This is a genomic window from Mycolicibacterium diernhoferi (assembly GCF_019456655.1).
Lineage (GTDB): Bacteria > Actinomycetota > Actinomycetes > Mycobacteriales > Mycobacteriaceae > Mycobacterium > Mycobacterium diernhoferi.
The window spans coordinates 2,739,612-2,970,297 of sequence record NZ_CP080332.1; the positions used below are offsets into that span (position 1 = coordinate 2,739,612).

Sequence of the window (230,686 nt, forward strand, 5' to 3'; positions counted from 1 at the left end):
GATGCCGAGCGCGAGGGCCTGGCGGCGCACGTCGGCGCCGAGCCCGGTGACTGCATCTTCTTCTCGGCCGGATCGGTGAAGGCCGGCCGCGCCCTGCTCGGCGCGACCCGCATCGAGATCGCCAAGCGCCTGGATCTGATCGACCCGGCGGCGTGGGCGTTCACCTGGGTGGTGGACTGGCCGATGTTCGAGTCGGCCGAGGAGGCGACCGCCTCCGGTGACGTCGCGGTGGGCTCGGGCGCCTGGACCGCGATGCACCACGCGTTCACCTCGCCCAAGCCGGAGTCCGAGGCGACCTTCGACACCGACCCCGGCAGCGCGTTGTCCAACGCCTACGACATCGTCTGCAACGGCAACGAGATCGGCGGCGGGTCGATCCGTATCCATCGCGCCGATGTGCAGGAACGGGTGTTCGCGATGATGGGCATCGATCATGACGAGGCCCGGGACAAGTTCGGATTCCTGCTGGACGCCTTCAACTACGGTGCGCCGCCGCACGGCGGCATCGCCTTCGGCTGGGACCGGATCACCGCGCTGCTGGCCGGCGTCGACTCGATCCGTGAGGTCATCGCGTTCCCCAAGTCGGGTGGCGGCGTGGACCCGTTGACCGATGCGCCCGCGCCGATCACCGCGCAGCAGCGCAAGGAATCGGGAATAGACGCCAAGCCGGAAAAGCTGGACAAGGCATGAGCGAAGCTTGCGAGCGAATCATCGGACCTGAATGCGGCAGCCGAGCCTGCGAGGCAGTCGCATGACAGACGAACTCGACAAGGACAAGCTCGTCGCCGACACCGCGGCGTTGGACGACTTCAACCGCGCCATCGTCGAGGAGTTCCGGGCCAACGCCGGAAAGGTCGGCGGACCCTTCGCGGGGGCGACCCTGGTGCTGCTGCACACCACCGGTGCCAAGTCGGGCAAGCCGCGGCTGTCGCCGCTGGCCTATCTGGAGATCGACGGCAAGGTGCTGATCGTCGGCTCCTACGCCGGGGCTCCGTCCAACCCGGCCTGGGTGCACAACCTGCGGGCGAACCCGAAGGCCCGCATCGAGGTGGGTACCGACAGCTACGAGGTCGTCGCCCGCGAACTGCCCGCAGATGAGCGCGATGCGACCTACCCGAAGATCATCGCGTTGGCGCCGGTGTTCGCCGAGTACCAGGCCAAGACGACGCGGGCGATCCCGTTGTTCGAATTGACGCGCGCGTAGCAAACGCCCCTCCCGGGCGATCGGACTTCGCCTTATGCTGTGCGTTGGCTCTGCATTTCGTATGCTCACCCCGACTGACTGTGTTGGGGGAGATGCGGGGGAATCAGTGGCCGAACTCGTCGTGCGCGATCCGGCGCCGAACACCGTGGACTACATGGATCACGCATCCTACGTCGCGCTGCGGGCGCTGCGCCGCGGCCCGGTGGGGCAGTCGGTGTGGATCTACGAGCGCGGCGTCGACCTGGACGGTCTGCGCCGGTTCCAGCGCAACCTAAAACACACGTTGCTCGGCCGGCGCATCGAGCGGTCGCCACTTCCGTTCGGCCGGCATCGCTGGGTGGCCTGCGCCGGCCCGGACAGCATCGCCGTCGCCACCGGTGAACGGGCCCGCTCTCAGGTATGGGAGTGGGCCAACGAGCGGGCCAGGATCCCGGTCGACCCGGAGGACGGTCCGCCATGGCATCTGGCGGTGCAACCGCTGATCGGTGGGGGATCGGCGGTGTCACTGGTGTTCTCGCACACCATCGCCGACGGGGCCGCCTCCACGCTGTCGATCGTGTCCGCCGTGGAGGGCCGGAAATGGAACCTCGGCTATCCGGCGCCGGGTTCGCGGACCTTCGGCAAAGCGCTGCGTGAAGATCTGCTGTCCACGCTGCGATCGCTGCCCGCAATCCCGTCATCGGTGGTCGGTACCGTGCGCCTGCAGCGCCGGCAGGCGGCCGAAACCCCCAGGACCGGGAAGGCCGGTGTGCCGGCACCGGCGGCGTCGTCGGGATCGAAGGAACCGGTCACCGTGCCGATGGTGGCCGCGAGCGTCGACGTGGCGAGCTTCGATGCCAAGGTCGCCGAACTCGGCGGCACCCGCAACGCGTTCGTCGCCGCGCTGGCGGCCCGGCTCGGCCACGCCCTGGACCGGATCGACACCGACGGGAACGTGATGCTGACGTTCCCGGTCAGTGAACGCACCGAGGGTGATACCCGCGGCAACGCGCTGAACGTCATCACGGTGACGGTGGACCCCGAGACCGTGCTGACCGATCTCGCCGTGCTGCGAAAGGCGGTCAAGGATGCGCTGGTCCAGATGCAGGCCACCCGGGACGCCATGATGGCGCCGCTGCCGTTGATTCCGTTCGTGCCGAAATCGCTGATGGCCGCCGTCGAGAAGGCGGTGCTGCAGCAGGGGCAGCCGATCGGGTGCTCGAACGCCGGGGACATGCCGCCGGCCCTGAGCCGGATCGACGGTACCGAAGCGGACTTCTTCATCGGCCGGATGATCGAGAACGGCGTCACCGAGGACGCTTTCGCCCGCCGCGGTGGGCATCTGGCGCTCGGCGTCACGATCGCAGGTGGCACCGTCGCCATCAGCATCGCGTCCTGGAAGGTCGGCGGACCGAACTCGGCGTCGGCCCTGGCCGACGCCGTCGGAAAGGCCTTCGCCGACTTCGGGCTGCCGCCGACGATCGAGTGGTGAGGCTATAACCGCTCGATGATGGTGGCGTTGGCCATGCCGCCGCCCTCACACATGGTCTGCAGGCCGTACCGGGCGCCGCGCTGCTGCAGCGCGTTGACCAGGGTGGTCATGATCCGGGCCCCGCTGGCGCCCAGCGGGTGCCCGATCGCGATGGCGCCGCCGTTGACGTTCACCCTTTGGAGTAAGGCCGAGTCAGATCGTCCGCCCATTTCGGCCGCCCAACTCAACACCACCGGGGCGAAGGCCTCGTTCACCTCGAAGAGATCGATGTCGTCCAGGCTCAGCCCGGCGCGCCGCAACACCTTCTCGGTGGCCGGGATGACACCGGTCAGCATGTAGAGCGGGTCGGAGCCCACCACGGCGGTGGTGTGGATGCGCGCCAGCGGGGTGAGTCCGAGCGTGCGTGCGGTCGCCCCGCTGGTGATCATCACCGCGGCGCTGCCGTCGGACAGCGGCGACGAGTTGCCCGGGGTGACCTCCCAGTTGATCTGCGGGAACCGGGCGGCGTAGGCCTCGTTGTAGAACGCCGGGCGCAGCCCGGCGAGGGTGTCGACCGACGTGCCGGGACGGATGATCTCGTCGGTGTTCAACCCGGCGATGGGGGCCAGTTCGGTGTCGAACAGGCCGTCCTTGGTGGCGGCGGCCGCCTTCTCGTGGCTGCCCGCCGAGAATTCGTCGAGTTGGGCGCGCGACAGATTCCACTTCGCCGCGATGAGCTCGGCACTGATGCCCTGGGGGACAAGGCCTTCGGAGTAGCGGGCGGTCATGTCCCGGCCGAACGGGTCACTGCCGGGCAGTACCGAGGAGCCCATCGGCACCCGCGACATCGATTCGACGCCGGCGGCGATCACGATGTCGTAGGCGCCGGCCTGCACACCCTGGGCGGCGAAGCTGATGGCCTGCTGGCTGCTGCCGCACTGGCGGTCCACGGTGGTACCGGGAACCGATTCCGGGAATCCGGCGCCGAGCAGCGCGTTGCGGGCGATGTTCACCGCTTGATCACCGACCTGGGTGACGGCGCCGGCGATGACGTCGTCGACCAGGGCGGGGTCGACGCCGGTGCGGGCGATCAGCTCGCGGAGGCTGTGTGCCAGCAGATCGGCGGGCAACACCTCGTGCAGGCCGCCGCCCGGCTTACCCTTGCCGACCGGTGTGCGCACGGCGCCGACGATGACCGCATCGCGGTCCGAGAATCCTGACATGTGTCCTCCTGAACCAGAGTCTGGGTATCGCTATAACAACCCAGCTGTCGCGGAGATTCCGGTCGGATCACCCGCGGGCTTTTGGACCGAAGATATTGACTATCCTGTTAAAATCTGCTGGCGGGTATGCTGACCGACGTAATTCAGTAGACCCGTAGCAAAGTCGACTGCGTGCAGGGGGGCCCGTACGCGCCGGCCGAGTCATCGCGGCACGGAAAGGGCCCCCGATACATGAGCGACGCCGCCGACAACACGCTGGCCTATATGGACCAAGGCTCGTACCTGGGGCTGCGTGCCCTGGGCCGGGGACCGGTGATCCAGTACGTGTGGATCTACGAGCGTGGGGTCGACATGGACGGCCTGCGACGATTTCACCGCAATCTGTCCGGCGGGCTGCTCGGCAGACTCGTCGAACGATCCTCCATCCCGTTCGGGCGGCACCACTGGGTCCGGTCCGGTGAGCCGACCGGAATCGACATCTCCGCCGTCGAGCGCCGCCGCGACGAGATGTGGGACTTCGTCGACGAGCGCGCCAACGTGCCCGTCGATCCCGAGTTCGGGCCGCCGTGGCACGTCGGGGTGCAGCCCCTCGTCGAGGGCGGCGCGGTCGTCACCCTGGTGGTGTCGCACACCGTGGCCGACGCCGGTGCCCTGATTGAATCCATCATCGGTGCCGTCGACGGCACCGACCGCAACCTCGGCTATCCGGCTCGCGGATCGCGCACCCGCCGGCAGGCGCTGCGCGAGGACACCCGCACCACGCTGCGGGCGCTGGGCGAGGTTCCCGCCGCCGTGATCGGCGCGGCCCGCATCGCCCGCGAGCAGTCCGGGGACCTGTCCGAGTCGGCGAAGGCCGCCGCGCCCGCCTCGGCCGTCCGGCACCCGCAGCGCCCGGTCAACCTGCCCACCGTCGCGGTGCGCGTGGACGAGGCCGAATGGGATGCCCGGGCCAAAGCCCTCGGCGGATCCAGCAATGCCCTGCTCGCCGGGATCGCCGCCCGCATCGGCGTCATCGTCGGCAGGGTGGACGCCGACGGCAAGGCGATGCTCTCGCTCCCGGTCAGCGAGCGGGTCGCCGACGACACCCGGGGCAACGCGCTGAACACCATCACCGTCATGGCGGACGGGCATACCTCGCCGGGCGATCTGAGCCCCATCCGGGCGGACATCAAGTCGGCGCTCATCGAGTGCGCCGACAAGCGCGAACGGCTGCTGGCGCCGTTGCCGCTGGCGCCCTACACACCGAGATTCCTGCTGCGCCGGCTGGAGAAACTGGTTCTCAAGGTCGGCAAGCCGATCGGCTCGTCCAACTCCGGCCCGCTGCCCGAGCAGGTGAACCGCCCGGACGGCACGCCCGCGGACCTCTTCTTCGCCACCTCCCCGGAGCCCGGACTCACCGCCGGTGACCTGGAGCGGATGGGCGGCCGCATGCTGCTGGCCGCCGGCTCCGTCGGCGGCGCCGTCTGCATCTCGGTCGCGTCCTGGGAACCCGGAGCGCCGAATACCAAAGACGCCCTTATGCAATCGGTCAAGGAAGCCTTCTATGATTTCGAGCTCAACGCCGTGATGGAGTAGCGCCGCCCGACGCGTGCGCGATGCGATCCCGAGCGACCTGTGATGGGATCGGACGCTATGGGAATCAAAGTGGCGCTGGAGCACCGCACCACCTACACCTTCGACAGGCTGGTCGACGTGCACCCGCATGTGGTGCGGTTGCGCCCGGCCCCGCATTCGCGCACCCCGATCGAGGCCTACTCACTGCACGTCGAACCGGCCGACCATTTCGTCAACTGGCAGCAGGACGCCTTCGGCAACTTCGTGGCGCGCCTGGTGTTCCCGACCCGGGCCCGCAGCCTGTCGATCACCGTCGGGCTGATCGCCGACATGTTGGTCATCAACCCGTTCGACTTCTTCATCGAGGAATGGGCGGAGACGGTCCCGTTCAGCTATCCCAAGGAGCTGCTCGCCGACCTCGAACCGTTCCTGCGCCCGGTCGACGAGGACGGCGCCGGATCCGGCCCGGGCCCGGTGGTCAGCGAGTGGGTGCGCAGCTTCCACATCGCCGAGGGCACCCCCACCATCGACTTCCTGGTCAAGCTCAACGCGGCGGTGCGGGCCGACGTCGGCTACAGCGTGCGGATGGAACCCGGTGTGCAGACACCGGATTTCACGCTGCGCAGCGGTATCGGCTCATGCCGGGATTCGGCCTGGCTGCTGGTGTCCATCCTTCGTCAACTCGGGTTGGCCGCCCGCTTCGTCTCCGGTTACCTGGTCCAGCTGACCTCCGACATCGCCGCCCTCGACGGGCCGTCCGGCCCGGCCGCCGACTTCACCGACCTGCACGCCTGGACCGAGGTGTACATCCCCGGGGCCGGCTGGATCGGGATGGACCCGACCTCCGCGCTGTTCGCCGGGGAGGGGCACATCCCGCTGTCGGCCACCCCGCACCCGTCCTCCGCAGCGCCCATCGCCGGCGCCACCGGGCCCTGCGAATCCACGCTGGACTTCAGCAACATCGTCACCCGCATCCACGAGGATCCGCGGGTCACCCTGCCCTACACCGACGAAGCGTGGGGGGCGATCAACGCGCTCGGCGAGCAGATCGATCGGCGGCTCGCCGCGGCCGATGTGCGCCTGACCGTCGGCGGGGAACCGACCTTCGTCTCGATCGACAACCAGACCGATCCCGAATGGACCACCGAGGCGGACGGCCCGCACAAACGCGAGCGCGCGTCCGCACTGGCCGAGCGGCTGCGCACGCTGTGGGCGCCCACCGGCCTGGTGCAACGCACCCAGGGCAAGTGGTATCCGGGAGAACCGTTGCCGCGCTGGCAGATCGGCCTGCACTGGCGCACCGACGGTGAACCGCTGTGGAACGATCCGGCACTGCTGGCCGATCCGTGGGCCGAAACCGAGCCCGTCGCCGCCCCTGCCGGCGCGGGAGCCGACCTGCTCGCCGCGATCGCCGACGGGATGGGGTTGCCCCGCACGCAGGTGCGCCCCGCCTTCGAAGATCCGCTGGCCCGGCTGGCCGCGGCGGTGCGACGCCCGGCGGGGGACCCGGTCGACCCGGGCGAGGACCTGGCCGACGACGATCCGGTGCGGCGCGTCCACCTGCTCGCCCGGCTGGATGCCTCCGTCGACGAACCCGCGGCCCACGTGCTGCCGCTGCACCGGCGCGAGGACGACAACGGCTGGGCGAGCGCGGACTGGAGGATGCGGCGCGGCCGAATCGTGTTGCTGGCCGGTGATTCCCCGGCGGGCCTGCGACTACCGCTGGACTCGATCAGCTGGGTTCCACCCCGCCCGGAGTTCGATGCCGACCCGACCGCGCCCCGGACCGAGTTGGGCGTCGATGCGGCGGGCCGACCCCCGGCGGAGGTCGAGGAGGCCGCGACCAAACCCACCACGGCGTTGGTGGCCGAGGTACGCGACGGGCTGCTCTACGTCTACCTGCCGCCCACCACCGATCTGGAGCATTTCGTCGACCTGGTGTCGCGGGTCGAACGGGCCGCGGCCACCATCGCGGTGCCGGTGGTCATCGAAGGCTACGGACCCCCGCGTGATGCCCGGCTCACCTCGATGAGCGTCACCCCCGATCCCGGCGTCATCGAGGTGAACGTCGCGCCCACAGCCAGTTTCGCCGAGCAGAAGGCGCAACTGGAGGCGCTTTACGAGCAGGCCCGGCTGGCCCGGCTGTCCACCGAGTCGTTCGGCGTGGACGGCACCCACGGCGGTACCGGCGGTGGCAACCACATCACCCTGGGCGGTGTGACACCTGCGGAGTCCCCGCTGCTGCGGCGCCCGGATCTGCTGGTGTCCATGCTGACCTATTGGCAGCGGCACCCGGCGCTGTCCTATCTGTTCGCCGGCCGGTTCATCGGCACCACGTCGCAGGCGCCGCGGGTGGACGAGGGCCGGGCGGAGTCGTTGTACGAGTTGGAGATCGCGTTCGCCGAGATCGCGCGGCTGTCGGAGGAGGGGGCCCCTCACGCCTGGATCACCGACCGGGCCCTGCGTCACCTGCTCACCGACATCACCGGCAACACCCACCGCGCCGAGTTCTGCATCGACAAGCTCTACAGCCCGGACAGTCCCACCGGCCGGCTCGGACTGCTGGAACTGCGCGGGTTCGAGATGCCGCCGCACCATCAGATGGCGATGGTGCAGTCGCTGCTGGTGCGCGCGCTGATCTCCTGGTTCTGGGAGCAACCGCTGCGCGCCCCGCTGATCCGGCACGGCGCCAACCTGCACGGTCGATATCTGCTGCCGCACTTCCTGATTCAAGACATTGCCGATGTGGCCGCCGACCTGCGGGCGCATGGGGTGCAGTTCGAGACCAGCTGGCTGGACCCGTTCACCGAGTTCCGGTTCCCGCGGATCGGCACCGCCGTGTTCGACGGTGTCGAGATCGAGCTGCGCGGGGCCATCGAGCCATGGAACGTGCTCGGAGAGGAATCCACCGGCAGCGGCACCGCCCGGTACGTCGATTCCTCGGTGGAACGGGTCCAGGTGCGCCTCGTCGGCGCCGACCGTCACCGGCACGTCGTCACCGTCAACGGGCACCCGATCCCGTTGCTGGCCACCGGCAAGGAGGACGTCCAGGTCGGGGGAGTCCGGTACCGGGCCTGGCAACCGCCCAGCGCGCTGCACCCCACCATCACCGTCGACGGGCCGCTGTGTATCGAGCTCATCGACACCGCGACCGGGATGTCCCGCGGCGGGTGCACCTACCACGTGGCCCACCCCGGCGGCCGGTCCTACGACACCCCGCCGGTGAACGCCGTCGAGGCCGAGTCGCGGCGCGGCCGCCGGTTCGAGGCCACCGGATTCAGCCCGGGACGTGTGGATATGGCCGATCTCCGGGAGAAGCAGGCCCGTCAGTCCACCGATACGGGTGCGCCGGGCATCCTGGACCTACGCCGGGTGCGTACCGTTCTGCGTTGATGGTTCTTCGTACGCACTCCCCATCCGAGCCCGGCGGCGGGATCTCGGGCGCGCCGACGCGCGCGTCCGATGTGCTCACCGCATACCGGGCCCGTCGTGCTCAGCAACCGCTGTTCGACGTCCGTGGCGCGCTCGGCACCGGATACGACGAGTTCATCGATGCCGCCGGTGACATCCGACCCGGATGGCAGGAACTGGCCGATTGCATCGCCGAGCGAGGCCGCGGCGGACTGGACCGGCTGCGCAACACGGTGCGCAACCTGGTCGACGATGACGGCATCACCTACGTGCGGGTCGATCAGAACGCCCCGACCGAGGACGCGGTGGCCGAACCCTGGCGCCTGGACGCGCTGCCACTGCTGATCTCCACCACCGACTGGGACACCCTGGAAGCCGGGCTGGTGCAGCGTTCCCGGCTGCTGGACGCGGTCCTGACCGACCTCTACGGGGAGCGCAGGTCGATCACCAGCGGTGTGCTGCCTCCGCAGTTGCTGTTCGCGCACCCCGGCTATGTGCGGGCCGCACACGGGATCCAGGTGCCGGGCCGACACCAGCTGTTCCTGCACGGCTGCGACGTCAGCCGCAACACCGCCGGGTCCTTCGTCGTCAATGCGGACTGGACGCAGGCGCCGTCGGGCGCCGGCTACGCGCTGGCCGGCCGCCGGGTCATCGCGCACGCCGCCTCCGACATGTACGAGCGGATCGCCCCGCGCCCGGCATCGCCGTGGGCGCAGGCGCTGCGACTGGCGCTCATCGACGCCGCACCCGAATCCGCCGCCGAACCGATGGTGGTGGTGCTCAGCCCGGGCACCCAGTCCGAGACCGCCTTCGACCAGGCCTATCTGGCCGGCGTGCTCGGCTTCCCGCTGGTGGAGAGTGCCGATCTGGTGGTGCGCGAGGGCAGACTGTGGATGAGGTCGCTGGGCACCCTCAAGCGCGTCGACGTGGTGCTGCGCCGGGTGGACGCCGGTTACGTCGACCCCCTGGATCTGCGGCCGGACTCCCGACTCGGTGTGGTCGGCCTGGTCGAGGTGATGCGCCGCGGCGCGGTCACCGTGGTGAATACCCTCGGCAGCGGAATCCTGGAAAGCCCTGGGCTGCTTCACTTCCTGCCCCAACTCGCGGAGATGCTGGTGGGGGAGACCCCGATGCTGGCCTCGCCGCAGACCTATTGGGGCGGCGTCGACGTGGAACGTTCGCACCTGCTGTCGCACCTGGGCTCGCTGTTGGTCAAACCCACCACCGGCGGCGACACGATCGTCGGCCCCGCGCTGACGGCGGCGCAGCGCGACGAACTCGCCGCCCGGATCGCAGCCGAGCCGTGGCGCTGGATCGGCCAGGAACCTCCGCAATTCTCCTCGGCGCCAACGGACTACCACCCCGGTGGCGTGTCCGCCGCGGAGGTCGGGGTGCGCCTGTTCACCGTTGCGCAGCGCGGTGGATACGCGCCGATGAGCGGTGGCCTGGGCTTTCTGCCGGCGCCGGGCAACAGTGCCTACACCATGGATACCGTTGCGGCCAAGGATGTCTGGGTGCGCACCCCGGACCGGGCCAGGGCGGTGCCCAGCCCGGCGGTGGACCTGCCGGTCATGACGCCGAGCCCGACCCGGTCGATCACCTCGCCGCGTGTGCTGTCCGACCTGTTCTGGCTGGGCCGGTACGCCGAACGCGCGGAGCAGACGGCGCGTCTGCTCACCGTCACCCGCGAGCGGTACCACGAATACCGCTACCGCCAGGACATGGAGGAGAGCCAATGCGTGCCGGTGCTGCTCGGTGCCATCGGAGCGCTCACCGGAACCGACACCGGCGCAGGCGATGACGATCATGAGGCGATCGCGGTGGCACCCAGCACGCTGTGGTCGCTGACCGCCGACCGCCGCCGCCCGGGTTCGTTGGCCCAATCGGTCGAGCGGCTCGGACAGGCGGCCCGCGGTGTGCGCGACCAGATGTCCAACGACACCTGGATGGTCCTGGCTGCGGTGGAGCGTGCGGTGGCGCTGAACAAGACCGGGTCACCGCCCGATTCCCATGCGCCCGCGGACGCCTACCTGCTGACCGCGCACACCCAGACCCTGGCCGGCATGCTGGCACTGTCCGGGATGGCCGCCGAGTCGATGGTTCAGGACATCGGCTGGACCATGATGGACATCGGCAAGCGCATCGAACGCGGGCTCGGGCTGACCGCGTTGCTGCGCGCCACGCTGGGCACCGTGCGGCCGCCGGGCGCCGAGCAGGCCGTCACCGAGTCGATGCTGGTGGCCTGCGAATCGTCGGTGATCTACCGGCGCCGGACGCTGGGCAAGATCAGCGTGTCCGCGGTGGCCGACCTGTTGCTCTTCGACAGCGAGAACCCGAGGTCGCTGGTGTTCCAGTTCGAGCGGCTGCGGGCCGATCTCAAACGGCTGCCGTCCGCGTCGGGTACCTCCCGGCCGGAACGGCTGGCCGACGAGATCGCCGCCACGCTGCGCCGGGCCGACCCCGATGACCTGGAGATCATCGCGGCGGACGGCACCCGCGCCGAACTCGTCGAGCTGCTCGACGGTCTGCACACCGAGTTGCGGGAGTTGTCGAGTCGGATCGCCGCGGCCCATCTCTGTCTGCCGACCGGTATCCAGCCGCTGTGGGGTCCCGACGAGCGGAGGCAGCTGCCGTGACCCTGCCCGCAACGCGAAGCTACGAGATCACCCACCGCACCACCTACCGGTACTCCGACGATGTCACCAGTTCCTACGGCCGGGGGTTTTTGACCCCACGGGAGACCGCCGGGCAACGCTGCCTGTCCCACGAACTGGTCATCGAGCCGGAGACCGCGGACAGCACCACCAGCCGCGACGTGTTCGGAAACGTCAGCTCCTATTTCCATGTCACCGAACCGCATCGGGTGCTGTCGGTGACCAGCCACTCCATGGTCGAGGTGGACCCGCCGTCACCGGAGCTCTACAGCGGGGGTTCGGCCCGCGCTCCCTGGGAGATCTCGCGGCCGGTCGGACCGGACGGCGCGCTGGCCTGCGAGTTCACCCTGGACCTGGTGTCCGCGGAGATCACCGACGAGGTACGCGCTTATGCCGCACCGAGTTTCATCCCCGGGCGCCCGCTGATCGATGTGCTGCGCGACCTGAATGCGCGGATATACACCGATTTCACCTACCGCTCCGGGTCGACGACGGTGTCCACCCGGGTCGCCGAGGTGCTGGCCGCCCGCGAAGGTGTCTGCCAGGACTTCGCCCGGCTGGCGATCGCCTGCCTGCGGGCCAACGGCCTGGCGGCCAGCTACGTGTCGGGTTATCTGGCCACCGATCCGCCGCCGGGACGGGAACGGATGGTCGGGGTGGACGCCACCCACGCCTGGGCCTCGGTGTGGACCCCGCAGAACCAGTGGCTGGGCCTGGATCCGACCAATGACCAGATGGTCGACGAACGTTATGTGGTGGTCGGTTTGGGACGGGACTACGCCGACGTTCCGCCGCTGCGCGGCATCATCTACACCGAATCGAAGCGCAGCGTGATCGAAGTCTCGGTCGATGTGGCGCCGCGCTGAGGCAGATCCGGTTTAGGCAGGGGCCCGACGGGGCACGTTCTAGCGGGCGCGGACCGGCCGCGCCTCAGGGAGGGGCGGGCCGTGCGGGATTTCCATTGCCCCAATTGTGGTCAGCGGTTGGCATTCGAGAACTCGAAGTGCCTGTCGTGCGGTGCCAGGTTGGGGTTCTCGCTCGACGATATGGCGCTGTTGGTGATCGCCCCGGAGCAGGAGAGCGAACACGCCGGGGCGGTCGATGAGCGCAAGTACCGGCTGTGCGCGAATCTATATCTGGCAGAGTGCAACTGGCTGGTGGAGAAGGGCCCCGTCGTCAAACTCTGCCAGTCCTGCACGCTGACCCGGACCCGTCCCGACGATGCGGACGGTAAGGCGCTCGCGGCGTTCGCCGTCGCGGAGAAGGCCAAACGCAGGATGATCGCCGAACTGCACGAGCTCAAGTTGCCGATCGTCGGCCGCGATGAGGACCCGGACTACGGGCTGGCCTTCGACCTGCTCTCCAGCGAGCAGGAGAAGGTGTTCACCGGGCACGCCAACGGGGTCATCACCCTCGATCTCGCCGAGGGTGACGATGTGCACCGCGAGCAGCTCCGGGTGGCCATGGAGGAGCCCTACCGCACCCTGCTCGGGCACTTCCGGCATGAGATCGGGCACTACTACTTCTACCGGCTGGTCAGCGGGTCACCGGAGTATCTGCAACAGTTCAACGATCTGTTCGGCGACCCCGACCTCGACTACCAGGCGGCGCTGGACCGGCACTACAGCGAGGGCGCACCGGCGGGGTGGGAGGCCACCTACGTGTCGTCCTACGCCACCATGCACCCGGCCGAGGACTGGGCCGAGACCTTCGCTCACTACCTGCACATCCGTGACACCCTGGACACCGCGGCGGCCTTCGGGTTCGCACCGGCCGGCGCCACGTTCGACCGGCGGGCGCTGGGGCCCAGCGGATTCGACACCATCATCGATCTGTGGCTGCCGCTGGCCTGGTCGCTGAACATGGTCAACCGGTCGATGGGGCACCCCGACCTGTATCCGTTCGTGCTGCCCGCGGCGGTGCTGGAGAAGATGTGCTTCGTGCACACCGTGATCGACGAGGTCACCGGCTGATCAAGATGCCGTGACGAGGGCATGTCGCAACGGGGTCTTCGCGGCGGGCATTTCTAGTATCGCCGGGTGACTGATCGCTACGGCTCCGACATCCTGTCCCGTAACCCGCACACCCCGAAGGGCGTTCGGTCCGTCGAGCACCCCGCCGACAAGGGGCTGGTGGTCGAGGACCCGACGAGCGGTTTCGTCGGCGCGGTGGTGCGGATCGAGAATGGCCGGGTGGACCTGGAGGACCGCAACCGCCGGGTGCGGTCGTTCCCGCTGGGGCCGGGGTTCCTGGTCGAGGGCAAACCGGTGATCCTGACCGTGCCGAAGACGGCGCCCAAGGCGCCCACGCGCACCGCGTCGGGATCGGTGGCCGTCCCCGGCGCCAAGGCCCGCGTCGCACTGGCCAGCCGCATCTACGTGGAGGGCCGCCACGACGCCGAACTCGTCGAACAGGTGTGGGGTGCGGACCTGCGGATCGAGGGCGTCGTCGTGGAATACCTGGGCGGCGTGGACGATCTGAGTGCCATCGTCGCCGAGTTCAATCCCGGTCCCGGCCGCCGGCTCGGTGTGCTGGTCGACCATCTGGTGGCCGGTTCCAAGGAGTCCCGGATCGCCGAGGCGGTCCGGCGCGGCCCCGGCGGGGAGCACACCCTGGTGGTCGGGCACCCGTTCGTCGACATCTGGCAGGCGGTCAAGCCGGCCCGGCTGGGGATGAAGGAGTGGCCGGTGATCCCGCGCAACGTGGAGTGGAAGCACGGTATCTGTGAGGCGCTGGGCTGGCCGCACGCCGATCAGGCCGATATCGCCGGGGCCTGGCAGCGGATCCGCGGCCGGGTGCGGGACTGGACCGACCTGGAGCCGGCGCTGATCGGGCGGGTCGAGGAACTGATCGACTTCGTGACGGCCCCGGCCTAGATCCAGCACGGCCCCGGCGACCAACTAGCGTTGAGGCGTGGCAGACAGTCTGTTCGATATGCCCGGCGACACCCCGCCCGGCGACGCCCTGCCCGCGGCCGCCAGTCCGCTGGCCGTCCGGATGCGCCCGGCGAACCTCGACGACGTCGTGGGCCAGCAGCATCTGCTCAAACCGGGATCGCCGCTGCGCCGCCTCGTCGAGGGGTCCGGCGCGGCCAGCGTCATCCTCTACGGTCCGCCGGGCACCGGTAAGACCACGCTCGCGTCGCTGATCTCCGGGGCGACCGGCCGGCGGTTCGAGGCGTTGTCCGCGCTCAGCGCCGGGGTCAAAGAGGTGCGCGCCGTCATCGAGGAGGCCCGGCGCGCCGCCATCCGCGGACAGCAGACCGTGCTGTTCATCGACGAGGTGCACCGGTTCTCCAAGACTCAGCAGGACGCCCTGCTGGCGGCGGTGGAGAACCGGGTGGTGCTGCTGGTTGCGGCCACCACCGAGAATCCGTCCTTCTCGGTGGTCGCGCCGCTGCTCAGCCGGTCGCTGATCCTGCAGCTGCAACCGCTGGGGCCCGACGAGGTGCGCACCGTCCTGGTGCGTGCGGCCACCGATGTGCGCGGGCTGGGCGGCAAGGTGCCCATCGCCGAGGATGCACTCGATCTGCTGGTCAAGCTGTCCGCCGGCGATGCCCGCCGCGCTCTCACCGCGCTCGAGGTGGCCGCCGAAACGGCCGGCGGCGCGGGCGGCACCGTCACCGTCGAGGTGGTGGAGCAGTCGCTGGACCAGGCCGCCGTCCGCTATGACCGCGACGGTGATCAGCACTACGACGTGGTGAGCGCGTTCATCAAGTCGGTGCGCGGGTCGGACGTGGACGCCGCGCTGCACTACCTGTCCCGGATGCTGTCCGCGGGGGAGGACCCGCGGTTCATCGCACGCCGGCTGATGATCCTGGCCAGCGAGGACATCGGGATGGCGGATCCGACGGCGCTGCCGACCGCGGTCGCCGCCGCGCAGACGGTGCAGTTGATCGGCATGCCGGAGGCTCAGCTGACGCTGGCGCACGCGACGGTGCACCTGGCGACGGCACCGAAGTCCAACGCGGTGACCACCGCGCTGGGCGCCGCCATGGGCGACATCCGGGCCGGCAAGGCCGGGCTGGTGCCGCCGCATCTGCGCGACGGGCACTACGCAGGCGCCCAGAAACTGGGCAATGCGGTGGGCTACAAGTACGCCCACGACGCGCCGGGTGGTGTTGCGTCCCAACAGTATCCACCCGACGAGCTGGTCGGGGTGGACTACTACCACCCGACCGGATACGGCGCCGAGCGGGAGATTTCCACCCGGCTGGAGAAACTGCGCGCGATCGTCCGCCGCAAGCGGTAGCCCGTCAGACCAGCTCGGGCACCCGCAGGTGGGCGATGACGAGTTCGAACTCTCCCTCGTCCACCTCGGAGGCTCCGGCGCTGCGCATCGAATCGGCCTTCAGCGCGGTCATCCGGTCCCGGCTGCTCTCCAGGGCGTCCCGGCTGTGGAACGAGGCGCAGGCCACACCGCGCCCGGTTCTGCGATCCACCAGCAGGCTGGCGCTGCAGAACCCGGGCAGGTGCTCCATCTGCGGCAGCACCGACCCGCGGAAGTATTCGATGCCCGCGTCCATCAGGTCCTGTGGCAGCGTCACCCAGGTCGCCCGGACGCACGCGCCCGGGTCCGAGCTGTGCTCGCGGTGCAGGGCCGCGATGTCCCAGTGTTCGGCGGTCGACGTCCCGCCGAGGATCTCCGCGGCCCGGTCCCGCAGTCTCGTCGCCGCATCGGCGCTGTCGAGCATCGCCTCCTCGGAGTCCCAGGACGTCGTCGAGATGCACCGGCCCGAGGCCCGGTCGACCATCGCGGACAGGCCGACCCAACCCGGCATCTCGTGCAGTGCCGGCATGACCACATCGCGTATGTGGGTGATCCCGGCGTCGATGGATTCGGGCCGCGCCATCACCGTGGTAGAGCGTGCGAACACGATCCACCCCCTTTACAAACGGGGCAGCGCCCCGGCGGCGCCACCGGTCGAGTTCAACTGTCCTCCGTTCTCCAGCCTCGTAGGCTGGAAACGATGAACACCGAAGTACTCGATGTGGACACCGCGCGCCGCCGGGTCGTCGACCTCACCCCGGCGGTGCGTGACTTCTGCGCCCGGCGGGGGGACGGACTCTGCAATGTCTTCGTCCCGCACGCCACCGCGGGCCTGGCGGTCATCGAGACCGGCGCGGGATCCGATGAGGACCTGCTCGACGCGCTGGAGCGGCTGCTGCCGCGTGACGACAGGTACCGGCACGCGCACGGTTCGCCCGGTCACGGCGCCGATCATGTGCTGCCCGGTTTGGTGTCACCGTCGGTCACCGTGCCGGTCGGTGACGGGCAGCCGCTACTGGGAACCTGGCAGAGCATCGTGCTGGTGGATCTCAACAGGGACAACCCGCGTCGTTCGGTGCGGCTGAGCTTCCTGTCGGGCTGACGGTTCGGGCTGGTCGGCGACCGGTACTGTGGTGCGGTCGAAGTTCGCAGGTTAACCGAAGGAACAGCACGTGCAGACACACGAGATCAGGAAACGCTTCCTCGATCATTTCGTGAAAGCGGGACATACCGAGGTGCCCAGCGCATCGGTGGTTCTCGACGACCCCAACCTGCTGTTCGTGAATGCCGGCATGGTGCAGTTCGTGCCGTATTTCCTCGGCGCCCGGACCCCGCCGTACGACACCGCCACCAGCGTGCAGAAGTGCATCCGCACTCCTGACATCGAAGAGGTGGGCATCACCACCCGGCACAACACCTTCTTCCAGATGGCCGGCAACTTCAGCTTCGGCAACTACTTCAAGAAGGGCGCCATCGAACTGGCGTGGACCCTGCTGACCAATCCGGTCTCCGAGGGCGGCTACGGGTTCGACCCGGAGCGGCTGTGGGCCACCGTCTATCTCGACGACGACGAGGCCATCGAGCTGTGGCAGGAGGTCGCCGGGTTGCCGCCCGAGCGCATCCAGCGCCGCGGCATGGCCGACAACTACTGGTCGATGGGCATTCCCGGGCCGTGCGGGCCGTGCTCGGAGATCTATTACGACCGCGGTCCCGACTACGGCGTCGACGGTGGGCCGGCGGCCAACGAGGACCGCTACATCGAGATCTGGAATCTCGTGTTCATGCAGAACGAGCGCGGCGAGGGCACCTCGAAGGACGACTTCGAGATTCTCGGGCCGCTGCCGCGTAAGAACATCGACACCGGCATGGGTGTCGAGCGCATCGCGTGCCTGCTGCAGGGTGTGGACAACGTCTACGAGACCGACCTGGTGCGCCCCGTCATCGACCTGGTCGCCGGGATCGCCCCGCGCGGCTACGGGCAGGGCAATCACACCGACGATGTGCGCTACCGCATCATCGGCGACCACAGCCGCACCGCGGCCATCATCATCGGCGACGGAGTCACCCCCGGTAACGAGGGCCGTGGCTACGTGCTGCGCCGGCTGCTGCGCCGCATCATCCGGGCGGCCCGGTTGCTCGGGGTGGAGCGCCCGATCATGGCCGACCTGATGGCCACCGTGCGCGACGAGATGGGGCAGTCCTACCCGGAACTGGTGGCCGACTTCGACCGGATCAACCGGATCGCGGTGGCCGAGGAGACGGCGTTCAACCGGACGCTGGCGTCGGGGTCCAAGCTGTTCGACGACGCGGCCGAGGCGACGCGTGCCGCCGGCAAATCGACGCTGTCGGGCACGGACGCGTTCACCCTGCACGACACCTACGGATTCCCGATCGACCTCACCCTGGAGATGGCGGCCGAGGCCGGTCTGACCGTCGACGAGGAGGGCTTCCGCGGCCTGATGGCCGAGCAGCGCCGGCGTGCCAAGGCCGACGCGGCCGCCCGCAAGCAGGCGCACGCCGACCTGTCGGCCTACCGCGAACTCGTCGACAGCGGGCCCACCGAGTTCACCGGGTTCGACGAATTGAGCTCGCAGGCAAGCATTCTCGGCATCTTCGTCGATGGCAAGCGGGTCCCGGTGGTGTCCCACGAGGCCGCCAAGGGCCAGCAGGTCGAACTGATCCTGGACCGCACGCCGTTCTACGCCGAATCCGGCGGCCAGATCGCCGACGAGGGCGCCATCTCCGGCACCGGTTCGTCCGAGACCGCCAAGGCTGCCGTCACCGACGTGCAGAAGATCGCGAAAACCCTGTGGGCACACCGTATCTCGGTGGAGTCCGGGGAGTTCGTCGAAGGCGACACCGTCATCGCCGAGGTCGACCCGAAGTGGCGCCACGGCGCGACCCAGGGCCATTCCGGCACGCACATGGTGCACGCCGCGCTGCGGGAGGTGCTCGGCCCCAACGCCGTGCAGGCGGGCTCGCTGAACCGGCCCGGCTACCTGCGGTTCGACTTCAACTGGCAGGGCTCGTTGTCCGACGAACAACGAGCGCGGATCGAGGCCGTCGCCAACGAGGCGGTGCAGGCCGATTTCGCGGTGAACACCTTCAACACGGGCCTCGAGCAGGCCAAGGCGATGGGCGCGATGGCGCTGTTCGGCGAGAACTACCCCGACGAGGTCCGGGTGGTCGAGATCGGCGGGCCGTTCTCCCTGGAACTCTGCGGCGGCACGCACGTGCGCAGCTCCGCCCAGATCGGTCCGGTCACCGTGCTCGGCGAATCCTCGGTCGGCTCGGGTGTGCGCCGCGTGGAGGCCTTCGTCGGGCTGGAATCGTTCCGGCACCTGTCCAAGGAACGCGCGCTGATGGCCGGTCTGGCCTCGTCGTTGAAGGTGCCCTCCGAAGAGGTCCCGGCCCGGGTGGCCAACCTGGTGGAACGGCTGAAGGCCGCCGAGAAGGAGCTCGACCGGGTCCGGCTGGCGACCGCCCGCGCCGCGGCAGCAAATGCCGCTGCCGGAGCGGAAGTTGTCGGTAAGGTGCGTCTCGTGGCTCAGCGTATGGCCGGAGGAATCTCCGGAGGGGATCTGCGCAGCCTCGTCGGCGACATCAAGGGCAAGCTGGGTTCGGACCCGGCGGTCGTCGCGCTGATCAGTGAGGGCGAGGATGACGCCGTGCCGTTCGTGGTGGCGGTCAACCCGGCCGCGCAGGATCTCGGTCTGAGCGCCAACGACCTGGTGAAGACGTTGGGGGCGGCCGTCAACGGCCGCGGGGGTGGCAAGGCCGATCTGGCCCAGGGGTCCGGTAAGGGGGCGGCGGGTATCGACGCGGCATTGGCCGCGCTGCACGCAGAGATCGCCCGGAGCTAGCCGGTGGCTGACGATGCCGATCGCCGGCCGGACCGGCCCGGTCCAGATGATCCGGGACGGGGACGCAGGCTCGGTATCGACGTCGGCACCGTCCGGATCGGGGTCGCCGCCAGCGACCCCGATGGGATTCTGGCCACCCCGCTGGAGACCGTGCAGCGGGACAAGACGGGACGTCACCTGCGCAAGTTGGTGAAGCTCGTCGAGGAGAACGAAGCGGTCGAGGTCGTCGTCGGCCTGCCGCGCACGTTGGCGAACCGTTCGGGTTCGTCAGCTCAGGACGCCGTCGAACTGGCCGATGCTCTGTCGGCCCGGATCGCACCGACACCGGTGCGGCTGGCCGACGAACGTCTGACCACGGTGACCGCGCAGCGGTCGTTGCGGGAAGCGGGGGTACGCGCCAAGAACCAGCGGGCCATGGTCGATCAGGTTGCGGCAGTGGGGATTCTGCAGAACTGGTTGGACCAGCGCCGGTCCGCATTAAGGGATGTTGATGAGTGATCACTGGAATCCCGAGCGCAGCGAACCGCTGGCGGTCGGGCCCCCACGCCGTCGACTGAGCCGCACCGCCCGGGCGCAGGAGCGTCGAAACGCCCGCCGTCGGCGGGTGTTGTCGATAGTGGCCTTGGCGGCGCTGGTCGTGGTGGTGATCGGGGCGGTGTTCGTCGGCTCCAAGCTGTGGCACGGGCTGTTCGGCGGCACCAGCGACTTCGCCGGTGACGGCGTCGCCGATGTCGTCATCGAGGTGCACAACGGGGACTCGACCACGGCGATCGGGCAGACGCTGGCCGAACAGAACGTGGTGTCCTCCTCGAAGGCCTTCGTGGAGGCCGCGGCCAGCAACCCGGCCATCGCCGCGATCCAGCCCGGCTTCTACAAGCTGCGCACCGAGATCCCGGCGTCGAGTGCGGTGGAGAAGCTGGCCGACCCGCAGAGCCGGGTCGGCCAGATGGTCATCCCGGAGGGCCGCCAGCTCGATGACGTCGCCGACGTCAAGACCAACGCGGTGACCAAGGGCATCCTGTCGCTGATCTCGGACGCCTCCTGCGTCGACCTCGACGGCGACCGCGCCTGCGTATCGGCCGATGAGTTGAGAGAGGCCGCCGGTAACGCGAACCTCACGGCGCTGTCGGTGCCGGCGTGGGCCAGCGCACCGGTGACCGCGATGGGCAATGATCACCGGCGGCTGGAAGGCCTCATCGCGCCGGGCAGCTGGAACGTCGACCCGTCCGGTTCGGCCGAGCAGATCCTGAGCTCGCTGATCGGCGCCAGCACCGCTCTCTATGAGGCCAACGGGCTGCTCGGGGCGGCCGCGACGGCCGAGCTGACCCCCTACGAGATCCTCATCGTCGCATCGCTGGTTCAGCGCGAGTCGATGCCGCAGGACTTCTCGAAGGTGGCCCGGGTGATCTTCAACCGGCTCGACGTGGGCCAGAAACTCGAGTTCGATTCGACGGTGAACTTCTCGCTGGACCGCACCGAGGTGGCCACCACCGACGCCGACCGGGCGCGGGTCACCCCGTGGAACACCTATGCCTCACCGGGACTGCCGAAGACACCGATCTGCTCATCCGGCAAGCCCGCGCTGACCGCCGCGGAGAATCCGGAGCCGGGGGACTGGCTGTACTTCGTCACCATCGACCTACAGGGCACCACCCTGTTCACCCGCGATTACGACCAGCACCTCGCGAGCATCGAACTGGCCCGGAAAAACGGTGTCCTCGACAGCGCGCGATGACCAGGGCATCCGGCGTGCCGCCGTGCTGGGATCGCCGATCTCGCACTCCCGCTCGCCGGACATCCACCTGGCCGCCTACCGGGCGTTGGGCCTGACGTCGTGGACCTATGACCGCATCGAGTGCAGCGCCGAACAACTACCCGGGTTGGTCGCCGGCCTCGGACCGGAATGGGTCGGGCTCTCGGTCACCAAACCGGGCAAGTTCGCGGCGCTGGCGGTGGCCACCGAGCGCACCGACCGGGCGGCACTGGTCGGCTCCGCGAACACCCTGGTGCACACCGAGAACGGTTGGCGCGCCGACAACACCGATATCGACGGTGTGATCGGCGCCCTGGCCGACGAGGTCACCGCGCCCGTCCGGGGCGCGGTCCTCGGTTCCGGGGGCACCGCGCCGGCGGCGGTGGCGGCATTGGCTTCGCTCGGGGTCAAAGACCTCGCGGTGCTCGCGCGCAACAAGGACAAGGCCGCGCCGCTGCTGGCCATCGGCGGCGCCCTCGGGGTGCAGATCCGGTGGGTCGAACTCGGCACGCCGGTGCCCGGTCTGGACGTCGCGGTCAACACGCTGCCCGCCGACATCGCCGGCGGGTACGCCCCCACCATCGACGGGGTTTCGGTGCTGCTCGACGCGATCTACGACCCATGGCCCACACCGCTGGCCGCCGCGGTGCGCGCCGGTGGCGGACGGGTCGTCAGTGGGTTGCAGATGCTGCTGCACCAGGCGGTCGCCCAGGTGGAGCAGTTCACCGGGCTGGCGGCGCCAAAAGAGGTGATGAGAGCGGCACTGAGGCGGTCCTAGCCTGGAATCGTGGGCGTGCTGGCGGTCGGTCTCTGGCTGGCCGCGCTGACCGGGTACGACATCGCCCGGCGGCGCCTGCCGAACCTGCTGACCGTGCCGGGCGCGGTGCTGATCCTGGGCTGGGCGGTGGCCAGCGGGCGCGGGTGGCCGGCGTTGTGCGGGGCGGTGGCGCTGTTCGGGGCGTACCTGCTCATTCATCTCGTGTCGCCCGCCGACCTGGGGGCCGGCGATGTGAAGCTGGCCCTCGGCCTCGGCGCGCTCACCGGGGCTTTCGGAATCGACGTGTGGACGCTGGCGGCGCTCGGCGCACCGCTGCTGACGGCGGTGTGGGCCCTGGCCGCTCGGGTGTGCGGGCGGCGCGGCCCGGTGCCGCACGGCCCGGCGATGTGCGCGGCCAGCGCCGCGGCCGTCGCGCTGGTGCTGGTTCAGCCGTGATGGGCCGCAGGCGCCAAACGGTCGGATGCGATGGCAGCGCCGATCCGGCGCAGCAGGGTGCGGGCGTTGCGCATGCTGGACGTCTCGTCGGGTTCCAGTGCGGCCAGGGTGTAGACGCCGTCGAGTCCGGCCGCCTGCACTTCGGACGCGCCCACCGTGCAGCGTCCGGCGACCGCCAGCACCGGAACACCGTGGGCGCGTGCCGCTCTGGCCACCCCGATCGGGCCCTTGCCGCGCAATGACTGCCCGTCCAGGGATCCCTCGCCGACCAGCACCAGCGCGGCCCCCTCGACCACCTCGGCGAAGCCACCGACGGCGAGCAGCAGGTCGATCCCGGAAGTGAGCCGGGCGCCCAGCACCGCGGCCAGGGCGAAGGCCAGCCCGCCGGCGGCGCCGACACCCGGGTGGTCGCGCAGATCGCGTCCGGTGTGGCGGGCGACGATATCGGCCCATCGGCCCAGTGCGGCGTCCAGGGCTCGGGCGGTGGCCGGGTCCGCGCCCTTCTGCGGTCCGTAGACCGACGCCGCCCCGGACGGGCCGGTGAGCGGGTTGTCGACATCGCAGGCGACGACGAGATCGGCGCCGCGCAATCGAGGGTCGAGCCGGTCGAGGTCCACGGCGTGCGCGTGGGCCAGATCGTCCCCGCTGGGATAGAGCGGGTCGCCGTGCACGTCGAGCAGGCGGGCGCCCAGGCCGACCAGCAGGCCCGCCCCGCCGTCGGTGGTGGCGCTGCCACCGACGCCGAGCACGATCCGCCGGGCGCCGCGGTCGAGGGCGTCCCGCAACAAGGCGCCGACTCCGAGGGTGCAGGCGGTGCGCGCCGTCGTCGAGGTGGGCCCGCCGGGACCCAGCAGGGCCAGCCCGTTGGCCGCCGCCGCCTCGATGACCGCGGTGCTGCCGTGCAGGGCATAGGTGGCGGTCACCGGCCGCTGCAGCGGTCCCGGGACGGTGCAGTGCACCGGGGTGAAGCCGCGGCCGATCATCATGTCCACCGTGCCCTCGCCGCCGTCGGCGATGGGGAACTCGACGATCCGGCGCGAGGTGACCTCCCGCAGCCCGGCGGCCAGCGCCGCCGCGACGTCCGCCGCGGTGGCCGAACCTTTGAATTTGTCCGGCGCCACCACGATGTGGCCGCCAGATCCGTTGTCTTCCATGGGCTTCACGGTGTGACGGTAGGAGCCGGACAAAACGGTAAGCAACGTTAAGCCGCCGGGAAGCTGCCGGCGGGCGACCGGTAACGTGAGACCGCACTTAACGTTGCTTAACGCAGGGTCCGAAGCTGTAATGGGGACCACAGTGGTTCCGCATGCCCGATAGCCGACCTTCGAGAGGAGGGGCGATGAACGACATCGCCGTACCGGCCGCCCCTGCCAAGACGGTGTCGGCGGCCGCGGTCGCGCGTGCCTGCGGCGTCTCGAAGGCGACCGTCAGTTATGTGATGAACGGTCAGGGTGGGGTGTCGGCGGAGACCCGCAGGCGGGTCATCAAGACCGCCAGTGAACTCGGCTACCGGCCCGCCGCCGGTCCCCGTCGCGATCCGCTGCTGACCCGCGTGGTCGGCCTGATCCTGCCCAACATCGGCAACCCGATGTACACCGGCTGGGCCGAACGCATCATCTCGATCACCCGGGAGCAGGGCTTCGACGTCTTCGTGGCCACCACCGACGACGATCCCGACACGCTGGCCCAGGTGGCGGGCACCCTGGCCGCCCGCAATGTCGACGGGGTGATCATCGCGGCCCTGATGCGCGAGGACCTGCGCGCGCTGCGAGTGTTGCGGCAGAAGCGGATTCCGTTCGTCTGCCTGTCCCGCAGCGCCGACCAGTTGCACGGGGATTTCGTCGGCATCGACTTCGACGCGGCGGCCACCCTGCTGATGGAGCACGTCCTGTCGCACGGCTACCGCGACATCGCCACGGTGATCGGCCCGCGCTTCTCGACCGCCTCGTTGGTCCGCGAAGAAGCCTTCGTGCGCACCGCGGCGGCCGCCGGGGTGGCCGTCCGGGGCGCCCGCAAGATCAGCACCCGCCTGGACAGCGCCGGCGGCCGGGCGGCCGCCAAATCCCTGCTGAGCAGCGCCAAGCCGCCGCGGGCAGTGGTGTGCGGGTCGGACGAGATCGCCATCGGGATCATGGAACACGCGATGTCCGTCGGCCTGCGGATCCCCGAAGACCTCGCGGTGGTCGGCGGTGACGGGTTGCCGCACAGCCGATCCGCGCTGATCAACCTGACCACCGTGATCCAGCCGATCAACGTGATGGCGGAGCGGTCCTTCGAGCTGCTGCTCGACCAGATCACCGCGCCCCGCAGCACCTATCACCACGTGATCTGCGAACACCGTCTGCACATCGGACGGACCTGCGGCTGCCCGCCGGTCCGCCAGGACAGCACCGAGTAACACCACCCATCACCGCATGACGCATGGCCGACCCGGCCATGGGTCTATTCACCCTGCGCATAAGGAGAATGAAGTGCACGATCTCGATCTCACCGGACGGCGGGTGCTGGTCACCGCCGGCGCCGCCGGTATCGGCCTGGCCATCGCCGCCGCCATGAAGGACCGGGGCGCCGAGGTGTTCGTCACCGACGTCAACCCGGCGGCCGTCGAGGCGGCCCAGGGCCTGGGCCTGCATGCCGTGGTCAGCGATGTGTCCCGCGAAGACGATGTGGTGGCGCTGATGGCGCTGCTCGCCGAGCGGTTGGGCGGGCTGGACGTCCTGGTCAACAATGCCGGCGTCGCCGGGCCAACCGGTCCGGTCGAGACGCTGGACACCGACGCCTGGAAGTTCACCTTCGAGGTCAACGTGCACGGGCAGTTCCTGTGCGTGAAACACGCTCTGCCGATGCTGAAGTCGTCCCCGGACGGATCGATCATCAACATGTCCTCGGCCGCCGGCCGACTGGGGATGGCCGGGCGCAGCCCGTACTCGGCCTCGAAGTGGGCGGTCATCGGCTTCACCAAATCATTGGCGATCGAGTTGGGGGAGTGCGGCATCCGGGTCAACGCCATCTGCCCGGGTGCCGTCGACGGCCCCCGGATCGACGCCGTCATCGAGGCGAAGGCGGCCATGCTCGGCAAGCCGGTCGCCGAGGTCGCCGCCCTCTATCGCGGCCAGTCCTCGCTCGGGCGTCTGGCCACCGCCGACGACATCGCCGGCATGGCGGTCTTTCTGTCCAGCGGCCTGGCCCGCACCGTCAACGGCCAGGCGATGGCCGTCGACGGCAACACCGAAAAGCTCTACTGAGCGACCCGAAGGAGATACGAGAACATGTCCCGCGCACGCAAAGTCATCATCACCAGCGCCGTCACCGGCGCCATCCACACACCGAGCATGTCGCCGCACCTACCGGTGACCGCCGAGGAGATCGCCGACGCCGCGATCGGCGCTGCCAAGGCGGGTGCGGCCATCGTGCACATGCACGCCCGCTCACCCGAGGACGGCCGGCCGTCCCAGGATCCCAAGGATTTCGAGCCGATCCTGGCCAAGCTGAAGGCCAACACCGATGCGGTCATCAACATCACCACCGGCGGATCGCCGCACATGACCGTGCAGGAGCGGATGCGCCCGGTGGCAACCTTCGCACCCGAACTCGCCTCGTTGAACATGGGGTCGATGAACTTCGGCCTGTACCCGATGCTGGAGCGCTTCACCGAATTCCAGCACCCGTGGGAGCGTGAAGGCCTGGAGAAGTCGCGCGACCTGGTCTTCAAGAACACCTTCGCCGATATCGAGACCATCCTGGAGATCGGCAACACAAACGACACTCGCTTCGAATTCGAGTGCTACGACATCTCGCATCTGAACAACCTCGCGCACTTCCACGCCCGCGGGCTGGCGCGCGGGCCGCTGTTCGTGCAGTCGGTGTTCGGGTTGCTCGGCGGAATCGGTGGTCACCCCGAGGATCTCATGCACATGCGGCGCACCGCGGACCGGCTGCTCGGGGATGCCTACGAATGGTCCATCCTCGGCGCGGGGCGCAACCAGATGCCGCTGGCCACCATCGGGGCGGCCATGGGCTCGCACGTGCGGGTCGGGCTGGAGGACTCGCTGTGGATCGGACCCGGCCAGTTGGCCGCGTCGAACGCCGAACAGGTCAGCCGGATCCGCACCATCCTGGAGGCGTTGAACTTCGAGGTCGCCACCCCGGACGAGGCCCGCGAGATGCTCAACCTGAAGGGGGCCGACAAGGTCGGTTTCTGACCCCTCCGCGGGAGGCCGGCAGATACAGAATCGCCCCAAAACCGAGGTTTTGGGGCGATTCTGTATCTGGTCGCGGGGGTGGTCAGCGGCCGGTCGGCACCACCTCGGGTTCGGCGGTCGCCGGTGTCTCCGGCAGGGTGAAGAACTGCAGGAGCACACCGAGCAGCGCACAGGCCGCCATCGCGAAGAAACAGACGATGTAGCCGCCCGCTTCGGTCCACCCGCCACTCATCGAGATGAGCCGGCCCATGAACAGCGGGGCGATGCCGCCGCCGATGAACATCGCGGTGGTGATGATGCCGTTGGCGGTGGAGATCGCACCCTCGGGGGCGGCGTCGGAGGCGGCCGCGTAGTAGATCGGCCAGACCGCATTCGCGACCACACCGAACACCAGCTGCACGATGACCACCAGCAGCGAGGACGTCGCCACATAGAAGGCCGCCACACTGAAGGCCATCCAGATGCCGCAGATCACGATGGTCTTCTTCCGGCCGATGACATCGGACAGGCTGGGCCACAGGATCTGGCCGAGTACGCCGGTCAACGCGAATACCACGCTGAGACCGGCGGATTCGGCCAGCGACAATCCGACCACGTTGTACAGGTAGGCCGGCAGCACCATGTTGATGCCCATGTAGACGATCTGGGTGAGCAACGTGGTCAGCGCGGTCATCGAGATGGTGCGGTTGCGCAGGCAGGCCAGCACGAGGCCACGGCCGCCACCGGCGCGCAGCAACGGATCGTCGCGGTCCGGCGGGGTGAGCCCCTGGGCGGCGATGTCGTCGTAGAGTTCGTCGATCTTCTGCGCGGTGGAGTACTTGCCCCAGAACAGCATCAGCGGCACGGCGACGATCAGGCCGAGGAACAGCGCGTAGGACCAGTTCGCCGGCCCGAAGGCGGCGATCACTCCGGCGGCGATCAGGCCACTGAGCAACGAGCCGATCGGGTAGCCGGTGTGGTGGGCGCCGAGGGCGAAGCCGCGCCGTTCCTTGGGCCACCATTCGGCGGTGTTGCTGACGCCCACCGGTTCACCCCAGCCGGCGCCCAGGTTCACGCCGATGCGCAGCGCGACGAAGGCGACCAGGTTGGAGCTGACGGCCTTGAAACCGGAGATGAAGGACAGTGCGGTGTAGCCGATGACGAGCGGCACCTGGAACCGCGCGCGCTTCCACCCGCCGCCGTAGCGGTCGCTCATGCTGGATCCCGGGATCGCCAGCACGGCAAGAGAGATCATGATCAGCGAGACGATGGCGCCCCAGGCGTCCGCACTCAGGTCGAAGGTCTCGGAGATGGTCGGCCCGAGCCGCAGGATGATCTCGCGGTCATAGGCGTTGAGCACCCAGATCAGCCAGCACACGCCGAGCGAGATCCAGGAGTACTTGTGGGTTTTGCGCAGCGATCCGCGCCGGGATTTCACCCGGGATGAAGCCATGGTGTCGTCGTCCTTGTAGGTGGAGTGGTCGAGGGTTATGCGCCGAAGCGGAGTTCGGGGATGCCGCGGACGCCGAGGCCGCGAACGGCGAAGAGCGAGCCGCGCAGCTGGCCGTCGCCGGGGAAGCGGGGCAGCGGCGGCTTGGCCATCGACGTGACATAGAGCGTGTCGAGGTCCGGGCCGCCGAACATCACGCTGGTGGGTTTGCGGACCGGGAAGTCGATGACCCGATCCACCGAGCCGTCCGGTGCGTAGCGAATGATCTTGCCGCCGTAGACCAATGCCTGCCACAGGTAACCGTCCGCGTCCACGGTGGCGCCGTCGGCCGCCCCGCCGCCGCTGGTGTCGACGGTGGCGAAGGTCCGCCGGTTGGACACCGCACCGGTGTGCACGTCGTAGTCGTAGGCCCAGATCTCACCGGTCCAGGTATCGGCGAAGTACAGGGTGGACCCGTCCGGGCTGAAGCATGGCCCGTTGGACACCGTGATGCCTTCGTCGAGGACGCTCAGCGTGCCGTCGGGCGAGTAGCTGTAGAGCTTTCCGCTGGCCGACTCCTCCATGGTGTCCATCGAACCGAAGACGAAACGGCCCGCCCGGTCGACCGTTCCGTCGTTGAGACGGTTGTGCGGCAGGTCGGCTTCGATCTCGACGGCCAGCGTGAGCTCGCCGGTGCCGAAATCCAGGCGCCACAACCCGTCCTGCAGGGCCACGATCGCCCCGGCGCCGTCCTGGGTCAGCGCCATCGAACCGATCTTCTGGCCGACCTCCCACGCACGGATCTGCTCACCGTGCGCGGTCGACCGGAAGATCCGGCCGTCGGCGCTGTCGATCCAATACAACGCCTGCTGGGCGACATCCCACAGCGGGCCCTCGCCGAGGGTGGTCTTGAGATCGACCACCACCTCGATGCTGTGCTGCCGGTTGTCTCGGGTGCTGTCCGCCATGGGACTCCATTCTCTATGTCCTTGCGCGTCGTCTCGGAACGCTAGGAGCCCGCCAGGACGTTCAGCAACGTTAAGTTGTGACCTGGGTCATGTGAATTGCCGACACCCGCACGGATTTCCTCAGGTCAAACCGGACATGGGAGAATGGCGTCCGTGTTGCGATGGACTACTGCAGGTGAATCCCACGGCCGCGCCCTGGTGGCGATGCTCGAAGGCATGGTCGCGGGTGTGTCGGTCACGTCCGACGACATCGGGGCCCAGTTGCAGCGCCGCCGGCTCGGCTACGGCCGCGGTGCCCGGATGAAGTTCGAGAAGGACCAGGTCACCATCCTGGGCGGGGTGCGCCACGGCCTCACCCTGGGCGGCCCGATCGCCGTCGAGATCGGCAACACCGAATGGCCCAAGTGGGAATCGGTGATGTCCGCCGACCCGGTCGCGCCCGAACAGCTCGACGCGGACGCCGCCCGCAACGCCCCGCTGACCCGGCCGCGTCCCGGGCACGCCGACTACGCCGGGATGCTCAAGTACGGGTTCGACGACGCTCGCCCGGTGCTGGAACGCGCCAGCGCCCGCGAGACGGCCGCGCGCACCGCGGCCGGCACCATCGCCCGGGCCTTCCTCAAGCAGGCGCTCGGCGTCGAGGTGATCTCACATGTCATCTCGATCGGAGCCTCGAAGCCCTACGAGGGTCCGTCGCCGTTGCCGCGGGACCTGGCGAAGATCGACGAGAGCCCGGTCCGCGCGTTCGACGACGAGACCGCTCAGCTGATGATCGACGAGATCGAGGCCGCCAAGAAGGACGGTGACACCCTCGGCGGTGTCGTCGAGGTCGTCGTCAGCGGGTTGCCCATCGGACTCGGCTCGTTCATCAGCGGTGACGACCGGCTCGACAGCCAGCTGGCGGCCGCGGTGATGGGCATCCAGGCCATCAAGGGCGTCGAGATCGGCGACGGGTTCGAGACCGCGCGCCGGCGCGGCAGCGTCGCGCACGACGAGATGTACCCCGGGCCCGACGGTGTGGTGCGCTCCACCAACCGGGCCGGCGGTCTGGAGGGTGGCATGACCAACGGGCAACCATTGCGGGTGCGGGCCGCGATGAAGCCGATCTCCACCGTGCCGCGCGCGCTGGCCACCGTCGACATGGCCACCGGCGACGAGGCCGTCGCCATCCACCAGCGCTCGGACGTGTGCGCGGTGCCGGCCGCCGGTGTCGTGGTCGAGAACATGGTGGCCTTGGTGCTGGCCCGGGCCACGCTGAAGAAGTTCGGCGGTGACTCGCTGGCCGAGACCAAGGCGAACGTCGAGAATTACCTGCGCGCGGTGGCGGATCGAGAACCCGCTCAGGCATCGGGATAGCCGATGGCACCCAAAGCAGTTCTGGTCGGCATGCCGGGTTCCGGCAAGTCGACCATCGGCCGCCGCCTGGCCAAGGCGCTGGGGGTGCCGCTGCTGGACACCGACCTCAAGATCGTCGAGACGACCGGTCGCTCCATCGAGGACATCTTCACCGACGGGGAGCCCGAATTCCGCCGGATCGAAGCCGAGGTGGTGCGCGCTGCGCTGAACGAGCACGAGGGTGTGGTGTCCCTCGGTGGCGGCGCGGTCACCACTCCCGAGGTGCGTGAGGCGCTCAAGGGGCACACCGTCATCTATCTGGAAATCAGTGCCGCAGAAGGTGTTCGGCGAACCACAGGTAGCGCGCGACCGTTGCTCGCAGGTGACGATCCGGGCGCCAAGTACCGGGCACTGATGGAGCAGCGGGTACCGCTGTTCCGCGAGGTGGCCACCATGCGGGTGAACACCAACCGGCGCAATCCCGGTGCGGTGGTGCGCCATATCGTCACCCGGCTGTCCGGATGCGGCCCGGCCCGACCGCGGCGACGCCGCCGGGCGGCCTGGCGTCGCGGCCCGACCGTCCTGAACCCCGCACCCACCAGCGAGGCCCCGCCGACTCCGGCGGCGCTGGCCCGACGAGCAGAGGCACGAAATGAGTGAACCCGTAACTGTCGACGTTCTGGTGGATCGCCCGTACCCGGTGATCATCGGCACCGGTCTGCTCGAGGATCTGGGCCGCACCCTGACCGGGCGGCACAAGGTCGCGGTGCTGCATCAGCCGACCCTGGCCCAGACCGCCGAAGCCATCCGGGAACACCTGGCCGGTCTGGGCATCGACGCGCACCGCGTCGAGATCCCGGACGCCGAGGCGGGCAAGGAACTGCCGGTCGTCGGGTTCATCTGGGAAGTGTTGGGCCGCATCGGAATCGGCCGCAAGGATGCCATCGTCAGCCTCGGCGGCGGGGCGGCCACCGATGTCGCCGGCTTCGCCGCCGCCACCTGGCTGCGTGGCGTCGACGTCGTGCACGTGCCGACCACCCTGCTGGGCATGGTCGACGCCGCCGTCGGCGGCAAGACCGGGATCAACACCGATGCGGGCAAGAACCTCGTCGGCGCCTTCCATCAGCCGCTGGCGGTGCTGGTCGATCTGGCCACCCTGCAGTCGTTGCCGCGCAACGAGATCATCGCCGGGATGGCCGAGATCGTGAAGGCCGGGTTCATCGCCGACCCGGTGATCCTCGACCTCATCGAGGCCGATCCGCAAGCCGCGCTGGACCCTTCGGGCACCGTGCTGCCCGAACTGATCCGCCGCGCCATCGTGGTGAAGGCCGAAGTGGTGGCCGCCGACGAGAGGGAGTCGGCGCTGCGCGAGATCCTCAACTACGGTCACACCCTGGCCCATGCCATCGAGCGCCGGGAACGCTACAAGTGGCGCCACGGCGCCGCCGTCTCGGTGGGCCTGGTGTTCGCGGCCGAACTCGGCCGTCTGGCCGGCCGTCTCGATGACGACACCGCCGACCGGCATGCGCGGGTGTTGACCGCGCTGGGCCTACCGGTGAGCTATGACGCCGATGCGCTGCCGCAGCTGCTCGAATACATGGCCGGGGACAAGAAGAACCGGTCCGGCGTGCTGCGCTTCGTGGTGCTCGACGGCCTGGCCAAGCCGGGACGTCTGGAGGGGCCGGACCCGACGCTGCTGGCCGCGGCCTACTCGGTGGTGGGTTCGCGCTAGCGAGCTACTTGGACGTTTCGGCAGTTTCGTCTGCGCCCGGCTGCACCGCGGCGAAGACGTCGGTGTCGGCCCGCTCCTCATCGCCCTCGCGGCGACGGACGAACGGCGGGGCCTTGCGGTCCACCGCCCAGCGGCCGATGGTCACCGCCACCACGCCGGTCACGAAGACCAGCAGCGCGGTGAATGCCGCGAACGACGTGAGCTCGCTGATCAGGTTGCCGGTGTAGAGCACCGGGTAGAACAGCCCGATGAACCAGCACACCAGGTCGCCGAGCAGACCGGCGATCAGGCCGGCCACCAGCCAGACCATCGCCAGGTCCTGGCGGCGGTCCGGATCGGATTGTGCGCGGGCGTCGGCGCGGCCGTCGAAATAGGCCCACAGGATTGCCGGGATCGCCAGGAAGAGACCCAGCACGGGGCTGATCCATCCGGCCTGTGTCGGGAAGGCATCCACCAGCGCCCCCTGGATCAACCGGAGGACGACCACGACCGCCGCGAACACGAGTCCGCGCAGCAACCACTTGCTCATGAGGGGACAGCGTAGCGAGTAGCGTCAGCGGCTGTGACGATTTCTCAACGCCGGGCCCGGCTGCGGCGTCGGCTGGCCGCCGCCGAATTGGACGCGATGTTGGTAACGGACCTGGTCAACGTCCGATATCTGTCCGGATTCACCGGGTCGAATGCGGCTCTACTGGTGCGGGTCGACGACGACACGCCGGTGTTGGCAACCGACGGGCGATATGTAACACAGGCGGCGGCGCAGGCGCCGGACGCCGAACTCGCCATCGAGCGGGCGTGCGCGCCGCACCTGGCCGGCCTGGCGGCGGGGTGCGGAGTGCGAAAGCTCGGCTTCGAGAGCCACGTCGTCACCGTGGACGGCTTCACCGCGCTGCAGCGGACGGCCGAGGGTGTGGAACTGGTGCGCGCCGCCGGCATGGTGGAACGGCTGCGCGAGGTCAAGGACGCGGGGGAGATCGCGATCCTGCGGCTGGCGTGCGAGGCCGCCGATGCGGCCCTGCGCGACCTGCTGGACCGCGGCGGGCTGCGGCCCGGCCGCACCGAGAAAGAGGTCCGCCGCGACCTGGAATCACTGATGCTCGACCACGGCGCCGACGGGGTGTCCTTCGAGACGATCGTGGCCACCGGCGCCAATTCGGCGATCCCGCACCATCGGCCCACCGATGCGGTCCTGACCGACGGTGACTTCGTGAAGATCGACTTCGGGGCGCTGGTCGCCGGCTACCACTCCGATATGACCCGCACCTTCGTACTGGGCCAGGCCGCGCAATGGCAGCTGGACGTGTATCAGCTGGTGGCGGACGCGCAGCGGGCCGGTCGGGAAGCACTCGCCCCGGGCGTCGCACTCAAGGAGGTCGACGCCGCGTCACGGCAGGTGATCGCCGACGCCGGTTTCGCCGAGAACTTCGGGCACGGGCTGGGGCACGGGGTCGGACTGCAGATCCACGAAGCGCCGGGAATCAGTGCTTCAGCCGCCGGTACACTGCTTGCTGGCGCTGCGGTCACCGTGGAGCCCGGCGTGTATCTGCCCGGTAGGGGTGGTGTCCGGATCGAGGACACCCTGGTTGTCGGCAGCGAGAACGCACCCATACCCGAGTTACTCACCCGGTTCCCCAAGGAACTGGCTGTGATCACCTGACCGAGGAGCTGTACTAACCGTGGCATCAACCGCCGACTTCAAGAATGGGCTCGTTCTTCAGATCGATGGCCAGTTGTGGCAGATCATCGAGTTCCAGCACGTCAAGCCCGGCAAGGGCCCGGCCTTCGTACGCACCAAGCTGAAGAACGTGGTGTCCGGCAAGGTTGTCGACAAGACCTACAACGCCGGTGTGAAGGTGGAGACCGCCACCGTCGACCGCCGCGACGCCACCTACCTGTACCGCGACGGCAGCGACTTCGTCTTCATGGACTCCGAAGACTTCGAACAGAATCCGCTGCCCGAGGCGCTGGTGGGCCGGCTGGCCGGCTTCCTTCTGGAGAACATGCCCGTCCAGATCGCCTTCCACGACGGCGTGCCGCTGTATCTCGAGCTGCCCGTCACCGTGGAACTCGTCGTCGCCCACACCGAGCCGGGCCTGCAGGGCGACCGCTCCAACGCCGGCACCAAGCCTGCGACGTTGGAGACCGGCGCCGAGATCCAGGTGCCGCTGTTCATCAACACCGGCGACAAGCTGAAGGTCGACTCGCGCGACGGTAACTACCTCGGACGGGTGAATGGCTAGGACGGGCGAGCGGAGCGACGGGAATGTCTGATCGTCGCGGCGACCGCGGCCGGCATCAGGCCCGCAAGCGGGCCGTCGACCTGCTGTTCGAAGCCGAGGCGCGCGGGATCACCGCCGCCGAGGCGGCGGACGGACGAAACAAGCTGTCGCACACCCAGGCCGATATCAACCCGTTGAACCCGTACACCCTCACGGTGACGCACGGGGTCACCGAACAGGCCGCGCACGTCGACGACCTGATCTCCTCGCATCTGCAGGGCTGGACGCTGGAGCGGCTGCCCGCGGTGGACCGGGCGATCCTGCGGGTCGCGGTGTGGGAACTGCTGCACGCCGAGGATGTGCCGGAGCCGGTCGCGGTGGACGAGGCCGTCGAGCTGGCCAAGGAATTGTCCACCGATGAGTCACCGGCGTTCGTCAACGGTGTGCTGGGGCAGGTCATGCTGGTGACCCCGCAGATCCGCGCTGCGGCCGCGGCGCTGCGTCCCGCCGACGGCGGATCCCCGGACAGCGGAGAGTAGACGATGCCGCACGACTGGGCGCCCTATACGAGCGTGCAGGATGCGGCCTCGGTTTATCTGCGCGACCCCGAACTGGCCCTGGAACAACTCAGGTCGGTCATCGAGTTCCCCGGCATCGCCGCGTTCATCATGTCGCGCGGCGAGACCGAGGAGCGCGAGGGCACCGCGCTGTGGCAGGAAGTGGTGGCCACCGACGGGCTGCGGCTGATCATGTGGCGTGCCGACGACGAGTTCGTCGACGACCGAAGGCAATTGAACTCGTCGGTGCGCACCATTCTGTTGTCGACGATCAGCGACCACATCCTGAGCACCCAGTACGAGGTTCTCGGTGACGGCACCCGTCGGCTGTCCGAGGTCCGGCTGCGGATGTATACCCAGTTGGTGACCCGCGTCCGGCGGACCTCGGCCACCGACAGCGACCTGTACTGCGAGTCGTTCCGGTACACCAAGACCGTCGACAACGGCGGCCTGGCACAGATGGAACGGCTGCTGCAGTTCGGCCGGGTGTTGTCGCGCTCGATGTAGTGACGCGGTCTCCGGGACGGGTATGAAAGTGCCCACCTCGCAGCGACATTCGAGCGACAATCCAGCCTCAGAAATTTCTTTGGCCTCTTTCGTCCCTGCTGTCACATCCTGTCATGATTTGTCGGTGGTCGCACGTATGTTCGAATCATGAAGTCGGACGCGGTGGCCAGTCGGGAGACGGTGCAGGATGCACTCTCCGATCACGCCGCGTCCACCAAAGCCTTGCTGGATGCCGACTTCACGGTGTTCGACACCGCGGAGTTATTGGCCATCCAATCCGAGCGCGAACTGCGGGCGCGCGCGGACGAGATGATCGGGCACCGCATCCAGGCCGCGCTGATGGACCGGGCCGGCGCGCACGAGATCGGTGGGAAGTCCTGGGTCGATGTGCTGGCCACTCGGATGCGGATCAGCCGTGCCGAGGCCGCCCGCCGGGTGTCGGGCGCTGAACTCCTGGGCCCCCGGCACGCCATCGGCGGGGAGGTATTGGAGCCGGTGCTGGCGGCCTGTGCCGCCGCGTTGGCCGAAGGATCGATCTGTGCGGCACACATCAAAGTGGTCCGGGCGACAATGACATCCGCCTCGGGCCGGATGACAGGTACCGAGTTGGCGGACTTGGAGGTGTCGCTGGTCGCCGCGGCCAAGACCACGACCCCGGAAACCCTGGAAAAGGCCGCCGAACGGGTGCTCTACAAACTCAACCAGGACGGCGATGGCCCCGATGTCGCGCGGCATAAGCGGGGCATCACCCTGGGTGCGCAGGATGCCGACGGGCTGGTGCGCATCACCGGCTGGGTGGATGCGGAGCTGGCCGCGTATCTGGGCACCGTGCAGGAGGTGTGGGGCCGGCCCGGGGTCAACAACCCCGATGACGCTGAGCCCAAGCTCAATCCGGACCCGAGCCCGCTCGAAGACGAACCCGGGCCGGCGTGCGATCCGGCGGGTGCAGAGCCCTTCGCCGACGCCGACACAGCAGAAGATCCCGACCCCAACCACCCCGCCAACTTCGGGGCCCTGGCCGATCTGGCCGCCGGTGACACCCGCACCCGGGCTCAACGTTTGCACGATGCCTTCAAGGCGATCCTGCGTGATGCCCTGATGGCCAAGAGCCTCGGCCAGCACAACGGGATCCCGGTCACCATGGTGGTGTCCACGACGTTGGCGGAGTTGGAGGCCGGGGCCGGGATCGCGGTCACCGGGACCGGCACGCTGATGCCCATGCCGGATCTGATCCGCCTGGCCGAACAGGCGTATCACTACCTGGTGGTGTACCGAAAACACACCGCCGAACCGCTCTATCTCGGGCGCACCAAACGCCTGGCCAGCAAGGCCCAACGCCTACTGCTCTACAACCGCGACCGGGGCTGCACCCGGCCCGGCTGCACCAAGGCCGCGTGTCAGTGCCAGGCCCATCACGCCGAACCCAGCTGGAACAACGGCGGACTCACCGACGCCCCCACCCTCGCCCTGGGCTGCGGCCCCGACAACCGGCTCGCCGAAATGGGCTGGACCACCAGCATCGACCACGACACCGGGCGGGTCCACTGGCACCCACCCCCACTGATGGACACCGGCGGTGACACCCTCAACCACCACTTCCACCCCGAAGAACTCCTCCCACCGGAGGAAGGCGCGGGCGGGGCGAACTGTTGATTGGCCCCGACGCGCTGGAACCGGCCTAGAGCCCCAGCCCCTGGTAGGTGCGGCGGACGAATTTCGGTTGTGCCATCCGGAGTTTGGCCATCGAGGTGTTGCCCGCGACCTGTGCGATATCGGCGGTCAGATCGGGAAAGTTCTGGATCAGGTACATCACGATGACGTCATTGGCCGGGTCGGCCTGCCACCAGGTGCCGTAGGCGCCGGGCCAGCCGAAGGTCCCGATCCCGCCGGGGCCGAAGAACCGCTCGGACTGGGCCGGGTCGGTCACCACCGACATGCTCAGCCCGAATCCGCGCCCGATCCAGAACGGCACCCCGAGGAAGTTGTGTTCCTTCTGGTCGGGGTGCAACCGGTCGGTGCGCATCAACTGGGTCGACTCCTCGGAGAGCACCCGGACACCGTCGACGGTGCCGCCGCCCAGCAGCATTCGGGCGAACTTCAGGTAGTCGTCGGCGGTGGACATCAGGCCGCTGCCGCCGGAGCAGAACTCCGGGGGAGTCAGCGGCGGGGGACCCATGACATCGTCCCGCAGGGACCCGTCTGTGGTCAGGCCGTACATGGTGGCCATCCGGCGGCGCTGGGTCAGGCTGAGCGCGAAACCGGTGTCCGACATGCCCAGCGGCTCGAAGATCCGCTCGGCGAGCAGCTCGTGCAGCGGTTGGCCGGCCATCCGGGCGATGGCGATGCCCAGCACGTCGGTGCCGTGGCTGTAGGTGATGCGGGCCCCGGGCTGATGTACCAGCGGCAGTTCGGCCAGCTCGGCCAGCCAGCGCTCCTCGTTCTGCCGGTGTGACAACCGGGCGTAGGCCTTGGCCAGTGGCCCGGTGATGGAGAACGGATAGGCCAGCCCCGCACGGTGGGTCATCAGATCGTCGAAGGTGATGGGCCGGCGCAGCGGCTCGGTGACATCGAGTTCACCGGTCGGCCGGGTCAGCACCCGCAGCCCGGCGATCTCGGGCACCCAGCGGGCCACCGGGTCGTCGAGGGTGAACCGGCCCTCGTCCATCAGCGTCATCGCCGCGGCCACCGTGACCGGCTTGCTCATCGAGGCGATCCGGAACACCGTGTCGCGCTGCATCGGCAGACCGGCCGCGACGTCACGATGGCCGAGCTCGTTGACCTGCACCACCTGGCCGGCGTGCCACACCAGGGTGACCGCGCCGGCCAGCAGGCCGGAGTCGATGGCCTCGGTGATGGAGGCGGCGTTGTTGTCGAGGTTCACCCGGCAGACGTTATCGGGCGCGCGGGAGTTCGGGCGCTCCGCCCGAGACGAAGGGCACACCGTCACGGGCCGGAGCGATGACACCGGCCTGATAAGCTGGCCTGCAGTTCGACGTCCTTTAACGATCCGTCCAGAGAGGCGGAGAAGGAGGTCCTGGTTTACTCGTGGCTGCCGCAGATCCTGCCGGTCCCGACCGGGAATTGATGTCCGCCGCCGATGTGAGCCGGACCATCTCGCGCATCGCGCACCAGATCATCGAAAAGACCGCGCTCGACGCGCCGAATGCCCCGCGGGTGGTGCTGCTGGGCATCCCGACCCGCGGCGTGACGCTGGCGGCCCGGCTGGCCGAGAAGGTCGGTGAGTTCGCCGGGGTGGATCTGCCGCACGGCGGCCTCGACATCACCCTCTACCGCGACGACCTGAACATCAAACCGCCGCGCCCGCTGGAGTCGACGTCGATCCCGGCCGGCGGCATCGACGGCGCCCTGGTCATCCTCGTCGACGACGTGCTCTACTCCGGGCGGTCGGTGCGCTCGGCGCTGGACGCCCTGCGCGACATCGGCCGGCCCCGGATCGTGCAGTTGGCGGTGCTCGTCGACCGCGGTCACCGGGAGCTACCGATCCGTGCGGACTATGTCGGCAAGAACGTGCCCACCTCGCGCAGCGAGAACGTCAAGGTGCGACTGCAGGAACCCGATGGGGAGGACAGCGTGCGGATCGCACCGTATGGAGGACCGAGTAGGTGAAGCATCTGTTGGCGGCGGGCGACCTGTCGCGCGACCAGGCCGTCGCGATTCTCGATGACGCAGACCGCTTCCGGGAGGCACTGCTGGGCCGCGAGGTCAAGAAGCTGCCCACCCTGCGCGGGCGCACCATCATCACCATGTTCTACGAGAACTCCACCCGCACCCGGGTGTCGTTCGAGGTGGCCGGGAAGTGGATGAGCGCCGACGTCATCAACGTCAGCGCCTCCGGGTCCTCGGTGGCCAAGGGGGAATCGCTGCGCGACACCGCCCTCACACTGCGGGCCGCCGGCGCCGACGCGCTGATCATCCGGCACCCGGCTTCCGGTGCGGCACAGCAGCTTGCCGCGTGGACACATGACGAATTGGGCGGGCCCAGCGTGATCAATGCCGGTGACGGTACCCACGAACACCCCACCCAGGCGCTGCTCGACGCGCTCACCCTGCGCCAGCGGCTCGGCTCCATCGAGGGCCGCCGGGTCGTCATCGTCGGCGACGTGCTGCACAGCCGGGTCGCGCGCTCCAACGTCGAACTGCTGGCAACCCTCGGCGCGGAGGTGGTGCTGGTCGCCCCGCCGACCCTGCTGCCGGTCGGCGTGGCCGGGTGGCCGGTCACCGTGTCGCACGATCTGGACGCCGAACTGCCCGCCGCCGATGCGGTCCTGATGCTGCGGGTGCAGGCCGAGCGGATGAACGGCGGATTCTTCCCCTCCGAGCGCGAGTACTCGGTGCTCTACGGACTGTCGGAGAAGCGGCGCGCCAAGCTGGCCGAGGACGCCGTGGTGCTGCACCCCGGCCCGATGCTGCGCGGTATGGAAATCGGGTTCGCGGTCGCCGATTCGTCGCAGTCGGCTGTGCTGCAGCAGGTTTCCAACGGAGTACATGTACGGATGGCGGTGCTGTTCCACCTGTTGGTCGGCGCCGGGGAACGGGAGGCGATCACCGCATGAGCGGACAGGTGTTGATCCGGGGCGTGCGGCTCTACGGTGAGGGCGATCCGGTCGACGTGCTCATCGCCGACGGTCAGATCGCCGAGATCGGATCGGGGATCGGTTCGGACGCCGACACCGTGATCGAGGCCGCCGGCCAGATTCTGCTGCCCGGTTTCGTCGATCTGCACACCCATCTTCGTGAGCCCGGCCGCGAATACGCCGAGGACATCGAAACCGGTTCGGCGGCTGCCGCTCTAGGTGGCTACACCGCGGTGTTCGCGATGGCCAACACCGACCCGGTGGCCGACAGCCCGGTGGTCACCGACCACGTGTGGCACCGCGGACAGCAGGTCGGCCTGGTCGATGTGCATCCGGTCGGCGCGGTCACGGTGGGCCTGGAGGGCAAGCAGCTCACCGAGATGGGGCTGATGGCCGCCGGCGCCGGAGGGGTCCGGATGTTCTCCGACGACGGCGTCTGCGTGCACGACCCGTTGGTGATGCGCCGCGCACTGGAGTACGCAAGCGGGCTGGGTGTGCTGATCGCCCAGCACGCCGAGGAACCGCGGCTCACCGTCGGCGCCGTCGCGCACGAGGGACCCAATGCCGCCAAGCTGGGGCTGGCCGGCTGGCCGCGCTCGGCCGAGGAATCCATCGTCGCGCGCGACGCGATTCTGGCCCGCGACGCCGGAGCCCGGGTGCACATCTGCCACGCATCCACCGCGGGCACCGTCGAACTGTTGAAATGGGCCAAAGCGCAGGGCATCTCGATCACCGCCGAGGTCACCCCGCACCACCTGCTGCTCGACGACACCCGGCTGAACAGCTATGACGGCCGCAACCGGGTCAACCCGCCGCTGCGCGAGGCCTCCGATGTGGCGGCCCTGCGACAGGCGCTCGCCGACGGGGTCATCGACTGCGTGGCCACCGACCACGCCCCACACGCCGAGCAGGAGAAGTGCTGCGAATTCGCCAACGCGCGCCCCGGCATGCTGGGCCTGGAGACCGCGCTGTCCGTGGTCGTCGAGACCATGGTCAAGCCCGGCCTGCTGGGCTGGCGTGATGTCGCCCGGGTGATGAGTGAGGCCCCCGCCGCGATCGTCGGGCTGCCCGATCAGGGCCGCCCGCTGGCGGTGGGGGAACCGGCCAACGTCACCGTCGTCGATCCCGACGCCACCTGGACGGTCACCGGCTCGGAACTGGCCAGCCGCTCGGACAACACACCGTTCGAAGAGATGACGCTGCCGGCCGCGGTGACATGTACGTTGCTGCGCGGCAAGATCACCGCGCGCCGGGGATCGGGCGAGCGTGACCGCCCAACGAGTAGCGAAGCGGATCGCGCATGAACGACGCAACCCTGATCGGATCGCTGGTGCTGGCCACGGTGGTGGTGCTGGCCATCGGCTTCTTCATCCGGCAGATCGTGCGTGGCTGGCGCCACCGCATCGAGCGGCAGGCCGAGCTCATCGGCAACCTGCCGCCGCTGCCGGACACCGTCGGGCCGGTGCTGGCCGGCCCCACCAAGGGTCTCTACGTCGGCAGCACGGTGGCGCCGAACTGGAACGACCGGATCGCGGCCGCCGGGCTGGGATTCCGGGCCAAGGGAGTGCTCACCCGCTATCCCGAGGGAATCATGGTGCAACGCAGTGGGATCGGTCCGATCTGGATTCCGGACGAATCGATCCTGGCAATACGCAGCGAACGGGCCATCACAGGTAAGGCACTCACCCACGACGGCATCATCGCCGTCCGGTGGCGACTGCCGTCGGGTACCGAGATCGACACCGGTTTCCGGGCCGACGACCGGGGCGAAGTCAAGAATTGGGTCAAGGAGGATGCGTGACACGCAGCGCTGAAAAAGCAGTCCTGGTACTGGAGGACGGCCGGGTCTACACCGGCACGCCCTTCGGGGCGACCGGGCAGACACTCGGTGAGGCGGTGTTCTCCACCGGGATGTCCGGCTACCAGGAGACGCTGACCGACCCGAGCTACCACCGTCAGATCGTGGTCGCGACGGCGCCGCAGATCGGCAACACCGGCTGGAACGGTGAGGACGGCGAGAGCCGCGCGGACAAGATCTGGGTGGCCGGCTACGTCGTGCGTGACCCGTCGCCGCGCGCGTCGAACTGGCGCTCGACCGGCACCCTCGAGGATGAACTGGTGCGCCAGGGCATCGTCGGCATCGCGGGGATCGACACCCGCGCGGTCGTGCGCCATCTGCGCACCGCCGGGTCCATGAAGGCCGGTGTGTTCTCCGGTGACGCCCTCGACGACGTCGACACCCTGGTCGACCGGGTGCGCAGCCAGCCCTCGATGCTCGGAGCCGACCTGGCCGGCGAGGTGTCCACCGCAGAGCGCTACACGGTGGAAGCCGATGGGCCGCAGCGTTTCACCGTCGCCGCCATCGACCTCGGCATCAAGACCAACACCCCGCGCAACTTCGCCCGCCGGGGCATCCGCAGCCATGTGTTGCCGGCCGCGACGACCTTCGACGAGATCATCGAGATCAAGCCGGACGGGGTGTTCCTGTCCAACGGTCCCGGTGACCCGGCCACCGCCGACCACATCGTGGAGGTCACCCGCCAGGTCCTCGGCGCCGGAATCCCGTTGTTCGGCATCTGTTTCGGCAACCAGATCCTGGGCCGGGCGCTGGGCCGGTCCACCTACAAGATGACCTTCGGTCACCGGGGCATCAACATCCCGGTGATGGATCACGCCACCGGCCGGGTCGCGGTCACCGCCCAGAACCACGGCTTCGCTCTGGAAGGCGAGGCCGGCGAGGAGTTCGACACCCCCTTCGGCCGCGCGGTGGTCAGCCACACCTGCGCCAACGACGGCGTGGTGGAGGGCATCAAACTCATCGACGGTCGGGCCTTCTCGGTGCAGTACCACCCCGAGTCGGCCGCCGGTCCACGGGACGCCGAGTACTTGTTCGATCAGTTCATCGACCTTCTGTCGGAACGCAAGTCAGGGGAGAAGTAAATGCCACGCCGTTCTGACCTCAAGCATGTGCTGGTCATCGGGTCCGGCCCGATCGTCATCGGCCAGGCCTGCGAGTTCGACTATTCGGGCACCCAGGCGTGCCGCGTGCTGCGTGCCGAGGGGCTGCAGGTCAGCTTGATCAACTCCAACCCGGCCACGATCATGACCGACCCGGAGTACGCCGACCACACCTACGTGGAGCCCATCACCGCGGGTTTCGTCGAGAAGATCTTCGCCCAGCAGGCCGAGCGCGGGAACAAGATCGACGCCGTGCTGGCCACCCTGGGCGGGCAGACCGCCCTCAACACCGCGGTCGCGCTGCACGACGCCGGCATCCTGGAGCGCTACGGCGTGGAGATGATCGGCGCCGACTTCGATGCCATCCAGCGCGGTGAGGACCGGCAGAAGTTCAAGGACATCGTCGCCAAGGTCGGTGGCGAGTCGGCGAAATCCCGGGTCTGTTACACCATGGACGAGGTCCGCGACACCGTCGCCGAGCTCGGTCTTCCGGTCGTCGTCCGGCCGTCGTTCACGATGGGCGGGCTGGGCTCGGGCATGGCCTACTCGGCCGAGGACGTCGAGCGGATGGCCGGTGACGGGCTGTCCGCATCGCCGACGGCGAACGTGCTCATCGAGGAATCCATCTACGGCTGGAAGGAGTTCGAGCTCGAGCTGATGCGCGACCACCACGACAACGTGGTGGTGGTCTGCTCGATCGAGAACTTCGACCCGATGGGTGTGCACACCGGGGACTCGGTGACCGTCGCCCCGGCGATGACGCTGACCGATCGCGAGTACCAGACCATGCGCGACCTCGGTATCGCCATCCTGCGCGAGGTCGGCGTGGACACCGGTGGCTGCAACATCCAGTTCGCGATCAACCCGAAAGACGGACGTCTCATCGTCATCGAGATGAACCCGCGGGTGTCCCGGTCCAGTGCGCTGGCGTCCAAGGCGACCGGATTCCCGATCGCCAAGATCGCCGCCAAGTTGGCCATCGGCTACACCCTGGACGAGATCGTCAACGACATCACCAAGGAGACCCCGGCCTGTTTCGAGCCGACCCTGGACTACGTCGTGGTCAAGGCCCCGCGGTTCGCCTTCGAGAAGTTCCCCGGCGCGGACCCGACCCTGACCACGACCATGAAGTCGGTGGGCGAGGCGATGTCGTTGGGCCGCAACTTCATCGAGGCTCTCGGCAAGGTGATGCGCTCGCTGGAGACCAAGCGCACCGGCTTCTGGACCAAACCCGACCGTGAGGCCACCCTCTCCGAACTGCTGACCGATCTGCGCACCGCCACCGACGGGCGCATCTACGACATCGAGCAGGCGCTGCGCCTGGGCGGCAGCGTCGAGGAGGTCGCCGAGGCCTCCGGGGTGGATCCCTGGTTCATCGAGCAGATCGCCACCCTGGTGGAGCTGCGCGCCGAACTGGTCGACGCCCCGGTCCTGGACGAGACGCTGCTGCGGCACGCCAAGCATTGTGGGCTGTCCGACGGGCAGATCGCCGCGCTGCGTCCCGAACTGGCCGGCGAGACCGGGGTGCGCGTACTGCGCGAGCGGCTCGGCATCCACCCGGTGTACAAGACCGTGGACACCTGCGCCGCCGAGTTCGAGGCCCGCACGCCGTACCACTACAGCAGCTACGAGCTGGACCCGGCGGCCGAGACCGAGGTCGCCCCGCAGACCGAGAAGCCCAAGGTGCTCATCCTGGGCTCCGGCCCGAACCGGATCGGGCAGGGCATCGAATTCGACTACAGCTGTGTGCATGCCGCCACCACGCTGAGCCAGGCCGGGTTCGAGACGATCATGGTCAACTGCAACCCCGAGACGGTGTCGACCGACTACGACACCGCCGACCGGCTGTACTTCGAACCGCTGACCTTCGAGGACGTGCTGGAGGTCTACCACGCCGAGCAGGCCTCCGGCGCGGGCGGACCGGGGGTGGTGGGCGTCATCGTGCAGCTCGGCGGGCAGACGCCGCTGGGGCTGGCCGACAAGCTGGAGCGCGCCGGTGTGCCGATCGTGGGCACCAAGCCCGAGGCCATCGACCTGGCCGAGGACCGCGGGCTGTTCGGCGAGGTGCTGATGAGCGCCGGGCTGCCCGCACCCCGGTTCGGCACCGCCACCAGCTTCGAGCAGGCTCGCCGGATCGCCGCCGACATCGGCTACCCGGTGCTGGTGCGCCCGTCCTACGTGCTCGGTGGACGCGGTATGGAGATCGTCTACGACGAGGAAACCCTGCAGGGCTACATCACCCGGGCCACCGAGCTGTCCCCGGAGCATCCGGTGCTGGTCGACCGGTTCCTGGAGGACGCCATCGAGATCGACGTCGACGCGCTGTGCGACGGCAGCGAGGTCTACATCGGCGGCGTGATGGAGCACATCGAGGAGGCCGGCATCCACTCCGGCGACTCGGCATGTGCGCTGCCGCCGGTCACCCTGGGCCGCACCGACATCGAGAAGGTCCGCGAGGCCACCGAGGCGCTCGCGCACGGCATCGGGGTGGTCGGGCTGCTCAACGTGCAGTACGCGCTCAAGGACGATGTGCTCTACGTCCTGGAGGCCAACCCCCGGGCGAGCCGCACCGTGCCGTTCGTATCCAAGGCCACTGCCATCCCGCTGGCCAAGGCGTGCTCCCGGATCATGTTGGGTGCCACCATCGCCCAGCTGCGTGAAGAGGGCGTGCTGGCCGCCGAGGGTGACGGCGCGACAGTGTCCCCGGCCGCGCCGATCGCGGTGAAGGAAGCGGTGCTGCCCTTCCACCGGTTCCGCAAGGCCGATGGCTCCCAGGTGGATTCGCTGCTCGGGCCGGAGATGAAGTCCACCGGTGAGGTGATGGGCATCGACCGCGACTTCGGCACCGCGTTCGCCAAGAGCCAGACCGCCGCGTACGGTTCGCTGCCGGCTTCGGGCACGGTGTTCGTCTCGGTGGCCAACCGGGACAAGCGTTCGCTGGTGTTCCCCGTCAAGCGGCTCGCGGACCTCGGGTTCCGCGTGCTGGCCACCGAGGGCACGGCGGAGATGCTGCGCCGCAACGGTATTCCGTGCGAGGTGGTGCGCAAGAACTTCGAGGATCCTGGCGACGGGCGGCCGGAGATGTCGGCCGTGGACGCGATCCGGGCCGGCCAGGTCGACATGGTGATCAACACCCCGTACGGCAACTCCGGGCCGCGCGTGGACGGCTACGAGATCCGCTCGGCGGCGGTGTCGATGAACATCCCGTGCGTGACCACGGTGCAGGGCGCGTCGGCGGCGGTGCAGGGCATCGAGGCCGGCATCCGGGGCGACATCGGGGTGCGGTCGCTGCAGGAACTGCACAGTCAGCTCGGCGAGCACCGGTGAGCTCGTTCGGGGCGCGGCTGGCCGAGGCCGTCGCCGCCAGGGGACCGTTGTGCCCGGGCATCGACCCGCACCCCGAACTGCTGTCCTCCTGGGGGTTGCCCGTCGACGTGACGGGCCTGGCGCGGTTCAGTGAGATCTGCGTGGCGGCGTTCGCGGATTTCGCGATCGTCAAACCCCAGGTGGCGTTCTTCGAGGCGTACGGCTCGGCCGGCTTCGCGGTGCTGGAACAGACGACGGCGGCCCTGCAGGCCGCGGGGGTGCTGGTGCTCGCCGACGCCAAACGCGGCGACATCGGCACCACCATGGCGGCCTACGCGCAGGCCTGGGCGGGGGAGTCGCCGTTGGCCGCCGACGCGGTCACGGCCTCGCCCTACCTGGGTTTCGAATCGCTGCGGCCGCTGCTCGACGTCGCCGCGGCACACGGGCGCGGAGTCTTCGTGCTGGCGGCCACCTCGAACCCGGAGGGTGCCGGCGTGCAGCGTGCCGTCGTGGGCGGACCGGCGGACGGGCGCACCGTCGCACAGAGCATCGTCGACGCGGCCGGCATGGAGAACCAGGCGAACAGGGCCCACCAGGGCCCCGGGTCGATCGGTGTGGTGATCGGGGCGACGCTGTCCGATCTGCCGGACCTCGGCGCCCTGGACGGCCCGGTACTGGCCCCCGGGGTGGGGGCCCAGGGTGGACGGCCCGAGGATCTCGGCCGATTGGGCTCCCGGGTCCTGCCCGCGGTGTCCCGGGAGATCCTGCGCGCCGGACCCGAGGTCGCCGCATTGCGGGCGGCCGCGGAACGGCTCCGCGACGAGGTCGCCTACCTGGCCTGAGGAGCTGTCTGCCCGCTGTACGGGGGCGGGTGGATGGAACCCGGCCGAGCGGGGTGGCGGAGGGCGCTGGCGCCCCGCCAGGCGGCCGAAGCGATGGGTGTCCTCGCCGGGCTGGTCCCGGCCCCACGCGGCGCCCGAACCTGGGAGTGCCGGGGTGGAAAATCCGCAGATGATACGCCTGGTATCCGGGCGTTTGTTTAGGTTTGCTATGCGTCCACTGCGGTGGGTGACGTGACGGGTGTCCCGGCGATCTCCGACACGCCCGACACGCCATGACCAGCGAAAATTTCTCATTCCAGTGCCAGGAATCGCGATTCAGCGAACTGACGGCGGCCGCGCTCAATCTCCCGCCGATCTGCAATTCAGCTGAAAACCCTTGCTGTGCAGGGAGATCAGAAGAGCGGGTGCTGGCAAACACCCGTGCGGCCGGAAAATGGGCACGGCGGGCTCACGCCGTACACGCTGGTCTTTTGACCCGGAAACGCGGGGGTGGGGTTAGCTTTCGTCAGGATGCGTGGGTACGGTCGTCGTCGCTGGCTGGTTACGTGATCCAGCCGTGATGAAACAACAGATGGCGAGAGACGGAGGAACCCCGTGGCCCTTCCCCAGTTGACCGACGAACAGCGCGCGGCAGCGTTGGAGAAGGCTGCTGCCGCACGTCGAGCGCGAGCCGAGCTCAAAGATCGGCTCAAGCGCGGCGGCACCAACCTCAAGCAGGTTCTCAAGGACGCTGAGACCGATGAGGTCTTGGGCAAGATGAAGGTCTCCGCACTGCTGGAGGCGCTGCCCAAGGTCGGCAAGGTCAAGGCTCAGGAGATCATGACCGAACTGGAGATCGCTCCGACCCGCCGCCTGCGCGGCCTCGGCGATCGCCAGCGCAAGGCGCTGCTGGAGAAGTTCGACTTCACCAGCGACTAATCAGTACCCAATTGAACACTGGTGGTGGGCCGGACAAGGCTGCGGTCGTAGTCCTGTCCGGCCCTTCCGCTGTCGGGAAGTCCACGGTGGTGCGCTGTCTGCGCGACCGGATTCCCGACCTTCATTTCAGCGTGTCAGTCACGACACGCGCGCCGCGACCCGGTGAGGTCGACGGCGTGGACTACACGTTCGTCTCGGCCGAAGAGTTCCAGCGTCTGATCGACAACGGAGAACTCCTCGAGTGGGCCGAGATCCACGGCGGTCTGCAACGGTCGGGTACCCCGGCCGCGCCGATCCGTGCGGCCACCGCCGCCGGCGTCCCGGTACTGATCGAGGTCGATCTGGCCGGAGCCCGCGCCGTGAAGGCGGCGATGCCCGAGGTCACGACCGTCTTCCTCGCACCGCCCAGCTGGGAGGTGCTGGAGGAACGGCTGGTGGGACGCGGGACCGAAAGTCCCGAGGTCCAGGCCCGGCGGCTGAGCACCGCACGCGAGGAACTGGCCGCCCAGGGCGACTTCGATGTGGTGGTTGTCAACAGGCAATTGGAGTCGGCTTGCGCGGAATTGGTATCCTTGCTGGTGGCCCGCTAGTCGGATTGCCTCAATCGCACCAAATGCATCGTCTTTAACACCGAAAACTTTTTACAGCCGGGAGAATCTTCGTGAGCACGCCTGTCGAGAACATCGACGCCGCCAACGCCTACGACACGCCGCTGGGCATCACCAACCCGCCCATCGATGAGCTGCTCGACCGTGCGTCGAGCAAGTACGCATTGGTCATCTATGCCGCCAAGCGTGCGCGCCAGATCAACGACTACTACAACCAGCTCGGCGACGGCATCCTGGAGTACGTCGGCCCGCTGGTCGAGCCGGGCCTGCAGGAGAAGCCGCTGTCGATCGCGATGCGCGAGATCCATTCCGATCTGCTCGAGCATTCCGAGGGCGAGTAACAGCCAGGGGCTGCCGAAATGACCGACCGTAAACGGATCGTCGTCGGCGTTGCAGGCGGGATCGCCGCCTATAAGGCGTGCACCGTTGTCCGGCAGCTCACGGAAGCGGGCCACGAGGTCAAGGTGGTGCCGACCGAGTCGGCGCTGAAGTTCGTCGGTGCCGCGACGTTCGAGGCGCTGTCGGGTCAGCCGGTGCACACCGGCGTCTTCGAATCCGTCCACGAGGTTCCGCATGTCCGGATCGGCCAGCAGGCCGATCTGGTGGTGGTCGCCCCCGCGACGGCGGACCTGCTGGCCCGGGCGGTCGCCGGTCGGGCCGATGACCTGCTGACCGGGACCCTGTTGACCGCACGCTGTCCGGTGCTGTTCGCGCCGGCCATGCACACCGAGATGTGGTTCCACCCGGCCACCGTGGACAACGTCGCCATGTTGCGTTCTCGGGGTGCGGTGGTGCTCGAACCGGCCTCCGGGCGGCTCACCGGCGCCGACACCGGCCCGGGCCGGCTGCCCGAGGCCGAGGAGATCACCACCCTGGCGGGGCTGCTGCTGGAGCGTCCCGACGCCCTCCCGTACGACCTGTCCGGGGTGAAGGCGCTGGTGACCGCCGGCGGTACCCGCGAGCCGCTGGACCCGGTGCGCTTCATCGGCAACCGGAGTTCGGGCAAGCAGGGCTACGCGGTGGCCCGGGTGATGGCCCAGCGTGGCGCCGAGGTCACCCTGGTCGCCGGGAACACCTCCGGCCTGATCGATCCGGCCGGGGTCAACGTGGTGCACATCGGTTCGGCCACCCAGCTCAAAGAGGCGGTCACCAAGCTCGCCTCTGAAGCGAACGTCCTGGTGATGGCGGCCGCCGTCGCGGACTTCCGGCCGGCGCAGGTCGCCACGGCCAAGATCAAGAAGGGCGCATCCGAGCCCTCCTCGATCGAACTGATCCGAAATGACGACGTGCTCGCCGACGCTGTCCGCGCCCGCGCCGAGGGCCAGCTGCCCAATATGCGCGCAATCGTGGGCTTCGCCGCCGAGACCGGCGATGAGAACGGCGATGTGCTGTTCCACGCACGGGCCAAGCTCAAGCGCAAGGGCTGCGAAATGCTGGTGGTCAATGCGGTCGGGGAAGGCAAGGCCTTCGAGGTCGATCACAACGACGGCTGGATGCTGGGCGCCGACGGAACCGAAACCGCGTTGGAGCACGGCTCGAAGACTTTGATGGCCAGCCGTATCGTGGACGCGATCGGGGCGCTCCTGAACGGGTGAACCGCATTGCGCCTAACGGTTGCGTCGATCGGCTTTACAAGGTTGGCTGCCAGTGAGCAAGATTAAGCTTTGCCTATCTAACTATTTGGAGGATGTCACGTGAGCACAGGTCGGCTGTTTACCAGCGAGTCGGTGACCGAAGGACACCCCGACAAGATCTGTGACGCCATCAGCGATTCGATCCTCGACTCCTTGCTGGCCGTCGATCCCAGGTCGCGGGTCGCGGTCGAGACCGCTGTCACGACCGGCCAGGTCCACGTCATCGGCGAGGTCACCACGTCCGCCAAGGAAGCCTTCGCCGACATCAACGACACCGTGCGCAAGCGCATCCTGGAGATCGGCTACGACTCCTCGGACAAGGGCTTCGACGGCGAGACCGCCGGTGTCAACATCGGCATCGGCCGCCAGTCGCCCGATATCGCCCAGGGCGTGGACACCGCTCACGAGACCCGCGTCGAGGGCGCCGGCGATCCGCTGGACCTGCAGGGCGCCGGTGACCAGGGGCTGATGTTCGGCTACGCCATCAAGGACACCCCGGAACTGATGCCGCTGCCGATCGCGCTGGCCCACCGGCTGGCCCGTCGCCTCGCCGAGGTGCGCAAGAACGGCAAGCTGGACTACCTGCGCCCGGACGGCAAGACCCAGGTCACCGTGCAGTACGACGGCACCACCCCGGTCCGGCTGGACACCGTGGTGCTGTCCACCCAGCACGCCGCGGGCATCGACCTGGACGGCCAGCTGGCGCCCGACATCCGCGAGCAGGTCGTCAACACCGTGCTCGACGACCTCAACCACGACACCCTGGACACCTCCGACTTCCGGCTGTTGGTCAACCCGACCGGCAAGTTCGTGCTCGGTGGCCCGATGGGTGACGCCGGCCTGACCGGCCGCAAGATCATCGTCGACACCTACGGCGGCTGGGCCCGTCACGGCGGCGGCGCCTTCTCCGGCAAGGATCCCTCGAAGGTGGACCGTTCGGCCGCCTACGCGATGCGCTGGGTGGCCAAGAACGTCGTCGCCGCCGGCCTGGCCGAGCGGGTCGAGGTGCAGGTCGCCTACGCGATCGGCAAGGCCGCCCCGGTGGGTCTGTTCGTCGAGACCTTCGGCTCCGAGACCGTCGACCCGGCCCGGATCGAGAAGGCCATCACCGCGGTGTTCGATCTGCGCCCCGGCGCCATCGTGCGGGATCTGGATCTGCTGCGCCCGATCTACGCACCGACCGCCGCGTACGGCCACTTCGGCCGCACCGACATCGAGCTGCCCTGGGAGCAGACCAACAAGGTCGAGGAGCTCAAGGCTTCCGTCTAGCCTCTTTTTCTCGCGAAGAGACGCGAATGGCCGCTATTCCACCCGGAATAGCGGCCATTCGCGTCTGCTGGCAAGGGCTTTCGTGCACCGGCATTCGAACCGCGCTCGACGGTGTCTCCATCTCGGTGGCGCAGGGTGAGATCCTCGTTCTAACCCGCCGTCCCGCTGAACGCGTAGTCATCGAGCGGGAAGGTGCGGCTGCGCCAGTACGTCTCCGGCGTGCTGGCCGGGCGCAGCGGCACATCGCCGTTCTTGTCGAAGTAATAGCTGTTGGCCGTCGCGCAATTGTCCTGCCAGAAAATCTGGCGGTGTCGTTTGCGCATCATCTCGGCGAAGTAGCGGGCGTTGGCCTCGGGCCGCACCTCGACCCGCGCCGCGCCGGTGCGCGCGGCCTGCTGCAGGCAGCGCACGATGTGATGGGTCTGCGTCTCGATCAACGCGAAGTACGACGAGCCGACGTACCCGTACGGGCCGCAGACATTGAAGAAATTCGGGAAGCCGGGCACGCTGACACCCTCGTACGCCTGCATCCTGTTGCGGGTCCAGAAGTCGGCCAGTGCCTGACCGCCCGGGCCGATCAGTCCGAAGGTGCCGGAGTCGACATCCATCACCTTGAAACCCGTTGCGAGCACCAGCACGTCGACATCGTGGGCGACGCCTTCGCCCGATGTCCCGGTGGTGCACACCCCGGTCGGGGTGATCCGATCGATCGGTTCGGTGACGAGGTCGACGTTGTCTCGGTTGAAGGTGCTCAGATAGCTGTTGTGGAAGGCCGGGCGTTTACAGCCCACCGCGTAGCGCGGGGTCAGCTTCTCCCGCAGCACCGGGTCGCGGACCTCGCGGCGCAGGTAGGACAGCCCCATCCGCTCGGCGCCGCCGGACAGCGGCAACACGCTGTGGTACTGCGCGGCCAACGGGAAGGTGACCTCGACGTAGGCCTGGCTCAGCAGGCGGCCGGCGGCGCTGCCGAACGGCAGGCGCATCGCCCAGCGTGCCGGCGCCGGCAGTGGCACATCGAACTTCGGGAAACACCAGATCGGGGTGCGCTGGAACACGGTGAGCTGTCCGACCTGCGGCGCGATCTCGGGAATGAGTTGCACCGCCGACGCGCCGGTGCCGATCACCGCGACACGTCTTCCGGACAGGTCGGTGCGGTGATCCCAGCGGGCGGTGTGGAGCGTGGTGCCGGCGAAGGTGTCGACCCCGTCGATGTCGGGCAGTTTCGGCACATTGAGCACACCGGCGGCGTTGATCAGGTGCCGCGCGGTGTGCTCACCGGCCGAGGTGCTGATGCGCCAGAGATCGGCCGCGTCGTCGAACACCGCACCGGTGACCTCGGTGCCGAACCGGATCCTGGCGGCGATCCCGTACTTGGCGACGCAGTGATCGGCGTAGGCCTTGAGCTCCCGGCCCGGGGCGTAGGTGCGCGACCAGTGCGGGCGCCCGCCTCGATGATCAGGTAGTCACCGAGCCTGGCCTTGTCCAGGGCGATCGCGGCTCCGATCCCGGAGAACCCGGCCCCGACGATGACGGTGTGGACGTCCGGTGTCATGGCCCGACTCTCAGGGATGCAGCGCGGCCCGCAGGGCGGCGATCCCGCGTTCGGTGGCCTCGGCCGCGGCGGGCGACGCCAACGCCAGGCTGACGTATCCGTGCACCATCGTCGGCTCCAGGCTGTGTTGCACCGAAACCCCTGCCGCGCTGAGCAATTCGGCGTACCTGCCGCCGTCGTCGCGCAACAGATCGTGCTCGGCGGTGCCGATGAAGGCCGGTGGCAGCCCGCTCAGCGACTCGGCGTTGGCGGGTGCCACATCGGTGGGCAGCGCCGCCGGGTCGCTCAGATCCATGCCGGGCAGGTACCAGGTCAGGAAGGCGGTGCTGACGTCCTGGTTGAGGATGTAGGCGTCGGCGTTCTCGATGAAGGACGGCGCTTTCGTGTCACCGACCGCGACCGGATACCACAGCAGCTGGAACACCAGCGGTGGGCCGCCCGCGTCGCGCGCCCGCAGGGCCATCACCGCGGACAGGTTGCCGCCCGCCGAATCCCCGGCCACCGCGATGCGGGTCGGGTCTCCGCCCAATTCGCCGGCGTGCTCACTCACCCAGCGCAGTGCCGCCCAGGCGTCCTCGACGCCCTGCGGGTAGGGATGTTCGGGGGCGAGCCGGTAGTCCACCGACACCACGATCGCCTCGGCGTCCACCGAGTGCGCGCGGGCCACGTGGTCATGGGTGTCCAGGTCGCCGATCGCCCATCCGCCACCGTGGTAGTAGACGATCACGGGCAGGTTGTCGTGCTGCTGCACCGGTGGCCAGTAGATCCGCACCGGGATGTCGTCCAGATCGCCGTAACCCACGGTGCGCTCCTCGATGCGCAGCTGCGGCAACATCTCCGGCGGCGGTTTCACCGCGCGCAGTTTCTCGCGGGCCACGTCGGCACCGTCGGCGATGGTGAACTCCAGGGGCACCGCGTCCAGTAGGGCTTTGAGATTCGGGTCGACGTCGGCGCGGCCGTTCGAGGCGGTCATGCGGTCCCCTCGCAGGCCCGGGCGCCGCATTCTGGGACGTTGATTCGCTCGCTGCGCTCGCTCATGCGCTCAGGCTAACGCGCCCCGCAGCGCGCCAAGGGCGAGATCGACCGCCTCCGTCGCCGCCGGCACCACCCCGTGGTAGCCCAGATAGCCGTGCACCAGCGTCTGCGCGTTGTGCACCTGCGCCGGCACCCCGGCGGCGGCCAGCAGTTCGGCGTAGCGGATGCCGTCGTCGCGCAGCGGGTCGTATCCGGCCACCGCGATATAGGCCGGCGCCAGACCGGAAAGTGACTCGGCGCGGGCGGGCACCAGCGTGGCCGGCGGATCGCTCAGGTCGACCCCGGCGGCGTACAGCCTGGAGAAGGCCCCCACCGCGCCGCGGCCGAGGATCGGCGCGTCGGCGTTCTCGGTGAACGACGGCAGGCTGCTGTCCCAGGTGGTGGCCGGGTACCAGAGCAGCTGCAACCGCAGGTCCAGTCCGGCGTCGCGGGCCAACAGCGCCACCGCGGCGGCCAGGTTGCCGCCGGCGGAATCCCCGGCGACCGCGATCCGGCTCGGGTCGGCGCCCAGTTCGTCGGCGTGCGCGGCCACCCACCGGGTCACCGCCCAGACGTCGTCGACGGCGGCGGGATAGGGATGCTCGGGCGCGAGCCGGTAGTCCACCGAGACCACCACCGCACCGGTTCCGACGGCGTGCTCGCGCGCGGTCCCGTCATAGGTGTCCACGTCGCCGACCACCCAGCCGCCGCCGTGGAAGAACAGCACCACCGGCGGGCGGGAGCGAAGCGACCCGGGAGTTGATCCCGGCGGGTGATCCTCGGCGACGTCCGGCCAGTAGATGCGCACCGGCACACCCTCGACGGCACGGTCCTCGGTGCGCAGGTCCGGATGCACCTCTCGCCGGGGCAGCGCCGCGAAGCGGGCCCGCGCTTCGTCGGGACCACCGTCCATGGTCAATTGGAACGGCACCGCTTCCAGTACCTTTTCCAGAATGGCGTCCAAGGCGGGTCTGTCGGTACCGGATTCAGGCATGGCATCACCGTACGCAGCGCGCTGGGTCCGGTCGTTCTGGGTCCTGGCGGTGCTGTGCGGGCTGGCTTACGGGATCTTCCTGATCACCGTCGCGCTGCGGGTCCCGTCCGGCGCGGAACTGACCGGGCAGTTCGCGCTGCAGCCCGCCGTGAAGGCCTCCGCCGCGGTGCTGCTGGCGCTGGCCGCCCTGCGCCATCCCCACGCCCGGGAGCGGCGCTGGCTGGTCGCCGCGCTGATCGGCTCGGCCGCCGGTGACTACCTGCTCGCCATGCCGTGGTGGGAGCCGTCCTTCGTGCTCGGGCTGGCCTCGTTCCTGATCGCGCACCTGTGCTTCCTGGCCGCCCTCATCCCGCTGGTACGACGGCAGCCGTCCCGGCTGGCGGCCGCGGCCGTCGTGGTGCTGGCCTGCGTGGTGCTGCTGGTGTCGTTCTGGCCGGCGCTGTTGGAGCAGGGCATGGCGCTGCCGGTGACCGTCTACATGGGCGTCCTCGTCGCGATGGTGTGTGCCGCGCTGCTGGCCGACCTGCCCACGCCGTGGACGGCACTGGGTGCGGTGTGCTTCGCGGTCTCGGATTCGATGATCGGGATCAGCAAGTTCATGCTGGGATCAGAGGTCCTGGCCGTGCCGATCTGGTGGACCTACGCGGCGTCGCTGATGCTGATCACCGCCGGGTTCTTCTTCGGAAGGGACCGGTGACCCAGACCCGCCGCGCCGCCGAGCACGAGCCGATCGCGCGCGTTCTGCCGATGCTGTCGGTGCCGCATCTGGACCGCGAGTTCGACTACCTGGTAGCCGCCGACCAGTCCGATGATGCCCAACCCGGGGTCCGGGTGCGGGTGCGCTTCCACGGCAGGCTGGTGGACGCCTTCATCCTGGAAAGGCGTTCGGACACCGACCATCCGGGCAAGCTGGGCTGGCTGGACCGGGTGGTCTCCGCCGAACCGGTGCTGACCACCGAGATCCGCCGGCTCACCGATGCGGTGGCCGCCCGCTACGTCGGCACCCGGCCGGATGTGCTGCGGCTGGCCGTCCCGCCGCGGCATGCCGCCGTCGAGAAGCAGGCCCCACCGGAACTGCCGCCGTCGGCCCCCACCCCGGTCGACGAATCCGGCTGGGCGCGGTACGTGCGCGGTGATCGGTTCCTCCAGGCGATCCGGGAAGGCCGGGCCGCGCGGGCGGTGTGGCAGGCGCTGCCGGGGGAGCGGTGGCCGCTACGGCTGGCCGAGGCCGCCGCGGCGACGGTGCACGCCGGGCGTGGTGCGCTGATCGTGGTGCCCGATCAGCGGGACGTCGACGCCGTGCACGCGGCGGCGGTGACCTGTGTGGACGACTCGAGGGTGGTCGCGCTGTCGGCGGGGCTGGGTCCCTCGCAGCGGTACCGGCGCTGGCTTTCGGTGCTGCGCGGGCAGGCCCGGCTGGTCATCGGCACCCGCAGCGCGGTGTTCGCGCCGGTCGCCGATCTGGGCCTGGTGATCGTCTGGGACGACGGGGACGACTCGCTGTCCGAGCCGCGGGCGCCGTACCCGCACGCACGTGAGGTCGCCATGCTGCGGGCGCACCAATTGCGTTGCGCCGCAATGATCGGTGGCTTCGCCCGGACCGCCGAAGCGCACGCGCTGGTGCGCAGCCGGTGGGCCCACGACCTGGTCGCGGCCCGCGCGGAGGTACGCGCCCACGCGCCGCGGGTGGTGGCCCTGGACGACAACGCCTTCGATCAGGAGCGGGACCCGGCCGCGCACACCGCGCGGCTTCCGTCGATGGCACTGCGCACCGCGCGTACGGCCCTGGCCGCCGGGCATCCGGTGCTGGTGCAGGTGCCGCGCCGCGGCTACGTGCCGGCGCTGGCCTGCGCCCGGTGCCGCACGGTGGCCCGCTGCCGGCACTGCACCGGCCCGATGTCGCTGCCGGACCGCGACACCCACGGCGCGGTGTGCCGGTGGTGTGCCCGCGCCGAGCTGACGTTGCGGTGCGTGAGTTGCGGCTCGGATGCGGTGCGCGCGGTGGTCGTCGGCGCCCGGCGCACCGCCGAGGAACTCGGCCGGGCACTGCCCGGGGCCAGCATCATCACCTCCGGTGGGGAGTCGGTGGTGTCCACGGTGAGTGCCAAACCGGCTGTCGTGGTCGCCACCCCGGGCGCGGAACCGGTCGCCGAGGGCGGGTACGGCGCCGCGCTGCTGCTGGACAGCTGGGCCCTGCTGGGCCGGCAGGACCTGCGCGCGGCCGAGGACACGCTGCGGCGCTGGATGGCGGCGTCGGCCCTGGTGCGCAGCCGCGCCGACGGCGGCACGGTGGCGGTGATCGCCGAGTCCGCGATCCCCACGGTGCAGTCGTTGATCCGGTGGGATCCGCTGGGCCACGCCGAATTCGAGCTGAACGCCCGCGACGAGGTGGCGCTGCCCCCCGCGGTGCACCTCGCGGTGCTCGACGGGGTGCCCGAGGCTGTGGCGGCCCTGCTGGATGCGGCCGAACTGCCCGCCGGGGCCGAACCGCTGGGGCCGGTCGACCTGCCGCCCGGGGCGCGCCGGCCACCCGGCATCGCGGTGGACAGCCCGGTCAGCCGGATGTTGGTGCGGGTGCCGCGGGCGGGCGGTCTGGAACTCGCTGCGGCGCTGCGCCGTGCGGTGAACTCGCTGAGCTCGCGCCACGAACAGCAGCCGGTTCGGGTCCAAATGGACCCGCTGCACATAGGGTAAGCAGCGACAACCGACAGGAGGTGGGTATGGGGCGGCTGCTGCGGTTGCTGATCCCGTTGGTGCTCATCGCGTTTGGTGTGCTGTGGCCGGTGCTGTTCAGCGCGGTCGCCGGAACCGGTGGCGGCACCGACGGTCCGGTCGACGATCCGGTGGTGATCAGTGACTACACCGCGCATTACACGGTGAGTGCCGACGGGAACCTCGACGCCGTCGAGACCATCACCGGCGAGTTCCCCGCCGACCGGCACGGCATCTTCCGGCACTGGGATGTGACCAACCAGAACGACCCCGAGATCCGGCAGGTGCCGCAGATCCGGTCCATCCTGCTCGACGGTGAACAGGTGCCCTACCAACTGCTCTGGGAGGGCAGGGAACGCTTCCGGGTGGCCAAGATCGGCAGCCCCGACTACACGCTCAACCCCGGCACCCACGTCTATGAGATCCGCTACACCGTCCCGGGGGTACTCGATCCCGGGACCACCGGCGCCGACCGGCAGTTCGGCAGCTCGACCGGAAACCCCCGGGCCCGCACGGTGTTCTTCTGGAACGTCGTCGCACCGGCGTGGAACAACCGGATCGAGAACGTCGATGTCACGGTGACCCTGCCGGAACCCGTGCTCGGCGCCCAATGCTCGGTCGGCCTCGGTCGTGGGGCGGCGTGCCGGGACCTCGCCGTCGAGGGCACCACGGTGCGTCTGGAGGCCGGGAACCTGGCGCCGCACACCCCGGTCACCCTGCGCGCCGGGGTGGACATGGCCACGCCGCCGCGCACGGAACTGCCGTGGAGCCACCACTGGGACCGTGTGCTCGGCCAGTCGACGACACAGGTCGCGGCGTTGCTCGGGCTGGCGGTCGTGGCCGGGATGGTCGCGATCCTGTGGCAGCGCAGGACCTTCGAACCGCCACCCGGTTTCCCGCTCCAGTACGAGCCGCCGCCCGGGCTGGGCCCCGTGCAGACCGAGTACATCCGCACCGAGTCGGTACCCGCGCACGGACTGACCGCGACGCTGTTCCATCTCGCCGAACGCAAGCTCGTCGAACTCCGGCAGGTCGACGAGGACGACTGGAACGTGACCGGTACGGCGCGCAAGGATGCCTGGGCCGATATCGATCCGGTCGCCGTCGCGGTCGGATCGGCACTGGAGGTGATCGGGCCCGGCGCCGAGTTCAAGGCCCGGAAGTCGGCCCGCTCCGGCGAGAAGCTGAACCAGGCCAAGTCCGACATGGACACCGCGGTGCGGCACTGGGCGATCGACAACGGGCTGATCGTCAAACGCCGTCGCGAGCTGTGGCTGCGCGCAGCCAATGCGGTCGCGGCGATCCTGATGGTGTGTGGCTTCTTCCGCTGGGGATTCCCGATCACGTTGTGGGCGTTGCCGTTCGCGGCGTTCTTCCTGTTCTCCGCGGCCTCCTGGCGTGACGGTGTCGGCACCCGCCGCACGCCGGCCGGACGCGAATTGTGGTCGCGGGCCGGGGGATTTCACCGGCTGCTGTCCACCGATTCGGCGGAGAGCCGGTTCGACTTCGGGGCCCGCAAGGATCTCTACGCCGCCTACGTGCCGTTCGCGGTGGCCGCGGGCAGCGCGGCGTTGTGGGCGCAGAAGTACCGGGACGCGACCGGCGCCGCCGCACCGCAACCGGAGTGGTACAACTCCTCGGACAGCACGTCCCCGGGCCGGCACGCAGGCTCGGGCGGCGCGGGGTTCGACGGTTTCGAGTCGGCACTGTCCTCATCGATCGGCGCCTACACCGCGTCGCAGGCGTCGTCCTCCAGCAGTGGCGGCGGTAGCAGCGGCGGCGGCGGCGGTGGGGGCGGCGGAGGCGGAGGTGGATCATGGTGAGTTTTCTGCTGATTCTGGTGTTGGCGATCGCCGTGCTGGTGCTGATCGGCCTGGTGGTGGGCTACAACAAACTCAAGGCCGCCGACGTCCGGGTGTCCGAGGCGCTGTCCGGGATCGACGTCGAACTCACCCGCCGCGCCGCGCTGATCCCGAGCCTGGTGCACACGGTCGGATCGTTCGCCGCGCACGAGAAGGCCATCCTGGACCACGTCACCCGGGCCCGGGCAGCGCTCGACGCCGCCACCGGGGGCGAGTCGGTGGCCCGTCGCAGCGCCGCCGAGGGCGAACTCGACGGTGCGCTCGGTCAGGTCCTGGCGCTGGGGCAGAGCTACCCGCAGCTGAGTTCGTCGAACAACTTCCTGAACCTGCAGCAGAACCTCACCGACACCGAGAACAAGCTGGCGTTCGCGCGGCAGTACTACAACGATGCGGTGGCGACGGTGAATCGGCTGGTCACCACCATGCCGTGGATGTTCGTCGCCTCGATCGCCGACGTGGGAGAACGCGAGTTCTATCAGACGCCCCGTCTTCCCTAGACTGACTCGGTGCGTCTCGTCTTTGCCGGAACCCCAGAACCCGCGTTGCCTTCACTGCGCCGACTCGTCGAGTCGGACAACCACGACGTCGTCGCGGTGCTGACCCGCCCCGATGCGGCCGCCGGCCGGCGCGGCAAACCGGCGCCGTCGCCGGTGGCGCAGCTGGCCGCAGACCTGGGGATCCCGGTCCTGCGCCCCGCACGGCCGAACACCGCGGAGTTCGTCGCCGAACTGCGCGAGCTGGCCCCGGACGCCTGCGCGGTGGTCGCCTACGGTGCGCTGCTGCGCGAGGATCTGCTCGAGGTGCCCGCGCACGGCTGGGTGAACCTGCACTTCTCCCTGCTGCCGGCCTGGCGCGGCGCGGCCCCGGTGCAGGCCGCCATCGCCGCCGGTGACGAGGTGACCGGCGCGACCACCTTCCAGATCGAGCTCGAGCTGGATTCCGGACCCATCTACGGCGTGGTGACCGAAACGGTGCGCCCGACCGACACCGCCGGAGATCTGCTTGAGCGACTGTCGGTTTCGGGTGCCGGGCTGTTGGAGGCGACCATGGACGGTATTGCTGACGGATCGTTGAGCCCGGTCCGGCAACCCGTCGACGGGGTCACGATCGCGCCGAAGATCACCGTCGAGGAGGCCAGGGTGCGCTGGGATCTGCCCGCTCACGCGGTCGACCGCAGGATCCGGGCGGTGACCCCCAATCCCGGGGCCTGGACCATGATCGGTGACACCCGGGTCAAACTGGGTCCGGTGCGCCCCGACGAGGCCAAGACGCTGCCCGCAGGCGAGTTCGAGGTCGGGCGCCGCGACGTCTGGGTCGGCACCGGTTCGAACGCGGTGGCCCTGAGCTGGGTGCAGCCGCCGGGCAAGAAACCGATGGACGCCGCGGACTGGGCCCGCGGGGCTCGCCTGGACGAATCGGTGCGTGCGCTGTGAACCGCCCCGGCCGTCCCGCACGGCAGCACTCCAACCGCCCGTCGCAGGGCAAGGGGCCGCGGCGTAAGCCATTGGATCCGGCCCGGCGGGCCGCGTTCGACGTGCTGCGCGCGGTCAGCGAGCGCGATGCCTACGCCAACCTCACCCTCCCGGCGCTGCTGCGCGAACGCGGGATCAGTGGCCGCGACGCGGCGTTCGCCACCGAACTGACCTACGGCACCTGCCGCACCCGCGGCATGCTGGACGCGGTCATAGCCGCGGCGGCCGGCCGCCCCGTCGACCAGATCGATGCGGTGCTGCTGGACCTGTTACGGCTGGGCGCCTACCAGTTGTTGCGTACCCGGGTGGATGCGCACGCCGCGCTGGACACCACGGTGGACCAGGCTGGTATCGAATTCGATACGGCTCGAGCGGGTTTCGTCAATGGTGTGCTCCGCAGCATCTCTGCGAAGGACGAGCAGGGCTGGATCGAGGAGCTGTCGCCGTCGGCGGCCACCGACCGGATCGGGCATGCGGCCTTCGTACATGCGCATCCACGCTGGGTCGCTCAGGCCTTCGTCGACGCGCTCGGTACCCGGGCCGGACAGCTCGGCGCGCTGCTGGCCAGCGATGACGAACGCCCCCTGGTGCACCTGGTCGCCCGGCCCGGGGTGCTGACCGCCGCCGAGCTGGCCGCCCAGTCCGGTGGCACCGTCGGCCGGTATTCGCCGTACGCGGTGTACCTGCCCGGCGGTGACCCCGGCGACCTGCCGGCGGTGCGCGACGGTGCGGCACTGGTTCAGGACGAGGGTTCCCAGCTGGTGGCCCGGGCCCTCACGCTGGCCGGCGTGGACGGGACCGACGGCGGCCGCTGGCTGGATCTGTGTTCGGGCCCGGGTGGTAAGACCGCACTGATCGCGGCGCTGGCGCCGGAGGGGGCCCGGATCACCGCGGTGGAGCCGGCCGAGCATCGCGCCGCCTTCGTCGAGCAGAACACCGCCGGGTTGCCCGTCGATGTGCTGCGGGTCGACGGGCGGGAGTCCGGCCTGGCCCCGGGCAGCTTCGACCGGGTGCTGGTCGACGCGCCGTGCACCGGGTTGGGTGCGCTGCGGCGCCGGCCGGAGGCGCGCTGGCGGCGCCAACCCGGCGACGTGCCCCCGCTGGCGAAGCTGCAGAAGGAGCTGCTGGCCTCGGCGATCGCGCTGACCCGTCCGGGCGGGGTGGTGCTGTATGCGACGTGTTCCCCGCACCTGGCCGAGACGGTCGGTGTGGTGGCCGACGCGCTGCGCCGGCAGCCGGTCACCGCGCTGGACGCCCGGGAGTTCTTCCCCGGGGTCGATCAGCTCGGCGACGGACCCTACGTGCAGCTGTGGCCGCATCTGCACGGCACCGATGCGATGTTCGCTGCGGCGTTGAAAGTAGGCTGACCGGCATGGCAGGTCCCCTCATCGCTCCGTCCATCCTCTCCGCCGACTTCGCCCGGCTCTCCGACGAGGTCGCCGCCGTGGCCGGTGCCGACTGGCTACATGTCGACGTGATGGACAACCACTTCGTCCCCAATCTGACCCTGGGTCTGCCCGTGGTGGAGAGCCTGCTCAAGGCGACCGACATCCCGATGGACTGCCATCTGATGATCGATCGGCCCGAGCGGTGGGCACCGCCGTACGCGGAGGCCGGCGCCTACAACGTCACCTTCCATGCCGAGGCGACCGACAATCCGGTGGGTGTGGCCCGCGATATCCGGGCGGCCGGGGCCAAGGCGGGATTGTCGCTGAAGCCCGGCACCGCGCTGGAGCCCTACCTGGAGATCCTGCGGGAGTTCGACACGCTGCTGGTGATGTCCGTGGAGCCCGGTTTCGGTGGGCAGAAGTTCATCCCGGAGGTGCTCAGCAAGGTCAGCACCGTGCGCCGGCTGGTGGACGCGGGAGAACTGACGATCCTGGTGGAGATCGACGGCGGCATCAACGCCGACACCATCGAGGCGGCCGCGGAGGCCGGTGTGGACTGTTTCGTGGCCGGCTCGGCGGTGTACAGCGCCGCCGACCCGGCCGAGGCGGTGCGGCAACTGCGTCGGCAGGCCGGGGCAGTGTCGCCGCACCTGACGCTGTGACCTTCGACGCCGCGATGCGGCCGGCGACCTTCGACGCCGCGATGCGGCTGGCCATCGAACAGGCCGAGCGTGTCAAGGGCGCCACCTATCCCAATCCGCCCGTCGGCGCCGTCATCCTGGATTCCGCCGGGGCGGTGGTGGGCGTCGGTGCCACCGAGCCGACCGGCGGGGCACACGCCGAAGTGGTGGCGCTGCGGCGTGCGGGCGAGCTGGCCCGTGGCGGGACCGCGGTGGTCACGCTGGAACCGTGTAACCATCACGGCCGCACCCCGCCGTGCGTCGACGGCCTTCTCGCCGCCGGGGTGTCCCGGGTGGTGTACGCCGTCGCGGACCCCAACCCGGTGGCCGCCGGCGGCTCGTCGCGGCTGGCACAGTCCGGGGTCGCGGTGCAGGCCGGGGTATTGGCCACCGAGGTGGCCGGCGGTCCGCTGCGCGAATGGCTGCACAAGCAGCGCACCGGATTGCCGCACGTGACTTGGAAATTCGCCACCAGCGTGGACGGGCGCAGTGCCGCCGCCGACGGCAGCAGCCAGTGGATCACCAGTGAAGCCGCCCGCGCCGACGTGCACCGCCGGCGCAGCGTGGTGGAGGCGATCGTGGTCGGTACCGGCACGGTGTTCTTCGACGACCCGACCCTCACCGCGCGACTGCCCGACGGCAGCCTCGCGGACCGCCAGCCGCTTCGGGTCGTGGTGGGCGAGCGCGAGATCTCCTCGGAAGCCAATGTGCTCAACGATGATTCGCACACCATGGTGATCCGCACCCATGACCCGCACGAGGTCATCCGGGCTTTGTCGGGTCGGACGGCGGTACTGCTGGAGGGCGGACCCACGCTGGCCGGGGCGTTCCTGCGGGCCGGGGTCATCGACCGGATCCTCGCCTACGTCGCGCCGATCCTGCTCGGCGGCCCGATCACCGCGGTCGACGACGTCGGGGTGCTCAGCATCGCCGGTGCCCAGCGGTGGCGGTTCGACGGTATCGAGGCGATCGGGCCGGATGTCCGGCTCAGCCTGGTACCGAACTGATCCCGCAGTGTGACCGCGGACACATTTGGAGTCGGAATGTGATGTCCAGATCCCTTGGCCCGCATCGATGAGCCGGGTGTTGTAACCCTGTGCGGTCCGCGGTGCGCCGGTAGACTTCGGCAACAGCGCCTTCGCCGACGGATCGATCGGGAAAGCACCAACAAAGGACAACGAGCATGACTGCACTGCAGGACTGGCTCAACAGCGGGCCGGTCACCCCGCACCACGTCAAATCCCTGGTCTTCGGCGTGCTCCGGCTGGGGCCGCAGCCGACCGTGTACCGACGCGCCCCCGAGATCATGCAGCGGGGGCTGGAGCGCTGTTGAGCGCTGCCCATTTGCTGAATCTGCTGGTCACGTAACGTAATCTTCGTCACCGGTCACGGCGTCCGCGCCGACGTAGACCACCAAATCGAGCCCCGATGATCGATGATGATTGCCGGAGTGGCAGTTCCCGTGTTGAGGGACGGAGCCGGCGAGGAGATGGTGATGAGCGCGTTGGGGGAGTCCCGAGCCGGTGGCACGAGGCACATCATTTCGCTGGCGCCGCTGACGGTGCTGGAACTGGACCCGGCTGAGCTGGTGTCCTGCGCGGCCGGGGCGGGATTCGATGCCGTCGGGCTGCGGCTGATCCGGGCCACACCACAGGAGCCGCTGCGGCCCACCATCGGGAAAACCCCACTGATCCGGGAAACCAAGCAGCGGCTGGACGATTCCGGTCTGCGCCTGCTCGACATCGAGGTGCTGCGACTGCGCCCGGAGACGAACGTCCGCGCCGATTTCGAGGCTTTCCTGGAGACCGGCGCATTCCTGGGTGCCACCGAGATCCTGGTGACCGGCAACGACGACGACCACGGTCGTATCGCGGACAACCTGGCCGAGTTGGCTTTGCTGGCAGCGCAATTCGGCCTGACTCCGAACCTGGAACCGATGCCGTGGACCCAGGTGCAGGATCTGCATCAGGGTGTCGGGATCGTCACCGCGTGCCAGGCCGAAGTGGGTCTGCTGATCGATGCCATCCACTACGACCGTGCCGGGAACACGCCCGCCGACCTTGCCGCACTCCCGGCGGAGTGGATTCGCTACGCGCAGATCTGCGATGCGCCGGCCGAGCGGCCCGCCGACGTGCAGGAAATGATGTACCAAGGCCGTTGTGCCCGCTTGCTACCCGGTGCCGGCGGCCTCGACCTGTTGTCGATGTTGCGCGCACTGCCGCCCGGGATTCCGATCAGCGTGGAGACGCCGCTGGACAGTGACGCACCCGCTGGGGTGCGGGCTGCCGCCGCGGCCCGGGCCGCCCGCCACGTGCTGGCATCTCTCGATGAATCGAACTGGTCACCGCTGGTGCGAACTGCCTGATCGGCCGTCGGTCGTGTCTGCGCCTCGCTGGAGAACGGCAGCCGGTCTGATCGGCGGCCTCGCCTGGGTGATCGCCACGGTCGGTGTGGGCGCCCACTTCGTGGGGATGACCAGCACGCTGGTGGCGTGGATCGCGGCGTTCACCCCGGTGGCGGTCCTCGTGTCCGCGGTCGCAGTCGTACTGCTGCTCATCGGCGGGCATCGGTGGGTCGCGGTGGCGGCAACGGTCGTTCTGCTGGTCGGGATCGGGACGCAGGCGCCGCTGTATCGCGCAGGTGCGCCGGTGGAGTCGTCGGGGCCGTCGGTGCGGGTGATGCAGGCGAACATCAGGCTGGGTGGCGCGGATCCCGTGGCGCTGGTGGATTCGGTGGATGCGCACGGCGTCGACCTGCTCACCGTCATCGAGCTGACCGATTCGGCGGCGGCGAAACTGGCGGACGCCGGACTCGAGGACGCGTTGCCCAACACTTGCGGCCATCCCCGCCCCGGCGGGGGCGGCGCGGGTATCTACTCGCGACACCCGCTGCGTGAGTGCGCCCGGCTGGACGGATTCGTCCTGAACAATCTGCGTGCTGTCGCCGAGATCCCCGGTGCCGCCCCGACAGCCGTGTATGCGCTTCACCCACTCCCGCCGTATCCCGAGCCCGCCTGGAAATGGGTGTACGAGCTGAAGCGGCTGCGCCCGATCTTTGCGGCCGAGCCCTACCCGATGATCGTGGGCGCCGATTTCAACTCCACCTACGACCACCGCCAGTATCGGGACCTGCTGAGCAATTCGACGCCGAACGGCGGTGCGTCACTGATCGACGCCGCCGAGTACCTGGGCGCCGGTGTGGTGCCGACCTACCCGGCAGACCGGATGCTGCCGCCGGTACTGGCGATCGACCGGATCCTGGCGCGAGGATGGGTGCCGATGTCCTTCACCCGATTCGACCTGCCGGGATCGGACCATCTCGGTGTGGTGGGCGCCCTGCAGTTGCCCGAGATGAATTCAAACTAGATATTTTGAATTCATCTGTTCTACTGCGCTGCAAAGAGATTCGTGTACGAGCACGGCTGTGGGGTGGTCGTGTGGGTTGGGTCATACTCGCCCGACGTAGCTGACAATTTCCTGTGGGTTCTCGCTAATGTCCTTCTTGCAATGAGAACTCACCGACTGGTGAGAAGCTCTGGCGCCGTTCCGTGGCATCCGCCAGGTGCCTTACCGTCGTGAAAGGTAAAGACTCCCTTGACAGATACCGTGGAGGGCACCGGCTTCGCGAGCATGGCGAAGTTCGCCGTCATCGACCAGGATGGGTTGTCCGGCAAAGCTGTCGGTAGTCGCGAGAATGGTGCTCGGGCGGTGGGCAAGGGTCCCGGAGGGTCGGCGGACGGTGCAGGTCGGCCGACCGTGACCGTGGTGATCCCGACCCGCAACGAGGCTCGCAACCTGCCGTATGTCGCAAAGCGGATGCCGGCGGTGGATCAGATCGTGGTGGTCGACGGTGCATCCGTCGACAACACGGTCGATGTCGCCCGTGAGTTGTGGCCAGATGCACTGATAGTCAACCAGTCCCGGAGCGGGAAAGGCAACGCGCTGGCATGTGGCTTCGAGGTCAGCAGCTGTGACATCGTGGTGATGATCGACGCCGACGGATCGACCGACCCGGCCGAGATCCCGGACTTCGTCGCAGCTCTGGTGTCCGGTGCCGACTTCGCCAAGGGCAGCCGCTTCACCCGATCGGGCGGCAGTGATGACATCACCCAGCTGCGCCGGTTCGGCAACAGGGGACTCAACTGGCTGGTCAACCAGCTGTTCGACACCAGCTTCACGGATCTGTGCTACGGGTACAACGCATTCTGGCGGCGGCATCTGCCGGTTCTGGATCTACCGCGCACCGATGTCCCCGAGGCGCAGTGGGGCGACGGTTTCGAGATCGAGACGGTCATCAACGTCCGTGTCGCGCGCAACGGTTTGAAGATCCAGGAAGTCAGCAGCTTCGAAGGCAAACGCATCTTCGGACGCAGCAATCTGAACGCGGTCACCGACGGTCTGCGGGTGTTGCGGACCATCGGCCGGGAGCGGCGGCTCCACCGTGCCGCCGCGGCGGTCCCGTCGCCGCTGCATTCGCGATGAGCAAGGTACGCGAGACGATCGGTCATACCCTCGCCCTCGCCGAAAGTATCGGCCTCTCTTCGGCTCTGAACCTGGTCGCACGCCGTGCGCTCGGGATGACCAAGCCGGTGCAGGTGGCCTGCGGTGCGCACCGGCTGATGGTGCGCCCCGGCGACAGTGACCCCTTCGTTCTCGCTCAGATCTTCACCGAACGTGAATACGATGCGCACCCGTTCTGGATGGACCGCCTGAACGTGATCGCCGCGGGTATCCGAGCGGCCGGCCAGGTCCCGTTGATCATCGACGCCGGCGCCAACGTCGGTTACTCGGCCCTGTATCTCGCCGAGCACTTTCCGGATGCCGTCATCCTGGCGGTCGAACCGGACCCGGCCTGTGTCGATCTCATCGAACAGAACTGTGCGCACAACCCGCGGATCAGGGCGGTCCATGCTGCGGTGTGGAGCCACGAGAACGGTGTCCACCTGACGACTCGGGACGAGGGGTCGTGGGCCAACCGGGTCTCGGATGCAGGGATGACACCATCGGTGACGCTCGAGACGTTGATCGCTGAGATACCGGATGCGGCACCGTTCATCGTCAAACTCGACATCGAGGGAGCCGAGTCCGAGGTCTGTCGCGCCTCGCCGGCGGCGGTCTCGTCCTTTGCGTGCATCATGATCGAACCGCATGACTGGATGCTTCCCGGATCCGGCGGGCTGTCCTCGCTGTATGAAGCCGTCGCCGGTAGGAAGATGGATACCTTGATCCGGGATGAAACCTTGATGCTCTTCGATTGCGCTGTGCTGCAACGGTTCAGCCCCGAAGATGCAACGCGTTGATGCTTTCTGTGAACGTATTCAGCAAAATTGGACGGTCGTAGGACGTAGCTATTGTGGCAGGCATTGTCCTGCAATAGCATTCGCGACAGCCACCTCTGGCTGATCACCCCTCGAAGAAAAATAGGAGAACCGTGTCACTCGCTGTTCAAGTGGAACCGGGGCGCGAATTCTGCACCGCGCCGTCGTCGTCCGCACCGTCGAAGAAGAAGCTGCTCGTTGCTTCGGTGGCGATCACCGGTGCGTCGGTCATGGCCGTCAGCCCGATGGCGTCCAACGCGCCGGCGCTGCAATCCGCCCAGCACGCTGCGGCGGTCGCGCAGCAACGCGCGGTCGAGCTCGCGGCATTCGAGAACCCGCTGGTCGTCCTGAACGAGACGTTCTCGAAGGCATTCGGGCACCTGAGCAATCGGGGTCGCGAGGTGTCGACGACCCTGGGGCCGAATCTGTCCACCCTGCTGGGCAACGCGCAGCTGCAGCGTGAGCTGGCGACGGCTCTGTTCAACCCGTTCACCACCATCCCGGCGGTGCTGAACAACCTGGGCGAGCACCGGCAGACGCTGATCACCGGCATCCAGGGGTCGATCGCCGGTAATGCTGCGCACAACGCCAAGTTGCCTGGGGTCATCCAGAACTCGCTCACCAACCTGTTCCGCGGCCAGTTCACGGAGTCCTTCGCCTATCTCAACGACTGGTTCATCTTCGGTCTGGGCGAATCGGGCTGGCCGCTCTACCCGAGCCTGGAGATCCCCGGCGAGGTCGCGCGCGCCATCGGCGCCCCGGCCATCGGCGCGGTCCTGGACGCGATGTTCGTCGGTGACACGACGCTGGCCGGCTACCCGCACGCAATCCTGGTGCCCTACGTGAGCGCCATCTTCCGGTTCACCGACAGTCTGGACGAGATCCGCGCCTCGATCGTCGCGGGTGATCTGGCGAGCGCGGTCAGCCATGTCGTCAATCTCCCCGCCAAGGTGGTCGGCGCGTTCCTCAACGGATACCGTCCCACCATCGCCCCCGAGTGGTCGGTGTTCCCCGGTCTGCTGAGTGAGGGCGGGACGCTCGACGGGTTCTTCGTTCAGTACCCGAAGCTCTTCGCCGATGCGCTGCGCAACCTCAACGCCCCCCGGTCTGCCCAGACCGCGGTGCCCGAGCTGAGCAGGGTGTCCTCTCCGGCGGTCGCCGCCGAGGCCGACACGGTGACGCTGAGCCTGGACACCGGCTCCGGTGGCGGCACACCGGTTCAGCAGGTTGTCGCCGTCGGCGATGCGGACGAGGACGCGGCGGACGAGTCCGTGACCGAGGACACCGCGGACGAGTCCGTGACCGAGGACACGGCCACCGAGGACGCGGCCGATCCCGCAGCGGAGACCGAAACCGAGCCCGCCGCGGACGCCACGGCCGGCGACGAGGCCGGCACCGAGCCTGATGACAAGACCGATGCCGAGACCGGCGCCGGGTCCGATACGGGTGCGGATGGCAAGGCGGCCGATACGGCCGCGGAAGCCGAGGCTGACGACGCGGCCGACGCCAAGGAGGAGAAGAAGGCTGCGAAGGCCGAGCAGAAGGCCGCCAAGGCGCAGGCTCGTGCCGCCGCCAAGGCTGCGCAGCGCGCGGCCGCCAAGGCCGACCGCACGTCGGACGGCAACACCGGCGGTAGCGGGTCCGGTGAGTCGGACAGCGGCTCCGGCAGCTCGGGTAGTGACAGCGAGTAGATCTCGCCCCATCGCACGTACGGCCCCCTCCTCGGAGGGGGCCGTACGTCGTTTCAGAGTCGGTCGATCATCTCGACGACCCGGCCCACGTGCGGTTCGCGGACCACCGAATCGTGATCGCAGTTGATCCGTGCCACGGTGAGGTCGCCGGTCAGCAGTTTCGGCCACACCCGGTCGTCGTCGCGGTTGAAACTGCTGAGCACCAGCAGGGTTCGCCCGTGATAGGGCAGCGGCCGGTGCAGCCGTCCCACCCGCACGCCGACCTCGCGGAGCGCGGCGACCTTCTCCTGCGGGGTGCCGTCGATGATGCCGGCCAGCGGCAGCCACAGCCGCTGCCGCCACAGTTCCCAGGGCGCGGCCGGATCCTGTTCCAGCAGTGTCGATCCGACGTCGGGCAGTTCCCGGCGTGCGGCCCGCACGGTGCGCGGCGGGAGGAACGGGTCGAGCAGGGTCACCAGTTCGACGTCGTGGCCAAGAGCCTTGAGCCGGTTGGCCACATCGATGGCGATGAAGGCGCCGAGCGAGTGGCCGACCAGGGTGTAGGGGCCCTCCGGCTGCAGCGCCAGCAGGTCCCGCAGGTGACGCCGGGCCGCTCGCCCGATCGTCCAGTCCGGGAACGCCCGGTTCTCCAGGCCCTGCGCCTGGAACGCGATGACGGCGGTGTCGCGGTCCAATCGGTCGGTGAGCGGGACGAAGGACAGCGCCGATGCGCCGGCACCGGCGAAGCAGAACACCGTCTTGCCGGTGGCGTCGGTCGCAGGACGCAACAGCACGGTGGTCGGGGCAATGCCCTTGTCCCGTAGCGCGGCATCCCCTTGGAGCCGGGCCGCCACGATCTCGGAGAACTGGGTGACGGTCGGCGCGACGGCGAGATCGGATGCGGTGAGCCGAACACCGAGTTGCTCGCCGAGCACGCTGATCATCTGCTGGACGTTCAGCGAATCTCCGCCGAGAGCATAGAAATTCTCGTCCCGGCCCACCTCGGTGACGCGCAGGGTGGCGGCCCACACGGTGGCGATCTCGGTCTCCAGGCCCGGCGCCGGGGCGACGATCGGCCCGCGGGTGGGAGCGGGCAGGGCCCGCCGGTCCACCTTGCCGCGTTCGTTGCGCGGCAAGGCGTCCAGCATCATCACGTGGGTGGGGACCATCCAGGCGGGCAACCGGGTGTGCAGCTGGGCGCGCACGTCGGCCACGGCGGGGCTGCGAAGCCCGGGATCCGGTGTCACGTAGGCGATCAGAACCGGGGTTTCGGCATGTTGATCGGCCAGTACCAGCGCCTCGCGGATGCCGGGACAGTCCAGCAGAGCGGCTTCCACCTCGGCCGGCTCGACCAGATACCCACGGATCTTCACCGCGGCGTCCATCCGGCCCAGCACCACGAGCACACCGTCGTCGGTGATCCGGGCTCGATCGTTGGTCACGAACGTGCGGCTGCCGTCCGGGTTGGTGGTGAACGTGGTCGACGCGCTGTCTGGCTTGAGATATCCGGCGGCCAGGTAGGGGGAGGTGACCGTCAACCGGCCCATTTCGTCGATCGCCAACGTCTTGTGCGGCACCGGCAAGCCGGCCGGGATGACTCCCGCCGGGATCTCGTCATCGGGCCAGATGTCGAAGTGGGCGATGCCCAGCGTCTCGGATGAACCGGCCCAGTTGGTCAGGACGGCATTGGGCGCCAGGTCGCGGGCGCGCCGGATGACGTTGCCGTACACCGGTTCTCCCGTCGTCACGATGCGCCGGAGGCCGACCAGGGTGCGATCACCGGCCGCCTCGGTCAGGGACTGCAGGAACGACGGCGTACACATCAGGATCTCGGCATCGGCGAGCCGGTCGAGGGCCGATGCCGGGGTGCAGTTGCGCGGATCGACGGCGGTGATGTCGGCACCCGACAACAGTGCGCCGACCAGCACATTGAGGCCGGCCGCGAAACTGACCGGCATGCAGAGGGCGACCCGGCTGTCCTCGACGATGCCGAACCGGTCCCGGTGCAGTATCCAGTCGCTCAGCCATGTTCCGTTGACATGCAGGACCGCCTTGGGTTCCCCGGAGGACCCCGAGGTGAACTGGATGCTGGTCACCGTCTGCAGGCCGATCCGGGCGGCGGTGGCGGTGCCGGTGGTGGTCCGCGGCGGGTGCGCTGCCGTCCACACCACATGGTCCGCGCTCAACACCTGTGCCAGTGCATTGTTGGATTCGTCCACGACGATGGTGTCCAGGTGGTGCCCCTGCGCGCCGAGTGCGTCGAAGATATGCGTCATCCGGTCCTGTGGCAGTCCCGGATCCAGCGGGACCAGCGGGGCGCCGGCGGCGAAGCTGCCCAGCACGACGGCCGCGGTATGCGGATCGAGGTCGCCTACCAGCGCCACCGCCGCCCCCGGGTCAGCGCGGCCGAGCAGGGCGGAACGCCAGGCAGCGGCGCCCGATCGCAGGGCCCCGTAGCTGACCGTTCCGTGCTCGGTGCGCAGTGCCACCTGCGTCTGCTTCTCCTCGGCGATCTGCTCGAATCGCCGGCTCACCGAATCGAACTCGACCGGCGCGACATGGGTCAGGTCCGGCCGCACCACAGGTGTCGAGGGGCTGTCGAGGGTCTGCCCGCGCGGAGTGGCCGCGACCGTGCGCAGTAACGCGATGGTGGGCAGTGCGACGACCAGAGTGATGAGCAGTTCGCCGGCGAGGTAGGTGTATCCGACGGCGTTGATACCCCACCGCGGGGTGGTCAGGATGACACCCATCACCACCAGCACCCCGAGCAGCACCTGCGAGACGACCGCGAGCCGTAACCTCCGTTGCAGCCGCGCCAGCGCGGTGTAGATCGTCGTCAGCGCCACGGCCGGCAGTACCAGTGCCATGACCCTGATCAGCGTGGTGCCGTTCTGCGCGTAGTGCGGACCGAGGATGCCCAGAATCCACGGGGCCGTCACCGACAGCGTCAGGCAGCCCACCACTGCCGAGCCGCCGCAGAGCAGCACGAAGCGTTTGGTACAGGCCCACACATCGGCACCCGGGGTGGAGGCTGCCGCGATGAACGGTGCGGATGTGGCGACGATGAGGGCGCCCAGCGTGTTGACGACCAGCCAGCACATCGAGAAGTAGGCGTTCATCTCGGTGCCGAGCTGGGCGACCACGATCAGCGGGACCAGCAGCGGCACGATCACGTTGATCGCGTTGATCGCATACGAACTCGCGAAGAAGTGGAACAGTTCGCGGCGTGCGGGCAGCTCCGGGGTGCCTGTCCGGCTCCGGGTCTCGCGGGCGATGATGAGGACCGCGATGACCGCGGTGATGGCGGCGGCGGGCAGCACCCATGACCAGACGATCGCCGCGCCGGTGGCCAGCGGGATGAGGGCCGCGACCAGAGCCAGCTTCACCGTGGATTGGCTGATGTTCTTGATCGCGATCGTGCGGGCCCGGCTCAACCCGATCAGGATCTGATCCTGCAGCGCATAGATCGCCAGCACCGCCACGAACGCCGGGAAGAGCAGCATCTCGACCCAGTTGGGGAACAACTGTTCCCGCGGGCCGACACCGAGAAACACGGCGCCGAACAGCAGTGCCGCGCCGGCGACGAGGGCGGTGCCCTCCCACACCACACGCTGTGTCCGGTCACCGGCCAATGGCAGGAACCGTTCGTACATGCTGCCGAGGCTGAAGTTGGCCAGGATGGCGATCAGGGTCGCCGAGGAGATGATCGCCGAGGCGCGACCCACCTCAGCGGTGTCGTATCCGCGGGCGGCCACCGTCCAGAAGACGAAGCCGAGGATGCCGGTGGCGGCACTCGACGTCATCACGGCCGCGATGTCGATACCGAGCCCGTGGCCCCGGTCCCGGCCGGCCGCGCCGGTCACCGCCGCGACAGGAACCCCCAGTTCCGCAGGGGGAGAGGAGTTCTGCTGGGTGCGCAGGGCGGCGGAACTGCCTGTCGTCGGCATGCGGATGGGGTCCTTGCGGGAGCGTGGGCGCGTTCGGCGGGGGCCGGGTGCGGGCGGTGAGAGCGCGGTTGATGGCCGCCGAATGGAGAATACCCAGGAGCGGAAGGATTGGTTAGCCTACCCAAACACGTGATGCGCATCATACCGCTGGAGGTAGCCGCCCGAAGGCTGCCGGGTGTTGCTAACCTCCGGTGCAATTGAGACGAACCCCGTTGCGCCCAGGGAGTTTCCACTGCAGCGACGGGCGGTCGGGCGTCTCGTGAACAGTGAAACGCCTCCGTGGCGCAGGATGGTGAGGTACGTGCGTCTCGGTTCGACGGCCCGGCTGACCGGGTGGGTAGCCCTGGTGCCCCTGGTGTATTTCGCGGCGGAGTGGGTGGTCTCGGCGTCCTGGCGCGGACACTACGGCTATCGCGACGAATTGCTCGGTCCGCTCGGCATCGCCTTCTGCGGCCCGGTGGGCAACTGGCCGTGCAGCCAGATCTACCCGGTGATGAACATCGCCCTGGTGGCCACCGGTCTGGCGGTGGTGGTCGTCGCCGTGAGCCTGTTCGTCCAGCGGTCGACCGACCGGGGCGCTGCGCTGCTGCTGGCGCTCGCGGGCCTGGCGCTCAGCGTTGCCGGTGTGGTCACCCAACATGTCAGCTATGCGGTGAACCTGACGGCCACCGTGGTCTTCATGACGCTGGGATCGGTCAGCGCGTTGCTGATCGCGGCGAATCCCGCGACGAAGATATCGGGGGAGCGGCGCGCGATCGCCGTGCCGGCAGGGTTCACCGGCCTGATCGGATACTTCATCTACGCCAGTGGCCACGACGTTCTCGGACCCGGCGGGGCGCAGCGGGCGTCCATCTACGGCATCTTGATCGCCGTCATCGCGGTCGGCACCGCCGGTTTCGGGTCGGTGGCCCGCGACCATGGCCATGCCGCCGACACTCAAGGACTCGAGGTATCACGGTGAACGCCCGGCGGTTCGAGCCATGACGGCGACTCTCGAATCGATCGTGGGGGACGGCCCGGTCGGTACCGGCGAGCAGCAGGCCGCCAGGCGGATGCCGGTGCTGGGGGTGCGCCCGGCCGACCTCGCGGTGGTGGGAGCGGCAGCCGGAGCGATCGCACTTGCGGACCTGCCGGCCGTGCTGAGTGCGATGAGCCTGGCGGTGTTCATCGCCATCGGACCCGGGGCGGCGGTGCTCACCTGGGTTCGGATACCGCGCCGGGCGATGGTGTCCACGGTGCCGGTGCTCGGCGCCGCGATCACCACATTGGTTGCGATCGCGGCGATGTGGTCATACCGGTGGAGCCCGCCGGAGATCCTGTGGGTACAGGTGGTCGCGGTGTTCGGCAGCAGCGCCTACTGGTACTACCGTAACCGCAGTACACCGGGGGCAGTGCTGAACCGGGGACGTTCACGGCCGGTCAGCAGCCCGGCGCCGACCGGTGAATCCGCACTGCGCAGGCATCTTTCGCTGTTGCTCAGCGGATTGGCGGTGGTGCTGTGGCTGGTGGCGGTGCCCGGGTTGCCCGGGGTCGACGCGAGCTTCTACGGCTTGTTGTTCTCCGGCACCGGCCCGGTGCTGGCGGTGTGCATCGTGTTGTGCACCTGGGCGCTGCTGGTGGCGGTTCGAGACCGGCGGGTGATTCCCGCCGCCGTCGCGGTCGCCACCGCGATCGTCGTCGCCCGGGTGACCACGTTCGTGGCGACCGAGGTGCCGTTGTACGACTGGACCTACAAGCATCTCGCGGTCGTCGACTACATCCTGGTGCACGGCCGCATCGCACCGGACGGCACCGACATCTATGCGCAGTGGCCGGCATTCTTCGCGATGTTCGCCTGGTTCAGCGACGTGACCGGACTGGCGCCCATCACCATCGCGCACGTGTTCGCCCCGATCATGCACGCGCTCATCGCCGTGAGCGTCTACTGCGCCGCACGGGTAATCGGGCGCTCACGCCGGACCGCCGTGACCGCGGCCTTCCTCGCCGAGGTGTTCAACTGGGTTGGCCAGGACTACTTCTCGCCCCAAGCATGGTCGCTGATGCTGGTGTTCGGGATGATCGTGCTGCTGCTGGCCTCGCCGCGCAGCCCGGCGGCCGGGGTACTGGCGATCGTGGTGTTCGCCGCGACCGTACCCACCCATCAGCTGACACCGTTCTGGGCCGTGGCGGTGGCATGCCTGCTGTGTGTGGTCAAACGTGCACGGCCCTGGTGGATCTCGGTCGTCATGGTGACCATCGTCGGCAGCTACCTGCTGCTCAATCTGGAGGCGGTGCTGCCCTACGGCATGTTCTCGGGCAGCAGCGTGGTGAGCAACGCCACCAGCAACGTGGTCACTTCGGGTATGCCGGCAAAGGATTTCACCTCGGCGGTGGTACGGATGCTGTCGTTGACCGTGGTGGTCTGGGCCTTCTGCTGCGCGGTCTGGCTGTGGCGGAGAAAGCGGCCGGTGATCGGACTGGCCATCGTCGCGTTCTCCTCGTTCGGGCTGCTGCTGGGGCAGAGCTACGGGGGTGAGGCCATCTTCCGGGTCTACCTGTATGCCCTGCTCGGTTGTGCGCTGCTGATCGCCCCCTCGGTGGTCGGTGCGGTGGACCGGTCGAAGGTCGGGGCGCGCGCCGCGGCGACGCGCACCGTTGCCGTGCTGGGGTTGAGCGGACTCTCCCTGGCCGGTTTGCACGGCTATGTCGCGCTGTGGCCGATGGTGATCGAAACCCGCGCCCAGGTCGATCTGATGAACTCGATCACCGAGGACGCCGATCTGCGCACCCGTCTGGTGATGATGCGTCTCGGTGGGATGCCTACCCGGCTCAACGCCGACTATGCCGACGTGGTGTTGTTCAATCCGTACTTCGACGAGACGATCGCCTACGACCTGTGGGATGGCCGGGACCCGAAGCTGGCGGAGCTGAAGAGGAACTTCCCCGCCGACGACGACATCAAGGTGCTCAACGTCAACGCCACCCGGGAGGCCTATATGGCCTACCTGATGTTCAGTGAGCAGTCCAACAAGGCGGTGCGTTACTACGGCGACTACCGCCCCGAGGCGATCGGGATGCTGCAGGACGCGTTGCGGGACTCACCGAACTGGACCGTGTTCTACGAGGACGGCAACACGCTGGTGTTCCGGAGCATCAACCAGGAGAAGGCATCCGAAGGGAAGTCCGACGGTGACTGAGACCGCGCCGCTCACTGCGACCCGACTGTCGATCGTGGTGTGCTGCTACACCGCGGCACGCCGTGCGCAGGTCCTTCGGGCGGTGGATTCCGCCCAGCAGCAGACCGGTGCCGCCGACGAGATCATCGTCGTCGTCGATCACAACGACGCCCTGCTCGAGGACCTGTCGGAGGAACTGCCGTCCCTGATCACCGTGACTCCCAACACCGCCGAACGCGGGCTGTCCGGGGCCCGCAACACCGGGGTGGGCCGGGCGGTCAACGAGGTGGTCGTGTTCCTCGACGACGATGCCGCGCTCACCGCCGGAGCCCTGGACGCGGCGCGGAAGGCATTCGACGACGGTTCGGTGGTGGCCATCGGCGGTGCGGTCGAGCCGGACTGGCAGCTCGGCGCCGCACCGGACTGGTTCCCCGCAGAATTCGGCTGGGTCGTCGGATGCGACTACCGCGGGTTGCCGGGCGGCGGCGAGCAGATCCGCAATCCGATCGGCGCGGCGATGGCGGTGCGGCGCAACGCCCTCGACCGGATCAACGGGTTCTCCAGCCGCCTCGGACGGGTGGCCGACCTCCCGGCCGGCTGTGAGGAGACGCTGATGGGCGTCCAGTTGCGTGCCGCGTTCCCCGGTCGGCGCATCATCCGGCACACCGCATTCCGTGTCTGCCACCATGTTCCGTCCGACCGGGCCACCCTGCGGTACTTCACCCGGCGGTGTTACCAGGAGGGGCGGTCCAAGGCCTCACTCACGCGCATCGCGGGACGCCACGATGCGCTGTCCAGCGAACGGAGTTACACCACCCGCATCCTGCCGTCCGGGGTGTGGCAGGCCCGCCGGAATCCGCCCCGGGTTCTCGCGATCATCACCGGATTCCTCTGCACCACAACCGGTTACGTCACCGGACTGGTGCAGACCATTCGCCCGGGGCGAGACCGATGAACGCGTTGATCCGCCACCCCCGACTCCGGCCCGCGGCCGCGGCGGCCATCCTGGCCTGCCTCCTGGCCGGGTGGCTGTTCCCGGCCGCGATGGGGGTGGCCCTGCTGCCGGCCGGTCTGGGGGTCGCGGTGGTCGCCACGGCCGCGGCCGCACAGCGCATCCTCGCCGCCGCACCGGCGATCCTGCTCGCCGCGGCCGGGACGGCCCTGGCGTTGTCCGGTGTCGGCGCCGACCGACCGTGGGTTGCCGCACTGGTCACGGCATTCAGCGTGCTCGGCGGCGTCGGCGTGTTCCTGATCGGCACCGACGGCACGCTGGCGGCACCGTGGCGCCTGCTGTTCGCGACAGCCGGCGTGCTCGCGCTGGTCGGCTACTTCCGGGCGGTGGGCGGTGACGCCGCCCATATCGAGCCGCTGGTGATCTACCCGGTGCTGGCGGCGGTACTCGTGCTGGGGTGGGTGCGGCGCAGGGTAGCGGTATGACCGGCCCGCGCTCGATGTCGATGCGCATCGGCGCGCTGCTCGGCGCCGGCGTGATCCTGGGTGCCTGCGCCGTGGTCGGCACCGGTACCGCCACCGGTCAGCCACGGGTGCTGCTGCACATGGATTTCGATGGGCCCGCAGGATCTGCGCCGGACCCGATCTGGCGCGCCGAGCTCGGCGGTGGTGGTTGGGGCAACCACGAGGCCCAGGTGTACACGGACCGGCCGGACAATGTGAGTCTGGACGGGCACGGCCATCTGGCGATGACCGCCCGGCGGGCTGCCGACGGTCAGATCACCTCCGCGCGGCTCACCACCTGGGGAAACTTCGCGTTCACCTACGGCCGCGCGGAGGCGCGAATCGCGTTACCGGCCGGGACCGGACTGCACCCCGCCTTCTGGCTGCTCGGTACAGATATCTATGAGGTCGGGTGGCCGGCGGCGGGGGAGATCGACGTGATCGAAACCCTCAACCACGCCACCGAATGGCACTCGGCCGTTCACGCCCCGCAGGCCGGAACCGCACGCGGCCAACAGCTGTCGGCCTCCGGTCCGGTGCCATTCCCGCTGGCCGGGGAGTTCCGGACCTATTGGGTGGAGCGCACCCCGGGCCGCATCGTGACCGGGGTGGATGACCTCACGCTGCTCACCATCACACCGTTAAACCTGCAGGAGGGTGCCACCTGGGTCTTCGACCGACCCTTCAATCTGCTGTTCAGTCTGGCGGTCGGGGGCGCCTGGCCCGGGCCGGTGGACGCGTCGACACCGTTCCCGGCATCCATGCTCATCGACTACGTGAGGGTCACCGAACTATGAACGCCGAGCTCACCCTCGACCCCGTGATGGCGACCCACGGCGCGCCGGAAGGCGTGCACGCGCGCTGGATCGGATGCCTGGACGTCGACCGCGTCGGGAACCACGACGGGCAGGTGCGGGTCGCGGTCTCCGGCCCGGACGGATACCACCGGGCTCGGATCCTGCTGCGCAGCGGATCTGAGCCCATCGACTTCGTCGAAGCCGATATCGTCGACGGGACGGTCACCCTCACGCTGCCAGGCCCGGCACGCGGGGCCGATCGGGTGCTGATCCGGTCGTCGCCGCCGATCTCCATCGTGCTGTGCACGCGTGAGCGGCCCGAGGATCTGGCGGGTGCGCTGGCCTCGCTGCGCACGGTGGACTATCCCGATTTCGAGATCGTGGTGGTCGACAACGCGCCCAGCACCGATGCCACCGAACGTATCGTCGCTGCGGCCGGCGACCCGCGGGTGCGCCGCATCGTGGAACCCGTTGCCGGACTGTCCAATGCGCGCAACTGCGGCCTGCGTGCCGCCCGCCACGACATCGTCGCGTTCACCGACGACGATGTCGTGGTCGATCCGTACTGGCTACAGGCACTGGCCCGTGGATTCGAGCGCTCCGAGGACGTCGCCTGTGTCTGCGGGATGGTTCCCAGTGGGGAACTGCGCACCACCGCGCAGGTCTACTTCGATCAACGGGTCTCGTGGGCGGCCACCCTGACCCCGCGGACCTACTCGCTCGCCGAACCGCCACCGGACCTGCCTCTGTTCCCGTTCCAGGTCGGGATCTACGGCACCGGCGCGAATTTCGCGATGAGGCGCAGCGCGGCCACCGCCGTGGGAGGTTTCGACGAAGCCCTCGGCGCGGGAACCTCGACCAAGGGTGGCGAGGACATCGACATGTTCTTCCGGTTGGTCGCGGCCGGACACACCCTGGTCAACGAACCGGCGGCCATCGTCTGGCACCGGCACCGCAGCGACGGTGCGGCGCTGCTGATCCAGGCCCGCGGGTACGGATTGGGACTGGGCGCCTGGCTGACAAAGGTGTTCACCGACCGCGTGCATCGCCGGTTGGCTCTCCGGGTGGCCCGCAAGCAGTTCCGGTCCTCCCTGCGGGCCGGCGCCGATTACGGGGCGATCATGGTGCCGCCGGCCGATCTGGGGGAGAGCATCCCCAGATCGGTCGGCCGCACGGAGGTGTTGTCGGTGCTGGGCGGACCGTGGGCGCTGTGGCAGGGCCGCCGACAGGGACGCCGACCCGCGCCGATGCAGCGATCAGGACTGCGGGGGAGCCGGGAAGGCTGAGTTATCAGGGTCTTTCAGTTGCCGGTCGCCTACCGCGTCATGCGATTCATGTGCGTCGGGGGTGCTGCGGTCACTGATCAGCACCGAGGCCACCGCGCCGACCACGCACACCACCGCGGTGATCGCGAAGATCTCGCCGTACTGCATGGTGTAGGCGATCCTGGTGTTCTCCATCAACTGTCGTCCGGCGTCCATCATGTTGCCGGTCTCCACCACGGGCAGTGACTGCAGGATCTGGTTGAAGCGGTACAACCCCCATGCCGACAGCGCCGCCATACCGATCAGCATGCCGATCATGCGCGCGACCACCACTGCGGCCGAGGCGATTCCGTGTTCGGCAGCCGGCACGACGCGCAGCGCCGCAGAGGTCAGCGGACCGATGACCAGCCCCAGGCCGAATCCGGCCAGCGCCAGGTCGGTGTCGAAGGTCGGCAGCGTGAACAGCCCGAAATCGTGGCGGGCCGACAGCACGTTGACATCCCAGTGCGAAACCAGCCAATAGGCGAATCCGGCGATCAGCAGACCGACCACCGCGATCGGCCGGTCACCGAGGCGGGTGGCGAGCCAACCGCCGAGGAGTGCGCCGATCGGCAGGGCGACCAGGAAACGCAGCAGCAACCCGGCCGCACCGATCTGGTCCATGCCGAGCACGCCCTGGCCGAACAGTTCGACGTTGACCAGCGTGACCATCAAGGCGGCACCCGCGGCCAGCGAGGCGGCCAGAGCCGCGAGGAAGGGCCGGAACTGCACGCCCGCCGGTTCGAGCAGGCGGGTGGTGGCCTTCTTCTCCCAGACGAAGAATCCCACCATGGTCAGCGCCGCGACGATCAACAGCGGGATGCCGTAGCTGGGCAGCAGGTTCTTGCCATCCGGGGACGGGTTGTACAGCGCCACCACCGCCAGCCCCAGGGCGATGGCCAGCAGTACCCCGCCGACGACATCAACCTTTTGTTTGGGCTCGTCCTTGTCGCGGGCCGGGAGGCTGAAGTGGATCATGACCATCGCGGCGGCGGCCATCGGCACGTTGATCCAGAAGACGTCGCGCCAGGTGTTCAACGCCCACACCACCGCGATGCCGTACAGCGGGCCGAGGACACTGCCGAGTTCCTGCGCCGCGCCGATGCCGCCGAGCACGGCCGCCCGGTTGCGGGCGGCCCACAGATCGGCGGCCAGGGCGAGGGTGACCGGGAGCAGGGCGCCGCTGGCGATGCCCTGGATGACCCGTCCGATGACCAGCGTGGTGAGGTCGCCGGACAACGCGGTGACGACCGAGCCGACCGCGAATCCGACGAGGCTGGCCTGCAGCACCAGCTTGCGCCCGAACCGGTCCGAGGCCTTACCCAGCAGCGGCATGGCCGCGATGTAGCCCAGCAGGTAACTCGTCACGATGGGCGTGACCTGCTGAATCTGATTGATCGGGATACCGACATCGCGCATGATGTCGGTCATGATCGTCACCACGACATAGGTGTCGAGGGCGCCGAGCATGACCGCCAGGCTGCCGGCGCTGATGGCGATGCGGCGGTTGGAGGCCGCCGACCCGGCGGCCCGGTGGCTGTTCGCCGCCGGCATCAGCTGCCGGGCTTCGCGACGGTGACGGCCTTACCCCAGTCGGTGAGGGTCATCGTGATGGTGTTCCCGGGCGAGGGCTCCAGCATGACCTGGGCCAGCTGGTGATCGCCGTCCTCACGGATCCATGCGGTGCCCGGCGAGGGAGCGGTCGCCTTCAGCTGTGGGGCGATCTTGTTGACCGCCTCGGCCGGGACGGTGCCGGTGATCTTGACCGCGTCGGATCCGCTGACAGCTTCGCGGCCGACAGACGTGGCGTCGGTGAAGCTGGACAGGACGTTGGCCAGGCCGGTTTCCGGGTTCAGGATCGCCGAGATGTCGTAGATGTCGGCGGCGGGGCCGAAGTTCTGCATATTGCCGCCCTTGGTGATGGCGCCGTACAGATCGCCGTCGACCACGACGAATCCGACGTCGGTCAGCTTCTGCCCGAGGAAGATCAGGTCCGCGGTGCCCTGGGCGGCGACCGCCGGGGCGTTGGTCAGATCGCCGCTCAACGTGGCGATGGGCAATTCCTTGATCTCACCGTTGACCGTCAGCTGCAGGTGCACGCTCTGCTCGCTGCGGGTGGTGGCGGCGGAATCGGTGAGCAACGTGGCCGCGTCGGGCAGTGGCGCGTCGTTGGTCTTCGACCCGCAGCCGACCAGGGCTGCGGAGCCGAACAGGATGGCCATCAACATGGCGGCGAAGGTGGGGAGGGACCGGACTGCACGGGGGCGCGTCTGCATGCTGTGCATCGTAGTGGGTCGTCCCGAGTGGACCCGGGCTACGTGTCCTGCCCGCCGGATCAATCCCCGGGTCGCTGCGCTCCTGCCCGCCGGAACTAGCCTTGTGCACATGTTCACCGGAATCGTGGAGGAGCTCGGCGAAGTCGTCGGCAAAGAGGATCTCGCGGATGCCGCGCGTTTCGAGATTCGGGGGCCCGTGGTCACCTCCGACGCCGGCCACGGCGACTCCATCGCCGTCAACGGCGTGTGTCTGACGGTGGTCGAGGTGCTGCCCGGCGGCGCATTTACCGCCGATGTGATGGCCGAGACCCTCAACCGGTCCAGCTTGCGCGCGGTCGGCGTCGGCAGCCAGGTGAACCTGGAGCGCGCGGCCGCGGTCAACAGCCGGCTCGGCGGCCACATCGTGCAGGGCCACGTCGACGGCACCGGTGAGGTCATTGCCCGCACTCCCTCCGAGAACTGGGAGGTCGTGCGGATCTCGCTGCCCGGCGAGCTGTCCCGCTATGTCGTCGAGAAGGGATCGATCACCGTCGACGGCATCTCCTTGACGGTTTCCGGGCTCGGCGACGACTGGTTCGAGGTGTCGTTGATCCCCACCACGCTGTCACTCACCACGCTCGGTGCCGCGGCCGTCGGCACCCCGGTGAATCTCGAAGTGGACGTGATCGCGAAATATGTCGAGCGCCTGATGGCTCAGCGCGACCGCTGATTCTTTGCTCCGCACACCGATAGCAACACGCCCGCACCTCCGCCGCGGCACCCGACACGCCGCAAGAACTGTGTCCGTCCGGGGCCGGTGAGCTCCCGGCCGACGGTCCGCCCGGCCGCGGATCTGACCGATTCCGCCAACTGCTTGCCTCGGCGAAGCGCTTATTGGTACTCCGGTGCCGATTTCCATGCGTTGTTCTGATGACGGAATAACCACCCGATTTTCCCACCCGCCCCGCGAGTACATTTCGCGGATCTATTCTCCCTGTTGGGAATGGCTTTCAATGGCCGTGATTCCATGCGTGTCGAATGGGTCGCACAGATGCGTCGGCGGTCTTCGTCCCTTTCCGGGGACGGGACCTCGCGGGCGGCTCTTTTGCTGGCCGCAAATGTATCCGTGTCACATACGCGCGCTGGCTGCGCAGGTGTCCGGAGACCGGCGGATCGCTGTCGGCTGAACGGCGGACAGGCGGGGGAATCCCGCTCATGAATTTCTCAGAATGTGCTTTTCAGTTATTGACGAGCGTGTTAACTTACGGCGCAGTTAATAACATTTGTGGCCTGGGTCTCGGGCCGCTGATGCCAGGCGGAGTGGTCTGAGCCTTGAGGAGTGACATGGCGGCACATCGGAAGAAGTCGGCGAAGAAGCGGGTGCGCCCCAGCGAGCTCGCCGTCGCCGCATTCCTCGGACTGACCATCACGGCCGCGCCGGCCGTTGCGGCAGCCGAGGGTTCCGATTCCTCGTCCTCCGGAGGCAACTCGTCGGACTCCGGTTCGTCGGACAACAACTCGAATGACTCCAGCGGTGGCTCCGGCGGCGGCTCCGGTGTGAACGCAGGCCCGCGCGCCGGCGGCACGTCGGGCACGGGCACGTCGTCGGTGGCCGACGATGACGACAATGACGACGACGATGACAGCGGCCTGGGCGGCAGCGGCCTGGGCGGCAACAACCTCGGCGGCAGCGACCTCGACGACGAGGATGTCGACGACGAGGACGACGCGGACCTCGATGATGAGAGCGCCCTCGGCGATGACGACGGAGTGGGCGCCGGCGGTGGCCTGACCGGCGAGGAACCCGGCACCGACCTGCCAGACGATTCCACCGGCCTCGGCGACGACGCCGGGGAGGGCGCCGGGGAAACCGGCGCCGGGACCGTCGAACCCCCGGCGCTGCCCGAGGCCGTCGATCCCGACGCCACCGCGCCGGAAGCGGGCGGAACCGTCGAGCCGCCGGCCGATCAGGACTCCATCGAGGTTTCCGACCCGGACAGTTCGGACCCGTCCCTGTTCGTCGCCGGTAACGACCCCACGCCCACCCCGACGGCGCTGGCCTCTGCGCTGATCGACGTCGAGGACATCGTGTCGCCGCCCCCGGCCATCCCGGAATTCGATCCCTTCATGGGCGCGGTCAAGGCCATCGCGAGCTGGCTCGATGCGGTGTTGCCGGCCTACGACCCGAACCCGCTCCTCAACCCCACCCAGGTGGCGGCCGGCTTCGTCCTGACCCTGCAGGCGGTGATGCAGGGGACGTACTGGAACGGCCAGCCGACGCTGTTCACCTTCGGCGCGTACATCCTGCTGTCCGCGGCCTACCAGCGTTACGAGCGGCTGGCCACCAACCAGCTGCCGGGCGCACCCACGCTCGCGGCCGGCCCGCTGCCGCTGACCTGGAAGCTGACGAGCACCGACCCCGACGGTGACCCGCTGATCTACACGGTCAGCGACCAGCCCACCAACGGCCTGATCACCATGCTGCCGGACGGCTCGTTCTCCTTCGTGCCGTTCTCCCTGGACGACCTGAACAACGGCACCGACGTCGAATTCACCGTGCGTGTCAACGACTCACTGGGCTTCCTCGAACACCCCCTCACCCCGGAAGGCAACGATGCCTACTTCACGGTGAGCTTCCGCTACCCGGGGCTGGGGATCAACAACCTGCCGGTCTTCGAGACCGACGGGAAGGCGCAGGTTGTCGGCACCGACGGGTCGACGGGCAAGGTCACCATCACCGCGCAGGCCACCGATGAGGACGGCGATGCGCTGACCTACACCGCCACGGCACTGTTCGGCACCGTGGTGCGCAACGAGGACGGGACCTTCACCTACACGCCGACCGACACCGCGCGGCACCTGGCGGCGACGCTGCTCGGCGCGAAGACCGACATCGTGAGCATCTGGGCCAACGATGGCCGCGGCGGCATCACCCTGCTGCCGACGACGGTCGCCGTCGACATCGTCAGCTCCAACGGGGCCCCGACCGTCACGGTCAACCCCGACACGTTCACCGACCCGATTCTCGGCACCATCACCGGATCGCTGGACATCGACGACCCGGACGGCGACCTCCCCATCGTCACGCCGATCGGGGTCAGCACCCGGGGTGGTCTGGTGACCGTCCTCGGCAACATCTACACCTACACGCCGACGCTCTCGATCCGCGCCCAGGGCGGCACCGACACCTTCACGCTGACGGTGGACGACCTGCACGGCGGCACCACCGAGGTCACCATCACCGTCACCGTCGCCCAGATCAACGTGGCGCCGGCCTTCGAATCGGCCCCGACCATCACCCACACCGACCACACGACCGGTGTGCTGACCGGCACGTTCAAGGTCCGTGACGACAACGGTGACACCCTGACGTTCACCAGCGCGGCACTGCTGGGCACCATCGCGGTGAACCCGACACCCGCCGCGGACGGGGTGACCTACACGTTCACCTACACGCCCTACGACCCGCACGCCGCGTCGCTGCCGCTCGCGATCACCACCGATCTGGTCACCATCACCGCCTGGGACGGCGGGCTGCTCTCCGCTGACAGTGCGACGTTCCTCGTCCAACTGTCGACCCAGGTCAACCAGGCCCCGACGGCGACCTACCAGAACACCGGCAGCAGCTCCGTCCTCGGTCAGGTGTACGGCAAGGTCGTCGTCGACGACGATGACTTCCTGCACGGTTTCACGCCGCTCATCATCAATACGAGCAAGGGTTCGGTACTGGTCAACGGGTTGACCGGTGACTACACCTACACCGCATCGGTCGAGGCGCGCAACGCCGCGAGCGCGAGCAGCGCGACGGCCGCCGACAAGATCGACACGTTCACCATCACGGTCACGGATCCGGCGGGCAAGAGCGTGGATGTGCTTGTCACGGTGAACATCCCGCAGTGGAACCTGGCGCCGGCCGGCGGCGTCCCCAGCAATGTGGTTCCCGACACCAATGGTGTGGTGCGCGGCAGGATCACCGGAGTCATCAACCTCGACAACGATCCGCTGACGTACTACATCGCCGGTTCCAACGGTGCCGGCGCGGTGTACACCGAGGGCGGCGGCATCGCGCACGTCGACGCCGAAGGCAACTACGTCTACATCCCGCGGACCGGCGGCGCGCTGGGCTACTACGACTCGTTCAGCGTCACCGTGGACGACGGCCGTGGCGGCCTCACCACCGTGCTCGTCGTCCCGAACGGCATCGTGCCGGCCACACCGCTGAACGATGTCGCCGTGTCGAAGACCAACGGGGCGCCCGGGGTGGTGACCGGTGCGGTCAGCCTCGCAAATGCGGCCAACACCGGATTGTTCAGCTCGTTCAGCGCCACCGGCGCGGGCTTCGGCACCGTCACGTTCAACGGCACGAACTACACCTACACCCGGACCGCGACCGGCCACGCGGGCGGAACCAGCGACACCTTCGACATCATCGGCACGGCCTTCGGTCTGACCATGAAGATCGCCACGGTCACCGTGACCCCGGTCATCCCGAACACCCCGCCGGCCGCGGGCACCACCACCATCACCGAGTCCTCGCTGACGAACGTGATCGGAACGTACTACCAGAACACCAAGGGCAAGGTCACCGCATACGACGCCGACGGTGACGCGATCGACTACCCGGGTGGATCGATCATCCCGGCGACGTATACGACCGCCAACGGCGGACTTGTGCAGTTCTACTCGGACGGCAGATTCGAGTACTCGATCGGACCCAAGCTGTCGGGTTATTTCCACGGTGCGGCCGCCACCGGGGCCACCGGCAACGCGGTCGCCGACACCTTCAGCATCACGGTCACCGATTCCTTCGGCGCCAGCTCCACGATCGTGGTGTCCATCCCGATCGAGAAGCTGAACGACGCACCGTCCTCCAACGTGTCGGTGGGCGGCAAGACCACCGACGGCCTGGGCGTGGTGCGCGGCACCCTCAACGGCTCCGATGGTGACGGAGACTCGCTGACCTACAGCCTGATCGGCGCGACGAACGGCGCCGCGGCCACCGCCAACGGCGGCATCGTCCGGTTCAGCGGCAACTCGTTCACCTACATCCCGACCGCAGGTAAGACCACGGACTCGTTCCAGGTGCAGGTCAACGACGGCCACGGCGGCGTCACCACGGCGACGATCAGCCTGACCGGGCTCAGCACCCCGTCGCCGGTCACCAACGTCAACACCTCGACCGCCAATGTGGTCACCGGACAGCTGAATACGGCCGGCAACACCGGGCTGACCTACACCGTGGGCGGCCAGGGCACCAAGGGTACGGTCACGGTGACCTCCACCGGCGCCTTCACCTACACCCGCAACGGGGCGCTGGGACACACCCAGACGCCGGGCGATACCTTCACCATCAGGGCCACCGACGCCAACGGCAACTCGGTGATCATCGCGACGGTGAACGTGACCCCGGTGGTGGCCAACGCCGCACCGGTGGCCGGTTCCACGGTCTTCAATCCGTCCACGATCCAGGACAACCGAGTCCTGGGTATCGGTACGCTGAAGCAGACCACCACCGGCACCCTCAAGGCCACCGACGCCGATGGCGACACGGTGACCTTCACGGCCGGGTCGTTCTCCACGGGCAACGGTGGCACCGTGGTGATCAACGCCAACGGCACCTTCACCTACACCATCGACAAGGGTTACTCCTACTTCCACGAGGCGGCACGCATCGGCGCCTCCGGCAGTGAGATCGCGGATACCTTCTCGACCACCGCGGTGGACGGGTTCGGTGGCTCCACAACGTATTCGGTGTCGGTGGCCATCTACGCCATGAACAGGGCCCCGACCATCTCCGGTGGCAACCGGTTGGCCGGCACCGTGAGCGGGGCCAACGTCGACGAGGATGACGGCGACAGCCTGAGCTTCAGTCACAACGGGTCGAGCTTCACCTTCGGCGGCCGGGGCCTGTACACCAGCACGCTGTGGAGCGGCAGCCGTCTCACCGTCACGGAGAACTACTACGTGACCAACAACGGCGTGGTCACCGGTGTGCAGGCCAGCGCGACCAAGACCTGGTAGGCCCGAAACCCGAGACTCCTACCCACCCATGGAGATTCGCATATGACGATCGACGACCTGCCGCGCACCTACGACGTGACCGGGATCATCCACGGGCCGGTCAGTGGTGTCGACATCACCGCTGTACCCGGATTCGGCACGGAAACCGCGATATTGGAAGCGGGCATCCCGGTCCCGGTCGCACCGCCCTTGGAACCGTATGTCTCCCTGGGTGATCCGGACCCGCATACCGGCATGGTTCGTGGCTCGGTGCGGATCGTGGGGGAGCAGGGCCGGGCGGTGCGTTTCGAGCCGGAACTGGCCACCACCGCCAGGGGCGGGCTCGTCGCGGTCGATCCCGGGACCGGGCGGTTCACCTACACCCCGTCGGTGCCGGCCCGGCAGATCGCCCGCACCAGTACCGATTTCCGGGACAAGGTCGACACCTTCACCGTCGAGGTCGTCGATGCCCACGACACCCGGTCCCAGGCGCACGTCGTCGTCCACATCCTGGCCGCCGACGTGCTGCTGTCCGGCGCGGCGCTGGTCGGCCGGCCCTCACCCAACGGTGTGCTGACCGGACGGATCGACGCAGCGGCCTGGGACGGCGCGCGGCTCACGTTCAGCCTGGCCAACCCCGCGAATCCGGCGGATTCGACCACGGAGTCGGCAGTGTCGGAGAACGGCGGGCTGGTCCAGCTCGACCCGGACACCGGGGAATTCCTCTTCGTCCCGCCGGTCGGCGACGGCACGGCGGCTCCGGACATCGACCGGTTCGTCGTCACGGCGATCGATCCGCGCGGCGCGACCGCCGACATCACCGTCGTTGCGAAGGCCCGCCTCACGATCGAAGCGCAGACCCGCCACACGGCACCCGGTGTGGCGCGCGGCCGGTTGGTCCTCGACGACGACACTCCGCTGACCTTCAGCCTGGGCGCCGCCCCGAGCAAGGGCATCGCGCGGGTCGACCAATTCGGTGGCTACCTCTACACCCGTGCGCCGGGAGCGCGCGGCAGCGCCGAGGACCGCTTCAGCATCCTGGGGACCGACGGCTACGGCCGGTCGATCACGGTGGCCACCATCGCCGTGTGCCCCCCGTTGGACGGCGCCTGGAGCGACGATTCGGCGCATCGCACGGTCGGCGCCAGCGGCCGCGGTCAGGGGCTGTCGACCGGGGACTGGACCACCACCGTCGCCGGTCTGAGCCCCGACGCCACGTATTCGGTGCACCAGCCCGAGCCGCACGGTTTCGTGATGATGGCGCGCACGGCGCCGGGCAAGTGGGCGGTGCACTACGAGTCGATGACGCCGAAGGCCGATGGCCGCCATCCCGGCGAGAGGTTCACCGTGCGGTATCAGGACGGCCAGGTTGCCCCCGACGGCACTCCGGCCGTGACGGAAGTGACCTACGTGTTCTGACCAGCACACCAAGGTTCCCATTGCCCGTCGGTCCGGTATTGGACCGGCGGGCAATAACTGTTGATGGGCCGTGGTTCATACTGGTGAAGCCGGTCGGTGCCCGTTGATGCGCCGACCGGGACGCTCACGATCTGATGAAGGTGGCAAAAGATGACAAGGCTGGATTCCGTCGAACGGGCGGTGGCCGACATCGCGGCGGGCAAGGCCGTCGTGGTCATCGACGACGAAGACCGCGAGAACGAGGGAGATCTGATCTTCGCGGCCGAGAAGGCCACCCCCGAGCTGGTCGCGTTCATGGTCCGCTACACCTCGGGCTACCTGTGTGTACCGCTGGACGGATCGGTCTGTGATCGACTCGGCCTGCTGCCGATGTACGCGGTGAACCAGGACAAGCACGGTACGGCCTACACGGTGACCGTCGACGCCAAGAAGGGCGTCGGGACCGGGATCTCCGCCTCCGACCGCGCCACCACCATGCGCGCGCTGGCCGACCCGGCCGCCGTCGCCGACGACTTCACCAAGCCGGGCCATGTGGTGCCGCTGCGGGCCAAGGACGGCGGAGTGCTGCGCCGCCCGGGGCACACCGAGGCCGCCGTCGACCTGGCTCGGCTCGCCGGCCTGCAGCCGGCCGGGGCGATCTGCGAGATCGTCAGCCAGAAGGACGAGGGCGCGATGGCCCAGACCGATGAGCTGCGGGTCTTCGCCGACGATCACGGTCTCGCGCTCATCTCGATCGCCGATCTCATCGAGTGGCGGCGCAAACACGAGAAGCACATCGAGCGCATCGCCGAGGCCCGCATCCCGACCCGGCACGGTGAGTTCCGGGCCGTCGGCTACACGTCGATCTACGAGGACGTCGAGCACGTCGCGCTGGTCCGGGGCGATATCACCGGCCCGGAGTTCGACGGCCACGATGTGCTGGTCCGGGTGCACTCCGAATGCCTGACCGGTGACGTGTTCGGATCGCGGCGCTGCGACTGCGGCCCGCAGTTGGACGCCGCCATGGCGATGGTGGCCCAGGAGGGCCGCGGCATCGTGCTGTACATGCGTGGCCACGAGGGCCGGGGGATCGGCCTGCTGCACAAGCTGCAGGCCTACCAGTTGCAGGACGCCGGCGCGGACACCGTGGATGCCAACCTGGAGCTCGGCCTGCCCGCCGATTCCCGTGACTACGGCATCGGCGCGCAGATCCTGGTCGACCTGGGTGTGCGGTCGATGCGGCTGCTCACCAACAACCCGGCCAAGCGGGTCGGGCTGGACGGCTACGGCCTGCACATCACCGAGCGGGTGCCGCTGCCCGTCCGCGCCAACGCCGAGAACATCCGCTACCTGATGACCAAGCGGGATCGGATGGGCCACGACCTGGTCGGTCTCGAGGACTACGACGAGGCCACCCCCGGCGAGTTCGGCGGTGCCCGATGAGCGGCCACAGCGGCGCGATTCCCGACCTGCCCGACATCGACGCGTCCTCGGTGTCGCTGGGCATCGTGGTCAGCACCTGGCACCCGAAGATCTGCGACGCGCTGCTGGACGGCGCGCTGCGTGCGGCCAAACAGCTGGGCGTCACCGATCCGGTCGTGGTCCGCGTGCACGGGGCGATCGAGATCCCGGTCGTCGCGCAGGCACTGGCCGCCAAGTACGACGCGGTGGTGGCGCTCGGCGTGGTGATCCGCGGCGAGACACCCCATTTCGATTACGTGTGCGACGCGGTCACGCAGGGCCTGACCCGGGTCTCGCTGGATCACGGCACCCCGGTGGCCAACGGTGTGCTGACCACCAACACCGAGCAGCAGGCCCTGGCCCGGGCCGGTCTGCCCAACTCCAGCGAGGACAAGGGCGCCCAGGCCGCCGCGGCGGCGCTGTCCACGGCGTTGGTCCTGCGCGACCTGGCATCATGAGCGGGGCCGCCGGTGGGCAGGAGCGCAGCGACTCGGGGGATGAACACCGTGGGCAGGAGCGCAGCGACTCGGGGGATGAACACCGTGGGCAGGAGCGCAGCGACTCGGGGGATGCGACCTGGGAGCTGGAGGTCAAGCCGCACCTCACCCCGTACTTCGTCTACGGCGCCGCGTTCCTGATCGCGGCCGCGCACATCGGCGTGGGGTTCCTGCTGAAGGTGGGATCCAGCGGGGTGGTGTTCCGTACCGCGGACCAGGTCGGCATCGCGCTGGTCGGCGTCACGATCGCCAGTGTCACCCTGCTGCTCGCGCGGCCGCGGCTGCGGGCCGGAGCTGCCGGTATCTCGGTGCGAAACGCATTGGTGTACAAGCTCATTCCCTGGTCCGATGTGGTGGATGTATCGTTCCCGCGCAGCGCTCGGTGGGCCCGGATCGACCTGGCCGATGACGAGTACACCGCGGTGATGGCGATCCAGGCGGTCGACAAGGACCGCGCTGTGCAGGCGATGGACCGGCTGCGGGAGCTGATGGAGCGCTACCGGCCCGATATCAACTCACCGTCAGCGTCATCATGACCTCGTCGGCCGCGCCGGTCGCCGGAGCCGTCAGGGTGAATCCCAGGCTTTCGTAGACCGCCCGTGCGGTCGCGTTCTCCACATGGACCCGCAACGTCACCCGGGTGACCCGCTGCGCACGCGCCCAGTTCACGGCCTCGGCCACCAGCGTGCGGCCCAGGCCGTGCCCGCGTGCGGCGGGGTCCAGCCACAGCGAGTAGAGGTACACCGACTCCGTGCTCTGGCGCTGCGCACCGATCAGCCCGACCGGCCGGTTGTCGACGACGGCGGCGAACTGGGCGTGCGCGCGCAGCCTGCGCCGCCACTGCGCCGCGGTGAACGTCGATTCGAGGCGGTACTGCGGATCTTCGGCGCCCAGCGAGTCGGTCAGCGCGCGCAGCCGCACACCCGCGAACGCCCGCCAGTCGGTTTCGGTCAGCCGGGCGATCCGGGCCTGCGCCATCCCCATCGCATCAGTATCGCCGCTGTTGGCTGCGGTAGGATCGGCAAGTCGATGAGTACCTTGGAGTTCGTCTCAGCATCCGCTGACGGCATTGTCGCCAACGCTGCGCCACTCGTCACAGCACCCGCTCTGGTCGCCGGTCTGGGCGCCCATCCCGCGCTCACCGTGCCGCTGGTATGCGGCCGCCCCACCGGCACCGCCGAGATCTGGCGGCGATTGGACGAGGCGGCACGCTTCTTCGGCGCCGAGATCCGGCCGGTCAGCGCGTTGCATGACGCCCTGCACGGCTTTCTCGCCGAGGCCGCGGCACGGCACGGGCAGGTCACGGTGGCCGCGCAGATCCAGCTCATCGAGGTCGACGGGCAGAACGAGTTCGTGGTGGCGGGCACGGTGATCGACGCCACCCGGCCCGAGCCGGTGGCGTTGGCCGCGCAGCGGGGCCCGCTCCAGGACCGGACACCGCACTGGCGCCGGATGGCCGCCCGCACCAGCAGTCGGGCCGAGGCCCGGCTGGTCGAGCAGGATCTGAATGCCCGCGGTTACGCCGACGTGGTCACCGTCGACGGTGCGCTGATCGGGAACCCGGGTCTGGGGGCCCTGATCGTCGAGACCGCCGACGGGAAGACCGGTCTCGGGGCGGATGTGCTGACGCTGCTGCAGGCCGCCGGACTCCTCGATGCGGCGGTGCCGTGTACGGATCTTCCGCTGGCGTTGTCGGGCGCGAAACGCGTGTGGTGGGTGTCACCACGGTTCGAAACCCACCCGGTCCGCGTCATCGGCACCCATCATTTCGAGTCGGAGGTGCCGGGCCATGAGTGAGACATTTCCGCGAGAGACGTTCGACACGTTCGTGATCGACGGCCACGACTGGGACGGCAGCACGCTGTCCCTGCGCTACACGCTGCGCGGCCCGAACCCGGTGACCTTCACCGAGGTGATCGACTTCGGTGACACCCTGGCCGGTGCGCAACCGGATCCGCTGCTGAGCAGGCTCCTGACGCTGACCTGCTCGTTGAGCTACTTCAAGGCCGCCGCACCCGGGCGGATCGAGATCGCTTTCCCGACGCACGATTTCGAGCGGCACTATCTGGCCGCGCTGATCGAGGGCGGGCTCGGCGAGTTCGCCTACACCAACCGGTTGCCCGGTGCCCTGACGCCGGAGATCACCGGGCCGCCGGCCACCGCGCAATCGCGCGCCGCCGACGGCTGGGATCCCGCCGCAACGCCGCTGGTGCCGGTCGGCGGCGGCAAGGATTCGGTGGTCTCCATCGAGGCGTTCCGGCATCACGGGATCGCGCCGATGCTGTTCAGCGTCAACCGGTACGACCCGATCGACCGCTGCATCGAGGTCAGCGGTCTGGACAGCGTGCACGTGAAGCGCAGCATCGACCGTGGTCTGATCAAGGCCAACGCCGAGGGGGCCTACAACGGCCACGTGCCGGTGACCGCGATCAACAGTGTGATCGGATTGATCGTCGCCGACGCCCGCGGGTTCGGGCCGGTGGTGCTGTCCAACGAGCGATCCTCCAACGTCGGCAACGTCGAATGGCTGGGCCGCGACATCAACCACCAGTGGTCCAAGTCACTGACCTACGAGACCTTGCTGCGAGACACACTGGCGCGCCATGGGTTCAATCCGGATCGCTACTTCTCGCTGCTGCGCGGATTGTCCGAATCGCAGATCGCCGACCGGTTCGCCACCGCGGACCAGTACTTCGGCGTGTTCACCAGCTGCAACCGGCTGTTCGCACTGGACCCGAGCCGGCGTGCCAGTTCGTGGTGCGGGCAGTGCCCCAAATGCCAGTTCGTGTTCGTGCTGCTGGCGCCGCGCCTGGGCCGCCCGACCTGCGAGAAGATCTTCGGCCGCAACCTGTTCGCCGACACCGGAAATCGGGACGGGATGGCCGACATCCTGGGGCTCGGCGTGCACAAACCGTTCGAATGCGTGGGGGAGTACTACGAGGCCGCCGAGGCGATGCTCGCGGTGATCGACGACCCGCAGTGGCAGGGACTGGAGCTGGTCGACGAATTCGCCGGGCAGCGAACGCAGTTGGCTGCGGTTGCGGTGAACCCGGATCCCAGCCCCGCCCGGCACCATGTGCCGGCGCGATATGCGAAGTTGCTCGATGACTGAACTCGCCGGCCGGGTGGTCGGTATCTGGGGTCTGGGCAAGGAAGGGCTGTCGATGGCCCGCACCGCCGCCGCGCACGGCGCTGCCCGCATCGTCGCCGTCGACGACCGGGCCAACGCTCAGGCGCCCGAGATCGCGAATCTGACAGTCTTTTTCGGGCCCGACGCACCGGCCCGGCTGCGTGACACCGATGTCGTCTTCGTCAGCCCGGGGGTGCCCTGGCGGCATCCGGTGTTCGAGGAACTGCGCGGCAGCGCCGCATCGGGTGCCGGCCCGGCGGTGTCCAACGCCGCGGACTGGTACATGGGCCGGCACGGTGCCCACACGGTGGGCATCACCGGCACCAAGGGCAAGAGCACCACGGCCGCCTTCCTGGCACACCTGCTGACCGGCCTGGGCGTCCCCGCGGTGGCCGCAGGCAACATCGGGACGCCGCTGTCGGATCTGGAGCCCGCCGACGGCGAGTGGGTGGTGGCCGAGCTGTCCAGTCAGCAGTGCGCGCTACTGCGCACACCGCCTGCGGTGTCGGTGATCACCAATCTGTACCAGGACCACCTCGATTTCCACGGTGACGTGGCGTCCTATTACGAGGCCAAGTCGCATGTCTTCGGATCGGCGACCCGCGCCCTGGTGACGACCCCTGACGTCGTGGAATCGCTTCGGGAGATCGGTATCTCGCAGTTGCCGCCGGTGCGGGACGTGGACCCCGCCGAGGTCCGGGTGCCGGCCGGGGATTCGGTGCTCTCGTACTCGCACAACACCGTCAACGCCGCGCTGGCCGCACTGGCCGCCGGGCAGGTGCTGGGCCGCGCGGTGACCGATGCCGAGGTGGACGCTGCCGCCGCGTCGTTCACCGGTCTGCCGCACCGCCTGCAGACCGTGCGCCGCACCGGGGTGACCCGATGGATCGACGACACGCTGGCGACCACCGGCGAGGCGGTGGTCGCCGCGCTGCGCGCGATGCGCCCCGATGAGGAGATCGCGTTGATCGTCGGCGGCATGGACCGGTCCCTGGACTACCGTCAGCTCGACGATTTTCTGTGCAGTGGGCAACGCCGGGTGCGGCTGATCCAGGGGCCGACCAACGGCGCCCTGATCGGCGTGCGGTTCGCCGCCGCGCACCCCGAGCGCACCCATCTGGTGGACGACCTGCAGGAGGCCGTCCGGGTGGCCGCAGCGGCCGCCGCCGACGTGGTGTTGCTGTCCCCGGGCGCGGCCAGTTACGACATTTTCCGCAACTACGAAGAAAAAGCGGCGATGTACTGCAGTTATATCGACGTCGTCGAGACGCTCTAACCTGGACCCGTGCCCGATCCAGCGACTTACCGGCCCGCGCCGGGTTCGATTCCTGTCGAACCCGGCGTTTATCGGTTCCGCGATCCGCACGGCCGGGTGATCTATGTCGGCAAGGCCAAGAGCCTGCGCAGCCGACTGAATTCCTACTTCGCCGACATCTCCGGACTGGCCCCGCGTACCCGGCAGATGGTGATGACCGCGGGCAGCGTCGAGTGGACCGTGGTGTCCACCGAGGTCGAGGCGCTGCAGCTGGAATACAACTGGATCAAGGAATTCGATCCGCGATTCAACATCCGCTACCGGGACGACAAGTCCTACCCGGTGCTGGCGGTGACCCTGAACGAGGAGTATCCCCGGCTGTTCGTCTACCGCGGGCCGCGCCGCAAAGGGGTGCGCTATTTCGGGCCGTACTCGCACGCCTGGGCGATCCGCGAGACCCTGGACCTGCTGACCCGGGTGTTCCCGGCCCGCACCTGTTCGGCTGGAGTGTTCAAGCGGCACAGGCAGATCGACCGTCCGTGTCTGCTCGGCTACATCGACAAGTGCTCGGCCCCGTGCATCAACCGGGTGACCGCGGAGCAGCACCGCCAGATCGTGCTGGACTTCTGCGACTTCCTGGCCGGCAAGACCGACCGGCTGGTCCGCGACATGGAGCGGCAGATGAACGCCGCCGCCGAGAGCCTCGATTTCGAGCGGGCGGCCCGGCTGCGTGACGACATCGGCGCGCTCAAGCGTGCGCTGGAGAAGCAGACCGTGGTGTTCGGCGACGGGACCGATGCCGACGTGGTGGCCTTCGCCGACGACGACCTCGAGGCGGCGGTCCAGGTGTTCCACGTCCGCGGGGGACGGGTGCGCGGCCAGCGCGGGTGGGTCGTGGAGAAGACGGGTGAACCCGGGGCCGAGGGGGAGGCGCCGCTGGTCGAGCAGTTCCTCACCCAGTTCTACGGGGACCAGGCCGAGCTCAGCGCCGGTGCGGGGGACGAGGCCACCAACCCGGTACCCAAAGAGGTTCTGGTGCCGGTACTTCCGGACAATGCCGACGAACTCGCGGACTGGCTGTCGGGCCTGCGCGGTTCGCGGGTGTCGCTGCGGGTGCCCCAGCGCGGGGACAAGCGGGCGCTCGCCGAGACGGTGCAGCGCAACGCCCAGGAGGCGCTGGCCCAGCACAAGCTCAAACGGGCCGGTGATTTCAACGCCAGATCGGAAGCGCTGCAGAGCATTCAGGAGACCCTCGGGCTCGACGAAGCGCCGCTGCGCATCGAGTGCGTGGACATCAGCCATGTGCAGGGCACGGATGTGGTGGCCTCTCTGGTGGTGTTCGAGGACGGCCTGCCGCGTAAGTCCGATTACCGGCACTATGCGATCCGCGAGGCCGCCGGCGACGGCCGCTCCGATGACGTCGCGTCCATCGCCGAGGTCACCCGTCGGCGGTTCGCCCGCCATGTCGCCGACGCCGAACAACCGATGGCCGCCGAAGGCAAGTCACGCCGGTTCGCCTACCCGCCGAACCTGTTCGTCGTCGACGGTGGCGCCCCGCAGGTCAACGCGGCGGCCGCGGTGCTCAAGGACCTCGGTGTGACCGATGTCGCGGTGATCGGTCTGGCCAAACGACTCGAAGAGGTGTGGGTGCCGGGGCCGTCGGCCGATCCGGTGATCTTCCCGCGCACCAGCGAGGGGCTGTATCTGCTGCAGCGTGTCCGCGACGAGGCGCACCGCTTCGCGATCACCTTCCACCGCAGCAAGCGGTCCAAGCGGATGACGGCCTCGGCGCTGGATTCGGTGCGTGGGCTGGGCGAGCACCGGCGCAAGGCGTTGGTGACCCATTTCGGCTCGGTGTCACGGCTGCGCGCGGCGAGCGTCGAGGAGATCACCGCGGTGCCCGGCATCGGGGTGACGACGGCCAAGGCGGTCCTGGAAGCGCTGGGTGTGCCCCGGGACGCAACCCCCGAGCCCGCATCCGACGCCCCGAACCATTCCGACACGCCCGAGCCGATTTTGCACGATGATCTACCCCGGGCCGATCTTGCCCGAGCCGAACCCCCCGGACTCGATCCACCCCAGACCGACGAGCAACCCATCCCCGACCCACACAGCGAACAGATATCGGAGTGGCAGACCAGCGAATGAGCGAGGAATCAGGCATTGAAGTCGTGCTGGTCACCGGATTGTCAGGCGCCGGCCGCGGCACCGCTGCCAAGGTGCTCGAAGACCTCGGCTGGTACGTCGCCGACAATCTGCCACCCGAACTGATCGCCCGGATGGTCGATCTGGGGTTGGACGCCGGGTCGCGGATCACCCAACTGGCCCTGGTGATGGATGTCCGGTCGCGCGGCTTCACCGGTGACCTGGACTCGGTGCGCAACGAACTGGCGACCCGCGGCATCCGGCCCCGGGTGGTGTTCATGGAGGCCGCCGACGAGATCCTGGTCCGGCGCTACGAGCAGAACCGACGCAGTCACCCGTTGCAGGGCGACCAGACGCTGGCCGAGGGCATCGCCGCCGAACGCGCCATGCTGGCCCCGGTCCGTGCGGCCGCCGACCTGGTGATCGACACCTCGACGCTGGCGGTGCCGGCCCTGCGGGAGAGCATCGAACGTGCCTTCGGCGGTGAGACCGTCGCCTACACCAACGTCACGGTGGAATCGTTCGGTTACAAGTACGGGCTGCCGATGGACGCCGACACGGTCATGGATGTCCGCTTCCTGCCCAACCCGCACTGGGTCGACGAGCTGCGCCCGCACACCGGGCAGCACCCGGCGGTCCGGGACTTCGTGCTCGGGCAGGAAGGCGCCGCGGAGTTTCTCGATACCTATCATCGGCTGCTGGGGGTGGTGATCGACGGGTACCGCCGGGAGGGAAAGCGGTACATGACGGTGGCCATCGGCTGCACCGGGGGCAAGCACCGCAGCGTCGCCATCGCCGAGGCGCTGACGGAGCGGCTGCGTGATGACGATCATCTGACGGTGCGGGCGCTGCACCGGGATCTGGGTCGCGAATGACGGGTGTCGAGCCATGACCCCGCGAAGACGAGCGCGCGTGAGGATCGCAGTGAGGTACGAACGAGGACCGGAGCGCGCGGGAGTCGAGCCATGACGCCGCGCATCGTCGCGCTCGGCGGCGGTCACGGCCTGTATGCGACGTTGTCGGCGGCGCGGCGGCTCACTCCGCACGTCACCGCCGTCGTGACCGTCGCCGACGACGGCGGATCCTCCGGGCGCCTGCGCAGCGAACTCGACGTCGTGCCGCCCGGTGATCTGCGAATGGCGTTGGCCGCATTGGCCTCCGACTCACCGCACGGCCGGCTGTGGGCCACGATCATCCAGCACCGGTTCGGCGGCAGCGGCGCGCTGGCCGGTCACCCCATCGGCAACCTGATGCTGGCCGGGCTCAGCGAGGTGCTGGCCGATCCGGTGGCCGCACTCGACGAGTTGGGCCGCGTCCTGGACCTCAAGGGCCGGGTGCTACCGATGTGTCCGCTGGCCCTGCAGATCGAGGCCGATGTGGCCGGGCTGGAATCCGACCCGCGGATGTTCCGGGTGATCCGCGGGCAGGTGGCGGTCGCCACCACCGTCGGGCAGGTCCGCCGCGTCCGGCTGCTGCCCGGTGACCCGCCCGCCACCCGGCAGGCCGTCGACGCGATCATGGCCGCCGATCTGGTGGTGTTGGGACCCGGATCGTGGTTCACGAGTGTGATCCCGCACGTACTGGTGCCCGGGCTGGCCGCCGCGCTGCGGGAGACCGCCGCGCGGCGCGCGCTGGTGCTGAATCTGGCGGCCGAGCCGGGGGAGACCGCCGGCTTCTCCGCCGAACGGCACATCCACGTGCTGGCCCAGCACGCCCCGGGATTTCAGGTCGACGACATCATCATCGACGCGGCGCGGGTGCCCAGCGACCGGGAGCGCGAACAACTCGCCCGAACGGCTACGCTGCTCGGCGCCAACGTCGAATTTGCCGCCGTATCGCGACCTGGTACACAGTTACATGACCCGTCGCTGCTGGCAGCAGCTCTTGAAGCAGTGCGCCTGCGCGGCCGGGGTCCCGGCGCGCCCGGCGGTCAGGAGAATCCCGGCGCGGCACACAGCGGGCAACGACGATCGAACGCACCAAGGGGGGACCAGTCGTGGCAATGACGGCCGAGGTCAAGGACGAGCTGAGCCGTCTGGTCGTGAACTCGGTGAGCGCGCGCCGCGCCGAGGTGTCGGCGCTGCTGCGCTTCGCCGGCGGTCTGCACATCGTCGCCGGCCGGGTGGTCGTGGAGGCCGAGGTCGACCTCGGCATCATCGCCCGCCGGCTGCGCAAGGACATCTACGACCTGTACGGCTACAACGCGGTGGTGCACGTGTTGTCGGCCAGTGGCATCCGCAAGAGCACCCGCTACGTGGTGCGGGTCGCCAAGGACGGTGAGGCGCTGGCACGCCAGACCGGTCTGCTCGACCTGCGCGGCCGGCCGGTGCGCGGGCTGCCCGCCCAGGTGGTCGGTGGCAGCGTCGGCGACGCCGAAGCAGCCTGGCGTGGCGCATTTTTGGCGCACGGATCGCTCACCGAGCCCGGCCGGTCCTCCGCGCTGGAGGTCAGCTGCCCGGGCCCGGAGGCGGCGTTGGCGCTGGTCGGTGCGGCCCGGCGGCTCGGGATCAGTGCCAAGGCCCGTGAGGTGCGGGGCAGCGATCGGGTGGTGGTGCGCGACGGCGAGGCCATCGGTGCGCTGCTGACCCGGATGGGCGCCCAGGACACCCGGTTGACCTGGGAGGAGCGCCGGATGCGGCGCGAGGTCCGGGCCACCGCCAACCGGCTGGCCAACTTCGACGACGCGAACCTGCGCCGCTCGGCGCGGGCCGCGGTGGCCGCCGCGGCCCGGGTGGAGCGCGCGCTGCACATCCTCGGCGACACCGTCCCCGATCATCTGGCCCAGGCCGGCCGGCTCCGGGTCGAGCACCGGCAGGCTTCGCTGGAGGAGTTGGGCCGGCTGGCCGATCCGCCGATGACCAAAGACGCCGTGGCGGGCCGGATTCGGCGTCTGCTGTCGATGGCCGACCGCAAGGCCAAGCAGGACGGCATCCCCGACACCGAGTCGGCGGTCACCCCGGATCTGCTCGAGGACGCCTGAGCCGATCGGATCTCAGGCGGCGACCAGATCCTGATGCCCCAGCGGATTGGCGGCCGGGTTGGCGGCCAGTGCCTCGAGCACGACCGCCCAGGTCTGCGGGGCCGTCACGACGTTCAGGTGGCCCAGGATCTGTCCGGGGTAACGGTCCTGCAGGATGATGTTGGTGACGTTCGGGCCGTCCAGCGCATTGTTGGTGTACGGGGTGGCGACCTCGTCGTAGATGGTGCTGATCGTGGTGTACAGCACGCCGGGCCGGGTGTCGCCGTTGCCGTAGATCTCGTCCTGGAACGGGGAACCGGCGGACTGCTGGTAGATGGCCGGCGCCAATGCCCGGAAGACGGAGATGAACACCTGCCGCAGGATCGGGGTGCGTAGCACGCCGGAGACCAGGCCGTTGAAGTCCGATCCGTTGTGGCCCGGCGAGATGCCGATGAGTTGCGAGACCTTGTCCGCCCCACCGAGATTGTTGATGTAGTACGAGGGCAGATTGCCGCCGCCCTGCGAGTGCCCGATCAGGATGACCTGCGGCGCACCGGTCTCCGCCAGCACCCGGTCGATCTCGGCTTCGAGTTCGAGGGCGGACTTGCGGATGTCGCCGATCGACTGGATCGGGAAATTCGGGTTCGTGGTGTTGTTGCCGTAGTTGAAGGTGTAGACCTTGTAGCCCGCGTTCGCCAGCACCGGTGCACCCACGGCCCAGTTCAGACCCTGGGTCAGGGCGGTCGGGTTGACCAGGATGATCGGCAGCGGATGCTCGGCGGTGACGGTGATCGACGGGTCGTTGGCGCCCGGCGGCGGCTTCTGCGGATTGAAGAAGCCCAGGCCGTCCAGCAGGCCGTAGTTGACGGCGAACCGGCCGCCGGTCGGTGCGTGCAGCGACCCGCCGACCAGGGTGCGGCCGACGGCGGCAGCGGCGTTGGCGACCGAGGTGGCCAGCAGATACGGCACACCGAGCAGCCGGTGGGGCCCGAAGGCCTGCGCGACGGCGGTGGCCGCGGAGTGCACCACCGACACCACGATCGTCCCGACATCGGAGAGCCCGCCGGTCAGTTGGCGGCCGAGCTGCGCGAACGTGGCGATCGGCACGGGGGTGCGGGAGGTCGCGGCGGCGGAGGCCGATGCCGCCGGTGCGGCGGGGGCGAGGATCGGGGCGGCCGCCCCATCCGAGGACGGTCCGGCAGCCGGGGTGTCCGGCACCGACGCCGCCGGTGCCACGGCGTCGCGTCGGGTCGCGGTCCTGCTGGTCGCGGCCGGCGCTTCGGTGTGCGACCGGACCCGCTTCGGGGACCGGGGCACCGTCGTGGGCGTGCGCACCGCGGTCTCGTCGGGCAGCGCCGACGTCTCGTCCGGTGTCGCGGGCTGGTCCTCGACCGGCGCCGGGGTGTCGGTGTCGGTGTCGGTCTCGGGCGCGTCGGTGTCGGCTGCTTCCGCGTCGGCGGACATCTGCGCCTTCCGTGGCGGCCGGACGGCGGATCTGGGGCTTTTCGTCTCGGTGCCCTGCACCGACCGGGGCCCCTTTTTCGGTGTCGCAGACCCGGATTCAGAGCGTTGCGATGTCGCGGCGGGGCCCGGCTCGCCGCCCGAGGAGGTGGCGTCGTCGGCATGCGCGAGGGCACCGGACGCCCCGAACGTGGTGGTCAGCGCCAGCACGAAGGCGGCCAGCACGAGCCGCAGCGCCGCCGCGACGTTGGGCAACCGAATCTCGGACATTCGGACGGATGTCTCGGGCAACTGCAGGCCTTCCCTCGGGTGCCTGGACAATAACGGCAGGCCAGCGCGGGTGTAGGCAAGATCGTGGATTTGTCTCCCGGCGGCGTGGCCGGTGAATCGACCGTTCAACGTGCTCGATATCGACCCGGCTGACCAGCGTGCACGCGCCGAAACCGACACCATTAGGCTGGCCTGTGAGCAGTTCACCGCGAGTTCCCCACAGCTAGGAGAGACACGTGACCATCCGGGTAGGCGTTAACGGCTTCGGTCGAATCGGACGTAACTTCTTCCGCGCCCTCGATGCGCAGAAGGCAGCCGGCAAGAACACCGACATCGAGATCGTCGCGGTCAATGACCTGACCTCGAACGCGACGCTCGCGCACCTTTTGAAATTCGACTCGATCCTGGGCCGGTTGCCCTACGAGGTGAGCCTCGAGGGCGAGGACACCATCGTCGTCGGCGACCAGAAGATCAAGGCGCTGTCGGTCAAGGAAGGCCCGTCGGCTCTGCCCTGGGGCGACCTGGGCGTCGACGTCGTCGTCGAGTCGACCGGCATCTTCACCAAGCGCGACAAGGCCCAGGGCCACCTCGACGCGGGTGCCAAGAAGGTCATCATCTCCGCGCCCGCCAGCGATGAGGACATCACCATCGTGCTCGGCGTGAACGAGGACAAGTACGACGGCAGCCAGAACATCATCTCCAACGCCTCGTGCACCACCAACTGCCTCGGCCCGCTGGCCAAGGTCCTCAACGACGAGTTCGGCATCGTCAAGGGTCTGATGACCACGATCCACGCCTACACCCAGGACCAGAACCTGCAGGACGGCCCGCACAGCGACCTGCGCCGTGCCCGTGCCGCCGCCATCAACATCGTCCCGACCTCGACCGGTGCCGCCAAGGCCATCGGCCTGGTGCTGCCCGAGCTCAAGGGCAAGCTGGACGGCTACGCCCTGCGGGTGCCGATCCCCACCGGCTCGGTCACCGACCTGACCGCGGAGCTGAAGAAGTCGGCCACCGCCGACGAGATCAACGCCGCCATGAAGGCCGCCGCCGAGGGCAAGCTCAAGGGCATCCTGAAGTACTACGACGCCCCGATCGTCTCCAGCGACATCGTCACCGACCCGCACAGCTCGCTGTTCGACGCCGGCCTGACCAAGGTCATCGACAACCAGGCCAAGGTCGTCTCCTGGTATGACAACGAGTGGGGCTACTCCAACCGCCTCGCGGATCTGGTTGCCCTGGTCGGTAAGTCGCTGTAGCTCGCGATCATGGCGATCAATTCACTGTCTGACCTGCTCGCCGAAGGTGTTGAAGGTCGGGGCGTCCTGGTGCGCTCCGACCTCAACGTCCCCCTCGACGACAACGGGAACATCACCGACCCGGGGCGCATCATCGCCTCGGTGCCCACGCTCAAGGCACTCGCCGAGGCGGGGGCCAAGGTCGTCGTCACCGCCCATCTGGGTCGCCCCAAGGGCGAACCGGACCCGAAGTTCTCGCTGGCCCCGGTGGCCGCGGCGCTGTCCGAGCAGCTGGGCCGGCACGTTCAGCTGGCCGGCGACGTCGTCGGCACCGATGCGCTCGCGCGCGCCGAAGGTCTGACCGACGGGGACGTGCTGCTGCTGGAGAACATCCGCTTCGATGCGCGGGAGACCAGCAAGGACGACGCCGAACGTCTGGCGCTGGCCAAGGCGCTGGCCGGGCTGGTCGAGGGCGCCGACGGTACGCCCGGCGCCTTCGTCTCCGACGGGTTCGGCGTGGTGCACCGCAAGCAGGCATCGGTCTATGACGTCGCCACCCTGCTGCCGCACTACGCGGGCACCCTGGTGGCCACCGAGGTGAAGGTGCTCGAGCAGCTGACCAGTGCAGGCGAGCGGCCTTACGCCGTGGTGCTCGGCGGGTCCAAGGTGTCCGACAAGCTCGCGGTCATCGAGAACCTGGCGACCAAGGCCGACAGCATCGTCATCGGTGGCGGCATGTGCTTCACCTTCCTTGCCGCCCAAGGTGTTTCGGTCGGTTCCTCGCTGCTGCAGGAGGAGATGTTGGATACCTGCAGGCACCTGCTCGAAAAGTACGGTGACGTGATCCACCTGCCGGTCGACATCGTGGCCGCGGACAGGTTCGCTGCCGACGCGAACACCGAAACCGTGGCCGCAGACCAGATTCCGGACGGGAAGATGGGCCTGGACATCGGACCCGAGTCGGTCAAGCGGTTCGCCGCGCTGCTGTCCAACGCCAAGACGGTCTTCTGGAACGGCCCGATGGGCGTGTTCGAGTTCGAGGCGTTCGCCGCGGGCACCAAGGGTGTCGCCGAGGCGATCATCGGGGCCACCGGCAAGGGTGCGTTCAGCGTGGTCGGCGGCGGCGATTCGGCCGCCGCGGTGCGACTGCTCGGCCTGCCCGAGGACGGTTTCTCGCACATCTCCACCGGCGGTGGCGCATCGCTGGAGTACCTGGAGGGCAAGACCCTTCCCGGCATCGACGTTCTGGAGTCCTGACACATGGCACGTAAGCCGCTCATCGCCGGCAACTGGAAGATGAACCTCAATCACTTCGAGGCCATCGCGCTGGTACAGAAGATCGCATTCGCCTTGCCGGACAAGTATTTCGACAAGGTCGACGTCACCGTCATCCCGCCGTTCACCGATCTGCGCAGCGTGCAGACGCTGGTCGACGGGGACAAGCTGCGCCTCACCTACGGCGCCCAGGACGTGTCCCAGCACGATTCGGGTGCCTACACCGGCGAGATCAGCGGTGCGTTCCTGGCCAAGCTGGGTGTCACCTTCGCCGTCGTCGGGCACTCCGAACGCCGCACCTACCACGGCGAGACCGACGAACTGGTCGCCGCCAAGGCCAAGGCGGCGCTCAAGCACGGGCTGACCCCCATCGTGTGCATCGGTGAGCCGCTGGAGATCCGTGAAGCGGGCAACCACGTCGAGTTCAACGTGACCTCGCTGCGCGGGTCGCTGGCCGGGCTGACGGCCGAGCAGATCGGCCAGACCGTCATCGCCTACGAACCGGTCTGGGCGATCGGCACCGGCCGGGTGGCCAGCGCCGCCGACGCACAGGAGGTGTGTGCCGCCATTCGCGCCGAGTTGGCGGAATTGGCCGACAAGGACGTGGCCGCGTCGGTGCGGGTGCTCTACGGCGGGTCGGTGAACGCCAAGAACGTCGGCGAGATCGTCGGACAGACCGATGTGGACGGCGCCCTGGTCGGTGGTGCCTCGCTGGACGGGGAGCAGTTCGCCACCCTGTCGGCGATCGCCGCCGGTGGGCCCCTGCCTTGATCGACCCGGGCGTGATTTGCGCACATCGACCGGTGCTCAGCGCCGGTTTCCGTGCGCAAATCACGCCCGTGTAGGCTGTCCGCCATGGAACTCGCTCTGCAGATCGTGCTGATCATCACCAGTCTTCTGACGGTGTTGCTCGTGCTGCTGCATCGGGCCAAGGGCGGCGGTCTCTCCACGCTCTTCGGTGGCGGCGTGCAGTCCAGCCTCTCCGGTTCGACCGTGGTGGAGAAGAACCTGGACCGCCTGACGCTCTTCGTCGTCGGCATCTGGCTGGTGTCCATCATCGGCATGGCACTGCGCATCAAGTACAACGCATAGGTCGGGCCTCGTTCTGCGCCCTGTGTGCGCGGCGCGGATAATCGACTGATGGCTGACGCTGGAGATTCTGTCCTCGCCCCTGTCGGATCGGTGCGTCGAACGCAGGTCGGCCGTGAGGCCACCGAGCCGATGCGCGAGGACATCCGGTTGCTCGGGGCCATTCTCGGTGACACCGTCCGGGACCAGAACGGCGATGCCGTCTTCGATCTCGTCGAACGTGCCCGGGTGGAGTCCTTCCGGGTCCGCCGGTCCGAGATCGATCGGACCGAACTGGCCGACCTGTTCCGGGATATCGATGTGCACCAGGCGATTCCGGTCATCCGGGCGTTCACCCATTTCGCCTTGCTGGCCAATGTGGCCGAGGACATCCACCGCGAGCGGCGCCGCGCGATCCACGAAGCGGCCGGCGAGCCGCCGCAGGACAGCACCCTGGCGGCCACCTACCGCAAACTCGATGCGGCGCAGCTGGACGCCGCCGAGGTCGCGGACGCGCTGACCGGCGCGCTGGTGTCGCCGGTGATCACCGCGCACCCCACCGAAACCCGGCGTCGCACCGTTTTCGACACCCAACACCAGATCACCGAACTCATGCGGCTGCGTCTGCACGGCCACACCCGGACCGAGGCCGGTCGTGACATCGAGACCGAACTGCGCAGGCACATCCTCACGCTCTGGCAGACCGCGTTGGTGCGGCTGTCACGGCTGAAGATCTCCGATGAGATCGAGACCGGCCTGCGGTACTACCCGGCGGCGTTCCTGGAGGTCATTCCGCGGGTGAACGCCGAGGTCCGGGCGGCCCTGCAGGAACGCTTCCCGGACGCCGACCTGCTGGCCCAGCCGATCCTGCGTCCGGGATCCTGGATCGGCGGTGACCGTGACGGCAACCCGAACGTCACCGCCGAGGTGGTGCGGCTGGCCACCGGTCGGGCCGCCTTCACCGCCTTCGACCATTACTTCGGTGAGATCACCGCGCTGGAGGAGGAGCTGTCCATGTCGGCGCGGCTGGTGCGGGTCAGCGACGCGCTGACCGCGCTCGCCGACGTGTGCCACGAGCCCGCCCGCAGCGATGAACCCTACCGCCGGGCGCTGCGTGTCATCCACGCCCGGCTCACCGCCACGGCCGCGCAGATCCTGGACCGCCAGCCCGAGCACGAACTCGATCTCGGCTTGCCGGCCTACGAGACCCCGTCCGAGCTGCTCGAAGAGCTGGACACCGTCGATGAATCGCTGCGCGCCAACGGCTCTGCGGTGCTCGCCGACGACCGGCTGGCGCGCCTGCGGGAAGCGGTGCGGGTCTTCGGTTTCCACCTGTCCGGGTTGGATATGCGACAGAACTCGGAGGTACACGAGAACGTGGTCGCCGAGCTGCTGGCCTGGGCCGGGGTGCATGACGACTACCTGTCGCTGGCCGAGGACGACCGGGTGGCGCTGCTGGCCGCCGAGATCGGCACCCGGCGGCCGCTGATCGGTCCCGGTGCCCATCTCTCGGAGCTGGCGAGCAAGGAGCTCGGCATCGTCAACGCCGCGGCGCGGGCCGTGAGAGTATTCGGGCCGCAGGCGATTCCGAACTACGTCATCTCGATGTGCCAGTCGGTTTCCGACATCCTGGAGGCGGCGCTGCTGCTCAAGGAGGCCGGCCTGTTCGACACCTCCGGGGACGAACCGTACGTGCCGGTCGGGATCGTGCCGTTGTTCGAGACCATCGACGATCTGCAGCGCGGATCCTCGATCCTGGAAGCGGTCCTCGACGTCCCGGTGTACGCCGCGGCGGTGGCCGCCCGCGGCGGCCAGCAGGAAGTCATGCTGGGATATTCGGACTCCAACAAGGACGGCGGCTATCTGGCCGCGAACTGGGCGCTGTACCGCGCCGAACTCGACCTCGTCGAGTCCGCGGAGAAGACCGGAATCCGGTTGCGGCTGTTCCACGGTCGCGGCGGAACCGTCGGCCGCGGTGGCGGTCCCAGCTATGACGCCATCCTGGCCCAGCCGCCCGGGGCGGTGCGCGGGTCACTGCGGATCACCGAGCAGGGCGAGGTGATCGCCGCAAAGTACGCCGAACCGCGGATCGCGCACCGCAACCTGGAGACCCTGCTGGCGGCGACGCTGGAATCCACCCTGCTGGACATCGAGGGGCTCGGGGATTCCGCGGAGGACGCCTACGCGGTACTCGACGATCTCGCCGCGCGTGCACAGCGGGCGTATTCCGAACTCGTCCACGAGACACCGGGATTCGTGGAGTACTTCAAGGAGTCCACCCCGGTCAGTGAGATCGGTGCGCTCAACATCGGCAGCCGGCCGACCTCGCGTAAACCGACGACGGCCATCTCCGACCTGCGGGCGATTCCCTGGGTGCTGGCCTGGAGCCAGTCCCGGGTGATGTTGCCCGGCTGGTACGGCACCGGAACGGCGTTCGAGGAGTTCGTCGCAGGCGGGGCGGGCAGACTCGAGGTGCTGCAGGACCTGTACGAACGCTGGCCGTTCTTCCGGACGGTCCTGTCGAACATGGCCCAGGTGCTCTCCAAATCGGATCTGGGCCTGGCGGCACGGTATTCGGAGCTGGTGGCCGATGAGGATCTGCGGGCCCGGGTGTTCGACAAGATCGTCGCCGAGCATGAGCGCACCGTGCGGATGCACGGACTCATCACCGGCCAGGACGATCTGCTGGCCGACAACCCGGCGCTGGCCCGGTCGGTGTTCAACCGGTTCCCATACCTGGAACCGCTGAACCATCTGCAGGTCGAATTGCTACGCCGGTACCGGTCCGGTGACGAGGACGAACTGGTGCAGCGCGGCATCCTGCTGACGATGAGTGGGCTTGCCAGCGCCCTGCGGAACTCCGGCTAGGTCAGATCCGGGCCAACCGCCGGGCCTGACCCACCACACCGCGGACGGCGTTCTCGACCGATGCCAGTGGGCCGGCGATCGCCTCGCCGATCTCGACGATGGCCTCGACCCGCGCCACGATCATCTCGAGCCGCTCCACCATGCTGACCAGTCGGGGGGCCAGTTCATCGATGCTGGTGATGGTGGCGTTGAAGCGATCCAGCGTGACGTCGAGGTCGCCGATCGAGCTGTTGAGCGTGACGACGGTCCGGTCGAGGTCGGTCAGCAGGGCCTCGACCTGCACGACGGTGGCGTCGGCGTTGAGCGCGGCCTGGGTCAGTGTCTTGATCCGCCGGCTCGCCGGACGGGTACGGCCGTCCCCCTTGTCTGCCATGAGGCCAGTATGTCGCCGCCTCGTTCGGCAGGGAACCGAAACGGGCCGACCTGCGTCTTATCTGTATGGCGAACTTCTGCTGCGGAAGCCCGCGGTTACGCACGGACACCGGTTCGGCCCGCGCGGTGGCCGACTATCTCGCCGGTTACGGGGAGGCGCTGGCCGACCGCGGCGCGGACCAGCCCGAGCGGCTGGCCGACGACTGACCTCGTCGGGCTCGGCTCGGTTCGGTACTGTCCGTGTGATGCTCGACATCGAGACTCCGGCCCTGGTGGTCGATCTCGCACGATTGACCTCGAACGTGGCGGCGATGGCCGACGTCGCACGCGGGAAGGCGGTCGATCTTCGGCCGCACGCCAAGACACACAAGAGCATTCAGATCGCAAACCTGCAGATCGGGGCCGGTGCCGTCGGCATCACGGTGGCGACCGTGTCCGAGGCCGAGGCCTTCGCCCACCACGGGGTGGACGACATCCTGATCGCCTACCCGATTCTGCCGCTGGGCGGGAAGGCGAAGAGATTCCGGGAACTCGTCGATCGCGTCCGGCTCCGGGTCGGGGTGGACAGTGCCGCAGGAGCATCGGCGGTGGCCGAGGCCGCCGACGGCCGCGATGTCTCGGTGCTGATCGAGATCGACAGCGGACAGCATCGGACCGGGGTGCCCGCAGCGGAGGCCGCAGCACTTGCGGCGCAGTGCCGCCGGGCCGGGCTGACCGTCGAGGGTGTCTTCACCCACGGTGGGCATGCGTATTCGGGCCCGGATGCGCCCGCCGGAGCCGGGATGGACGAGGGCGACCAGCTCGCGCTCGCTGCTCGCGCACTGCGGGACGCAGGATTCGTCATCTCCGTGGTGAGTGCCGGATCGACACCGACCTGGAGATCACCGCGCCCACCCGAGGTCACCGAGGAACGTCCGGGCACCTATGTGTTCGGTGACCGGCAACAGGTCGCTCTCGGGGCCCAGGACCCGGGTGACTGCGCTGCGTGGATCGCGGCCACCGTGGTCAGTGTCCGCGGTGGCCGGATTGTCATCGATGCCGGATCCAAAACGCTCACCGGTGAACGGCCCGGTTGGCTGGATGGCTACGGCATCGTTCCCGAGTTGGGCAACGCGGTGATCACCCGGGTCTCGGAGCACCACGGGATCCTCGACGACGTGGACACCTCGGACGTCTGTGTCGGTGACATGGTGTCGGTGATTCCCAACCACATCTGCACTGCGGTCAACCTTTTCGACGAGTATGTGGTCGTCGAGGACGGGCGGGTGGTCGACCGGTGGGAGCTGATCGCCCGGGGAAAGAACGTCTAACGGCCAGGGAGCTTGGAGGCGGCGGCCTGGTCCAGCAGCCAGACGGTCGCCTCGCGACCCACGGCACCGGCGGCCGGGATGTCCACCGGATCGGCGCCGCCGATCGCCGCGGCGACGGCATCCGCCTTCTCCGCACCGGCCACCACCAGCCACACCTCGCGGGCTCGCCGCACCGCCGGCAGCGTCAGCGTGATGCGGCGCGGCGGCGGCTTGGGGGAGTCGGTCACCGCGACCACCAGTCGCTCGCTCTCGCGCACCGCGTCGGTATCGGGGAACAGCGAGTTGACATGGCCCTCGCCGCCCATGCCGAGCAGGTGCACGTCGAACTCGTCGGGCAGCAGTGCCTCATAGGCGGCGGCGGCCTCGTCGATGGAATCCCCGAAGTCCCCGTCGCTGGCCGCCATCGGATGAACGTTCGCCGGCGGGATGGCGATCGTCTCCAGCAGCGCCTCGTACGCCTGGCGGTGGTTACGCTCGGCGTCCGCCGCGGGCACGAAGCGGTCGTCACCCCAGAACAGCGCCACCTTGGACCACTCGATGTCCGGGCCGTAAGCGGCGACGTGGCGCAGCAGCGCGATGCCGACGGTGCCGCCGGTCAGCACGATGACCGCCTGCCCGCGGGTCGCGACCGCCGAGGTGATCGCGCCGACCAGCCGGGCCCCGGCCGCCGCGGCGAGTTCCTTCGCGTCGAGGTAGGTCTCCAACACCCGTTCAGACATATGTCACCCTGTCGATTCCCTGTAGTGCTTCGTAGTAGATCTCGTCGGCGTCCAGACGCCGCATGTCCTCGGCCAGGCAGTCACGAGTCCCCCTGCGGGCCAACGGGATCTGCGCATCCGGTTTACCGGTGCGGGTGAGCGTCGCGGTGATGCCGTGCTGCGGACGGCTCAGCGTGATGACCTCGCTCGGTCTGGTCATCTCGATCTTCAGCTCGCCGACCTCGCGGGTGACCGGGCAATCGAGGCGGCCGGCCAGCCACCCGGCCAGGACATCCAGTGCGGGTTCGTCCTGGAGCCCGGACACCACGACCGATGTGATCGGTTCGTGCGGGGCGTTATCCACGGCGGCGGTCAGCAACGCCCGCCAGTAGGTGATCCGGCTCCACGCCAGGTCGGTGTCCCCGGCGGTGTACCCGGCCAGCCTGCTCTTGATGCAGGCCAGCGGGTCTTCGCCGTTGGTGGCGTCGGTGATGCGGCGGATCGCCAAGCGTCCCAACGGATGCTCTGCGGGCACCGGGGGTGCGAGCTCGGGCCACCAGGTGACCACCGGTGTGTCGGGCAGCAGGAACGGAGTGACCACGCTGCTGGCGTGGTCTGCGAGCGGGCCGGACAGCCGCAGCACCACCACCTCGTTCGCGCCGGCGTCGCTGCCGACCCGCAGCTGAGCGTCCAGCCGCGCGTCCTGATCCGTCCGGTCCCTGGCAATGACCACGATGACCCGGCAGGGATGCTCCCGGCTGGCCGCATTCGCGGCCTCGATCGATTCCTCCAGCACCGTCTCGGTCTGCGGTGCGACAACCAGTGTCAGCACCCGGCCGAGGGTGATCGCGCCGCCCTCTTCGCGCAGCGCGATGATCTTCTTGTTGATGGCACCGGTGTTGGTGTCGGGCAGGTCGACAATCATGGCTCGACTCCTCCTCGCTCCGCGCCTCGCTCGTGCCTCGCTGCGATGCTCACTCGTCGTCGCCTTCGCGGATCATGGCTCGACTCCTCCTCGCTCCGCGCCTCGCTCGTGCCTCGCTGCGATGCTCACTCGTCGTCGCCTTCGCGGATCATGGCTCGACTCCTCCTAGGAACATCAGGGCCTCCGCCATTCGCGTCCGGTCCGGTGCAGCATCTCGAACGCCGATTCCGGGCCCCAGGTACCCGACTCGTAGGTATCGGGTTTGCCGTTCTTGGCCCAGTACTGCAGCGCGGGATCCAAGATCTTCCAGGACAATTCGACTTCGTCATTGACCGGGAACAGGGACGGCTCGCCGAGCAGCACATCCAGGATCAGCCGCTCGTAGGCCTCCGGCGATTCCTCCGCGAACGCCGAGCCGTAGGAGAAGTCCATGCTGACGTCGCGCACCTCCATGGCATTGCCCGGCACCTTGGACCCGAACCGCAGGGTGATGCCCTCATCCGGCTGCACCCGGATCACCAGGGCATTCTTGCCCAGCTCCTCGGTCATGGTGGCGTCGAACGGCAGGTGCGGTGCCCGCTTGAACACCAGTGCAATCTCGGTCACCCTGCGGCCCAACCGCTTTCCGGTCCGCAGATAGAACGGCACACCGGCCCAGCGCCGGGTGTCGACATCGACTGTGATGGCCGCGAACGTCTCGGTCAGCGAAGTCTGCGAGAACCCCTCCTCGTCGAGCAGACCCACCACCTTCTCGCCGCCCTGCCAGCCCGCCGCGTACTGGCCGCGCGAGGTGGTCTCGTCCAGCGGCTCGGCCAGCCGGCTCGCGGCGAGCACCTTGATCTTCTCTGCCTGCAGTTCGGCGGGGGAGAAGCTGACCGGCTCCTCCATCGCGGTCAAGGCCAGCAGCTGGATCAGATGGTTCTGGATGACGTCACGGGCGGCGCCGACCCCGTCGTAGTACCCGCCGCGGCCACCGAGTCCGATGTCCTCGGCCATGGTGATCTGCACGTGGTCGACATAGTGTGCGTTCCAGATCGGTTCGAACATCTCGTTGGCGAACCGCAGCGCCAGGATGTTCTGCACGGTCTCCTTGCCGAGATAGTGGTCGATGCGGAACACCGACGACTCGGGGAAGACGCTGTTGACCAGAGCGTTGAGCTCCTCGGCGCTGGCCAGGTCATGCCCGAACGGCTTCTCGATGACGACCCGGCTCCAGCTCCCGTCCGTCCTGGCGGCCAGCCCGGTCCGCGACAGCTGCTGGAGCACCTGCGGGAACGCCTTCGGCGGGATCGACAGGTAGAAGGCGTGATTGCCGCTGGTGCCGCGTTCGGCGTCCAGGGTGTGCAGCGTTGCGGCGAGCCGACTGAACGCCTCGTCATCGTCGAAGGCGCCCTGGACGAACCGGAAGCCCTCGGCGAGCCGGTCCCACACCTCCTGCCGGAACGGTGTGCGGGCGTGCTGTTTGACCGCGTCGTAGACGACCTGGGAGAAGTCCTCGTCCGCCCAGTCCCGCCGGGCGAACCCGACCAACGCGAAACTGGGCGGCAGCAAGCCGCGATTGGCGAGATCGTAGATCGCCGGCATCAACTTCTTGCGGGCGAGATCGCCGGTGACACCGAAGATCACCACCGCGCACGGCCCCGGGATACGGGCCATCCGCTTGTCGCGTTTGTCCCGCAGCGGGTTACGCCAGGCAGCAGCTTCGGTCGTGCTCATCGCGGGTCCTCTGCTCGTCGTCGCTCGCTGCTTGGGAGGCTACCTCTGAGGCGTTATCTGTTCGCGGCGTCCAGCTGACCCTGGGTGGCTTCGAGCAGTTCGGCCCACGACTTCTCGAACTTCTCGACGCCCTCCTCCTCGAGGACCTTGAACACGTCGTCCTTGTCGATGCCGACCGCGACCAGCGCGTCGAACACACCCTGCGCGGCGGCCGCGGTGCCGGTGACGGTGTCACCGGTGACCACACCGTGGTCGGCGACCGCGTCCAGCGTCTTCTCCGGCATGGTGTTCACGGTGTTCGGGGCGACCAGCTCGGTGACGTACAGGGTGTCCGAGTAGTCCGGGTTCTTCACCCCGGTGGAGGCCCACAGCGGACGCTGGGCGCGGGCGCCGGCGGCCTGCAGGGCGGCGAACCGCTCGCCGCCGAACAGCTCCTCATAGGCCGCGTAGGCGAGGCGGGCGTTGGCCACCCCGGCCTGGCCGCGCAGATCCAGCGCCTCCTGCGACCCGATCTTCTCCAGTCGAGCGTCGATCTCGGTGTCCACCCGGGACACGAAGAACGAAGCGACCGAATGGATCTTGGACAGGTCGTGGCCGGCTTCCTTGGCCTTCTCCAGCCCGGCGAGGTACGCGTCGATGACGGCGCGGTGGCGCTCCACCGAGAAGATCAGCGTCACGTTCACCGAGATGCCCTCGGCGATGACCGCGGTGATGGCGGGCAGTCCGGCCAGCGTCGCGGGAATCTTGATCAGCAGGTTGGGGCGATCGACGATCTTCCACAACTCGATGGCCTGCAGGATGGTCTTGTCGGTGTCGCCCGCCAGGCGCGGGTCGACCTCGATGGACACCCGGCCGTCCACGCCGTCGGTCGCCTCGTAGACCTTGGCCAGCACATCGCAGGCGTTACGGACGTCGTCGGTGGTGACGGTGCGGATGGTGGCGTCCACATCGGCGCCCTGGGCCGCCAACTCGTTGACCTGATCGTCGTAGGCGGTGCCCGCCGACAGTGCGGCCTGGAAGATCGACGGGTTGGTGGTGACACCCACGACGCTCTTGGTCGCGATCAGATCGGCGAGGTTGCCGGTCTGCAGGCGCTCGCGGGACAGATCGTCGAGCCAGACGGATACGCCCGCGGCGGACAGTGCTGCGAGATTTGCGTTCTGAGACATGGTTATTCGCCTTACTTCTAGTTGTCGAGAGTTCGTTCGGCGGCAGCGACGACGGCTTCAGCGGTGAAACCGAACTCACGGAACAGCGTCTTGTCGTCGGCGGATTCGCCGTAGTGCTCGATCGAGATGATCTCGCCGGTGTCTCCGACCAGCTTGTGCCAGGACTGCGCGACACCGGCCTCCACCGCCACCCGGGCCGAAACATCGGGCGGCAGCACCGAATCCCGGTACTCCTTGGGCTGGGATTCGAACCACTCCACACACGGCATCGAGACCACCGCGGCGACGACGTCCTTCTCGCCCAGCAGCTTCTTGGCCTCGACGGCCAGCTGCAGTTCCGAGCCGGTGGCGATGATGATCACGTCGGCGTCCGACGCGTCGTCGCCGCCGAGGACGTAACCGCCCTTGGCGACACCGTCGGAGTCGGTGCCCTCCAGCACCGGGATGCCCTGCCGGGTCAGGATGAAACCGACCGGGCCGCTGCCGTTCCCGCGGGCGACGATGCTGCGCCAGGCGTAGGCGGTCTCGTTCGGGTCACCGGGGCGCACCACCGAGAGGTTCGGGATGGCGCGCAGCGCGGCCAGGTGCTCGATCGGCTGATGGGTGGGACCGTCCTCGCCGAGACCGATGGAATCGTGGGTCCAGATGTAGATGGTGTCGATGTCCATCAGTGAGGCCAACCGCACGGCGGGTCGCATGTAGTCCGAGAACTGCAGGAAGGTACCGCCGAAGGCGCGGGTCGGGCCGTGCAGCACGATGCCGGACAGGATCGATCCCATGGCGTGCTCGCGGATACCGAAGTGCAGCACCCGGCCGTACCAGTCCGCGGTGAAATCGTCGGTGGAGATGCTCGGCGGGCCGAACGACTTCACGCCCTTGATGGTCGTGTTGTTGCTGCCGGCGAGATCCGCTGAGCCGCCCCACAGTTCGGGCAACTTGGGGGCGACGTCGTTGAGCACCTGACCGAAGGCCGCGCGAGTGGCAACCGACTTGGAGCCCGGCTCCCAGTAGGTCAGGTCGGCGTCCCAGCCCTCGGGCAGTTCGTTGGCCAGCAGCCGGTCGAGCAGCATCTTGCGCTCCGGCTCACGCTCGGCCCAGGCGTCGAACTCGGTCTGCCACTTCTGATGTGCCTCGCGACCGCGGTCCACCAGCTTGCGGGTGTGCGCGATGACGTCGTCGCGCACCTCGAAGCTCTTCTCCGGGTCGAAGCCGAGGATCTTCTTGGTGGCCGCGACCTCGTCGGCGCCGAGCGCCGAGCCGTGCACCCCGCCGGTGTTCATCTTGGTGGGTGCCGGGTAGCCGATGATGGTCCGGATCGAGATGAACGACGGCTTGTCGGTCACCTTCTTGGCCTCGGCGATGGCCTTTTCGATGTCTACGACGTTCTCGCCGCCGACGATCTCCTGGACATGCCAGCCGTAGGCGCGGTAGCGGTCGGCGACGTTCTCGCTCAGCGCGATGTCGGTGTCGTGCTCGATGGAGATGTGGTTCTTGTCATAGAAGACGATGAGATTGCCCAGCTGCTGGGTGCCGGCCAGCGAGGAGGCCTCACCGGTGACGCCCTCTTCGATGTCGCCGTCGGAGGCGATCACATAGATGTAGTGGTCGAACGGGCTCTCACCGGCGGGGGCGTCCGGGTCGAACAGGCCGCGCTCGTAGCGGGCGGCCATGGCCATGCCGACCGCCGAGGCCAGCCCCTGACCCAACGGGCCGGTGGTGATCTCGACGCCCTTGGTGTGCCGGAACTCGGGGTGCCCGGGGGTCTTGGACTTCCAGGTCCGCAGCGCCTCGATGTCTTCGAGCTCGAGCCCGAAGCCGCCCATGTACAGCTGCAGGTAGATGGTCAGGCTGGAGTGCCCACAGGACAAGATGAAGCGGTCCCGGCCCAGCCAGTGGGTGTCGGACGGGTCGTGCCGCAGCTGGCGCTGGAACAGCGTGTAGGCCAGCGGCGCCAGGCTCATCGCGGTACCGGGGTGGCCGTTACCGACCTTTTGGACCGCATCGGCGGCCAGCACGCGCACGGTGTCCACCGCGACGGTATCCAGATCGGTCCAGTCATCGGGATGGTTCGGTTGCGTGAGGGCAGTTATCTCTTCGGCGGTGGTCACTACCGTCACTCCTAAACTTTTTTCTGCACTGCGGACTTCACTACGACAAACACCCTAGTGCCGCGATCTCATCCGCTGCAGACCGGTTCCTGCAGGTTTGGGTACCCGCAACTCCACGTTTTCCACGAACCCACCCTGCGGTGTCGGGTCCGGTCCGGGTGCGGTCTACCATCGTCTGTAGTAGAAGCCCGCGTGACCGCTGCCCGAGGAGTTAATTGCGTGAGCATTAGCGAGCGCCGGCATGTCAGTGGCGCCCCCCACCGGATCCGATCCACGTTCCTGGCGTACGTGGCGCTGACAAAGCCGCGCGTCATCGAATTGTTGCTGGTGACGACGATTCCGGCGATGTTGCTGGCCGATCGGGGCACCGTCGATCCACTGCTCATTCTGAACACGCTGATCGGCGGCATGATGGCCGCCGCGGGCGCCAACACGCTGAACTGCGTGGCCGACGCCGATATCGACAAGGTGATGAAGCGGACCGCGCTGCGGCCGCTGGCCCGGGCCTCGGTGCCCACCCGGAATGCGCTGATCTTCGGCCTGGTGCTGACGGTCGGCTCGTTCGCCTGGCTGTGGTGGACCACCAATCTGCTGTCCGGGTTGCTGGCCGTGGCGACGATCGCGTTCTACGTCTTCGTCTACACCCTGCTGCTCAAACGCCGCACGTCGCAGAACGTGGTGTGGGGCGGGGCGGCCGGCTGTATGCCGGTGATGATCGGCTGGTCCGCGGTGACCGGCACGATCCAGTGGCCGGCGCTGGTGATGTTCCTGATCATCTTCTTCTGGACGCCGCCGCACACCTGGGCGCTGGCCATGCGCTACAAGGAAGACTACAAAGCCGCCGGCGTACCGATGCTGCCCGTGGTGGCCACCGAACGCCAGGTCACCCGGCAGATCCTGATCTACACCTGGGCGACCGTGCTGGCCACGCTCGCGCTGGTGCTGGCCACCGGCTGGCTGTACGCGGTGGTCGCCGTGCTGGCCGGCGCCTGGTTCCTGGTGATGGCCCATCAGCTGTACTCGGGCGTGAAGAAGGGCCGGCCGGTGAAGCCGCTGCGGCTGTTCCTGCAGTCCAACAACTACCTCGCCGTGGTGTTCTGCGCGCTGGCCGTCGACTCGGCGCTGGCCTTGCCGCAACTGTTCTAGCCACCCCGTTAGGGTGCGGGGATGCCCATCCCCGTGAGTCCCGACAACTTCGCCCGCGCCGAATCCGACCTGTACTTCGGCGGCATCGTGGCCGACGGCGGTTTCGGAGCGCTGAACCACTTCCGTGAACTCAGCCCCATCGACAATCAACTGGTGATCCGGCAGAACCGGGACACGCTGTACTCGCCCGGGGTGTTCGACCTGGACGCCGGGCCGGTGACAATCGCCCTGCCCGACGGCGCCGGCCGCTTCGTGTCGGCGCAGATCGTCAACGAGGATCACTACACCGTCGAGGTCGCCTACGCCCCGGCCACGCTGATGCTGACCCGCGAGAGCGTCGGCACCCGCTACGTGATGGCCGCCATCCGGGTCCTGGTCGACCCGAACGACCCGGCCGATCTGACGGCGGTGCACGCCCTGCAGGACGCGATCACGGTGACCCAGCCCGGTGGTCCCGGCAGCTTCGAGGTGCCGGACTGGGATCTGGCCGGCCAGAAGGTGGTGCGCGACGCGCTGATCACCCTGTCGGCGACGCTGGCGGACACCAAGAACACCTTCGGCGCGCGGGACGAGGTCGACCCGGTGCGGCACCTGATCGGTTCGGCGTTCGCCTGGGGTGGCAACCCGGAACGCGATGCGCTGTACCTGACCGTGGTGCCCGAGGCCAACGACGGCACCACCGTGCACCGGCTGGTGGTCGGCGACGTCCCGGTGGACGGGTTCTGGTCCGTCACGGTCTACAACAAGGACGGCTACTTCGAGCCGAACCCGCAGGGCGCCTACTCGCTGAACAACATCACCGCAGTCAAGGACCCGGACGGCAGCACGGTGATCCAGTTCGGCGGCTCCGGCGCGGCGAACCTGCTGCCCATCACCGAGGGCTGGAACTATCTGGTACGGCTGTACCGGCCGCGTCCAGAGATCCTGGACGGCTCCTGGACCTTCCCGGCGGCCCGGCCGGTCTAGGGCGAAACACGGCCGAAACCGCTCGGGCACCTGCCGGTAGCGGGGCCTACCTACGGTTTTCCAATGCGGAAGACCCTGACACACCCGGCCGTGCAGATCGGCCTCGCGGCCATCGGCGGGATCCTGTTCGGCCTGGCCGTGGGCGAGTGGGCGGCCAATCTGAAGTTCGTCGGGGACATGTTCATCCGGTTGATCCAGATGTCGATCGTGCCGTTGGTGATGGCCTCGGTGATCGTGGCGACCGGATCGATGACCGGTTCGGGCACCGGCCGGATCGCCACCCGCACCTTCGGGTGGATGCTCGGATTCTCGGTCGTCGCCGCGCTGCTGGCCTGGGTGCTCAGCGCGGCGATCAAGCCCGGGGCGGGCATCGAGTTCAGCGGGCCGGTCGATGCCGGCCTGCAGGAATCGGCCCAGCAGGCGCTGGGCTGGCAGGAGACCCTGCTGAACTTCGTGTCCACCAACATCTTTGCCGCGATGTCGACCGCCACGATGGTGCCGATCATCATCTTCTCGCTGCTCTTCGGCATCGCGCTGCGGCTGCACATCACCCGCACCGGTGATCCCCGGGTGCTCGACTTCATCGACCAGATCCAGCAGATCGTGCTCACCATGATCCGGTTGGTCATGTACATCGCGCCGGTCGGGGTGTTCTGTCTGCTGGCGGCGCTGGCCGGGGATGTCGGCTTCGCGGTGGTGACCACCGCGCTGAAGTACCTGGGCGCCAACCTGATCGGCGTGTTGATCCTGTTCGTGTTGTTCGTCGCCGTGGTCACGGCCAGGACCCGGCTCAATCCGCTGCTGCTGCCGGGCAAGCTGACCGAGCAGACCGCCATCGCCGTCACGACGACGAGTTCGGCGGTGACGTTCCCGACGGTGCTGCGCAACACCGTCGAGAAGGTCGGCGTCAGCCAGAAGGTCGCCAATTTCACGCTGTCCGTGGGGCTGACGATGGGCTCCTACGGCGCGGTCCTCAACTACATGATCGTGGTGATGTTCCTCGCGCAGGCCGGCGACATCGAACTGAGTCTCGGCCAGATCGTCCTCGGCATGGGGCTGGCGATCCTGCTCAACATGGGCACCATCACCGTCCCGGGCGGATTCCCGGTGGTCGCGATGTTCCTCGCCACCTCCCTCGGGCTGCCGTTCGAGGCCGTCGGGCTGCTCATCGCGGTGGACTGGTTCGCCGGGATCTTCCGTACCTTCCTCAACGTCAACGGCGACACCTTCGTGGCGATGCTGGTGGCCGACGCCGACGACGAGATCGACCGCGATGTCTACAACGGCACCAAGACGGTGACGGCCGACGAGATCGACCTCGACGAATACCAGGTCGCGATGGCCCGCGCGGATTCGGCCGACTGACCCGGCCGGTTTCGGGAGAAGCATCGCTACCATGCGTTATGACCTTGGGGTGGGTGCTCCGGGCCCTGGCGGGCCTCGTCGTGATGTTGGCCGTCGTCTGCTCGGCCGCATGCTCGGGAGGCTCCACCCCCGGGGCTCCCGACACGGCTGAGCGGTACCAGACCGGCGGCGGCGCGGGATCGGGTCCGATGCCGCCGGAGATGCCGATGACGGGACCGGTCCCGCCGGACGCCCCTAAAGCACCGCCCGCCGTGCAGCGCGACGTGATCAAGACGGCAAGCGTCACCGTGACCGCCGAGAACCCGACCTCGGCGGCCGACCGCGCCGCGGACCTGGCCACCGACGCGGGTGGACGGGTCGACAGCCGCACCGAATACGGCGGTTCGGTGCTCGACCGGGCGCGCATCACCCTGACCCTGCGGGTGCCGGCCGACAAGCTCGACGGCGTCATCGACGGGCTGAAGGAACTCGGCACCGTCGATGCGCTGGACATGCGGGTCGAGGACGTCACCAGTACGCGGGTCGACCTGGACGCGCGCATCAAGGCCCTGCAGACCTCGGTGGACCGCCTGCTCGCGATCATGCGTGACGCCCAGGATCCGAGCGCGCTGATCGAAGCCGAGAGCGCGCTGTCGCAGCGTCAGGCCGACCTGGACAGCCTGCGCGCGCAGCGCGCCGCGCTGGGGGAGCAGATCTCCTACAGCACCGTCACCGTCGAACTGATCGCGCCGGTCGTCGGTGGCCCGGCCCCCGAGCGGTACCAGGGCTTTCTCGGGCAGCTGGAACGCGGCTGGGATGCCTTGGTGGACGCCGGATCCAACCTGGTGCTGCTGTTCGGCCTGTTGCTGCCCTGGATGGGTGCGGCGGTGCTCGCGCTGGCCCTGCTGTTCGGGCTGTACCGATTGGTGCGCGCGCGTCGTCGAGGGTAGGCCGCTACGGCACCAGCACCACCGAGCCGACCGTCCGGCGGCCCTCCAGGTCGGTGTGCGCACGTTGGGCCTCGGCGAGCGGGTAACGCTCACTGACCGTGATGGTGATCGACCCGTCGGCAATCGCGTTTATCAGTTCGCCTGCCCGCCAGGAGAATTCATCGGCGGTGCTGGTGTAGTGGCCGAGGTTGGGCCGGGTGAGGAACACCGACCCGGCGGCGTTGAGGCGCTGCGGGTCCACCGGAGGCACCGGGCCGCTCGCGGCGCCGAACAGGGCCAGCGTGCCGCGGACCTTGAGGCTGGCCAGGCTGGCGTCGAAGGTGGAGGCGCCCACGCCGTCGTACACCGCGGCGACCCCGCCGTTGCTCAACCGCTTGACCGTCGCCCCGAATTCCTCGGCGTCCTGCGGGTATTCCAGCACCTCGACCGCACCGGCCTGCCGGGACAGCTCGGCCTTCTCGGGTGTCGAGGCGGTGGTGATCACCTTGGTACCCAGGCTGGTGGCCCACTGGGTGAGGATCAGCCCGACCCCGCCGGCGCCGGCATGCACCAGGATGGTGTCGGTGGGTTGCACCGGGTACGTCGACTTCAGCAGGTAGTGCGCCGTCATGCCCTTGAGCAGTGCCGAGGCGACCGCGTCGGGGGCCACTCCCTCGGGCACATAGGCCACGAAGTCCGCAGGCGCGACGCAGAAATCGGCGTAGGCGCCGACCGCATTGGCGGTGACCACCCGATCGCCGACGGCCAGCGCGGCGACCTCGTCACCGACGGCGGCGATCGTGCCGCACACCTCGGTGCCCACCACGAACGGAACCTCCCGCGGGTACAGACCCGAGCGGAAGTAGGTGTCGATGAAGTTGACGCCGATCGCGTCGGCCTTGATCAGCACCTGGCCGGGGCCGGGGGCGGGCACATCCTTCTCCACGTAGGTGAGGACTTCGGGTCCGCCGGTGCGGGCGACTTCGATGGCATGCATGTCCCTATCATCCATGTGTGAAGCTGGCCCGTCCCGATCTGTTCCATCCGCGCATCGTGTTCGCCAGTTGCGCGGCCCTTCCGGAGGGGGACAGCGACGATGACGGGCTGGTCGCGGCCATGCGCGCCCGCGGGCTGCAGGTGCAGTGGAAGTCCTGGGACGATCCGGCCACGCTGCGGGCGGATCTGGTGGTGCTGCGGGCGACCTGGGACTACAGCGAACGCCTCGACGAGTTCCTGGCCTGGACGCGGACGGTGCGCAACCTGCTGAATCCACCCGACCTGGTGGCCTGGAGTGCCGACAAGCACTATCTGCTCGACCTCGCCGAGGACGGCCTGCCGATCGTGCCGACCCGGTACTTCCCGGTCGGCGCCCCGGTCCGGATTCCGGCGGGTGAAGTGGTGGTCAAACCCGCCGTCGGCGCCGGGTCCGTCGGTGCGCAACGGTTCGTCGATGCCGGGGCGGCGAGGGCGCACGCCGCGGCGCTGCACGGCGGCGGCCGCGCCGTGCTGGTGCAGCCGTACGACCCGCGCATCGCGTCCGGCGAGACCGCGCTGGTGTTCCTCAACGGCGAGCCGTCGCACGCGTTCACCAAGGGCCCCATTCTGCCGCCGGCCGGGGCGAAACCCGAGTTCGAGGAGACCGGCACCTTCGCCGCGGAGAAACTGGGCGCCGCCGACCCCGACGACGAAATCTGGGAGGTCGGCCGTGCCGCGGTGGCCGCCGCGACGAGCCGCTTCGAGATCCCCGCCGGGGATCTGCTCTACGCCCGGGTCGATGTCATCGGCGGTGCCGAGGACCCGCGGCTTCTGGAGCTGGAACTCATCGAGCCGTCCCTGGGGTTCCGGCAGCTGACCGCGGCCGAGAAGCGCCGGGCCGAACGGGATTACGCGCGCGGCGTCGAGGCGGCACTGGAGCGGCTCGGGCTCGGGCCGCTCTCGCACCGCAATCCTTAGGGCCGGCTCAGGCCTCGATACGGACGCCGGTGTGCACGTCGAAACGGTGGGCGTCGCGGGCGGACAACCCGACCGTGGCGCCCGGGGTGATGGCGTTCAGCGCCGCCGCTTCGACGACGCTGGTCAGTTGCTGATCGGCGGCGCGGACGGTGATGATGGCCCGCGGTCCGAGCAGTTCGACCAGCTCGACGGTGGCGGCGGCGCCGGAGGCCGGGGTCAGGATCAGGTCGTCGGCGCGCACCCCGACGGTCACCGACGACGCGTCCGGCCCACCCACCGTCATCCGCAGCCCGGACTCGGTCCGCAACTCACCCGCGACCACCGCCCCGTCGATCAGGTTCATCTTCGGGCTGCCGACGAAGGTGGCGACGAATGTGTCGGCCGGGCGCCGGTAGACCTCCTCCGGCGGACCGGCCTGGGCGATGCGGCCGTCGCGCATCACCACGATCCGGTCCGACAGGGTCATCGCCTCTTCCTGATCGTGGGTCACGTAGAGCGAGGTGATGCCGAGTTTGCGCTGCAGGCGCAGCAGTTCGGTGCGCGTCTCCACCCGCAGTTTGGCGTCCAGATTGCTCAGCGGTTCGTCGAACAGGAAGACCGCGGGCTCGCGGATGATGGCGCGGCCGATCGCGACGCGCTGCTGCTGGCCACCGGACAGATCCTTGGGTTTGCGGTCCATCAGCTTGCCCAGGCCGAGTGACTCGCCGATCTCGTCGGCGCGCTTGTGCGCGTCGGCCCGGCTGAGTTTCTTGGCCCGCAACGGGAAGGCGATGTTCTCGCGCACCGTGAGGTGGGGGTAGAGCGCGTAGTTCTGGAACACCATGGCGATGTCGCGGTCCTTGGGCTCCAGTGCGGTGACGTCGCGGTCACCGATGTGGATGCTGCCGGAGGTGACCTCCTCCAGTCCGGCCAGCATGCGCAGTGACGTGGTCTTACCGCACCCGGACGGGCCGACCAGCACCGTCATGCTGCCGTCGGTCAATTCCAGGTCGAGTTCGGAGACCACGGTCGTCGTCCCGTAGGACTTTTCGACCTTGGAGAATTTCACCGATGCCATAACTGAGTCCTCGCTTGTCTAGTACTTGACCGCGCCGCCGCTGATCCCTTGGACCAGGCGTCGCTGGATGAAGAAGCTGGCGATCACCACCGGGATGATCGCGATCATGATCGCCGCGCTCATGGTGCCGATCTGCACACCGCGGAAGGTGTTGAAGTTGGCGATGGCCACGGGCAGGATCGCGGCATTCCCCGGGGCCAGGATCAATCCGTAGAACAGGTCGTTCCAGGACAGCGTGAAGCCGAAGATGCCGGCCGCACCGATGCCCGGATACACCTGGGGCAGCACCACCATCCGGAACGCCTGCCAGCGGGTGAGCCCGTCCACCCGGGCCTGTTCCTCCAGGGAGGCGGGCACCGCTTCGAAGAAGCCGATCAGGAACCAGGTGACCAGCGGCAGCACGAAGGACAGGTGCGCGAAGATCACCGGCACGATGGTGTCGGTCATGCGCAGTGCGTGGGCCATGGTGAGGAACGGGAACACCATCACCGCCGGCGGCACCACCTGGGCGGCCAGCATGCCGAACCGGGTCAGCGACCCGCCGGCGCGGTACTTGGCGATCACGTAGGCGCCCATGCTGCCGACCACCAGGCTGATGATCACCGTGACGATGCCGACCAGTGCGCTGCGGCCCGCGGCGGCGAACACCCCGGAGTCCAGCACGTTGCGCCAGTTCTCCATGCTGGGGGAGAAGAACAGCAGGAACGGTTCCGACATCTGTTCCGGCGTCTTGAAGCTGGCCAGGGCCACCCAGACGATGGGGAAGAGCACGAAGACGAAGGCGGCGGTGAGCACGGCGAGGCGCAGCGTCTCGAGCCCGCGGCCCGGGCGGGTGACGAAGGCGGGCAGGCTCATCAGGCGGTCCTTTCCGCATTCCGGCTGCGCTCCATGGCGCGGAACGCGATGACGATCACGACCAGGACCACCGCGAGCACCACGAAGGCCATGGCGCTGGCCTGCGCGAGCCGGAAGAACTGGATGCCTTCGAGGTACATGTAGTACTGCAGGGTCTGGGTTTCGGTGCCCGGCCCACCGCGGGTGGTGGCGTAGACGTACTCGAACACCCGCAGGGCGTCCAGCCCGCGCAGCACCACCGCCACGGTGAGCACCGGGGCGAGCATCGGGATGAGCACCCGGCGCAGCCGGTAGACCGGGCCGGCGCCGTCGACCCGGGCCGCCTCCATCGGCGACTTGGGCAGCGACTCCAGACCGGCGAGGATCAGCAGCACCATGAACGGAGTCCACTGCCACACGTCGATGAACGCGAGTGTCAGCAGCGCCCGGCCGGCGCCGAAGAAGTCATAGTCGGCACCCACCGCGTGCAGCAGGGCGGGCACCGCGCCGATCTGGTCGTTGAGCAGGAACCGGAAGATCAACCCCACCGCGATCGGCGTGATGAACATCGGCGCGAGCACGATCGCCCGGGACAGATCCTTGGCCCAGCGCTGCTGGTGCAGCGCCAGCGCCAGGGCGAATCCGAGGACCAGTTCCAGGGTCACCGCGATCACCACGTAGGTGGCGGTGGTGGCGAACGCCTCCCAGAACCCCGGGTTCGACAGCGCGTTGACGAAGTTCCCCGCGCCGACGAAGTCGGGCTGTTTGCGATCGGTCAGTTTGTAATCGGTCAGCGAGAGATACGCCGCGTAGCAGAGCGGGAATCCGACGGCGACCGCGAAAAGGGCGAGCAACGGCGCGAGCATGCCGTACTTGAACTTCATCGTTGGCGCCCCCGCGGTCCCGGTGATGTGGCTGTGGCCGCCGGATTCCCTACTGTCACTGCTGGATCCGCTCCACAGCGGCCTGCGCGTCGCGCAGCGCGTCGGCAACGCTCTTGTTGCCGGCGGCGGCGTCGTTGAGTTCGGTGCCGACCGCCTGGATCATCTCCTCGCCACCCTGGCCCTCGGTCAGCGGTGCGGCGTCGGCCAGGATCTCACCGACGGTCTTGTAGTAGTCGGCGCCGTAGCCGTCGGCGAGCACCTTCGGATCGGTCAGCGAGCTCTGCCGGATCACCGCACCACCGTCGGCGACCCGCAGTGCGTCGACCTCGGGCGAGGTCACCCAGGAGGCGAAGGCCCACGCGGCGTCGGCGGCACCGGAGTTGGCCGGGATGGCCCAGCTCCACGAACCCAGAGCCGACTTGCCACCGGGAATCGGCGCCAGGGCGAACTGGCCGGCGCGCTCGCCGGACGCACCCTCGGGATCGTTGAGGGCAGGCAGGTTCCAGTTGTAGCCGATCATCGACGCCGACTTACCGCTGGAGACCGAACGGAAGGCCTCGTCGAAGCCCCACGACAGGCTGTTGGCCGGCGCGGCGGTCTTGTAGGTCTCGATGTACGCCTCCAGGGCGCGGGCGGCCTCCGGCGTGTCCAGGGTGGGCTTGCCGTCCTCGTCGTAGATGGAACCACCGGCGGCGAACAACCAGTTGGCCCATTCCTCGAAGATCTTGTAGCCGCGCTGGGGCTGCATCGCGATGCCGGCCCGGTCCGCGGTCTTGAGCCGCTGCGAGGTCGACACCAGCGCGTCCAGATCGCTGGGCGCGGCCAGGCCGGCCGCGGTGAGGTCGGCGGTGTTGTAGATGTAGCCCAGGGCGTAGTTGTAGAACGGCACCCCGTAGGTGGTGCCGCCGACCTCGGTGATGTCGGTCAGCGACGCGAAGAAGTCCTCGGGCTCATACCCGGTGGTCGAGGCGATCCGGTCGTTCAGCGGCTCCAGGAAGCCGGCCTCGGCGAAGTCGTCCATCCACGGGTTGTCCACCACGATCAGGTCATACGCCGCCGTGGACGCCTGGAACGAGGACACCAGACGATCGCGCATCTGATCGAAGGTCATGGTCTCGATCTTGACGTCGATGTCGGGGTACTTCTGGTTGAACTGTCCGACAAGGCCTTTGACGATGTCGGTATCGGGCACGTTCTCCATCAACACCCGCACGGTGGCGTTGGTGTCGGTGGGGACGTCGCCGATACCGGAGGACGTCTGCTCACCGGAGCCACCGGAGCCGGCGCAGCCGGACAGGGTCAGGCCGGCGGCGGCGACGATCGCAGGCAACCAACGGGTTGCTTTCGACCGACCCGCGGGCCGGCTCAACATCGGAATTTTCATACGTGCTCACTTTCCCTGGGGGTGGGGTGGGGTGAATCGTTCACGAACCGACGGGAGGTCAGTCCATGTAGGCGCCGCCGTTGACCGACAGCGCCTCTCCGGTGATGAAGCGGGCATCTTCGGACACCAGGAATGCCACGGCGCGCGCGACATCGTCGGGGGTCTGCAGGCGGCCCAGCGGGGTGGCGTCGATCCAGGACTGCTGCACCCCCTCGGGGGTGGAGCCGCTGAGCTTCGCCTCCCATTCCAGTTCCCGGGTCTGCATCGGCGTCGCGACGAACCCGGGGCACACGCTGTTGACCGTAATACCGTGTGCGGCAAGCTCGAAGGCCATCGCCTGGGTGAGGCCCAGAACACCGAACTTGGACGCCACATAGTCGGTCAGGAACGGCACCCGGCCCTGTTTGGCGGCCATGGACGCGGTGTTGACGATGGTGCCGCGGACCCCGGTGCGAATCATCGCGCGGGCGGCGGCCTGACCACACAGGAACACACCCTTGAGGTTGATGTCCAGGCTTCGGTCGAGCTGCTCGACGGTGACGTCGACGAAGCTCGCCATCGCCGAGATTCCGGCGTTGCTGACCCAGGCGTGCAGCCCGGTGCGATCGGCGACCTCATCGGCGAGCCGGGTCGCGCCTTCGGCGTCGGTGACGTCGAGCCGCGCGGATTCGTGGCCGACGCCGGTGAGTCCGGCGCGGGTCTGCTCGGCGGCGTCGGCGTCGATGTCGGAAACCACCACCCGCCAGCCCCGTTCGGCCAGCGTGGTGGCGATGGCACGGCCGATGCCTGATCCCGCGCCGGTGACGACGACCGTCTCGGTGGAGGGGGTGTTCGGGGAGGTCATGACCGGGCCTTTCGGGCGATGCGATGGGAGATGGGGGTGAGCACATCGCCGAGTTCACGCCACTGGGCGTAGGACTCGGCGTAACGCTCGACGTTTCTGGGGTCGGGCAGGACGGGTTCACCGACGGTCTGGAAACGCTCGGTGCTGTCCCAGCCGTCGAGCAGGCCGGTGCCGACGGCGGCGATCACCGCGGCGCCCAGCGAGGCGCCGGGGTGTCCCACGATCGGGGAGAGCGGGGTGCCGAGCACGTCGGCGAGGATCTGTTTCCACAGCACCGAACGGCTGCCGCCGTTGGTGACCAGCGCCCGGCGCAGCGGCACGCCCATCGAGGCGAACACCTCGGTGTGATGCTTGAAACCGTAGGCGATGGCCTCCAGTACCGACCGGTACATGTCGGCCCGGGTGTGCACCAGATCCAGCCCGACGAACGCGCCCCGCAGGTCGGGGTCGTGCAGGGGGCTCTTCTCGCCGAGAAAATAGGGCAGGCAGAGGATTTCGGCCGGGCGGCGGGTCTCGGACTCGTCGTCGAGGGCCACCAGGTCGTGGCCGCCGGACAGGGTCTGGAACCAGCGGATCAGGCTGCCGCTGGTGGCCATGCAGCCGTTGGGCAGCCAGCGGCCCGGCACCGGATGCGCGTCCAGGTACAGGCGGGCGTCGATCACCGGGCTGTCGGCGGCGGCCAGGATGTCCCCGGCTCCGCCGAGTTTCACCAGCCAGTCGCCCTCGGCGTTGATCCCGGCCGCATACGCCGACAGCACGTGATCGGCGCCGCCCACGATCAGCGGCAGTCCGGCGGGCAGGCCGGTGATCGCCGCGGCCGCGGCACTGAGCTCGCCGGCCTGGGTGCCCGGTGCCAGTACCGGGGGCACCAACTCGGGTGCCAACCCGGCGGCGGCGTACATCGGCTCGAAGCGCTGCCCGTCCACGGTGCCCAGCCCGGACTCCAGCGCCCAGTTCAGCTCGACATGCGCGGGTGCGCCCAGCGCCATCAGCACCCAGTCGTAGGAGCCGACCAGATGGGATGTGGCGCTCCAGGTTTCGGGTTCATGGCGTTGTAGCCACAGGGCGGTCGGGCCGACCGACTGCTGAGTGACCGCGGAACCGGTGGCGGCCAGCACGGCGTCGGCGTCGAGAGCGTTCTTGAGTTCGGTGATCTCCGCGGTGGCACGCGCATCGTTCTGCAGCATGGCGCGGCGCACCGGGGCGCCGGTGGTGTCCACCGGGACGACGGCCGGGACCATGCCGGTGGTCGAGAGCGCGGCGATCTGGTCGGGTGCGACGCCGGACTCGGCCAGCACAGCGCGGATTCCGGAGTACACGTTGTCCAGCCACTGGGCGGGATCGGCCTCGGCCTGGCCCGGTCCCTCGGAGAACAGCTGAGCCTCCCCGGTGGCCTGGGCGACGATGCGTGCGCGGGCGATGTCGACGAGCACGGTCTTGGTGCCCGTGGTGCCGATGTCGATGCCGATCGTGAACTCCGCCATGCCGTCCTTTCTGCGATCTCGGCGTGGAACGGGTGCGTACCTCGCCGTAGTTCAACCACACTAACCGATGGTGTTAGATTCTCACATCTTATGTGGGATAGTCACGCTAACTCACGGAAAGCTGTATGGTGACTGTGATTTAGTAACAGTCGTCGATCGAGTACATCGAAGAACGAAAGCGGAGAGGTACCCCATGACCAACTGGCTTGACGAAGTTTTCGCCGTGCAGAAGCCCGTGATCGCGATGCTGCACCTGTCGGCGCTGCCGGGCGATCCGGGGTTCGACTCCGCCGCGGGTATCCGCGCGGTCGTCGATCGGGCCCGCGGCGAACTGGCCGCCCTGCAGGAGGGTGGCGTGGACGGGGTGATGATCTCCAACGAGTTCAGCCTGCCCTACCTCACCAAGACCGAGCCCATCACCGCGATCACCATGGCCCGGATCATCGGTGAGTTGCTCCCCGACTTCTCGGTTCCCTACGGCGTGAACGTGCTGTGGGACGGTCGGGCGTCGATCGACCTCGCCGTCGCCACCGGCGCGAAGTGGGTTCGCGAGATCTTCACCGGCGTGTACGCCAGCGACTTCGGCCTGTGGGACACCAACGTCGGTGAGGTCGCCAGGCACCGCCATCGCATCGGCGGCAGCGGGGTCAAGTTGCTGTTCAACATCGTCCCGGAGTCGGCCGTTTACCTGGCCGCCCGCGATCTCGCCTCCATCGCCTCCACCACGGTGTTCGCCACCAAGCCCGACGGCATCTGTGTGTCCGGGCTGACCGCCGGCGCGCCCACGGACGCGCAGGCGCTGCGGGTTGTCAAGGACAACGCCGGCTCGGTGCCCGTGTTCGTCAACACGGGTGTGCGGGCGCACAATGCGGCCGAGCAGCTGTCGGTGGCCGACGGTGCCATCGTGGGCACCTACTTCAAGGAAGACGGCGTGTTCGAGAATCGTGCGGTGGCCTCGCGGGCCGCCGAATTGATGGACGCCGTCAAGGAATTCCGCAAGACACTCTGAGTCGGAAGCGCTGTGAGTCGGAAGGCACTGTGAACGAGACGCTACGCCGTCTGGCGGTCGAGGCGGCCCTGGCCGGCGCGGCGGTGTGCCTGCGGCACTGGGGTGAGCAGGTGCACGTCAGCACCAAGAGCGCGGACGGCGACGTGGTGACTGCGGTGGATCGGGCCGCCGAGCAGGCGGTGCGCACCGTGCTGCTGTCGGCCAGGCCGCAGGACGGTGTGCTCGGCGAGGAGTTGGCCGAGCACACCGGCACCGGCGCGGTGCAGTGGGTGGTCGACCCGTTGGACGGCACGACCAACTACACCCGCCGGCTCCCGCACTTCGCCACCTCGGTCGCGGCGCGGTCGAGGACCGACGGCAGCTGGCTGGCCGGCGCGGTGTGCGCACCGGTGCTCGGCAACACCTGGAGCGCCGCGAAAGACCATGGTGCGCACGTCGACTCGGGCTCAGGCCCGCAGCGGCTGCCGCTGATGATGATCGAATCCTCGGCGCGGCTGGTGGGCACCGGCCTTTCCTATGACGCGGCACACCGGCGCAGGCAACTCGGCGAACTGCCCGCCCTGCTGGCCGATTACACCGATATGCGCCGCTTCGGCGCGGCGGCCGTGGATCTGTGTCTGGTCGCCCAGGGCAGCCTGGATGCGTTCACCGAGGACGATCTCGCGGTGCACGACTGGGCGGCCGGAGCGCTCATCGCCGAGGAGGCGGGCGCGACGGTGGTCCGGCCGGGGGAGCACGGTCGCGAGATGTCAGCGCGTCGGCGCTGACCGGTCGGCGTTCACACACACCACCGACACCCCGGCCTCGCGCATCGACTCGACCGCCGGGTGTGTCGACGGCCCGTCGGTGACCAGAATCGAGATGGCCGACACCGGAGCGACATTGATCAGTTGCACGCGCCCCAGCTTGGTGGCGTCTGCGGCCACGATCACCCGGTCGGCGGCCCGCATGGCGGCCTGCTTCACATTGCCTTCCTCGCGGTGGTACTCCGAGGCGCCGCGTTTCCCGTCGACGCCGGCAATGCCCATCACATAGGTGTCGCAGTTGTACCGCAGATAGAAGTCCTCCGCCTCGGCGCCGATCAGGCTGAGCTCGCCGGGGCGGATCTTCCCGCCGGTCAACAGGATGGTGGTGTCGGGTTCGTCGGCGAGTTCGATGGCCACCAGCACGCTCGGCGTGATGACCGTCAGTCCCAGATTGCGGCCCTTGAGGGCCCGCGCGACCGCCAATACGGTGCTGCCGCTGTCCAGGATCACGGTCTCGCGCGGGGTCAGCAGGTCGGCCACCGCCCGGGCGATGTGCAGCTTCTCGTCCGCGGCATCGGCGGCGCGGGCGGCGAAGGACGGTTCGGTGGACTTGCCCCCGAATGCGATGGCGCCACCGAGTACGCGACGGGCGATGCCCTGTTCCTCCAACCGCTCGATGTCGCGGCGGATGGTCATCTCGGAGACATTGAACTCCTCGGCCAGGTTGGCGAAGTCCACCTCGCGGTCGGTGTGGATCCGCGCGGCGATCGCCGTCCGCCGGGTGTTGGCGTTCATGCCGGGTGCCATGCGGCAAGCCTAGTCAATATGTGAGTGGCTCACACCAGTCACACCACATGTCGCGGGATTGTGATCAGTGCACAGATTCGTGGGCGGGTTCGCGTACGACGCGCTCGCGCATGGACGCCCACAGCGCCGCGGTGGCCGCGGTGCACGCACCGGCGCCCGCCACGTGCAGCGCGACCAAGGCCTCCGGGACGCCGGTGAAGAACTGCACCGCACCGAGCGTGCCCTGGGCGGCGACCAACACCACCACCACGCCGAGGCGGGTCAGCACCGGGCGCGGCGCGGCCACGGCCAGCAGCGCGAAGCCGAGCGCCACCAGCAGCGACAGGTAGCCGATCAGCAGCGACGAGTGCATGTGCACCAGGGTGGTGATCTCCACCTCGAGGCGGGGGACCGGCCGGTCCAGGCTCTTGTCGCCGGCGTGCGGGCCGGCGCCGGTGACCATGGTGCCGGTGACCAGCACCGCCGACAGCGCGACGGCGCTCAGGGCGGTCAACTGGCGCAACGGTGTGGGCACCACCGCCTCCGGCACGCCGTCGTCGGGCTCGCCGATCTTGACGTAGAGCAGCACCGCCAGCCACACCATCGCCATCGACACCAGCAGGTGGATCGCGACGGTCCACCAGAGCAGGCCGGTCAGCACCGTGATTCCGCCGATGATCGCCTGGGCGACCGTCGAGGCCGGCATCAGCCAGGCGTAGCGCAGCACCTCGGGACGGCGTCGGGCGCGGGTGACCGCGATGACGGCCGCCGCCGCGGTCAGCACGACCAGGAAGGTCAGCATCCGGTTGCCGAACTCGACGGCCTGATGGATGCCGGCGACCTCGGGGTGCGGCACCGGGGTGAAGCTGCCCGGGAAGCACTGCGGCCAGGTGGGGCAGCCGAGTCCGGAGGCGGTGACACGCACGATGGCGCCGGTGACGGCTATGCCACCCTGGGTGAGGATCACACAGGCGGCGATGATGCGCTGGGTGCGCAGGCTGGGCATGGGCAACGTGTCGACAAGTCGCAGGAAGAGTCGTCCGACAGCCACGATCCCGATCGTAGAGGAGTGCGAACTACGTCCCGTAGTAGGGCCGGTGTCAGCACCAGATGGCCAGGTGCTGACCGCGTTCGTTGACCTGCGGCGGGTCCGGGAGGCTGAACGCCGCGCCGGTGGCGATGCGATGCGCGCTCCAGGCCGCCGCGGCCGCGTCCAGCACATCGTCGGCGGGGACGGCGGCCACCGCGTGGCCCAGATCCTCGGGCAGATCGATCCCGTGCCCGGCCAGGACGCGCAGTCGGGCGCGCTGCCCGCGCCAACTCTTCTTCCTGCCGTCGGAGGTCTGCAGGCCCATCTCGCGGAACGACAGTTCGGGATGCACCTCGCGCATCAGTCGCGGGGACTGCGTGTGCACCTGTTCGGCCTCCAGGAACTTCGCGCGTAACCCCCAGGTCTGAATGCTGATGCCGACCCCGGTGAGGGTCCGCGCGATCGCGGTGGCCGACGCATGGTCGTCCGCAGCGAAGACCGGACGCGGTGGCATCACGAACAGGCTCGACGACCGGGCCCCGAGACGGCGTTTGGCCTCCCGGTCGCTCGCGCGCACCGCGGTGTCCAGCAGGCCCAGTGGGATGTCCACCCCGGCGACGACGGCGTCGGGCACCGCGTCGAGCAGGCCGCGCAGAGTCACATGTGTATGCGCGGCGGCGAACCGCCCGTCGCGTAGTTCGACGCCGACCCAGCCGCCCTTGCAGCCGTCGACGCCGAGCACGGTGCTCATCGCGCCGCGATGCTCAGGTGAACCGGAACCAGCGCAGCGCCGCCAACGCGGACAGCACACCCCAAACTGCCAGCACCGCGATTCCGAACCAGTCCACCGACAGCGTCATGGCCTGGGTCAGCGATTCGGTCAACGCGCCCGAGGGGGTCAGTCGCGCCACCCAGCGCAGGGCGGCGGGCACCGGACCGCCTTCCAGCGTCAGCGCGCCCAGTGCGGCGAACACGAACCACAGCAGGTTGGCCAGCGCGAGCACGATCTCCGAGCGCAGCGTGCCGCCGAGCAGCAGGCCCAGGGCGGCGAATGTGGCGGTACCGACCGCGATCACCGCCGCGCCGAGTGCCAGGCCGAGCACCGCGGGCCGCCAGCCCAGGGCGATACCGATGGCGCCCAACAAGACCGACTGCAGGAACACCACGGTCACCACGGCCAGCGCCTTGCCGGCGACGATGCCCCACACCGGAAGTGCGGTGGCGCCCAACCGTTTCAGCGCCCCGTACCGCCGGTCGAAGGCCACCGCGATGGCCTGACCGGTGAAGGCGGTCGAGATGACCGCCAGCGCCACGATCGCCGGGACGAAGGTCGCGGCCCGGTTCTCGCCGAAGTCGCCGAGGGGCAGCAGCGTCAGCCCGACCAGCAGCGTGATCGGGATGAACATGGTCAGCAAGAGTTGTTCGCCGTTGCGCAGCAGCAGTCGCAGTTCCAGACCGTACTGCGCGGTCAGCATCTGGCGGACCCCGGCGGGACGCGGGTCGGGGGAGAAGGTGCCCGCGGCGAAGCGATTGGTCACGGTCACGATCTGAGCTCCCGGCCGGTGAGGTCGAGGAAGACGTCCTCGAGGCTGCGTTGCTCGACGCGCATGTCGGTGGCGAGCACGTTCACCCGGGCGCACCAGGCGGTCACGGTGGCCAGCACCTGCGGGTCGATCTGTCCTTCGACCAGATATTCACCTGCGGCGGCCTCGCTGGCCCGATAGTTCTCCGGCAGCGCGGAGATCAGCAGGGACAGGTCGAGTTTCGGTGGCGCGGTGAAGCGCAACTGGTTCTCCGCGCCGCTTCGCATCAGCTCGGCCGGGGTGCCCGCGGCCACCGTTGTCCCGTGATCGATGATCATCAGCCGGTCCGCCAGCTCCTCGGCCTCGGTCAGCTGGTGGGTGGTCAGCACCACGGTCACCCCGTCGCGGCGCAGGGCGTCGATCAGTTCCCACACCACGATCCGGGCGTGCGCGTCCATGCCGGCGGTCGGCTCGTCGAGGAACACCAACTCCGGGCGGCCGACGACGGCGCAGGCCAGCGCGAGCCGCTGCTGCTGGCCGCCGGACAGCCGGCGGTAGGTGGTCCGGGCCGCATCGGCCAGCCCGAGGGTGTCCAACAGCCACTGCGGGTCCAGCGGGTTGGCGGCGTAGGCGGCCACCAGGTTGAGCATCTCGCCGGCGCGGGCCGCCGGGTATCCGCCGCCGCCCTGCAGCATCACCCCGATCCGCTCGCGCAGTCGGGCGTTGTCGGACGCCGGGTCCAGGCCGAGGATCTCGATGCTGCCCGAATCGGGACGCAGGAAGCCCTCGCACATCTCGACGGTGGTGGTCTTGCCCGCGCCGTTGGGTCCGAGCAGGGCGAAGACCTCGGCGCGGTACACGTCGAGATCGAGGTTGTCCACCGCGGCGGGCGCCGTCGCGGCGCCGTATCTCTTGGTCACGCCGCGCAGGCGTACGACGGCTTCCCGCGAGGAAGCTCCAGAACCGGTGGTCACGGGGATTCAGCGTAGGCGTCGGGTTTGGCCGCCGGTGGCTGCGGTCCGGGTCTGGGGCCGTCCGGGCCGGGATCGGGCCCATTGTCGGGCAGCGGGCGCCACGGCAACCGGCGATAGGTGATGGCGATCAGCAACAGCACGATCACCGCGCTGGCCAGGGTGGCGTCGACGATCTGGAACAGCGCGAACCGGTCGCCGTTGGCCGTGGGCCCGAATATGCCCACCACCAGCGTCATCGCGATCGCCGAGCCACGGAAGCCGGGGCGGGTGGCCCAGGCGGCCAGCGGGATGATCGCCCACAGCAGATACCAGGGCTGCACCACCGGGAACAGCAACACGGTGGCACCCAGCGCCACGCCCAGACCGCCGACGGGATGCAGACGGCCCCGGAACACCGCCAGCAGCAGCCAGCTGACCAGGATTGCGATGATGATCACACCGATGCCGCGGGTCAGCCCCAGCACCGAGGTGGTGTGGTCGCCGAGGCCCAGCAGGATGCCCACCTGACCGGTGCCCAGCGCGATCAGCGTCGGCGGCGACATCCAGGAGCGCACCACGTTGGCGGTCCCCAGGGTGAACAACCAGCCGAACCCCAGCCCACTGGCCCAGCCGATCACCGCCATCACCGCCAGCGACAGCGTGCCGAGGGACAGGCTGGCCGCCAGGAAGGCTTTGATCGTGCCGCCCCAGCGCCATGCCAGCGCCATCCCGACGAATCCCATGGCCAGCAGCGAGGGCAGCTTGACCTGGGAGGACATCGTGATCAGCACGGTACCGATGACGAGCATCGCGGTGGCACGGGCCGGCAGCCGCCAGCTGCCGTCGCGCACCCCGTCGATGCCGCGCAGCGCGAACTCGGTGCCGGCCAGCATCAGGCCCAGCATCAACGCCTCGTTGTGGATGCCGGCCACCAGGTGCATGAACAGCAACGGGTTGCACGGGCCCAGCCACAGCGCGCTGACCTCGTGCACCCCGCAACGCTGGGCCAGCCGCGGGGTGGCCCAGACGATCAGGCCGACGCCGACCAGCACCACGAGCCGGTGGCAGAGCACGGCGGCGACGATGTTGTCCCCGGTGAGCACCGAGATGCCCTCGCCGATCCACAGGAACAGCGGGCCGTACGGGGCCGGGGTCTCCCGCCACAGGCTGGGAACCGAGAGGGTGAACACGTGGTCGAGACCGAGTCCGGGGGCCGGCCCGACCTGATACGGGTCCAGCCCCAGCCGGGCTATCTGGCTCTGCGCCAGGTAGGAGTAGACGTCCTTGCTGTACATCGGCGGGGCGAGCAGCAGCGGTAGGAGCCACAGCATCAGGGTGCGGTCGAGCTGGCTGCGCGACATCCGGTGCGGACCGAGCGCGAATCGGCCCAGCATCAGCCAGGCCAGCGTCATCATGACCGCGCCGGTGGTGGTCATCGTCAGCGACACCGTCTGGATGCGTGACGGCAGGTTGAGCAGCCGGACCCCGAAGGTGGGGTCCTGGACGACCGGGCGCGCACCGGCGCCCAGGGCGCCGATGGCCATGAGTACGGTTCCGGTCGCACCGAAAACCCTGGTGCGGCGCATCGAGATGATCTCGGCGCCGTTCAGCGGGGAGCCGACCGACCGTTCGTCGGCGTGCCAACGGGCGACCGCCGAGCTGAAGGACCCGAGGGCGGTCATGCGAGCAGCGTAGCCGCCGCCGTTCAGCGGCCCGACGGGGTTAGGGTCACCTTGCTGGAACCGCTGAACGAATTCCGTCACAATGGTGTTGTGAAATTCAGCTCGGAGACTTCGGGCGCGGCGACTGCCGCGCTCGCTTCTTCCGTGCCCGCTGAAGGTCACACCCGCAGTGCCATCGTCCAGCTTCTGCTGGAGGGGCCGGTCACCGCCGGGGACATCGGCCGGCAGCTCGGTATCTCGGCTGCGGGTGTCCGCCGCCATCTCGACGCACTGATCGACGCGGGGGACGCCGAGGCCAGCGCCGCGGCGGCCTGGCAGCACAACGGCCGGGGCAGGCCCGCCAAGCGTTACCGGCTCACCGCCGCGGGACGGGCGAAGCTGTCGCACGCCTACGACGATCTGGCGGTCGCCGCGATGCGTCAGCTCCGCGAGATCGGCGGGGACGACGCGGTGCGCACGTTCGCACGGCGCCGCATCGACACCATCCTGGCCGGGGTTCCCGAGGTCGGGGACGCCGGCGCTGATGCCCGGGAGGTCGAGCAGACCGCGGACCGGATGGCCGCCGCGCTGACCGAGGCCGGGTACGCGACCACCACCGCACCGGTGGCCGGTCCGTTGCCCGGTGTGCAGATCTGCCAACATCACTGCCCGGTATCACACGTCGCCGAGGAATTTCCTGAGCTCTGCGACGCTGAACAAGAGGCCTTCGTCGAGATCCTGGGCACCCACGTTCAGCGGCTGGCCACCATCGTCAACGGCGATTTCGCCTGCACCACCCACGTTCCACTGGGCGCCAACCCGGCCGAGCCGGGCAAGCCCACCACCGTTCGGCACGCAGCCCGCGCCGAATCCACCACCACACAAGGAGTGTCGCGATGACCCTCACCCCGGAGACCCCGCTGACCCAGGAAGAGACCATTGCGTCCCTGGGTAAGTACGGCTACGGCTGGTCGGACTCCGATGTCGCCGGCGCAAGTGCCCAGCGCGGCCTGAACGAGGCTGTCGTCCGCGATATCTCGGGGAAGAAGAACGAACCCGAATGGATGCTCGACGTCCGGCTCAAGGCGTTGCGCACCTTCGACAAGAAGCCGATGCCCAACTGGGGGTCGGATCTGGAGGGCATCTTCTTCGACAACATCAAGTACTTCGTGCGCTCCAGCGAGAAGCAGGCCGCCACCTGGGATGACCTGCCCGCCGACATCAAGAACACCTACGACAAGCTCGGCATCCCGGAGGCGGAGAAGCAGCGCCTGGTCTCCGGTGTCGCCGCCCAGTACGAGTCCGAGGTCGTCTACCACTCGATCCGCGAGGATCTGGAGGCCCAGGGCGTCATCTTCCTGGACACCGACTCCGGTCTGCGTGAGCATCCCGAGCTGTTCCGGAAGTACTTCGGCACCGTGATCCCGGCCGGGGACAACAAGTTCTCCGCGCTGAACACCGCGGTGTGGTCGGGTGGCTCGTTCATCTACGTGCCGCCCGGTGTGCACGTCGACATCCCGCTGCAGGCCTACTTCCGGATCAACACCGAGAACATGGGCCAGTTCGAGCGGACCCTGATCATCGTCGACGAGGGCGCCTACGTGCACTACGTCGAGGGCTGCACCGCGCCGATCTACAAGTCCGACTCGCTGCACTCGGCGGTCGTAGAGATCATCGTGAAGCCCGGTGGCCGTTGCCGTTACACGACCATCCAGAACTGGTCCAACAACGTCTACAACCTGGTGACCAAGCGTGCCCGCGCCGAGGCCGGCGCCACCATGGAGTGGGTCGACGGCAACATCGGGTCCAAGGTGACCATGAAGTACCCGGCCGTCTGGATGACCGGTGAGTACGCCAAGGGCGAGGTGCTCTCGGTGGCCTTCGCCGGCGAGGGCCAGCACCAGGACACCGGCGCCAAGATGCTGCACCTGGCCCCGCACACCTCGAGCAACATCGTGTCGAAGTCGGTGGCCCGCGGTGGTGGCCGCGCCTCCTACCGTGGCCTGGTTCAGGTGAACAAGGGTGCGCACGGTTCGAAGTCCAGCGTGAAATGCGATGCGCTGCTGGTGGACAGCATCAGCCGCAGCGACACCTACCCGTATGTCGACATCCGCGAGGACGACGTCACGATGGGCCACGAGGCCACCGTGTCGAAGGTCAGCGAGGATCAGCTGTTCTACCTGATGAGCCGCGGCCTGACCGAGGACGAGGCGATGGCGATGGTGGTGCGCGGGTTCGTCGAACCGATCGCCAAGGAACTCCCGATGGAATACGCGCTTGAGCTCAACCGGCTCATCGAACTGCAGATGGAAGGGGCCGTGGGTTAGTGGCTTCGCAACTCACTCAGGCTTCCGAGGGCGTCGCCAAGCCTGGCTCGGTCCTCAACCTGAACAAGGGCGAACTGTTCGCCTCCTACGACGTCAACGCCTTCGAGGTCCCGGGCGGTCGTGACGAGCTGTGGCGGTTCACCCCGCTGAAGCGGCTGCGCGGCCTGCACGACGGCTCGGCCGCGCCGACCGGTTCCGCGCTCATCGAGGTGACCGAGCGCCCCGGCGTCACGGTGGAGACCGTCGGCCGCGACGACGAGCGCCTCGGCACGGCCGGTGTGCCCACCGACCGCGTTGCCGCCCAGGCATATTCGTCCTTCGGCCAGGCGACCGTGGTGACCGTGGCCCGCGACACCGAGGTGGCCGAGCCGATCGAGATCGTCGTCAACGGCCCCGGTGCGGGCAACGTCGCCTACGGCCATCTGCAGATCCGGGTCGAGGAACTGTCGCGCGCCATCGTGGTGGTGGATCTGCGCGGCAGCGGGACCTACGCGGACAACGTCGAGATCATCGTCGGTGACTCCGCGGGTCTCGGGCTGATCTGGATCGCCGACTGGGCCGACGACACCGTGCACGTCAGCGCGCACCACGCCAAGCTCGGCAAGGACGCCACCCTCGGGCACGTCAACGTCACCCTCGGCGGTGACGTGGTGCGTACCTCGGCCACCGTCCGGTTCACCGCCCCCGGCGGCGACGCCAAGCTGCTCGGCACCTACTTCGCCGATGCCGGCCAGCATTTCGAAGCGCGGCTGCTCGTCGACCATGCGGTGCCCAACTGCAAGTCCGATGTGCTCTACAAGGGTGCCCTGCAGGGGGATCCGGACTCCGACAAGCCCGACGCGCACACCGTGTGGATCGGCGATGTGCTGATCCGGGCCGAGGCCACCGGCACCGACACCTACGAGGCGAACCGCAACCTGGTGCTCACCGACGGGGCCCGGGCCGACTCGGTGCCGAACCTGGAGATCGAGACCGGAGAGATCCTCGGCGCCGGGCACGCCAGTGCCACCGGCCGTTTCGACGATGAGCAGCTGTTCTACCTGCGTGCCCGGGGCATCCCCGAGGACCAGGCCCGCCGGCTGGTGGTGCGCGGGTTCTTCAACGAGATCATCGCGAAGATCGCCGTGCCCGCCGTGCGCGAACGCCTCACCGAAGCCATTGAACGAGAACTAGAGATCACGGAATCGAGAAGCTCCTAACCATGACCACACTGGAAATCAAGGATCTGCACGCATCGGTCGTCACGCCTGACGGTGCCGACATCCCCATCCTGAAGGGTGTCGACCTCACCGTGAGGTCGGGGGAGACCCATGCGGTCATGGGACCCAACGGATCCGGGAAGTCGACACTGTCCTACGCGATCGCCGGGCACCCGAAGTACACGGTCACCTCCGGGTCGATCACCCTCGACGGCCAGGACGTCCTGGAGATGAGCATCGATGAGCGTGCCCGGGCCGGGCTGTTCCTGGCGATGCAGTACCCGGTCGAGGTGCCCGGGGTGTCGATGTCGAACTTCCTGCGCACCGCGGCGACCGCCGTGCGTGGCGAAGCCCCCAAGCTGCGGCACTGGGTCAAAGAGGTCAAGGGCGCCATGGCCGACCTGGAGATCGACGCGACCTTCGGTGAGCGCAGCGTCAACGAGGGCTTCTCCGGCGGCGAGAAGAAGCGCCACGAGATCCTGCAGCTCTCGCTGCTGAAGCCGAAGATCGCCATCCTCGACGAGACCGACTCCGGCCTGGACGTCGACGCGCTGCGCATCGTGAGCGAGGGCGTGAACCGGTACGCCGAGTCGGAGAACGGCGGCCTGCTGCTGATCACCCACTACACCCGGATCCTGCGCTATATCCGTCCGCAGTTCGTGCACGTGTTCTACGACGGCCGCATCATCGAGTCCGGGGGGCCCGAGCTCGCCGATCAGCTCGAAGAGAACGGCTACGAGCGCTTCACCCAGGCAGCATCGACCTCATAGGAGGAACTGGTACATGACCACTACATCCGTCGCTCGCACACTGGATCTGGAAGGGATCGACCGTATCCGGGCCGACTTCCCCATCCTGGACCGGGTGATGCGCGGCGGATGTCAGCTGGCATATCTGGACTCCGGTGCGACGTCGCAGAAACCGTTGGCGGTGTTGGACGCCGAGCGGGCGTTCCTGACCACCTCCAACGGCGCGGTGCACCGGGGCGCGCACCAGTTGATGGAGGAATCCACCGACGCCTATGAACAGGGGCGCGCGGACATCGCGGCCTTCGTGGGCGCCGACGTGGATGAGCTGGTGTTCACCAAGAACGCCACCGAGGCCATCAACCTGGTCGCATACACGTTGGGCGACAACCGGTTCGACCGCGCCGTCGGTCCCGGTGACGTCATCGTCACCACCGAGCTGGAGCACCACGCCAACCTGGTGCCGTGGCAAGAGCTGGCCCGGCGCACCGGAGCCACCCTGCGCTGGTACGGCGTGACCGACGACGGCCGCATCGACCTGGATTCGTTGCAGCTCGACGAGCGGGTGAAGGTGGTGGCGTTCACCCACCATTCGAACGTCACCGGGGCGCTCGCCCCGGTCGAGGAGATCGTCCGGCGGGCCAAGGCGGTCGGCGCGCTGACACTCCTGGACGCCTGCCAGTCGGTGCCGCACCAACCGGTCGACTTCCACGCACTCGATGTCGATTTCGCGGCCTTCTCCGGCCACAAGATGCTGGGACCGACCGGGATCGGTGCGCTGTATGGGCGCCGCGAACTGCTGAATGCGTTGCCCCCGTTCATCACCGGCGGATCCATGATCGAAACCGTGACGATGGAGGAGACCACCTTCGCGGCCGCGCCGCAGCGGTTCGAGGCGGGTACCCCGATGACGTCGCAGGTGGTCGGCCTGGCCGCCGCGGCGCGCTATCTGAGTGCGATCGGCATGCCCGCGGTGCAGGCCCATGAGCAGACGTTGGTCGCCGCCGCGCTGGCCGGCCTGGCCGAGGTGCCCGGTGTCCGGATCATCGGCCCGCAGACCGTCGAACGGCGTTCCTCGCCGGTGAGTTTCGTGCTCGACGGTGTGCACGCCCACGATGTGGGGCAGGTGCTCGACGACGCGGGCGTCGCGGTCCGGGTGGGCCATCACTGCGCGGCGCCGCTGCACCGCCGCTTCGGGATCAGCGCGACCGCCCGCGCCTCGTTCGCGGTCTACAACACCCTCGACGAGGTGGACCGGCTGGTGGCCGGGGTGAAGCGCGCGGTGGAGTTCTTCGGGCGCTGATCTGATGAGACTGGAACAGATGTACCAGGAAGTGATCCTGGACCACTACAAGCACCCGCACCACCGCGGGCTGCGCGAACCGTTCGGCGCCGAGGTGCACCACGTCAACCCGACATGCGGTGACGAGGTGACTCTGCGGGTCGCCCTGTCGGCGGACGGTGAGACGGTCACGGACGTCTCCTACGACGGCCAGGGCTGTTCGATCAGTCAGGCCGCCACCTCGGTGCTCACCGATCAGGTGATCGGCCAGAGCGTCGGTGATGCGCTCAAGACCGTCGCCGCCTTCACCGAGATGATCTCCTCGCGCGGCAACGTCGAGGGCGATGAAGACGTGATCGGGGATGGCATCGCCTTCGCCGGCGTATCCAAGTATCCGGCCAGGGTGAAATGTGCACTACTGGGTTGGACGGCTTTCAAGGCCGCAGTGGCCGAGGCCAGCGATGACATGGAGGACAAACGATGAGTGACGCTGCTGAAGGCACCCAGTCTGCGGCGCCGGCCGACGAGGCGTTCCTCGCCGACGTCGAAGAGGCCATGCGCGACGTGGTGGACCCCGAACTCGGGATCAATGTCGTCGACCTCGGCCTGGTGTACGGGCTCAACGTCGAGGAGGGGGACAGCGGTCCGGTCGCGCTCATCGACATGACGCTGACCTCGGCGGCCTGCCCGCTCACCGATGTCATCGAGGACCAGACCCGCACCGCGCTGGTGGGCGCCGGCCTGGTCAACGACATCAAGCTCAACTGGGTGTGGAACCCGCCGTGGGGTCCGGACAAGATCACCGACGACGGCCGCGAGCAGTTGCGGGCGCTGGGCTTCACCGTCTGATCGCCGTGCACCCGGCGACGCGCGGTTTGAATTCAATCCGGTTCAACCGGTCCACTCCCGCAGGGGCTTGCCGCGCCGCGAGGGCGTGCTGCCGGGTATGTAGTGTTCCGCGCTCCCGAACCCGATTGGTAGCCCCCACTTTCCGTATTCGTTCCGTTATCGTGGGCCGACCCGGTCGGGGCACGGATCAGTCGAGGGCGCTCGACGGGCCGCCGACTGTCATGGCGAATCGGAGGAACGGTCAATGAGGCGCGACACAGCAGGCCGACGCAGGGCAAGTGCGGTTGTGACACCGCTCGATTCGATGCTGGAGCCGCGGTGTCCGCACGCCCCGGCGCCGACCGCCCTGCCGTACGGGCTGCGCTACTGGATCACCGGTGGTCTGGGTGCACTCGGAGTCGGCCTGGCGCTGTCGTTTTCCGCGGGCACCGCGGCCGCAGCCCCCGCGGACGGCAACGACGGCGGCACAACGTCCAGCTCCTCGACATCGCCCTCACGACCGGACCGCACATCGGCGGCCACCGGTTCCGACCGTGCCGGAACCTCCACGGGTCGCGCGAATCCCGGACGGAAGTCCGTGCGGACGGTACGCACGGCCGGCCCGACCGCGCGCGCCACCGCCGAATCGAGCAGCGAACCAACAGAATCCGACGAGGAAACCGTGCCCGTCGCCGAGCCGGGCAGCGGCGACGGCGGGACCGTGCCGGAACCCGTCGACCAGACGACGTCGGCCCCCGATTCCGATACCGATTCCGATACCGATTCCACTTCCGGCGCCGCACCGGCCGGCGAGAAGTCCTCGTCTGCAACAACTTCGGGGCGCCCGAGCGTGACGAGCGCGTCTCGCCAGACGGCCGCGAAGTCGGTCGACGAAGACGCCGGCGAGCAGTCCGGGGTGACAGTGTCCGCAGCCTCGCTGCGCACCGTCGCGGCCGGCGCATCGGTGCCCGCGGAGGCGGCCGTAACAGCGGCCGGCGCCCCGGCGATCCCCGGCGCGGCGGCACTGGTCAACGGACGAGTGGTGGTCGGGACGATCATCGTCGACATCCTCAACGGCTTCGGGCTGCCGGTGCCCGGCCAATGGGCACGCCTGGTGCCGATCAACCTGCCTTCCCAGATCGAGGTGTGGTGGTTCACCGCCCGGCGCAGCATCTACGGCGGTGTGGGGCCGGACCCGGGCGGTCCCGGACAACCCGGCAACCCGGGTGGGCTGACGCTGCTGTGGGAGACCAACTTCACCGACCGCGAAGAAGCCATGCGGTACTGGACGTACCAGACCGGGCGGTGGGGGGCCTCGGCCGGCGACAACCAGTACTACACCGACGGGGCCAACGACTTCATCGACGCCGACGGCAACCTGGTCATCGAGGCCCGGCGCGAGACTCCGCCCGACGGTGCGGGCGCCCCGTACAACTACACGTCCGCGCGGATGGTGACGCTCGACAAGCAGACCGTCTCGGTGGGCAGCCGGATCGTGGCGCGCATCCAGATGCCCACCGATCAGGGCACGCTGCCCGCGTTCTGGACCCTGGGCGCCGAGCCCGGTCACGAGTACAACTTCCCGCGCCAGGGGGAGATCGACATCATCGAGCTTGCGGGGCAGGGCACCGAGGCGTCGAAGCAGACCTGGGTAGGTAACCTGCACGGTCCGGCGCACTGGGACGAGAACGTGGAGATCAAGATCCAGGGCTTGGGCGGCGACCTCGGCGAGCCCGCGTCCAACGGTTTCCGCGAGTACGGCATCGACTGGCACAGCGACCGGATCGTCTGGCACATCGACGGTGTGGAGGTGGCCCAGTACACCCAGCAGCAGTGGGAAGCCCTGGGCGGCGATTGGACGCCGTTCTCCGGCGCCTACGACCACTACCTGGTCCTGAACATCGCAGTGGGCAACAACTGGACGGGTGATCCGCCGGCCGACCAACCGTTCCATTCCCAGATGAAGGTGGACTGGGTCAAGGTCTATTCGTTGGACAGCGTTACGGTCTGACGTGATCGGGCAATACTGGGAATTGGCAGCATCGCCCCAACGTTAGGAAGACTGTGAGTACAAAGGACATCACCGCAGCAGAATTCAAGGCGATCGTCGACGAGAACGACATCGTCCTCGTCGACTTCTGGGCATCGTGGTGCGGTCCGTGCCGTGCCTTCGCCCCGACGTTCGGTGCGTCTGCGGACAAGCATCCCGACATCGTGCACGCCAAGGTCGACACCGAGGCCGAGCCCGAGCTGGCCCAGGCCGCCGAGATCCAGGCGATCCCGACGCTGATGGCATTCAAGAACGGTCATCAGGTGTTCCGCCAGTCCGGTGCACTCGGCCCGGCGCAGCTCGAGGAACTGATCACCAAGATCAAAGAGTTCGACATCGACGCGGCCATCGCCTCGCAGCAGAACTGACGCTGTCCTCAGAGGGCGGCGAGCGCTGCCCGCAGTCGCCCCTCGAGATCCCCGACGCCGGTCAGATACAGCGGGCCGGCGCCGTCAGAGAGCACTCTGCGCAGCCGGGCGACCCCTCTGGCGCTGACGGCCCGGGGCGCACGTAACCGCGCGACGACCTCGTTGATGGTCTGCTCGGATGCCCTGACGTTCGCGGCGTGGACGGGCACATGCGCAATCCGCCGGCCCCGGCCGGCGCCGGTGACGATTCCGTCCAGTGCCCGCACGATGCACCGGCGTTCCCGATCGGACTCCAGCCGCGCGGCGTGCAGGGCCGCGGCGCTGCCGGGTGCGCCGAAGAAGCCGAGGGAAAGTTCGCCGTCCAGCCGGTCGGCGCACAGTCGTGCGGTGATCCGGGCGGCTAACGTCCCGACTTCCGGGGCGTCTACTCGGGTGTCTCGTGTGTGTGGCATGGTGCCGTTCCTTTGGGGCCGGTGGCCGAGAACTGGGGTAGTTGGTAGCCGCGAATATGGGGTCGGATCTCGCAGCGGGCAGACCTGAGGGCAAAGGTCAGGACCTGATGGTCCCGGGCGCCCGCGATGCCGTCGGCACTGACCAACATCACGGACTGCCGTCCGTCGGGAAGCACGGGCCCGAGGGTGACCCCCTGAAACCTGCCCAGCGGCGGGAGGCCGGGTTCCGCGGCGAAATCCAGCACTTTGGTCTTGGTCACCACGCGGACGGTCTGCCCGTCGAGGGCGGGCCGGTCCAGGACGTTGTCCGCGTCGCCGACCGTGGCGTGGAAGATCCGCGCCGACTTGGGGCCGCTGCCGCGCTCGACTGCAAGAAAGCTGGAGTCGTCCAGGGCCAGCAGATCAGACAGTCCGTTTTCGCTTTCGGCTCCGGTCGACGGGTCGAGCGGGTACGCGTATTGCGCGGTGGCGGTGCGAGTATCGGGATCGAACCGGGTGATTCGGGTCAGTGCCCCGCGCGCCGGCGTGGGCAGCGGCCCGTCTTGGAGCAGGGGGCCCCGCATCGCCGCCCACAGCCAGCGGCCGGTGGGGGTGAGGGCCAGGCCGGTCAGGGTGTGGTCCGCGCGGACACGGTGGGAACCGGAAGCCCGCAGCGCGCGCGGCAAAGTGAACGTCCCCAGCGTCAACCCGTGGATGTCGGCGACGCGGATCGTCGGGTTCTCCCCGTCGCTCATCGGTTCGCCTGCGCTCGACCAGTAGAGCCGGTTTCGCCGGGGATCGGCCGCAATCGCCTCGGCCCCGGAGGTGGCGATCCACCGTTTCAGGTTGATACTCGGGATATCCGAGGCGGTCCCGCTGACAGTGGTCCACGAGTGTGACCGCAGGACCTGAACAGAGCGAACTCCGTCGCTGTGCAACCGCATCCGGGTGACATGAAAACCCGGGTTGAGATCTGCGGACGGGGTGGCGGACCCAGCGCCGGGGTCGGCGAGGCCGGCCAGGTAGAACACGTCGTGTTCGGAGTCGTAGCCGACGGCGGACAACCCCCCGGTGCCGCCGTCCGCCGTGAGCACCCGCGCCTCCTGATGCCGGCCGAGGTAATCGAGGGCTATCGGCGAGGTGATCGTCGACGCACATCCGGCCAGTGCCGACGAGGTGGCCACCAAACACATCGCCAGGGCGGCACCCGCTCGGCGCTTCACGTCAGCACCCCCCGGGTTCGGTCGACTGTCGGAGGACGGCATCGGGTCACTCTCCTGATGTAGATCGGTCGGAAGATCGGTTCTCGCCGAGTCGGTTTCGGCGCTTCCCGGCGGGAGGCGCACATTGCAGACAGCACACAGGTAACGCGCTCGAGGCTCGGTACGGCAGGCCGAGGTTGTCCTAGGTGACGCGGGACCACCTACGGGAGCGCGCGTCGGCCGGCGTTGCGTCAGATCATGGTCAGCGTGACCGTGACCATGACGGTGATCAGCGCGAGGGTCGACAGGATCGAGATGATGGTGCGCTTGACCGGGTCGACGTCTGGCATCGGATCTTTTGTCACCAGACGATCGTCTTGCCATCTCGACGGCCCAACCAGGCCGTGGTTCCACTGGTCCCGGCAGGGCCACTCTCACGTGCCGGGCCCCCGGCTCCGCGGGGCCGCGATAACGTGCTTCTCGTGTCTGAGTACAGCGATTACGTCCTCGTCGACCACCCGGTGCCCGGCGTGGCGTTGGTCACCCTGAACCGGCCCGAACGGATGAACTCGATGGCGTTCGACGTCATGGTTCCGTTGCGTTCGGTGATCGCCGACCTGCACCACGACAACTCGGTGCGGGTGGTGATTCTCACAGGCGCGGGCCGCGGATTCTCCTCCGGAGCCGACCACAAGTCGGCCGGGTCGGTGCCGCACGTCGACGGGCTGACCCGTCCGTCGTTCGCGCTGCGCTCCATGGAAGTGCTCGACGACGTCATCCTGGGGCTGCGCCGGCTGCATCAGCCGGTGATCGCCGCGGTCAACGGCGCGGCCATCGGCGGGGGCCTGTGCCTGGCCCTGGCCTGCGACATCAGGGTCGCCGCGGCCGGCGCCTACTTCCGGGCCGCCGGCATCAACAACGGGCTGACGGCCAGCGAGCTCGGCCTGTCCTATCTGCTGCCCCGGGCGATCGGGGCGTCGCGGGCCTTCGAGATCATGCTCACCGGCCGCGACGTCGGTGCCGCCGAGGCCGAACGCATCGGGCTGGTGTCCAGCGTCACCCCCGAGGATGAGCTGTTGGCGCGCTGTCTGGAGATGGCGCGCGGCATCGCGGCCTTCTCCCGGCCGGGAATCGAATTGACCAAGCGCACACTTTGGAGTGGACTAGACGCCGGTAGCCTGGAAGGTCACATGCAGGCTGAGGGCCTGGGCCAGCTCTACGTGCGTCTACTCACCGCCAATTTCGAGGAAGCGGTTGCCGCGCGCGCGCAGAACAGGCCCCCGGCCTTCACCGACGACAAGTAGTTCACACACCACATGAGGAGGTAGTTGCGTGATCACCGCAACGGACCTGGAGGTCCGCGCCGGGGCGCGCACACTGCTGTCCATCGAGGGTTCGGCGCTGCGGATCCAGCCCGGTGACCGGATCGGCCTGGTCGGCCGCAACGGCGCAGGCAAGACCACCACGATGCGCATTCTGGCCGGCGAGGGCGAGCCCTACGCCGGATCGGTGGAGTCCACCGGAGAGATCGGCTACCTGCCGCAGGATCCGCGGGAGGGCGACCTGGACGTCCTGGCCCGCGATCGGGTGCTCTCCGCGCGCGGCCTGGACACCCTGCTGGCCGACCTGGAGAAGCAGCAGACGCTGATGGCCGAGGTCGCCGACGACGACGCCCGGGACAAGGCGGTCCGCCGCTACGGCCAACTGGAGGAACGCTTCTCCGCTCTCGGTGGTTACGCGGCCGAGAGCGAGGCCGGTCGTATCTGCGCGAGCCTGGGGCTACCCGACCGGGTGCTGACCCAGCAGTTGCGCACCCTCTCCGGTGGCCAGCGCCGTCGGGTGGAGCTGGCCCGAATCCTGTTCGCGGCGTCGGACACCGGTTCCGGGTCGGCGACCACGCTATTGCTCGACGAGCCCACCAACCACCTCGATGCCGACTCGATCGGCTGGCTGCGTGGCTTCCTGCAGAACCATGCCGGCGGCCTCGTGGTGATCAGTCACGACGTGGATCTGCTGGCCGATGTGGTGAACCGGGTGTGGTTCCTGGACGCGGTGCGCGGTGAGGCCGACGTCTACAACATGGGGTGGAAGAAGTACCTGGATGCCCGGGCCACCGACGAGCAGCGCCGCCGACGCGAACGCGCCAACGCCGAGAAGAAGGCCGGCGCGCTGCGCGCACAGGCGGCCAAGATGGGCGCCAAGGCGACCAAAGCCGTTGCCGCCCAGAACATGCTGCGCCGAGCCGAGCGGATGATCGCCGAACTCGACGACGAACGGGTGGCCGACAAGGTGGCCCGGATCAAGTTCCCGACGCCGGCGCCCTGCGGTAAGACACCGCTGGTGGCCAAGGGCCTGACCAAGACCTACGGCTCGCTGGAGATCTTCACCGGGGTGGATCTCGCCATCGACCGCGGCTCGCGGGTGGTGGTGCTCGGCCTCAACGGCGCGGGCAAGACCACGCTGCTGCGACTGCTGGCCGGCACCGAAGCCGCCGATGCGGGCGCCATCGAACCCGGGCACGGACTCAAGATCGGCTACTTCGCCCAGGAGCACGACACCCTCGACAACGAGGCGACGGTCTGGGAGAACATCCGGCATGCCGCCCCGGACACCGGGGAGCAGGATCTGCGAGGTCTGTTGGGCGCGTTCATGTTCACCGGTCCGCAGCTCGAACAGCCTGCGGGCACGCTGTCCGGCGGTGAGAAGACCCGGCTGGCGCTGGCCGGGCTGGTCGCATCCACCGCCAACGTGTTGCTGCTCGACGAGCCGACCAACAACCTGGACCCCGCGTCGCGCGAGCAGGTGCTCGACGCGCTGCGCAGTTACCAGGGCGCGGTCGTGCTGGTGACCCACGATCCGGGCGCCGCCGAGGCACTGGACCCGCAGCGGGTGGTGTTGCTGCCCGACGGCACCGAGGACTTCTGGTCCACCGAGTACCGGGATCTCATCGAGCTGGCATAGGGCTGTTCGCAAGGCAATTCGGGCGCTCCCACCCGTCCTGTTTGTGTGCCTAGCAGTCTGGGTATGCGCACCACTGCATCGCGAAGTGGGGAGATGTCGATGAAGGAAACGAACAAGTCTCGTGAACAGATCCTGACCGACCTGCGCAGCGCGTACGAACGTGGTGCGAGTATCAGGTCGTTGGTGGCCGAAACCGGACGATCGTACGGATCGGTGCACAGCATGCTGCGTGAATCGGGGACCCGGATGCGCAGCCGTGGGGGACCGAACCACCGGAAGGCGAGCTGACCGCGGCGGTCCGGGTCACTGGACGCCACCGCCGGTGGCGCAGAATCACTGGACGCCACCGGGGTGGCGCAGGGTCACTGGACGCCACCGCGGTGGCGCACGGAATCCTCGACGAGGTCCAATACCGCGCGCAGTGATTCGGTGTCCTCCCCGGACGCCATCCGGGCGACCAGCCCGTCCAGCACGAGATCCAGATAGGTCTGCAGCACCGCGCCGGGCACGTCATCGCGCAGCCGCCCGGCCTGCTTCTGCCGGCGTAACCGTTCCGTGGTGGCTGCCGACAACTCGGCCGCCCGCTCGGCCCAACCCTGCTGGAACGCGGGGTCGTTGCGCAGTTTGCGGGCGATCTCCAGCCGCGTGACCAACCAGTCGAACTGGTCGGGCGCGGCCAGCAGATCCCGCATCACCTGAATCAAGCCCTCGCGCGCTGCCACCTCGGCCATCCGTTCGGCGTCCTCGCGGGCGAGTTCGAAGAACAGCGTGTCCTTGTCGCGGAAGTGATGGAAGATGGCGCCGCGCGACAGCCCGATGGTGTCTTCGAGCCGCCGCACGGTCGCCTTCTCGTATCCGTATTCGGCGAAGCAGCGCCGCGCGCCGTCGAGGATCTGGCGGCGGCGCGCCGCCAGATGATCCTCGGTGACCCGAGGCATGGGTCAGGACTTCAGCATGTTGCGCAGGACGTACTGCAGGATGCCGCCGTTGCGGTAGTAGTCGGCCTCACCGGGGGTGTCGATGCGGACCACCGCGTCGAACTCCACCTTCGAACCGTCTTCCTTGGTGGCGGTGACCTTCACCGTCTTGGGCGTCTTGCCGTTGTTCAGCTCGGTGATCCCGGCGATGTCGTAGGTCTCGGTGCCGTCCAGCTTGAGGCTGGCGGCCGACTCACCGGCCGGGAACTGAAGCGGGATGACGCCCATGCCGATCAGGTTGGACCGGTGGATGCGCTCGAAGGACTCGGTGATGACGGCCTTCACACCCAGCAGCGCGGTGCCCTTGGCGGCCCAGTCCCGTGACGAGCCGGACCCGTACTCCTTGCCGCCCAGCACGACCAGCGGGATGCCGGCCTCCTTGTAGTTCACCGAGGCGTCGTAGATGAACGCCTGCGGGCCGCCATCCTGGGTGAAGTCGCGGGTGTAGCCACCCGAGACGTCGTCGAGGAGCTGGTTCTTGAGCCGGATGTTGGCGAAGGTGCCGCGGATCATCACCTCGTGGTTGCCGCGCCGCGACCCCAGCGAGTTGTAATCCTTGCGCTGCACACCGTTGGCATCGAGGTACTGCGCGGCCGGGGTGCCCGGCTTGATCGCGCCGGCCGGGCTGATGTGGTCGGTGGTCACCGAATCACCCAGCAGGGCAAGCACTCTGGCGCCGGTGATGTCGCTGACCGGCTCCGGATCGGCGGGCATGCCGTCGAAGTAGGGCGCCTTGCGCACGTAGGTGGAGTCCTCGTCCCAGGCGAAGGTGTTGCCCTCCGGGGTGGGCAGCGAACGCCAGCGGTCGTCGCCCTTGAACACGTCGGCATAGGACTCGGTGAACATGTCCCGGTTGATCGAGGAGGCGATGGTCTCCTGGATCTCCGCCGAGGTGGGCCAAATGTCCTTGAGGAACACGTCGTTGCCGTCGGTGTCCTGGCCGAGCGGGTCGGACTCGAAGTCGAAGTCCATGGTGCCCGCGATGCCATAGGCGATGACCAGCGGCGGGGAGGCCAGGTAGTTCATCTTGACGTCGGGGGAGATGCGGCCCTCGAAGTTGCGGTTACCGGAGAGCACCGCGGTCACCGACAGGTCGTGCTCGTTGATCGCGGCCGAGACCTCGTCGGGCAGCGGGCCGGTGTTACCGATGCAGGTGGTGCAGCCGTAGCCGCCCAGGTAGTAGCCCAGCTTCTCCAGGTACGGCCACAGGCCGGCCTTGTTGTAGTAGTCGGTGACGACCTGGCTGCCCGGCGCCATGTTGGTCTTGACCCACGGCTTGGAGGTCAGGCCCTTCTCGACGGCCTTCTTGGCCAGCAGCGCGGCACCGATCATCACCGTCGGGTTGGAGGTGTTGGTGCAGGACGTGATGCCCGCGACCACGACCGCGCCGTGGTCGAGCACGAACTCACCGCGCTCCTCGGAGCGCACCGTCACCGGCTTGGACGGGCGGCCCTCGGCGCCGTTGGCCGCGGACGGTCGCGCGTCGACCGCGCCGTCGTCGGCGAAGGACAGAGCCGCGGAGTCACTGGCGGGGAAGGACTCCTCGACGGCCTCGTCGAGCTGGGTGTGCTCGACGGGCAGGTTCTCCTCGACGTAGTTGTGGATGTCCTTGCGGAACGCGTTCTTGGCGTCGGTGAGCTCGATGCGGTCCTGCGGGCGCTTCGGGCCGGAGATCGAGGGCACCACGGTGGACAGGTCCAGCTCCATGTACTCGGAGAAGACCGGCTCGGCGTCCGGGTTGTGCCACATGCCCTGCGTCTTGGCGTAGGCCTCGACCAGCGCCAGCTGCTCGTCGGAGCGCCCGGTCAGCCGCAGGTAGTTGATGGTCTCCTCGTCGATCGGGAACATCGCTGCGGTGGAACCGAATTCGGGGCTCATGTTGCCCAGGGTGGCGCGGTTGGCCAGCGGCACCTCGGCCACGCCCTTGCCGTAGAACTCGACGAACTTGCCGACCACGCCGTGCTTGCGCAGCATGTCGGTGACGGTGAGCACGACGTCGGTGGCGGTCACGCCGGGCTTGATCTCACCGGTCAGCTTGAAGCCGACGACGCGGGGGATGAGCATCGAGACGGGCTGGCCCAGCATGGCCGCCTCGGCCTCGATACCGCCGACGCCCCAGCCCAGCACGCCGAGGCCGTTCTCCATCGTGGTGTGGCTGTCGGTGCCCACGCAGGTGTCCGGGTAGGCGACACCATCACGGGTCATCACGACGCGCGCCAGGTATTCGATGTTGACCTGGTGCACGATGCCGGTGCCCGGGGGGACGACCTTGAAGTCGTCGAACGCACCCTGGCCCCAGCGCAGGAACTGGTAGCGCTCGCCGTTGCGCTCATATTCGAGTTCGACGTTGCGCTCGAAGGCGCCGGCGTTGCCGAAGACGTCCAGGATGACGGAGTGGTCGATGACCATCTCGGCGGGCGAGAGCGGGTTGACCTTGTTCGGGTCGCCGCCGAGGGTCGCCACGGCCTCACGCATGGTGGCCAGGTCGACGATGCAGGGCACACCGGTGAAGTCCTGCATCAGCACGCGGGCGGGGGTGAACTGGATCTCGATGCTCGGCTCGGCCGAGGGATCCCAGTTCGCGATGGCCTCGATGTGCTCCTTGGTGATGTTGGCGCCGTCCTCGGTGCGCAACAGGTTCTCGGCGAGCACCTTCAGGCTGTACGGGAGCTTTTCGGTTCCGGGTACCGCGTCCAGGCGGTAGAACTCGTAGCTCTGCTCCCCGACGGTCAGGGTGTCACGGGCACCAAATGAGTTCAAAGAGGAATTGGCCGACGAACCGGCCGTATTTTCGCTGCTCACATCAACTCCCGGCTAGATCTCGCCGCGACGGGCTGTGTCGACGGCGGTGGTGATCCTAACAGTACGCTTGTCCTGCAATGTACTGTGGGTCGGCTCCAGTCTTCTCCGATTCGCGCCCGGCTGCGACCCCGTTGGCCGGATCGTGGGATCACGCGGCAATCACGCTGCAATGACGACCCGGGCGTCGGTTTCGGCCCTCGCCTGGGGGCGGCGGTACGGTGCCTGTGTGACCGGACCGCACGTACTCCCGCTGATCCCCGGCTATATCCCGCCCGACGTGGACATCGATCTGGTCAAGGCGGAGGTGGCCGACGGCGGCGTCAGCGCACCCGCCGGGGCGGACATCGAGGGACTCCGGCAGGTCGTCGCCGACGCCGGTCGCGACGGGATCGACCTCAAGATCGTGGTCATCGACACCAACCCGCCCATCGATACGCCACTGCGCGACATCGCCACCGAGGTGGGCACCGCCTATCCGGGTTCGACGGTGCTGGCCATCAGTCCCCACTACGCCGGGACCTACAGTCCGACCTTTGACCGGGTCACTCTGGAGGCCGGTCAGGACCTGGCCAAAACGGGTGATCCGGTGCAATCTTCGAAGAATTTCGTGGCCGAGTTGGAGACGCCGGACTTTCCCTGGATGCCTTTTACCATCGTCCTTGTCATCGGTGTTGCGGCGGCGGCCGTTTTCACCCGCATCCTGCAGGTTCGCGCCAAACGATCGGTTGCTGAATCGGACCCCGCGGCGCCCGCCGAGTAATCGCAGAACCCTTATTGGCGAATTCGAATATCACTATTCGATAACGCTGTATTCAATTACATTCATGTAATTTGTGACTAAAGTTTCTTTAGCGCGTGATGTGACGTACGGTGCAAACAGTGCTCGTGTTGCAGGTGTGATCCCTGTGGCCGAAGACACGTATGTGATGTGCCAACACGTTGGCGTTGAGCCCTAGGAGACCTGAGTCGAATGAGACGCACCCCTGGCGCCTCCGCTACCCGGATGTACGGGCGAATCTGCGCGGTCCCACTCTCGATGGGCGTGCTGTTCGCCGCCACCATGCCCAACGGTGCGGTGTCGATAGCCGAACCGGTAGGGCCGGAGGGGGTGGCCGCGCTCGTCGCCGCGGTCGCCGAGGCCAACCAGAAACTGCAGGAACTCGGCGCCGCCGTGCAGACCGAGCAGGAGAGCGTCAACAAGGCGCTCGTCGGCGTGCAGGATGCGCGTGATGCAGCCGCGACCGCCGCACAACAGGTCGAGGCCAGCCGCCGCTCGGTGGCCGATGCCAATGTCGCGATCGCCGACGCACAGAAGCGCTTCGACACCTACGCGGTCGCCGCTTACGTCAACGGCCCCGCCGCGTCCTACCTCAGTGCCACCGACCCCAGCGAGGCGCTGAAGACCGCCGCCGCCGGACAGGCGATGGCGATCAGTTCCGAGCGGGTGATGGACGACCTGCAACGAGCGCGCACCGAGCAGGTCAACCGGGAGTCCGCGGCGCGGCTGGCCAAGGAGAACGCCGACAAGGCGGCGGCCGACGCCCAGGCCAGTCAGGACGCCGCGGTGACCAGCCTGACCGAAGCGCAGAAGGTGTTCGGGTCCCAGCAGGCCGAACTGGACCGGCTCAGCGCGGAACGCAGTGCCGCACAGGCGAAGTTGGATGCCGCCCGGCCCGTCTCCGCGCCGGTGGCCAAACAGGCCGCGACGGTACCGGGCGCCGCACCGGCCCCGGGGGCCAATTCGGCCAACCCGGCGGCCGACTGGGACCGCAAGCCGGGCGCCGTACCGGCCGGCGCCCAGGCCAGCCAATGGGACCTGACCCTGCCCGCCATCCCGAGCGCCTTCGTCAGCGGTGACCCGATCGCGATCATCAACGCGATCCTCGGGATCATGCAGACCTCCGCGCAGCTCACTGCGGACATGGGCAAGAAGTTCCTGCAGAAGCTCGGTATCCTGCCGACCCCCACCGGATACACCAACAACGGTGCCATCCCGCGGGTGCACGGCTACCAGGCCTCCGAGTACGTCATCAAACGCGCGATGTCCCAGATCGGCGTGCCCTACTCGTGGGGTGGTGGCAACGCCGCGGGTAAGAGCCGGGGCATCGACTCCGGTGCCGGCACAGTCGGTTTCGACTGCTCAGGGCTGGTGCTCTACGCGTTCGCCGGCGTGGGTATCAAGCTGCCGCACTACTCCGGGTCGCAGTACGACATGGGACGCAAGATCCCCACCTCCCAGATGCGGCGCGGTGACGTCCTGTTCTGGGGCCCCGGTGGTAGTCAGCACGTCGCCATCTACCTCGGTGACAACCAGATGATCGAGGCCCCCTACACCGGCTCGCACGTGAAGATCTCGCCGGTGCGCACCAGCGGCATGACGCCGCACGCTGTCCGCTACATCGAGTACTGACCGTTGGGAACTCCTTGAACTCCAAACGCTTTCGCAACCTCTACCGCGTACTGGCCGCCCTCGCCGTGGCCGGTGCGATGGCCATCGGCGCCGCTTCGCCGGCGGCCGCGGCGCCGGGGGAGTGGGATCCGACGCTGCCTCCCCGCCCGAGTTCGGGTGCGCCCGGGGACCCGGTGGCCATCGCCAACGCGTCCTTCGAGGTGAGCAGGATCGCGCTGGAGACCACCCAGAGCCTCGGGTCCAAGTTCCTGCAGTCCATCGGTTTGGCGCCGGCCCCGGCCGCCTCCACCGGCGGACTGCCCGCCGGTGCGCGGGTCCGCGGACCGCAGGCCATCGAGTACGTCATCCGGCGTGGCGGGACGCAGCTCGGTGTGCCGTATTCCTGGGGCGGTGGCACGCTGACCGGCCCCGGCCCCGGCGTCGACTATGACAACGGCAAGATCGGCTACGACTGCTCGGGCTTCACCCGGTACGCCTTCGCCGGTGTCGGCGTGCAGATTCCGAAGTACTCCGGCGACCAGTACAAGGCCGGCCGGGCGATCCAGCCGTCCCAGGCCAAGCGTGGCGACCTGATCTTCTGGGGTCCCGGCGGCAGCCAGCACGTCGCCATCTACCTGGGCGGCGGCAAGATGCTTGAGGCCTCCGGCAGCGCGGGCAAGGTGACCGTCAGCCCGTTGCGCACCGCGGGGATGTCGCCGCACCTGGTTCGTATCATCGAGTCCTGACGGCCCGGCACGCGGCAGGCAACGTCGACGGATTCCAAACTGCCTGGAATAGTTGACGGCGGACGCCCCACCGCTGCGGTGGACGAGGCGAGTACCAGCGAGTTTGTACCGACCAACCGTGGGAGGAAGCTAGATGACGTCACCGAGTGGGCCGCCGCAGGGCGCCGGAGGCTTTCCAGGCCCCGCCCCGACGCAGGGATACCCGCCCGGCACGCAGAGCACGCCGCCCGCGAGCGCGAACCTGCAGAACGAAGTGCACACCCTGGAACGGGCGATCTTCGAAGTCAAGCGCATCATCGTCGGCCAGGACCAGCTCGTCGAGCGCATGCTCGTCGGTCTGCTCGCCAAGGGGCACGTGCTGCTCGAAGGTGTGCCCGGTGTCGCCAAGACCCTCGCGGTGGAGACCTTCGCCAAGGTCGTCGGCGGCACCTTCGCCCGCATCCAGTTCACCCCCGACCTGGTGCCCACCGACATCGTCGGTACCCGCATCTACCGGCAGGGCAAGGAGGAGTTCGACATCGAACTCGGCCCCGTGGTGGTCAACTTCCTGCTCGCCGACGAGATCAACCGTGCGCCGGCCAAGGTGCAGTCCGCACTGCTCGAGGTGATGGCCGAGCGCAAGATCTCCGTCGGTGGCAAGACCTTCCCGCTGCCCAACCCGTTCCTGGTGATGGCCACCCAGAACCCGATCGAGCAGGAGGGCGTCTACCAGCTGCCCGAGGCGCAGCGCGACCGCTTCCTGTTCAAGCTCAACGTCGACTACCCGTCGCCGGAGGAAGAACGCGAGATCATCTACCGGATGGGTGTGAAACCGCCGGAGCCCAAGCAGATCCTGGACACCGGTGATCTGCTGCGGCTGCAGGAGGTCGCCGCCAACAACTTCGTGCACCACGCACTTGTGGACTACGTGGTGCGCATCGTCACCGCGACCCGCGAACCGGAGAAGTTCGGTATGCCCGACGCCAAGTCGTGGATCGCCTACGGCGCTTCACCGCGCGCCTCGCTGGGCATCATCTCGGCTTCCCGCGCGCTGGCGCTGATCCGTGGCCGCGACTACGTGGTCCCGCAGGACGTCGTCGAGGTGATCCCGGATGTGCTGCGGCACCGTCTGGTGCTCACCTACGACGCGCTGGCCGACGAGGTCTCCGCGGAGACGGTGATCAACCGGATCATGCAGACCGTCGGGCTGCCGCAGGTGAATGCGATTCCGCAGCAAGGCCATTCGGCGCCTCCCGGGGTGCCTGCCGCTGCGGCGGCCGGCGGTCGGTGACCGCCACCGGCGGCCGCGCGGTCGATCTGCCCTCGCTCAAGCGCGGCGAGATCCGTGACCCCGCGCTGTCCGCCGCGCTGCGCAAGCTCGAGCTGACGGTCCGCCGCAAGCTCGACGGCGTGCTGCACGGCGACCACCTCGGCCTGATCCCCGGTCCCGGCTCCGAGCCGGGGGAGTCGCGGATCTACCAGCCCGGCGACGACGTGCGCCGGATGGACTGGTCGGTGACGGCGCGGACGACCCAGCCGCACGTGCGGCAGATGATCGCCGACCGTGAGCTGGAGACCTGGTTGGTCGTCGACGTGTCGGCCAGCCTGGACTTCGGCACCACCGGCTGCGAGAAGCGTGACCTCGCGGTGGCGGCGGCCGCGGCCATCGCGTTCCTCAACAGCGGCGGCGGTAACCGCATCGGGGCGATCATCTCCAACGGTGAGACCATGCGGCGGGTGCCGGCGCTGTCCGGTCGGCTGCACGAGCAGGAACTGCTGCGTGCGATCGCCACCACCCCGCAGGCCCCGATGGGGGTGCGCGGTGACCTGGCCGCAGCGATCGACGCGCTGCGCCGCCCGGAACGGCGACGGGGCATGGCGGTGATCATCAGCGACTTCCTCGGACCGATCGACTGGATGCGCCCGCTGCGGGCGATCGCCGGCCGGCACGAGGTGCTCGGCATCGAGATCATCGATCCCCGCGACGTCGAACTGCCCGACGTCGGCGATGTGGTGCTGCAGGACACCGAGACCGGGGTGACCCGCGAGTTCACCATCGACGAGAAGCTGCGCGACGACTTCGCCCGGGCCGCCGCGGCGCACCGGGAAGAGGTGGCCCGTACGCTACGGCGCTGCAATGCGCCGCTGTTGACCCTGCGCACCGACCGGGACTGGATCGCCGACGTCGTCCGCTTCGTGGCGAACCGACGCCGCGGTGCGCTCGCCGGGGGCAGGTAGCCGGGCATGCCAATCGAGACTGAAATGACTGTGCGCACATGACATTGCCGTTGCTCGGACCGATGACGCTGTCGGGATTCGAACACAAGTGGTTCTTCTTGTTCCTGCTGGTGGTGCTCGGGCTGGTCGGTCTGTACCTCATCGTCCAGACGTCCCGACACAAGCGGATCCTGCGGTTCGCGAACATGGAACTGCTGGAGAAGGTGGCGCCCAAACAGCCCACCCGCTGGCGGCATCTGCCGGCCATCCTGCTGGTGACCGCGCTGGTGCTGTTGACGATCGCCATGGCCGGCCCCACCAACGATGTCCGGATCCCGCGCAACCGCGCGGTGGTGATGCTCGTCATCGACGTCTCGCAGTCGATGCGGGCGACCGACGTCGCGCCCAGCCGGCTGGTCGCCGCCCAGGAGGCCGCCAAGCAGTTCGCCGATCAGCTGACCCCCGGGATCAACCTGGGGTTGATCGCCTACGCCGGCACCGCCACCGTGCTGGTATCCCCGACGACCAACCGCGAAGCCACCAAGAACGGCATCGACAAGCTGCAGCTGGCCGACCGCACCGCCACCGGTGAGGGCATCTTCACCGCGCTGCAGGCGATCGCCACCGTGGGCGCGGTGATCGGCGGCGGCGACGAACCGCCGCCGGCCCGAGTGGTGCTGATGTCCGACGGCAAGGAGACCGTGCCGTCCAACCCGGACAACCCCAAGGGCGCCTACACCGCGGCGCGCACCGCCAAGGACCAGGGTGTGCCGATCTCGACGGTGTCCTTCGGCACCCCGTACGGCTACGTGGAGATCAACGATCAGCGTCAGCCGGTACCGGTCGACGACGAAATGCTGAAGAAGATCGCCGACCTGTCCGGCGGCGAGGCCTTCACCGCGTCCAGCCTGGAGCAGCTCAAGGAGGTCTTCAGCTCACTGCAGCAGCAGATCGGCTACGAGACCGTCAAGGGCGACGCGAGCGTCGGTTGGCTGCGCCTGGGTGCGCTGGTGCTGGCGCTGGCCGCACTGGCGTCGCTGCTGATCAACCGGCGCCTGCCGGGCTAGTACCTCGCAGTGCCGGCCATCAGCGGCGGATACTCACCGGTCGCCGTGCCGTCGACGGTGGTCCCGGCGAACTGCAGTGCCAACCGCAGGCCGTCCTCGATGGCGGGGCGGTGGGCGTTGCGGGACACCGACGCTTCGTCGAGTCGGCGCAGCTGATCGGTGTCGAGGACCACGTCCAGGCCGGCCAGGTTGCTCTGCAGATGGGCGGGCCGGCGGGCCCCCAGGATGGGCACCACGGTGCCCGGCCGGGACCGCAGCCAGGCCAGCGACACCGCCGCCGCGGTGCTGCCGAGTTCGTCGGCGATCTCGGTGACCACGTCGATGACCCGGTACTCGTCGGCATCCGGGGTCCCCACGTACGCGGCCCGCGCGGAGTCGCCGACATCGAGGCCCCGGCGGTACTTCCCGGACAGGAACCCGTTGCGCAGCGGGCTCCAGGTGACCAGCGCCAGGGCCTGATCGAGGGCCAGCGGCACCGTCTCGCCCTCCACGTCGCGAGCCAGCAGCGAGTACTCGACCTGCAGCGCGATGAGCGGCGTCCAGGACCGCAGCGAGGCCATGGTCTGCGCCTGGGCGGTGACCCAGGCCGGGATGTTGGAGAACCCGATGTAGCGGATCTTCCCGGCGCGGACCAGGTCGTCGAGGGTGCGCATGGTCTCCTCGATGGGCGTGTGCCGGTCCCAGTTGTGCAGCCAGTACAGATCGAGGTGATCGGTGCGCAATCGGCGCAGGCTCTGCTCGAGCTGGGAGAGGATGGACCGCCGGCCCGCGCCCCCGCCGTTCGGATCGCCGGGGGTCATATTGGTGAAGAACTTCGAGGCCACGACCACACGATCCCGCCGATGCGGGTTCTTGGCGAGGTAGTCGCCCACAATCTTCTCGGAATGCCCGTTGGTGTAGAAGTTCGCGGTGTCGATGAAGTTGCCGCCGCGCTCGAGGTAGCCGTCGATGATGGCCTCGGATTCCTCGACGCTGCACCCGGCGCCGCCGGGATCGTCTCCGAATGTCATGGCTCCCAGTGCAAATGGGCTGACACGTAGCCCGGAACGGCCGAGGGTGAGGTAGTGGTCGAGTGCCATGCCGGTGGCTCCTTGGTGTTGGCGCGTGAGGTGGATCTGACTCCTTCCATTGCACCCGCCGCGCGGTGTCGGCGGTAGGCGAATCCGCGCCGACTCTTGCCTGATCCTGCTCACTTTGGCAGTATCGGGCAGCATGCAGGCCGTTCTGGACGAACTCGGCGCCCTGATCGCGGCGCACAGCCGCCCGGACATGTCGACGACGATCGACGGCCTGCTGCTGTCCGCCGTTACCGACACCGCGCCGGACTACTCGCTGACCGAGCCGTTGCTGGTCGTGATGGCCCGGGGTGGAAAGCGGTTGCTGCTGGGTGAGCAGCTGTTCGAATACCGCGCCGGGGAGATCCTGGTCGTCACCACCGAGGTGCCGGTCAGTGGGCATTTCATCGACTGCGGCCCGCAGGCCCCGGCGCTCGGGGTGGGACTGGTGTTGCGACCGCCGGCGATCTCCGAACTGCTGCTGCGCGGGCCCGGTCCGGCGCCCCGGCCCGCCGCCCGCCCCGCCATGTCGACCGGGCCGGCGGACCGCGATCTGCTCGACGCGGTGCTGCGGATGGTCCGGTTACTGGACAGCCCCGGGGACGCCGAGGTGCTAGCTCCGCTGATCGAGCAGGAGATCCTGTGGCGACTGCTGCGCGGCCCGCACGCCGAGTCGCTGGCCCAGATCGGCACGGCCGGCAGCGGATTGACGCACATCAACCGGACGATCCGGTGGATCCGGGAGAACTACGCCGAACCGCTGCGGATCGCCGATCTCGCCGCGATGGCCGCGATGAGCGCCTCGGCGTATCACCGGCACTTCCGCAGCGTCACCGGGATGAGCCCGCTGCAGTTCCAGAAGCGCATCCGGTTGCAGGAGGCCCGCGCATTGCTGGTCGGCGCGGCGGGCGGGGATGTCGCGCGCGTGGGGCATCTGGTGGGTTACGACAGCCCGACCCAGTTCAGCCGGGAGTACCGGCGCCTCTTCGGCGCGCCGCCCGGCCGGGATGCCGCCCGGTTGGGCGCCCGGCCGGACACCGCGGCCGCCCACCTTCCGTGACTACGAACACGTCCGGGCGGCCGACACGGCGGCGATGCGATTTCGGGCCCGCGCCGGTCAGACGATAAGTTGGCGGTCATGAGTGACACTGACGCCGCTGCAGCCGCACCCGCCGGCCGCCCGGCCTTCGTCCCGCGTTCGGTCCTGGTCACCGGCGGAAACCGGGGTATCGGTCTGGCCATCGCGCAGCGACTGGCCGCCGACGGCCACAAGGTGGCGGTGACCCACCGCGGTTCCGGTGCGCCCGAGGGGCTGTTCGGCGTGGTGTGTGATGTCACCGACAACGAGGCCGTCGACCGGGCCTTCAAAGAGGTCGAGGAGCACCAGGGCCCGGTCGAGGTGCTGGTGTCCAACGCCGGCATCTCCAAGGACGCGTTCCTCATGCGGATGACCGAGGAACGGTTCGAAGAGGTCATCAACGCGAACCTCACCGGCGCGTTCCGCGTCGCCCAGCGCGCCTGCCGCAGCATGCAGCGCAAGCGCTTCGGCCGGATCATCTTCATCGGCTCGGTCTCGGGCATGTGGGGCATCGGCAACCAGGCCAACTACGCCGCCGCCAAGGCCGGCCTGATCGGCATGGCGCGCTCCATCTCCCGGGAGCTGGCCAAGGCCGGCGTCACCGCCAACGTGGTGGCACCCGGTTACATCGATACCGAGATGACCCGCGCCCTGGACGAGCGTATCCAGGAGGGTGCGCTGGAATTCATCCCGGCCAAGCGGGTCGGTACCGCCGAGGAGGTGGCCGGTGCGGTCAGCTTCCTGGCTTCCGAGGACGCCGGCTACATCGCCGGGGCGGTCATCCCGGTCGACGGCGGCATGGGCATGGGCCACTGAGCGCCCGACAGCCGGCATTCACACTTCTGACAAGGACAAAGGATTCAGACATGACAGGGCTCCTCGAAGGCAAGCGCATCCTGGTCACCGGGATCATCACCGACAGCTCGATCGCGTTCCACATCGCCAAGCAGGCCCAGGAGGCCGGCGCGGAACTGGTACTGACCGGGTTCGACCGGCTCAAGCTGATCCAGCGAATCATCGACAGACTGCCGAGTCCGGCTCCCTTGCTGGAACTTGATGTCCAGAATCAAGAACACCTGGACTCGCTGGCCGGCCGGGTCACCGAGGTGATCGGCGAGGGCAACAAGCTCGACGGCGTCGTGCACTCCATCGGTTTCATGCCGCAGACCGGCATGGGCGTGAACCCGTTCTTCGATGCCCCGTATGAGGACGTCGCCAAGGGCATCCACATCTCTGCCTACTCGTACGCCTCGCTGGCCAAGGCGACGCTGCCGGTCCTGAACAGCGGCGGCAGCATCGTCGGCATGGACTTCGACCCGACCCGCGCGATGCCGGCCTACAACTGGATGACGGTCGCCAAGAGCGCGCTGGAATCGGTGAACAGGTTCGTCGCCCGCGAGGCCGGACCGTTCGGTGTGCGCTCCAACCTCGTTGCGGCAGGCCCGATCCGGACCCTGGCCATGAGTGCCATCGTGGGCGGGGCACTGGGTGCCGAGGCCGGCGATCAGATGCGTCTGCTGGAGGAGGGCTGGGACCAGCGCGCACCCGTGGGCTGGAACATGAAGGACCCCACCCCGGTCGCCAAGACGGTGTGCGCGCTGCTGTCGGACTGGCTGCCCGCCACCACCGGCACCATCATCTACGCCGACGGCGGCGCCAGCACCCAGCTGCTCTAGGCCATGGCAGCCGACTTCGACGCGCTGCTCCTGCTGTCCTTCGGGGGACCGGAGGGGCCCGAACAGGTGATGCCGTTCCTGGAGAACGTCACCCGCGGCCGCGGCATCCCGCGCGAGCGCCTCGAAGCGGTAGCCGAGCACTATCAGCACTTCGGTGGTGTCTCGCCGATCAACGGGATCAACCGTGCGCTGATCGAGCAGATCGAGGCCGTGCTGGCCGACCGGGGATCGGATCTGCCCGTCTACTTCGGCAACCGGAACTGGGAGCCTTTCGCCGAGGATACGGTCGCCGCCATGCGGGACAACGGTGTTCGGCGTGCCGCGGTGTTCGCCACCTCCGCCTGGGGCGGCTATTCCGGATGCGCGCAATATCAGGAGGACATCACCCGGGCGCGGTCGGCGGCGGGCGAGTCCGCGCCGGAACTGGTGAAGCTGCGGCAGTTCTTCGACCACCCGCTGTTCGTGCAGATGTTCGCCGACGCGGTGGCCGACGCCGCGGCGACGCTGCCCGAGGATCTACGCGGGCGGGCCCGCCTGGTGTTCACCGCGCATTCGATCCCGCTGCGCGCGGCGTCGCGCTGCGGAACCGACCTCTACGAGCGGCAGGTCGGCTACGCGTCCCGACTGGTGGCCGCCGCGGCCGGCTATGACGCTTTCGACCTGGTCTGGCAGTCCCGGTCCGGCCCACCCCAGGTGCCGTGGCTGGAACCCGATGTGGGCGATCACCTGACCGCCCTCGTCGGCCGGGGTGTCGAGGCGGTGATCGTGTGCCCGGTCGGCTTCGTCGCCGATCACATCGAGGTGGTGTGGGATCTCGACAATGAACTCGCCGAGCAGGCCGCGGCCGCCGGGGTCGCGCTGGCCCGTGCCGTCACACCGAACGCCCAGCGCCGCTTCGCCGAACTGGTGGTGGCGCTGATGGACGAACACCGATTGGGCTTGGAACCGGCCAGAGTCGCCTGCCCGCAACCAGTTCCAGGTTACGGCAGCAGCGTCAACGGGGCGTTCTGCACACCGGCCTGCGAACCGGTCAGCGCCGCCAGGCCGAATACAGAATCGCGCTGATCGCGGCCAGTCGGGCGGTGCGGACCACCGAGGCCAACGGGCGCAGGGTGTCCGACGCGATCGCGATCTCGGAGCTGGTCTGCAGCCCGATCGGCATCAGGCCGGAACTGGCGGTGATGATGGCGTCCACGTGCGCCGCATTCTCCAGCACCCGGACCGCACGTTCGGGTGCGTGATCGGGCAGTCGGTGCATCCGGGTGGCCTCCAGCAGTTGCTCGACCATGCCGCGCGGATCATCGATGTCGGCGGCGCTGATGCTGGCGCTCAGTGCACCGAGGGCGTCGGCGGCCGATCGCACTGCCGAGCGCAGCGTGTACTCGGCCTCGCCCAGGTCGGCGTGCTCGATGACGGCCGGCTGGGAGGCCGAGTACACCGTCCAGTCCAGTGACACCGGATCCGGTTCGTAGTCCGGATCGTCGACATCCTCGTAGCTGTATTCGGGCACCATGCCGACGGAGCGGGCCGGATCCTGGCCGATGATGATGGCCTCGCCCATGGCGACCGCGTCGCGCTGGAACTGGGTGTCCGGCGGCAGGCCACGGACATCGCCGGGGACCGGCAGAATCAGCGCGAGCGCCGGCGCGCCGCTGGGGGCCCCGGCGGCGGTGCGCATCGTCTGCAGCAGCGACATGGTGCCGGAGTGGTCCAGGTCGGGCCAGGGCAGGCCGGTCGAACCTGCCGCCACCGAGTCGTAGGCGGTGACGGAATGCTTTGGCGCCCATTGGGATAGCGCGTCGAGCACATCGTCGGGCGCGGCGGCGCCGGCGAGCCAGGCATTGACCCAGACCGTCAGCGAAGCACTCGGACACCACATAGTTTTCGCAGTGTAGTTGTCGGTCGCGCATACGGCGTATTCGCTAGGCTGACAGCTATGCCCGCGTGGATCTGGCTGGTCGCCGCACTGGGACTGGCAGGCGCAGAAGCGCTGACCGGTGACCTTTTCCTGCTCATGCTCAGCGGCGGTGCGCTGGCGGCGGCGGGCACCGGCTTCCTGTTCGACTGGCCGATCTGGGCCGACGGCGCGGTCTTCCTGGTGGTCTCGGTGCTGCTGCTGGTGCTGGTCCGGCCCGCGCTGCGCCGCCGGATGGAGTCCGGCAAGGGCCTGCCGGAACCGGTCAAGGCGCTGGAGGGCAAGGCCGCCCTGGTGCTGGCCCAGGTGTCCCGGCACGAAGGGCAGGTCAAACTCGACGGCGAAGTGTGGACGGCGCGTCCGTTGAACGACGACGATGTCTACGAGCCGGGCGACCACGTCACCGTCATGCACATCGACGGGGCAACGGCGGTGGTGTACCGGACGATCTGAGCGGATCGAGCAGTCGAAATGGATGTGGGAGGGGAGTCTTCATGGATGGTGCCGTCGTAGGTCTCGTGGTGTTGGCGGTCCTGGTGCTCTTCGCTGTGGTGGTGGTCGCCAAATCGGTGGCGCTCATCCCGCAGGCCGAAGCCGCGGTCATCGAGCGGCTCGGCCGGTACAGCAAGACCATTTCAGGTCAGCTGACGCTGCTGGTGCCGTTCGTCGACAAGATCCGCGCGCGGGTGGACCTGCGGGAGCGGGTGGTGTCCTTCCCGCCGCAGCCGGTCATCACCGAGGACAACCTGACGGTCAATATCGACACCGTCGTCTACTTCCAGGTGACCGACCCGGCCAAGGCCGTGTACCAGATCAGCAACTACATCGTCGGCGTCGAACAGCTCACCACCACCACGCTGCGCAACGTGGTGGGCGGGATGACCCTGGAGCAGACGCTGACCTCCCGCGACTCGATCAACGGCCAGCTGCGCGGCGTTCTCGACGAGGCGACCGGCCGGTGGGGTCTGCGGGTGGCGCGTGTCGAGCTGCGCAGCATCGATCCGCCGCCCTCCATCCAGGACTCGATGGAAAAGCAGATGCGCGCCGATCGCGAGAAGCGGGCCATGATCCTGACCGCCGAGGGCAGCCGGGAGGCCGCGATCAAACAGGCCGAGGGGCAGAAGCAGGCCCAGATCCTCTCGGCCGAGGGCGCCAAGCAGGCGGCGATCCTGGCCGCCGAGGCCGACCGGCAATCCCGGATGCTGCGGGCTCAGGGTGAACGGGCCGCCCAGTACCTGAAGGCACAGGGTGAGGCCAAGGCCATCGAGAAGACGTTCGCGGCGATCAAGGCCGGCCGGCCGACCCCGGAGATGCTGGCCTACCAGTACCTGCAGACGCTTCCCGAGATGGCCAAGGGGGAGGCCAACAAGGTGTGGCTGGTACCCAGCGATTTCGGATCGGCGTTGGAGGGGTTCACCAGGATGCTCGGGGCCCCGGGCTCCGACGGCGTGTTCCGGTTCACGCCGTCCCCGGTCGAGGAGGATCTGCCCAAGCCCGAGGACGATTCCGACGAGGTCGCCGACTGGTTCAACACCGAGACCGACCCGGAGATCGCGCGCGCGGTCGCCCATGCGGAGGCCGAGGCCCGCAAGACCGTCCCGCCGCTCGGCGCAGCATTGTCGGCACCGCTGGAGCCCCCGGCCCAGACGCCGGAACTCGGTGGGGCGGTGCCCCCGCCGGGCGGTTCGCACCGCGCCCCGTAACGCCGGGCCGCCGGTCCCCGATAGAACCCGCGGTTGGATGATCGGCATCGAAGACGTCACATTGTTTGACGGTGTCGAACATTTATCCTGCCGTTGGGACTTTCGACATGGTCTAATGGCATATTGACAATTTGCTGAGGCAGACGGCGTTCTTTTGCCGGTGCTGTTAGGGAATGGCGACGTTATGACAGGGACGCTGTGACCAGCGCATGCGTGCGCTGCGCCGTGGGCGCCGGCGTGCTCTCCGCCATGCTCCTGATCGGGAGTTCACCCGTCGCCTTCGCCGACCCGGATTCCGATGGCGGTTCGACCACGTCGACCGGGCAGGGTCAGGACACCAGCGGGTCGTCGGGCTCCGACTCGGCCGCCCCCGGGGATTCGAGTTCGACGCCCGGCACCGCCACCCGCCCGCGGTTCGATCTGCGCAGCTCGATCCGCAACACCCTGCGCGAGGTGCGGGGCGTTCGGGGCACCGTGAAATCTCGGACCGCACAGTCCGGCGAGGAATTGGCCCCCGAGCTCGTCCCGCCGGCCGGGGCCGAGTCACCCGACGCGATCGTCCCCGAGCCCGAGGGCGCCGGGCAGGCCGCGCCGGCGCCGGTCGGGTCCAGCCAGCCCGCCGACTCCGGCTCGACCACCCCGGTGTCCCAGCCGGTGGCTCCCGCGCCGAAACCGCCCAAGGCGCCGCTGTCCTACGACAAGCTGCCCGAGGTCGCGGCCACCTTCGGCAATACCGTTGCCGCGGTGCTCAATTCGACTCAGCAGTCGGTGTCGGCGGTCCCCGCACTGCTGATCGGATTGCCCACCTCGACCACCCCGGTCACCGATGTCATCAGCACGTTGGAGTTCATGCTCACCTCGGTGAACAACTCTGTCAGCAGCATCGTGGCGTTGCCCGGTGAGCTCAGCGCCCTGATGGATGTGAGCGCACAGCCCGGCACGGTCGTCGGTGTCACCCCCGAGACGCGGCCGACACTGCCGCTCGCTCCCGTCGACCTGCCCTCGTTGATGGTGCCGCAGCAGGTCGGTGAGGCGTCGTTGTGGACACCTCCGGCGCTGACGGCAGCCGAGGCGCCGGCCGTTCCCGCCGTGGCGACGGCGCTGTCGCGCAAGATCGCCCCGCTTCCGGATGCGCCGCTCGGGGTCAGCGGTCTGACCGCGTCCGGTGCTCCGGAGTCCTTCCTGGATCGCGCGGTGAGCACCCTGCTGGTGCCCATCTCGATCGCCGCACTGGCCACCGTGGCACTGCCCGGGGTCGGCGGCCTGCTCGTCCTCTGCGCACTCGGCATCCGGATCGGCTACCGCCAGGCCAAGGCCGGCTGGGCGATCCACGTCGCCGGTATCGGCCGCTTCGCCGGGTCGGGTCCGCTGGGTGTGGTGCGCTCCGGTTCGATGGTGTCCCTGCATGTGTCGCGGGGTGCGCGCGCCGAGAAGAAACCGGCGCTGCGGCTGGTCGATCGGTCGCTGGAGCGCGCCGCCTGAGTCAGCCGTTGACGGCGGGGTTCTCGTCGGGCACACCTTGCGCATGCGTATGGCGGTGTGCGCGGAGCTCATAGATCAGTCCGGCCACGCCGATGCTCGCGGTGCAGGCCGACACCAGCAGCAGCAGGGGACTGACGTTGCCGGTGAGGGCATCGCCGAGGATGACCACCGCCGCGGTTCCCGGGAAGACACCGATCAGCGTCGCCACCGTGTAGGGCAGCATCCGCACCGCCGACGCGCCCGCCGCGTAGTTGAGCACCGCGAACGGCACCGCCGGGATCATCCGCATCGACAGCACCGTCACCCAACCGCGTTCGCGCAGCCTGCTGTCCAGTGACTCCACCCGCGGGTGCAGGGTGAGCCGACTGAGCTGCCACCCGACCGCCCGCACCAGCAGCACGGCCAGGACCGCACTGACGGTGCTGGCCACCACGGCGATGCTCACCCCCAGCAGCGGGCCGAAGAGCAGGCCGGCGGCGAGCGTGAACGCGGTGCGCGGGAACGGGAAGACCGTCATCACGGTGTGTGCGGCGAAGAACACGAGCGGAAACCACGGACCGGCGGCGGTGGCCCAGTCGCGCAGCTGCACGGCGCTCGGCAGCGGGACCAGCACGGCGACTGCGACGAGAATCACAATCGCGGTGAGGATGCCCAGTGCTCGGCGCGGGGGGACCTGGGCGGCTGTCGACGTCACCGCGGCCCAGACCGTGCGCAACGTGGTGACGACGGGTTTCACGTCTCCCAACCCTACGGTGCACCGGGCGGGCGCGCCGACAACGCTACTGCTCAGTAGCTTCCGGCCGCCGTACGCTGCCGGGATGCCGATCATTTAGCCTGTGGTGAAAGCGGCCTCGTACAGGTGGCTAATCTAACTAAGTCAGACAACGCTTCAGAGCCCAGGAGTCGCGAGTGTCCTCGAGCGTCATTGAATCGGATCGCGAGCGTTGGCGCTCGGGTGTGGCAGGCGTCTTGGCGAAGAGCTTGCGACGCGACATCGCGGATCTGCCCGCCGAGCCGGAACGGCTGCTCGACTCACCGACCTATGAGGGCTTCCCGGTGCGCCCGCTCTACACCGCCCTGGACGCTGTGCCGGAGTCGCCGCTGCCGGGCCAGTGGCCCTTCGCCCGCGGGGGCGACGCCCGCCGCGACGTGCTGAGCGGATGGAAGGTCGCCGAGCAGTTCCCGCTCGCCGCATCCGGCACGGCCGAAGCCAACGGCGCGCTGCTACTCGCGCTCACCGAGGGCACCAGCGCGCTGATCCTGCGCATCGGCAACGCGGACGACGCCGTACCGGCCGCCGAGTTGGACCGCCTGCTCGACGGGGTCTACCTCGATCTCGTCCCGGTGATCCTGGATGCCGGTGCCGACTACGTCGCGGCCGCCGACGCGGTGCTGCCGCTGATCGCCGACTTCGACGATGACCGGCGGTCCCGGCTGTCGCTGGACCTGGGCGCCGATCCGCTCACCGCGGTGCTCAGCGGCCGCGCCGCCCCCTCGACCGACGAGGTCACCGCGGTCGCCACGCGTACCGCCGGGCAGGCCGGGGTGCGGGCCGTCACCGTCGACGGACCCGCGCTGCACAACCTCGGTGCCAGCGCCTCCTGGGAACTCGCCGGCGCCCTCGCGGCCGGGGTGAGCTACCTGCGTCAGCTGATCGCCGGCGGGTTGTCGGTGACGGATGCGCTGGGCCAGGTCAGCTTCCGGTTCAGCGCCGACGACGACCAGTTCATGTCCATCGCCAAGCTGCGCGCCGCGCGCCGGTTGTGGGCGCGGGTGGCCGAGGTGGCCGGCGACGCGGCCGCCGGTGCCGCGGTGCTGCACGCGGTCACCTCGGCGCCGATGATGTCCCAGCGTGACCCCTGGGTGAACATGCTGCGCACCACGCTCGCCGCGTTCGCGGCCGGTGTCGGCGGCGCCGACACCGTTGCGGTACAGCCGTTCGATGCCGCGATCCCTGGCGGATTGCCCGGTACCGCAACCACTTTCAGCCGTCGCATCGCGCGCAACACCCAACTGCTGCTGCTCGAGGAGTCCCATCTGGGTCGTGTCCTGGATCCGGCGGCCGGATCCTGGTTCGTCGAGGACCTGACCGCACAGCTGGCCGAGCAGGCCTGGGCGCACTTCCAGGACCTGGAGTCCCGCGGCGGATTCGTCGAGGCCCGGGACTACCTGGTCGAGCAGATCGCAGCGGTGCGGGAGCAACGGGCCGATGACATCGCGCATCGCAAGACCTCGCTCACCGGTGTGAACGAATTCCCGAACCTGGCCGAGAAGCCGCTCGAGCGGGCCGAGGAGGTGCCGGGCGTCTACCGCTACGCGGCCGGCTTCGAAGCCCTGCGCGACCGCTCGGACGCCTACCTGGCAGAGCACGGCACGCGCCCGCAGGCGGTACTGCTGCCGCTGGGGCCGCTGGCCGAGCACAACATCCGCACCACGTTCGCGGCGAACCTGCTGGCCTCCGGCGGCATCGAGGCCGTCAATCCGGGCACCGTGGACGCGGCCGGGGTGGCCGCCGCGGTGGACGGACACAAGGTCGTGGTCATCTGCGGCACCGACGCCCGCTACGGCACCGAGGCCGAGGCCGTGGTGGCCGCCGCGCGGGACGCCGGCGCTGCCCACGTCTACCTGGCCGGACCGGAGAAGGCTCTGGCGAATGCCGGGGAGGGTTCAGCCCGCCCCGACGAATACCTGACCGCGAAGATCAACGCCGTGGAGGCGCTGGCGACCCTGCTCACCCGATTGGGGGCCTAGGCAATGACTGTTTCCAATGACGCCGCCGCAACGACGACTGCCACCACCGGGCTCCCGAGCTTCGCCGACGTCCCGCTGCACGGGGACAACGAACCGGCCGCACCCACCGCGGAGGCGACCGCCGAGCTGACCGCCGTCGCCGCTGCCGCGCACGGCTACACCCCCGAGCAGCTGGTCTGGTCGACGCCCGAGGGCATCGACGTCAAGCCGGTGTACATCGCCGCCGACCGCGACGAGGCTGTCGCCGCGGGCTACCCGCTGGACAGCTTCCCCGGAGACGCGCCGTTCATCCGCGGCCCGTACCCGACGATGTACGTCAACCAGCCGTGGACCATCCGGCAGTACGCCGGGTTCTCCACCGCCGCCGAGTCCAACGCGTTCTACCGCCGCAACCTGGCCGCCGGCCAGAAGGGCCTGTCGGTCGCCTTCGACCTGGCCACCCACCGGGGCTACGACTCCGACCATCCCCGCGTCGCCGGTGACGTCGGCATGGCCGGTGTGGCCATCGACTCGATCCTGGACATGCGCCAGCTGTTCGACGGGATCGACCTGGGCAACGTCTCGGTGTCGATGACCATGAACGGTGCGGTGCTGCCGATCCTGGCGCTCTACGTGGTGGCCGCCGAGGAGCAGGGGGTGCCGCCGGAGAAGCTGGCCGGGACCATCCAGAACGACATCCTCAAAGAGTTCATGGTCCGCAACACCTACATCTATCCGCCCAAGCCCTCGATGCGGATCATCTCCGACATCTTCGGCTACACCAGCGCGAAGATGCCGAAGTTCAACTCGATCTCGATCTCCGGTTACCACATCCAGGAGGCCGGGGCGACGGCCGATCTGGAGCTCGGCTACACGCTCGCCGACGGGGTGGAGTACCTCAAGGCCGGCCTGGACGCCGGGCTGGACATCGATAAGTTCGCGCCCCGGCTGAGCTTCTTCTGGGGCATCGGGATGAACTTCTTCATGGAGGTCGCCAAGCTGCGCGCCGGCCGCCTGCTGTGGAGCGAACTGGTCGCCCAGTTCGACCCGAAGAGCTCGAAATCGCTGTCGCTGCGCACCCATTCGCAGACCTCGGGCTGGTCGCTGACCGCCCAGGACGTGTTCAACAACGTCGCGCGGACCTGTGTGGAGGCGATGGCCGCCACCCAGGGCCATACCCAGTCGCTGCACACCAACGCCCTCGACGAGGCGCTGGCGCTGCCGACCGACTTCTCCGCGCGCATCGCCCGCAACACCCAGCTGGTGCTGCAGCAGGAGTCGGGCACCACCCGGCCGATCGACCCGTGGGGCGGCTCCTACTACGTGGAGTGGCTGACCCACCAGCTGGCCGAGAAGGCCCGCGGCCACATCCGCGAGATCGCCGAGCACGGCGGCATGGCGCAGGCCATCAACGAGGGCATCCCGAAGATGCGCATCGAAGAGGCCGCCGCCCGCACCCAGGCCCGCATCGACTCCGGTGTGCAGGCGCTGATCGGCGTGAACAAGTACCAGGTGGCCGAGGACCAGGAGATCGAGGTCCTCAAGGTCGAGAACAGCCGGGTGCGCACCGAGCAGCTGGCCAAGCTGGAACGGCTGCGCGCCGAGCGGGACGAGGCCGCCACCCAGGCCGCGCTGGCCGAGCTGACCCGCGCCGCCGGGGAGAACACCTCGGCGGGTCCGGACGGACTGGGCAACAACCTGATGGCGCTGGCCATCAACGCCGCCCGGGCGCACGCCACGGTCGGTGAGATCTCCGATGCGCTGGAAAAGGTGTACGGCCGGCACGTGGCCGAGATCCGCACCATCTCCGGTGTGTACCGCGACGAGGTCGGGAAGGCTGGAAACGTGGGTGCCGCAACGGATCTGGTGGAGCGCTTCGCCGAGGCCGACGGCCGTCGCCCGCGCATCCTGGTCGCCAAGATGGGCCAGGACGGCCACGACCGCGGCCAGAAGGTGATCGCGACCGCGTTCGCCGACATCGGCTTCGACGTGGACGTCGGCTCGCTGTTCTCCACGCCCGACGAGGTGGCCCGCCAGGCGGCCGACAACGATGTGCACGTGGTCGGGGTGTCCTCGCTGGCGGCCGGGCACCTGACCCTGGTGCCCGCGCTGCGCGATGCGCTCGCCGAGGTGGGGCGCCCGGACATCATGGTCGTCGTCGGCGGCGTCATCCCGCCGGGTGACTTCGACGAGCTGTACGAGGCCGGCGCGACCGCGATCTTCCCGCCCGGCACCGTGATCGCCGATGCCGCCGTGGGGTTGCTGAACAAGCTGGCCGAACGACTCGGTTACGACCTGACCTGATGAGCCGCCCGGACCTCGCGCCCGCGGAACTGGCGTCGGCGCTGCGCAACGGCGACCGCTCCGCGCTGGCACGGGCCATCACGCTGGTCGAGTCGACCCGACCGGATCACCGGCGGCGCGCCCAGGAATTGCTGCTGGAGCTCATGCCCGAGGCCGGCAGCGCCCGGCACGTCGGCATCACGGGCGTGCCCGGAGTCGGTAAATCCACCACGATCGAGGCGCTCGGCATGCACCTCATCGAGCGCGGACACCGGGTCGCGGTGCTGGCGGTGGACCCGTCGTCCACGCGCACCGGGGGATCGATCCTGGGCGACAAGACGCGGATGGCTCGCCTCGCGGTGCATCCGGACGCCTACATCCGGCCGTCGCCGACCTCGGGCACCCTCGGCGGGGTGGCCCGCGCCACGCGCGAGACGATCGTGCTGCTGGAGGCCGCCGGTTTCGACGTCATCCTGGTCGAGACCGTGGGCGTCGGGCAGTCCGAGGTGACGGTGTCGGACATGGTGGACACCTTCGTCTTCCTCACCCTGGCGCGCACCGGGGATCAGCTGCAGGGCATCAAGAAGGGCGTCCTGGAACTGGCCGACATCGTGGTGGTCAACAAGGCCGACGGTGAGCACGCGGTCGAGGCCAAGGCCGCCGCCCGGGAACTGTCCGGCGCGCTGCGCCTGATCTACCCGCGGGAGACGCTGTGGCGGCCGCCGGTTCTCACCATGAGCGCGCTGACCGGCGACGGGCTGGCCGAATTGTGGGAGACCGTCGAGAAACACGGTGAAACACTCAAAGCCGCGGGGGAGTTCGAGGCACGCAGGCGCGCCCAGCAGGTCAACTGGACCTGGGCGATGGTCCGGGACGCGGTGCTCGACCGGGTGCTCAGCAACCCGGAGGTGAAGAGCATCCGCTCCGAGGTGGAACGCAAGGTGCGGGACGGTGAATTGACCCCGGCGCTGGCGGCGCAGGCGATTCTGGATGCCGCGGACCGGCCGCCCGCCTGATCGCCCGGCTTTGCCGTAGCCGGTGGATCACGCCGAAGGCCGGATAACGAAACACCCCCACCTCCTGCCGGACATGGCTACTGGCCAGGCGTGACACCTCATTCGCCGGGCCGGCGACCGTCAGCAACTTGAACTCGAAAATAATTGCTGCACGTGGTCGGCCATTTTCGGGTCTCGAAGAGGGTTGTGCGCCCGGTGAACAGGTGCGGCAAGATGACGTTTCAGCTGGACAACACGCGCCATTCGACTCATCTGACCGCTCGGGAGGTATCAGGGGTGACCCGCATCTTTCTCTCCACCTGGGGGCAGAACGACAACATCGGGGATTCGATCCTGCGACGCGGCCTGCTGCGCACCTTTCAAGGGATCGACGGGGTCGAGCTGCACGTGCATGTGGGGCGGCGGGAACCCGGCGAGCACAACGACGAGGGCTACCTGTCGGCGCTGCAGCTGCGTGGCGACGAGATCCTGCACGACCGCACCATCGACTGGCTCAAGGCGGCCGCGGCGGGCGTCTTCACCGAACGCACCATCATGGTGCTGCCGGCCGGGGAGATCGTCTATCCCAAGATCGGTCGCTCGCTGACCGGTCTGGGCAATCTGGTGTTGGCACTGGCGCCGCGACTTCGCGGTGGCACCGCGCTGCAGGTCGGGGCCGGGGTGCGCCTGTCGTCCGTCGGCGCCAAGGCCGCGCAGCGCGGGGACGGGAGCGTCACCGTCCCGTTCGCCGAGCGACTGTCCCGTCGGTCGATGGCGATGGTGGCCTGGCGGGATTCGGCCACCCGAGCCGCTTTCGGCGTCGGCGACCTGCTCCCGGACTGGGCGTTCGGGGAGGGCGACGATCCGCTCGACGGCGGCCTGGGGCCGGCGCCTGCCGAGCGTGAGCTGCTGGCCGTCACCACCCGGTGGGATCGCGGCATGCTCAGCGGCGAGAAGCTCGACCTGCTCCGACGGCTGGCCGATCGGCACGGTCTGCGGCTTCAGGTCTACAGCCAGGTGCGTCGCGACCGCGAACACTGCGAGCGGCTCGCTGCCGCGCTGCACCCCGGCACCGAGCCGGTGCTGTTCGAAAACCAGACGCACGCGGTGTGGGAGCGCGAGGTCAGGGCGCTGCACCGGCGGTCGGCACTGGTGGCCAGTGACCGGGCGCACGCGCTCATCATCGGTGCCACCGAGGGCGCGATTCCGGTGGTCATCTCGAATTGGCCGGCGGTGAAGCCCATCGAGACGCTGCGCGCCGGCGGGATCCGTGTGCCGTCGGATTCCGGGTCCGCGGACGGACCCGTCGAGGAGTACGTCGCGGCGCAACTGGCCGATGCCTCCGCCATCGAGCGGGCCGTCGTCCAGGCGCGCCGGCAGATTAGCGAGGCCAGGATCCGGCTGCGGGCACTCGTCGAGGCAGATGCGCCCACACCGGTTGCCAGCAACGCAATGTGACGGGCGTGCCACATCGGGAAGTCGGGTGGCCCGATTGCATTTCCGCGTGTCAGCGCCATCTCGCCGGCAACGAAGTGCCCGGGCACGACTCCGACCGCTTCACAGATGGGTAACGCCTCTCGCTAGTTAGCCTCGCGGAGGAGTAACTTGGTCTGACTGTGACCTACGCACTAGATGGTGAGCGCAGCGCGGCGCCCACCGGCTCCATCAATCGCGCGGCGATCACCGGCGGCGCGGTGCTGCCGCGTGGGGTCAGTGGTGCGGCGGACCCCAACTTCGCCTGCGCCGTCTCGGCGTTCTCCAAGCTCTTCGGTCATCGCCGGTTCGGCGGCGGGGCCCTGTCGGTGTACCTGGACGGGGTGCCGGTGGTCGATGTCTGGACCGGCTGGGCCGACCGGGCCGGTCGCCGGCCCTGGACCGAGGACACCGGCGCCATGGTGTTCTCGGCCACCAAGGGTATGGCGTCCACCGTCATTCACCGCCTGGTGGACCGCGGGCTCATCGACTACGACGCTCCGATGGCCGAGTACTGGCCGGAGTTCGGGGTCAAGGGCAAGGCGACGATCACCGTCCGCGACATGTTGCGGCACCGGGCGGGGCTGTCCCACCTGAACGGGGTGACCCGCGGCGACCTGCTCGACCACCTCAAGATGGAGGAACGCATCGCGGCCGCCCCGGCCGGGCTGTTCCGCGGGCGTCCGGCGTATCACGCGCTCACCTACGGCTGGTTGGTCTCCGGACTGGCCAGATCGGTCACCGGCCTCGGGATGCGTGAGCTGTTCCGCACGGAGTTGGCGAGCCCGCTCGACGTCGACGGCGTCCACCTGGGCCGTCCGCCGGCAGCCGCACCGACCCAGCCCGCCCAGATCATCCATCCGCAGAGTGCGTTGCAGAACCCCGTCTTCAATGTGGTGGCGCCGTACATGGCGGCGCTGCCCGGCGGGTTCGGGTCGCTGTACTTCCCCGGCATGAAGGCGACGGTGCAGGGCGACACGCCGCTGCTGGACAGTGAGATCGCCGCAGCCAATGGGGTGGCGACCGCGCGTGCCCTCGCACGGATGTACGGGGCCATCGCCAACGGCGGTGAGATCGACGGCACCAGATTCCTGTCCCGTGAACTGGTGGCGGGCCTCACCGGGCCGCGAAGTCTGCACCCGGACGGCTCGATCGGGATGCCGATGGCCTTCCATCTCGGCTACCACTCGCTGCCGTTTCCCGGCATCCTGCCGGGATTCGGTCACGTCGGGCTCGGCGGCTCGCTCGGGTGGGCCGATCCGGCCACCGGCCTGGCGTTCGGCTATGCGCACAACCGTCTGCTCACCCCGTTCGTGGTGGCCGATCAGGCCGGTTTCGTCGCCACTGCGGCGCTCATCCGGCGCGGTGTGGCGCGTGCGCGAGACCGCGGATTCACCGGGATTCCACGACTCGGAGCGGGGTTCCAGGGGCCGGCCACGGCGGCCGGCTGAGCGGTCCGCGGAGGTTCGTTTTCTGGCCCGCGAGTTTTGCTTGACCCGGCAAATACGCAGGTGGTACCGCCGGTCGCACGATATTGCTGCAGGCCCCGAATGGTGGCTAGGTCGGCTATCCGAAACGGTTGATCATGTTGGGCTCGCACCGATCGTGGTGACAATCTCCACCACACCCGCCCGTGTTGTTTCCGTTATACAAGTAAGCGTTGCCGAGATCACCTCCGAGGGGCGGCGCGGGGCAGGCGCTCAGATTTCGCCACTGGGATGGGTGGTGCAGCTGTTTTCGGTGGTAGCACGCTTAGAACTTTCTCAGGATGCCGGCTTCCATGGGCGCGGACGATCGTCCAAATGGCCCTCAGCAACATCAAGTAGTTAGCACGCCTTGTTTGCTCATATATGCCGTGGCTAATGTTGCGCTTGACAAAGTGAGGCGTATCACATTTACTCAAACGTCAATAAGACAATGGATCCGCAGGTTGCGGCTTTATCGGGAAGTTGCTGGAAGATCTTGTTGTAGCTGGTGTAGCCTCCGCGTCGCGGCTCTTGAGCCTGTAGAGTGCCGTGTGGATTTGCTCAGTTTTTAACGACCTCGTCAACGGAGACGACTACGCTACCGGCATACGGACGAGCCAAGCATGGTGCGGGAAGGGAAATTGGGCGGCGCGAAAGGGTGCCACAGCTAGGTCCACTGCCGCAGTCCTGCTCAACTCGGTGTGCAGTACCCGTCTGGAAGAGGTTTGAACTACGTGGTTGATACACCTGTCACAGCGGTCGCCATCATCGGGATGGCGTGCCGATTGCCTGGCGGAATCGACTCACCTGACCAAATGTGGCAGGCGCTGCTCAACGGTCAGGACTTCGTCACCACGATCCCGGAGGACCGCTGGGATGCCGACGAGTACTACGACCCCGAGCCCGGCGTGCCCGGACGCTCGGTCTCCAAGTGGGGCGCCTTCCTCGACGACGTAGCGGGCTTTGACGCCGACTTCTTCGGCATCAGCGACCGCGAGGCCACCGCCGTCGACCCCCAGCACCGACTGCTGCTGGAGACGGCCTGGGAGGCCATCGAGCACGCCGGTATCGATCCGGCCGCGCTGGAAGGTTCGCGTACCGGCGTCTTCATGGGCCTGACCCATGGCGACTACCAGCTGGTCGCCGCCGACGCCCACGCCATCGAAGGGCCCTACGGCTTCACCGGCAACAACTTCAGCCTGGCCTCCGGCCGGATCTCCTACCACCTCGGCGCGCGGGGCCCGGCCTTCTCCGTCGACTCCGCCTGCTCCTCGGGCCTGCTGGCGCTGCACATGGGTGCGCGCAGCCTGCACGAGGGTGAGAGCGACATGGTGCTCGCCGGTGGCGTGAACATCGTGCTGGAGCCGCGCAAGCTGTCCTCGGGTTCGGCGCAGGGCATGCTGTCACCGACCGGGCACTGCCACGCCTTCGATGAGGCCGCCGACGGCTTCGTCCCGGGTGAGGCCACCGGCGTGGTGCTGCTCAAGCGACTGGCCGATGCCGAGCGCGACGGCGACCGGATCCTCGCGGTGGTCCGCGGCACCGCCGCCAACCAGGACGGCCACACCGTCAACATCGCGACCCCGTCCCGGGACGCACAGATCGCCGTCTACCAGGAGGCGCTGGCCGTCGGCGCGGTGGACGCGTCGACCGTCGGCCTGATCGAGGCGCACGGAACCGGCACCCCGGTGGGCGACCCGATCGAGTTCACCAGCCTGGCCGCGGTCTACGGCGGCAGCGGCCCGGTGGCGCTCGGTTCCTCGAAGACCAACTTCGGCCACGCGCAGTCCGCCTCCGGAACCATCGGCCTGATCAAGAGCGTGCTGGCGTTGCAACACGCCGTCGTGCCGCCGAACATCCACTTCAACCGGCTGCCCGAGGAACTGGCGAAGGTCAAGACCGAGCTGTACGTCCCGACCGCGGCCGCACCGTGGCCGGCCGGCGACCAGCCGCGGCGCGCCGCCGTCTCGGCCTACGGCCTGTCCGGCACCAACGTGCACGCCATCCTCGAAGAGGCCCCGGCGCCCGCGGCGGCCGAGCCCGCCGCCGCCGACGGACCGCACATCTTCCCGCTGTCCTCGACCTCCGCCGAGGGGCTGCGCAGCACCGCACGCAAGCTTGCCGACTGGGTGGCAGACCGGGTCGATACCCTCGACCTGCACGACCTGGCCTACACGCTGGCCCGCCGCCGGGCGCACCGCCCGGTGCGCACCACGGTGCTGGCGCACGACCACCGGTCCCTCATCGCGGCACTGCGCGAGGTCGCCGACGGCGAGACGCCGTACCAGGGCGCGGTCGCCAAGGACGATCGCGGCCCGGTGTACGTCTTCTCCGGCCAGGGCTCACAGTGGGCGGCGATGGGCGCCGGCCTGCTGGCCGGCGAACCGGCGTTCGCGGCCGCGATCGCCGAGATCGAACCGCTGATCGCCGCGGAGTCCGGGTTCTCGGTCACCGAGGAACTGCGGTCTTCGGTGACGGTCACCGGCATCGACAAGGTGCAGCCGACCGTCTTCACCATGCAGGTCGCGCTCGCCGCGACGCTGAAGTCCTACGGCGTGGCCCCCGGCGCGGTCATCGGACACTCGATGGGCGAGGTCGCCGCCGCGGTGGTGTCCGGCGTCCTGACGCTGGAGGACGGCGTCAAGGTGATCTGCCGCCGGTCCAAACTGATGGCCACCATCGCCGGTTCCGGTGCGATGGCCTCGGTCGAGCTGCCGGCCCAGCAGGTGCTCTCCGAGCTGGCCGCCCGGGGCATCAACGATGTGGTGCTGTCCGTGGTCGCCTCGCCGAAGTCGACCGTCGTCGGCGGCGCCAAGGAGTCGATCCGCGAGCTCATCGCCGACTGGGAGAGCCGCGACGTGATGGCCCGCGAGGTCGCGGTGGACGTCGCCTCGCATTCACCGCAGGTGGATCCGATCCTCGACGACCTGGCCGACGCGCTGGAGGATCTGGACCCCTCCGAGCCAGACGTCGATTACTACTCGGCGACGCTGTATGACCCCCGCGACATCGCCGACTGGGACGCCGACTACTGGGTGGACAACCTGCGCCACGCCGTGCGCTTCGCCGCGGCCGTGCAGGCCGCCCTGGAGGACGGCTACCGGGTGTTCACCGAGCTGTCCCCGCACCCGCTGCTGACCCACGCGGTCGACCAGACGGCGAGCAGCCTGGACATCAGCCACGCCGCGCTGGCCAGCGTGCGCCGCGAGCAGGAGCTGCCCTACGGCCTGCGCGGGGTGCTGGCCGATCTGCACAACGCCGGCGCCCAGGTCGACTTCTCGGTGCTCTACCCGTCCGGCAACCTGGTCGACGCCCCGCTGCCGGCCTGGACGCACCGCGAACTCATGCTGGTCCGCGATCCGCACGAGCTGGCTCCCGGCGGCGCCACCATCGCGGTGCACCCGCTGCTCGGCGCGCACGTGCGACTGCCCGAGGAGCCGGAACGGCATGCCTGGCAGGCCGACGTCGGCACCGACACGCAGCCCTGGCTGGCCGATCACCAGGTGCACAACGTGGCCGCGCTGCCCGGCGCCGCCTACTGCGAGATGGCATTGGCCGCCGCCCGGACCGTGCACGGCGAGGCCGGCGAGGTGCGCGACATCCGCTTCGAACAGTTGCTGCTGCTCGAAGAGAACACCGAGGTGTCCGCAACCGCGACGGTGCTCGGCGCAGGTTCCGCGAGTTCGCGGTCGAGACCTACCTTCAGGGCGAGCAGATCAAGCGGGCCACCGCCACCCTGCGCGCCGACGAGACCGACCCGGGGACCGCGCCCAAGCCGGTCGACATCGACGCGGTGATCGCCGCCCACCCGGTCCGGGTGGACGGCGCCGAGATGCGCGGCTGGTACAGCCAGCGCGGCGTCCAGTACGGCCCGGCCTTCGCCGGCCTGGTCGCGGTCAACGTCAACGAGGAGTCCGACGGCCCGTCCGATTCGGTGCTCGCCGAGGTCGCGCTGCCCGGATCGATCCGCTCCCAGCAGGGCGCCTACGGGGTGCACCCGGCGCTGCTGGACGCCTGCTTCCAGGCCGTCGGCGCACACCCGGTGCTGCGCAGCGACACCACCGGCACTCTGATGCTGCCGCTCGGTGTCCGTCGGCTGCGGGCCTACGGTTCCACCCGCAACGCGCACTACTGCTACGCCCGCATCGTCAGCGTGACCGCGGCCGCCGTCGAGGTGGACCTGGATCTGCTGGACGAGGACGGCTCGGTGCTGCTCGCGGTGAGCGGACTGCGGGTGGGCACCGGCGTCTCGGACAGCGGCCAGCGCGACCGCACCTTCAACGACCGGTTGCTGACCATCGAGTGGCGCCCGCAGGAGCTGCCCGAGGTCGATTACCACGACGCCGGTCGTTGGTTGCTGATCAGCACCTCGGATGCGACCGATCTGCTGGCCACCAGGCTGGCCGATGCGCTCAAGAGCCACGAGGTGGACGTCACCATCATGGTGTGGCCGCAGCATTCCGACCACGAGGCGCACGCCGCGCGGCTGCGTGAGCAGCTGGCCGGCCAGCCGTTCAGCGATGTCCTGGTGGTCACGCCGCCCCGGCACGGTGTCACCGACGAACAGTCGGGCGTGCGTGGCGGCGACAATGTCCGCCACCTGGTCAAGATCGTGCGCGAGTTGCCCGAGACGCCGGGGGAGTCCCCTCGTCTGCACGTGCTGACCCGCCATGCCCAGACCGTGCTGCCCGAGGATTCCGCGAACCTCGACGAAGCCGGCCTGCGCGGGCTGGTGCGGGTGATCGGCACCGAGTACCCGCAGCTGTCCGCGAGCCAGATCGACGTCGACGACTACACCGATCCGGCGCAGATCGCGGCCCAGCTGGTATCCGGTTCGGACGAGGACGAGACCGCCTGGCGCTCCAGCCTCTGGTACGTCGCACGCCTGGTTCCCGGACCACTGCGCCCGGAGGAACGGCGCACCACCGTGGTCAACCCGGCGCGTGAGGGGATGCGGCTGCAGATCCGCACGCCCGGTGACATCCAGTCCCTGGAGCTGGCAGCCTTCGAGCGGGTCGCACCCGGACCCGGCCAGATCGAGGTCTCGGTCACCGCGTCGAACCTGAACTTCGCCGACGTGCTGGTGGCGTTCGGCCGGTACCCGAGCTTCGAGGGCCGGCTGCCCAAGCTGGGGGCGGACTTCGCCGGTGTGGTCACCGCGGTCGGACCGGGCGTGGTCGGGCACAAGGTCGGCGACCGGGTCGGCGGCATCTCCGCCGACGGCGCCTGGGCGACCTTCGTGACCTGCGACGCCAACCTGGCCGTGACCCTGCCGCCGGGGCTGCCGACCAACCGGGCGGCCGCGGTGCCCAGCGCACACGCCACCGCCTGGTACAGCCTGCACGATCTGGCCCGCATCTCGGCCGGTGACAAGGTGCTCATCCACTCCGCAACCGGTGGTGTGGGGCAGGCGGCCGTCGCGATCGCGCGTGCCGCAGGCGCCGAGATCTACGCCACCGCGGGCAGCGATGCCCGTCGAGAGTTGTTGCGGGGCATGGGGATCGAGCACGTCTACGACTCGCGCAGCACTGCGTTCGCCGACCAGATCCGTCGGGACACCGACGGTTACGGCGTGGACATCGTGCTGAACTCGCTGACCGGGGCCGCCCAGCGGGCCGGCCTGGAACTGCTGTCATTCGGCGGCCGGTTCGTCGAGATCGGCAAGCGCGACATCTACGGGGACACCCGGATGGGCCTGTTCCCGTTCCGGCGCAACCTGTCGTTCTACGCGGTCGACCTGGCGCTGCTGTCGCTGACCGATTCCGACACCCTGCGGCGCCTGCTGGAGGTCTGCTACCAGCAGATCGCCGACGGCGTGCTGCCGCTGCCGGAGACCACGCACTACCCGCTGGAGGACGGTGCCACCGCCATCCGCGTGATGGGCGCGGCCGAGCACACCGGCAAGCTGGTGCTCGACATCCCGCACGGCGGTCAGATCAACGCGGTGGTACCGCCCGTAGAAGCTCGGGTTGCCCGGTCCGACTCGGCCTACGTCGTCACCGGCGGCCTGGGTGGGCTGGGCCTGTTCCTGGCCGAGAAGCTCGCCGGTTCCGGCGCCGGCCGGATCATCCTGAACGGGCGGTCGGCACCGTCGGCGGCGGCCAAGGACGTCATCGAGCGGATCCGCCGGTCCGGCACCGAGGTGGAGGTCGAGCTGGGCGATATCGCCGAGCCGGACACCGCCGACCGGCTGGTCGTCGCGGCCTGCGCGACCGGACTGCCGTTGCGCGGGGTGCTGCACGGTGCCGCCGTGGTCGAGGACGCCGCGCTGCCCAACATCACCGATGAACTGGTCGAGCGGGACTGGGCGCCCAAGGTGTACGGCGCGCTGAACCTGCACCGCGCCACCGCGAAGCAGACGCTGGACTGGTTCTGCGTGTTCTCCTCGGCGGCCGCGCTGGTCGGCTCACCGGGGCAGGGCGCCTACGCCGCGGCCAACAGCTGGCTCGATGCGTTCACGCACTGGCGTCGCAGCCAGGGCCTGCCCAGCACCGCGATCGCCTGGGGTCCGTGGGCGGAGATCGGCGCGGGCGCGGCGATGGCCGAGAACAGCGACGCCGCCATCGAGCCCGACGAGGGCGCCTTTGCATTCGAGATGCTGCTGCGGCACGATCGTGCCTACAGTGGGTACGCGCCCGTGGTGGGCACACCGTGGCTGGCGGCATTCGCCCAGACGAGCAAGTTCGCCGAGGCGTTCCAGTCGTCGGGGCAACGCAGCACCGGCAGCGCATTCCTTGCAGAGTTGCATGAACTGCCGCGGGACGAATGGCCGGCACGGATGCGCAGGATGATCTCCGAGCAGATCAGCCTGATCCTGCGCCGGGCGGTCGATCCGGACCGTCCGCTCGCCGAGTACGGTCTGGACTCGCTGGGCACGCTGGAAGTACGCACCCGCATCGAGGCGGAGACAGGTATTCGTATCGGATCGACAGATATTTCCACGATCAGGGTGCTCGCCGATCGTTTGTGCGATGTGCTGGCACCTTCCGAAGTATCGGTTCCGTCATGATCACGGGTTGCGCAACGTCGCACAATCCGGGGTCGGGCGTCGTCGAAGCAGGAGATGAATAGTGGTTGCGATGAAACCGATCCATGACTGGATCGGCGAACCGGGTTCGGTGATTTCCTGGCATCCCTCGCGGGCCACGCTCGCCAAGGTCAAGGACGCTCCGGTCAGCGATGTCCCGGTGAGCTACCAGCAGGCGCAGCACCTGTTGGCCTACCGCAGGCACGAATCGTCGGGCACCGACATGGCCCGGTTGAACATCCCGTCCTGGGACATCCCGGGCCGTTGCGATGTGCGCGCGATGACCCATGTCATCAACGCCTACCTGCGCCGGCACGACACGTTCCACAGCTGGTTCGAGTACACCGGCGACGAGGATGACAGCGACTCGGGCAAGGGGCTGGCCGACAAGATCGTCCGGCACACCCTCGCCAACCCACGAGACATCAAGTTCACGCCCACCGAGCACGGCGAGATGTCGGCGGCCGAGTGGCGTGACCACATCCTGGCCACCGCGAGCCCCTGGGTGTGGGACTGCTTCCACATCGGGATCATCCAGCGTGACGACCACTTCACGGTGTACATCAGCGTCGACCACGTGCACACCGACGCCATGTTCATGGGTCTGGCGTTCGTCGAGATCCACATGATGTACAACACGCTGGTCGAGGGCGCGGCCCCGCTGAAGCTGCCGGAGCCCGGCAGTTACGACACCTACTGCCGTGAGCAGCACGAGTACGTGTCCAAGCTGACTGCGGAATCGCCCGAGGTCCGCGACTGGATCGAGTTCCTGCAGCACAACGGCGGCACGCTGCCGACGTTCCCGTTGCCGCTGGGCGACCCGTCGGTGCCGTACTCCGGTGACGTCATCACCATCTCGCTGCTGGACAAGGAGCAGGGCGACCGCTTCGAGCAGGCCTGCATCTCGGCCGGCGCACGGTTCAGCGGCGGTGTGTTCGCCTGCGGCGCGATCGCGCACGCCGCCATCACCGGCGAGTCCACGTACCGGGTCATCACCCCGACGACCACCCGCCGCACCCCGGCGGAGTTCATGACCACCGGCTGGTTCACCGGTCTGGTGCCGATCACGGTGCCGGTCGACGCCGACGCCTTCGGCGACATCGCGCGTGCGGCCCAGGAGTCCTTCGACGCCGGCACCGAGTTGGCGCACGTGCCGGTCGAGCGGGTGCTCGAGCTCGGTGCCGAAACGCACGGCCTGCGCCCCCCGGACGCCGGGGTACCGATGCTGTCCTACCTGGACGTCGGCCTGCTGTCGCCCGGTGTGATCGCCGAATGGCAGCGGCTCAACGGCACCATCTACAGCGATTCCCGGTCGGCCTACCAGGTCGGCATGTGGGTCAACCGGGTGGAGCAGGAGACCACGGTGACCGCGGCCTTCCCGAGCAATCCGATCGCCCGTGAATCGGTGATGCGGTACCTGCTGGCCATGAAGGCCGTATACGTGGGCGTGGTCGAGGGGCGCGATGTCGCCGCCGCCGCCATCGCCGCCGATACGGTCGGCCTGGACCTGAAGACGGCCTGATCGCTGACCTTGGCAACGGAGGTACCGCCGCGATGACGCGTGCCGTCACAGATCCCGCAGGGTTCGATGACCGGCTCGAATTCACCGATCAGGCGATGTTCCTGGGTCTGCGCGCGACCGGCCAGGAAGCCGTCATGCAGATCGTCTGGATCTACGAGCGCCCGGTCGATCTGGACAACATCCGGCGTTTCCACGACGGTATCGGTTACGGCCTGCTGGGCAGGCGGATCGAACGCTCGGTGCTGCCGTTCGGCCGGCACCGCTGGGTCTCCGCGCTGGGGCCGCAAACCGAGCTGGCCTTCGACGAGCAGCGCGACCGCGCCGAACTGGGCCGCTGGATCGATGAACGCGCCACCTTGCCACTGGATCCCGAGCACGGCCCGGCCTGGCACGTCGGCGTGCTGCCGATGACCGACGGCTCCACCGCCGTCAGCATCGTGATCTCGCACTGCGTCAGCGACGGCGGTGGCGCGTTGCAGACCATGGTGAACGCCATTCACGGTCGCCGGCTCGACTTCGGCTATCCGCCGCCGGGCTCGCGGACCCGCGGCCGGGCACTGCGCGAGGACCTGCGGGCCACCGTGCGCGGGCTGCCCGAGGTCGGCCGCACACTGGTCGAAGCGGTCCGCCAGCTCACCCGCCGCCGCGACGAACTGACGAAGTCCGGGGCCGTCACGGCGCCGGTGAGCGGCCCGGACCACCAGGTTTTCACCCCGTCGGCGACGGTCTGCGTCAAACTCGACGACTGGGACCGCCGCGCTGCCGAACTCGGCGGCAACGGCCATTCGCTGGTCGCCGGCTTCGTCGCCAAGCTCGCCCAGCACATCGGGCGGGTCGGACCCGACGGCATGGTCACCCTCAACATTCCGCAGGGTGACCGGCGGCCCGGCGACGACGACACCCGCGCCAACGCGGTGGTGCTGGTCAACCTGGCCATCGACCCGGCGAAGGTGACCACCGACCTGACCGAGGCGCGCGCCGCTCTGCGGGACGGTCTGCGGACCGCCCGCGAGGTGCCCGACGAGAACCTGCGACTGCTGCCACTGACGCCGTTCACCCCGAAACGGGCCGTGCGCAAGATGGCCGATGTGGCGTTCGGCTTCTCCACCGAACTGCCGGTGTCCTGCTCCAACATGGGCGACGTCCCGCCGGGCCTGCCCGACATCGACGGCGCCCCAGCCGATTTCGTCTTCCTGCGCGGCATCGACCGGGTAGCGACCCGGCACGCCCTCGAACAACGGTGCGGCCTGCTGACCGTGGTCGCCGGCCGGATCAACGGCACCGAAACACTGACTTTCGCCGCGTACGCCCCGGGTGCGGAGAACTCCACGGCATGGCTGCGCGGCGAACTGGAGAAGACGCTGGCCGACTTCGGTCTGTCCGGCGTGATCGAGTAGCAAGGGGACGGGCTTTGACGATCGACGATGTCAGGTTGGCCGACAACCGGCTCACCCTGTGGGACGAGGCGCTGGTCCGCGCGAACCGGGCGACCGGCCGCGTGCAGCTCATCCAGTGCGTCTGGGTCTACGAGCATCCGGTGAACATGGATGCGGTGCAGGAGTTCTACCGCAACTTCGGCTACGGGATGGCCGGCCGCCGGGTGGAGCGCTCACCGCTGCCGTTCGGCCGTTACCGCTGGGTGTCCGCGCTCGGTCCGGCGGCGCCGCTGCAGGTCAACACCGATCCCTTGCCGCGCGAGCAGGTCAGCGACTGGGCCGACCGGTTCGCGCAGGTCCCGGTGGACCCGGAGAACGGCCCCGGCTGGCACATGGCGGTCCAGGCGTTCGACGGCGGCGTGACCGGCATCTCCGTCGTCGGCTCGCACTGCCTGGGCGACGGGGTGGCAGCGCTGCTGGCGGTGGGCACCGCGGTCGCCGGCGCCAAGGTCGACATCGGCTACCCGCCGCCGCTGTCCCGGCGCCGCGGCCGGGCCATCGCCGCGGATCTGCGAGAAACCTTGCTCGGACTCCCCGAGATCGGCCGGGCGGCCCGCAAGGCGGTCAAGGTGCTGCGTGGTGACGGGGCGCCGGCCGCGGCGCCGGCCGAGCCCAAAACCGTTCGCGCCATTGCGAATCCGGATGAACTCGTCATCGTGCCGGCGATCACCGCGTACGTGGATCTGGCGGAGTGGGACGCCCGCGCCGAGTCTCTGGGCGGCAACGGTTACTCGATGCTGGCCGGGTTCAGCGCCAAGCTGGGGGAGCGGATGGGCCGGCGCAACCCCGACGGCAACATCTCGCTGCTGATCGCCATCTCCGATCGCACCTCAGAGACCGACGTCCGGGCCAACGCGATGACACTGGTGAACGCGAAGGTCGATCCGACCGAGATGACCACGGACCTGGGGCCCACCCGCAACGTCCTGCGGGACGCGCTCAAGTCGGCCAAGGATCAGCCCAACGAGATCCTCGATCTGATGCCCCTGACCCCGCTGGTACCCAAGCGGCTGGTGAAGAAGGTCGCCGACATGATGATCGCGTCGGACGACATGCCGGTGGTGTGTTCGAACATGGGCGATCTGCCCCCGGTGTTGACCACCGTGGACGGCACCGAGGCCGAGTACACCGCCTTCTACGGCGTCGACCAGGCCACTCCGCGCGGCGAACTCGAGCAGGGAGACGGTCAGCTGGTCGTGGTCTCCGGCCGCATCAGTGGCAAGATCATCATCGGCATCGTCGCCTACCAGTCGGGGGCCGAGAACTCGAAGTCGCGGTTGCGCGATCTGACCGCCGAGACACTGGCGGAATTCGACCTGACCGCTGTCTTCGTTTAATACTGCTTACCGATTGAGCGTGTTCTTGCAGAAGAACTGCTGAGAAAGGCACACACCCGATGTCCGATACCTCCCTCATTGGCGTGCTCCGTGAACGCGCGAGCCTGCAGCCCGAGGACATTGCGTACACCTTCATGGACTACGACCACGAGTGGGACGGTGTCGCCACCACCCTGACCTGGGCGCAGCTCAACCGGCGGGTGCGCAACCTGGCCGTCGAGATGCGCGCACACGGTCAGATCGGTGATCGTGCGGTCATCCTGGCGCCGCAGGGACTGGAGTACGTGATCGGTTTCCTGGCCTCGCTGGAGGCCGGCATCATCGCGGTGCCGCTGTCGGTCCCGATGATCGGCCAGCACGACGAGCGGGTGTCCGCGGTGATCAGGGATTCGGCGCCGTCGATCATCCTGACCACCTCGGCGGTGGCCGGCACGGTCGCCGAGTACGCGGCCGGTTCGGACGACGCGGCAGCGGCCACGGTCATCGAGGTCGACGCGCTGGACCTGGACGCCCGACGCAAGGCGCTGTCCAGCCGTGAGGTGAAGCCCGAGACCGCGTATCTGCAGTACACCTCCGGGTCCACCCGCACGCCGGCCGGCGTGATGGTCACCAACCGGAACCTGACCTCGAACTTCGAGCAGATGATGTGCGACTTCTTCCCGCACTTCGGCAAGGTGCCGCCGGCCGGTGCGCACGTGGTGTCGTGGCTGCCCTTCTACCACGATATGGGCCTGATGCTGGGCATCGTCGCGCCGATCCTCGGCGGTTGGCGCACGGTGTTCACCACGCCGCTGTCCTTCCTGGCCCGGCCCGCGCGCTGGATCCAGCTGATGGGCAGCTACTCGCGGGTGGTCACCGCCGGACCGAACTTCGCGTTCGAACTGGCCGCCGGCCGGACCACCGACGAGGACCTGGCCGGGGTCGATCTCAGTGACGTCATCGCCGTCTGGAGCGGCGCCGAGCGGGTGCACGAGGCCACGCTGAAGCGCTTCGCGCAGCGGTTCGCCAAGGCCAACTTCTCCGAGTCGGTGCTGCGCCCGTCCTACGGTCTGGCCGAGGCGACGCTGTATGTGGCCACCGGCGAGCCCGGCCCGCCCAGCGTGGTGTCCTTCGACCCGGACAAGCTGTCCGCCGGTGTCGCCGAGCGCACCACCGACGGCAGCGGCACCCAGCTGGTCGGCTATGGCCGCCCGGTGGAACCGCTGGTGCGCATCGTCGACCCGGAGACCCGGGTGGAGATCGCGGCCGGCGGGATCGGCGAGATCTGGTCCTACGGCGAGAACAACTGCCTCGGTTACTGGGACAAGCCCGAGCAGACCGAGCACACCTTCGGCGGCCACATCGAGGGTCCGTCCGAGGGCACCCCGGCCGGGCCGTGGCTGCGGACCGGCGATCTCGGTTTCCTGTCCGAAGGCGAGCTGTTCATCATCGGCCGGATCAAGGATCTGCTGATCGTGCGCGGGCGCAACCACTACCCCGACGACATCGAGGCGACCATCCAGGAGATCACCGGTGGCCGCGTCGCCGCGATCGCGGTCGAGGAGGACCGCACCGAGCAGCTCGTCGCGATCATCGAGGTCAAGAAGCGCGGTGAGACCGAAGACGACGTCCTGGAGAACTTCCTCAACATCAAGCGTGACGTGGCCTCTGCGGTGTCCCAGATCCACGGGATCAGCGCGGCCGATCTGGTGCTGGTGCCGCGCGGCTCCATCCCGATCACCACCAGCGGCAAGATCCGCCGGCAGTCATGCGTGGAGAAATACGGCAAGCAGGAGTTCGCCCGGCTCGACGACAAGGTGCCCACCGCCTGAGCAGCTGGCATCTGTGAGCGCAACTAGCATGTGGGAGTGGACAACACCCTTGCCTACATGGACCAAGGGTCCTTCCTGGGCCTGCGGGCGCTCGGGCGCGGCCCGATCATCCAGGCTGTCTGGGTCTACGACAACGGGGTGAATCTGGACGGGTTGCGTCAGTTCCGGCGCAACCTGGCCAAGGGTCTGTTCGGGCGTCGCATCGAGCGCTCGGTGCTGCCGTTCGGCCGGCATCGCTGGGTTGCCGACCCCGACCCGCAGACCCTGGACATGTCGGTGCGCGAACGCCCCCGCAGCGACCTGTGGTCCTGGGCCGACGACTGCCTGCGCACACCCATCGACCCCGAGCGCGGACCGGGCTGGCGGCTGGCGGTACAGCCCCTGACCGACGGCGCCGCAGCGGTGAGCCTGGTTGTCTCGCATTCCATCGCCGACGGGCACGGCCTGGTCACCGCGGTCCTGGACGCGGTCAACGGCGTCGACCGGAACCTCGGATATCCGCAGCCCGGTTCGCGCAGCCGAGCCGAGGCACTGACCCGGGACGCCCGGCAGATGGTGGCCGCGGTACCGGAGATCGCCCGTGCGGTGGTGGCGTCTGCCCGGGTGGCCCGGGCCGAACGCGGCGATCTGGCCACCTCGTTCCGGGCGGCCGGCGACGTCCCGCCCGGTGACGACGTGCCGATGGTGCCGCCCGCGGTGGTGGCCTTCGTCGACACCGTGCAGTGGGATCACTGCGCGCAGCGCCTCGGCGGCACCAGCAATTCGCTGTTCTCCGGGGTGGCTGCGCGGCTCGGCCAGGTCCTCGACCGGGTGGACGGCGACGGGTTGGTGCACCTGTCCTGGCCGGTCAGCGAGCGCACCGAAGGGGACACCAGGGCCAATGCGCTGGTCTCGGCCGCGATGACGGCCGACCCCGAAGAGGTCCTGACCGATCTCGGCGGCGTCCGCGCAGCCATGAAGAAGGCCCTGGCGGAGTGCGACGAGACGTCCCGCCGGATGACGGGCCCGTTACCGCTGACCCCGTTGACCCCGCGGGTCATGTTGCGCCGGCTGGAGGGCATGGTGCTGGCGGTGAACAACCCGATTGCCTGCTCCAACATGGGGGAGCCGGACCCCGCGTTCAGCCGCCCGGACGGGACCGACGCCGACTATGTGGTGATGCGCGGCGTGGAGCCCAACATCACCAGCCGCGTGCTCAACCGGCTCGGCGGGCAGTTGCTGCTCGGCGGGATCCGGGCGCGCGGCCGGATGGCGCTGTCGGTCACGTCCTGGTCTCCGGGGCAGCCCAACTCGAAACAGGCCCTGCGCGAGGTGGTGCTCAAGGTGCTGGCCGACTTCGGGCTCAGTGGGACAGTCGAGGGGCCTTGTGCTCCTGGGCCTTCTTCTCGATGAGGTCGGCGGCGGCGTTGACGCTCTGCTCCGGTGTGGCCAGTCGGGCCGCGAAGTCGCGGGCCCGCGCCACCACCGCCGGGTCCAGCACGGTGCGCAGCGCCTCGGTGAGCGATTTCTTCGTGATACGGGTAAAGCGTTGTGAGGTACCGATTTTCAGTTTCTTGACCTGGCGTGCCCAGACCGGCTGATCGGCCGACACCCACAGCACCAGGGTGGGCACCCCGGCGCGGGCGCCGGCGGCGGTGGTGCCGGCGCCGCCGTGGTGCACGACCGCACGGCAGGTCGGGAACACCGCGGCATGGTTCACCGCGCCGACGAGCTTGACGTGGTCGGCCTGCGGGATCTCGTCGAGTTCCCACACGCCGGAGCTGATCAGGGCGCGCTCACCGAGTTCCGCGCACACCTCGGTGATCATCGAGACCGCGTCGGCGGGGGATTGCACCGGCATGCTGCCGAACCCGAAGTAGATGGGTGGTTTACCCGCGCTGATCCAGGAGGTGACCTCGTCGTCGGTGGCGGTCTGCAGGCCCAGTGTGATGGCGCCGGTGAACGGGCGACTGCCGTTCCATTCCTCGGTCAGCCCGGGGTAGAACAACTCGTCGTAGGCCTGGATCTCCAGGGTGCCGCTGTCGACGACCCGCTTGGCCGAGCGCACCTTGGTCTGCGGCAGACCGAGGGTCCGGCGCTGTTCGTCCTCGGCCTTCTTCGAGACCCGCCACAAGCCCCATTCGATGACCGCGAAGCCGGATTTCGCCACCCAGTGCGGCGCGGGGACCGGGATGAGCTGACTGTTGGGCCGGTTCGGGAAGTAATGCAGGGCGGCCAGCGGGATCTGGTGGCGCTCGGCGACGTTGGCGGCCACCTCCTGGTAGGTGGTGCCGGTCAGGATCAGGTCGGCCTCGGCGGCCAGGTCGGTCAGCGCCGCGTTCATGTCGGTCCAGCCGGCGGTGTAGTAGTCGATGGCCTTACGCGCGACGGTCAGCGGGTTGTGGAACTGCCAGTAGTTCTGGAAGGCGTCGCTTTCGACCTGCTGCTGGGAGTCGACCCCGTAGGGCACCGCGTCGGTGAAACCGATGGACGCCACGAAACCGATCAGGTTCGGCGGGACGGCCATCCGGACGTCGTGACCGCGGTCGCGCAGCTCACGGGCCACGGCGGCACAGGGTTCCACATCGCCACGGGTGCCGTGGACTGCCACAACGATTTTCATCAGCTCGCAGTCTAGGTCGTGGTGGTGCGCGGGTGGGGACTCAGTTGTCGACCTTGGAGAACCACCGGGTCTTGATCCGCCAGGAGTGCGCCGACGACAGCGCGAAACCGGCGCCGCAGGCGCAGGCGAAGATCCACACGAACACTCCGCGTTCCCACTCCAGCAGGGCCGGGAACACAGCGGTGGCGATGCGGATGAAGCACGCGATGATGCCGCTGGCGCAGGCGATCAGATAGACGTTGGCGATCCGTCGCGACCGCGGGTCCTTGCGCAGCACCAGCAGCGCGCGGGCGCCGTATCCCAGCAGGTAGATCAGCATGGCGCAGAGCATCAGCCAGTACAGGCTGAGCCAGCCGTCGGTGGGTTCGGCGAACAGGTCGCGGGCGTAGGCGGAATGCGCGCTGCTCATCGAGAAGGTGGCCAGCAGCAGGGGGATGCACAGCGTCGCGGGCAGTTCGATGTACTGCTTGAAGGCCCGCTGCATCTGGTGGTCGTCCTGCAGCCGGCCGAGCGCGTTGTAGACGATGGCCGACGCCGCGACGATGTACATGTCGTGGCCGAGGAAATCCTCCAGGTTCCACATACCGGTCAGCGAGTGCAGTGCCTTGCCGATGGTGTCGGAGGCGAGCGGGGACATCAGCAGGATCGCGCCGCCCTGCAAAGCGATATTGAGGGTGGCGGCGACTTCCCAGCGACATGACCACGTGACACGACGGATCCACAAACTCCACGCGATACACGCCAGTGTGATCACGATCAGTGCGGTTGGTTCCATCGTGCTTCGCCTTCGCGGCCTGTGAGCTGAATTGCTGTCAGCAAATGGTAATGCCTAAAGGGGCGGTGCGTCGCTTCGCGGCGTCAATTCGGAGAGTCGTGGACGCCGCGTCTTTTGCCGTAGGTCGGCCTCGACGCGCACCGCATCCTGCACGGCCGTCACGGTGAACGGTGTCGATTCGATGTAGTTCCACACTTCTTGCCTGCTCATGAGGCCGAAGCGGACTTGGAGATCAGGGTAACTCAGGGCGAACCGGTCGGCGACTCGACGCAATTCCTCCGCGTCGGGGTAGCTGTTCTCCTTGATTCGCCGGTAGTAGGTGCTGCTGGAGATGTCGAGCGCGTCGTAGATGTCCTTGGCCTCGACCTCTCCGTCCAGGAGGTAGTCGAGCAGGGCTTTCAGCTGTCTGCCGTTCTCATCTGTACGTGGCACCCACCAACAATAGCCATATCCCGTTGCTGGGGGCCAGCAACCAATCGGCGGACAAAATCTTCCTAATTGACAGATATGTAAGACTTTCGGGAGTGATGTCCCACATTTGGGACACCGGCTGTAGGCTCCGTCACATGGCCGCACCTGCTATGCACGACGAGCGAATCTTCTCCTCGGTACCACCGAGGAACGTCGGCTACGCCCTTGATCACGGACTGCGTGACATCTATCGGTGGCGGGTGCCGTTGCTGCTTCGGCTCGATCCCGACGTGTCCCCGGTTCACGTCCGGGCGGCGTTGACCGCGGTGATCAATCATCACGTCGCGCTGCGCACCTCCTATGTCGCGCACGACGGGACCTGGGTTCAGCGGATCGCCGAACCGCACGAGTTCGACCAGTTGTCGATCGTGACGCTGGGCGACGACGTCGCGGCCGACAGTCAGGCCGAGCAGGATGCCGTCGCGTCCGTGATGTCCGAGTTGATGGGCGAGTCGACGGCTACCGGGCCACTGTGCGCGGCGTACATCGCGCCGACCGCCGGTGGACGTGCCCGGCTGGCGATCGCCCTGCACCGCCTGGTGTGCGACGAATCCTCGGTCGGCATCGTCGCCAGCGACGTCATCATCGCCATCAGCCAGCAGATCACCGGCCAGCCGATCATGCTGGCCCCGGTCAGCACCCCGTGGACCGAATGTGCCGCCGAGCTGGACGAACAGCCGAGTGTCGAGCTGAACCCGACCATGCGGATCACCGATTTCGATGCCGACGGCGCCCCCGGCATCGATGACCTGCACCGCTACACCGCGCCGCTGTCCGGCGTGCTGAGCCGAGAACTCGACGGCGCGGCCCGCGAACTGGGCGTGCCGGTCGAGCATCTCCTACTGGCCGCGCTCGGCCGGGCGGTTGCGCGGACCATCGGCGGCGGTGTCGTCGCCGTCGACGTCACCCGGCCCATGCGCGCCGAGTTCGGCACCGACGTCGGCCGCACCGTCGGCCCGCTACCGACCACCCGCACCATCGAACTCGGCTGTGCCGGCGCCGGAGAGGTGGACGCCACCCAGATGATCCTCGACGTGCGGGCCGCCGTGGCTGCGGCAGTGCCCCGGGAGGCCGGCCTGGTCCCCAGCGAGCTGGCCCTGAGCTACATCGGCCCGGTGCCCGATCCCATCCAGTGCGACCTGCCGGCCCAGATCGACGGCGACTGGGCCGCCCCGGTCCGCGAGGTGGTGTCCGGCTTCGGTCACGCCGTGGAGCTGCGGGCCTGCCGCAGCGGCGGGGTGATGTACCTGGACTGGTGGTATGACGCGCGGCGTTGCGCCGAGTACACGATCGAGGAGCTGGCCGAACAGTTCCCGCACGCGCTGGTCGAGATCACCTCGGAGTCGATCCCCGAATTCATCGGCGCCGCCTGACCGTTAGACTGCTACGCACAGGCGTTGATCCGGCCATCACCGGGGAGCTTCCGGAAGAACGGGCTTCAGCTTCTCAAGAGCAAGCCCTGGTAGAACCGGACGGTTTGGCCCGTCATCGCCTGCAGTTGAGCGGCGCACCATATCGACGCGGTGCGCAAGCGGGGTGGTACCGCGGGCTCGCGCACCGGCGCGATGTTCGTCCCCGTGCCTGAATCGCTGGGCACACAGGAGACGACGAGCAGTGACCGCTTACCCGAAGCCGGCCGCCGGAGCACCGAACTTCCCGGCGCTGGAAGCCGAGGTCCTCGAGTACTGGGGAACCGATGACACCTTCCGTGCCAGCATCGAGCGCCGTGACGGCGCCGAGGAATACGTCTTCTACGACGGTCCGCCGTTCGCCAACGGCCTGCCGCACTACGGCCATCTGCTGACCGGTTACGTCAAGGACATCGTCCCGCGTTACCGCACCATGCGCGGCTACAAGGTGGAGCGCCGGTTCGGCTGGGACACCCATGGGCTGCCCGCCGAACTCGAGGTGCAACGCCAGCTCGGCATCACCGACAAGAACCAGATCGAGGAACTGGGCATCGAGAAGTTCAACGATGCCTGCCGCGCCTCGGTGATGAAGTACGCCGACGAATGGCGCGCCTATGTCACCCGGCAGGCCCGTTGGGTGGACTTCGAAAACGATTACAAGACACTGGATCTGGGCTTCATGGAGTCCACCATCTGGGCGTTCAAGCAGTTGTGGGACAAGGGCCTGGCCTATGAGGGCAACCGGGTGCTGCCCTACTGCTGGAACGACGAGACCCCGCTGTCCAACCACGAGCTGCGGATGGACGACGACGTCTACCAGAGCCGGCAGGACCCGGCGCTGACGGTCGGCTTCAAGGCCACCGACGGCCCGGTCGCCGGCGCCTACCTGCTGGTCTGGACGACGACCCCGTGGACGCTGCCGTCCAACCAGGCGGTCGCGGTCAACCCCGAGGTCGGCTACGTCGTCGTCGAGGGCCCGGACGGGCACCGGTTCGTGCTCGCCGAAGCCCGGCTGGCCGGCTACGCGCGCGAACTGGGCGAGGAGCCCGTCGTGGTGGCGACCTATCTGGGGGAGCAGTTGCTCGGCACGCACTACCTGCCGCCGTTCGCCTACTTCGTCGAATCCGAGCAGGCCCGCAACGCCTTCCAGGTGCTGGCCGCGGAGTTCGTCAGCACCGACGACGGCACCGGCATCGTGCACCTGGCCCCGGCCTACGGTGAGGACGACAAGGCCACCGCCGACACCGCCGATATCGTCGCGGTCACCCCGGTGGACTCCAAGGGCCGGTTCGACGCCACCGTGCCCGACTACGCCGGCCAGCACGTCTTCGACGCCAACCCGCAGATCATCCGGGATCTCAAGAACGGCACCGGTCCCGCCGCGGTGCACGGCCCGGTGCTGCTGCGTCACGAGACCTACGAGCACTCGTACCCGCACTGCTGGCGGTGCCGCAATCCGCTGATCTACCGCGCGGTGTCCTCCTGGTTCGTCAAGGTCACCGAATTCCGGGACCGCATGGTGGAGCTCAACCAGCAGATCACCTGGTACCCCGAGCACGTCAAGGACGGCCAGTTCGGTAAGTGGCTGTCGAACGCGCGCGACTGGTCGATCTCGCGGAACCGTTACTGGGGCACCCCGATCCCGGTCTGGGTCTCCGACGATCCGGCCTATCCGCGCACCGACGTGTACGGCAGCCTGGATGAGCTGGAACGCGATTTCGGGGTACGCCCGACCAACCTGCACCGGCCCTACATCGACGAGCTGACCCGGCCCAATCCCGATGACCCGACCGGGAAGTCGACCATGCGCCGCATCGAGGACGTGCTCGACGTGTGGTTCGACTCCGGTTCGATGCCGTACGCCCAGGTGCACTACCCGTTCGAGAACCAAGACTGGTTTGATACGCACTTCCCGGGCGACTTCATCGTCGAGTACATCGGCCAGACCCGCGGCTGGTTCTACACCATGCACGTGCTGGCCACCGCGCTGTTCGATCGGCCGGCGTTCAAGACCTGTGTGTCCCACGGCATCGTGCTGGGCAACGACGGCCAGAAGATGAGCAAGTCGCTGCGCAACTACCCGGACGTCACCGAGGTCTTCGACCGGGACGGCTCGGACGCGATGCGCTGGTTCCTGATGGCCTCGCCGATCCTGCGCGGCGGCAACCTGATCGTCACCGAGCAGGGCATCCGCGAAGGCGTGCGGCAGGTGCAGTTGCCGTTCTGGAACGCCTACACCTTCCTCACCCTGTACGCGCCGAAGAAGGGGACCTGGCGCACCGACTCCACCCATGTGCTGGACCGCTACATCCTGGCCAAGCTGGCCGCGCTGCGCGACGACCTGACCGCCTCGCTGGACACCTGCGACATCTCCGGTGCGTGTGACCAACTGCGGCAGTTCACCGAGGCGCTGACGAATTGGTATGTGCGGCGGTCGCGTTCACGGTTCTGGGAAGAGGACCAGGACGCCATCGACACGCTGCACACGGTGCTCGAGGTGACCGGCCGGCTGGCGGCCCCGCTGCTGCCGCTGGTCTCTGAGGTCATCTGGCGGGGTGTGACCGGGGAGCGTTCGGTGCACCTGACCGACTGGCCCGAGGCCGGCGATCTGCCCGCCGATCCGGACCTGGTGGCCGCCATGGACCAGGTGCGTGAGGTCTGTTCCACCGGTTCCTCGCTGCGTAAGGCCAAGAAGCTGCGGGTGCGTCTGCCGCTGCCGAAGTTGACTGTGGCCGTGGAGAACCCGGAAAGCCTGCGGCCGTTCGTCGATCTGATCGCCGATGAGCTGAACGTCAAGGCGGTGGAGCTGTCCGACGATGTCGACGCCTACGGCCGGTTCGAGTTGGCGGTGAACGCGCGAGCCGCCGGCCCGCGCATCGGCAAGGATGTGCAGGCGGCAATCAAGGCGGTCAAGGCGGGCGAGGGCGTGCTCAACGCCGACGGCACCCTGACTGCCGGGCCGGCGGTTCTTCTCCCGACCGAGTTCACCTCGAAACTCGTTGCCGCCGATCCCGAATGGACCGCCGCACTCGACGACGGCGCCGGCCTGGTGGTGCTGGACGGGACCGTCACCCCCGAACTGGAGGCCGAGGGCTGGGCCAAGGACCGCATCCGTGAGCTGCAGGAGCTTCGCAAGAGCACCGGGCTGGAGGTATCCGACCGGATCAACGTGGTCATCGACGTTCCCGCCGACAAGCTGGACTGGGCCCGGACCCACGCCGAGCTGATCGCGGGGGAGGTGCTGGCCACCTCGTTCGAGTTCGGCGACAGCGCCGAGGCCACCGAGATCGGCGACGGGGTGCGGGTGGCCATCGCGAAGGCGTGATCCCGGCTGTCGCCGGACGGTCTACTCGCGGACGATCCGGGCACTGTGCCCGGCGTAACTCACCACATCGCCGAGTTGCAGCTGGCGGCCGCGGCGCAGGTCGACCTCCCCGTTGACGCGCACCAGTCCGTCGGCGATGACGGCCTTGGCGTCGGCGCCGGAGTCGATCAGTCCGGCCAGCTTGAGAAACTGTCCGAGTCGGATCGATGCGTCACGGATGGGCACGTCGACAGGTCCTTCCACCCGTACAGATTAGTACCCCCTAGCATCTCCAGACGTGGAGCGCTGGGTGCTGCATCTGGACATGGACGCGTTCTTCGCCTCCGTGGAACAGTTGACTCGTCCCACCCTGCGCGGCCGACCGGTGCTGGTGGGCGGTCTGGGTGGGCGCGGGGTGGTGGCCGGCGCCAGCTACGAGGCGCGGGTGTTCGGCGCCCGCTCGGCGATGCCGATGCACCAGGCGCGGCGGATGGTGGGCGCCGGCGCGGTGGTGCTGCCCCCGCGCGGGGCGGTGTACGGCGCGGCCAGCGGCCGGGTGTTCGAGACGATCCGCACCGTGGTGCCGGTGCTGGAGCAGCTGTCCTTCGACGAGGCGTTCGGCGAACCCACCGAGATCGCCGGCGCCGACGCGGCCGAGGTCGAACGGTTCTGTGAAGCGTTACGCGCGAAGGTGTTCGACGAGACCGGGCTGGTGTCCTCGGTGGGCGCCGGGTCGGGTAAGCAGGTCGCCAAGATCGCCTCGGGTCTGGCCAAGCCCGACGGTGTCCGGGTGGTCCGCCGCGATGAGGAGCGGGTGCTCCTGGCCGGGCTGCCGGTGCGGAGCCTGTGGGGGATCGGGCCGGTGGCCGAAGAGAGGTTGCGCCGTCTGGGCATCGAGACCATCGGGGCGCTGGCGCAGCTGACCGACGGTGAGGTGGCCGATGTGCTCGGCGGCACCATCGGGCCGGCGCTGCACCGGCTGGCGCGCGGTATCGATGACCGGCCGGTCGCCGAACGCGCCGACGCCAAGCAGATCAGTGCCGAGTCCACGTTCGCCGAGGACCTGCGCACGCTGGCCGAACTGCGCGGCGCCGTCGACCGGATCGGCCGGTATGCGCACCGCCGGCTGCTCAAGGACGGCCGGGGTGCGCGGACGGTGACGGTGAAGCTGAAGCGAACCGATATGAGCACCCTGACCCGCTCGGCGACCCTGCCGTACGCCGCCACCGACGTCGCCCTGCTGGTTTCGACCGCCCGCCGGCTACTGCTCGACCCGATCGAGATCGGCCCGATACGTCTTGTCGGCGTTGGGTTTTCGGGGCTGTCCGATATCCAGCAGGAGTCGCTGTTCCCGGATCTCGAGCAGGGCGACGAGGACCTCGCCGCCGACGGGACCGACGGCGCCACGCCCGCACCGGCGGCCGCCGAGCCCCCCGCGTGGCGGATCGGTGACGATGTGTCCCATCCCGACCACGGGCACGGCTGGGTACAGGGCGCCGGGCACGGCGTGATGACCATCCGGTTCGAGACCCGATCGTCGGGACCGGGTATCGCCAGGACATTCCGGGCCGACCTGCCCGAGATCATCCGGGCCGACCCGATCGACAGCCTGGACTGGCGCGACTACCTGGACACCGTCCACAGGGACACCGAGTAGCGCCCGGATCGGAGGTCAGCCCCAGGCGGCGAACATCTCCGGCACCGATGCGCCGGCGCCCAGTGCGGCCATCAGCAGCACCCGGGCCTGGGCGGGACGCAGCGTCGGGGCCACCACGGCCCCGGCGTCGACCAGGGCGCGGCCCGGGCCGTAGGTCGGGCGCACCCGTCCGCCCGGTACCCGGCTGGAGACCGCGACGCTGACCCCGGCCGCGCAGGCGCGCCGGGCGCCGGCGATAAAAGCGTCCCCGGCATTGCCCGACCCCAACGCCTCGAGCACGACGCCGCGGGCGCCGGCGGCCACGCAGGCGTCCAGGGCGACGGCGTCCGCTCCCGGGTAGGCGGCGACGATATCGACCCGGGGCGCATCGGTCGCGCGCAGCGCCCCGAGCCACGGGCGCCGCGGCACGGTCTGCAGGCGCACCACACCGTCGTGCACGGAACCCACCGCCGAGCCCGCGAATCCGCGCAGGTCATCGGTGACGGCCTTGTACAAACCCAACGGCTGCCACACCATCCCGGCGAAACTCAGCAGCACTCCGGCACCGACGGCCTCGGGGCAGGCGGCCACCGCCAGCGCATCGCGCAGATTGCCCGGCCCATCGGCGTCGGGGTCGTCGGCGCTGCGCTGCGCGCCGGTCAGGACCACCGGGACGGCGCCGTCGTAGGTCAGCTGCAGCCACAGCGCCGTCTCCTCCATCGTGTCGGTGCCGTGGGTGACCACGATGCCGGTGGCTCCGAGGGCGACCTCGGCGGAGATCGCGTCGCTCATCCGGTCCCACTCGGCGGGGCCGAGCGCCGAACTGTCCACCGACATCAACTCGACCACCCGCACGTCGAAATCCAGGCCGAGGCCGCGGGTGAGATCCGCGCCGCTGCGGGTGGGGCGGGCCACACCGTCGGCGCCGGAACTGGTCGCGATGGTGCCGCCGGTGCTGATCACGACGAGCCGCTGCATGGCGGCAATTGTTCACCGAGTCGGGCGGCCGCGCGGCATCCGCCCGACAGTTTGGGATGATGGGCTGGTGACTGACGATTCGACAGGCTCGACCGAACCGGTGACCGCGGACCGAGAAGAGCAACCGCAGCCCCGGAAGCGGCTACGTCTGCTGCTGTCGATCGCCGGTGTGGTGCTGGTGCTCGACATCGTCACCAAGGTGCTTGCGGTACGCCTGCTGGTCCCCGGCCAGCCGGTGTCGATCATCGGGGACACCGTCACCTGGACCCTCGTCCGCAACTCGGGTGCCGCGTTCTCGATGGCGACCGGCTACACCTGGGCGCTGACGCTGATCGCCACCGGCGTCGTGATCGGCATCATCTGGATGGGGCGCCGACTGGTTTCGCCCTGGTGGGCGCTGGGGTTGGGCATGATCCTCGGCGGCGCGCTCGGCAACCTGGTCGACCGGTTCTTCCGGTCGCCCGGCCCGCTGCGCGGGCACGTGGTGGACTTCCTGTCGGTCGGCTGGTGGCCGGTGTTCAACGTGGCCGACCCCGCAGTGGTCGGCGGGGCGATTCTGCTGGTGGTGCTGTCGCTGTTCGGGTTCGACTTCGATACCGCCGGCAGGCGTGAGCCGGACACCAAGACCGACACCAAGGCCGACACAAAATCCGAGCCCGTCACAAAGACCGAGCCCGACATCAAGGCCGACACAAAGACCGACACAGAGACCGAGACCGAGCCCGAGACCACCGGGAGCAAGCCGGAACGGGTCGACGAGCAGCCGGATGTGACGAACTGATGACCACGCGCTCGATGCCCGTTCCGGAAGGACTGGCCGGCATGAGGGTGGATGCGGGCCTGGCCCGGCTGCTGGGCCTGTCGAGGACCGCTGCCGCCGCGATCGCCGAGGAGGGCGGCGTCGAACTCGACGGCGCGGCCGCGGGCAAGTCCGACAAGCTCGTCGCCGGCGCCTGGCTGGAGGTGCGGCTCCCGGCACCGCCCGCGCCGGTGGAGAACACGCCCGTCGACATCGAGGGCATGTCCATCCTGTACTCGGACGCCGACATCGTCGCGGTGGACAAGCCCGCGGGGGTGGCCGCCCATGCCTCGGTGGGCTGGACCGGGCCGACCGTACTCGGTGGGCTCGCTGCCGCCGGGTACCGCATCACCACCTCCGGGGTGCACGAACGTCAGGGGATCGTGCATCGCCTCGACGTCGGCACGTCGGGCGTGATGGTCGTGGCGATCTCTGAGCGGGCCTACACGGTGCTGAAACGAGCGTTCAAGCAGCGCACCGTGGACAAGCGGTATCACGCGCTGGTGCAGGGCCACCCGGACCCGTCCAGCGGGACCATCGATGCCCCGATCGGCCGGCACCGCGGTCATGACTGGAAGTTCGCGGTCACCGAGGACGGCCGACACAGCATCACCCACTACGACACCGTCGAGGCGCATGTTGCGGCCAGCCTGCTCGACGTGCATCTGGAAACCGGACGAACCCACCAGATCCGGGTGCATTTCTCGGCGCTGCACCACCCCTGCTGCGGGGACCTCACCTATGGTGCCGACCCGACCCTGGCCCGCAAGCTCGGGCTGGAACGGCAGTGGCTGCACGCCCGGTCGCTGGCGTTCGCGCATCCGGCGGACGGCCGGTGGATCGAGATCACCAGTCCCTATCCCGCCGACCTGCAACACGCCCTGGACATCTTACGCAGCCAAGACCGGTGACCGACGCCGCCACGCGCCGTTCCGGCCTGCTGTTCGGGATCGGCGCGTACGGCACGTGGGGGATGTTCCCGGCGTTCTTCCCGCTGCTCAAACCCGCCGGCGCGGTGGAGATCCTGGCGCATCGGATCGTCTGGGGCTTCCTCTTTCTCTTTGTGGTGGTCGTCGCGGTGCGGCGGTTGCGGGATCTGCGGTCGATCAGTGGCCGGACCTGGCTGCTGCTGGCGGCGGCGTCGGTGTTGATCTCGATCAACTGGCTGATCTACGTGTACGCGGTCAACAACGGTCACGTCGTCGACGCCGCACTCGGGTACTTCATCAATCCGCTGGTGACGGTGCTGCTGGGTCTGCTGCTCTTCCGGGAACGACTCAACCGCGCGCAATCCCTGGCTCTGGCGATCGCGGTGGTCGCGGTGGTGGTGCTGACCGTCCAGCTCGGCGCGCCGCCGTACATCGGGCTCGGTCTGGCGCTGACCTTCGGCCTGTACGGCGCGGTCAAGAAGGTGGTGCCGGTCGATCCGCGGGTCAGCGTCGGGATCGAGACGGCTTTGGTGACACCTGCGGCCTTGATCTATCTGATCGTGTTGCAGGCCCATGGGGACGGTGCGTTCGGGGCGCACGGCCCCGGACACATGGTGCTGATGATCCTGGCCGGCGTACTGACCGCGTTGCCGCTGCTCTTGTTCGCCGGTGCCGCACATCGTCTGCCGCTGGTGACGATGGGGCTGTTGTTCTACATGACTCCGGTCATGCAGATGTCCTGGGGCATCCTGGTGGGGCACGAACCGATGCCCGCGGCCCGCTGGGCCGGGTTCGTCCTGATCTGGCTGGCGCTGGCAGTGTTCACCGTCGATGCGGTCGTCCGGACACGGTCGGCGCGGGTCGCGCGGTCCCGCGCCTCGACCGGAGGCGCACAGGTGTGAGACCGACAACACTCCGCGGGCAATGGTCGTTCGTGGCACACAGAGTTACCAGCAACACCATGTAGCCTTGTCGCCAATGTCCAGACGTCCGAAGCTGACCGCGCGCGGCCTGCTCGCCTCAAACGGTCGCATGATCGTTCGGCATCCGGTACTGGTCATCGCGGCGTGGCTGGTCATCGCCGGTTCGCTGTTCGCGGCCCTTCCGCCGCTGCTCACGGTCGCCCAGCGCAACCCACCTGGCTTCCTGCCCGAGCAGTCTCCGGTCCTGGCAACCAGCCAGCAAATGAAGGATGCCTTCAACGAGGCGGGCGCGACCAACCTCATCGCTGTGATCCTCGTCAATGAGGACGGGCTGACCGACGCGGACGAGGCCACCTACCGCGAACTCGTGGACAATCTGCGGGCTCGCAACGACATCGTGGTGTCGATGCAGGATTTCGTCAGCATCAAGGAAATCCGCCCCGCGATGACGAGCAAGGACGGTAAGGCCTGGAACCTGCCGGTCAGCCTCAACGGCACGATGGGTACGGGCACCGGGCAGGCCGCCTACCGGGACGCCGTCAAGATCATCGAGGAGACGACGGCCGGCACGACGCTGAGGCCGAGTGTCGTCGGCGGTGCGGCGACGATGGAGGACGTCACCGGTATCGCGCTGCGCGATCAGGTGATCATCGAGGTCTCCACGGTCGTCACCGTTCTGCTGATCTTGATCATCGTCTACCGCAACCTGGTGGCGATGGTGATACCTCTGCTCACCATCGGTATCTCACTGGCCGTCGCGCAGCAGGTGGTCGCCGGCCTCGGCCTGCTCGGGCTGGGTCTCGCCCCGCAGACGATCGTGCTGATCACCGGCATGATGCTCGGCGCGGGCGTCGACTATGCGGTGTTCTTCTTCAGTCGATATCAGGAGTGTCTGCGCGAGGGCCTGAAGACCGACGACGCCATCATGAAGTCGATGGTCACCATCGGGGAGGTGATCGCGGGCTCCGCGGGCACGGTGGCGCTGACCTTCCTCGGGTTGTCCTTCGCCACCCTGAGCGTGTTCTCCACGGTCGGGCCGGCCCTCGCGGCGACCATCTTCATCGGGTTCCTGGGATCGATCACGCTGTTGCCGGCGTTCATCACCCTCGCCGGCCGGCGCGGTTGGGTGAACCCGCGCAAGGACATCACCGGTCCGATGTGGCGGCGGATGGGCGTCAGCATCGTCCGGCGACCCAAGCGCAACCTGTTCGGCAGCTTGGTCATCCTGGTCGCGCTGGCCGGATGCGCGCTGCTGGTCGACTTCAACTACGACGATCGCAAGAACCTGCCGCGGGATTCGGAGAGCAATCAGTCCTACGAGACGATGAACGCGCACTTCCCGGCGAGTGCCTCGGTCCAGCAGTTCATCGTGGTGCACTCCGAGACCCAGGATCTGCGCTCACCCCGGGCACTGGCCGACATGGAGCAGATGGCCCAGCGGATCAGCCAGCTGCCCGACATCGCGGCGGTTCGCGGCATCACCCGGCCCAACGGCGAGATGTTGACCGAGGCCCGGGCCACCCACCAGGCCGGTGAGGTGGGCGGCAAGCTCGGTGAGGCCACCGATCTCATCGACGAGAACGACTCCCGGCTCACCCAGCTCTCGGAGGGCGCCCACGCTCTGGCCGCCGCCCTGGACAAGATCCGCGATCAGGTGGTCGGGTCCGCCGACTCGATGCGCACCATTCTCAAGTCACTGGTGGAGATCGAGCAGGAGTACGGCGGCGAGGAAACCCTCAAAGACATCAACGTCGGCGCGGCGCTGGTGACGACGATGCGCACGCTCGGCAAGACCATGGGGGTCGGCCTCGAACAGGTGGTGCTGAACTACACCTGGATGGCGCCGATGGTGGCGCTGCTCAAGTCCAGCCCGATGTGCACCCTGGATCCCGCGTGCAACGCGGTGCGCATCGACATGGAGCGCATCGTCATCGCCTACGACGACGGCACCATCCAGCAGCTCTACGAACTCGCCAAGCAGATGGAGACGACGCAGGAGGGCGACGGCCTGCAGCGCTCGGTCACCGGTGTCACCGACAACCTGGAGCAGGCACTCGGTGCGGCCGGCCGACTGGGCCTGGACAGCCCGGAGGCCGTCGAGTCGCAGATGGACGAGCTGCTCACGGGCGTCAACATGCTCGCCGACTCCAGCGAGGCGCTGGCCCAGGGTGTCCAGCTGCTGGTGGACCAGACCCGGCAAATGGGCGGCGGCCTGAGCCAGGCGTCGGACTTCCTGCTGGCGATGAAGCGGGACGCGGCGGACCCGTCGATGTCCGGTTTCTACATCCCGCCGCAGATCCTGACCCGACCGGAGTTCGAGAAGGCGGCCAAGCTGTTCATCTCGCCGGACGGCCACACCGCCCGCTACATGGTGCAGACCGCGCTGGACCCGTTCGGCGCCGACGCGATGGACCAGGTCGACGACATTGTCGAAGCCGCCCTGAGTTCCCGGCCGAACACCACACTGGCCGACGCGGACATCGCCATGGTCGGCACCAGCGTGTTCCAGAACGAGATCCGCGGCTACTACAACGGCGACATCCAGTACATCGTGCTGGTCACCCTGATCGTGGTGTTCCTGATCCTGGCCCTGCTGCTGAAGGCGATCATCGCGCCGATCTACCTGGTGCTCTCGGTGGTGCTGTCCTATATGTCTGCGCTGGGCATCGCCGTGGTGTTCTTCCAGATCATCCTCGACCAGCCGATCTTCTGGAACACGCCGGGCATGACGTTCCTGGTGCTGGTGGCCGTCGGTGCGGACTACAACCTGCTGCTCATCTCCCGAATACGGGAGGAGGCGCATCGCGGAACCCAGGTGGCGGTGATCCGGACCATCGGCGCGACCGGCGGCGTCATCACCTCTGCCGGCCTGATCTTCGCAGCGTCCATGCTGGCCATGACGGTCAGTAGCATCGCGGCGATCGTGCAGCTCGGGTTCATCATCGGTGTCGGCCTGCTGCTGGACACCTTCCTGGTGCGCACCATCACCGTGCCGGCGATCGCGGTGATGCTGGGGGAGAAGAACTGGTGGCCCACGACGGTGCCGAGCGAGCTGAAGCGGCGCATCCCGTTGCTCAAGCGCCGCTCGGAGCCCGCGGCACGGACCGCACCACTGACCTTCCCGGTCGACGACGATCCCTACGACGACGACACCGATGTCGGGTACGGCGTCGCCGTCGCCAAGGCGTCGATGGTCAGCGCAGCCTGGCGGGCGCGATAGCCGGCTGAGCCGAAGGATCAGGCGCTTCGGAACACCGCTGCCATCTGGGCTGCGGCGTCGGCCCAGTCGCCGTGTGCGGCGGCCCAGGCGCGCAGGGCGGCACGGTCCACCTCCGCCGCCTGCTGCCGGGCGTCGATGAGACCCCGGGCCAGTTCCTCGGCCCCGGGTCCGACGGGGTAGATCCGCCGGCCTCCGGTCAGGTCGGCCAGATGGTTGATCGGCTGCCCCACGATCGGGCAACCCATGCTGAGGGACAGCAGTGCGCTGCCCGAGGTGAAGAAGGCGTGATGTGCGAAAACGGAAGCGTCCGCGGCGGCGAAGTACGTGGGCACCTCGTCACCCGGAATTCTTCTCGCGTGCACCATGATTCGAGGATCACGGTGCGCAAGCTCGAGTTCGGCCGAGACATCGCCCTCGGGTTCACCGGCGACGACGAGCCGATCGTCGGCACCGGCGATCAGCTGGAACGCCCGGATGACGTCGGCGAGCCCCTTGTACGGGCGGATCTTCCCGAAGGCCAGCGCGACGAATCCCCGGGGTGGCAGACCGAGTGCGGTGCGGGCCACGGCCTGTGACGGTGGTGCCGGGTGCACGTTCACATAGGCCGGGTGGTGGACGACGGTGCAGGGCCCGGTGTAGCCGAACTCCTGCTGCAGAATCTCCTGTGCTCCGGGGAAGTGGATGAAGACGTGGTCGGTGCGCGCCAACAATTCCGCGCGGAAACAGCGCCCCAGCTCCGGGTGCGGGTCGTCGTGGGGGACCAGGTTGTGTGCGGTCCACGCGATACGGATTCCGCGGCGTTTGAGGCGGCGTATGTGCTGGTGAAAGGACTCCGCACGGGCCATGTAGAGCCACCGCAGATGATGAACGTGGGCCTCGGTCGACCAGTGCACGTGCAGCCAGTCGCCGGGTTGTAGTCGAGTGGCCCCGACACCGAGGAGATGAGGAGTGCGCACCCGCAGTCCCTCATCGCGTAGTCCGTCGACCACTCTGGGTAGGTAGTCGGTGGTCATCCACCGGGGCCACTCGAGGACCCGGACCGCCCGCTCGGATGTGCGCGCCGACCGTCCGTCACCGCTGGGGTTTTCGACATCCGTTGCGGCAGTGGGCTTCAACCCCTGGGTGAGTAAGCGTGGCACGGCGCGTGACTTTACCTGGGTTTTCCCGCGCGGTGGGTCGGCCGTTGTGGCCCTGCGCCCGAACGAGGGTCGTACTCCCCACCATCAAAGTAGTTGTCATTGCCGTTGATTCGAGTCGCCCGACGGCCGGATGGCAGGCAGGGGCCGGTGGGCGCCCGCCCAGGACGTCGCGGTGAATCCGGAGAGGTTTGCCAGGATCGCTGCATCGTGGACATCCCCGGCCCGTTGACGTGCGGTTATCGCCAACGCGGGAGGGGCGAAGGACCCGTTGCGCACGCGCTGTGCCGATCGTCGCCGGGCGGCCGACGCCGCAGCCGCGGTTGCCGGACCCTGAGTCGACGCGTCGATCGGCGGTCGATGTGATGTACTGGCACCGACGACCCGGCGTTCGGCCCAGCAGGCCTGCCATCTCCGTCTTCCGAACGTCACCCGCGAGCCTGGAGTGCAGTCAAATGAAACTCAGCGTGATTGGAACGGGCTATCTGGGCGCCGTTCACGCCGCCTGCATGGCACAGATCGGCCACGAGGTGGTCGCCTACGACACCGACGCGTCCAAGATCGCGCAACTGTCGACCGGCACCTCGCCGTTCTACGAGCCCGGGTTCGACGAACTGCTCGCCGAGGTGCTGGCCACCGGCCGGCTCCGGTTCACCCAATCGGTACAGGAGGCGGTGTCCGGGGCGTCGGTGCACTTCGTCTGCGTCGGTACACCGCAGTTGGCTGGCTCGGATGCGGCAAACATCGAGTATGTCGACAGCGCGTTCCGGACCGTGGCCGCCAACGCCGACTGTGACGGACTGATCATCGGCAAGTCGACCGTCCCGGTCGGCACCGCCCAGCGGCTGTCCGGTGAAGTCGCGCAGGCCGACTCGCCGCACCGGCTGGAGGTGGCCTGGAATCCGGAGTTCCTCCGGGAGGGCAAGGCCATCGAGGACACCCTCAAGCCGGACCGCCTGGTCTTCGGTGTCACGTCCGAGTACGCGGAGAAGACGCTGCTGGAGGTGTACGGCAGCATCATCGAGGCCGGGACCCCGTATCTGACCGCGGATCTGCCGACTTCGGAACTGGTCAAGGTGTCGGCCAACGCCTTTCTGGCGACCAAGATCTCGTTCATCAACGCGATGGCCGAAGTATGCGAGATCGTCGACGCCGACGTCGTCACGCTCAGCCGCGCGCTGGGATATGACGACCGGATCGGCAACCGATTCCTCAACGCGGGCTTGGGCTTCGGTGGCGGTTGCCTACCCAAGGACATCCGCGCGTTCAGCGCACGGGCCGGTGAGCTCGGCGCCTCGGATGCGCTCCGCTTCCTGCACGAAGTCGACAAGATCAACCTGCGCCGGCGGGAGAAGGCCGTCTCGGTGGCCCGCGCCGTGGTGGGCGGGGAGTTCCTGGGCAAGAGCATCGCCGTGCTGGGGGCCGCGTTCAAGCCCAACAGTGACGACGTGCGCGATTCGCCGGCCTTGAACGTCGCCGCCGCGATGCATCTGAAGGGCGCCGACGTTCGGGTGCACGATCCGAAGGCGATCGAGAACGCCAAGGCACGGTTCCCGACGCTCGGCTACTTCGACAGCATCGACGATGCCTGCCGCAACGTGGATCTCATCGTGCTGGCCACCGAATGGGATGAGTACACGGCGATCGACCCCGTCGCGTTCCGCTCGGTCGTCAAGCAGGCCCGCCTGCTCGACACCCGCAACGTGATCGACCGGGAATACTGGTCGGGCGCCGGGTGGCAGGTGTACTCGCTGGGCCGAGGCGGATTGAACGTCTGAGCGCGATGATTTCCCACGATGTGGCGACCGAGGAGGCGCGGGCGTGACAGGGCTGACGATCGAGGTGATCATCCCGGTCCGGGACATGGCGGATCACCTGCCCAAGCTGCTGAGCCCGATACTCGACCAGCTCGGCGACGGTGACCGGGTCACCGTCGTCGACGATGCCTCGACCGATGCGACCGCAGAGGTGGCGCGCTCACTGGGCGCCGATGTCGTCACGCTGACCGACAGTCGCGGCCCCTACTATGCGCGCCAGATCGCCGCCAGCAGGTCGCGCGCCGACATTCTGCTGTTCATCGACGGCCGGTGCCGGCCGCTGCCGGGCCTGCTCGACGCGCACCGAGCGCTACAGCAGCAACCGGGAGTTGCGCTGTCCTGCACCAACGTCCGGACAGTGTCCGGGCCCACCCTGGCCGCCCGGATGGCGGCCAAGATGCAACCCTTCATGCTGCCCCGCTCGGGCGGGGCGATGAAGGCGACGATCGGGATGGTGCCCCCCAAACCGGATTACTATCCGACGGCCAATCTGGGGATCGACCGGACCGCATTCGCGAAGGTGGGCGGATTCCGGGAGATGCGCGGCGGTGGCGATCTCGACATCTGCTGGCGGATCCAGGAACAGGCGCTGGGCACGATCGCGACCGACACCCGGGTGTTGATGGAGTGGGAACCCCGGGCGGCCATGCGGGACATGGGCAGCCAGTGGAAGCGCTACGGGCACAGCAATGCCTATCTGCGCTGGGCGCACCGCAACGACGCGGCGGGCACCGCCGGGCATGCGGCACCCAAACACTCACCGGTCGAGGCCTGGACGACGCTGCGCGCCGAATTGCGGCGCCCGGTCGGGGAACTGGCGGCCAATGCGCTCGTCGGGCTGGCGTTCCAGTACGGCTTCGTCTCCGCGTGGCTGAAGCGCTCGGAGTTCGTGATGCCCAAGCATTTCGAGGTCGTCCCGGAGTTGGACGCCCCATAGAACGCCTCGGTCGCCGCTGATTTTCGGTGCCGGAATTCCCGACAGCAATTTGCATTCGCGAACCTTACTGAATCAAATATATGTGCCGACGTTACGAGACCTTAGGGTGGGGGTCTGGTTTTACGTTGCCCCATGCGCATATCCGCGTACGGCGGACCGCGTGACCTGACGCGCAGAGGGGATAATGCAGCCGACCGGAAAACGTGCGGTACGAATGATTTTCATAGTCACGTTTTTATGGATTGCCATTCTGCAGTACGTAGTTCTGGTCATCGCCCGCGCTGAACCGTATCCCGCGATAATTCTGCCCGGATTTCCGGCGCATTGCCCGGGCTGTCTGCTGGAAACCGGTGTCGCGGCAACGAAAAGCCCGGAGTTGCGCGTTCGTTTCGGCGACGGCCACACCGAGAAGGTTTCCGTCCGTGACATTCTCCCGCCCGGACCGTCGGTGAGCCTGATGGCGTTCTCGTCCGCCTTCTCGGATGACGACGTCAAGGCCAATCCGGAGACCGTCGCGTTTCTGAAGGCCAGAACGGAGCGGCTGTTCCCGGGACAGGACGTGGCGGGCCTGGACATCGTGTGGCGTTCGACGATCTACCGGGCGCCCGATGAATCCGATCTCGAGCACGTGGAGCTGTACACGATCAACGTCGATTTCGGTGATGCCCAATGAAATTGGGGGAGAAGTTCGACCGCTGGGTCGCAAGTGGACCGTTCACGCCGGCCGATCTGGGAATTTATCGCATCATCTATGCGGTGGCCGCGCTGCTGACCGCGCCCGATATCCGTTGGATCAGCCAGTATCCGGATGTCATCTTCAATCCGCCGCCGGGGCCGATCGCATTGTTCACCGGATTCCCGTCCCTCACCGTGCTGATCGTGTTGGAGGTGCTCCGCACCGTCACCCTGCTGATGCTGGGCCTGGGTATCTGGACGAGATACGTGTCCATTGCGGCGTGGGTGATGCTGACCGTCACTGCCGGGCTGACCTACTGTTTCGGCAAGATCGACCACTCGATATTGATGGTCGTCGTGCCACTGGTATTCGCGTTTTCTGGCTGGGGGAATCGCTTTTCGATCGACGCTTTGCGCCGCGAGGGCGAGGCCCCGCCCCAGCAGCAATGGCCATTGCGCCTCATGGCGTTGTTGATCGCCTGGGCGTTCGCGGCCGCGGCGATGACGAAGCTGTTGACCGGGTGGCTGTCGTTCTCCAGTCAGGGTGCTCGGGGATACTTCGTCCTCGGCTTCCTCACCGAGGACAACGTCTATCTGTTGGCGCCGTGGGTGGCCGCCCACGATGTGACAGCGGTCTGGGAGTTCGCCGACTGGGCCACCGTCATCTTCGAATTCTCCCTGCTGTTCGCCCTGCCGTGGTGGCGGGCGTTCAGGACGGCGCTCGCGGTGGCGACGACCTTCCATCTCGGCGTGCTGTTCGTCATGAACATCGATTTCAGCCACGCGGTGGTCGCCTACGCCGCGTTCGTGTCCTGGGGCGCCATCGCCGCCCGGCTCGGCCGCTACCGGCCGCTCCGCACGCTGGCCCGGCTCTTCGACCCGGGCGCCGAGCCCCTCGCCGGCCCGCCCGCATACCTACTCCTGGGGCTGGCCACAATCGCCGTCGGCGGTGGCACCTGGTATCTGATGATCAACCCACTGGGGGAGCTACCCACCGGGTCGCTACTGGGCAATGTGTTCATCGTGGTGGCCGGGCTCGGCGGCCTGACCTACCTCGCGCTGGAACTGCGCAACGTGGTGTGGGGACGCCGCGACGGTGACACCCCCGATGACGATCGGCCTCAGGCCTCCAGCTTGCCGCCCTCGACCGCCGCCCGGTAACCCCGGACGGTGGCCGGCACGAACAGCGCTGCCAGCACCACCGCCCACAGCAGGGTCAGCAGCAGCGGCTGCCATACGTCTCCGCCGGAGGACAGCGCCCGCATGGCCGCTGCCGGCGGCGCGATCGGCTGGTACTCGGCAAGGGGGCGCAGCACCGCCGGGATGCGGTCGACCGGGATCAGCGTCGCGAATGCCAGGCCCATGCAGCCACTCTGGGTCCAGGTGAGGATCAGCCGGCCCTGTGGGCGCAGCGCGAGCGTGATGACGATGGTGGCGAAGACGAGCACGACGATCACCGGGATCAACAGGTACAGAACGAACATCAGCCAACCGCCGGTGAACCGGAAACCCATCGCGTAGGCGGCCGCGACGACGAATGCCGATCCGATGAAGGTGCGTGCCGCCTCGGCCAACAAGGCACCGGTCAGCGGCGCGGTTCGGTGCACCGGCATCATCCACATCCGGGTCAGCAGACCGCTGTCCCGGTCGTAGGGCACCGAGAGACCCGCGCCGACGGCAGCCGACATGGCCCCGGCCAGGGTGCAGACCGGGATCAGCAGATCCAGTCCGCTGTTACCGGTGATACGCACCATCGACTTGCCCACCAGCAGGCCGTAGATGACCAGCAGTCCGGTCGGGAAGAGCAGCGCCTGCAGCGGGACCATCGGGTACCGGCGCCACTGGATGAACAAGCGGCCGGCGAAGATCCAGCTCTCCGTCAGAAGCGAATGCCGGTGCTCGGGGCTCGTGGTCATGATCGCCGTCCCTGGAGTCGCACGGCGATGACACCGAAGATCACCAGCAGACCGACGCACCACGCCAGGCTGGCCGCCAGGTTGCCGGTGTCGACCGAACCGCTGGTGAAGTCACGCAAGGTCTCGGTGATCTGCGAGATCGGCTGGTACTGCACGAAGGGATGCAGCCAGGACGGGAAGGCGTCCAGCGGGGCGAGGCCGGTCGACAACAGCACCAGCAGCAACTGCGGGACGAGCAGCAGCTGGCTGGCCACCTCGGTGCGCCCGGCCTTGCTGCCGGTCGCGTCGGCGCCCAACGACAACGCCAGCGTGAGGATCAGGGACATCGCCACGAATGCGACGAAGTATCCGAGGCCGGCAGTCAGCCGGAAGCCGAACAGGTAGGCGGCCAGGAACGAGGCCGCCAGTGCCAGTATTCCGCGCACCAGGCAGTAGCTCATCCGGGCCATCAGCGGGGCGTACGGCGAGATGGGCAGCGTGCGCATCCGGGCGCCCAGTCCGCTGATCTTCTCCCAGGCCGCCCGGTCGGTGGTGGTGAGCGCACCGAACAGCATCGCCTGGACGACCACGGCCGGTAACACATACTGGGCGTAGGTCATCTCGCCGACGGCGATGATGTCGCGCAGCAGGAAGGTCAGTCCGATCAACCCGGCGATCGGTACCAGCGTGGCAAAGACCAAGTCCACCCGGCTCTTGCGCAAGATGCGGGCCGTGAGGATCGCGACCGCCGTCACGTCGTGGTGACCGGGCTGGTGAGATGCAGGAACACCTCATCGAGCGAAGGCCGGCGCAGTGAGATGTCGATGAGTTCGACACCGATCTCGTCCATCCGCCGGAACACCTCGGTCAACGTCGCCACGCCCGAGGGGGCCGGCACGGACACGGTGTTGGCGTCGGTATCGACCTCGACCTCGTCGAAATCGGAGAGCGCTGCGGCGATCCGCGGCAGGTCGTCAGGGTTCAGCGGTGTCATCTCGCAGTAGCTCGAGCCGGTCTGGCGCTTGAGTTCGTCGGCGGTGCCCTTGGCGACGATCTGACCGGCGTTGAGGATCACGATCGAATCGCTGAGGATGTCGGCTTCCTCCAGGTACTGCGTCGTCAGCAGCACCGTGATGTCCTGAGCCTTCAACGAGGACACCAGATTCCACACGTCACGGCGGCTGCGCGGGTCCAGGCCGGTGGTCGGTTCGTCCAGGAAGAGCACCTTGGGCAGGATCACCAGGGACACGGCGATGTCGATGCGCCGCCGCATGCCTCCGGAGTAGCCGACGACCTGGCGGTCGGCCGCATGGCTCATGTCGAACTGGTCGATGAGTTCGTCGGCGCGGGCACGGGCCTCGGCCCGGCGCAGACCGCGCAGCCGGCCGAACAGCACGAGGTTCTCCCGGCCGGTGAGCCGTGGATCGAGGGCGGCATCCTGACCGGTGACACCGATGTTCTGGCGCACCTTGGCGGGCTCACGGGCGACGTCGTACCCGGCAACCACCGCGGTGCCCGAACTCGGGGTCAGCAAGGTCGACAGGATCTTGACCGTCGTCGTCTTGCCTGCGCCGTTGTGCCCCAGCAACGCACACACGGACCCGGTCGGAACGGAAAAGCTCACGTCGCGCAGGGCGGGCACGCTGCCGCCGAATGTCTTGGCGACATTATTGAGCTCGATCACGGAGTCATACGATACAGCCGCCGCCCGGTATGTGAGACCTTCGGTCGCGGGTTGTCCCGGGTTGTCGCGGGGTTTCGCCGGCCCCGGGACGAGCCCCTCGCACTGTGTGCGACGACACGTCATGCGACACGCGCGGATCTGTCGGAGCGCACCAATAGACTGGCCACCCTATGAGCGCTTCGTTTGTGCACCTGCATAACCACACTGAGTATTCGATGCTCGACGGTGCCGCGAAGGTCAAGCCGATGATCGCCGAGGCCCAGCGCCTCGAGATGCCCGCGATCGGCATGACCGACCACGGGAACATGTTCGGGGCCAGCGAGTTCTACAACGTCGCCACCGACGCCGGCATCAAGCCCATCATCGGGATCGAGGCGTACATCGCCCCCGCTTCGCGGTTCGAGAAGAAGCGCGTGCAGTGGGGCGACCCCAGCCAGAAATCCGACGACGTGTCGGGCAGTGGTTCCTACACGCACATGACGATGGTCGCCGAGAACGCGACCGGGCTGCGCAACCTGTTCAAGCTGTCCTCGCTGGCCTCCTTCGAAGGACAGCTCGGCAAGTGGTCGCGGATGGACGTCGAGATCATCGCCGAGCATGCCGAGGGCATCATCGCCACCACAGGCTGCCCGTCCGGCGAGGTGCAGACCCGGCTGCGCCTCGGCCACGAACGCGAGGCGTTGGAGGCCGCGGCCAAATGGCAGGACATCTTCGGCAAGGAGAACTTCTTCCTGGAGTTGATGGACCACGGCATCGAGATCGAGCGCCGGGTCCGCGAGGGTCTGCTCGACATCGGCCAGAAGCTCGGCATCCCGCCGCTGGCCACCAATGACTGTCACTATGTGACACAGGAGGCCTCCCGCAACCACGAGGCGCTGCTGTGCATCCAGACCGGCAAGACGCTGTCGGACCCGACCCGCTTCAAGTTCGACGGTGACGGCTACTACCTGAAATCGGCCGCCGATATGCGCGCGCTGTGGGACTCGCAGGTGCCCGGCGCCTGCGACTCCACCCTGCTGATCGCCGAGCGGGTGCAGTCCTACGCCGACGTGTGGGCTCCGCGCGACCGGATGCCGGTCTTCCCGGTTCCCGAGGGTCACGACCAGGGCAGCTGGTTGCGGCACGAGGTCAACGAAGGTCTGGCCCGCCGGTTCCCCGACGGTGTGGCGCAGGAGTACCTGGACCGCGCCGACTATGAGATCAAGGTCATCTGTGACAAGGGCTTCCCGGCCTACTTCCTGATCGTCGCGGACCTGATCAACTACGCACGCTCGGTGAACATCCGGGTGGGCCCGGGACGTGGCTCGGCGGCGGGCTCACTGGTGGCCTACGCGATGGGCATCACCAACATCGACCCGATCCCGCACGGGCTGCTGTTCGAGCGCTTCCTCAATCCCGAACGCCCCTCGGCTCCCGATATCGATATCGACTTCGACGACCGCCGGCGCGGCGAGATGGTGCGCTACGCCTCCGAGAAATGGGGCAGTGACCGGGTCGCCCAGGTCATCACCTTCGGCACCATCAAGACCAAGGCCGCGCTCAAGGACTCGGCCCGGGTCAACTACGGCCAGCCCGGCTTCGCCATCGCCGATCGGATCACCAAGGCGCTGCCGCCGCCGATCATGGCCAAGGACATCCCCCTCTCGGGCATCACCGACCCGAAACACGAGCGGTACAAGGAAGCCGCCGAGGTGCGCGGGCTGCTGGAAACCGATCCCGACGTACGCACCATCTACGAGACCGCGCGTGGTCTGGAAGGCCTGGTCCGCAACGCCGGCGTGCACGCCTGCGCGGTGATCATGAGCTCCGAACCGCTGACGGACGCGATTCCGCTGTGGAAGCGGCCGCAGGACGGCGCCATCATCACCGGCTGGGATTACCCGTCGTGTGAGGCCATCGGCCTGCTCAAGATGGACTTCCTGGGCCTGCGCAACCTCACCGTGATCGGTGACGCGCTGGAGAACATCAAGGCCAACCGCGGCATCGATCTGGACCTGGATCATCTGCCGCTCGATGATCCGGCCACCTATGAGCTGCTGTCCCGCGGTGACACGCTGGGCGTGTTCCAGCTCGACGGCGGGCCGATGCGCGATCTGCTGCGCCGCATGCAGCCCACCGGGTTCAACGACATCGTCGCCGTGCTGGCCCTGTACCGGCCCGGCCCGATGGGCATGAATGCGCACAACGACTACGCCGACCGCAAGAACGGTCGCCAGGAGATCAAGCCGATCCACCCGGAGCTCGAGGAGCCGCTCAAGGAGATCCTGTCGGAGACCTACGGTCTGATCGTCTACCAAGAGCAGATCATGTTCATCGCCCAGAAGGTCGCCGGCTACTCGATGGGCAAGGCCGACGCGCTGCGAAAGGCGATGGGCAAGAAGAAGCTCGAGGTCCTGGAAGCCGAGTACAAGGGCTTCCTGGAGGGAATGACCGCCAACGGTTTCTCCGCTGCTGCGGTGAAAGCGCTGTGGGACACCATCCTTCCGTTCGCCGGGTACGCGTTCAACAAATCGCACGCCGCCGGCTACGGGCTGGTGTCCTTCTGGACCGCCTACCTCAAGGCCAACTACCAGGCCGAGTACATGGCCGGTCTGCTCACCTCGGTCGGTGACGACAAGGACAAGGCCGCGGTCTACCTGTCGGACTGCCGCCGGCTCGGCATCACCGTGCTGCCCCCGGATGTCAACGAATCGGTGCACAACTTCGCCTCGGTCGGCCAGGACATCCGGTACGGCCTCGGCGGCGTGCGCAACGTCGGCGCGAATGTGGTGCAGTCGATCATCAACGGCCGCACCGAGAAGGGGAAGTACACCGACTTCTCCGATTACCTGAACAAGATCGACATCGCCGCCTGCAACAAGAAGGTCACCGAATCGCTGATCAAGGCGGGGGCCTTCGACTCGCTCGGGCATCCCCGCAAGGGCCTGTTCCTGGTGCACGCCGACGCGGTCGACTCGGTGCTCGGCACCAAGAAAGCCGAGGCGATCGGCCAGTTCGATCTGTTCGGTGGCGGAGACGCCGACTCCGGAATCGAGTCGGTGTTCACCATTCCGGTGCCGGAGGGGGAGTGGGAGGACAAGCACAAGCTGGCCCTCGAGCGGGAGATGCTGGGGCTCTATGTGTCCGGGCATCCGCTGGACGGGGTGGCGCACCTGCTGGCCGCCCACGTGGACACCCAGATCCCGGCGATTCTGGAAGGCGATATCGGCAACGATGCGCAGGTGCGCATCGGCGGCATCCTGGCCTCGGTGAACCGCCGGGTCAACAAGAACGGATTGCCCTGGGCCTCAGCGCAAGTGGAGGACCTCACCGGCGGCATCGAGGTGTTGTTCTTCCCGCAGACCTATTCGGCGTTCGGTGCCGACATCGCCGACGACGCAGTGGTGATCGTCGGTGCCAAGGTCGCCATCCGGGACGACCGGATCTCGTTGATCGCCAACGATCTGGTCGTGCCGGACTTCTCGAACGCCCAGGGCGATCGTCCGGTCGCGGTCAGCCTGCCGACGCGGCAGTGCACGGTCGACAAGGTGACCGCGCTCAAGCAGGTGCTGGCCCGTCATCCCGGGACGTCGCAGGTGCATCTGCGGCTGATCAGTGGTGAACGCATCACCACGCTGGAACTCGACCAGTCGCTGCGCGTGACGCCGTCCTCGGCCCTGATGGGTGATCTCAAGGCGCTGCTCGGCCCCGGCTGCCTGGGCGGTTGAGCGACCGCTACCGACAGAAGTCGCTCCGCCGTAGACCCCGCGGCATGGTGTCGGTCGGGGAGAAGCCGACGGGAAGCTAGCGGCGCGCGGACACTCCGCCGGCCAGCCACACGGCGGTCGCCGCAGCGGCGGCGGTCAGCACGGCCGGACCCGGGCTGGCGGCGATGACGCCGACCGCGACGAGCACCAGGGCTCCCAGGATCAGCGCGACCACCTTGTACATCGGCCACGGGACGCCGGCGATGTTGATTTCGGTGTGCGTGCTCACGGGTCCACGATAGCTCGTAACCCAGAGTTCGGCCAGCCGAAACATTGCGCGTGTCGAACGTCTCGCCGGGGTGTTGTCCCAGCACGATCGGGGTAACCGGTTTTCGCCCGCAGGGCAGGAAGTGGCACCATTGAACGGTGTCTGCAGACCTGAGCCGAGTCCCACGCGTTTCGCCGCTGTCCGCGGCCGACATCGACGAGGCCGCTGCACGAATTTCCGACGTCGTCACCCGCACTCCGCTGCAGTTCAGCGACCGGCTGTCGGCGGCGACCGGCGCCCAGGTGTACCTGAAGCGCGAGGACCTGCAGGCGGTGCGGTCCTACAAGCTGCGCGGTGCCTACAACGTGTTGATGCAGCTCACGCCGGAGGAACTCGCGGCCGGTGTGGTCTGTTCATCGGCCGGCAACCACGCCCAGGGCTTCGCGCTGGCCTGCCGGTCGATGGGGGTGCATGGCCGGGTGTATGCGCCGGCCAAGACGCCGAAGCAGAAGCGCGACCGCATCCGCTACCACGGCGGCGAGTACATCGAACTGATCATCGGCGGCAAGACCTACGACATGGCCGCCGAGGCCGCGCTCGACGATGTCGCGCGCACCGGGGCCACCCTCGTCCCGCCGTACGACGACCCGCGGACGATGGCCGGCCAGGGCACCATCGCGGTCGAACTGCTCGAGCAGCTGTCCGCCGAGCCCGACGTGGTCATCGTCCCGGTCGGCGGTGGCGGTTGCATCGCCGGCATCACCACCTACCTGTCCGAGCGCACCACGACGTCCTCGGTGCTGGGTGTCGAGCCGGCGGGCGCGGCGTCGATGATGGCCGCGCTGGCCGCGGGTGGTCCCGTGACGCTCGATCACGTCGACCAGTTCGTGGACGGGGCCGCGGTGGCCAAGGCCGGCACCCACACCTACACCGCGCTCGCCGCGGCCGGGGACATGCTCTCGATCACGTCGGTCGACGAGGGCGCGGTGTGCTCGGCGATGCTCGACCTGTACCAGAACGAGGGCATCATCGCCGAGCCCGCGGGAGCGCTGTCGGTGGCCGCACTGTTGGAGGCCGACATCGCCCCCGGCTCCACCGTGGTGTGCATCATCTCCGGCGGCAACAACGACGTGTCCCGATACGGCGAGATCCTGGAGCGCTCCCTGGTGCACCGCGGCCTCAAGCACTACTTCCTGGTGGACTTCCCGCAGGAGCCCGGCGCCCTGCGTGGGTTCCTGGACAGTGTGCTCGGCGTCAACGACGACATCACCCTGTTCGAGTACGTCAAGCGCAACAACCGCGAAACCGGTGAAGCCCTGGTCGGGATCGAGTTGAGTTCGGCCGCAGATCTCGAGGGGCTGATCGAGCGGATGCAGGAATCCGAGGCGCACGTCGAGCTGTTGGAGCCCGGTTCGCCGACCTACCGTTACCTGACCTGAGCGGGAATGTTCAGAATCCCCTCAGCGCCGGTGCTTTCGGCGGGGTAGCTGCTTCTCGCACACAATATTCTGTCCATTCTGCCGTTGGTGGGTGGACACCGACGAACGTACCCTCGAGGGGTGCCCACCAGGAATGCGACGCTCGCGGAGTTTCTCCGGCAACACCGGGCCAAGCTGCAGCCGAGTGCTGTCGGGCTCCCGGAAGGACGCCGTCGGCGTGTGACAGGGTTGCGTCGGGAAGAGGTGGCCAGTCTGGCCGGCATCAGTCCCGACTACTACCACCGAATCGAGCAAGGACGCGAGCGGCCCTCCGACCAGGTGCTCGACGCGATCGCCCGTACCCTGCTGCTCAGTCCCGACGCGACGGCGTATCTGCGGAACCTGGCAGCGAATCACGCTGCGCGGCAACCGATCGTCCGGCTGCAGCGGTCGATCGATCCCGCGCTGCAAGACCTGATCGACAATTGGTATTCCTCTCCGGCGAGTATCTATGACGGTTCCCTCACCGCGGTGATGGCCAACGGGGGCGCGGCCGCGCTGTCGGACAGCTTCGCGGTCGGAGGAAATCCGGTGCGCAGCTTGTTCCTCGACGAGCGCAAGCGCGAGTTCTACCGCAACTGGGACGGTCTGACCGCATGGGCCGTGCGGGGGCTTCGTGACTTCGCCGGCCACCACCCGGATCCGAGGCTGGACGCGTTGATCGATGAATTGCATACGCGGAGTGCACACTTCCGCAAGCTGTGGGCCACGTACGACGTCAGGAGCCACAGCCGTGGTCTCCTGCTGATGAACCACCCGCAGGTCGGTCCGCTCGATCTGCATTTCCAGCACCTGGGCCTGCGCGGCAGCGATCACATCATGGTGGTCTACTGGGCAGACCCGGGCTCGCCCTCGGAGGTGGCGTTGCGGGCATTGACCGAGTGCCGATCTCCCAGCGCGGTCTGACGGCAGCACGAGATATTCCGCCATGGAACCAGCGGGGGATGCTTCACGCCTGACCCGATTCCTTGGCGGCCCGGTCGATCACGTCGGCGACGGCGCGCGGATGAGTGAGGAACACGACGTGACTGGCGTCGATCTCGGTGATCTCTGCACCGACGCGCTCGGCGGTCTGCCGGAGCATCCTCGGATCGATGGCCTCGTCCGCAGTGGCGACCACCGCCCAGCTGGGCTTGGTCCGCCAGGCGGCCTGGGTGAGCGTCTCGTCGAAGATCGACATGTTGATCGGTACCTGAGAGTCGCGCAGGAACGCGGCGACCTCGTCGGTGGTGTCCCCGGCGAATCCGGCCTTGAACTTCTCCATGTTCACGAACCCGAAATCGTCCGACCCGGTTTCGATCACGAAACTGGGCGGCGTGGGGTAGTCGGCGTACTGCTGGCTGGTGGTCTCCCCGGCATCGGGTGCCAGTCCGGACACGTAGACCAGCCCGGTGACCTTCGGGTCCACACCGACCTCGGTGATCACGGTGCCGCCGTAGGAGTGTCCGACGAGCACCGTCGGACCGTCCTGGCGGTCGATGACGCGCTGGGTCGCGGAGATGTCGTCGCTCAGCGAGGTGAGCGGATTCTGCACGATCGTGACCCGGTACCCGCGGGCGACGAGCTCGTCGTACACGCCGCGCCAGCCGGACCCGTCGGCGAAGGCGCCGTGCACGAGCACGACGTTCTTCACATCCGCGGGTTGCGCGTGGGCCGGCCCGCTGGGGGCGATGGTGGCGAGGAACGTCGCGGCTGCGGCGGCAGCGGTGACAAGGCTGCGGAAGGGGATGTTCATGAAGGTCCTTTCGTTGGGCTGTGCAGGTCACCGGACGGCAACTCCGCCGCGCGGTCGGGAATCGGTTCGGTCTCGGCGCGGACCTGCTCCAGTAACCGGGTGATTCCGTCGACGATCACGGTGAACAGGGCGGCGCCGCCGGCCGCGGTCGCCGACGTGGGCCGGCCGACGACACCGCTGTGGGTCACGTCGGGCATCGGATAGGTCAGCACCCGGCTGAATGTGCGGTCCTCTTCGTCAACGGCCCGGTCGAGCGAGACGAGATCCGGATCGAGATGCAGCACCATCGACGTCTCGGCCACGTTCGCGTGCGGGTCGTCGGCGTCACTGAAGTACCCCTTGTGGGCTTCGGCGTTGATGTCGTACAGCGATGCGAAACAGGTTCGTAACGAGGGATGTTCGTGGCGCAGGGTGAGCAGAGCGCTCTGCGCGGCGGGCCCGTTGGTGGCATGGGCGTTGATCACCACCAGCTTCCGGAACCCGGAGGTGGCCACCCAGCGCCCGGTGTCGGTGACGATCGCGGTCAGCGTCGCGACCGACAGCGACAAGGTGCCCGGCCAGTGCGCGGTGTGCCCGAGCGAACAGCCGTAAGCCAAAGCGGGGAGCATGATGTCTCCGGTGCGCGCGACGGCGGCGGTGGTGGCGGCCGCGGCCAGCAGGGTGTCGGTGCCGGTGGGCAGGTGCGCGCCGTGCTGCTCGATCGCACCCAACGGCAACACCGCGACGGCTCCCGAACGTGCGGCCGCGGCCACCTCGTCGCGATTCAGATCGCACCACTTCGGCATATGGCGTCGTCCCTCCGCTCGGGGTGTCCATGACCGGTCAGGGCGTCGGCCGTGAGCAGAAGTTATGTCGCCGATCGACGCTCCAGCCAGGCCTGCCATGAAACTATGGACACGTTGCACGCAGACCGCCCCGACATCGCGGGGTTAGGTTGGCCGGACAGCGCCACCGCTCGGTTCTCCGGCGCGGCGGCGCAGTCTGTCAGGGGAGACCGTTGCCTCGGAAGGAGTTCGGCAATGACGAACGCGACGACCGGCGCGATGAACGGCAATGCGGTCACGATCACGACCGTGGAGGCCGCCCGGGCATTCTTCGACCGCCATCAGGTCAGCACGGTGCAGTTCGGCATGACCGACCTCGACGGCCAGCTGCGCGGCAAGTTCGTGCCGGCCGACGTCTTCCTCGATTCGATTGCGACGCGGGGATCGTCGATACCCAACATCGTTTTCGGCTGGGACATCGAAGACACGCTGATGGACTGCTTCAGCGTCTCCGGTTGGCACACCGGGTTTTCCGATGTGGTGCTGATGCCGGACCTGACGACGCTGCGGCCGGTGCCGTGGGAGCCCGGGCACGCGTTCGTCCTGTGCGACGTCGTGCACACCGACGGCTCCGAGGTGTCCGTTGTTCCGCGCACCGTCCTGGCCCGGCAGGTGGCCCGCGCCGCAGCGCTCGGCTACCGGGTCACGGCCGGATACGAACTGGAGTTCTATCTGTACCGGGAGACACCGGAGACGGCCGCCGCGAAGGGTTACCGGCACCTCACTCCGGCCGCGCCGGGCAACGCGACCTTCAACCTGAACCGACAGAGCACACTGGAACCCGTCATCGGAGCCATCCGGGAGGGCATGCGTGCCTGTGACATCCCGATCCTGGCGTCCAATACCGAGTACGGCGCCGGCCAGATCGAGATCAACATCGAACACGCCGACGTGCTCACCACCGCCGACCGCGTGGCGATCTACAAGAACGGTGTGCGCCGAATCGCCGAGCAGCACGGATATCTGGCCACGTTCATGGCAAAGGTGGCCACCGACGCGGCAGGCTCGAGCGGCCACATTCATCAGAGCATGCAGCCACTGGACACCCCGACGTGCAACGCGATGTGGGACGGGGACGGTCCATCGACGCTGATGCGGCAGGCGGTGGCCGGCCAGTTGGCGACGATGAGCGACTTCACCGCGCTGTACTGCCCGACAGTCAACTCCTACAAGCGGCGCGTCCCGGCGTCCTGGTCGCCGGTGTCAGCGGTGTGGGGCAACGACAATCGCACCGCCGCGCTGCGCGTCATCGCCCGAGACGAAGCGACCTGCCGCATGGAGAACCGCGTGCCGGGTGCTGACGCCAACCCTTATCTGGCGCTGGCGGCATGCGTGGCCGGGGTGCTGCACGGGGTGGAGAACCGATTGCAGCCGCCCGCACCGGTCCTCGGCGACGCGTACCAGGACGATGGCGTGCCGCTGCCGCGCTCGTTGGCCGCGGCCGTCGAGACGCTCGCACAGAGCACCACAGCCCGAACCGCATTCGGCGACGAGTTCGTCGACCACTATCTGGCTTCGCGGATCTGGGAGCGCGACCGCCACCGGGAACAGGTCAGCGACTGGGAGACCGGACGCTACTTCTCCCGTGTCTGAGTTGCCGATTGTGTCACCCGGCCCCGGCGCCGGCGACTTACGATGGGCCATGCCCGATGAGTCGCTGCCAGAGGTGGAGCTGCGGGCCGTCGAGCACATAGCCCGGGTCCTCGCTGCCACCGACGACGTGACGGTGGTCGCCCAGGGTGTCGCCGAGGCGATCCAGGCGGGGCGTACCCATCGCGACGTCTACGCCTACGTCTACGACAGCGCCGCCAAGGAACTGGTCCTGACCGGCGCCACCGAAAGCCCTGCCGCCGAACACGTGGGAGCGTTGCGGCTGGCCTACGGTGAAGGTGTCACCGGCTGGGTCGCCGCCACCAAACAGAGCTATATCGTGCCCGACGAGCCCGCCCAGGACCCACGGTTCCTGGCCTACCCGGGCATCGGCGAGGAACGCTACGGCGCCATCTTCTCGGTGCCGATCGTCTCGTCCCGCGCGGTGCCGCTGGGCTGCATCACGGTGTGGGCGACCACGGGTCACCGTTTCGATCCCGGTGAGGTGGCGTTCGTCGAACGCATGGCGGCACTCGTCGCGCCCGTGTTCGACACCGTCCGAGAACGTCAGGCGGGCAACCGGCTGGCCGCGGTGGCCGACGGGCTCACCGAGTTGGCGTCGATGGTCGCCTCGGGGACCTCGCCCGGTTCGACGATGGATTTCGCGGTCGAGTTCCTCACCGAAGCCGCGGAGGTGGACGTCACGGTCGCCTTCGTAACCGACCCGTCGGGTGCGGACCGGATGCACATGACGGTGCTCACCTCGGCGTCGGGAAGCGAGATCGAGACGCTTCGCGCCAACCTGCTCACCATCGACCAGGACATCCGCAACGGGATCACCGACTGGCGCAGCGCCGCGCAGTCGGTCAACCGTGCGTTCGACGGCATTGCCGGCGCGGTCACGAGCTGCCCGGTGCGCGTCGGCGCCGAGGAATTCGGCGTCCTGGCCTGCTACCGCCTGACCGCTCGGCGGTTCACCAACGCAGAGGTGACCCTGGCCGCGGCGGTGGCGAATCAGGCCGCCGTGGCAATCCGGTTGGTGTTGCTGACCGATGAACTGACGTCCCGCAACAGGCTCAACTGGTTCCTGCGCGATTTGACCCTGGGACGGCTCACCGGCGAGGAGTTGCGGCGCCGCGCGGCAGCGGTCGGGTTGGACACCGCCGCAGGCCACGTGTTCGTGGTGGCGAGCGTGTCCACGGTCGAGATGCGCCGTGGTGAGACGCGACCGCTCACCCCGGCGCTCGCCGAGCTGCTCGCCGATGGCGCGGTGCTGCCGCCTGGCAGTGTGTTCGCGTCCACTCCGCATCAGACGGTCGCGGTGGTGCCGTGGCAGGGCGACGATGCGTCGGTCGACGCCTTGCGGATGCCGCTGCTGGAGGTGTGTTCGCGGCTCCGGACGGCCGGGCACGCCGTCACTTTCGGTGTGTCCAAACCGGTATCGGCGTTGGCCGAGCTCCGCAGCGCCCTCGCTGAAGCCCGGGAGGCGGTGGCGATCAGCAGCCGACTGGACAACCCGAACGGGGTTTTCACCCTCGACGACGTCGGGCATCACCTCCTGTTGATGCGGGTCTCCGGTGTCGACTCGATCCGTGATCGCTATGCCACCGCGGTCGGGCGGATCGCCGAATACGACCGGGTGAAAGGCACCGAACTCCTCGAAACCTTGGCGGTGTTCCTGCACTACCGCAGCCAGAGTGTCGCCAGCCGTGAACTTTTCGTACACCGCAACACCCTGACCCAGCGTCTGACCCGGGCCGCCAACCTCAGCGGCATCGATGTGATGGAGCCGTCGGAGTGGTTCCCGCTGCAACTCGCGTTGAAGGTGCACCAGTCGCGGGCGCGAATGACGCCAGGAACCGCCGACGATTGACCCTGCAGTGCTGTCGTCGGAGTGCTTTACGACGCGGTAGGTGGCCCTCTCGGTACTAGGAAGTCTCCGGTCTGGGCCCTGGGCCGCGGCCCCGCCAGGATGACATCATGAGCGTGCAGCTGAACTGCGAACGAAGCGGGCAAACCCCGCTGATTCTTGATGATTCGTTCCTGCAGAACCCGCACCCGGTGTATGCCGAGCTGCGCCGCCGCCGGGCTGTGCACCGGGTACGGACCTGGGGCGGTGTGGACGTCTGGATGGTCACGCGGTACGCCGAGGCACGACAACTGCTCGCCGATCCCCGGCTGAAGAAGCACGGCCCGACCACCGACAGTCTCTTCCCGCCGGGCAACGTCACCTCCATCGGGACGGTACTGGGCGACAACATGTTGTTTCGAGA

190 protein-coding genes and 2 pseudogenes (2 of these 192 only partly in view) are annotated in these 230,686 nt (G+C 68.6%); 139 read left to right on the forward strand and 53 right to left on the reverse strand.

The window, feature by feature from the left end; all coding sequences use genetic code 11:
* The 3 genes from aspS to K0O62_RS13070 form a co-directional block, all read left to right on the forward strand.
* Positions 1–690: the 3' end of an aspartate--tRNA ligase gene (aspS, locus tag K0O62_RS13060; protein WP_073854548.1), read on the forward strand. It extends 1,086 nt beyond the left edge of the window; 690 of the gene's 1,776 nt are visible here — the last part of the coding sequence; its start codon lies off the left edge, out of view; the stop codon is at positions 688–690.
* 61 nt (positions 691–751) lie between these two features.
* Positions 752–1,204 (forward strand): nitroreductase family deazaflavin-dependent oxidoreductase, encoded by a 453-nt coding sequence (locus K0O62_RS13065; protein WP_073854550.1) that lies wholly within the window; start codon positions 752–754, stop codon positions 1,202–1,204.
* A 106-nt stretch (positions 1,205–1,310) separates the two neighbouring features.
* The gene (locus K0O62_RS13070; RefSeq protein WP_234799980.1) at positions 1,311–2,675 is read left to right on the forward strand and encodes a hypothetical protein; all 1,365 of its coding nucleotides are present in this window, start codon (positions 1,311–1,313) and stop codon (positions 2,673–2,675) included.
* Between the two features lie 2 nt (positions 2,676–2,677).
* Here K0O62_RS13070 and K0O62_RS13075 read toward each other — a convergent pair whose 3' ends face one another.
* Positions 2,678–3,877, reverse strand: a complete 1,200-nt coding sequence (locus K0O62_RS13075) for a thiolase family protein (RefSeq protein ID WP_073854552.1) — start codon at positions 3,875–3,877, stop codon at positions 2,678–2,680.
* A 231-nt stretch (positions 3,878–4,108) separates the two neighbouring features.
* Between K0O62_RS13075 and K0O62_RS13080 the strand changes: the two genes are divergently transcribed.
* From K0O62_RS13080 to K0O62_RS13110, 7 genes are all read left to right on the forward strand, one after another.
* Positions 4,109–5,452 carry a hypothetical protein gene (locus K0O62_RS13080; RefSeq protein ID WP_073854554.1) on the forward strand — a complete coding sequence of 448 codons (1,344 nt, stop codon included), beginning with the start codon at positions 4,109–4,111 and terminating at the stop codon, positions 5,450–5,452.
* A 57-nt stretch (positions 5,453–5,509) separates the two neighbouring features.
* On the forward strand, positions 5,510–8,824 hold the full coding sequence (locus K0O62_RS13085) for a transglutaminase family protein (RefSeq protein ID WP_073854556.1): 3,315 nt from the start codon (positions 5,510–5,512) through the stop codon (positions 8,822–8,824).
* A complete protein-coding gene (locus K0O62_RS13090; protein ID WP_079244602.1) occupies positions 8,824–11,478 on the forward strand; it encodes a circularly permuted type 2 ATP-grasp protein in 2,655 nt (884 codons plus the stop codon). The genes K0O62_RS13085 and K0O62_RS13090 overlap by 1 nt, the downstream gene beginning before the upstream one ends.
* On the forward strand, positions 11,475–12,362 hold the full coding sequence (locus tag K0O62_RS13095) for a transglutaminase family protein (RefSeq protein WP_073854558.1): 888 nt from the start codon (positions 11,475–11,477) through the stop codon (positions 12,360–12,362). The genes K0O62_RS13090 and K0O62_RS13095 overlap by 4 nt, the downstream gene beginning before the upstream one ends.
* Before the next feature lie 81 nt (positions 12,363–12,443).
* A complete protein-coding gene (locus tag K0O62_RS13100; protein ID WP_073854560.1) occupies positions 12,444–13,469 on the forward strand; it encodes a zinc-binding metallopeptidase family protein in 1,026 nt (341 codons plus the stop codon).
* Between the two features lie 66 nt (positions 13,470–13,535).
* Positions 13,536–14,372, forward strand: a complete 837-nt coding sequence (locus tag K0O62_RS13105) for a DUF3097 domain-containing protein (protein ID WP_073854564.1) — start codon at positions 13,536–13,538, stop codon at positions 14,370–14,372.
* A 37-nt stretch (positions 14,373–14,409) separates the two neighbouring features.
* Positions 14,410–15,747, forward strand: a complete 1,338-nt coding sequence (locus tag K0O62_RS13110) for a replication-associated recombination protein A (RefSeq protein WP_073854567.1) — start codon at positions 14,410–14,412, stop codon at positions 15,745–15,747.
* Between the two features lie 4 nt (positions 15,748–15,751).
* On the opposite strand, the gene K0O62_RS13115 is transcribed toward K0O62_RS13110, so the two are convergent.
* Positions 15,752–16,372 carry an antibiotic biosynthesis monooxygenase gene (locus tag K0O62_RS13115; RefSeq protein ID WP_073854569.1) on the reverse strand — a complete coding sequence of 207 codons (621 nt, stop codon included), beginning with the start codon at positions 16,370–16,372 and terminating at the stop codon, positions 15,752–15,754.
* Between the two features lie 93 nt (positions 16,373–16,465).
* Between K0O62_RS13115 and K0O62_RS13120 the strand changes: the two genes are divergently transcribed.
* The 6 genes from K0O62_RS13120 (at position 16,466) to K0O62_RS13145 (ending at position 22,594) form a co-directional block, all read left to right on the forward strand.
* Entirely contained in the window at positions 16,466–16,867 is a 402-nt protein-coding gene (locus K0O62_RS13120; RefSeq protein ID WP_073854571.1) for a secondary thiamine-phosphate synthase enzyme YjbQ, read from the forward strand.
* Between the two features lie 70 nt (positions 16,868–16,937).
* Positions 16,938–19,628, forward strand: a complete 2,691-nt coding sequence (gene alaS / locus K0O62_RS13125) for an alanine--tRNA ligase (RefSeq protein ID WP_073854573.1) — start codon at positions 16,938–16,940, stop codon at positions 19,626–19,628.
* Between the two features lie 3 nt (positions 19,629–19,631).
* Complete coding sequence (gene ruvX, locus K0O62_RS13130; protein ID WP_073854575.1) at positions 19,632–20,126, forward strand: Holliday junction resolvase RuvX; 495 nt, start codon at positions 19,632–19,634, stop codon at positions 20,124–20,126.
* Positions 20,119–21,363, forward strand: coding sequence for an endolytic transglycosylase MltG (gene mltG / locus K0O62_RS13135; RefSeq protein ID WP_073854577.1), 1,245 nt, complete (start codon positions 20,119–20,121; stop codon positions 21,361–21,363). Before ruvX ends, mltG begins: the two co-directional genes overlap by 8 nt.
* A complete protein-coding gene (locus K0O62_RS13140) occupies positions 21,341–22,159 on the forward strand; it encodes a shikimate dehydrogenase (RefSeq protein WP_073854579.1) in 819 nt (272 codons plus the stop codon). The genes mltG and K0O62_RS13140 overlap by 23 nt, the downstream gene beginning before the upstream one ends.
* 9 nt (positions 22,160–22,168) lie before the next feature.
* A complete protein-coding gene (locus K0O62_RS13145) occupies positions 22,169–22,594 on the forward strand; it encodes a prepilin peptidase (protein ID WP_073854581.1) in 426 nt (141 codons plus the stop codon).
* Here the strand turns inward: K0O62_RS13145 and K0O62_RS13150 are convergent.
* A complete protein-coding gene (locus tag K0O62_RS13150; protein ID WP_073854583.1) occupies positions 22,585–23,748 on the reverse strand; it encodes a glycerate kinase in 1,164 nt (387 codons plus the stop codon). The two genes, K0O62_RS13145 and K0O62_RS13150, sit on opposite strands and share 10 nt — an antisense overlap.
* 185 nt (positions 23,749–23,933) lie before the next feature.
* On the opposite strand from K0O62_RS13150, the gene K0O62_RS13155 reads away from it, so the two are divergent.
* The 3 genes from K0O62_RS13155 to kce all read left to right on the forward strand — a co-directional run bounded on the left by K0O62_RS13155 (position 23,934) and on the right by kce (position 26,796).
* Positions 23,934–24,992 carry a LacI family DNA-binding transcriptional regulator gene (locus K0O62_RS13155; RefSeq protein ID WP_073854585.1) on the forward strand — a complete coding sequence of 353 codons (1,059 nt, stop codon included), beginning with the start codon at positions 23,934–23,936 and terminating at the stop codon, positions 24,990–24,992.
* 73 nt (positions 24,993–25,065) lie between these two features.
* Complete coding sequence (locus tag K0O62_RS13160) at positions 25,066–25,839, forward strand: SDR family oxidoreductase (protein ID WP_073854587.1); 774 nt, start codon at positions 25,066–25,068, stop codon at positions 25,837–25,839.
* 24 nt (positions 25,840–25,863) lie between these two features.
* Entirely contained in the window at positions 25,864–26,796 is a 933-nt protein-coding gene (kce, locus tag K0O62_RS13165; protein WP_073854589.1) for a 3,5-dioxohexanoate:acetyl-CoA acetone transferase, read from the forward strand.
* Between the two features lie 82 nt (positions 26,797–26,878).
* Here kce and K0O62_RS13170 read toward each other — a convergent pair whose 3' ends face one another.
* Entirely contained in the window at positions 26,879–28,228 is a 1,350-nt protein-coding gene (locus K0O62_RS13170) for an MFS transporter (protein WP_073854591.1), read from the reverse strand.
* Positions 28,229–28,263: 35 nt separating this feature from the next.
* A complete protein-coding gene (locus K0O62_RS13175; protein WP_073854593.1) occupies positions 28,264–29,172 on the reverse strand; it encodes an SMP-30/gluconolactonase/LRE family protein in 909 nt (302 codons plus the stop codon).
* A 153-nt stretch (positions 29,173–29,325) separates the two neighbouring features.
* Between K0O62_RS13175 and aroC the strand changes: the two genes are divergently transcribed.
* From aroC to aroB, 3 genes are read left to right on the forward strand one after another with little or no spacing between them, the layout of a single operon-like run.
* Positions 29,326–30,528 (forward strand): chorismate synthase, encoded by a 1,203-nt coding sequence (aroC, locus tag K0O62_RS13180; RefSeq protein ID WP_073855278.1) that lies wholly within the window; start codon positions 29,326–29,328, stop codon positions 30,526–30,528.
* Positions 30,529–30,531: 3 nt separating this feature from the next.
* Positions 30,532–31,167, forward strand: a complete 636-nt coding sequence (locus K0O62_RS13185) for a shikimate kinase (protein ID WP_073854595.1) — start codon at positions 30,532–30,534, stop codon at positions 31,165–31,167.
* Entirely contained in the window at positions 31,160–32,239 is a 1,080-nt protein-coding gene (gene aroB / locus K0O62_RS13190) for a 3-dehydroquinate synthase (protein WP_073854597.1), read from the forward strand. Before K0O62_RS13185 ends, aroB begins: the two co-directional genes overlap by 8 nt.
* A 4-nt stretch (positions 32,240–32,243) precedes the next feature.
* On the opposite strand, the gene K0O62_RS13195 is transcribed toward aroB, so the two are convergent.
* Positions 32,244–32,768 carry a B-4DMT family transporter gene (locus K0O62_RS13195; protein WP_073854599.1) on the reverse strand — a complete coding sequence of 175 codons (525 nt, stop codon included), beginning with the start codon at positions 32,766–32,768 and terminating at the stop codon, positions 32,244–32,246.
* A gap of 33 nt (positions 32,769–32,801) precedes the next feature.
* Here K0O62_RS13195 and K0O62_RS13200 point away from each other — a divergent pair, with 33 nt between their 5' ends.
* From K0O62_RS13200 to K0O62_RS13220, 5 genes are all read left to right on the forward strand, one after another.
* Positions 32,802–33,896: an aminopeptidase P family protein gene (locus K0O62_RS13200; protein WP_073854601.1), complete on the forward strand. Its 1,095-nt coding sequence runs from the start codon at positions 32,802–32,804 to the stop codon at positions 33,894–33,896.
* A 19-nt stretch (positions 33,897–33,915) separates the two neighbouring features.
* Positions 33,916–34,479 carry an elongation factor P gene (efp, locus tag K0O62_RS13205; RefSeq protein ID WP_073854603.1) on the forward strand — a complete coding sequence of 188 codons (564 nt, stop codon included), beginning with the start codon at positions 33,916–33,918 and terminating at the stop codon, positions 34,477–34,479.
* A gap of 23 nt (positions 34,480–34,502) precedes the next feature.
* Complete coding sequence (nusB, locus tag K0O62_RS13210; protein WP_073854605.1) at positions 34,503–34,997, forward strand: transcription antitermination factor NusB; 495 nt, start codon at positions 34,503–34,505, stop codon at positions 34,995–34,997.
* Positions 34,998–35,000: 3 nt separating this feature from the next.
* Positions 35,001–35,522, forward strand: a complete 522-nt coding sequence (locus K0O62_RS13215; protein ID WP_073854607.1) for a hypothetical protein — start codon at positions 35,001–35,003, stop codon at positions 35,520–35,522.
* A gap of 147 nt (positions 35,523–35,669) precedes the next feature.
* Entirely contained in the window at positions 35,670–37,175 is a 1,506-nt protein-coding gene (locus tag K0O62_RS13220; RefSeq protein WP_083603689.1) for an HNH endonuclease signature motif containing protein, read from the forward strand.
* A 25-nt stretch (positions 37,176–37,200) separates the two neighbouring features.
* Here K0O62_RS13220 and K0O62_RS13225 read toward each other — a convergent pair whose 3' ends face one another.
* Positions 37,201–38,403: a serine hydrolase domain-containing protein gene (locus K0O62_RS13225; RefSeq protein WP_073854609.1), complete on the reverse strand. Its 1,203-nt coding sequence runs from the start codon at positions 38,401–38,403 to the stop codon at positions 37,201–37,203.
* Positions 38,404–38,567: 164 nt separating this feature from the next.
* On the opposite strand from K0O62_RS13225, the gene pyrR reads away from it, so the two are divergent.
* The 12 genes from pyrR to metK all read left to right on the forward strand — a co-directional run bounded on the left by pyrR (position 38,568) and on the right by metK (position 51,652).
* The gene (gene pyrR / locus K0O62_RS13230; protein WP_073854611.1) at positions 38,568–39,149 is read left to right on the forward strand and encodes a bifunctional pyr operon transcriptional regulator/uracil phosphoribosyltransferase PyrR; all 582 of its coding nucleotides are present in this window, start codon (positions 38,568–38,570) and stop codon (positions 39,147–39,149) included.
* Positions 39,146–40,096: an aspartate carbamoyltransferase catalytic subunit gene (locus tag K0O62_RS13235; RefSeq protein ID WP_073854613.1), complete on the forward strand. Its 951-nt coding sequence runs from the start codon at positions 39,146–39,148 to the stop codon at positions 40,094–40,096. Before pyrR ends, K0O62_RS13235 begins: the two co-directional genes overlap by 4 nt.
* Positions 40,093–41,421, forward strand: coding sequence for a dihydroorotase (locus K0O62_RS13240; protein ID WP_073854615.1), 1,329 nt, complete (start codon positions 40,093–40,095; stop codon positions 41,419–41,421). Before K0O62_RS13235 ends, K0O62_RS13240 begins: the two co-directional genes overlap by 4 nt.
* Entirely contained in the window at positions 41,418–41,918 is a 501-nt protein-coding gene (locus K0O62_RS13245) for a PH-like domain-containing protein (RefSeq protein WP_073854617.1), read from the forward strand. The genes K0O62_RS13240 and K0O62_RS13245 overlap by 4 nt, the downstream gene beginning before the upstream one ends.
* Positions 41,915–43,057 carry a glutamine-hydrolyzing carbamoyl-phosphate synthase small subunit gene (carA, locus tag K0O62_RS13250; RefSeq protein ID WP_073854619.1) on the forward strand — a complete coding sequence of 381 codons (1,143 nt, stop codon included), beginning with the start codon at positions 41,915–41,917 and terminating at the stop codon, positions 43,055–43,057. The genes K0O62_RS13245 and carA overlap by 4 nt, the downstream gene beginning before the upstream one ends.
* On the forward strand, positions 43,058–46,402 hold the full coding sequence (gene carB / locus K0O62_RS13255; RefSeq protein ID WP_073854621.1) for a carbamoyl-phosphate synthase large subunit: 3,345 nt from the start codon (positions 43,058–43,060) through the stop codon (positions 46,400–46,402). It begins immediately after the preceding gene.
* A complete protein-coding gene (gene pyrF / locus K0O62_RS13260) occupies positions 46,399–47,223 on the forward strand; it encodes an orotidine-5'-phosphate decarboxylase (protein WP_073854623.1) in 825 nt (274 codons plus the stop codon). Before carB ends, pyrF begins: the two co-directional genes overlap by 4 nt.
* A gap of 594 nt (positions 47,224–47,817) precedes the next feature.
* Positions 47,818–48,141 (forward strand): integration host factor, actinobacterial type, encoded by a 324-nt coding sequence (gene mihF, locus K0O62_RS13265; protein WP_067811067.1) that lies wholly within the window; start codon positions 47,818–47,820, stop codon positions 48,139–48,141.
* An 11-nt stretch (positions 48,142–48,152) separates the two neighbouring features.
* Positions 48,153–48,731 (forward strand): guanylate kinase, encoded by a 579-nt coding sequence (gmk, locus tag K0O62_RS13270; protein ID WP_073854625.1) that lies wholly within the window; start codon positions 48,153–48,155, stop codon positions 48,729–48,731.
* Between the two features lie 65 nt (positions 48,732–48,796).
* Positions 48,797–49,090: a DNA-directed RNA polymerase subunit omega gene (rpoZ, locus tag K0O62_RS13275; protein WP_087022889.1), complete on the forward strand. Its 294-nt coding sequence runs from the start codon at positions 48,797–48,799 to the stop codon at positions 49,088–49,090.
* 18 nt (positions 49,091–49,108) lie between these two features.
* Positions 49,109–50,344: a bifunctional phosphopantothenoylcysteine decarboxylase/phosphopantothenate--cysteine ligase CoaBC gene (gene coaBC / locus K0O62_RS13280; RefSeq protein ID WP_073854629.1), complete on the forward strand. Its 1,236-nt coding sequence runs from the start codon at positions 49,109–49,111 to the stop codon at positions 50,342–50,344.
* Positions 50,345–50,443: 99 nt separating this feature from the next.
* The gene (metK, locus tag K0O62_RS13285; protein WP_073854630.1) at positions 50,444–51,652 is read left to right on the forward strand and encodes a methionine adenosyltransferase; all 1,209 of its coding nucleotides are present in this window, start codon (positions 50,444–50,446) and stop codon (positions 51,650–51,652) included.
* 149 nt (positions 51,653–51,801) lie between these two features.
* Here metK and K0O62_RS13290 read toward each other — a convergent pair.
* The 3 genes and pseudogenes from K0O62_RS13290 to K0O62_RS13300 form a co-directional block, all read right to left on the reverse strand.
* Positions 51,802–53,204, reverse strand: a pseudogene (locus K0O62_RS13290) (flavin-containing monooxygenase).
* 10 nt (positions 53,205–53,214) lie between these two features.
* Positions 53,215–54,177: an alpha/beta hydrolase gene (locus K0O62_RS13295; RefSeq protein ID WP_073854633.1), complete on the reverse strand. Its 963-nt coding sequence runs from the start codon at positions 54,175–54,177 to the stop codon at positions 53,215–53,217.
* Positions 54,178–54,246: 69 nt separating this feature from the next.
* The gene (locus K0O62_RS13300) at positions 54,247–55,212 is read right to left on the reverse strand and encodes an alpha/beta hydrolase (RefSeq protein ID WP_073854635.1); all 966 of its coding nucleotides are present in this window, start codon (positions 55,210–55,212) and stop codon (positions 54,247–54,249) included.
* On the opposite strand from K0O62_RS13300, the gene K0O62_RS13305 reads away from it, so the two are divergent.
* The 14 genes from K0O62_RS13305 to K0O62_RS13370 all read left to right on the forward strand — a co-directional run bounded on the left by K0O62_RS13305 (position 55,211) and on the right by K0O62_RS13370 (position 70,334).
* Entirely contained in the window at positions 55,211–55,909 is a 699-nt protein-coding gene (locus K0O62_RS13305) for a lysoplasmalogenase (RefSeq protein WP_073854637.1), read from the forward strand. The genes K0O62_RS13300 and K0O62_RS13305 overlap by 2 nt on opposite strands.
* Before the next feature lie 50 nt (positions 55,910–55,959).
* On the forward strand, positions 55,960–57,906 hold the full coding sequence (locus K0O62_RS13310) for a primosomal protein N' (protein WP_083603693.1): 1,947 nt from the start codon (positions 55,960–55,962) through the stop codon (positions 57,904–57,906).
* A gap of 26 nt (positions 57,907–57,932) precedes the next feature.
* Positions 57,933–59,747: a DUF2207 domain-containing protein gene (locus K0O62_RS13315; protein WP_073854641.1), complete on the forward strand. Its 1,815-nt coding sequence runs from the start codon at positions 57,933–57,935 to the stop codon at positions 59,745–59,747.
* A complete protein-coding gene (locus tag K0O62_RS13320) occupies positions 59,741–60,283 on the forward strand; it encodes a LemA family protein (protein ID WP_073854643.1) in 543 nt (180 codons plus the stop codon). The genes K0O62_RS13315 and K0O62_RS13320 overlap by 7 nt, the downstream gene beginning before the upstream one ends.
* Before the next feature lie 9 nt (positions 60,284–60,292).
* The gene (gene fmt / locus K0O62_RS13325) at positions 60,293–61,219 is read left to right on the forward strand and encodes a methionyl-tRNA formyltransferase (RefSeq protein WP_073854645.1); all 927 of its coding nucleotides are present in this window, start codon (positions 60,293–60,295) and stop codon (positions 61,217–61,219) included.
* The gene (locus K0O62_RS13330; protein WP_220045503.1) at positions 61,216–62,625 is read left to right on the forward strand and encodes an RsmB/NOP family class I SAM-dependent RNA methyltransferase; all 1,410 of its coding nucleotides are present in this window, start codon (positions 61,216–61,218) and stop codon (positions 62,623–62,625) included. Before fmt ends, K0O62_RS13330 begins: the two co-directional genes overlap by 4 nt.
* Before the next feature lie 5 nt (positions 62,626–62,630).
* Complete coding sequence (gene rpe / locus K0O62_RS13335; RefSeq protein ID WP_073854649.1) at positions 62,631–63,308, forward strand: ribulose-phosphate 3-epimerase; 678 nt, start codon at positions 62,631–62,633, stop codon at positions 63,306–63,308.
* A 14-nt stretch (positions 63,309–63,322) separates the two neighbouring features.
* A complete protein-coding gene (gene ribD / locus K0O62_RS13340; protein ID WP_073855280.1) occupies positions 63,323–64,333 on the forward strand; it encodes a bifunctional diaminohydroxyphosphoribosylaminopyrimidine deaminase/5-amino-6-(5-phosphoribosylamino)uracil reductase RibD in 1,011 nt (336 codons plus the stop codon).
* A 176-nt stretch (positions 64,334–64,509) separates the two neighbouring features.
* Positions 64,510–64,659, forward strand: a complete 150-nt coding sequence (locus K0O62_RS13345; protein WP_165636945.1) for a hypothetical protein — start codon at positions 64,510–64,512, stop codon at positions 64,657–64,659.
* A 129-nt stretch (positions 64,660–64,788) separates the two neighbouring features.
* Positions 64,789–65,691, forward strand: coding sequence for a sugar phosphate isomerase/epimerase family protein (locus tag K0O62_RS13350; RefSeq protein WP_234799981.1), 903 nt, complete (start codon positions 64,789–64,791; stop codon positions 65,689–65,691).
* Positions 65,692–65,704: 13 nt separating this feature from the next.
* A complete protein-coding gene (locus K0O62_RS13355) occupies positions 65,705–66,691 on the forward strand; it encodes an endonuclease/exonuclease/phosphatase family protein (RefSeq protein WP_245006547.1) in 987 nt (328 codons plus the stop codon).
* A 228-nt stretch (positions 66,692–66,919) separates the two neighbouring features.
* Entirely contained in the window at positions 66,920–67,807 is an 888-nt protein-coding gene (locus K0O62_RS13360; RefSeq protein ID WP_234799983.1) for a glycosyltransferase family 2 protein, read from the forward strand.
* Positions 67,804–68,625: an FkbM family methyltransferase gene (locus K0O62_RS13365; RefSeq protein WP_073854653.1), complete on the forward strand. Its 822-nt coding sequence runs from the start codon at positions 67,804–67,806 to the stop codon at positions 68,623–68,625. The genes K0O62_RS13360 and K0O62_RS13365 overlap by 4 nt, the downstream gene beginning before the upstream one ends.
* A gap of 248 nt (positions 68,626–68,873) precedes the next feature.
* Positions 68,874–70,334 (forward strand): eL24 family ribosomal protein, encoded by a 1,461-nt coding sequence (locus K0O62_RS13370; RefSeq protein ID WP_131817372.1) that lies wholly within the window; start codon positions 68,874–68,876, stop codon positions 70,332–70,334.
* Positions 70,335–70,387: 53 nt separating this feature from the next.
* Here K0O62_RS13370 and K0O62_RS13375 read toward each other — a convergent pair whose 3' ends face one another.
* Positions 70,388–74,260: an alpha/beta fold hydrolase gene (locus K0O62_RS13375; RefSeq protein WP_073854657.1), complete on the reverse strand. Its 3,873-nt coding sequence runs from the start codon at positions 74,258–74,260 to the stop codon at positions 70,388–70,390.
* 301 nt (positions 74,261–74,561) lie between these two features.
* Here K0O62_RS13375 and K0O62_RS13380 point away from each other — a divergent pair, with 301 nt between their 5' ends.
* From K0O62_RS13380 to K0O62_RS13405, 6 genes are read left to right on the forward strand one after another with little or no spacing between them, the layout of a single operon-like run.
* A complete protein-coding gene (locus K0O62_RS13380; protein WP_205870594.1) occupies positions 74,562–75,221 on the forward strand; it encodes a hypothetical protein in 660 nt (219 codons plus the stop codon).
* Between the two features lie 19 nt (positions 75,222–75,240).
* A complete protein-coding gene (locus tag K0O62_RS13385) occupies positions 75,241–77,436 on the forward strand; it encodes a hypothetical protein (RefSeq protein ID WP_234799984.1) in 2,196 nt (731 codons plus the stop codon).
* On the forward strand, positions 77,429–78,370 hold the full coding sequence (locus K0O62_RS13390; RefSeq protein ID WP_073854661.1) for a glycosyltransferase family 2 protein: 942 nt from the start codon (positions 77,429–77,431) through the stop codon (positions 78,368–78,370). Before K0O62_RS13385 ends, K0O62_RS13390 begins: the two co-directional genes overlap by 8 nt.
* Positions 78,367–78,852: a hypothetical protein gene (locus K0O62_RS13395; RefSeq protein ID WP_073854663.1), complete on the forward strand. Its 486-nt coding sequence runs from the start codon at positions 78,367–78,369 to the stop codon at positions 78,850–78,852. The genes K0O62_RS13390 and K0O62_RS13395 overlap by 4 nt, the downstream gene beginning before the upstream one ends.
* Entirely contained in the window at positions 78,849–79,667 is an 819-nt protein-coding gene (locus K0O62_RS13400) for a glycoside hydrolase family 16 protein (RefSeq protein ID WP_097933500.1), read from the forward strand. Before K0O62_RS13395 ends, K0O62_RS13400 begins: the two co-directional genes overlap by 4 nt.
* Complete coding sequence (locus K0O62_RS13405; RefSeq protein WP_234799985.1) at positions 79,664–80,953, forward strand: glycosyltransferase family 2 protein; 1,290 nt, start codon at positions 79,664–79,666, stop codon at positions 80,951–80,953. The genes K0O62_RS13400 and K0O62_RS13405 overlap by 4 nt, the downstream gene beginning before the upstream one ends.
* On the opposite strand, the gene K0O62_RS13410 is transcribed toward K0O62_RS13405, so the two are convergent.
* Together K0O62_RS13410 and K0O62_RS13415 are read right to left on the reverse strand one after the other, a co-directional pair.
* Entirely contained in the window at positions 80,924–82,525 is a 1,602-nt protein-coding gene (locus K0O62_RS13410; protein ID WP_079244071.1) for an MFS transporter, read from the reverse strand. The two genes, K0O62_RS13405 and K0O62_RS13410, sit on opposite strands and share 30 nt — an antisense overlap.
* On the reverse strand, positions 82,525–83,247 hold the full coding sequence (locus K0O62_RS13415; protein ID WP_073854665.1) for an LppX_LprAFG lipoprotein: 723 nt from the start codon (positions 83,245–83,247) through the stop codon (positions 82,525–82,527). Before K0O62_RS13415 ends, K0O62_RS13410 begins: the two co-directional genes overlap by 1 nt.
* A gap of 109 nt (positions 83,248–83,356) precedes the next feature.
* On the opposite strand from K0O62_RS13415, the gene K0O62_RS13420 reads away from it, so the two are divergent.
* The 6 genes from K0O62_RS13420 to K0O62_RS13445 all read left to right on the forward strand — a co-directional run bounded on the left by K0O62_RS13420 (position 83,357) and on the right by K0O62_RS13445 (position 93,118).
* A complete protein-coding gene (locus tag K0O62_RS13420; RefSeq protein WP_073854667.1) occupies positions 83,357–83,956 on the forward strand; it encodes a riboflavin synthase in 600 nt (199 codons plus the stop codon).
* A 614-nt stretch (positions 83,957–84,570) separates the two neighbouring features.
* Complete coding sequence (locus K0O62_RS13425; protein ID WP_073854669.1) at positions 84,571–89,247, forward strand: cadherin-like domain-containing protein; 4,677 nt, start codon at positions 84,571–84,573, stop codon at positions 89,245–89,247.
* Between the two features lie 42 nt (positions 89,248–89,289).
* Positions 89,290–90,645, forward strand: a complete 1,356-nt coding sequence (locus K0O62_RS13430) for a hypothetical protein (RefSeq protein WP_073854671.1) — start codon at positions 89,290–89,292, stop codon at positions 90,643–90,645.
* Positions 90,646–90,795: 150 nt separating this feature from the next.
* Entirely contained in the window at positions 90,796–92,067 is a 1,272-nt protein-coding gene (locus K0O62_RS13435; protein ID WP_073854673.1) for a bifunctional 3,4-dihydroxy-2-butanone-4-phosphate synthase/GTP cyclohydrolase II, read from the forward strand.
* Positions 92,064–92,543, forward strand: a complete 480-nt coding sequence (gene ribH / locus K0O62_RS13440) for a 6,7-dimethyl-8-ribityllumazine synthase (protein ID WP_073854675.1) — start codon at positions 92,064–92,066, stop codon at positions 92,541–92,543. Before K0O62_RS13435 ends, ribH begins: the two co-directional genes overlap by 4 nt.
* Positions 92,540–93,118, forward strand: coding sequence for a PH domain-containing protein (locus K0O62_RS13445; RefSeq protein ID WP_079244634.1), 579 nt, complete (start codon positions 92,540–92,542; stop codon positions 93,116–93,118). The genes ribH and K0O62_RS13445 overlap by 4 nt, the downstream gene beginning before the upstream one ends.
* On the opposite strand, the gene K0O62_RS13450 is transcribed toward K0O62_RS13445, so the two are convergent.
* Complete coding sequence (locus tag K0O62_RS13450) at positions 93,093–93,566, reverse strand: GNAT family N-acetyltransferase (protein WP_097933508.1); 474 nt, start codon at positions 93,564–93,566, stop codon at positions 93,093–93,095. The two genes, K0O62_RS13445 and K0O62_RS13450, sit on opposite strands and share 26 nt — an antisense overlap.
* Positions 93,567–93,611: 45 nt before the next feature.
* Between K0O62_RS13450 and K0O62_RS13455 the strand changes: the two genes are divergently transcribed.
* From K0O62_RS13455 to whiA, 7 genes are all read left to right on the forward strand, one after another.
* Positions 93,612–94,379, forward strand: a complete 768-nt coding sequence (locus tag K0O62_RS13455; protein ID WP_073854677.1) for a hypothetical protein — start codon at positions 93,612–93,614, stop codon at positions 94,377–94,379.
* A complete protein-coding gene (locus K0O62_RS13460; protein WP_073854679.1) occupies positions 94,372–95,694 on the forward strand; it encodes a MurL-like N-terminal domain-containing in 1,323 nt (440 codons plus the stop codon). Before K0O62_RS13455 ends, K0O62_RS13460 begins: the two co-directional genes overlap by 8 nt.
* The gene (gene murD, locus K0O62_RS13465) at positions 95,687–96,988 is read left to right on the forward strand and encodes a UDP-N-acetylmuramoyl-L-alanine--D-glutamate ligase (RefSeq protein WP_073854681.1); all 1,302 of its coding nucleotides are present in this window, start codon (positions 95,687–95,689) and stop codon (positions 96,986–96,988) included. Before K0O62_RS13460 ends, murD begins: the two co-directional genes overlap by 8 nt.
* A 9-nt stretch (positions 96,989–96,997) precedes the next feature.
* The gene (gene uvrC, locus K0O62_RS13470; RefSeq protein WP_079244676.1) at positions 96,998–99,115 is read left to right on the forward strand and encodes an excinuclease ABC subunit UvrC; all 2,118 of its coding nucleotides are present in this window, start codon (positions 96,998–97,000) and stop codon (positions 99,113–99,115) included.
* Positions 99,112–99,987, forward strand: a complete 876-nt coding sequence (rapZ, locus tag K0O62_RS13475) for an RNase adapter RapZ (protein WP_073854682.1) — start codon at positions 99,112–99,114, stop codon at positions 99,985–99,987. The genes uvrC and rapZ overlap by 4 nt, the downstream gene beginning before the upstream one ends.
* A gap of 90 nt (positions 99,988–100,077) precedes the next feature.
* Positions 100,078–101,118 (forward strand): uridine diphosphate-N-acetylglucosamine-binding protein YvcK, encoded by a 1,041-nt coding sequence (gene yvcK, locus K0O62_RS13480; RefSeq protein WP_073854684.1) that lies wholly within the window; start codon positions 100,078–100,080, stop codon positions 101,116–101,118.
* A complete protein-coding gene (gene whiA, locus K0O62_RS13485; protein WP_097933510.1) occupies positions 101,115–102,092 on the forward strand; it encodes a DNA-binding protein WhiA in 978 nt (325 codons plus the stop codon). Before yvcK ends, whiA begins: the two co-directional genes overlap by 4 nt.
* A 12-nt stretch (positions 102,093–102,104) precedes the next feature.
* On the opposite strand, the gene K0O62_RS13490 is transcribed toward whiA, so the two are convergent.
* Positions 102,105–103,802 (reverse strand): esterase/lipase family protein, encoded by a 1,698-nt coding sequence (locus K0O62_RS13490; protein ID WP_073854688.1) that lies wholly within the window; start codon positions 103,800–103,802, stop codon positions 102,105–102,107.
* A 236-nt stretch (positions 103,803–104,038) separates the two neighbouring features.
* On the opposite strand from K0O62_RS13490, the gene gap reads away from it, so the two are divergent.
* From gap to ppc, 5 genes are all read left to right on the forward strand, one after another.
* The gene (gene gap, locus K0O62_RS13495) at positions 104,039–105,061 is read left to right on the forward strand and encodes a type I glyceraldehyde-3-phosphate dehydrogenase (protein WP_073854690.1); all 1,023 of its coding nucleotides are present in this window, start codon (positions 104,039–104,041) and stop codon (positions 105,059–105,061) included.
* 9 nt (positions 105,062–105,070) lie between these two features.
* Positions 105,071–106,297 carry a phosphoglycerate kinase gene (locus tag K0O62_RS13500; RefSeq protein WP_073854692.1) on the forward strand — a complete coding sequence of 409 codons (1,227 nt, stop codon included), beginning with the start codon at positions 105,071–105,073 and terminating at the stop codon, positions 106,295–106,297.
* A 3-nt stretch (positions 106,298–106,300) separates the two neighbouring features.
* The gene (tpiA, locus tag K0O62_RS13505) at positions 106,301–107,086 is read left to right on the forward strand and encodes a triose-phosphate isomerase (protein WP_073854694.1); all 786 of its coding nucleotides are present in this window, start codon (positions 106,301–106,303) and stop codon (positions 107,084–107,086) included.
* Positions 107,087–107,170: 84 nt separating this feature from the next.
* Positions 107,171–107,407, forward strand: a complete 237-nt coding sequence (gene secG / locus K0O62_RS13510) for a preprotein translocase subunit SecG (protein ID WP_073854696.1) — start codon at positions 107,171–107,173, stop codon at positions 107,405–107,407.
* 48 nt (positions 107,408–107,455) lie between these two features.
* A complete protein-coding gene (ppc, locus tag K0O62_RS13515) occupies positions 107,456–110,251 on the forward strand; it encodes a phosphoenolpyruvate carboxylase (protein WP_073854698.1) in 2,796 nt (931 codons plus the stop codon).
* 1 nt (position 110,252) lies between these two features.
* Here ppc and K0O62_RS13520 read toward each other — a convergent pair whose 3' ends face one another.
* Entirely contained in the window at positions 110,253–110,624 is a 372-nt protein-coding gene (locus K0O62_RS13520) for an ATPase (protein WP_073854700.1), read from the reverse strand.
* A 65-nt stretch (positions 110,625–110,689) separates the two neighbouring features.
* Between K0O62_RS13520 and K0O62_RS13525 the strand changes: the two genes are divergently transcribed.
* Both K0O62_RS13525 and K0O62_RS13530 read left to right on the forward strand, forming a co-directional pair.
* Entirely contained in the window at positions 110,690–110,830 is a 141-nt protein-coding gene (locus K0O62_RS13525) for a hypothetical protein (RefSeq protein WP_165636947.1), read from the forward strand.
* Positions 110,831–110,868: 38 nt separating this feature from the next.
* Complete coding sequence (locus K0O62_RS13530; protein ID WP_073854702.1) at positions 110,869–111,933, forward strand: alanine racemase; 1,065 nt, start codon at positions 110,869–110,871, stop codon at positions 111,931–111,933.
* Here the strand turns inward: K0O62_RS13530 and pgl are convergent.
* The 5 genes from pgl to tkt all read right to left on the reverse strand — a co-directional run bounded on the left by pgl (position 111,930) and on the right by tkt (position 118,549).
* Entirely contained in the window at positions 111,930–112,652 is a 723-nt protein-coding gene (gene pgl, locus K0O62_RS13535) for a 6-phosphogluconolactonase (protein WP_073854704.1), read from the reverse strand. The genes K0O62_RS13530 and pgl overlap by 4 nt on opposite strands.
* On the reverse strand, positions 112,645–113,556 hold the full coding sequence (gene opcA / locus K0O62_RS13540; RefSeq protein WP_073854706.1) for a glucose-6-phosphate dehydrogenase assembly protein OpcA: 912 nt from the start codon (positions 113,554–113,556) through the stop codon (positions 112,645–112,647). Before opcA ends, pgl begins: the two co-directional genes overlap by 8 nt.
* 174 nt (positions 113,557–113,730) lie before the next feature.
* Positions 113,731–115,272 (reverse strand): glucose-6-phosphate dehydrogenase, encoded by a 1,542-nt coding sequence (zwf, locus tag K0O62_RS13545; protein WP_073854708.1) that lies wholly within the window; start codon positions 115,270–115,272, stop codon positions 113,731–113,733.
* Positions 115,273–115,325: 53 nt separating this feature from the next.
* A complete protein-coding gene (gene tal / locus K0O62_RS13550) occupies positions 115,326–116,441 on the reverse strand; it encodes a transaldolase (RefSeq protein ID WP_073854710.1) in 1,116 nt (371 codons plus the stop codon).
* Between the two features lie 17 nt (positions 116,442–116,458).
* Complete coding sequence (tkt, locus tag K0O62_RS13555) at positions 116,459–118,549, reverse strand: transketolase (protein ID WP_073854712.1); 2,091 nt, start codon at positions 118,547–118,549, stop codon at positions 116,459–116,461.
* A gap of 219 nt (positions 118,550–118,768) precedes the next feature.
* Here tkt and K0O62_RS13560 point away from each other — a divergent pair, with 219 nt between their 5' ends.
* The 4 genes from K0O62_RS13560 (at position 118,769) to K0O62_RS13575 (ending at position 122,955) form a co-directional block, all read left to right on the forward strand.
* Positions 118,769–119,695 (forward strand): heme o synthase, encoded by a 927-nt coding sequence (locus tag K0O62_RS13560; protein ID WP_073854714.1) that lies wholly within the window; start codon positions 118,769–118,771, stop codon positions 119,693–119,695.
* A 33-nt stretch (positions 119,696–119,728) separates the two neighbouring features.
* On the forward strand, positions 119,729–120,661 hold the full coding sequence (locus K0O62_RS13565; protein ID WP_073855289.1) for a DUF1254 domain-containing protein: 933 nt from the start codon (positions 119,729–119,731) through the stop codon (positions 120,659–120,661).
* 63 nt (positions 120,662–120,724) lie between these two features.
* On the forward strand, positions 120,725–122,026 hold the full coding sequence (locus K0O62_RS13570) for a dicarboxylate/amino acid:cation symporter (protein ID WP_073854716.1): 1,302 nt from the start codon (positions 120,725–120,727) through the stop codon (positions 122,024–122,026).
* Positions 122,027–122,064: 38 nt separating this feature from the next.
* Entirely contained in the window at positions 122,065–122,955 is an 891-nt protein-coding gene (locus K0O62_RS13575; RefSeq protein ID WP_079244533.1) for a DUF4349 domain-containing protein, read from the forward strand.
* Between the two features lie 4 nt (positions 122,956–122,959).
* Here K0O62_RS13575 and K0O62_RS13580 read toward each other — a convergent pair whose 3' ends face one another.
* Positions 122,960–123,931, reverse strand: a complete 972-nt coding sequence (locus tag K0O62_RS13580; RefSeq protein ID WP_073855291.1) for a quinone oxidoreductase family protein — start codon at positions 123,929–123,931, stop codon at positions 122,960–122,962.
* Positions 123,932–123,948: 17 nt separating this feature from the next.
* Between K0O62_RS13580 and K0O62_RS13585 the strand changes: the two genes are divergently transcribed.
* Positions 123,949–124,887, forward strand: a complete 939-nt coding sequence (locus K0O62_RS13585) for an ATP-grasp domain-containing protein (RefSeq protein WP_073854718.1) — start codon at positions 123,949–123,951, stop codon at positions 124,885–124,887.
* A gap of 7 nt (positions 124,888–124,894) precedes the next feature.
* On the opposite strand, the gene K0O62_RS13590 is transcribed toward K0O62_RS13585, so the two are convergent.
* Genes K0O62_RS13590 through K0O62_RS13615 form a run of 6 tightly spaced genes read right to left on the reverse strand, consistent with a single transcriptional unit; the run spans position 124,895 to position 131,374 of the window.
* Complete coding sequence (locus tag K0O62_RS13590) at positions 124,895–125,944, reverse strand: ABC transporter ATP-binding protein (RefSeq protein ID WP_073854720.1); 1,050 nt, start codon at positions 125,942–125,944, stop codon at positions 124,895–124,897.
* 18 nt (positions 125,945–125,962) lie between these two features.
* Positions 125,963–126,799, reverse strand: coding sequence for a carbohydrate ABC transporter permease (locus K0O62_RS13595; protein ID WP_073854722.1), 837 nt, complete (start codon positions 126,797–126,799; stop codon positions 125,963–125,965).
* Positions 126,799–127,662, reverse strand: a complete 864-nt coding sequence (locus K0O62_RS13600; RefSeq protein WP_073854724.1) for a carbohydrate ABC transporter permease — start codon at positions 127,660–127,662, stop codon at positions 126,799–126,801. Before K0O62_RS13600 ends, K0O62_RS13595 begins: the two co-directional genes overlap by 1 nt.
* A gap of 55 nt (positions 127,663–127,717) precedes the next feature.
* Positions 127,718–129,046: an ABC transporter substrate-binding protein gene (locus K0O62_RS13605; RefSeq protein WP_073854726.1), complete on the reverse strand. Its 1,329-nt coding sequence runs from the start codon at positions 129,044–129,046 to the stop codon at positions 127,718–127,720.
* Positions 129,047–129,104: 58 nt separating this feature from the next.
* Entirely contained in the window at positions 129,105–129,890 is a 786-nt protein-coding gene (locus K0O62_RS13610; RefSeq protein WP_073854728.1) for an SDR family NAD(P)-dependent oxidoreductase, read from the reverse strand.
* On the reverse strand, positions 129,887–131,374 hold the full coding sequence (locus K0O62_RS13615) for an FGGY-family carbohydrate kinase (protein ID WP_073854730.1): 1,488 nt from the start codon (positions 131,372–131,374) through the stop codon (positions 129,887–129,889). The genes K0O62_RS13610 and K0O62_RS13615 overlap by 4 nt, the downstream gene beginning before the upstream one ends.
* Before the next feature lie 193 nt (positions 131,375–131,567).
* Between K0O62_RS13615 and K0O62_RS13620 the strand changes: the two genes are divergently transcribed.
* A complete protein-coding gene (locus K0O62_RS13620) occupies positions 131,568–132,383 on the forward strand; it encodes a BtpA/SgcQ family protein (RefSeq protein WP_073854732.1) in 816 nt (271 codons plus the stop codon).
* Between the two features lie 29 nt (positions 132,384–132,412).
* Positions 132,413–133,150, forward strand: coding sequence for an inositol monophosphatase family protein (locus tag K0O62_RS13625; protein WP_073854734.1), 738 nt, complete (start codon positions 132,413–132,415; stop codon positions 133,148–133,150).
* On the opposite strand, the gene K0O62_RS13630 is transcribed toward K0O62_RS13625, so the two are convergent.
* From K0O62_RS13630 to mptB, 6 genes are all read right to left on the reverse strand, one after another.
* Complete coding sequence (locus tag K0O62_RS13630) at positions 133,133–133,936, reverse strand: DeoR/GlpR family DNA-binding transcription regulator (protein ID WP_073854736.1); 804 nt, start codon at positions 133,934–133,936, stop codon at positions 133,133–133,135. The two genes, K0O62_RS13625 and K0O62_RS13630, sit on opposite strands and share 18 nt — an antisense overlap.
* Before the next feature lie 64 nt (positions 133,937–134,000).
* Positions 134,001–134,966, reverse strand: coding sequence for a COX15/CtaA family protein (locus K0O62_RS13635; protein WP_073854738.1), 966 nt, complete (start codon positions 134,964–134,966; stop codon positions 134,001–134,003).
* A 49-nt stretch (positions 134,967–135,015) separates the two neighbouring features.
* Positions 135,016–135,696, reverse strand: coding sequence for a DUF429 domain-containing protein (locus K0O62_RS13640; protein ID WP_073854740.1), 681 nt, complete (start codon positions 135,694–135,696; stop codon positions 135,016–135,018).
* A gap of 13 nt (positions 135,697–135,709) precedes the next feature.
* The gene (locus K0O62_RS13645; RefSeq protein ID WP_073855292.1) at positions 135,710–136,483 is read right to left on the reverse strand and encodes an ABC transporter permease; all 774 of its coding nucleotides are present in this window, start codon (positions 136,481–136,483) and stop codon (positions 135,710–135,712) included.
* A gap of 2 nt (positions 136,484–136,485) precedes the next feature.
* Positions 136,486–137,442, reverse strand: coding sequence for an ABC transporter ATP-binding protein (locus tag K0O62_RS13650; protein WP_073854742.1), 957 nt, complete (start codon positions 137,440–137,442; stop codon positions 136,486–136,488).
* Complete coding sequence (gene mptB / locus K0O62_RS13655) at positions 137,439–139,103, reverse strand: polyprenol phosphomannose-dependent alpha 1,6 mannosyltransferase MptB (RefSeq protein ID WP_073854744.1); 1,665 nt, start codon at positions 139,101–139,103, stop codon at positions 137,439–137,441. Before mptB ends, K0O62_RS13650 begins: the two co-directional genes overlap by 4 nt.
* 90 nt (positions 139,104–139,193) lie before the next feature.
* On the opposite strand from mptB, the gene K0O62_RS13660 reads away from it, so the two are divergent.
* The 9 genes from K0O62_RS13660 (at position 139,194) to trxA (ending at position 147,882) form a co-directional block, all read left to right on the forward strand.
* Positions 139,194–139,982 carry a helix-turn-helix transcriptional regulator gene (locus K0O62_RS13660; protein ID WP_073855293.1) on the forward strand — a complete coding sequence of 263 codons (789 nt, stop codon included), beginning with the start codon at positions 139,194–139,196 and terminating at the stop codon, positions 139,980–139,982.
* Positions 139,979–141,409, forward strand: a complete 1,431-nt coding sequence (sufB, locus tag K0O62_RS13665) for a Fe-S cluster assembly protein SufB (RefSeq protein ID WP_073854746.1) — start codon at positions 139,979–139,981, stop codon at positions 141,407–141,409. Before K0O62_RS13660 ends, sufB begins: the two co-directional genes overlap by 4 nt.
* Positions 141,409–142,608 carry a Fe-S cluster assembly protein SufD gene (sufD, locus tag K0O62_RS13670; RefSeq protein WP_073854748.1) on the forward strand — a complete coding sequence of 400 codons (1,200 nt, stop codon included), beginning with the start codon at positions 141,409–141,411 and terminating at the stop codon, positions 142,606–142,608. The genes sufB and sufD overlap by 1 nt, the downstream gene beginning before the upstream one ends.
* A 2-nt stretch (positions 142,609–142,610) precedes the next feature.
* The gene (gene sufC, locus K0O62_RS13675) at positions 142,611–143,378 is read left to right on the forward strand and encodes a Fe-S cluster assembly ATPase SufC (protein WP_073854750.1); all 768 of its coding nucleotides are present in this window, start codon (positions 142,611–142,613) and stop codon (positions 143,376–143,378) included.
* 13 nt (positions 143,379–143,391) lie between these two features.
* Positions 143,392–144,657, forward strand: a complete 1,266-nt coding sequence (locus K0O62_RS13680; protein ID WP_073854752.1) for a cysteine desulfurase — start codon at positions 143,392–143,394, stop codon at positions 144,655–144,657.
* A gap of 4 nt (positions 144,658–144,661) precedes the next feature.
* On the forward strand, positions 144,662–145,120 hold the full coding sequence (gene sufU, locus K0O62_RS13685) for a Fe-S cluster assembly sulfur transfer protein SufU (protein ID WP_073854754.1): 459 nt from the start codon (positions 144,662–144,664) through the stop codon (positions 145,118–145,120).
* The gene (locus tag K0O62_RS13690) at positions 145,117–145,485 is read left to right on the forward strand and encodes a metal-sulfur cluster assembly factor (protein ID WP_073854756.1); all 369 of its coding nucleotides are present in this window, start codon (positions 145,117–145,119) and stop codon (positions 145,483–145,485) included. Before sufU ends, K0O62_RS13690 begins: the two co-directional genes overlap by 4 nt.
* A gap of 286 nt (positions 145,486–145,771) precedes the next feature.
* A complete protein-coding gene (locus K0O62_RS28655) occupies positions 145,772–147,475 on the forward strand; it encodes a family 16 glycosylhydrolase (RefSeq protein ID WP_234799987.1) in 1,704 nt (567 codons plus the stop codon).
* A gap of 53 nt (positions 147,476–147,528) precedes the next feature.
* Positions 147,529–147,882, forward strand: a complete 354-nt coding sequence (trxA, locus tag K0O62_RS13700; RefSeq protein ID WP_073854758.1) for a thioredoxin — start codon at positions 147,529–147,531, stop codon at positions 147,880–147,882.
* Positions 147,883–147,890: 8 nt separating this feature from the next.
* Here the strand turns inward: trxA and K0O62_RS13705 are convergent, their stop codons facing one another.
* A complete protein-coding gene (locus K0O62_RS13705; protein ID WP_073854760.1) occupies positions 147,891–148,334 on the reverse strand; it encodes a hypothetical protein in 444 nt (147 codons plus the stop codon).
* Positions 148,307–149,536, reverse strand: a complete 1,230-nt coding sequence (locus tag K0O62_RS13710; RefSeq protein WP_073854762.1) for an esterase-like activity of phytase family protein — start codon at positions 149,534–149,536, stop codon at positions 148,307–148,309. The genes K0O62_RS13705 and K0O62_RS13710 overlap by 28 nt, the downstream gene beginning before the upstream one ends.
* 461 nt (positions 149,537–149,997) lie before the next feature.
* Here K0O62_RS13710 and K0O62_RS13715 point away from each other — a divergent pair, with 461 nt between their 5' ends.
* From K0O62_RS13715 to K0O62_RS13725, 3 genes are all read left to right on the forward strand, one after another.
* Entirely contained in the window at positions 149,998–150,819 is an 822-nt protein-coding gene (locus K0O62_RS13715; protein ID WP_097933516.1) for an enoyl-CoA hydratase, read from the forward strand.
* A 28-nt stretch (positions 150,820–150,847) separates the two neighbouring features.
* On the forward strand, positions 150,848–152,476 hold the full coding sequence (locus tag K0O62_RS13720; RefSeq protein WP_073854766.1) for an ABC-F family ATP-binding cassette domain-containing protein: 1,629 nt from the start codon (positions 150,848–150,850) through the stop codon (positions 152,474–152,476).
* Positions 152,477–152,575: 99 nt separating this feature from the next.
* The gene (locus tag K0O62_RS13725; protein ID WP_073855295.1) at positions 152,576–152,764 is read left to right on the forward strand and encodes a helix-turn-helix domain-containing protein; all 189 of its coding nucleotides are present in this window, start codon (positions 152,576–152,578) and stop codon (positions 152,762–152,764) included.
* A gap of 74 nt (positions 152,765–152,838) precedes the next feature.
* On the opposite strand, the gene K0O62_RS13730 is transcribed toward K0O62_RS13725, so the two are convergent.
* The gene (locus K0O62_RS13730) at positions 152,839–153,414 is read right to left on the reverse strand and encodes a TetR/AcrR family transcriptional regulator (RefSeq protein WP_073854768.1); all 576 of its coding nucleotides are present in this window, start codon (positions 153,412–153,414) and stop codon (positions 152,839–152,841) included.
* Between the two features lie 3 nt (positions 153,415–153,417).
* The gene (gene acnA, locus K0O62_RS13735; RefSeq protein ID WP_073854770.1) at positions 153,418–156,255 is read right to left on the reverse strand and encodes an aconitate hydratase AcnA; all 2,838 of its coding nucleotides are present in this window, start codon (positions 156,253–156,255) and stop codon (positions 153,418–153,420) included.
* A gap of 226 nt (positions 156,256–156,481) precedes the next feature.
* On the opposite strand from acnA, the gene K0O62_RS13740 reads away from it, so the two are divergent.
* From K0O62_RS13740 to K0O62_RS13765, 6 genes are all read left to right on the forward strand, one after another.
* Positions 156,482–157,015: an Rv1476 family membrane protein gene (locus K0O62_RS13740; protein ID WP_073855296.1), complete on the forward strand. Its 534-nt coding sequence runs from the start codon at positions 156,482–156,484 to the stop codon at positions 157,013–157,015.
* A 210-nt stretch (positions 157,016–157,225) separates the two neighbouring features.
* Positions 157,226–158,665, forward strand: coding sequence for an NlpC/P60 family peptidoglycan endopeptidase RipA (gene ripA / locus K0O62_RS13745; protein WP_073854772.1), 1,440 nt, complete (start codon positions 157,226–157,228; stop codon positions 158,663–158,665).
* A gap of 14 nt (positions 158,666–158,679) precedes the next feature.
* Positions 158,680–159,390, forward strand: coding sequence for an NlpC/P60 family peptidoglycan endopeptidase RipB (ripB, locus tag K0O62_RS13750; protein WP_372512890.1), 711 nt, complete (start codon positions 158,680–158,682; stop codon positions 159,388–159,390).
* A 133-nt stretch (positions 159,391–159,523) separates the two neighbouring features.
* A complete protein-coding gene (gene moxR1, locus K0O62_RS13755) occupies positions 159,524–160,660 on the forward strand; it encodes a chaperone MoxR1 (protein ID WP_073854774.1) in 1,137 nt (378 codons plus the stop codon).
* Positions 160,657–161,607 (forward strand): DUF58 domain-containing protein, encoded by a 951-nt coding sequence (locus tag K0O62_RS13760; protein ID WP_073854776.1) that lies wholly within the window; start codon positions 160,657–160,659, stop codon positions 161,605–161,607. Before moxR1 ends, K0O62_RS13760 begins: the two co-directional genes overlap by 4 nt.
* A 38-nt stretch (positions 161,608–161,645) precedes the next feature.
* A complete protein-coding gene (locus tag K0O62_RS13765; RefSeq protein ID WP_073854778.1) occupies positions 161,646–162,653 on the forward strand; it encodes a VWA domain-containing protein in 1,008 nt (335 codons plus the stop codon).
* Here the strand turns inward: K0O62_RS13765 and K0O62_RS13770 are convergent.
* Positions 162,650–163,732, reverse strand: a complete 1,083-nt coding sequence (locus K0O62_RS13770) for an aldo/keto reductase (protein ID WP_073854780.1) — start codon at positions 163,730–163,732, stop codon at positions 162,650–162,652. The two genes, K0O62_RS13765 and K0O62_RS13770, sit on opposite strands and share 4 nt — an antisense overlap.
* A 133-nt stretch (positions 163,733–163,865) precedes the next feature.
* On the opposite strand from K0O62_RS13770, the gene K0O62_RS13775 reads away from it, so the two are divergent.
* From K0O62_RS13775 to K0O62_RS13790, 4 genes are all read left to right on the forward strand, one after another.
* On the forward strand, positions 163,866–164,768 hold the full coding sequence (locus K0O62_RS13775) for an AraC family transcriptional regulator (RefSeq protein WP_073854782.1): 903 nt from the start codon (positions 163,866–163,868) through the stop codon (positions 164,766–164,768).
* Between the two features lie 78 nt (positions 164,769–164,846).
* The gene (gene fabG1 / locus K0O62_RS13780) at positions 164,847–165,602 is read left to right on the forward strand and encodes a 3-oxoacyl-ACP reductase FabG1 (protein ID WP_073854784.1); all 756 of its coding nucleotides are present in this window, start codon (positions 164,847–164,849) and stop codon (positions 165,600–165,602) included.
* A gap of 50 nt (positions 165,603–165,652) precedes the next feature.
* On the forward strand, positions 165,653–166,462 hold the full coding sequence (inhA, locus tag K0O62_RS13785; protein WP_073854786.1) for an NADH-dependent enoyl-ACP reductase InhA: 810 nt from the start codon (positions 165,653–165,655) through the stop codon (positions 166,460–166,462).
* 3 nt (positions 166,463–166,465) lie between these two features.
* On the forward strand, positions 166,466–167,527 hold the full coding sequence (locus K0O62_RS13790; protein ID WP_073854788.1) for a ferrochelatase: 1,062 nt from the start codon (positions 166,466–166,468) through the stop codon (positions 167,525–167,527).
* Here K0O62_RS13790 and K0O62_RS13795 read toward each other — a convergent pair.
* Positions 167,493–168,341, reverse strand: coding sequence for an Rv1486c family protein (locus K0O62_RS13795; protein ID WP_073854790.1), 849 nt, complete (start codon positions 168,339–168,341; stop codon positions 167,493–167,495). The genes K0O62_RS13790 and K0O62_RS13795 overlap by 35 nt on opposite strands.
* A 57-nt stretch (positions 168,342–168,398) precedes the next feature.
* On the opposite strand from K0O62_RS13795, the gene K0O62_RS13800 reads away from it, so the two are divergent.
* From K0O62_RS13800 to K0O62_RS13810, 3 genes are all read left to right on the forward strand, one after another.
* Positions 168,399–168,830 (forward strand): NfeD family protein, encoded by a 432-nt coding sequence (locus K0O62_RS13800; protein ID WP_073854792.1) that lies wholly within the window; start codon positions 168,399–168,401, stop codon positions 168,828–168,830.
* Between the two features lie 41 nt (positions 168,831–168,871).
* On the forward strand, positions 168,872–170,080 hold the full coding sequence (locus tag K0O62_RS13805; RefSeq protein ID WP_073854794.1) for an SPFH domain-containing protein: 1,209 nt from the start codon (positions 168,872–168,874) through the stop codon (positions 170,078–170,080).
* A 198-nt stretch (positions 170,081–170,278) separates the two neighbouring features.
* Positions 170,279–171,562: a hypothetical protein gene (locus K0O62_RS13810; protein WP_073854795.1), complete on the forward strand. Its 1,284-nt coding sequence runs from the start codon at positions 170,279–170,281 to the stop codon at positions 171,560–171,562.
* A gap of 1 nt (position 171,563) precedes the next feature.
* On the opposite strand, the gene K0O62_RS13815 is transcribed toward K0O62_RS13810, so the two are convergent.
* Positions 171,564–172,298, reverse strand: coding sequence for a TVP38/TMEM64 family protein (locus tag K0O62_RS13815; RefSeq protein ID WP_073854797.1), 735 nt, complete (start codon positions 172,296–172,298; stop codon positions 171,564–171,566).
* 173 nt (positions 172,299–172,471) lie between these two features.
* On the opposite strand from K0O62_RS13815, the gene mutA reads away from it, so the two are divergent.
* The 11 genes and pseudogenes from mutA to K0O62_RS13870 all read left to right on the forward strand — a co-directional run bounded on the left by mutA (position 172,472) and on the right by K0O62_RS13870 (position 195,034).
* Complete coding sequence (gene mutA, locus K0O62_RS13820; RefSeq protein ID WP_073854799.1) at positions 172,472–174,313, forward strand: methylmalonyl-CoA mutase small subunit; 1,842 nt, start codon at positions 172,472–172,474, stop codon at positions 174,311–174,313.
* A 3-nt stretch (positions 174,314–174,316) separates the two neighbouring features.
* A complete protein-coding gene (gene scpA / locus K0O62_RS13825) occupies positions 174,317–176,596 on the forward strand; it encodes a methylmalonyl-CoA mutase (protein WP_073854801.1) in 2,280 nt (759 codons plus the stop codon).
* Positions 176,596–177,591, forward strand: coding sequence for a methylmalonyl Co-A mutase-associated GTPase MeaB (gene meaB / locus K0O62_RS13830; RefSeq protein WP_073854803.1), 996 nt, complete (start codon positions 176,596–176,598; stop codon positions 177,589–177,591). Before scpA ends, meaB begins: the two co-directional genes overlap by 1 nt.
* 276 nt (positions 177,592–177,867) lie before the next feature.
* Positions 177,868–179,028, forward strand: a complete 1,161-nt coding sequence (locus tag K0O62_RS13835) for a Rossmann-fold NAD(P)-binding domain-containing protein (protein ID WP_073854805.1) — start codon at positions 177,868–177,870, stop codon at positions 179,026–179,028.
* A gap of 206 nt (positions 179,029–179,234) precedes the next feature.
* The gene (lipL, locus tag K0O62_RS13840) at positions 179,235–180,494 is read left to right on the forward strand and encodes an esterase/beta-lactamase LipL (RefSeq protein WP_097933529.1); all 1,260 of its coding nucleotides are present in this window, start codon (positions 179,235–179,237) and stop codon (positions 180,492–180,494) included.
* A 788-nt stretch (positions 180,495–181,282) separates the two neighbouring features.
* Positions 181,283–187,518 (forward strand): annotated as a pseudogene (gene pks2, locus K0O62_RS13845) (sulfolipid-1 biosynthesis phthioceranic/hydroxyphthioceranic acid synthase).
* Between the two features lie 61 nt (positions 187,519–187,579).
* Positions 187,580–189,058 carry a condensation domain-containing protein gene (locus K0O62_RS13850; protein ID WP_079244270.1) on the forward strand — a complete coding sequence of 493 codons (1,479 nt, stop codon included), beginning with the start codon at positions 187,580–187,582 and terminating at the stop codon, positions 189,056–189,058.
* A 32-nt stretch (positions 189,059–189,090) separates the two neighbouring features.
* Positions 189,091–190,455 carry a wax ester/triacylglycerol synthase domain-containing protein gene (locus tag K0O62_RS13855; RefSeq protein WP_073854811.1) on the forward strand — a complete coding sequence of 455 codons (1,365 nt, stop codon included), beginning with the start codon at positions 189,091–189,093 and terminating at the stop codon, positions 190,453–190,455.
* 14 nt (positions 190,456–190,469) lie between these two features.
* Positions 190,470–191,831: a hypothetical protein gene (locus tag K0O62_RS13860; protein WP_097933518.1), complete on the forward strand. Its 1,362-nt coding sequence runs from the start codon at positions 190,470–190,472 to the stop codon at positions 191,829–191,831.
* 59 nt (positions 191,832–191,890) lie between these two features.
* Positions 191,891–193,642, forward strand: coding sequence for an AMP-binding protein (locus tag K0O62_RS13865; protein ID WP_073854813.1), 1,752 nt, complete (start codon positions 191,891–191,893; stop codon positions 193,640–193,642).
* 36 nt (positions 193,643–193,678) lie between these two features.
* Complete coding sequence (locus tag K0O62_RS13870) at positions 193,679–195,034, forward strand: condensation domain-containing protein (protein WP_234799988.1); 1,356 nt, start codon at positions 193,679–193,681, stop codon at positions 195,032–195,034.
* Here K0O62_RS13870 and K0O62_RS13875 read toward each other — a convergent pair.
* Genes K0O62_RS13875 through K0O62_RS13885 form a run of 3 tightly spaced genes read right to left on the reverse strand, consistent with a single transcriptional unit; the run spans position 194,985 to position 197,451 of the window.
* Entirely contained in the window at positions 194,985–196,244 is a 1,260-nt protein-coding gene (locus K0O62_RS13875) for a glycosyltransferase (protein WP_073854815.1), read from the reverse strand. The genes K0O62_RS13870 and K0O62_RS13875 overlap by 50 nt on opposite strands.
* A gap of 40 nt (positions 196,245–196,284) precedes the next feature.
* Positions 196,285–197,019: a hypothetical protein gene (locus K0O62_RS13880; protein WP_073854817.1), complete on the reverse strand. Its 735-nt coding sequence runs from the start codon at positions 197,017–197,019 to the stop codon at positions 196,285–196,287.
* 54 nt (positions 197,020–197,073) lie between these two features.
* Complete coding sequence (locus tag K0O62_RS13885) at positions 197,074–197,451, reverse strand: transcriptional regulator (protein WP_073854819.1); 378 nt, start codon at positions 197,449–197,451, stop codon at positions 197,074–197,076.
* Between the two features lie 134 nt (positions 197,452–197,585).
* Between K0O62_RS13885 and K0O62_RS13890 the strand changes: the two genes are divergently transcribed.
* Complete coding sequence (locus K0O62_RS13890; RefSeq protein ID WP_165636948.1) at positions 197,586–198,863, forward strand: condensation domain-containing protein; 1,278 nt, start codon at positions 197,586–197,588, stop codon at positions 198,861–198,863.
* Positions 198,864–199,104: 241 nt separating this feature from the next.
* Entirely contained in the window at positions 199,105–202,224 is a 3,120-nt protein-coding gene (ileS, locus tag K0O62_RS13895) for an isoleucine--tRNA ligase (RefSeq protein ID WP_073854823.1), read from the forward strand.
* Between the two features lie 21 nt (positions 202,225–202,245).
* Here ileS and K0O62_RS13900 read toward each other — a convergent pair whose 3' ends face one another.
* Positions 202,246–202,467: an RNA-binding S4 domain-containing protein gene (locus K0O62_RS13900; RefSeq protein ID WP_073854825.1), complete on the reverse strand. Its 222-nt coding sequence runs from the start codon at positions 202,465–202,467 to the stop codon at positions 202,246–202,248.
* A gap of 61 nt (positions 202,468–202,528) precedes the next feature.
* Here K0O62_RS13900 and K0O62_RS13905 point away from each other — a divergent pair, with 61 nt between their 5' ends.
* Complete coding sequence (locus tag K0O62_RS13905) at positions 202,529–203,860, forward strand: DNA polymerase IV (RefSeq protein ID WP_234800007.1); 1,332 nt, start codon at positions 202,529–202,531, stop codon at positions 203,858–203,860.
* Between the two features lie 15 nt (positions 203,861–203,875).
* Here K0O62_RS13905 and K0O62_RS13910 read toward each other — a convergent pair whose 3' ends face one another.
* Positions 203,876–204,817, reverse strand: coding sequence for an asparaginase (locus K0O62_RS13910; RefSeq protein WP_073854829.1), 942 nt, complete (start codon positions 204,815–204,817; stop codon positions 203,876–203,878).
* Between the two features lie 64 nt (positions 204,818–204,881).
* Here K0O62_RS13910 and lspA point away from each other — a divergent pair, with 64 nt between their 5' ends.
* The 4 genes from lspA to K0O62_RS13930 all read left to right on the forward strand — a co-directional run bounded on the left by lspA (position 204,882) and on the right by K0O62_RS13930 (position 210,688).
* Complete coding sequence (gene lspA / locus K0O62_RS13915; protein ID WP_372512894.1) at positions 204,882–205,598, forward strand: signal peptidase II; 717 nt, start codon at positions 204,882–204,884, stop codon at positions 205,596–205,598.
* Positions 205,598–206,527 carry an RluA family pseudouridine synthase gene (locus tag K0O62_RS13920; protein WP_073854833.1) on the forward strand — a complete coding sequence of 310 codons (930 nt, stop codon included), beginning with the start codon at positions 205,598–205,600 and terminating at the stop codon, positions 206,525–206,527. The genes lspA and K0O62_RS13920 overlap by 1 nt, the downstream gene beginning before the upstream one ends.
* Complete coding sequence (gene rarD, locus K0O62_RS13925) at positions 206,524–207,447, forward strand: EamA family transporter RarD (protein ID WP_073854835.1); 924 nt, start codon at positions 206,524–206,526, stop codon at positions 207,445–207,447. Before K0O62_RS13920 ends, rarD begins: the two co-directional genes overlap by 4 nt.
* A gap of 76 nt (positions 207,448–207,523) precedes the next feature.
* A complete protein-coding gene (locus K0O62_RS13930; protein WP_097933520.1) occupies positions 207,524–210,688 on the forward strand; it encodes an MMPL/RND family transporter in 3,165 nt (1,054 codons plus the stop codon).
* 17 nt (positions 210,689–210,705) lie between these two features.
* Here K0O62_RS13930 and K0O62_RS13935 read toward each other — a convergent pair whose 3' ends face one another.
* Entirely contained in the window at positions 210,706–211,827 is a 1,122-nt protein-coding gene (locus tag K0O62_RS13935; protein WP_131817375.1) for a glycosyltransferase, read from the reverse strand.
* 452 nt (positions 211,828–212,279) lie between these two features.
* On the opposite strand from K0O62_RS13935, the gene K0O62_RS13940 reads away from it, so the two are divergent.
* From K0O62_RS13940 to K0O62_RS13955, 4 genes are all read left to right on the forward strand, one after another.
* Entirely contained in the window at positions 212,280–213,602 is a 1,323-nt protein-coding gene (locus K0O62_RS13940) for a UDP-glucose dehydrogenase family protein (protein ID WP_073854839.1), read from the forward strand.
* 43 nt (positions 213,603–213,645) lie between these two features.
* A complete protein-coding gene (locus K0O62_RS13945; protein ID WP_109789054.1) occupies positions 213,646–214,578 on the forward strand; it encodes a glycosyltransferase family 2 protein in 933 nt (310 codons plus the stop codon).
* Positions 214,579–214,762: 184 nt separating this feature from the next.
* A complete protein-coding gene (locus K0O62_RS13950) occupies positions 214,763–215,251 on the forward strand; it encodes a hypothetical protein (protein ID WP_073854841.1) in 489 nt (162 codons plus the stop codon).
* Entirely contained in the window at positions 215,248–216,414 is a 1,167-nt protein-coding gene (locus K0O62_RS13955) for a hypothetical protein (protein WP_073854843.1), read from the forward strand. Before K0O62_RS13950 ends, K0O62_RS13955 begins: the two co-directional genes overlap by 4 nt.
* Here the strand turns inward: K0O62_RS13955 and K0O62_RS13960 are convergent.
* From K0O62_RS13960 to K0O62_RS13970, 3 genes are read right to left on the reverse strand one after another with little or no spacing between them, the layout of a single operon-like run.
* On the reverse strand, positions 216,375–217,169 hold the full coding sequence (locus K0O62_RS13960) for an ABC-2 transporter permease (RefSeq protein ID WP_073854845.1): 795 nt from the start codon (positions 217,167–217,169) through the stop codon (positions 216,375–216,377). The two genes, K0O62_RS13955 and K0O62_RS13960, sit on opposite strands and share 40 nt — an antisense overlap.
* The gene (locus K0O62_RS13965; RefSeq protein ID WP_073854847.1) at positions 217,166–217,903 is read right to left on the reverse strand and encodes an ABC transporter permease; all 738 of its coding nucleotides are present in this window, start codon (positions 217,901–217,903) and stop codon (positions 217,166–217,168) included. Before K0O62_RS13965 ends, K0O62_RS13960 begins: the two co-directional genes overlap by 4 nt.
* Entirely contained in the window at positions 217,900–218,832 is a 933-nt protein-coding gene (locus K0O62_RS13970) for an efflux ABC transporter ATPase subunit, DrrA-related (RefSeq protein ID WP_073854849.1), read from the reverse strand. The genes K0O62_RS13965 and K0O62_RS13970 overlap by 4 nt, the downstream gene beginning before the upstream one ends.
* 170 nt (positions 218,833–219,002) lie before the next feature.
* On the opposite strand from K0O62_RS13970, the gene dnaE reads away from it, so the two are divergent.
* Positions 219,003–222,539 carry a DNA polymerase III subunit alpha gene (gene dnaE / locus K0O62_RS13975; RefSeq protein ID WP_073854851.1) on the forward strand — a complete coding sequence of 1,179 codons (3,537 nt, stop codon included), beginning with the start codon at positions 219,003–219,005 and terminating at the stop codon, positions 222,537–222,539.
* Positions 222,540–222,615: 76 nt separating this feature from the next.
* On the opposite strand, the gene K0O62_RS13980 is transcribed toward dnaE, so the two are convergent.
* On the reverse strand, positions 222,616–222,807 hold the full coding sequence (locus tag K0O62_RS13980) for a hypothetical protein (RefSeq protein WP_097933524.1): 192 nt from the start codon (positions 222,805–222,807) through the stop codon (positions 222,616–222,618).
* A gap of 137 nt (positions 222,808–222,944) precedes the next feature.
* Here K0O62_RS13980 and ilvA point away from each other — a divergent pair, with 137 nt between their 5' ends.
* Together ilvA and K0O62_RS13990 are read left to right on the forward strand one after the other, a co-directional pair.
* A complete protein-coding gene (gene ilvA, locus K0O62_RS13985; RefSeq protein WP_073854855.1) occupies positions 222,945–224,225 on the forward strand; it encodes a threonine ammonia-lyase IlvA in 1,281 nt (426 codons plus the stop codon).
* Between the two features lie 120 nt (positions 224,226–224,345).
* A complete protein-coding gene (locus K0O62_RS13990) occupies positions 224,346–225,170 on the forward strand; it encodes a helix-turn-helix domain-containing protein (RefSeq protein ID WP_073854857.1) in 825 nt (274 codons plus the stop codon).
* Between the two features lie 43 nt (positions 225,171–225,213).
* On the opposite strand, the gene K0O62_RS13995 is transcribed toward K0O62_RS13990, so the two are convergent.
* On the reverse strand, positions 225,214–225,999 hold the full coding sequence (locus K0O62_RS13995; protein ID WP_073854859.1) for an alpha/beta fold hydrolase: 786 nt from the start codon (positions 225,997–225,999) through the stop codon (positions 225,214–225,216).
* A complete protein-coding gene (locus K0O62_RS14000; RefSeq protein WP_073854861.1) occupies positions 225,996–226,784 on the reverse strand; it encodes a creatininase family protein in 789 nt (262 codons plus the stop codon). The genes K0O62_RS13995 and K0O62_RS14000 overlap by 4 nt, the downstream gene beginning before the upstream one ends.
* Before the next feature lie 234 nt (positions 226,785–227,018).
* Between K0O62_RS14000 and K0O62_RS14005 the strand changes: the two genes are divergently transcribed.
* The 3 genes from K0O62_RS14005 to K0O62_RS14015 form a co-directional block, all read left to right on the forward strand.
* Positions 227,019–228,416, forward strand: a complete 1,398-nt coding sequence (locus tag K0O62_RS14005; protein WP_073854863.1) for a glutamine synthetase family protein — start codon at positions 227,019–227,021, stop codon at positions 228,414–228,416.
* 49 nt (positions 228,417–228,465) lie between these two features.
* Positions 228,466–230,286 (forward strand): helix-turn-helix domain-containing protein, encoded by a 1,821-nt coding sequence (locus tag K0O62_RS14010; RefSeq protein WP_073854865.1) that lies wholly within the window; start codon positions 228,466–228,468, stop codon positions 230,284–230,286.
* 107 nt (positions 230,287–230,393) lie between these two features.
* Positions 230,394–230,686, forward strand: the 5' portion of a protein-coding gene (locus tag K0O62_RS14015; RefSeq protein WP_073854867.1) for a cytochrome P450 family protein. 937 nt of this gene lie beyond the right edge of the window; only the first 293 of its 1,230 coding nucleotides appear in the window; the start codon lies at positions 230,394–230,396; its stop codon lies beyond the right edge, outside the window.

Bases quoted from the DNA above. Each gene is read 5' to 3' on its own strand.
- K0O62_RS13065 (WP_073854550.1), top strand. From the start codon at position 752: ATGACAGACGAACTCGACAAGGACAAGCTCGTCGCCGACACCGCGGCG.
- K0O62_RS13075 (WP_073854552.1), bottom strand. From the start codon at position 3,877: ATGTCAGGATTCTCGGACCGCGATGCGGTCATCGTCGGCGCCGTGCGC.
- K0O62_RS13080 (WP_073854554.1), top strand. From the start codon at position 4,109: ATGAGCGACGCCGCCGACAACACGCTGGCCTATATGGACCAAGGCTCG.
- K0O62_RS13085 (WP_073854556.1), top strand. From the start codon at position 5,510: ATGGGAATCAAAGTGGCGCTGGAGCACCGCACCACCTACACCTTCGAC.
- K0O62_RS13090 (WP_079244602.1), top strand. From the start codon at position 8,824: ATGGTTCTTCGTACGCACTCCCCATCCGAGCCCGGCGGCGGGATCTCG.
- K0O62_RS13120 (WP_073854571.1), top strand. From the start codon at position 16,466: ATGAACACCGAAGTACTCGATGTGGACACCGCGCGCCGCCGGGTCGTC.
- mltG (WP_073854577.1), top strand. From the start codon at position 20,119: ATGAGTGATCACTGGAATCCCGAGCGCAGCGAACCGCTGGCGGTCGGG.
- K0O62_RS13150 (WP_073854583.1), bottom strand. From the start codon at position 23,748: ATGGAAGACAACGGATCTGGCGGCCACATCGTGGTGGCGCCGGACAAA.
- K0O62_RS13155 (WP_073854585.1), top strand. From the start codon at position 23,934: ATGAACGACATCGCCGTACCGGCCGCCCCTGCCAAGACGGTGTCGGCG.
- kce (WP_073854589.1), top strand. From the start codon at position 25,864: ATGTCCCGCGCACGCAAAGTCATCATCACCAGCGCCGTCACCGGCGCC.
- K0O62_RS13170 (WP_073854591.1), bottom strand. From the start codon at position 28,228: ATGGCTTCATCCCGGGTGAAATCCCGGCGCGGATCGCTGCGCAAAACC.
- K0O62_RS13175 (WP_073854593.1), bottom strand. From the start codon at position 29,172: ATGGCGGACAGCACCCGAGACAACCGGCAGCACAGCATCGAGGTGGTG.
- K0O62_RS13185 (WP_073854595.1), top strand. From the start codon at position 30,532: ATGGCACCCAAAGCAGTTCTGGTCGGCATGCCGGGTTCCGGCAAGTCG.
- aroB (WP_073854597.1), top strand. From the start codon at position 31,160: ATGAGTGAACCCGTAACTGTCGACGTTCTGGTGGATCGCCCGTACCCG.
- K0O62_RS13195 (WP_073854599.1), bottom strand. From the start codon at position 32,768: ATGAGCAAGTGGTTGCTGCGCGGACTCGTGTTCGCGGCGGTCGTGGTC.
- nusB (WP_073854605.1), top strand. From the start codon at position 34,503: ATGTCTGATCGTCGCGGCGACCGCGGCCGGCATCAGGCCCGCAAGCGG.
- K0O62_RS13215 (WP_073854607.1), top strand. From the start codon at position 35,001: ATGCCGCACGACTGGGCGCCCTATACGAGCGTGCAGGATGCGGCCTCG.
- K0O62_RS13220 (WP_083603689.1), top strand. From the start codon at position 35,670: ATGAAGTCGGACGCGGTGGCCAGTCGGGAGACGGTGCAGGATGCACTC.
- K0O62_RS13240 (WP_073854615.1), top strand. From the start codon at position 40,093: ATGAGCGGACAGGTGTTGATCCGGGGCGTGCGGCTCTACGGTGAGGGC.
- K0O62_RS13245 (WP_073854617.1), top strand. From the start codon at position 41,418: ATGAACGACGCAACCCTGATCGGATCGCTGGTGCTGGCCACGGTGGTG.
- carB (WP_073854621.1), top strand. From the start codon at position 43,058: ATGCCACGCCGTTCTGACCTCAAGCATGTGCTGGTCATCGGGTCCGGC.
- coaBC (WP_073854629.1), top strand. From the start codon at position 49,109: ATGACCGACCGTAAACGGATCGTCGTCGGCGTTGCAGGCGGGATCGCC.
- K0O62_RS13295 (WP_073854633.1), bottom strand. From the start codon at position 54,177: ATGACCGCCTCGAACGGCCGCGCCGACGTCGACCCGAATCTCAAAGCC.
- K0O62_RS13305 (WP_073854637.1), top strand. From the start codon at position 55,211: ATGGCATCACCGTACGCAGCGCGCTGGGTCCGGTCGTTCTGGGTCCTG.
- K0O62_RS13300 (WP_073854635.1), bottom strand. From the start codon at position 55,212: ATGCCTGAATCCGGTACCGACAGACCCGCCTTGGACGCCATTCTGGAA.
- K0O62_RS13310 (WP_083603693.1), top strand. From the start codon at position 55,960: ATGCTGTCGGTGCCGCATCTGGACCGCGAGTTCGACTACCTGGTAGCC.
- K0O62_RS13315 (WP_073854641.1), top strand. From the start codon at position 57,933: ATGGGGCGGCTGCTGCGGTTGCTGATCCCGTTGGTGCTCATCGCGTTT.
- K0O62_RS13320 (WP_073854643.1), top strand. From the start codon at position 59,741: ATGGTGAGTTTTCTGCTGATTCTGGTGTTGGCGATCGCCGTGCTGGTG.
- rpe (WP_073854649.1), top strand. From the start codon at position 62,631: ATGGCAGGTCCCCTCATCGCTCCGTCCATCCTCTCCGCCGACTTCGCC.
- ribD (WP_073855280.1), top strand. From the start codon at position 63,323: ATGCGGCCGGCGACCTTCGACGCCGCGATGCGGCTGGCCATCGAACAG.
- K0O62_RS13345 (WP_165636945.1), top strand. From the start codon at position 64,510: ATGACTGCACTGCAGGACTGGCTCAACAGCGGGCCGGTCACCCCGCAC.
- K0O62_RS13365 (WP_073854653.1), top strand. From the start codon at position 67,804: ATGAGCAAGGTACGCGAGACGATCGGTCATACCCTCGCCCTCGCCGAA.
- K0O62_RS13370 (WP_131817372.1), top strand. From the start codon at position 68,874: ATGGCCGTCAGCCCGATGGCGTCCAACGCGCCGGCGCTGCAATCCGCC.
- K0O62_RS13375 (WP_073854657.1), bottom strand. From the start codon at position 74,260: ATGCCGACGACAGGCAGTTCCGCCGCCCTGCGCACCCAGCAGAACTCC.
- K0O62_RS13385 (WP_234799984.1), top strand. From the start codon at position 75,241: ATGACGGCGACTCTCGAATCGATCGTGGGGGACGGCCCGGTCGGTACC.
- K0O62_RS13395 (WP_073854663.1), top strand. From the start codon at position 78,367: ATGAACGCGTTGATCCGCCACCCCCGACTCCGGCCCGCGGCCGCGGCG.
- K0O62_RS13400 (WP_097933500.1), top strand. From the start codon at position 78,849: ATGACCGGCCCGCGCTCGATGTCGATGCGCATCGGCGCGCTGCTCGGC.
- K0O62_RS13405 (WP_234799985.1), top strand. From the start codon at position 79,664: ATGAACGCCGAGCTCACCCTCGACCCCGTGATGGCGACCCACGGCGCG.
- K0O62_RS13410 (WP_079244071.1), bottom strand. From the start codon at position 82,525: ATGCCGGCGGCGAACAGCCACCGGGCCGCCGGGTCGGCGGCCTCCAAC.
- K0O62_RS13415 (WP_073854665.1), bottom strand. From the start codon at position 83,247: ATGCAGACGCGCCCCCGTGCAGTCCGGTCCCTCCCCACCTTCGCCGCC.
- K0O62_RS13420 (WP_073854667.1), top strand. From the start codon at position 83,357: ATGTTCACCGGAATCGTGGAGGAGCTCGGCGAAGTCGTCGGCAAAGAG.
- K0O62_RS13425 (WP_073854669.1), top strand. From the start codon at position 84,571: ATGGCGGCACATCGGAAGAAGTCGGCGAAGAAGCGGGTGCGCCCCAGC.
- K0O62_RS13430 (WP_073854671.1), top strand. From the start codon at position 89,290: ATGACGATCGACGACCTGCCGCGCACCTACGACGTGACCGGGATCATC.
- K0O62_RS13435 (WP_073854673.1), top strand. From the start codon at position 90,796: ATGACAAGGCTGGATTCCGTCGAACGGGCGGTGGCCGACATCGCGGCG.
- ribH (WP_073854675.1), top strand. From the start codon at position 92,064: ATGAGCGGCCACAGCGGCGCGATTCCCGACCTGCCCGACATCGACGCG.
- K0O62_RS13445 (WP_079244634.1), top strand. From the start codon at position 92,540: ATGAGCGGGGCCGCCGGTGGGCAGGAGCGCAGCGACTCGGGGGATGAA.
- K0O62_RS13450 (WP_097933508.1), bottom strand. From the start codon at position 93,566: ATGGGGATGGCGCAGGCCCGGATCGCCCGGCTGACCGAAACCGACTGG.
- K0O62_RS13455 (WP_073854677.1), top strand. From the start codon at position 93,612: ATGAGTACCTTGGAGTTCGTCTCAGCATCCGCTGACGGCATTGTCGCC.
- K0O62_RS13460 (WP_073854679.1), top strand. From the start codon at position 94,372: ATGAGTGAGACATTTCCGCGAGAGACGTTCGACACGTTCGTGATCGAC.
- murD (WP_073854681.1), top strand. From the start codon at position 95,687: ATGACTGAACTCGCCGGCCGGGTGGTCGGTATCTGGGGTCTGGGCAAG.
- rapZ (WP_073854682.1), top strand. From the start codon at position 99,112: ATGAGCGAGGAATCAGGCATTGAAGTCGTGCTGGTCACCGGATTGTCA.
- yvcK (WP_073854684.1), top strand. From the start codon at position 100,078: ATGACGCCGCGCATCGTCGCGCTCGGCGGCGGTCACGGCCTGTATGCG.
- whiA (WP_097933510.1), top strand. From the start codon at position 101,115: ATGACGGCCGAGGTCAAGGACGAGCTGAGCCGTCTGGTCGTGAACTCG.
- K0O62_RS13490 (WP_073854688.1), bottom strand. From the start codon at position 103,802: ATGTCCGAGATTCGGTTGCCCAACGTCGCGGCGGCGCTGCGGCTCGTG.
- K0O62_RS13500 (WP_073854692.1), top strand. From the start codon at position 105,071: ATGGCGATCAATTCACTGTCTGACCTGCTCGCCGAAGGTGTTGAAGGT.
- tpiA (WP_073854694.1), top strand. From the start codon at position 106,301: ATGGCACGTAAGCCGCTCATCGCCGGCAACTGGAAGATGAACCTCAAT.
- secG (WP_073854696.1), top strand. From the start codon at position 107,171: ATGGAACTCGCTCTGCAGATCGTGCTGATCATCACCAGTCTTCTGACG.
- ppc (WP_073854698.1), top strand. From the start codon at position 107,456: ATGGCTGACGCTGGAGATTCTGTCCTCGCCCCTGTCGGATCGGTGCGT.
- K0O62_RS13520 (WP_073854700.1), bottom strand. From the start codon at position 110,624: ATGGCAGACAAGGGGGACGGCCGTACCCGTCCGGCGAGCCGGCGGATC.
- K0O62_RS13525 (WP_165636947.1), top strand. From the start codon at position 110,690: ATGGCGAACTTCTGCTGCGGAAGCCCGCGGTTACGCACGGACACCGGT.
- K0O62_RS13530 (WP_073854702.1), top strand. From the start codon at position 110,869: ATGCTCGACATCGAGACTCCGGCCCTGGTGGTCGATCTCGCACGATTG.
- pgl (WP_073854704.1), bottom strand. From the start codon at position 112,652: ATGTCTGAACGGGTGTTGGAGACCTACCTCGACGCGAAGGAACTCGCC.
- opcA (WP_073854706.1), bottom strand. From the start codon at position 113,556: ATGATTGTCGACCTGCCCGACACCAACACCGGTGCCATCAACAAGAAG.
- zwf (WP_073854708.1), bottom strand. From the start codon at position 115,272: ATGAGCACGACCGAAGCTGCTGCCTGGCGTAACCCGCTGCGGGACAAA.
- tal (WP_073854710.1), bottom strand. From the start codon at position 116,441: ATGTCTCAGAACGCAAATCTCGCAGCACTGTCCGCCGCGGGCGTATCC.
- K0O62_RS13570 (WP_073854716.1), top strand. From the start codon at position 120,725: ATGCGGAAGACCCTGACACACCCGGCCGTGCAGATCGGCCTCGCGGCC.
- K0O62_RS13575 (WP_079244533.1), top strand. From the start codon at position 122,065: ATGACCTTGGGGTGGGTGCTCCGGGCCCTGGCGGGCCTCGTCGTGATG.
- K0O62_RS13580 (WP_073855291.1), bottom strand. From the start codon at position 123,931: ATGCATGCCATCGAAGTCGCCCGCACCGGCGGACCCGAAGTCCTCACC.
- K0O62_RS13590 (WP_073854720.1), bottom strand. From the start codon at position 125,944: ATGGCATCGGTGAAATTCTCCAAGGTCGAAAAGTCCTACGGGACGACG.
- K0O62_RS13595 (WP_073854722.1), bottom strand. From the start codon at position 126,799: ATGAGCCTGCCCGCCTTCGTCACCCGCCCGGGCCGCGGGCTCGAGACG.
- K0O62_RS13600 (WP_073854724.1), bottom strand. From the start codon at position 127,662: ATGAAGTTCAAGTACGGCATGCTCGCGCCGTTGCTCGCCCTTTTCGCG.
- K0O62_RS13605 (WP_073854726.1), bottom strand. From the start codon at position 129,046: ATGAAAATTCCGATGTTGAGCCGGCCCGCGGGTCGGTCGAAAGCAACC.
- K0O62_RS13610 (WP_073854728.1), bottom strand. From the start codon at position 129,890: ATGACCTCCCCGAACACCCCCTCCACCGAGACGGTCGTCGTCACCGGC.
- K0O62_RS13615 (WP_073854730.1), bottom strand. From the start codon at position 131,374: ATGGCGGAGTTCACGATCGGCATCGACATCGGCACCACGGGCACCAAG.
- K0O62_RS13620 (WP_073854732.1), top strand. From the start codon at position 131,568: ATGACCAACTGGCTTGACGAAGTTTTCGCCGTGCAGAAGCCCGTGATC.
- K0O62_RS13630 (WP_073854736.1), bottom strand. From the start codon at position 133,936: ATGGCACCCGGCATGAACGCCAACACCCGGCGGACGGCGATCGCCGCG.
- K0O62_RS13640 (WP_073854740.1), bottom strand. From the start codon at position 135,696: ATGAGCACCGTGCTCGGCGTCGACGGCTGCAAGGGCGGCTGGGTCGGC.
- mptB (WP_073854744.1), bottom strand. From the start codon at position 139,103: ATGACCGCCCTCGGGTCCTTCAGCTCGGCGGTCGCCCGTTGGCACGCC.
- sufB (WP_073854746.1), top strand. From the start codon at position 139,979: ATGACCCTCACCCCGGAGACCCCGCTGACCCAGGAAGAGACCATTGCG.
- sufC (WP_073854750.1), top strand. From the start codon at position 142,611: ATGACCACACTGGAAATCAAGGATCTGCACGCATCGGTCGTCACGCCT.
- K0O62_RS13680 (WP_073854752.1), top strand. From the start codon at position 143,392: ATGACCACTACATCCGTCGCTCGCACACTGGATCTGGAAGGGATCGAC.
- sufU (WP_073854754.1), top strand. From the start codon at position 144,662: ATGAGACTGGAACAGATGTACCAGGAAGTGATCCTGGACCACTACAAG.
- K0O62_RS13690 (WP_073854756.1), top strand. From the start codon at position 145,117: ATGAGTGACGCTGCTGAAGGCACCCAGTCTGCGGCGCCGGCCGACGAG.
- K0O62_RS13705 (WP_073854760.1), bottom strand. From the start codon at position 148,334: ATGCCACACACACGAGACACCCGAGTAGACGCCCCGGAAGTCGGGACG.
- K0O62_RS13725 (WP_073855295.1), top strand. From the start codon at position 152,576: ATGAAGGAAACGAACAAGTCTCGTGAACAGATCCTGACCGACCTGCGC.
- K0O62_RS13730 (WP_073854768.1), bottom strand. From the start codon at position 153,414: ATGCCTCGGGTCACCGAGGATCATCTGGCGGCGCGCCGCCGCCAGATC.
- ripA (WP_073854772.1), top strand. From the start codon at position 157,226: ATGAGACGCACCCCTGGCGCCTCCGCTACCCGGATGTACGGGCGAATC.
- moxR1 (WP_073854774.1), top strand. From the start codon at position 159,524: ATGACGTCACCGAGTGGGCCGCCGCAGGGCGCCGGAGGCTTTCCAGGC.
- K0O62_RS13765 (WP_073854778.1), top strand. From the start codon at position 161,646: ATGACATTGCCGTTGCTCGGACCGATGACGCTGTCGGGATTCGAACAC.
- K0O62_RS13770 (WP_073854780.1), bottom strand. From the start codon at position 163,732: ATGGCACTCGACCACTACCTCACCCTCGGCCGTTCCGGGCTACGTGTC.
- K0O62_RS13775 (WP_073854782.1), top strand. From the start codon at position 163,866: ATGCAGGCCGTTCTGGACGAACTCGGCGCCCTGATCGCGGCGCACAGC.
- fabG1 (WP_073854784.1), top strand. From the start codon at position 164,847: ATGAGTGACACTGACGCCGCTGCAGCCGCACCCGCCGGCCGCCCGGCC.
- inhA (WP_073854786.1), top strand. From the start codon at position 165,653: ATGACAGGGCTCCTCGAAGGCAAGCGCATCCTGGTCACCGGGATCATC.
- K0O62_RS13790 (WP_073854788.1), top strand. From the start codon at position 166,466: ATGGCAGCCGACTTCGACGCGCTGCTCCTGCTGTCCTTCGGGGGACCG.
- K0O62_RS13795 (WP_073854790.1), bottom strand. From the start codon at position 168,341: ATGTGGTGTCCGAGTGCTTCGCTGACGGTCTGGGTCAATGCCTGGCTC.
- K0O62_RS13800 (WP_073854792.1), top strand. From the start codon at position 168,399: ATGCCCGCGTGGATCTGGCTGGTCGCCGCACTGGGACTGGCAGGCGCA.
- K0O62_RS13805 (WP_073854794.1), top strand. From the start codon at position 168,872: ATGGATGGTGCCGTCGTAGGTCTCGTGGTGTTGGCGGTCCTGGTGCTC.
- scpA (WP_073854801.1), top strand. From the start codon at position 174,317: ATGACTGTTTCCAATGACGCCGCCGCAACGACGACTGCCACCACCGGG.
- meaB (WP_073854803.1), top strand. From the start codon at position 176,596: ATGAGCCGCCCGGACCTCGCGCCCGCGGAACTGGCGTCGGCGCTGCGC.
- K0O62_RS13855 (WP_073854811.1), top strand. From the start codon at position 189,091: ATGACGCGTGCCGTCACAGATCCCGCAGGGTTCGATGACCGGCTCGAA.
- K0O62_RS13865 (WP_073854813.1), top strand. From the start codon at position 191,891: ATGTCCGATACCTCCCTCATTGGCGTGCTCCGTGAACGCGCGAGCCTG.
- K0O62_RS13875 (WP_073854815.1), bottom strand. From the start codon at position 196,244: ATGAAAATCGTTGTGGCAGTCCACGGCACCCGTGGCGATGTGGAACCC.
- K0O62_RS13880 (WP_073854817.1), bottom strand. From the start codon at position 197,019: ATGGAACCAACCGCACTGATCGTGATCACACTGGCGTGTATCGCGTGG.
- K0O62_RS13890 (WP_165636948.1), top strand. From the start codon at position 197,586: ATGGCCGCACCTGCTATGCACGACGAGCGAATCTTCTCCTCGGTACCA.
- K0O62_RS13905 (WP_234800007.1), top strand. From the start codon at position 202,529: ATGGACGCGTTCTTCGCCTCCGTGGAACAGTTGACTCGTCCCACCCTG.
- K0O62_RS13910 (WP_073854829.1), bottom strand. From the start codon at position 204,817: ATGCAGCGGCTCGTCGTGATCAGCACCGGCGGCACCATCGCGACCAGT.
- K0O62_RS13920 (WP_073854833.1), top strand. From the start codon at position 205,598: ATGACCACGCGCTCGATGCCCGTTCCGGAAGGACTGGCCGGCATGAGG.
- K0O62_RS13930 (WP_097933520.1), top strand. From the start codon at position 207,524: ATGTCCAGACGTCCGAAGCTGACCGCGCGCGGCCTGCTCGCCTCAAAC.
- K0O62_RS13940 (WP_073854839.1), top strand. From the start codon at position 212,280: ATGAAACTCAGCGTGATTGGAACGGGCTATCTGGGCGCCGTTCACGCC.
- K0O62_RS13950 (WP_073854841.1), top strand. From the start codon at position 214,763: ATGCAGCCGACCGGAAAACGTGCGGTACGAATGATTTTCATAGTCACG.
- K0O62_RS13955 (WP_073854843.1), top strand. From the start codon at position 215,248: ATGAAATTGGGGGAGAAGTTCGACCGCTGGGTCGCAAGTGGACCGTTC.
- K0O62_RS13960 (WP_073854845.1), bottom strand. From the start codon at position 217,169: ATGACCACGAGCCCCGAGCACCGGCATTCGCTTCTGACGGAGAGCTGG.
- dnaE (WP_073854851.1), top strand. From the start codon at position 219,003: ATGAGCGCTTCGTTTGTGCACCTGCATAACCACACTGAGTATTCGATG.
- K0O62_RS13995 (WP_073854859.1), bottom strand. From the start codon at position 225,999: ATGAACATCCCCTTCCGCAGCCTTGTCACCGCTGCCGCCGCAGCCGCG.
- K0O62_RS14000 (WP_073854861.1), bottom strand. From the start codon at position 226,784: ATGCCGAAGTGGTGCGATCTGAATCGCGACGAGGTGGCCGCGGCCGCA.
- K0O62_RS14005 (WP_073854863.1), top strand. From the start codon at position 227,019: ATGACGAACGCGACGACCGGCGCGATGAACGGCAATGCGGTCACGATC.
- K0O62_RS14010 (WP_073854865.1), top strand. From the start codon at position 228,466: ATGCCCGATGAGTCGCTGCCAGAGGTGGAGCTGCGGGCCGTCGAGCAC.